Raw genomic sequence first — 165,795 nt, forward strand, 5'->3', positions numbered from 1 at the left:
GTGAGACAATCGCAAAAATGCAAGAGAGTGCCCCATCAAATCAAAAGCATATTCAGGAATACCTTTCTGCTTTTTGCTTCGGAGATTTCTACACTCGTGACGGACTCGATTTGAAAACACGAGAATTGCTGACACTCTGCATCGTAAGTTGCCTTGGTGGTGCTGAAGGCCAAGTGAAGGCACATGTGCAGGGAAATCTAAATGTGGGAAATGACAAGGAAACATTGATTACCGCTATCACCCATAGCCTTCCATATATGGGCTTTCCGAGAACTCTGAACGCGTTAGCTTGCGTTAATGAAATTATTCCTAAAAATTAAGAAAGTAGAAAAAAATATATAACATTGCAAAGGAGACAAAAGCATGTTTAACGAAACTTACAAATTATCAAATGGTGTAGAAATTCCAAAATTAGGTCTTGGCACCTGGCTGCTTGACGATGTACTAGCAGCACAGGCAGTGAGCGATGCGGTATTGATCGGATATCGTCATATTGATACTGCTCAGGCTTATAAGAATGAAGCTGGTGTAGGCGAAGGCATCCGTTCCTGCGGTGTCGCTAGAGAAGAACTTTTCATCACGACTAAGGTTGCTGCAGAAGCAAAGACCTATGATGCAGCTATGCAGTCCATTGATGAATCTTTAGCAAAGATGGGACTGGATTACATTGATCTTCTGATTATCCACAGCCCACAGCCTTGGATGGAGTTCCGTGAGGAGAACCGTTACTTCGAGGAAAACAAAGAGGTATGGAAATCTTTGGAGGATGCTTATAAGGCTGGCAAGGTAAAGGCAATCGGTCTTTCTAACTTCCTACAGGATGATGTAGAGAATATTCTTGCAAGCTGTGAGATCAAGCCTATGGTAAATCAGATTTTGGCACATGTGAGCAATACTCCTTTGGTACTCATTGAATTCTGCCAGAAGAATGACATTCTTGTAGAGGCATATTCACCAATTGCGCACGGTGCAGTTCTGGATAATGCAGGAGTTAAGGTAATAGCTGATAAGTATGGAGTATCTATTGCTCAGCTTTGTCTTCGTTATGATATCCAGCTTGGTCTTGTAGTAATTCCTAAGACCTCAAATCCAGATCACATGAGAAACAATGCTGATCTAGATTTTGCTATTCTAGATGCAGATATGGAGACTTTGAAGAATGTAGAGCACATCCAGAATTACGGTGAGCATAGCTTCTTCCCGGTATTTGGCGGAAAATTAAAATAATTAGGTAATGTATGGAGGACGGACAGATCCTACTTGTAACAGAGGGGGGAGAGCGCACTTATGAAAAACTCATGGAAAATCTACTTGCTGGCCTTGATTACCTTCATGGTCAGTACATCAGAGTATGTCATTGCAGGTATTCTGGATAAAATCGCTGCCTCTAATAACGTTTCTGTATCGGCAGCAGGACAACTGATTACCGTATTTGCAATAGCTAATGCCGTTGGTTCTCCCCTTGTCGTAATGGCGACGACAAAACTGAATCAGCGTAAGTTATTAATGCTGTCTCTAGTTTTAATGGTGCTCGGCAGCGTAATGACCTTCACCCTGTCTGGCTTCGGTTTTCTAGTTTTCTCTCGCATTATACTTGCTCTAGGAAGCGGAGTTTTTGCTATTGCAGCGAAGACTGCTGCTGCAAAATTAGCACCACCCGAAAAACAAGCAGGAGCGATCGGCACCGTTATACTTGGGTTTAGCGCTGCCATTATCATCGGTGTGCCAATAGGTCGTCTTGTAGCGCTCGTCTATGATTGGAAGCTAATCTTTGTGGGAATTGGTGTACTAAGTCTATTAGCAATCATGGTTATTATTCGTACGATACCTGCTGCAAATAATGAGGTAAACGTCCCTCTGGGTAAGCAACTCTCGTATTTAAAGAATCCGAAAGTTTTAATGGGGCTTGGTGTCACGTTCTTTTGGCAGTTAGGATATGGAGTGATGTATTCATATATTACACCATTCATGCTAACCGTTACATCCATGAATGGACGAGAAGTCAGCGGTGCCTTGTTTGCATTCGGTATCGCTACATTAATAGGTTCAAAGTTTGGCGGCTTCATGACGGATAGGATTGGCAACCCGCGAACGCTTGTCGGCGGTTTGTTTGTCCATGTAATAGCTCTTGTGTTACTAGCCACTATTGCCAAATCAACCTTTGTTATCATTCCATTACTTATGCTATGGTCCTTCTCGGCATGGTCGTCTGGCCCAGGTATGCAGTATAATCTGGTTTGGCTTGCTCCAGAAGCTTCTGGAATTATGCTTAGTCTATATGGCTCATTTATACAGTTGGGCATAGCAGCCGCCGCTGGAATTGGGGGTATTGCCGTAAAAAGCATATCGGTGCTGGCGGTCAGCTGGATCGGAGCTGGATCAGTCGCCATTGCCGCACTTATTGCGGCGGTATCTTTTCGTCTTAATAGTAAAGTTGTGGAATACGAGAAGGTCGTTTAATGGGGAGGTTCTATGAGCAGTATAAAAATGACATTTATCTCCTTGGGGAAATTTGGCTATATTTTATCGGGATTTTGGTTTTGCAAGTGGACTTATTAAACTAGGGAAGATTGAATCTGGAATCGAGAAGCTTGCAAGTATGAAAGGTAATTTTACAGTTACAATTGAAAAAATTTGGAGGAATTAAAAATGGCAAAACATGAAGAAGTAAAAAATGGCATTATTTTCCCAGTAGGCGAAAAAAATGAAGCATATGCACAATTTTTCGTGGGACAAAGTTATCTTAAAGGATTAGTTGCTGACCCTAAAGTGAGTGTTGGAGTGGGGAATGTGACCTTTGAACCAGGATGCCGAAATAACTGGCATATTCATCGTGATGGATTTCAAATTTTATTGGTAACTGGTGGCGAAGGTTGGTACCAAGAAGATGGAAAACCTGCTCAATTCTTAAAAGCAGGTGATGTTATTGTCACCCATGATGGTGTAAAACACTGGCATGGTGCTACACAAGAAAGCTGGTTTGAACATATTGCCATCACTGCAGGTAAACCTGAGTGGTTGGAACCAGTAGCAGATGAGGAATATAACAAATTAAAATAATTGTTTTGGATAAGAATGGCCCTATTATACAGGGCTTTTTTCTATTATTATAATGTTATAGGTACAATTCTTTAATTTTCTAATTATCAGTTAAACTATTTCGAAAGGAGCGATGTATATGGGGATGGAAATAAAAGAAACCCTTTCGAAAAAAATACTTACGGAAGCTAAGGGTTATTTGGATGTGGGATTTACCCATTCATTAAATCCATATAGTGGCTGTGCCTTTTCTTGCAAATACTGCTATGTAAGGGAAATGCCCATTCAAAGATTCAAGGAAATACCTTGGGGAGAATGGGTGGACATAAAAATAAATGCCGCAGAAAATTATCGAAATGAAATCATAAAGATTCGTAAAAAAAACAAACCTGTGAATATTTTTATGTCCTCTGCAACTGATCCTTACCAACCCATGGAGCGTAAAGCAGCCATCACACGGGAGATATTAGAAGAAATGCTGGAGAATCCTCCTGATTTTCTTCAGGTCCAAACACGAAGTCCTCTCATCACTAGGGATATAGATCTGTTAGTGAAATTAAAAGAAAAATGTGATGTTCTTGTATCTATGACCGTTGAAACTGATAGAGATGATATAAGGAAGATTTTTGCTCCCGTTGCACCAGGCATTCCATTACGGTTAAAAGCCCTAAAAGAAGTTTATGATGCGGGGATACACACCCAGGCTTCCATCTCTCCAGTTTTGTCCTTTACCCCAGATTTCGCTAAGGTATTAGAAGGCATCGTGAATCATATTTGGATAGATACTCTATCCATTGGAGATGGGGCAATGGGGAAACGTTCTGAGAGACTTGGCATGCCCACATTATTTCAGAATCATGAATTAGAGAAATGGTATCAAAAAGATCTACACCTAAGGGTCGAAAAATATTTTAGGAAGTACTTTACTAGTGAAATCATACGAGTTTCCAAGCAGGAAGCTTTTCCAAAATAAATATCCTTGTAGTACTATAATAGGAGAAAATCAAAAACAATCAAAGGACTTTACAAATGGATTGGATACCAGATCGAAAATCTAAAACCCCCATTTACAAGCAACTTGCTGCATATATTGAGAAGGGAATTGCTGATGGGACATTTCCGCCTGATAAACCCTTGCCTTCTGAAAGAAGTTTGGCAACAGAGCTTGGAATAAACCGTAGCACCGTAGTTGCTGCCTATGATGAATTACAATCAAATGGGCTTATTGAGCGAAACAGAGGCAGTGGAACAACGATCAGCAAAGATATTTGGGGAATGACTAAAAAGCGAATCCCAAGTTGGAATCGATACATTGAGGCAGGTTCATTTCTGCCCAATTTACCTGTAACCCAAAGAATCCACAAAGAAATGGCAGAGCAAAGACTTATCAATTTAGCCAGCGGAGAACTATCTCAGGATCTTTTTCCTTTGGGCTCTCTAAGAGAGATCACTTCTAATAGATCCTTTATTGGATCTTTAGGGTATGACCACCCACAAGGTAATGCGATCCTTCGGGATACACTTACGAAGCATGTAAAACAATTTCGCGATATAGAAACTAATCCCTCCTCGATTTTAGTTACTTCAGGGGCTCAGCAAGCGTTGCATCTCGTCGTTCAATGTTTGTTGAAACCTGGAGACGCAGTCGCGATCGAAGATCCTTCTTATCATTACAATCTGCCTGTTTTTAAATCAGCAGGAATCAAAACCTATTTTCTTAAAGTAGGTATTTGCGGAATAAACCCTGACGATATTACCGCTCTATATAAAAAACATAGAATCCGGATGATTTTCTTGAGTCCCATATTTCAAAATCCAACAGGGACTTTAATGGACATCACTAACCGGAAAAAGGTTCTTGAACTATCAGCTCAGTATGGGATACCTGTAGTGGAAGATGATCCCTATAGCTTAACCGCTTTTACTGGAGAAAAAATGCAGACGTTGAAATCATTGGATCGTAATGGAAATGTATTATATATAAGTTCTCTTACAAAAATTGTAGCTTCCGGCTTAAGAATAGGATGGATTATGGGACCGAGAGCCGTCATCGAAAGGTTATCGGATGCGAAGCAGCAAGTAGATTTTGGACATGCCAGTTACAGTCAATGGGTGGCCAATGACTTTTTGGACTCGAGAGAGTTTAAATTTCATATTAAGAATTTGGTTAAGCACTTAGAAAGCAGAAGAGACCAGCTAGTCGTCAGTCTGCAGTCTTTTTTAAAAGAACAGGTTGACTTTCAAGTTCCAAATGGCGGTATCCATTTATGGTGCAGGATTAAAAAAGAAGTAAACGAGATTCAATTACTAGAAGAATCCATTAAGAGAGGTGTGATCTATGTACCCGGATCCACTATGGGTACAGACAAAGGATATGCCCGATTTACTTTTTCGAGGGAAAATGAAGAAAATATTCATGAAGGAATCAAAAGATTTGGAGATGCCTTACAGTTTGTTACAAGCTAAAAATCAAAGGATAGCTGCTTTTTTAATAGCTATCCTTTTCCAATTAAATCGTTTCGAGGATTTTTCTTGCTGAGTCTATCCCATTTTGAATACAGTCAGGGATACCCACTCCATAATAGGAACAACCGGCAAGGATTATTCCAGGGTAATCGGATGCCATTTTGTTTTCAAGTGCTTCAACACTTTTAGGATGACTTTTTAAATAATTCGGCATTTGATCCGTCCAATTGGTGACTTCACTAGCCACAGGCTTGGCGTTAATCCCCAGACTCTTATGAATATCCTCGAGCGCAATACCGAGTAATTCCTCTTGATCCATTTCTTTTAATGATTCAAATGAAGGGTGGCTGCTTTTATAAAAGAGTCTTACAAGCAGGTTTCCTGATTTTGAGGTATGCTCCCATTTCCGGCTTGTCCAGGTACAAGCGTTACAGGACAATTCGTCATTATTTGCGGCAATAAAACCTGTCCCATCTGCAGGAAGTAAGCTGTCAGGCACATCAAAGCCAACATATACACTGATAAGTGAACTATTTTTGAAATTGGAATACTCTTTTTTTAGTTCCGAATCATTGATTAAGTTTTCAGCAGCTGTATTAGGAATACTAAGGACCACGTAATTTGCTTCAATGATTTTCTGATTATTAAGAAATACTTGAAAGCAGCTGTTATCTTTTTCAATTTTTTCGACTCTTGTATTTTTAAGAATTTCGGCTTCATCAAGCTTTTCCTCATAAGCATCAATCAATGAGCCTAAGCCATTTTTGAAAGAAAGAAACTTCCTTTCTCCGCCTTTAAATTTCTGTTTATTGGCTTCGAGCCCTTTAATAATACTGCCGTATTGTTCCTTATAATCAATCAAATACGGAAGGGTAGTTGCAAGCGTTAAATCGCTTAATTTTCCAGAATAGACCCCAGAAAGGACAGGGGAAATTTGTTTTTCAACCAATTCAGTTCCAAGAAAGTGCTCAAGAAAGGAGCCGATCGAATCGTTTTTGGTAAATGTTTCATTTACTGTATAAAAATCTTTCAGTGCTGCTACTTTACCTTCTGCAGACACGAGTGTGCTCTTCGCCAACGATTCGATACTTGCAGGGATTCCAAAAACAGCATCCTCCGGAATTAGCTTTAATTCCCCATCTGTGTAAATAAAGGAGCGTCCTGTGGCATTGTAGACAACGTCCTCTCCCAAACCAAGTTCGTCGATCAGAGGCGTATTCTCCATCTTACGGGCCACAATGGAATCCGCTCCCGATTCAATTATAAATTCATCTTTTTTTATCGTTCTAATTTTTCCGCCAAGCTGATCAGACGCTTCTGCCAGAACTAGCCTGATATCAGTTTCATTTGTCTTTTTCCATTTTTGTAATTCATACATGGCAGATAACCCTGTAATCCCTCCGCCAATAACTAACACTGTTTTCACTCTTGCCACCTCTAATGAATTCATTCTTTGTCCTAACAAGTGTATCATACCTTGGTCGGTGTCAGGCACCATCAGGTCTTGTTTGATTTATTATTTTAGTTTAACTTAATAAACAGCTATTAATAATAAAGATAATTAAATAAAGGTAAAAACCTATGCGTAATGCTTAAACGAAGTAAAAGCATTACGCATAGGTTTTTTGTTGTAATAAACCGTTTTTTTATTAAAAAATAAAATTATACCACTAAATTATCCCAAATGAAAAAAGTTTATGCTGAGGTTTTTTGAAGCTCTTCGGAAAGCAGGCTATAAGCCACCATTTTCTTTTTATATTGTTTAACAACATCCACACGGTCATTGTATCGGTACAATAGTAATTTAACATCTTTTTTACCACTTTTAGTTTCAATCACTAGTGGAGTTTCACTGTTTTCTGGCTTTAAATATAATTCCTCAGTTCCTGGAAATATATAGTGTTTCTTTAAAAAAATTGCTTCGTTAAAATCATTAACTATCTTCATTTTGTCTTTACCTTCCAAGCGTGTTCCTCCAATGGATAAGGTGGTATTTTCATCACTAAGTTTGGAATGAGTCTCAAATTTCTTGATTAGCCATTCTACTGAACCTGTGGGAAGACAAGTTACTACTATTTTAAGAAGACTTATGAGAATGATTGAAATTATTGTCCATGTCATAAAAGTACATCTCCATTATTATTATTATCTTATAATCAATGAAAATTCACTAAATCAACCAAATGTAGATTCCTAGAGAAATTACAGCTATAAATATAATGACTACGTATATTAAAGTCAAATTTATTGTGTTTTTTTTAGTGGAACTTCTGTAGTTTTCGTCAGACTTTCCTGCTAAAAGTAAAGTCGATACAACGGCAAAGATTAAAACCAAAGTAACCAACCCGAACATGATTTCCATAATACACCTCGAATACTGTAATTTATATAAAACCCTTTTAATAAATAATAACTCATCCTAATTGATTAAGAACCATCCAATTAACATGAAAATAAGCCATCCAATTTGTAGTGATTAAAAATGTGAGTTATTGAGAGTGAGTAAACGAATGTATAAATGGTATTTGGTAAAAGACACTCAATGGGTAAATGTAGAAGCAGATTTGTTATTGAGGAATTAGGAGAGATACCATCAGCCATTGTAAATGACCAAACGAGAAGTTAAGGCAACCTTGTAGTTACTACAAAGTTACCAAGGGAAAAACCCCCAACTAATAAAAGAGGTTAATAGAATTATAAAATAGCTATGATATTAAACCATAACCTTTTCATACATGATACGTACATATCGAACTAAGAAAGTATTGACCATAAAGACTCCTTGGTCATTTTTGATCATAAAATATTTGTCACGATCCATTTTTTCAAAAATTTCTTTTTCTACATCTTCTTTTTTAACATTCGAATTTTTTATTATTTTTTCAGTTATGATATTATCGTCAAACGTATAGCAAACTGTAAATTCTTTCATGCTATTACTCCTTTAAAATAAAGTAAGGATGACAACCTAAGTGGGATATTATTTTTTCTCAACTTTCACTAAGCCTTTACCTAAATTATCTTTATCAAAATAACAGATTACCTCATCATGAATTTGAATCTTTTCATCTGATGTAATGTTTTTAGCAGAAAAAATAATCTCATTCCCGTTCTCTCTTTTACCGTAGTATCGATCACCCTTAATATTGCTAATCGTGTAAACTACCTTAGAGTACTTAGAAGAACCCTCACTTTTAACTGAATTGTTAACAGGAGTGGATGACTGAAATTTTACGAGTACTAATAAAATTGAAGTAAGAACTACTAAAATGATTATTCTTTTAATCACATTACTCTACCTCCTTTTATGTATTTTAAGAAAAAAAAGTGGAAAGTAAATCCATCTTTTTTCCTTTAGTTCTTTTTACCTATGTTAGTCCATGACATAATATATACTATAATTCAATTATTATAGAATTACTAATTTATGATATGCAAAGTCTCATCAATTTTATATAGAGGGAATCAAATACAAGAAAATAAAAAAACATTGTGCAAATTAAATATTCATGTGAAGACTAGGGGGATATTTGTGAATCATTTCACATAATGTTCAAAAATAGGATGGTCATAGGTCTAATTTATCATGTATATTAACACTATATTCATGTTGTTAATGTTACCAAGGGGGAAATACAGATGAAAAAGATCTTTCAAATACTATTAATGCTGGGCCTAATTATGACACCTTTTTTTGCTGAGGCTCATGTGAAGTGGTTTACAAACATATCTCCACATAAGGATTCTATCGAACATATTTTATCACCAATATTTATATTCTTTGCACTACTAGCAGCCATCGTTTTAGCTTCTTTGACATTAATCCTTCCTAAAATGGCGGAATGGGGTCCAATGAAAAGGTGGGAGGACCGATTCTCAAGTCTTCGAAAATATTCTCGTTATATACTAAAATACGGTACGGCCGTTGCTTTGATGATCCAAATGGCCAACGGAACATTGTTTGCTCCTGAGTTTCATATGCATAATACTGTAGCTGTGGTGTTAACTTGGATTACCATTGGATTTCTATTAATCCCACACCATATCTCTACCAAAATAGGCGCGGTTATTTTACTTGGATTGTTTATTTATGTTACGATTCACCATGGCATTTTTTATATGTTAGACTACGGTTTTTATGTTGCCATTATTGGGGTTTTATTGGTTGGAAATACAAAGTTCGAAAAAGCAGGCTTCCCGTTCTTATATTTAGGGACAGGATTATCACTTAGCTGGGTAGCTGTTGAAAAATGGGTTTACCCAGATATGGCCTTAGATATTGTGGCACACCATCATGTACCTACATTTGGTTTCGCACCTGATTTATTTGTAGTGATGGCCGCATTTATTGAATTTGTTGTTGGGTATTTATTAGTTGTTGGTATTTTAAATAGAGTACTAGGGTTTGTTGTAACATGTATTTTTATCTCAACTACTATGTTGTTCGGTATGACAGAAGTGATTGGACATTTCATGATTCATATCGTGTTATTAATCTTCATCATTGAAGGTGTATCATTTTACAACCCGCCAATTAAGATGCACAAAACAAAACTTGATCAATTTATCTTTGTATTCTTGAATTTCATTTTCGTATTAGCAACCTTTTTACTGATTTATTATCGTTTTGCATAGAAATATTTAATAAAAGGAAACCACCCGTGTCCTTGCATGGGTGGTTTCCTTTTCGTATTTCTTTTAAGGGATTAGAACGGATAGAGATAATATGTAACGACTCCAATAATGATGCCGGTAATCGCGCCTCCAAAAACTTCGATTGGCTGGTGACCTAATAATTCTTTTAATTTTTCCCGAGATACCGGTTTCTTTATATTCGGGTTCTTTAATACCTCAATAAGGGTATTAAAGTCGACTAATAAGGTATTTAAGATTTCGGCATGATATCCAGCGTGTCTGCGAACTCCGGTTGCATCATGCATAACAATGGCAGAAACGACAACACAAATGGCAAATTCATTAGATGTAAATCCAGAAATTAATCCAATGGCAGTTGTTAAGGAAATGATTGTGGATGTATGTGAACTAGGCATACCACCTGTACTAAACATCAAATTCCATTTTAATTCTCTGGTTGAGAAAAAATGAATCGGTATCTTTATAAATTGTGCAATCAACATTCCTAAAAGTGCAGCCAAAATGGGGCAGGATAAAAACATAATTGACCTCCTTTTTTCAATTACCTCAAACACCAAAAGGGGAAGGAGTCTGACTTTCCGCCACTTTATTATTTACCCTCATTTACTTAATATAGACCATTTAGAACAAAAAATGGTAAAAATTAATTCAAAGTTTAAAAAGAAAATTGAACTTGCATAAACCAAGTAGTTAAACTCATAGGTTAAATGCGAGGTACCATTCGTATAACAGGAGAATTTACTTTTTTGCTAAATCTTGTTCATAAACAAACATTCTTATTTTTGCCATTATAGCCCTTTTATCTTCCCTAAATAATGTTATAATAGTCCATATTAATTTACAAATATTGTTGGATTCCTAACAAATTGAAAAGAAGTGTAGTGGAATGAATAAACTTGCAGTGAAAATCAAACCAAGAACGGTTTTTTTGTTAGATAAGTATTTTACTGGCGAATCCATGGATTATAAGAAGTTATTCGCAATCATTACCCCTATTTTTGTCGACCAGGCGTTTTTAATTATAATGAGTTTATTAAATACAGCGATGATCAGCTCGGCTGGTGTTGATGCTGTTAGTGCTGTAAGTATGGTAGATTCATTGAATATCTTTTTAGTCAACGTCTTTATTGCAGTCGCAACTGGCGGTACGGTGATGGTGGCCCAATATAAAGGAAGCGGCAATCCAGAGATGGTTTCCAAAACAGCCACACAAGCTATATCGGCTGTTACTATATTCTCTGTAGTGCTTGCTGCATTAGTTATTACTTTTCATACACCGACCTTAAACCTTTTATTCGGTAAAGCGGAAGAAAATGTCTTTCAATATGCTCGAATATATCTAATAGGAAGTTGTTTGTCTTATCCACTTATCGCCATCTTCCAAGCTGTAACAGGGGCTTTGAGAGGAGTGGGAGAGACCAAGCCATGCTTGAATTTATCCTTATTAATGAATGTGACGAATACCATCCTAAATATTTTGCTCATACCGATATTCAAAATGGGAGTAGAAGGCCTGGTCATTTCGACCATTATTGCAAGATTACTAGGTGTTGTTGCAGCCTTAATCTATATTGTTAGATACAATGAATCCATTCGCTTTAAGTTGAAGAATGCTTTACATATTGATTTTTCTATCTTGAAGAAGGTCATGTTTATTGGGCTACCGTTTGCAGCGGAACAGTTATTCTTTAATGGCGGGAAACTTTTAACTCAAACGTTTATTGTGCAATTAGGGACGCTTGCCTTGACGTCTTATGCTATCGGGAATTCAATTGCCTTACTTTTTCAAATAGGACCCAATTCTTTAGGTATTGCGATCGTTACGGTTGTTGGACAATGTATTGGAAGAAGGAATGTAGAGGATGCTAGGAAATTTATTATTTCAATGATTGGTCTTGGTACGATCCTTTTTCTCATTGCAGATGCCGTCTTAATCCCATTGTTTCCGTTATTAATCAAACTTTTCAGTCCGCCGGAAGAAATTATTTCAACCATTTTTACGCTGATTTTAATATCAGCAGTGGGCCATCCGCTCTTATGGCCGGCAAGTTTTATCATGCCATCGGCTTTACGGGCAGCGGGAGATTCAAGTTTTACATCCATTGCATCCCTTTTATCGATGTGGCTGCTTCGTGTAGTACTTGGATATCTCTTAGGAATCACGTTTGGTTTTGGGATTATCGGCGTTTGGACGGCGATGAATATAGAATGGGGCATGCGGACACTGATTTTTATATGGCGTTTTAAAGGGAAGAAGTGGTATGCTCATAAACTTGTGTAATTTTTGTCTGTTAAATATGTTGCTCTAATACATAGGAAGCTGTCGAAATATGGCAGCTTTCTTTTTTTATCTGCAACAGTCAATGAGCTAAGGTAACCTGAATGGTGCAAATAAATTAGATTATTTAAAATAAAGGACTTTCGCCCTACGAGAAATTTCTATATAATTGTTTAGGTAAAATAAGGGGGTATAGGAAAATTGTTGTATAGTATTGTATTATTTTTACACATCATTGGCGCCTTGGTTATGTTTGTAGCAGTTGGAATCACCTTATTAGCGATGATTTCCATGCTGAATTCGAGGACCACAGAGGCTTTAAGAAATTGGGCTGCTTTGGCAGTAGAACTGGATGGATTGCTTCCTTTTAGTGTGATTTTAATCCTAGTACCTGGGTTATACCTGGTTTTCTCCAGTTGGGGATTTGGGAATGCGTGGATAGATCTATCACTAACCATATTGATCATCATGACATTTATGGGCCCAATTATTAACCTTAGAAGATTAAAAGCTATTTTAAGTGCTGCAAAAGCAGAAACAAATAACATTCCATCGTCTGGATTATTAGAAAAGGTAAGAGATCGAGTCCTTTGGAATTCTGTTTTGATTATGACCATGTTGGCCTTTGCCATTGTATTTCTAATGACTGTTAAATTAGCATTGGCGGGTTCCATTATCACAATGGTTGTAGCTGTTGTTCTAGGATTGAGCTTTGCTAACATTCTGTTAAGCCGAGCATCAACCACTGTTCCTTTAAATAATAAAAAATCAAGTTCAATTAATTAAGAATATTTAAAGTAGGAGAGAATCATTTGTAAAGATTCTCTCCTATTTTAATATCAGCAAGTTTTTATATTGATATATTTTTAATTTATGTAATAATTAAGAATAGTCAGCAAGCTTAGTAAAACAAGGAGAGATACATATGACGAATATTAAAACAGCCATGATTGTTGGAGGCGGTATTGGCGGGCTTGTGACCGCCCTGAAACTTCACCGCGTTGGCGTGTCAGTGCGTGTCTTTGAAAGTGTAGAAAATATTAAAGCTCTGGGTGTTGGAATCAATCTATTACCGCATGCCGTGAGGGTTTTAACAGAATTAGGTTTAGCTGAGGAATTATCAAACATAGGCTTGCCTACTGCAGAACTAATTTATGTAAACAAATTCGGTAAGAATATCTGGCAAGAGGCCCGAGGAGAAGAAGCGGGGTACCACTGGCCACAATATTCCATTCATCGCGGGAAACTGCAAATGCTGTTGCTCGATGCCGTTAAAAAAGAACTTGGTGAGGAATCTGTTTATACAGGACATCATTTGAAATCATTCCAAACCTTTGGTGACATAGTAGTAGCTCAGTTTGAAAACAGAAAAACGGGAGAGAGCCGTGGAACCTTTCATGCTGACATCATGATTGCAGCCGATGGTATTCATTCTGTTGTTAGGAAATTCTATTATCCGGATGAAGGACTGCCTAAATTCAGCGGCCGTATTTTATGGCGGGGGATTACGGAATCCACCCCATTCCTCACAGGAAGATCGATGATTATGGCAGGCTATCAGGATCAAAAATTTGTAGCCTACCCTGTTTGTCCGGATACGGCAGCAAATGGACGGTCGCTCGTTAACTGGATTGCGGAACTGACCGTAATGGCCGAAATGCCGTCACGTGCAGACTGGAACCGAAAAATAGATAAGGAAATCTTTGCACCTGCTTTTGCGGCATGGGATTTTGGCTGGCTGAATGTGCCAAAGCTAATTGAAGAAACAGATGCTGTTTATGAATTCCCGATGGTTGACCGTGATCCATTACCTCAATGGACCTTTGGACGTGTAACGTTGTTAGGAGATGCGGCACACCCTATGTATCCGATTGGATCGAATGGTGCTTCACAAGCGATTCTTGATGCGGACGCATTAGGAGAGGCGATTTTAGAATATCCGGATGCTGAAGTTGCGTTGAAGGTGTACGAAGATGTTAGATTAGAACCAACAGCTAATATTGTATTGACTAATCGAAAAAATGGTCCAGAAGTTGTCATGCAAATTGTCGAAGAGCGGGCGCCTAATGGTTTTGTCAATTTAGACGATGTCATTTCCTATCAAGAACTGGAGGAAATAGCTAATGGTTACAAGCAGATTGCAGGATTTGACCGAGAAAAATTGAATAGTAAAATTGAAGTTATATCATGATCGAGCATATTGTTTTACTTAAATTTTCTCAAGTCACTACGGAAGAACAAAAAGAAGAATTGATTCGCAGGACATTACTGCTAAAAAACGCCATACCTGGCATAGTGGACATTCAACAGGGGGTAAATTTTTCAACCCGAAGTCAGGGATTTGACATGGGTCTGACGGTCCGTTTTGTAGACAGGACTTCTTTAGAAAATTATGGTCCTCATCCAGCACACCAAGAAGTTTTCAGTTATTTGCAGGAGATTGGTTTAAAAGACAGCATTATTGTGGATTTTGAAATCAAATTATAATTTTTTGGTCAGTGACTTTAATGCTGTAACGCGTTTTAGCATTTGTGTAATGTTGCTATTATAACGACTTTAGTTTTAAAAAGGAAAGGATGTAAAATCCTTTCCCTTTTTAAATCATGGATTAGTCGACCATAATCCTGCTGACTTAAGGAATACTCTTGGATGAAGTTTTAAACCAGCTACGAGTAAATCTGCTAAGTCTTCCGGCTGCATGACATTTTCAGGATTTCCTGAAATCAGATTGGTTTCGATCGCTAAATCAGTTGCAACAGTACTTGGTGTTAATGCCGTGACACGGATATTATGCTTTCTAACCTCGAGAGCGAGTGATTCAGTAAGACCCAATACAGCAAATTTCGAAGCACTGTAAGCACTTGTTACGGGTGCTCCTTTTTGGCCTGCAGTAGAGGAGATATTTACAATATCACCTGATTTTCTTTCAATCATGTCGGGTAATACTGCTCTAGTTACATTATAAACACCCATCAGATTTACACGAATAATATTTTCCCATTCCTCTGGATTCAAATCGAGGAAACCTCCAAATTTTGCTACACCTGCATTGTTGACTAATATATCAATGTCTCCTAAATCTGATTTAATATGTTCAACTGCATGAGTAACGGATTCAAGGTCAGAAACATCGGCTGTCGCTGCTGAAATTTGGATGTCATATTGTTCAAGTTCAGATGCTACTTTTTCAAGATTAGACATATTAAGTCCTACTAGACCTAAATTCACGCCTTCTTTCGCTAGAGCAACCGCCGTAGCACGGCCAATACCTCTTCCTGCCCCCGTAATAATAGCCGTCTTTCCTTTTAGTGTGATCATTATCATCCATCCTCACCATATAAATTTGGAACAACTAAAAAATGAGCAATTACATAAACCAATATACTTTTTTATTTGGTAAGTAATTGAAATTTTATTAAAGCATACTAAAAAAAGAACCTCAATTATAATGAACTGAGATTCTACTATTTAAATATTATCCTGCAAATTTGCCGGATCCATGCTTACCTTCTTCTTTTTTTAACGTTTTTTCTGGAGGTTTTTTATACAGAAATGGTTGGAAGTTTAGTTTATTCCTTTCTTATATCTAAAACTGTTTGATTGATAATCAATGAAGGAAAAGCTAATTCTAGTTAATAAATCCTACGATTAAGTGAACGACAAAGTTAAATAATTTACATTCAAACTCAAAGTGGTATTATTGTAAGTATATAATTTTTAAAGGCTTGTACTATTACTAGGTACTAATTCTTAGAAATTTCGAAAAAGGCACTGTCTTAATTATGCATGTGTTTTAATTTTACAGATTGGAGATTGACACCAGTGGATTTTAAATCATTGATCGCACCAGAACACTTTAATTTAGCAAGTGAAATTTCAAAGCATGTTTCGGATAAAATCGCTTTGAGATGGGAAAACGAGTCAGGGGAAACGAAGACAATCACTTATGATGCACTTAATAAGAAGGCAAATAAACTAGCAAATGGTTTAACTAAATTAGGACTTAACAAAGGGGACCGTGTTGTCGTAATGACGACCCGTTTAATCGAATCATATGTAATTTATTTAGCTTGTTTAAAAGCAGGAATTGTCATTAGTCCTTCATCTGAATTACTTCGGGCAAAGGACTTAGTCTATCGTCTAAATCATTCAGAAGCGAAAGCAGTCATTTCCTATTACAATCTAATAAAGGAATTTGATCAAATTACTGAGGAAACACCTTATCTTCAATTTAAGATTGCCTTTGGTCAGGAAGTACCTAATTGGCTTTCAATGGAAGCCTTAATGGAAGAGGAATCAGATACCTTCACCGATGCGGATACCCTGAAAGACGATTTTGCCTTTTTAGCATATACTTCTGGAACAACTGGTCAGCCAAAAGGGGTTGTTCATAGTCATGGATGGGGTTATGCCCATTTACGAATTGCTGCTTCAAAATGGTTGAATATTAGTGAAGATGATCTTGTCTGGGCTACAGCTGCACCTGGATGGCAAAAATGGGTTTGGAGTCCTTTCCTATCTATCTTAGGTTCGGGGGCAACTGGATTTGTTTATAACGGCCGGTTCCAGCCGCATAAATATTTGCAGCTCCTTCAGGACAACAAAGTAAATGTTTTATGCTGTACACCGACTGAGTATCGGATGATGGCAAAATTAGATGATTTATCCACATTAGATCTAACACCATTACACACAGCAGTCTCTGCGGGTGAAGCGTTGAACCGTGAAGTAATTGATGTATTTAAAAATGAATTTAATATTTTAATTCGTGACGGTTACGGACAAACTGAAAGTACCTTATTGATTGCCAATTTAAATACAAATGTGAATAAATTAGGTTCAATGGGTCAGCCTCTAATGCCTGAATATATTGAAGTAGTGGATGAAGATGGGCAGCCTTCTCCTGTAGACCAAGTAGGGACGATTGCAATTAAAAAGGATTTCCCTGCCTTGTTCCAACATTATTATAAAAATCCCGAATCGACTGCTGCTTCATATATTGGTGATTATTTCTTAACTGGGGATCGTGCATTTAAAGATGTCGACAACTATTATTGGTTCCAAGGAAGAAAAGATGATGTGATTATCAGTTCCGGCTATACGATTGGGCCATTTGAAGTCGAGGATGCTTTAATGAAACATAAAGCTGTAAAAGAGTGTGCTGTTGTGGCATCACCAGATCCAGTTAGAGGAAATGTGGTTAAAGCGTGTATTGTATTAAAAGATGGTATTGAAGGTACAACTGAGCTGACAAAAGAACTACAGAGCTTTGTTAAAAACCTGACGGCTCCATATAAGTATCCACGTGTGATTGAGTATTTAGAGGCATTACCTAAAACAGACTCTGGAAAAATTCGACGGGTAGCATTAAGACCGCAGAAATAATTTGTAAATAAACTAACAGAAAAAATGGAAGAATGCTATAGCCTCTAATTGGGCTATAGCATTTTTATTTAATTTTACCAACTGAATTAATTTTAAAAAAATTCAGTGACATATGCAGCTTTTAGGTTGATTATTGCAAAAAGGAATTGTATAGTATAAAATTATTCCTACCTGAATAGTCTGAATTGAAGTTTCGGAACATTGCGAGATTAATTCTGCTAGATAAATAGATTCACATAAGGAGAGATTGGGATGTTTTGGACCTATTTAGCTTTTATCATAGCATTCTTCTTCGCAATGAACATTGGAGCAAGCGGAACCGCCGCGTCCATGGGCTCTGCCTATGGTGCAGATGCGATTAAGAAAAAATGGCTTGCTATGGTTTTAGTTGCGATTGCGGCATTTTTAGGTGCCATTCTTGGAGGCGGAGAAGTCGTAAAGACAATTGGAAGTGGAATTATTCCTTCGAAGATACTGACGATGGAACTAGTCGTTCTAATTCTGGCCGGTGCTACCTTGACTCTGTTTATTGCGAATCTAATGGGAATACCTTTATCGACAAGTGAAGTGACAGTCGGTGCAATTGTCGGTGCAGGTATTGCATATAAAAGTTTGTTTATTAATAGTTTGCTAGTTATTGTTGCCTTTTGGGTTATTGTTCCAGTTGTCTCATTTGTCATTACCTTTCTACTTGGAAAGCTGATTGCTGCATCAGAGAAACGCTGGGCAAGTTTGACTAAACCTGGAAAATGGAAAATATGGCTGGGCAGAGTGCTTGTCTTTGGGGGATGCTTTGAAGCCTTTTCCGCTGGGATGAATAATGTAGCAAATGCCGTTGGACCTTTAGTGGGAGCCGGAATGCTATCTACTTCGAAAGGAATCTGGATTGGCGGTTTATTTGTGGCGTTAGGAGCCATTTTATTGGGAGGAAGGGTAATAGAAACCAATGGGAAGAAAATCACTAAACTATCCCTATTAGAGGGAAGTGCTGTTTCTTTTACCGGGGGAACTCTTGTTACCATTGCTTCCATTTTCGGATTGCCAATTCCTCTAACACAAGTAACCACTTGTGGAATTTTAGGGATTGGAGCATCACAAAAAGGGATTGGTTTTTGGCAAAAAGCCGTTATCAGAAAAATTTTGAAGGTATGGTTAATTTCACCGTTAGCGTCATTGGTTATTTCTTATACCCTTATAAATTTGCTGATAAAGACCAATTTTTACAATATCATCGTTATATTAAGTACATTAATAGCAGCATTAGGAACATTAAGCCTATATGCCAATATTCGTAAAGAAAACAGCACCATCCATGACGAGGGTGGAGGAATATAGCATTTTAATATCATGGAAAAAACATAGACAAAGACATCATTCAAAATTAGGAGGGTGTCTTTGTCTATGTTTGGAATGAACTAAAAAAGGACTTGGTGGGATTCAAACCCACAAAATACATTACAGTCCTCAGACGGTGACTGCAAGTTGCTCTATTTTTGAGCTACAAGTCCTACCAATAAAATGCCCTTAAATAACAAATATATACTTTAACCTCTGCACACTTTTTTTCTTTTTCATAAATCTTTCGTAATTCCAAAAGTAAGGAAAATATTCCTATTATATAATGATATATAATAGAAATAAATTTCTTAAATAACACTTTAGGTGTACTTAAATACATAAAATTTTTGTGGAAAAGATTGAGGAGGATATAGATGAACGTTCAGTCCAATCAGCAAGCAAATGAAATAGAAAAGCTGCGTTCACAAATCGCTGAACTGGAACGGCAAAACCAGGAACTCTCAAAGCAGATAAGAATCAAAGAATCTTTATATCTAAGTATTCTGGATGCCTTGCCCATCAATATCTTCCTGGAAGATCCGGAAGGCCGCACCATTTACGCGAACAAAGAAGCTTGCCTATCGAATGGAAAAAGTCTAAATGAAGTAATTGGATTAACCATCTTTGATGTTTTTCCCCGTGAAATTGCAGAACTTAACCGAGCTTATGATCTCGAGGTTTGGGAGAAACGACAACTAATCACCAAAGAATTCCCAAGCGGCTATAAAGGCGAGGAACATCATATGTTTTCTGGAAAGACCATTATTCATATTGAAGAATCAAATGAGGAATTTTTATTAGGTTTTGGGTTAGATATAACAGACCGTGTTAAAGCAGAAACGCGGTTAAAAGAAAGTGAAGAAAAGTTTAGAAGTCTAACGGAACAGGCAGCAGATAGTTTTTTCCTTATAGGAGTAGAAGGAAAGTTTATAGAGATCAACCCAACTGCTTGTGAAGTCTTAAATTTTTCGAAAGAGGAACTTCTCGAGATGAGTACTGAGATGATTTTTTCACAGCTGCCATCTAAAATTAAACAATTAAAAATTGGAACAAAAGAGCAGTCCTCAAGCAATTTTGAAGATATGATGACAGGGAAAAATGATTTAAAAATTCCGGTAGATATTAATATTCGTTTAATAAATATTGGTGAAAAGCAAATTTACTTTGCATTATGCCGGGATATTCGCGATAAAAAAAGGACGGAAGCACAAATCAAACATATGGCCTATCATGATGCGTTAACGGGTCTCCCGAATCGCTGGTCAATTCAGTCCATTCTAGACAAGCATATCTCAGAAAAGACTGAAACCCAGTTGGGATTTATCTTGTTAGATTTAGATTACTTCAAGATAGTAAACGATAGCTTAGGACATGATGCGGGGGATTTATTGTTAAAGGTAGTTTCAAAACGAATTCAATCAGCAACAGAAAATAGAGAGGTTAATATAGCAAGGTTTGGGGGAGATGAGTTTATTATTCTTGTCCCGTATCTATCAAATGAAGAAGAAATCACTAGTGTTTGTGACCAAATCATGGAAGTAATGGCTCTTCCTTTTCCTATTCATGGACAAAGACTAAATATATCAACAAGTATGGGGATTAGTTTTTATCCAAAAGATGGGAAAGATCTTAATACTCTTATTAAAAATGCTGATCTTGCCATGTATGGTTCAAAAGATCAAGGCAGAAGCTGCTATAGTCTATATCATCCAGAAATGAAATATCATGCAAATAAGCGCATGGCCTTAGAGAGCTAATTAAGGTAGGCGGTCGATGAAATAATGAATGGGAGCGTGGCTATTCGTCCACGCTCTTTTAAGTTTTTTTAGAAATTAGTTCTTTACAGTCACGATGCTGAACACTTTCAGCAACGTCTAAAACACCCCAATTCAATGGATTTTTCTTTTTTATGTCACTTAATAAATTTTGATTTTGTCCCTTTACATCTTCTTTATTAATATTATTCGTTTGTTCCTTTTCCATGATTCATTCCACTTCTAATTTGGTTTTTACTTAGTTTTACTCTAATTTTTTAAACTTATCCTGACTATTAATCATCCTCAAAAGGTGAAATTGATGATATGATGATAGGTAAATCCTATACATATTGACGAAACAACTATTTGGGGGAAGCTTTATGGCTGTAGTGAAATCGGTAAAAATTGATGGGGAGAGTATCCACGTTTTTAAAAGTGCGGTTTATATATTTGAAGCAAGTTCAGGATTCACCTTAGAGTTAGACCTAATCGTCAGTGAGGTTGTGGTGAAAAAATATAAAAAGGAAGATAATCTGATTATAGAAATTGAATTTGAAGAGGGGCATCTCATCCATTCCATAATGCATGTAAAAGCTTTAGCAGGGGGACTGCCGCAGCTCAATTTATTTTGTGAACTTGATCATCCTGATGACTATTATTATTTGGACCTGGTGAACGAGAATGATTCATGGTTTCCAAATTTAGAAGAAGGGATCACTTTAGAGGAAATACGAAAAGTGGAGATGCCCAATGAGGATATTAGTTTAAAGTTGAGACTGCCAATTGACCAAATAGAGTGGTTGAAAACTCAGAAAAAGGCTCATTTAAATGAATTAGTAAAAGAATTCATATATGATTATTGGAAAAAGAATCATACGTGATTGGAGAGAGCAGATGAAAATAGTTATCGCTGGCGGATCCGGTTTTGTTGGACAGAAATTAAGTGAATACCTCCTGGATAAAGGGCATGAGATTGTCATTTTAACAAGAACGATCCATAAGACCTCTGGGAATGTAACTTATGTTAAATGGCTTTCCGAGGATTCCGCGCCTGAGAATGAAATCAGAAGTGCTGATGCTTTTATTAACTTGGCCGGTGTATCGATTAATAATGGAAGATGGGATGAGAACCATCAAAAGCAAATTTATGAAAGCCGAATGAAGGCCACAGATGAACTTATTCGAATCATCAGCCAACTGGAAAAGAAGCCTAGTGTACTAATCAATGCGAGTGCTATCGGTGTCTATCCTGCTTCATTAAATGCTGTCTATACGGAAAAATCATCAGAGGTTGCCGATGATTTTTTAGGCAGGACCGTCCATGATTGGGAAAAGAAAGCCATGCACGTAGAAGCTTCTGGGATTCGGGCTGTTTTCATGAGATTTGGTGTAGTATTAGGGCGGAAAGGTGGAGCACTTCCTTTGATGACGTTACCCTATAAACTTTTCGCAGGAGGGACTGTGGGTTCCGGTAAACAGTGGGTATCCTGGGTACATGTGCAGGATGTTGTCCGAACAATTCTTTTTGCCATTGAAAATCAACAATTACGTGGACCAGTCAATGTTACTGCGCCTGTTCCTGTAAAAATGAAGGAGTTTGGTAAAACAATAGGTTCGGTGTTGCATCGTCCTCACTGGCTGCCTGTCCCTTCGTTTGCGATGAGAGTCGTACTCGGTAAGAAGAGTGGACTTGTTTTAGAGGGACAACATGTAGTTTCGGAAGTATTGCAACGTGAAGGATTTGTATTTTCCTATCCTGCACTAGATTCCGCTTTAGAAGATTTGCTGATTAATTAATACAAAAGCTTCGTCTATTTCGCGATATTGTTATTCCTTGGATGCTGATCGAAAATTGTCTGACCTTTACTTTTCTCTTATTCCTAAAGGGTGGAATATTTAACCTGATATTGTGGAAAATACCTATGTATATCACAGAATAGGAGTGAGTCATCTATGGAAGAAAACCTTTATGAGAAATTAGGCGGACAAGAATCAATCGGGAAAGTGGTAGACTATTTTTATAATGAATTAGTCTTAAAAGATGAAACAGTTAATCAATTTTTTGAGCATACGGATATGGAAAAGCAAAAGAAGCATCAAACAAAATTTATCAGTTTTGCTCTTGGCGGTCCTAATCAATACTCTGGTCAATCCATGGCGAAAGCACATCAAGGTATGAATCTGCAGCCGGAACATTTCAATGCAATTGTGAATCACTTGCACGATGCTCTTGCACATTATGGTGTGAGTGAAGCGGATATTGATACAGCTTTAACCAGGGTTGCCTCCCTAAGAGATGACATTTTATTCAAGTAAAAGCAAAAAGGACCTAATATCCGAATTAGGTCCTATTAGAATTTATAGAACATCAAACCAAACAGGTGTATCATCATTAGGATCACCGTTGTAATTAATCAGGATTTCTTCTCCTTCATTAATATCGGTATGGGCATAAAAGTCAATGGTTTTCTGAGATAGATTGAGCTTATATAAGGCATTGGGTGTATAGGAGTGGTTAAACAGTGAACCAAAGCCTAATGCCAATGCACATTCCTCTAAATCTTTTCCCCACCAAAATACATATTCTATATACACCGTTTTCTTTAAATGTTTGTATTCGCTGCTTGGTGAAACAATGACGGGGGCCTTATGAATCGGTTCTCCTTTCTTTATATTCTGTGTTGCAAAGACTCCTCTGCCATATTTACATTCCTTAACCTCCAACAATATCATCCACCGCCCAATTTTAATAATTTATCCAAACCTAACTTTTTACTACTCTATGCCAGTTTGGGGTAATGTGTATAGGTAATTCCTAGGTAAATAACCATTCAACATTTAGGCAGTTGAACATAAAATATTTCAAATTGTGTTTGCGGGGTGAGAGTAGTTATGGATGCACCTAAACAGAAGAATGATACTGAACAAAATGATAAAGACCAAAAAATATTACAATTGGAAAAAGAGGTTGCCATCGGTCTATGGATTCAAGTTATTGGACAATTTATCGAGATAAAAGGCTTATCGGGACTACTCCATTTAGAGGATGACTCCAATACAATAGGCGAACAGCAAATATTAACAGGGGCTTGGATTCGGACCATCGGTCAATTATTAGAGGCGATCTCCGTACAAAGCCAAATAAACGAAACCGATAAACTAAAACTGATTCAAGAACAGAAAATGGCAATAACCGGGGATTTCTTGGTTTCGGTTGGTGCCGCGTATGAGGTCATTGGAGGGCTCCGCGTGCTTGAAGAGGAAACGGTCTCGCCTCCACGGATTGTTCCGTAAAGACGTTAAATAGCATATCTACCAATAGATATACTACTAGCCTAACTTTTAAAATAGCTCTCGTCTCGCAACCGAAGTATAGATAATTTAACCAAGTACATCCTATGGAGTAAAAGTGGGATGTAGGAGGTATTTAGTTGATAACCTTAGATGATATCATACTGGCTCGAGAAAAGATGAAAGGAATTGTCCACACAACCCCATTGGATTTCTCTCAAACCTTTAGCAATATATCGGGACATAATAAAGTGTATTTAAAGCTGGAAAACTTACAGAAAACAGGTTCTTTCAAAGTGAGAGGATCCTATAATAAAATGATTTCCTTATCGGAAGAGGAATTGCATAGAGGCGTTGTGGCTGCTTCCGCCGGAAATCATGCCCAAGGCGTGGCTTATTCAAGCCAAATGCTTGGTATCCCTTGTACGATTGTGATGCCAAAGGGGGCACCGCTTAGCAAAGTGTCGGCGACCAGACAGTATGGTGCGAAAGTAGTTTTGCATGGAAATGTGTTTGACGATGCCCTTGCATACGCATTGGAGCTAAAGGAACAGATGGGGGCAACGTTTATCCATGCTTTTGATGACGACAAGGTTATTGCAGGACAAGGGACAGTTGGTTTAGAAATACTCGAACAGCTTCCTGATGTTGAAGCTATTATGGTTCCAGTCGGTGGTGGCGGCCTCATTGGAGGGATTTCCTTGGCGGTTAAGGAGAAATATCCAAATGTACGAGTATATGGTGTACAAGCTATGGCATGTCCAAGTATGAAACAATCATTAATCGAAACTGAGCCTGTGATGGTGAATTCTACCCCAACAATGGCGGATGGAATTGCTGTCAAGAAACCAGGCCTGCATAATTTTGAACTGGTTGAAAAATATGTGGATGATATTATTTGTGTGGATGAAATGGAAATTGCTCGAACTATGCTGTTATTGTTAGAGCGGAATAAATTGCTGGTCGAAGGATCTGGAGCGGTGTCTTTGGCATCACTTTTATATCAAAAAGTAAATATTAAAGAGAAGAATGTAGTGGCCGTTCTTAGTGGCGGGAATGTCGATGTAAACTTTATATCTAGGATTATCGAACGCGGTATGGTGGAGTCCGGAAGATATGCTAATTTTTCTATGATCGTAAAAGATAAGCCTGGTGAATTGCAGCGAGTGTTGAGTTCAATATCAGAATTAGATGCAAACATTCAATCTGTTCATCACGATCATGCAGGAAAGGATATTTATCCTGGCTATGTACAAATTGAACTTGCATTAGAGACTAAGGATCAAGACCATATTGAGGAAATAAGGAAGGTACTATTGAACAAAGGGTATAATATAAAAAGTAATTTTTAATTCAAGGAGAGAGGTATTCCAATAAGAATACTTTAAAGGGACCGTCGAATAATAGCGGTCTTTTTTGTGTTGAATTGTTATAAGAATCTTTTTGGTATGGTTGTATGAAAATTATAAACATGGTAAGTTAATAATATATTTATTTGTTTAATAAACTAACAAAATGGTTTATTCCTAAAAAAATCACAAATTAACCTAAAAATACAACATGTAAAAACATTCATAAGCCCCGTAAAATGAAAGATAAGAAAACGTTTTCAAGTTGGGGGAAAGTTTATGAATGTAATCAAAAAGATAGGGTTAGATATCGATGGAGTTTTTGAAAAATTCACTTTACTATCATTAGTCGCCTTAATCTTAGTCGTAACCACACAGGTTATGACACGAAAATTATTTAATTTTGTTTTCTTTTGGTCAGAGGAAATCACGCTGCTGCTTCTTGCTTGGTTTGCTTTTATGGCCATTGCCATTGGATTTCGGGAGTATATCCATATGGGGATAGATTCGTTCACCAATCTATTTCCCAAAAAATTTAATAAGGTACTCGACAAAATCATCAGTGCATCTATTTTTGCGTTTGGCTTATATCTGGTAATTCAAGGCTGGGATTTTACCCTATTGATGCTGGATTCTACCTTACCAGCAACAAAACTGCCAAGCAGTATTACCTACGCAGTTATGCCGGTCACCGGTATCATGATTTGTGTCTATTCTTTTCTCCAATTCTTTACCGTTAACACTACACGTCATAAAGACATCGAGGAGGGCATGTAACATGGATACTAATACGATTGGCATTATTATCTTACTTTCAAGCTTTGTTCTTTTAATCTTATTCCGTTTTCCGATTGCCTTGACATTAATTGTTTCATCATTAATAACAGTTATTTATCTAGGAATCCCGCTTCCTGTTGTGGGCCAGCAAATGATTCAAGGGATGAACTCTTTTTCTTTACTTGCCATTCCATTCTTTATTTTAACAGGACAGATTATGAGTGAAGGTGGACTAGCTACCAGAATTGTTAATTTTGCTAGTTTAATAGTAGGAAGAATTCGCGGGGGACTTGCCATGGTGAATAGTGTTGCGGCGCTGTTCTTTGGAAATATTTCTGGTTCTGCTGTTGCTGACGTCTCTTCTGTTGGATCCGTAATGATTCCAATGATGAAAAAGAAGGGATATGAAGCCGATTATGCCGTTGGTGTTACAATAGCATCAGCCATTCAAGGTGTAGTAGTCCCTCCGAGTCATAATCTAGTGCTATATTCTTTAGCAGCCGGTGGTGTTTCTATTGCGAGTCTATTTATGGCAGGGATTGTTCCTGGATTTATTATGTTAATTTCCTTAATGATTACGGGATACATTATTGCTAGAAAACGAGGCTATCAAAAAGCAGATCCTGTACCTCGAGCTGAAATTGGCGGCATTCTTTTACATGGGCTATTGTCGTTAAGTCCGGCTGTGATTATCCTGGGAGGAATTATGTCAGGCTGGTTTACTGCTACGGAGTCCGGTGCATTGGCTTGTTTGTATTCGTTTATTCTAGCATTTGTTGTTTATCGGGAAGCCAAATTAGCGAATCTATGGAAAATTTTAACCCGGACCATGAGAACCGTGTCGATGGTATTTTTCCTAATTGCCGCTTCAGCTTCGTTTGGCTGGATCTTGGCGTATTTGAAGATTCCTGCCATGGTCACCAACTTATTCCTAAGTATTTCTGATAATCCACTCATTATTCTGTTAATCATTAATATATTATTGCTGCTTCTCGGGGCACCAATGGATATGGCACCAATGATCTTAATTATGACACCGATTCTGCTTCCGGTTGTCACAAGCTTTGGGATGGACCCGGTTCATTTCGGAATAGTGCTTATTTTAAATGCTGGGATTGGTCTTTTGACCCCGCCTGTAGGGACGGTATTGTTCGTGGGCTGTGCGATTGGCAAGGTCTCCATCCAGCAGGGGACAAAAGCGATGATGCCATTTTTCTATGCGTTACTAGTCGTTCTCTTAATTATTACCTATATTCCTGAGGTGGTCATGTGGCTGCCACACCTGATAGCCAAGTAACCGAAGGAAAGGTAACAATATATCTTTAAAATATCAAGGGGGTTATTAGATGAAGAAAAGAAAGATTACTGGAGTATTAGCAGCAACATTGTTGATGGGGACCATCCTCGCGGCCTGTGGAAAAGAGGAAGCATCAAGTACGAAGGGTGGAGGGACAAAGCAAGAGGAGCCAAAATACACCTTCCGTTTGGCTGATAATCAGCCGCCTGATTATCCAACCGTAGTTGGGGATAAGAAGTTTGCGGAATTGGTAGAAGAAAGAACCAATGGCCGAATTAAAATTGATGTTTTTCCATCCGCTCAATTAGGGGATGAAAAATCGGTATTAGAGCAAGTTCAGCTTGGCGCGATTGAGTTTACAAGGATCAATGCAAGTCCGTTAGCAGAGTTTAATAATCAGTTCACTGCCCTTGGACTCCCATACGTATTTGAAAGTGAAGAACATTTATGGAACTTCCTTAATGGTGAGATGGGAACCAAATTGTTAGATGGATTAGAGCAGTCTAAAATGAAAGGGCTTGCTTATTATGATTCCGGTTCACGCAACTTTTACTCTACTAAACCATTAAAAAGTGTAAAAGACTTAAAAGGGCAAAAAATCCGTGTCCAACAAAGTAAAATTAATATTGATTTCATGGAGGCACTTGGTGCTAGTGCTACGCCAATGCCATATGGGGAAGTTTTCAGTGCCCTGCAAACAGGAATTATTGACGGTGCAGAAAATAATCTACCAAGCATAGACTCTTCCAATCATTATCAAGAAGCCAAAAACCTTATCTTAGACCATCATCAAAGAATTCCTGAAGTACTATTAATTAGTAAGGCCGCTTGGGATAAACTTTCTGAAAAGGATCAAAAAATTATTAAACAAGCAGCCCTTGATTCTGTTAAGACACAAAGAGAAGAGTGGGATAAATGGGAAGAACGTTCCACTAAGAAACTGGAAGATGCTGGCGTAGTTTTTACAGAGGTAAAAGATATCCAACCATGGAAAAACGCTGTGAAATCAATGGTGGATTCCTATTCAAAGGATTATAAAGAGGTTATAGAAGCCATTGATAAAGCCCGTCCATAAGCAATAGTTCGATGTTAAACCTAGTTGGTAAATATACCCTTTACCAACTGGGTCTTTTCTATTTTTAAAAAATAACCTCCCGAGGATGAGAAATAATGAGTAAAATGGCAGAATTTATTAAAAAATATATTCTATTAAAAAATCAATCCTTAATGATAAAGCTCTGCGTTTTTTCTAGTTTTCTCGTTATTTTTCCAGTCCTCTCAGTCGGGATTATTTCGTATCAACGCTCAGCTGTTGAACTCGAAGGCGAGCTAAGACAATCAAGCAGACAAGTTATCGATCAAGTCCAAACACATATCGAATACTATCTACAAGATTTTGAGATTACGAGCCTAAAAATTATTAATTCGCCAGAGATGTCTCGTTTATTAAAATCATCTGATACGGATAATAAACTTAGCATGATTGAAGCCACCCGGAACACGTTAAAAGCGGCAGAATATTCAAGAGCAGATATTAGCAATATCACCATCTTACTAGAAAATGATCAAGTAATTGACACTCTTGTGGCGAGAAATTTCTATCCGGCCACAAAAATGAAAGAGGAATATTGGTATCGGTCAGTCCCCTTAAATGGTATGAGTTTGTTAGTCACTCGGAAGTTAACATTGGTTAATAAGGAACAGCCCGTTATCTCACTTGTAAGACGATTATATAATCCACAAACACTTTTGCCGGTTGGAATGCTTATTATAGATATTAATTTTAAACGGATTGAAGAAATCTCCAATAAGGTAACTATCAGTAAAAATGGCTATTTCTTTATTCTGGATGCCAATGGACATTACGTATACCATCCTAATTATTCAAAACTTGGAAAAAAGGTTCAATACAAGCAGCTGGCAAACCTAAAAATGAATGGCAGCGATTCAGCCATATTACAAAATGAGCGAAAAGATTTTGTTACCTATACCTTTTCGCGGAATCTTGGATGGCGGTTTTTAACGGCTGTACCATACCGAGATTTAACCGGAGGTATTATTCAGATTGAAAAAACTATTTCCACCACCATTATTGTTTCTCTAATTTTAGCCTATTTGGTCGGTTTTGGATTCGCTGCGAGTATCATTCGCCCAATCCGGCGCCTACAGCATTTTATGAAGGAAGTAGAAAAAGGACAACTTGCTGGCAGGGTTCGTGTGGATTCAAATGATGAAATCGGTCAATTAACCGCAGGGTTTAATAATACGGTGGAAAAATTGTCCTATTTATTAGAGGAAGTCTATGTTTCTAAGTTAAGAGAAGCAGAAATGTCTCTAAAACAAAAAGAAGTAGAAATAAAAATGCTTCAATCGCAAATGAATCCTCATTTTTTATATAATTCGCTCGAAACGATCAGGGGAATGGCATTAGAGGAAAATCAGCACCATATTGCGGAAATGTCTTATTCGCTCGGAAAATTACTCCGCTATAATTTAAATAATTATTCTTCAAGGGTGACTTTACGCGAGGAAATCAATTTTTGTGAAATGTACCTGAGGATTCAAAAGTTTCGATTTGAAGAGCGATTTGATTACCATTTTGATATTCCAGAATGGGCCATGGAGCTTAAGGTTATCAAGTTTTCACTGCAGCCCTTAGTGGAGAATTGTTTTATACATGGTTTCGATTCAAGCGTTAGAAGAATTAGGATTCTTATTTCCGTTTATCGGCATACGGAATCCTCTTTTATGATTAGCATATGTGATAATGGCAAGGGTATTGAGAAAAATAGCTTGGAAGCAATAAGGGATCGGATAAATCAGTTAACACCAGCTAAAGACGGGAAAAACATAGGCATTTTAAATGTAAACCAAAGAATTCATCATGTGTTTGGAGCTGGTTATGGAATCAAGCTTAAAAGTAAATTTGGTTCCGGTACAAAAACATTGATTCATTTACCAATCCTAGACCAGCGTTCGGAGGGGGAGAATTCGTGAAGAAAAGTATTTTGTTGGTAGATGACGAGAGATGGGTCAGGACAGCACTTAAATGGACCATAAACAATCTGAATCTCCCATTGTACGTCATGCATGAATGTGGAAATGGGTTGGAAGCTCTTGATTGGATGAAGCAGAATGAAGTAGATCTTATCATGTCAGATATCCGAATGCCTATCATGGATGGTATGTCATTTGTAAAAGAATTGAGCCGTTTGAAAAAGAGACCTGATGTAATCGTCATTAGTGTCCATGATGAGTTTCAATTTGTTCAGCAGGCTATAAGAACGGGGGTAACAGATTACTTGCTGAAACCAGTTGAGGAAACAGAACTGAAAGTCTGTCTTGAAAAGTGGCTTGGCCAGCAAGCTAAAGAAGTAGTGAAGGTTAACAAAGTTGTAGATAACAACATTCCAGCTTCAACTATCGAAAGAGTATTGCAGTATTTAGAAAAAACACCGTTAGATCAGATTACCCTTAAAGATGCGGCTGAAAGTGTACATATGAACCCAAGTTACCTAAGTCAATTGTTCAAGCAGCAAACAAATACAAAGTTTGTGGATTACCTTACAGAGCTGCGAATTGAGGAAAGCAAACGGTTGTTACTTCATACTACACTAAGGATGTCAGAAATTGCGGACAGGGTAGGATACTCTGATTTAGCGTATTTTAGTAACAACTTTAAAAAAATTACAGGCCGCTCTCCTTCGGAATTCCGAAAGTCAGCTATGTAATATAAAATACTCCTGTGTTCTTTTACTACTTCTGGTATAAAGACGTAATTGCGACGAATGGTGCAACACTATAATTCCAATTTTTAGGGCTACTTGGGTAGTCCTTTTTGATTAAGTATTTTTAGAATATTAAAAAATCACAAATTCTTCTAAAAATATTCTCTACTAGCGTTTTAGATAAAGATTATAAAATGGAATAGTAAATGAAAGCGTTTTCCAAATAAGGGGTGATATAGATGTTGTAACGAAAATGGGTCTTTTTTTGGAAAAGCTTATCAGGTAAAAGGGGGAGGAAAAAATATGAAACGATTTTCAAAAAGAACAGCATCATTAACATTTACTGCCTTGATGTTATCATCCATGATTCTTCCGAATGCAAGTGCCCAACAGGGAAAGTCAAATGGTAATAAACAAAATGCACCTGAGGTTGAAGCAAAAGCTAAAAACATCCTTGTACAAGGGGAAAAGAGATTTAAAGATCTAAATAATAACGACAGACTTGATCCCTATGAAAACTGGCAGCTTCCAATCGACGCACGGGTGAAAGATCTTGTCAATAAGATGACACTAGCGGAAAAAGCAGGTATGATGCTCATTACAGAGTTTCCGAAGTTTACGGATAACAAACTAGTCCTGCCCAATAAATTAATCGATCAGAATACCCGTTACTATATCTTTAGGCAAACCCCAACGGCCGATGTCATTGCTAGTTACAATAACCAACTCCAAGAAACGGCAGAAGCATCGAGATTAGGAATACCGATTGTGATCACTTCCAACCCAAGAAACCATGCATCTACGGATTATACCAATAGTAGTGAAGGGGCGGGCTTACATTCCTATTGGCCAGGTCCATTGGGACTTGCGGCAACACGTGATACAAGCCTTGTAAATGAATTTTCCGAAATTGCCAGCAAGGAATGGAGAGCAGCGGGTATTCGTAAAGTCTATGGATATACGGCCGATATAGCGACTGATCCACTTTGGGCCAGAATAGAAGATACTTTTGGAGAGCAGCCTGCACTTGCATCCGGTATGATTTACAATGTGATCAAAGGTTTCCAAGGGGAGGAACTTGGTAAAGACAGCGTTGCTATTACGGTCAAGCATTTTCCTGGCGGGGGAGCACGTGATAATGGATTAGATCCGCATTTTCCAGAAGGTAAATTCAATCCATATCCTACAACAGGAAGTTTGTTAAAATACCATATTCCTAGCTTTAAAGCAGCCATATCTGCAGGGGTCTCTTCAGTTATGCCATATTATGCTTACCCAAGCAATACCAGTTCTGACCAGGGGCTGCCATGGTTTAGTCCAACACAGCAATTTGAAGAGGTAGGCTTTGCGTTAAACAAAGCAATCATCACAGACCTTCTTCGTGGTCAACTTGGCTTTAAAGGGTATGTCAATTCTGATACGGGGGCCGTCGGGAAAAATGCTTGGGGAGTTGAAAATTTTACAGATGAACAAAAATTTGCCAAAGCCATCAATGCCGGGACTAATATTATCTCTGGTGCCTCGGACCCTACCCCAATCATTGATGCAGTTAAACATGGATTGTTAAAAGAGGAGAAAGTCGATCAATCCGTTTCATTCCTACTTACGGAAATGATGAAATTAGGATTGTTTGAAAATCCGTACGTAAATACTCAACATGCTCTCGATGTGTTCAATAATCCGGAATCACAGCAAAAAGCAGATGAGGCTCACAGGAAATCACTTGTTTTAATGCGTAATGATAAGATCAAGGGTGAGAATGTGTTACCATTAAACGATACGAAGCTCAAGGACGTAAAACTTTACGTAGAAATGTTCCCTGGTGGAAATGATGCGGCCGCTACTAAGAAATTAAGAGAAACCATTCAAAAATATGATCCATCGATTACCTTAACGGAAAATTTAGCTGAAGCCACACATGCGTTTGTCTGGGTTAGACCTGTACAATCGAATTGGGATAATAATCCACGAATCACAGTGGGACCTGAAACAGGCATCACGAATGTCGACCGGATTATTGAGATTCAGAAGACCATTCCAACCATAACCGCTATCAATTTCACCAATCCATGGATAATTGACCAAATTGAACCAAATGCCGCAGCCGTCATTGCTACCTTTGGTACAAAGGAAGAGGCCATTGTTGATGTTATCCGGGGCAAATTCAATCCGACAGGAAAACTTCCATTTACCGTTCCTGCAAATAAATCAGCTGTGGAAAATGAGATTGGAGATATTCCTGGTTATGAAGAAGATCCTTCTTATGTATATAAAAATAAGAATGGTGATGGGTATAAATTTGATTTTGGATTGAATTATAAATAAAAAATCAATGATTGTTTGTAGAGACAGGGATATATTTCTCCGTCTCTTTTTTTTATTAATGATCTCTAACTGAGTTCTTTTTGCTATAATCTTTAAGATATAAAGCAAAAAGGAGGCTATCAATGAATTCATTACCAACGAATTCTGTCATTCGAGAAGGAACATACCTACAACTTTTTAGAAAATCCAAGCATTTTACAGCCCTGCTTTTAGGTCAGTTTTTCTCCTTATTAGGGAGTTCCATTACAAACGTTATACTCCCGATTGTCGTTCTTCAAATTTCTAATTCCACAGCAGTTATGGGGACGGTAATGGCTGTTTATATGGCACCTTTTGTCATCCTACTTCCATTTTCAGGTGTCCTTGTTGATAGAATGAACAAAGTCAAGATTATGTTTTTTGTAGATATTGTTCGGTTTATCCTTATGATCATCTTATCGATTTTTGCATTTATGAATCAACTTAATATGATGTTCTTATTTGTATTTATGTTTTTTATGGGAATGATGGATAGTTTTTTTCAGCCTGCCTATTCTGGAGTTAGGGCGAAAATTTTTACGCCAGATATCCGTAATGCTGCCAATTCTTTGAGTCAAGTAACTGTGCAGGTTTTGAGGATTTTTGGTCCTATCATTGGCGGTGTCATCATTTCGGCTGTTTCCGGAGGGTGGGGATTTGGTATTAATGCTGCCACCTATATCATTTCGCTATTTTTTTTATTTAATCTGCGAACATTAAACTTTCAAAAACCTCTTGGAGATTCTAATCAAAAATCTACGATAAAACAGGATTTCATGGAGGGAATTGAAGTCCTAAAGGGCCATCCTTGGCTTTGGATGACGATCCTTGCTTTTTCGTTTATCAATATTTTTTCAAATGGAATTGTCCAGATTATCTTACCTTGGTTAATCAAAAATTATTATCAATTTGAACCCTATGTCTACGGTCTCGTACTTGGATCATCAGGCGCAGGAGCCATTTTTTGCGGAATTATTTTCGGTCTGCGACCGGATTGGAAGAAAAGGGGATTACTTGCCTATGGCGGTGTGCTTTTAAGTGGTATAGCTTTAGTCTTGCTCGCATTTATCTCAAGTATTCCATTATTGATGGCCTGTATGTTTTTAGAGGGAGCGGGGATTATGCTTTTTGGTCTGATTTGGGAAACGAGCCTTCAAGAATTGGTTCCAGAGGATAAATTCGGGCGGGTGGTGAGTTTAGATATGCTCGGTTCGTTCGCCTTACTCCCGGTTGGGTATTTAATTACTGGATGGATGGCAGAGGGGATCGGAGAAATTTTAACACTTATCATTTTCAGTAGTGTGATTATCTTTATTTCAGGAATGTATATGATGATCAAGGGAATAAGACAATTCAATTAAGTTATAAGGTTAAAAAAATGACACCACATAACGCTAGTGTGGTGTCATTTTTCTTCAAATTAATATACGTCCCGTTGGTAACGGCCTTGCTTTTTCATATCATTTAGATAGCTTTCAGCTTCTTCAGGGGTTTTGCCGCCTTCTTTTTCAATAATGTTTAACAGCATGTTATGGACGTCTTTGGCCATGTACGTCTTATCTCCACAAACGTAGAAGTAAGCTCCATTTTCCAGCCATTCAAACAATTCTTTGCTATTTTCATCCATTTTATGTTGTACATATACTTTTTGCTCTGTATCACGAGAGAAGGCAGCATCTAATTTTGTAAGTACCCCTTCTTGTTGATATTTTTCTAATTCATCTTGATAGAGGAAATCGGAAGCTGCATGCTGATCACCAAAAAATAACCAGGTTCTGCCTGCGGCTTTGTTCACTGCACGTTCCTCAATGAAGGAACGGAACGGTGCAATACCTGTTCCAGGTCCAACCATGATGATATCTTTTTCTTGGGATTCTGGTAAATGGAAGTGCTTATTTGCCTGAACAAAAACTGGAAGCGTTTCTCCATCTTGAACACGTTCTGCAACTAATACAGAGCATACGCCTTTTCGGTCACGGCCGTGTGCAGAGTAACGTACTGCCCCAATGGTTAGATGCACTTCACCTGGGTGAGCCGCTATGCTGCTTGCAATGGAATAGAGGCGCGGTGTCATTTTTCTTAATAAAGAAACCATTTCTTGGGCTGATGCATTCCATGGACCGAAGTCACGTAACATATCAAGTAGATCGCGTCCGTCCGCATATTCTTTCAGCTTGTCTGCATTTTCAACTAAAACAAGATTTTTTAACTCTTCATTATCCGTGAATTCAGCTGCCTGTTGTAGAATCTTTTTCGATAATAATGTGATTTCAAAGAAATTGGTTAAAGCTTCTTTTAATGGAAGCGTTTCGCCTTGCTTATTGATGGTTACAACTGTTTCTTCATCCCATTCCATCTTCTCAATAAGGGAAGCAACAAGTTCTGGATCATTGGAAGGAACAATACCTAGAGCATCACCTGGATTGTAGGAAAGCCCTGAACCTTCTAATGATAATTCAATATGCCTTGTTTCTTTACTTGAACCGGCACCATTTAAATTTATATTTTTAAGAACCTTCGCTTGAAAAGGATTAGTCCTAGAATAAGTAGGTGGTACCTTTTTGTCTTCTGCAGTTATTTGCATATCATTTTCACCTCAAAAACTTAAAATGTTTTGAACATATGTTTAGTGTTTGCTTTCCACGATTCAATTTAACACAAAATAAAAAAATCAGATATGTTTTTTTGCACAAAAAACTTTTGAATTTTTTAAATATATTAATATAAATACATAAAATTATCAAATATATTGTCCATAAATGCCACCTTTTTCATTTACTCTTCAAGCAATTTAGTGATTATAACCAAAAGCGTTGAAATCTTTAGACAGGAATACCAATGACTCGTTTGAATTTTCTCATTATAATAATTGATAAAACTTAAACTTAGAGTAGAGGAGGAAAGTCATGATAGAACATTGGAATGCCTTTAGGGATAATCATTTAAATATTAATCCTACTGGCTCTGGAAGATTAAACGGGTTAACATTTGCGGTTAAGGATGTTTTTGCTCTGAAGAATTATGTAAGTAGTGCAGGAAATCCTGACTGGCTGCGAACCCATGATCCGGCAAAACAGAACGCAGCGGTTATTGACCTGTTATTAGACCAAGGAGCATATCTGAAGGGTACAACCCATACAGATGAATTGATGTATAGCTTGAACGGTGAAAATTTCCACTATGGAACCCCAATAAATCCACGCTCACAGAACTTGATTCCAGGAGGTTCTTCAAGTGGCTCGGCTGTGGCGGTTGCTGCCGGCTTAGTAGACTTTGCGATAGGGACTGATACCGGGGGATCCGTTCGTATTCCATCATCCTATTGCGGTTTATTTGGAATAAGACCGACATATGGCCTTGTGAATATGGATGGCGTGATTCCACTTGCTAAATCCTTTGATACAGTAGGATGGATGACCAGAAATCCAGAGCACTTACTTGAGGTTGGCGAAATTCTCATAGATCAAAAAGGGAACCCTGATGATTTTGTTACTCTTTATTTTGAAAAAGAAGCATGGTCCTTTGTGGATGAAGATACAAAGGAATGTTTGTCACAACCAGTTTTGATTTTACAAGATTACTTCAACAACTGTGAATCGCTGAACATCTCTGTTAATGGGCTGTCAGATTGGTCAGATTTATTTAGGTTCATCCAAGGAATTGAAATATGGAAGGAACATGGAACTTGGATTGAAGAAGTGAAGCCTGCCTTTGGGCCTGGGATAAGTGAACGTTTTGAATGGGCAAGTAAACTAAATCCTGATGAACTCGCCTCCTTAAATATGACGAAAGAGAAAATTAAACGAAACCTGTTCGAATTATTAAATACCAATGGTCTTTTGGTCATTCCGTCAGCTCCTGGTGAAGCCCCTTTACGTCAATTATCCACGGGAGAAATGGAAAAATATCGTACAAAAACGATGCAGCTAACATGTATAGCTGGATTAAGTGGCTTTCCGCAAGTAACCATTCCTCTTATGAAAAGAAGTGGAATTCCAATCGGGTTGTCTTTTATTGCCGGTCCAAACCAAGATTTAAAATTACTTAAATGGATTCAGCGATTTACTGCTATTTTAAAAGAAAATAATGTGGAAATTGCTAACTAATTTAGATATAGGATATGGAAGGAGGCATACACATGAAAAACCAGGCTCATTGGTCTTTTCGCCCAACAACAATGGCACCACAAGCGATGATTACAACTCCACATTATTTGGCCTCCCAAGCTGGTATGAAAGTTTTGCAGGAGGGAGGAAATGCAGTTGAGGCGGCAATTGCTGCTGCCTCAACCATTGGGGTGGTCTATCCCCATATGAATGGAATCGGCGGCGATAATTTTTGGTTAATTTACAATGCTGGTGACAAAGAATTAATGGGTTTAAATAGCAGCGGCCGTTCTGGTGAGCATGCAACGATTGAATTTTATCAAAAGCAGAAGCTGGAGAAAATACCTCCACGTGGTCCGCTTGGAGCAAACACAGTTCCGGGAGCGGTAGCTGGCTGGGAAAAGGCCTATCATTATTCGGCTTCAAAAATGAAGGGATGCTTTTCGTGGGAGGACGTGTTGAAATCCGCGATTCATTACGCTAAAGAAGGCTTCCCAGTTACACCGAGTCAAGAATATTGGACCAATATAAATTTGGATGAAACAAACGATCAGTTTAGACATTTACAACGATTTTCGGAATTTAACAAGATTTTTACAAAATCATCTGGCATTTCCTATCATTCTGGTGAAATAATAAAACAGAAGGATTTAGCTTTAACTTTAGAAGGACTATCTAAAGAAGGCAGCCGGCTGTTTTATCAAGGGGACCTCGCAAAAGTGATTGCGCAAGATCTCCAAAATAATGGCGGCTTATTAACATACGATGATTTTGTTTCTCATTGTTCCGACTGGGTTAAGCCTCTTTCAGTTGATTATAGAGGTTACAGTGTTTACAATTTACCTCCGAATACACAGGGTTTTGCCTCACTTTCGATTTTAAATATTTTAAACCAATTTGATGTTCCGGCCATCGAAGAAGGTTCTGATGATTATTATCATTTATTAATCGAGGCTACTAAACTAGCATTTGAGGATCGAGACCAATATTTAACGGATCCTGATTTTTCTACTATTCCTTTGGAGGAGCTCTTATCCATAAAAAGGGGGGGCGAGTTAGCAAGTAAAATCGGCTTTTCCAAGTCGATTAATCTTCAAAAACAATTGGATCCAAAAGGAGATACAGTTTGGCTAGGAGTGGCTGATCAGTATGGCAATTCAGTTTCCCTTATTCAGAGTATCTATCATGAGTATGGTTCTGGTTTTATTCCAAAGGATACAGGCATTGTGTTGCAGAATCGCGGAAGCTTTTTTTCGCTTGATGAAAGCCATGTAAATTGTCTCCAGCCTAGAAAACGAACGTACCATACGTTAAATCCAGCAATGATTTTTAAGGGAGATCAGCCCTTTTTGGTGTATGGAACAATGGGGGGAGAGGGCCAGCCGCAGACCCAGGCGGCACTTGTGACAAGGATTCTTGATTATCACTTTCCGATTCAAGCAGCAATAGAAGCACCTAGGTGGTTATATGGCCGGACCTGGGGGGCAGAATCAAATTCAGTTAAAATGGAGGGAAGAATAGCGAAAGAAGTCATAGAATCGCTTTTAAAAAGAGGTCATCAAGTGGAAGTAGTTGAAGACTTTACTGATATAATGGGTCATGCGGGGGTTATTAAAATTGACCCTGATAGCAAAATTAAATTTGGCGGAGCAGATCCAAGAGGAGATGGAGCTGCGCTGGGATTCTAGCCTCTTTTTTAAGTTCATAACACCGTTGTTCTATCCAGCCGCCAAAGATAAAATGACGGTTTTTTTTTGTGTTAAGAAAGCAGAAAAAAGCGGCAGTGCCTGTATAAAGGAGCTGCCGCTTTTCTTAGCTTCCCCGATAAGTTTGATAGCCGTATGGGGATATAAGCAGTGGGACATGATAATGACTTTCTAAGTTAGAAATACCAAACCGAAGAGGTACTTGATCTAGAAATAGAGGGTCGGAAAGCGTAAGGTTCTTTTTGCGAAAGTAAGCGCCAATATGGAAGGTAAGTTCATAGGTTCCAATTTTCATTTCCTTTGCTGAGAGAATGGGTTCATCAAGGCGCCCATCTGCATTCGTTATATCTGTCTTTAATAAATGACGTTCACCGTTTAATATGTAATAAAGCTCAACAGTCACATTGGATGCGGGCAGACCATGCGTTAAATCGAGAATATGTGTAGTTAAACCAGACATTTATCAAACACTCCTTTATGTAAAAATAAAAGCACCACCGAGAGAAGAGGGGACTAACTCTCGATGGCCGTTAAATCAGCGATAAATTCCTGCTCTTTAAAGTTAAAATAATCATCTAGGATTTCGTCACGATTATCAAGAAAAAGTTGATTAGCTATTGCTGATACTAGTTTTGGGATGCCAAATCTCATTCCGGAAAGAGCAGAGGCTAAAATGCCGCAGCTGATTAATGCGGAATAATTGAAGGCAAACAGACCGTATAGAAGTTTTTTACCTTCTTCATCCCTGCTTTGAAGAGCAAATCCAGTGCTTAGATATGGGTGTGCATCAATCATGGGATTGGCTATTTCATCTGGAGCGTTGTACCGATCACCCCAGCGGGTAATGTGTTTTTCCACTAACTTAAGCTCAGGGCGTAAAGCTGGATCCGTAACTAAACCTGTACTAATAATTAAGAAATCAAAAGCAAACCTTCCATGAGGTGTTGTCACAACTGCGCCTTCTTCAGCTGCCTCCACGTTAAGCCAGGGAGAGCCTAGGTGCAGCTTAAAACCAGGCCAGGAGGATGCGCGTCCAAAGGTGTCATTGGTCGGTGGTTGATTATTCTTAAAGAAATGGGACATCACTTTATACTTGTCTTCATCCGATAAGATTTGGAATTGTTCAATAAGTCCGGAGCCCTCCATCTGACGGATTGGATTAATTCGCTGCATTTCTTTGCGCCGGACAAAGACATGGGCTTCGGCTACTCCTTCTGATAAAGCAAAATGGGCATTATCAAATGCTGATGCTCCTCCTCCTAAAATAGCAATCTTTTTACCTTTTAAGGCTGGAAAATCAATAGCTTTTGACGTGTGTGCATAGAGATAAGCAGGTAATTTTTTTGAAATCATCTCAGGTACATGCCACTCACCTCCGCCTTGAATACCAGTTGCTAAAATTACTTTACGTGCCAACAACGTTTTTACAGGACTGCCTTTACCTTCTACATGCAATCGGTAGATTTCTTTTTCTATTGGTTCAATTAGCTTTAGTGTCACTTCGTTTCTAACAGGGAGACTAAGAACCTTCCGATACCAGCGGAGGTAGTTCATCCAATCTCCTCGTGGTATCTTATCCATGGCTTCCCAGCTTTTTTCGCCAAATTGCGCTTCCCACCAAGAACGGAAGGTGAGCGAGGGGATTCCTAGATCAACAGAAGTTAAATGTTTTGGTGTTCTTAATGTCACCATGCGAGCGTAGGTTTCCCATGGACCCTCAAAGCCTTCTGGATTTTCGTCAAGAACAAGGATGTTTGTCATTCGTTCCCGCATAAGCCCGAATGCAGCAGCTAAACCACTTTGACCGCCGCCAATGATGATCACATCATAGACATGTCCTTCAGGGTGAGTAAGAGGACGGACCCAATTTGTTTTGCCGAATGAAAGATACGAAAGATCTTTTTTGACTTGTTCGTTTAATGCTTCTAAACTCATAAAATATCAACTCTTTCTAGTATTTTAAGGACAAATATTAAACAGTAATTTTCTCTTCTAAACGAAGTAGGGCAATTTTATAAATCTCGGATAGGGCAGTTTCAAATTCTATTTCTTTCGAATGATGTACTCGTTCTTTCATCGCTACGTATATTTGCTCCTTGTTTTTTCCTCGAACTGCCAGAATAAAGGGAAAACCAAATTTGTTCATATATTCTTGATTCATGGAGATAAATTGGTTGTATTCTTCTGGTGTAAGACTTTGTAATCCCGCTCCTTTTTGTTCCTGAATGGAATCAACCGTCATGGCAGCCCGATTGCCTAAGTTCGGGTGTGCTTTAATCAGGGCCAATTTCTGTTCGTAAGAGGAGTTTTCAACAATCTTAACCAATTCCTGATGCAAGTGATAAAGAGAGGTAAAGGGTTTTAAACCTGCAGCTTTTTCAGTAATCCATGGTGAATGTTCAAAGACTCCACCAGCTATTTCCATAAATTGTTCGTGAGTGGTATCGTTAATATTCTTAATCGTGTACATGATCCTATTTCCTTTCCTTACAAGCCTTTTACGTTGGATGCTAGTGGTGAATCTGAGACAACTTTTAAGGAATTCTTGGTTCCTTTGCTTAGTACAATGTTCAAAATAATGGCGCTAAGGCTTCCTGTGATAATTCCATCCCCAACAAGAATCCGAAGTGTTTCTGGAAGGACTTTAAACAATTCAGGTACGACAGTGGAACCAAGGCCTAATGAAATAGAACAGGCAATAATTAAGAGATTATTATTATCAGAGAAGTCCACCCGGCTAAGCATTCTTATGCCGGAAGAAACGACCATTCCAAACATAATGACGGTTGCACCGCCTAAAATCGCTGTAGGAATAATCGTAGCCAATGCGGCGATTTTAGGAATAAGTCCTAAGCCGATTAAAATGAGACCAGCAGCGATTGTCACACTTCTTTTTTTGATGCCTGATAGTTGAACGAGGCCAACGTTTTGTGCAAAGGTACTGTAGGGAAAGGCATTAAACAGACCGCCAAGAGTAAAGGCAATTCCTTCTGTACGATATCCGCGAACGATGTCTTTTTCAGACAGTTCTTTTCCAGTTATTTTTCCTAAAGCGAGGAAAGCGCCGGTTGATTCAACAAGAATAACGGTACCGACAATGATCATCGTTAACATTGGAACGATTTCAAATGTTGGTACACCGAAGTAAAATGGAGTTGGGATACGGAACCATGAAGCATCTGCTACAGGTTGAAGGTTCACTTTCCCCATCAAAGCAGCTGCAATGGTTCCTGCGATAATTCCAAGTAAAACGGAAATGGCACGCATGAAGCCTGTAAAGAAACGATTCATCAATAAAATAAAGGCAAGGACACCGAAGGAAAGAATTAAGTTTTCTGCAGAACCAAATTCAGGGCTTGATGCGCCCCCGCCCATGTTCTTAATGCCCGTTGGGATGAGTGACAAACCGATAATGATTACAACTGTGCCTGTTACCACAGGCGGGAAAAGTTTTAGGAGTTTTCCATAAACATTGGCAAATAGAATGATAAATATCCCTGCAGCAATAATTGAACCGTAGATAGCTGTTATCCCATAATTGGTTCCGATGGTAATCATAGGGGATACGGCGACAAAGGAGGTTCCTAATACAACCGGAAGTCCGATTCCAATATATTTATTATTGATGGATTGCAGTAATGTGGCGATACCGCAAGTAAGCAAGTCAATAGCTATTAGGAATGCTTGCTGGTGTGGCGTGAATTTTAATGCGCCGCCCACGATAAGAGGGACAAGAATAGCCCCTGCATACATTGCTAGTACATGCTGTAGACCTAGTGAGAAAATTTTTGGTTTTCCGATTCTTTCGTTCATAAGTAAATCCTCCCTTAATCAAGTTTTGGTGATGTTATAAAATATAACACGACGTGTTAGTAATAGTTACATGATAATCAATTAACCATATACTGTCATTGTTTAAAATAACTAAAAATTCTGATTTGATCTATTCATTGTGAACAAAAATAAAAAACTCAAGCAATTCTTTGTTAGGAGAGCTGCTTGAGTTTTGGTATCTTTGTCATTTTTCTATTAAAGATTTGATCCGAAGAGCGAGTCTGATTTGTAAGGTTGTTTCGGGGTCTTTTAAACTTTTTCCGAGGATCTCTTCACATTTTTCAATACGGTAAACAACCGTATTACGATGAACGAATAACCGTTTAGCTGTTTCGGAGATTTGGCAGTGTGTTTCTAAATAGACTAATAGAGTCTCCAACAAGGATTGTTCTTCCTCTATTTTTGTCTCTTTAAAACCTTCTAGTGCAAAGGCATAAAAATTTCGTAAATCTTCTTGTGGTATTTGACGCATTAGTTCCATAATGTCCTTCGTGTGATAGGTTTGTATGTACTCTTTTTTCTTTGAAAGTTTTCCTTGTGATAGGGCATCGACTGCTTCTTTATAAGCACTTTTGGTTTGTAAGAAATTCTGACATAAGGTGCTGACTCCGAAAGAGATGGTATTTCCGAAGTAGCTTGATACTCTGTTTTGGAGTTCGATCAGGTTTGATTCTACATAAGTTCCAGGGTTCATACGATCTTCATGGACTTCAAATAACAAAATGCATGATTCGCCCTTTTTGAAAAAATGAATACCGTGCTTTTTGGTCGATAATTCACCTTCAATGAAATCATATAAATCATCTGCCTTTTCATGTTGTTGCGTATAAGTGGGGTGATGAAGTTCTCCGTCTATTTTTCCGACCGCGCAAATATACATTTGGTTGTTTTGTAATGAAAATTCTGCTGCACGGCCAGTAATTTCGTCTTGTGATGATAATGTGCCGTCTAAAAAGTGAAGAAAAAAATCATTGCGAATACTTCGGTCGTGCTGCCTGAGTGCGTTTTCCTTTATAAGAGAAAAGGAAATCACATTCGCTGCTTGTTCAATGGTTAATAAGGTAAATTGATCTGTTTTTTTTATCTCTCCTATAATAATAAGAAAGCCATATTTCTTTTCACTGATATGGACAGGGAAAAGGGTGAAATCTTGTTTTGAGGCAATGGTTGTTAATGAAATGGGAGATATTTTTGTTGGAGGAATTGATATCCCGTCTAAAAGTGAATGAAAATCCAGTTCTGTAATTGGTTGAGAAATAGGTTTCATATGCTGATCAATTAATTGGACTGGCCGATTAATCATCTTAGATAGATCTTGTAACAATAATTGAATCCCTTTTCCTTGCATAATAATGTTTGTAAATTGTTTGTGTGTTTCAAGAACCAGTTTTAATTCAGCTGCTCTTTTATCCAAGATTGTTTGGAAGGTAAAGTTTACGATTTGTCCTAATGATAATTCTAATGGAAGTTCAATAATAGGTAAGGTCAACTGATCAGCTAAGCTTATTACTTCTGCCGGGACTTCATTTAAAAAACGTTTGGTTTTAATTCCCAATCCCGCGCACCCTTGTTCGGCCATTGCGGTTACTAGTTCGCTTAACATGTGAGGATGATCCTTCAGGTGGTAGGCGGTTGTGACAAGGAACTCATTCTTATTTAAGAACTGGATGATATCAGGTGCATCCATCATATTGACTGATTCCACTTCCCGGTCTTTTCCGGCCTTTCCGGCAATTATTCGCATTCCTGCAAGTTGAGGAATAGTTAAGAGTTCAAAGATTTTCATTAGATACACTCCTGTGCGTTAGAAAATATTACGTCAATACGTTATATGTATATTTGTCTATTGTAGCAGATTTTAGTTATTTTGCATAAAAAATTAAGAAAATTTTTACTTATCTGCTAATGAAGTTGGTTAGTTATAATTGTAAACTATGACTATAACAATTTATGTTATTAAAACTGACATTATAAGGAGCGAAGTAAATGGCCATTCAAGTGAATAAACAGTTGTTGGAAAAAGGTCAAGTCGGAGCTATGATTGAATGGCTTGCTTCATTTGGGCAGACAGAAAATGGCGGAGTCACGAGACTTTTGTATTCTCCTGCTTGGCAGGAAGCACAGTATGCATTAAAAAATATCATGGATCAAATGAAGCTTGATACGTATTTTGATCGTGTTGGAAATTTATTTGGAAGGTTACAAGGCACAAACCCCAATTTGAAAACCATACTGACGGGTTCGCATATTGATACTGTCGTCGACGGTGGTAAATATGATGGGGCCTACGGCATTATAGCGAGTTTAATAGCTGCGGCTAGATTATTTAATCAATATGGATATCCTAAGAAAACGATTGAAGTGGTCTCCTTATGTGAGGAGGAAGGGAGCCGATTTCCTTTAACCTTTTGGGGGTCAAGAAATATCACTGGTGATTATAATCTTGTACAAGTGGAAAATGTACTTGATGGAGAAGGAGTTTCATTTTTGGATGCGATGAAGAATGCCGGTTTTGACCCTGATACGTATGTATCCCCAGTTCGGCATGATATTGAACGTTTTGTAGAAATTCATATTGAGCAGGGGATGGTTTTAGAAAAAAATGAGAAGCAAATTGGCCTTGTGACCCATATTGTGGGACAACGCCGTTATTCTATTCAAGTTTATGGAGAAAGTAACCATGCAGGCACGACACCGATGCAGTATAGAAAAGACGCAGTCAGTACAGCTTCCCAGCTGATTTCTTTTTTAACAAAGAAAACAGAGGAAGTAGACACGCGTCTTGTGGCTACCGTTGGCAAGTTAACGGTGAAACCCAATGTACCAAATGTAGTTGCCGGCAAAGTTGAATTTACTTTAGATATTCGACACCACGAAGAAAAGGTTATTGAGCAATATTGTAATGAAATTTTTAATGAATTTAAGCGTTTTACAAATGCATTGGATATGGAAGTATCGATTTCACAGTGGATGGACGTCATGCCTGTTAGGATGGATGAACAAATGACTTTATTGGCGAAAGAGATTGCAGAGGAAAGAAAGTTGCTGTATCAAGAAATGATCTCGGGTGCCGGACATGATGCCCAAGTATTTGGGAAAATTTACCCAACTTCTTTATTATTTGTTCCAAGTCAAAAGGGGATAAGTCATTCACCTTGTGAATTAACAAGTCTGAAAGATTTGGAAGCTGGGATTGATTTGTTAACCGAATTTTTATATAAATTAGCCTATTAAAGGGAGATGAAAGATATGGTCTTTTCTGAGCTGTTTGCACCTTCTCGAACCATTATGACTCCGGGACCAGTTGAAGTGGACCCTCGTGTATTACGTGCCATGAGCACGCCTATTTTAGGACAATTTGATCCTGCATTTACAAATATTATGAACCAAGTGATGGAAATGCTTCGCCAAGTCTTTCAGACAAAGAATCGTTGGGCTTTTCCAATTGATGGGACATCACGTTCAGGAAATGAAGCGATATTATGCAGTATCATTGAACCAGGTGATCGAGTGTTTGTTCCTATTTATGGAAGGTTCGGGCATTTGTTAGTAGAAATTTGCGAAAGATATGGAGCCGAAGTTCATTCGATGGAATGCCCCTGGGGAGAGGTATTCGATCCGCAAATGGTTATTGATGAAATGAATAAGGTAAAGCCTAAAATTGTTGCGATTGTTCATGGAGAAACATCCACTGGAAGAATGCAGCCTCTTAAGGAAATCGGTAAGGCTTGCCGAGAAGGAGACATTTTACTTGTGGTTGATGCGGTTGCTTCCATTGGTGGAGTCCAGATCAAAACCGATGAATGGTACATTGATGGGATGATCGGCGGTACACAAAAATGTTTATCGGTTCCTTCTGGCATGGCACCTATCACTTATAATGAACGAATTGAAAATATTTTATCAGCTCGTAAAAAGGTGGAGCGTGGGATTGCCACAGAGGAGGATTTGCAATTTTCCCGCAGTAGACAAGCAATTGCCAGCAATTACTTTGACTTAAGTATGCTCCAAGATTATTGGGGGCCAAGAAGACTCAATCATCATACTGAGGCCACATCGATGATTTATGCTTTGCATGAAGGTTTACGGCTTATTTTAGCAGAAGGGCTTGAACAGCGATTTGAGCGCCATAAGCTGCATGAAAAAGCATTGATTGCCGGACTCGAGGCGATGGGTCTTAGTCTTTTCGGTGATCCTAAACATAAACTGCCGTGTGTAACCTGTGTAGAAATTCCAAAAGATGTGGATGGAGAATCTGTCCGGAACATGCTGCTTGAACAATTTAGTATTGAAATTGCCTCTTCCTTTGGTCCATTACATGGAAAGATCTGGCGGATTGGTACGATGGGCTATAGCTGTCGAAAAGAAAATATCCTTTCTGTATTGGGTGCATTAGAAGCAGTGTTGATTCGTCACGGTGTAAATGTTCATAGAGGAGCAGCATTACAAGCGGCTTTGGATGTATACAATGTAGAACGTTTGGCAGATTTTTCGTTTAAAAAGTTATCCTAAAATTAACTCTATGTCAAAAGTGAGCAGAATAGCGTTTTGATGCATAATAATCATCTTTCTATTTGTGGACATGGTTTGTACTCATGTCCACTTTTGTTTGACAATATTTTTAAACCTAGAGCTTTGTCCCATTCCATTTCTTTTCCAGCGAATATGATTTATAAAGGCAGGTGAGAGAGATGTATTTAGTTGGTTTTTATTCTCCAAAGGCAAAATCAGGGGTAACTGAGTTGTCTGTTTCCATTTATCATTGGCTTAAAACAAACACTAATTTATCCGTAGCATTCATTTCTTATGGCTCCTTAGAAAGAGAAAATACTTCGAATGAACTCATCCATGAATTTTCCAAGTTATCCGTTTCCGAACAAAAGCGAAAAGTAAAACAAATGAAGAAAGCTCATGATATTACGATATATGATGCTTCCAGTCAATTATCAGAAGGGGTTTTAAGGCTTTTACCGATCGTTGACCGATTATTTGTAGTAGGGGAAGAACATAATGAATTTGCCTATAAGCTCCAGCAAATCATCCAATTTGATAAAATTTTTGATAAAAACGTGAAGAGCTTTATTTCCCATTTAAGAGGGAATAAAACGTTCATCCTTCAAGAAAGTAAGGACAACCGTGTTATTGGATTTAATTATTCCAAACAGGAAACAGATGATATTGGACAAATGATTTATACTGATTATGTAACACATTACTTAAATGAAAAGTTAATAGATAAAAATGAAAGAGTTTTCAGAAAGATTAAGAAAATACCCAAAGAAGATCTATTTAATGGATTATATGAATTAGGAATAGATTTTGAAAAGGCTATGCTATATGAAAGGTATGTTTTTTTACGAGAACTCATGGGCCAAGCCTACGAAGAAGCACTAGAAGACCTCTTCCCACTATTCATGCACACACCCTACACGGAAATCCTAGACAAATTACAAGCCGAACTCTACATGATCTCCAAACTCAATTTCTAACGTAGAAAAGTGAATAACAGTGCCTGTCACCATTAGTACTGCCAGGATAGTTATTATCCTGGTAGGATTTATATAAAAGTAAGTGATTTAAATGGAAAATTTCGCTACGGTAGGTTACGATTTGAGTAAGATACAAATTATATGAAATACATGATGACTTAAGTTCACACATCTATTCGACGACGAAGGGTGATATGCATGAAATACAATTTTGATGAAACTGTTAATCGGAGAGGCACTTATTCCATCAAATGGGATGGCGGTGACATGATTAAGAAGATGGGTCTTACGGACCGATATGATGAAGAGACCATCCCATTGTTTACAGCAGACATGGATTTACCTGTACCACAGCCCTTAATTGATGCCTTACATAAGACCGTTGATCATCGAATTTTCGGTTACTCCATCTTTCCTGCTGAGTATTTTGAAGCGATCCAACACTGGTTTAAAAAGAGACATGATTGGGATATCAAAAAGGAAGAGATTATCTACAGTCCCGGTACGGTCCATGCCTTAAACATTGCGGTTAGAGCCTATACCAATCCAGGTGAAGGAATCATTATACAACGCCCAGTTTATCCACCTTTTACTGCAGCCATTAAAGCTAACGACAGGGAGCTATTGAATAATGCGCTCACATGTGATGAAGAGGGATATTATCACATTGATTTTGAGGATTTTGAAGAAAAAGCAAAAGATGACAACACCAAAATGTTCATTTTATGTAACCCTCATAACCCAACAGGAAGGATCTTTACGAAGGAAGAACTTCGCAAATTATCAGATATATGCGCGAAACATAATGTGCTGATTGTAGCTGACGAAATCCACGGCGATTTAATTCGTCAGAACCAGACCTTTATACCAATCGCGAAGGTAGCAGAGAATGCTGACCATATTATCACTTTTACAGCGATCAACAAAACGTTCAACCTTGCCGGACTTCATTGTACGAATGTCATAATCTCTAATCCTAAGCATCGCACCACATTCAGCCGTGTGATGGGAAACCATTTACCATCACCATTTACCGTTTCAGCCTTGATATCTGTCTACCATGATGGGGAAGAATGGCTCGAGCAGTTGAAAGACTATATTGATGGAACGATGGAATGGGTTGTACAATTCTTAGCGGAAAATATGCCGAAGGTTAAAGTGCGGATCCCAGAGGGAACCTATATTATGTGGATGGACTTTAGCGGGTATGGCTTAACCCCAGAAGAGGTACATGACCGCATCTATAATAAAGCGAATGTCATTCTTGAAGATGGAAAAATGTTTGGTGAAGAGGGAAGCGACTATCAAAGAATTTGTATTCCGTCACCTCGTCCAATGATCAAAGAAGCGTTTGAAAGAATTGCTAAAGAATTTTCAGATATGTAGAGATTTAAGAATCCCATTCCTTAAAGATATAGTATAGGGGTGGGTTCTTATTTTTATTTGTATAAATAAAGGAGAAGTATGTTGAAAAAGCAAGGGGTTATTTCACTAGGAGAAGCATTTGTCGATTACGTTGCAGTCGATTCTAAAAATACAAAATTTCAACGATTGTTAGGTGGAGCAACTGTTAACGTAGCTGCAGGTACTAGCAGGCTTGGAATTTCAACCTATTATTTGTGTAAATTAGGTGATGATGAGATCAGTCAATTTGTTGAACAAGAGCTTATGAAAGAAGGAGTTCATACCGAATTCTCAGTTCATACAGCCACAAAGAAAGTATGCGGTGTCTATGTTCACACGAATGAAGACGGGGAGCGTTTTTTTCACTCCTATATAAATGAGACTCCAGATGAAGTTTTGACAGCAGAAGAGCTTAGAAAAGAAATATTCGAACAAACAAAGATTTTTTATTTTGGTTCGGGTACCCTTTTTCTTGACCAAGCAAAGGTGACAACCGAAACCTCATTAAAATATGCCAAGGAATCTGGCCAAATTATCGCATTTGATACTAATATACGACTGAAACGCTGGGCGACCGAGGAAAAATGCAGAAATACGATTACTTATTTTCTTAAAGAAGCAGATATTGTTAAAATGGCGGAGGATGAATTGTATTTTCTTACTAAAACTGATTCCTTTGAAGAAGGGTTAAATAAATTATCATCCTTGAAAATTCCTTATCTGTTTATAACAATGGGCGGGAAGGGGGCTTACGGTGTTATGAGTGGAGAGAAAGTTTTCGTACCGGCTCCGAAAGTAAATGCTGTTGATACCACTGGCGCTGGCGACGCTTTTATGGCCGCTTTATTATACTGCTTTCATGAACAAGGGAAACCAATCAATCCATCTCAATTAACAAAGTATCTTCATTTCGCCAATCAAGTTGGAGCGGCTGCTACAACTAAAATAGGCTCTTTAACTGCTGACTTAAATTTTGATGCGCTAAAAAAGCCATTTCAATAGGTACCATTTTTTTATTCTTTATGATATTATTCTAGTATTGAAATTTTATTGTAGAGGTTCTAGTCCCCCTCGTTAAAAAAACTAAGATGAAGCAGCACTTCTATCTTGGGGTGCTGTTTTTTCTATTTGAAAGGAGAATTCCTTAGTATGCTAAAGGATGAAAAAGCAGTTGTTGTATTCAGTGGCGGCCAGGATAGCACCACTTGTTTATTTTGGGCGTTAAAACAATTTAAAGAAGTAGAAGTTGTAACATTTGATTATAATCAAAGGCATCGTTTAGAAATTGAATGTGCCAAAAATATAGCGGATGAACTTGGTGTTAGACACCATATTCTAGATATGTCATTATTAAACCAACTAGCTCCAAACGCTTTAACCCGTAATGATATAGAAGTAAAAGAAGGAGAAGACGGCGAGCTGCCATCCACTTTTGTACCAGGACGAAATCTTTTATTTATTTCATTCGCAGGGGTACTAGCGAGTCAAGTAGGTGCCAAACACATTGTAACTGGGGTGTGCGAAACTGACTTTAGTGGTTACCCTGATTGCCGGGATATCTTTATAAAATCATTAAATGTAACCTTAAACCTTTCAATGGACAAGGAATTTGTCATTCATACTCCATTAATGTGGCTCGATAAAGCAGAAACATGGCAGCTGGCTGATGAGCTTAATGCCTTGGATTTTGTAAGAGAAAAAACCTTAACCTGTTACAATGGGGTCATTGCCGACGGCTGTGGCGAATGTCCTGCTTGCCAATTAAGAAGAAAAGGCCTTGAGAAATACTTAACAACAAGAGAGGCGTTATAAATACATGTACGGTTTCCGCATTGTCGATAAACTTCAAAAAATTGAAGAGGATATTAAACCAAGTCAATTAAAATATCATCATAAAAGAGTTTTAGTGAGTAAAGAATTTACCTTTGATGCTGCACACCATTTGCATTGCTATGAAGGTAAATGCAAAAACCTTCATGGCCACACTTATAAAGTGATCTTTGGTTTAAGTGGTTTTGTAGATGAGCGTGGACTTATGATGGACTTCGGTGATATTAAAGAAATTTGGAAAAATGAGATTGAAATTTTCCTTGATCACCGTTATCTTAATGAAACCTTGCCACCGATGAATACGACCGCTGAAAATATGGTGGTATGGATTTACGAAAAAATGGATGAGGCATTAAAGCAACCGGAAAGGCAAGAACAGTATGTTGGTGCAAGAGTAGAGTTTGTTCGACTATTCGAAACACCAACAAGTTATGCCGAAGCAAGACGGGAGTGGATGGAAAATGAGTAAAATTCCCGTAATGGAAGTTTTCGGACCTACCATTCAAGGTGAAGGAATGGTCATTGGACAAAAAACAATGTTTGTTAGAACAGCCGGCTGTGATTATTCCTGCAGCTGGTGTGACTCTTCCTTTACATGGGATGGCACTGGGAAAGACAATATTCGAATGATGGAAGCAGAAGAGATTTGGGCTGAACTTAAACAAATAGGCGGAGAGAATTTTTCTTTTGTCACAATTTCAGGTGGTAATCCTGCACTATTAAAGAATTTAGATGCATTAATCGACATCCTGAAGGCTCATGATATAAAAATCGGTTTGGAAACTCAAGGAAGTAAGTGGCAGGATTGGTTTTATAAGATTGATGAGTTAACGATTTCTCCGAAACCGCCGAGTTCTACCATGGTAACTGATTTCAACATTTTAGATATGATTCTTAATCATCTGAACGAAAATAATGTCAGCTTAAAGGTCGTTGTTTTTGATGATCAAGATTATGAATATGCAAAAAAAGTCCATCTTCGTTATCCAGATGTTCCTTTTTTCGTACAGGTTGGAAATAATGATCTTACAACCACAGATAATCAAAAGCTGCTTTTACATCTATTAAATCAATATGAACATCTTATTGACAAAGTAATGGTAGACCCAGAACTTAATAATGTAAAAGTCTTACCGCAATTGCATACGTTTTTATGGGGTAATAAAAGAGGTGTTTAAAAGGGGACTGACCCACATGGCTGTTAAGCTAAAAGTGATGGGTCAGCTCTCTTTTATTTTTTTATTTAAAGCGATGTTTTGTTATAGAGTCCATGTTTCCTACTCTTCACTATTTTTGTTACTATTAGAAATGAATTACATATTGATATAATACTGAAAAGGTGACTTATGCAAAAAATTATAGTAATAGGTGCGGGGATTTTGGGAGCATCAACGGCTTATCATCTAACCAAGTATGGAGCAGAGGTTGTTTTGATTGACCGGCATGATCTTGGACAAGCTACTGACGCTGCAGCGGGAATCGTTTGTCCATGGCTTTCACAACGGAGAAATAAAGCTTGGTATCAGCTGGCAAAAGGCGGAGCACGTTATTATCCAGAATTAATCGCTCAATTAGAAGCAGATGGCGGAACCAACACAGGATATAATCGTGTAGGTGCGATTAGTCTTCATACTGATCCTAAAAAACTCGAACAAATGGCGGAACGAGCCAGAAAACGTCGGGAGGATGCACCTGAAATTGGCGAGATTACCATTTTGAGCCCTTCTGAAACAAAGAGTTTATTTCCGCCTCTCTCTGAGGAATACGGATCGGTTTATGTTAGCGGAGGTGCCCGTGTGGATGGCAGGGCTTTACGAGATGCCTTGGTAAGCGGTGCCGAAAAACATGGAACTAAGTTTATTCATGGCAACGCCTCTTTGGTTACTGAGGGAAATCGAGTTGTTGGGGTTAACCGAGAGGGAACTTTTTTGTCAGCAGACCAGGTAATCGTTACTGGGGGGGCTTGGTCAAAAAAGCTGTTAGAGCCATTAGGGATTAAGTTCTTAGTTAAGCCGCAAAAGGCACAAATTGTTCATCTTGAATTGCCTAACGTGGATACTGCTTCTTGGCCTGTCGTGATGCCAGTTACAAATCAATATATCCTTACATTTGAAAATGGAAGGGTTGTTGTTGGTTCAACACATGAAAATGAAGCCGGTTTTGACGTTCGAGTGACTGGAGGCGGGATACAGGAAATTTTGAATAAAGCTTTAGAAGTGGCGCCAGGGCTTTCGAATGGTACCTATCTTGAGACAAGAGTAGGGTTTAGACCCTTTACACCCGGTTTCTTGCCAGTAGTAGGATCATTACCTCAATATGAAGGGATATATGTTGCAAACGGACTGGGTGCTTCTGGGCTTACGAGCGGACCATACATTGGAGCCGAGCTTGCTAAGCACGTTGTAGGAAAAGAAACGGAGATAGATTTTAATTTGTATAATGTAGCAGGAGCAATGGGCGAACTAGAATAATTGAGATCATAATAGAAAAGAAAGGAGCACTCGCCCCTTTCTTTTCATATTTATTAAGCTCCTTTTTTAATCTTCAAATCACGTTGTTTGCCAAATAATTGTTCAATTACAGGATTTGATTTGTTTTTGATCTTTGACACAAACAACGGATTTAGTAAGACCGTAACAATCACATTTGCCAATAGTCCCCAGAATCCTTCATAAACACCGAAAGATTTTCCAGTCGCATAGACAGTGAAAGTAACTGTTAAACCAACCAGTAAACCTGCAATCGTCGCTTCTTTCGTTTGATTTTTCCAAAACAAACTAAACACAATGGCCGGGAAGATTTGTACCATTCCTGATACCCCTAGTAATTGTAACGAAACAAGAGCGGAAGGAAATACCATTCCAAAAACTAGAGCTAGTCCAATAACAACAAATACCATGCAACGAGTGACCAATGTTAATTTTGCTGGTTGGACCTTTGGATTAATTAGGTCGCGATAGATGTTATTAGCAAACAAATTAGATGCGCCAATGGCCATAATCGAACAAGGTATAAGTGAGGCAAGGGCAATGGTTGCATAGGCCAATCCTTGGACGACTCCACCATAAGAAACCTGAATCAAATTTAATAGAGCAAAGCGTGGATTCGTCCCCTCTGGTAGTACATGAAAGGCAACAAAACCTAGGAAAATAAGCAAGATTAATACAATATTATATAATGGAAGAAAAATGGCGTTTTTTCGAAGTGCATCCGCACTTTTCGCCGTAAATACACCTGTAGCCGCATGGGCCCACATAAATAAAGCAAGCCCCGACACCAAGGAAGCAGTCAAAAACCATGGAATCCCTTTAGGTCCAGAGGTTGGGATGGTTAGTAACTGTGGAGAATCTTTCGCTACCTTATCAATCATTGAGCCCCAGCTTCCAAAGTGCAAGATAGGAAGATTTACAACAAGGAATAACATAATCACCCAAACTAAAATGTCTTTAATAACCGCCGTATAAGTTGGCCCTTTAATACCGCTAAAAAATGTAAATAAGGCAACTAATAAAAATGACACGATAACGACAACTTTTACATTAATGATCCCTGACCCAGCGACTGTCAATGTGTCTTGAATTCCTGCTAATTGCAAATCTATGTAAGGAATGAGCATTAACACACCAACAGCTGCGATTAAGAAGGATAAAAATTTACTATTAAAACGCACTTTTGCATAATCCGCTAATGTTGTAATTTTATTGTTCTTTGAAAACTTCCATAGTTTAGGAAGGAAAAAATAAGAGATAAAGTACGCGATAATTGTATACGGAATGGCAAAGAAAGCAAGGCTGCCTCCGGTATAAGCCGTACTTGTTAAACCTAAAAAGGTGTAAGCCGTATAAAGGTCAGCCCCGACTAAGAACCAGACAAGTAAGGCTCCAAATCTTCTCCCTCCAACAGACCACTCTTCAACTGAACTCCTGTTGGTTTTATCTCTTCCGGATAAAAACCCAATTAAGACAACGCCTAAAACGATGATTCCTGTGATTAACAAAGCTGTAAGATTTCCTTGCATTACTCAGCACTTCTTTCTGTTTTTTGTAATTGGTAGATCGCAAAGTTACATAAAGGAGTGATTATCATTCCGAAAAATAACCAAAACGCTAGAAAGGGTAATCCAAAAATAATTGGCTGGATTCGGTTAACAAATGGAATGGCTGCAAGCATAAGAATAAATGGCACAATGCATAGTAAAACGATGATGGACTTTTTGCCCATTTTTATAACCCCCTGTAAAAATTTTTCAACGATAATAATAGTAACAATTATTTTAAATGAAAACAATAAAAATTTTTAGAAAATAGATAAAATTCGTGTATATTGAAATATTTATTACAATATTTTTTCGTAAACATGACAAAGTGTCATCATATTGTTTGACAAATGACACTTTGTCATCTAAACTAGTTTCATAGTGACAGGGTGTCACAAGAAATTAGTTTTTGGTTTCGATTGGAGGAGTAGCTGTTGCCCAAAATCACCTTTATAAATTTACCTGAAGAAAAAAAACAGACGTTGATTGTGGCAATGAAAAAGGAGTTTTCAAGAGTTCCGTTATATGACGCTTCAATATCCAATATTGTTAAAACTGCCAATATCCCACGAGGAAGCTTTTATCAATATTTTGAGGATAAAGAAGATGCTTTTTTTTTCTTATTAAATGATCTGGTCATGAGTATTCGGAATAACTTTGTTGTTTTACTAAAAAAATATGACGGCGATTTATTTGATACGATGATTGAATTCTATCAGCTCATTATCATGGAAGAAGAGGATGTTCATTTTCTAAAAAATGCCTTCCTAAATATGACGTATAAAATAGAATTATCTTTTTCTAAAATTTTTAGGAGCCAAGAAACGACTAAATTAAGTGATTTTCTTTCCTTACTAAATACAAGGAACTTAAATATTTCCAATCATAGGGAGTTATTTCATTTATTACAAATCATCTTTACCATCACTTTAAGAAATGTGGTTGAAAAGTTCGCCAAAGAACTACCAACAGAAGACGCTTTGGCAAATTATAAATTAGAAATGAATCTTTTAAAAAATGGATTAGCCCGTAAAGATTCATAATGGAGGAACCAACGTGAAACGAGTAAAACCACCAAAGAAACCACTGATATTCTATTATGGAATAACGATTGTTATTATATTATTATTAAACTCATTTATTTTTCCGCTGATCACGAACTACTCGGTAAAGGAGGTTGATTATGGAACCTTCTTAAACATGGTGGATAAGGGAAATGTAAAAGAGGTTGAAATTGAAGATACTACCATTACGTTTAAAGCAAAGTCTAATAATGAAACTAAGGTATATAAAACAGGGACTATAGAAGATCCTGAGATAGTAGACCGTTTGCATAATGCGGATGTTAAATTCACAAAGGTTATTCCTAAAGAAACATCACCACTTTTGAATTTCATTCTTAGCTGGATTCTGCCGTTTGCCATTTTTATAGCACTTGGACAATGGCTGACAAAGAAGATGCAAGGTAAGATCATGGGTGGAGGCGGTGGTCCTTTATCTTTTGGAAAAAGTAATGCAAAAGTATATGTAGAAAAAGAGACAGGTATTACCTTTAAAGATGTAGCTGGCCAAGATGAAGCCAAAGAGGCGCTGCAGGAGATTGTTGACTTCCTTCACAATCCAAAAAAATATAAAGAAATTGGGGCGAACATTCCAAAAGGTGCTTTATTAGTAGGACCTCCAGGAACAGGTAAAACATTACTTGCCAAAGCAGTTGCAGGAGAATCTAAAGTTCCATTCTTCTCTATGTCTGGTTCTGAGTTTGTGGAGATGTTTGTCGGCATGGGGGCTGCGAGAGTTAGAGATTTATTTAAACAGGCCCAAGAAAAGGCTCCTTGTATTGTGTTTATTGATGAAATAGATGCAATCGGGAAAAGCCGTAATTCAGGAATGCCAGGCGGTAATGATGAACGGGAACAAACCTTGAACCAGCTATTAACGGAAATGGATGGTTTTGATGCAGATAAAGGTGTGGTTATCCTAGCAGCAACAAACAGACCAGAAACACTCGATAAAGCACTTTTAAGACCTGGACGATTTGATCGAAGAGTTCCAGTGGAATTACCGGACTTAAAGGGCCGTGAATCCATCTTAAATGTCCATGCTGCTAAGGTGAAACTAGAAGAAAATGTCGACTTTAATGTTATTGCCAGGGCCACATCCGGTGCATCAGGTGCGGATCTAGCCAATATCATTAATGAGGCTGCCTTAAGAGCTGTACGACTAGGGCGTAATAAGGTAACTCAAAACGATTTGGAAGAGTCAGTTGAAGTGGTCATTGCTGGATATCAGCGCAAGAATGCCGTCATTACAATGAAAGATAAACTAACTATTTCTTATCATGAAATCGGGCATGCCTTAGTAGCGGCTAAACAAAGTCACTCGGCCCCTGTCCATAAAATCACGATCATTCCAAGAACATCCGGCGCGTTAGGTTATACCATGCAAGTGGATGAGCACGAAACAGTCTTAATGACGAAGGAACAGGCTTTGGATAAAATCACCACCTACATGGGAGGCCGTGCAGCAGAGGAGATAATCTTTAAAACGGTCACTTCTGGTGCATCCAATGATATTGAACAAGCAACAAAGATTGCCAGAGCAATGGTAACTAGATTCGGTATGAGTGAAGAGTTTGATATGATGGCTCTTGAAACCGTCAATAATCCTTATTTAGGCGGGGATACTTCGTTAATGGTTTCTGCTGAAACAGCAGCCAAAGTAGATGCAGAGATTCTAAAAATAATCAAATCTTGTCACCAAAAAGCGATTCAGATTTTAGAAGAAAATAAAGATAAATTACATGAATTAACAAAATATCTTTTAGAAAAAGAAACCATCACCGGTGACGAATTTATGTCTATATTAGTAGCAAAGTCATGATAGACACAAGAAACTGGGCAGAAAATACCCAATGGAGTTAGTTCATTCACTTTATTGGGTTTTATTTTTTGAAAATTTTAAGACCAAATTCTACCCTCATTCCCTCTCTTCATGTAGAATAGGATAATGGACAAGCGTAAATAATGAATCAATAAACATATTTTGGGGGATCAAAGGTGACATATCAACTAAAGAAAAGCTTTAAGATGTTTTCATTAAATTCAAATCGTGAGCTTGCTGAAGAAATGGCAAAGCTTTTGGGCTGTGAATTAGGGAAAAGCTCTGTCAAACAATTTAGTGATGGTGAAATTCAGATCAACATAGAAGAAAGTGTTCGGGGTAGTGACGTATTTGTGGTGCAATCGACTTCACAACCGATTAATGATAATATTATGGAACTGTTGGTAATGGTCGATGCCTTGAAAAGAGCTTCAGCCGGTAAGATCAATGTAGTAATCCCGTATTATGGCTATGCTCGCCAAGATCGTACAGCTAGACCTCGTGAACCCATTACTGCAAAATTAGTTGCAAGACTTTTAGAAACAACCGGTTCAACAAGGGTACTTACCATGGACCTGCATGCTCCTCAAGTACAGGGCTTCTTTGATATCCCGGTAGATCACCTGATAGCCAATCCCATCCTTGGAAATTATTTTGAGGAAAAAGGATTAGAGGATGTTGTTGTGGTAGCTCCACATAATGGTGCAGTTATTCGAGCTAGAAAATTAGCAAGTATCTTAAATGCTCCCATTGCCCTAATTGATAAAAGACAAGCAGATTCTGGTGAATCTGAAATCATGAATGTCATTGGTAATATCGAGGGTAAAAATGCCATTCTTGTGGATGACTTAATTAATACGGGTGGAACGATTACTTTAGCTGCTAATGCTTTATTGGAGAGGGGAGCTAAAACCATTTATGCTTGCTGTACCCATCCTGTATTTTCTGCAGACGCCATAAGTAAAATCGAGTCTTCACCAATTAAAGAATTAGTTGTAACGAATACGATTGAAATGCCTGAAGAACAGCGAATCAATAAAATCACCACATTATCTGTAGCTCCTTTATTAGTCGAGGCTATTGATCGAATTCATAATGAAAAAGCTGTAAGCCCGTTATTTGAATAAAAAAAATCCCGCGGTGAGACTGCTCATAGCGGGATTTTTTTTTATCAGAACCTTAAACTTACAGGTATGGACTTTCATGCTTCGCCTTAAGTCTCATCCAGCGGCGTTGTACTTCATCATCAAACATTTTCAATAATTCTTGGCTGTCTTCATTCAACAAATGTTTGGTTTTACCCATCATCTTTAACCAATCCGTTACTGGTAACCGTTTGTTTTTCTCTTCTGGGTCATAAGTGACAGTGGTGATTCCGTGCTCTACCTCGTAAAGAGGGAAGAAGCAGGAGTTTACTGCTGCTTCGACAATCGACTGACCTAATTCATCCTTCGATTTCCAATTTAATGGACACGTAATCAAAATCTTACCGTACACCAAGCCTTCATTATTCGCATACCACTGAGCTTTTGCAGCTTTTTTCAAAAGATCCCGGTCAAATGCTTCTGTACCTGTAAAGACATATGGGATATGAGTAGCTGCCATGATTTGTGCAGTATCTTTGTGATGGAATGGCTTTCCTTTTTGGAATTTCCCAACACTAGAAGTGCTTGTCATATGACCCATTGGTGTCGAATAGGACAATTGGCTGCCTGTATTCATATAGCCTTCGTTATCGTACTCTAAGATAATCATTTTATGATTACGAAGTGCCGTTCCGATGGCTGGCCCCATCCCAATATCCATTCCACCATCACCGGTTACCATCACAAAGGTAAAATCATCGGAGAGACCGAGTTCGTCTAATTCTCCTCGTCGTTTCCGTTCATGGAACATCTCTACAAGACCTGATAAGGTCGCAGAGCCATTTTGGAAAAGATTGTGGATGTAAGTTGCCTTATGAGAACTATACGGGAAGCCGGTTGTTACAACCATGGCACACCCTGTATGGAATAAAGCGACGATATCTCCTTCGATTCCTTTGAAAAATAACTCTAAGCCTGAGAAAATTCCGCATCCGGGGCATGCTCCATGTCCGGAAGCCAGGCGTTTCGGCTTTTTCGTTAAACTTCTTAATGGCGGGATTTTTACTTTTAATTCTCCGGTCTTCTCATCTGGAGTTACTGTGATTAAACCAGTATTTAAGTCTTCTTTTTTCATAGGATTTAAGACACGTTTTGGTGCAAATTCCGGTCTACCTGGATTATGGCCAAAGTAGTCGAACGGTTTTTCAACGAACCCTTTGTCAGCTGCTTCTTGGGCCAATTGGAAAAACAATTCTGCTTCATCAGCATAGAAATCCTTCCCTCCCAATCCGTAGACACGGTTGACTACTTTCGTGTGGCCATTGCCAACGGTTTGCAGAGCCGCTCTTACCTCTAGGGCCATGTTTCCACCATGTGCACCGTAAGAATCTGCACGGTCGCCAATTGTAACGGCTTTCACATTTTTTAAAGCTTCCGCGATTTTTTGCTGTGGGAATGGACGAATCATATTAGGGGAGATGACCCCGGCTTTGATTCCTTTTGCACGCAGCTTATCGGCCACATCTTTACATACTTCAGCAGCAGAATTCAGCATGAATACGGCCACATCCGCATCATCCATACGGTATAAATCAAGAACTGGATATTCACGGCCTGTTAATTTGAAATATTCTTTTGAAATTCTTTCAAAAACCTGCTCTGCATGATACATCGCTTCTGACTGTTGGTAACAGTTGTTAATATAGTCAGGTTCATTCATGTAAGGGCCGATGGTGACCGGATTCTCACGATCCAGCGCATGTGGGAAGTTCCTTGGCGGTTCGCCGATAAATTTTTGAACATCCGCACGATGCTTCATGACCTGCACGCGCCGCTTCTGGTGTGAGGTAAAGTAACCGTCAAACGATACGATAACAGGAAGGCGAACCTCAGGGTCCTCTGCTAGTTTAATAGCAATAATGTTCATGTCATAGACAATTTGCGGATCACGGGCCATCAAAATAGGCCATCCCGTATTCAAGGCAAAATATAAATCAGAGTGATCGCCATGGATATTTAGAGGACCTGAAACCGAACGATTGACTAAATTCAAAACCATCGGGAAGCGTGTACCGGATTGAACAGGAAGCTGCTCTAACATATATAAAAAGCCGTTTGCACTCGTTGCATTAAATACACGTCCTCCGCCAGTGGAGGCGCCATAACAGATACCAGCAGAACCATGTTCTCCGTCAGCAGGAATTAACACAATATCATGTTCACCTTTTGCTTTCATCCCATCAAGAAATTGTGCCACTTCGGTCGAAGGAGAGATGGGATAGTATCCCATGACATGATAATTAATTTGATGGGCCGCATAGGCAGCCATTTCATTACCAGATTCAAAGACAACACTTTGTTCGATCGTTCCATTTGGAACTGAAATATGTTCTTGATTGATTTCTATGGACATAAAATCCCGCCCTTTACTTAGTTTCGAATCGCCAAATCAAATACATGCGGTACCCGGTTCTTGTCTGCGTAACCGTCATTATATTCCCGCTCACTCGTTAAGGCCTCAACAGGACATGCATGAACGCATTTCAAACAACCTTTACAATATTGGTAGTCAATCCCTTGCAAGAACATTTGCGGGCGGCCGCGTTTGTCAGCCTTTTCTTCCCAAACAAAGCAAAAGTCTGGGCATGCAGTATCGCAGGCTGCGCAGTTAATACATTTATCATCATGAAAGTGCGGCAGCATGCCTGCACGGGAAATACTTAAATCCTTCAAGATACTGTTTCCTGGATTGATGATTGTCCCGCCAATTGTTTGTGTTTCATAGCCAAGGAGGGGTTCTGCCCGTTTAAACGGACTAATTGGTTCGTTCTCATTTAACTCAAATGTTTGGAACTCGACTTCATTGTAACCGCGGTCAAAAGTACGTATATTTGGTTCTACCAGATGTGGATACTTTTTTTCAAACGTACGGCGAATCGTCTGTCTCATAGACTCTGGGTCTAGGAAGGTCAACACGCGGTAAAGAGCCCCAAGCATAGCGGTGTTTGCTTTTGTTTGCTCTTCAAGAGCAATGCCTGTTGCATCAACAATAGCAATGGTTCCGCCAGGAATTTTCATAGCATTTTTAAGTTCATCAGGTGATTTTTGAGAGTTGACTAAGATGGTGCTGTCGGGGTATATCCCGCTAGTACAATCGATGGTTTTGAAAAGGGCATCATGGAAAATGCCAACAACATGTGGACGTTCTATAGGTGTGGTGTCGCGTATGGTCATTTCTGGGTTACAAAAACGAATGTGTGCTTTTACTGGCGATCCTTTTTTTTCAGATCCATATGATGAAAAACCGACTCCATTGAGTCCGTTTCCAACTACTCCATCCTCGGAAAGCATCTTCCCAGCCAAATTAGCTCCTAAGCCGCCAATCGATTCTAGACGGATTTCAAAGAAACCGGATTCATTGACTTTTGGTAATTTTGACAACAAGCACTCCTCCAATCTAATCAACAATTAGAATTTTATAAATTTTCTATAAATTCTATGATTTTAATTGTAACAGGATGCAAAATTGGTTACAACAGATTTTTATAAATTTAAAAAAATAGCTATTTATTAAAGAAAGGAAAGAATTTAAAAAAATCAGTTACAATTCTATCGATAAGTTGATATAGTACAGTTCTTGTTGTTGTATAACAATAGGACAAGGAAATATAAAGGCAATGTATATAATCATAATGGGTTACAAACATTGCCTTTTCCATTTTTTATAAAGTTATTGCTTACTCGGAATTTTGTGTGACAAGGTCGATTAGTACCATTTCTTGTTGCGGTTCTTTCAAAATAGATTCGAGTTCACTTATGCTTTTAGGACGTATTCCTTTCACTCCAAAGCTTTGGGCCAGTTGGATAAAATCAGGATTTTGAAATGTTACACCATAATCGTCGCCAAACTTTTGGTTCATTTGTTTGACTTCGAGCTTTAACATGGAATCGTCCAACACGATGATAGTAAACGCTAGTCCAAGCCGCTTTGCGGTTTCCATTTCTGCAAAATTCATAAGTGCTCCGCCGTCACCAGTTATACAGATTACGGGGTTAGCAGGGCATGCCAGTTTTGCTCCAATCGCCCCTGGAATGGCAATGCCCATGGTGGCAAGCCCATTGGAAATGATTAACCGGTTTGGCTTTTTAGGCTGATAGGTTTTGGCGATCGAAACCTTATGGGCACCAACGTCGGAAAGGACAATCGTGTCCTCAGATGAATGTTTTTCAATAAGGTGCAGAACATTTTCAATCGACAGTGATTCATCTGGTTGTTGGTTTATTTGGCAGGTCTTTTTTATTTGAGCGTGAAGTTCTCCTGATGATGCCCAAGGTTTGGCTGTTAACTCTGTTTTGTTAAGGATATTAATTGTTTTCTTAATATTACCGACGAGCTCGCACTCAACAGGGTAAAATTCATTTACTTCTGCTGGTAATGTATCTAGATGTAAAACAGGGAGTTTATTTTTATTCCAAGCATTTGGCAGCTGTTCGACAAAGTCGAAGCCGATGACAATTAGAAGATCTGCATCATTTATACTAGGAAGGATTGCATCGTTTTCTTTGAACCCGAAGGTAAAAAAGTTGAGCGGGTGGTCCTTTGGTAAAATCCCTTTGGCCATAAAGCTATGTGCGGCAGGACATTGTAGAATATTGATAAAGGTCTCGAGCTCACTTGCAGCATTTTGCCGGATGACTCCGTTTCCAATTATAATGAAAGGTTTTTGGTATTTTTGGATAAGCTGCTGTGCTGCATTTAATGATTCTGAATCTGGAACCGTTTCAGGTATTGAAGTTACTGGTAAGGGTGCATTCGTTATCTGCTCTGCTGCAAAGTTTTCTGGCAGAATGATGGCGACAGCACCTGGTTTTTCCATTCGGGTTAATCTGAAAGCTTTACGGATAACCGCAGGGGCGGTTTTGGGATCTTGAATTTGGGTGCTCCATTTTGTTGCAGGTTCCAGCAGCCTAACGATATTGATGAATTGATGTGATTCGTTATGCTGGCGTTCCACTCCTGCTTGGCCGATAAGTGCTATTAATGGTGAATGGTCAAGCTGAGCGCTTGCGATACCTGTGACTAAGTTGGCAGCCCCTGGACCGAGGGTAGATAAACAGATGCCAGCTTTTTTTGATAATCTTCCATAGACGTCTGCCATAAAAGCCGCACCTTGCTCATGTCTGACATTTATGTACTTAATTTTTGATGATTTCGATAAGGAGTTTGCAAGATCTAGTATCTCAGTGCCAACCATACCAAATATGTATTCCACTCCTTCGTTTTCTAAACATTGTACTAGTGCGTCCGTAAGTTTCATTTTGTCCTCCTTTTGTTTACCTAATTATGAATAGTTTGGTCCATTCTGAATGTATTCATAATCCTAGAGTGATACAATAGATGAAAAAACAGGAAGAAAATAGGTGATGATCATGAACGAAAGTTTTGTTTGGTATGCAAGTTATGGGTCAAATATAAATACCGATCGTTTTCTATGTTATATAAAAGGAGGGAAACCAGAAGGGTCATCAAAGGTAGAAACTGGGTGTAAGGATCCCTCTCTGCCCATAGATTCGCTGACCTTCATATTGAAATATCCTCTTTACTTTGCCAAAGAAGCAGCAAAATGGGAATCACAAGGTGTAGCTTTTATCGGTCTCAACGAAGAACCAGGCTGCGTTACATATAGCAAAAAATACCTAATCACAGCAGAACAGTTTATCGATGTCGTTAGACAGGAAAATAACGGAATAGAGATTAATTTTGATTTAAATGAAGTGATTAAATACGGTACAAAAGTGTTCCGGCCTAATGCTTGGTATGGAAATATTGTTTATTTAGGAGAAGAAAAGGGGTATCCGATTTTTACATTTACGGCCCCGTGGGACATGAATGAGATTGAATGGAAAAAGCCTTCTCATCCCTACCTAAAAACGATTATTAAGGGTCTAAAAGAGGACTATACGAATAAAGAAATCTACCATTATTTTCAGAGTAAACAAGGTATAAAGGGGAAATATACAGATGATGAGTTAAGGAACCTCATTTTTTAAGAGTCTATTACTTCGATTTCCAATTAAATGTCTGATATGATAAACATAGGTTAAAAAGGAGATGATTGGTAAATGGCGAAACAAGTCCGTATTGGTAAAACTGATTTATATGTTAACCCGATTGGTCTGGGCACCAATGCTGTGGGTGGCCACAATTTATTCCAAAATCTAGACGAGGAAGCAGGAAGGGAACTAGTTCGTGCCGGACTCACAAACGGAATCAACTTCTTAGATACTGCTTTTATATACGGTCCTAAACGTTCCGAAGAAATCATTGGTGAAGTCTTAAAAGAAAACAGCAACCGTTCTGAGATAGTCATCGCCACTAAGGCAGCCCATAAATTTGTAGGGGAAGAAGTTGTCATTGATAATTCGCCTGCCTTTTTAAAACAAGCTGTTGAAGAAAGTTTAAAACGCCTGCAAACTGATTACATAGATCTTTTTTATATTCATTTTCCTGACAAAGATACACCAAAAGATGAAGCAGTTGGTGCCTTAAAGCAATTGAAGGATGAAGGAAAAATCCGGGCTATCGGTGTTTCCAATTTTTCCATTGAGCAATTAAAAGAAGCAAACAAAGATGGCTATGTCGATGTCTATCAAGGGGAGTATAACTTATTAAGCCGAGACGCTGAGAAGGAATTGTTTCCTTATGCTATAAATAATGGAATCTCCTTTATTCCTTATTTCCCGCTTGCGTCTGGTTTATTAACAGGAAAGTACGATAAGAATACGAATCTAGAAGAAAAGCGCGGAAAGTTTTTTAAAAAGGAAATCTTTGAATCTACCTTAGAAAAAGTTGAACGGATTCGTAAAATCGCCTGTGAAAAGGGGGCAGAAGTGGCGCATGTTGTCCTCGCATGGTATTTAACCCGTGAGGCCATTGATGTCATTATCCCAGGGGCGAAACAGGCAGAACAAGTTCTGCACAATCTTAAAACTTTAGACATACATTTAACTGAAGCTGAAATACTACAAATTGATCAAGCTTTCCATAGCTAAATAAAAAGGCGATGAGATTTATGTCTCATTGCTTTTTTATTTATCGAGACAATTTTTTCAAAAAGTAGAATTATATGTTTTGTGAATCGCCTCAATTTGTCAAATTTCTACGACTTTTGGTGTATTTTGTTGTAAAAAAGGGCAAAAAAACTAGATTCATTGTATAATAAGTACTTGTTATAAACTATTGGAGGGTAATAATCATGATGCTATGGACTTTAGCCGGATTGTTTGGGATTTCTATCATTTTGCTAGTTATTTCAATTTCAAGGACTTCTCGAGCAGCCAAGGCAGAACATAATCAAATTGATTTAATTCATATATCTACAATGAAGGAAATCAATGCAATTCAAGATTCAATCAGAAACATTGAGCTTGATATCGAAGTAGTTATGAAGGAAGCAGGCGTTCAACTTTCTTCTGAAGACAAAGTCTTTATGCGTGACGTACTCGATTTAGCAAACCGCAATTACTCAAATGAAAGCATTGCTCAAATGAAACAGGTTTCAGTAGAAGAAATTGAACAGATCCTTGCTCCTTACCGGACATTACAGGAAGGGAGAAAGGTTGCAAATGAAAATTAATTTACTTACTAGCTTTGCAGCCGGAATGCTCATTACATCGACGATTTGTGGCGCCGTTTATCTTACTGGAAAGAATGATATCGCTAATGCTACTGTTAAAACGTCAGTAAATACAATAACCAAGAAGGTTCAACCTTCTGAAGAAGAGATGAAAAATCAGCTTGAAGCCAAAGGCTATATTGTGCAAACAAAAGCTGAAGTTGATAAGCAAGTACAGGATGCAAAAGCATCTGCCCAATCAAAAGCTGCCCCTGCAGCTACTGATGCGGCTAAACCTGTTACTCGTGTGGTAGTCAATGTAAGCGATGGTATGACAAGTATTGATGTTGGTAGAGTTCTTCAAGCGGCAAATATGGTGAAGAATGCCTTTGATTTTTCAAAGGATATTGAGGCTAAAGGGTTGGAAAACAAATTGCGTCCGGGTGTTTTTATAGTTGACAGTAAAATGACATACGACCAGATTGTTGCCACTATTTTCAAATAATTGGAGAAGTCGATTTCTAAAAGGAATCGGCTTTTTTCTTGTTTGAAAAGCTTCAAATTTGATATCTAAAATAATTATTTCTATAATCGAATTATTACGAAAATTTGATTAACAGGGAGATGGAAAGAATGAAAATCATAGCACTTGTGGGCAGTTTGCGAAAAGATTCATTTAATAAACAGTTGGCCTTAACAATACAGGAAAGATTCGCCAATCATTTTGAATTAGAAGTACTAGATCTTGGTTTACTTCCGCATTATAACCAGGATGAAGAATTCCATCCAGCAGAATCAGTAGGTGAGTTTAAAAGAAAGGTAAAAGAAGCAGACGGAGTGATGATTATTACTCCAGAATACAACTGGTCGATTCCTGGGGTATTAAAGAATGCCTTAGATTGGCTGTCTCGTGTAGACAAGGTGTTAATTGGTAAACCGGTCTTGACTGCAGGAGCCGCTACTGGCTTGATGGGAACTTTACGTGCTCAGCTTCAGCTGCGTCAAATTTTAACCGCATTACAAGTAAAACTTTTATCACCGGTAGGGAACGAAATTCTTATTAATCAAGCTGCTGCGAAATTCGATGGTCGATTGACGGACGAACCAACCCTTAAATTTGTTGATGAAGTTGTTGGACGGTTTATTGATTTGATTAAAGAATAAAGAACAAACGCCTCTGTTCCTTCCCCTTTAAGGAGTATAGGCGTTTTTTTCTGTTGATTTTATCACAAAGAAGCCTGTCATATAATCAAAAGCCTTTCATACATTTAAGTAAGGAGACAACCTGTGGAATTGGACAAACATTACTGGAATGAGAAAGGACGAAATAAATCCAGATGGACTTATTACAAGAGATTTTAAATAGTTATGGTACCATTTTTTCAATGGATGCCTTTAAAGAAGTATTTACGAATCCAGCCAGCTGGGGAGTAATTGGTACCTTGATTATCCTTGAGGGCTTATTATCGGCTGATAATGCTTTAGTTTTAGCGGTGATGGTCAAACACCTTCCGAAAAAACAACAAAGGAAGGCCTTGTTTTATGGAATATTTGGCGCCTACTTTTTTCGAGTAGTAGCCATAGGAATAGGGGTCACACTAACAACGATTCCATGGATTAAGATTATCGGCGGACACTATCTTCTTTGGATTGTCTTTCAAAACCTTCTTAACAAAAATGAAGAGGAAGATGAAGCTAAAAGTCGTAAAAAAGGCTTTTGGCAGACCGTGTTGACGGTGGAGCTGATGGACATAGCGTTTAGCTTTGATAGTGTTATTGCAGCGTTTGGCGTTTCAAACGAAGAGTGGATTTTACTTCTGGGAGGAATACTGGGGATTTTAATGATGCGAGGGGTTGCACACCTGTTTCTGGCCCTGATCGAAAAGATTCCTGAATTTGAAACAACAGCTTTTATTCTTGTCGCAATCATTGGCGTAAAAATGATTGTTTCCGCTTTTGGATTCCACATGGATGAATTTGTGTTCTTTAGTATCTTAATTGGAATCTTCCTGGGTACCTTTGTTATTCATTTTATTCGAAAAATGTCAGGAAAAGAAACGACAATGTAATCGCAAGAAGGGAGGCGCTAATATTGCCTCCCTTCTTTATGATTTTACGATTGGAAATGAATGTTTCCATTTTCATCAATTTCAATGGTATTGTAACTTTTAAACACCTCCATGTTGGTGATTTCATGTTTAACCTCATGAGAAAAGCTTTCCATGTATGGTTGATATACTTCAGGGTCTTTCACTAAATGATAGATAGTCACTTTCTTACCATCGGTCATGTCTGTACCTCTAAGTAAAAAACGATCACTGTAAAGATTTTTAAAATAAGTCCTTGCTTCTTCATGACTTTTAAATTTAGGGATTTGTTCTTGATTAATTGTAAAATCCTGATTCATAAACACATTCACCGCTTTCCAGAGAATATAATAAAACAAAACGTTTACATGAAAGTTTACATAGCTATCAACCATATTCATGACTATTATTCCCTATCTTAACAAAATAATGATTTTTGCCTAATATGTTTGCACTATACAAAAGTTTACTTACTGCATAAATTAATAAAAAAGGGATAATTCCAAATCTCGTTTGTAATTTTTCGCCGATAGTACGGACGTCCTTTTAAATGGCTGATAAATTGGACATGATGGATAAGGCAGAGGCGATTAAGTAAAGGAGGAGAATTTACTAATGAATACCCCTTTTGAATACCCGGAAATTTTTTATAATGAAGTCATTCTTTATTTAGAAGCTAAATGGAACCGCCGTTTAACCGATCATGAACGGCACGTGCTGATTGAAGGTTATCGATTTGGCAGGATGGTGGAAGCGGAATCCGAAATTAAAATCTTGTATGCCAATTAAATGTAGATAGAAAAGGGTGTCCTGATGATGGACACCCTTTTGAAATCTCCAAAGTTATTGACCTTGTTGATTTCGTAAAGCTTGCTCAGCATAAGCGACTAACCGTTTGGTCATTTCGCCGCCGACTGAACCGTTTGCTCGTGCGGTCGTATCAGCACCAAGTTGAACTCCAAACTCGTTGGCAATTTCCTCTTTCATTTGATTAAGGACATCGCCTGAACCAGGAACCAATAGTTTGTTTCTACCCATGATACATCACTCCCGACGATTTTTTTAAGCAACTAAACAGTTGCTTGTATATAATTTAACCCATTTGTTTAATCAAATTCGTAAGGATCTAAACTGTCATGTACATGGGAAAGGTTTATAATAAGGGAAAGGACTGGAAAAGGAGCGACTGAAATCATGTTTATTGCAGGGCAAAAAGAAATGCAGAAGATGGACCAATATACAATGGACAAGCTCGGGTTACCTGGCATTGTTTTAATGGAAAATGCAGGTGCGAAAGTAGTAGAGGAAATGTTAAAAGATTTGCCTTGTGAAAGGCCACGTATTCTTGTATTAGCTGGCGGGGGAAATAATGGCGGGGACGGATTTGTGGTTGCCAGAAGACTTTGTGATTTGGGATATGATCTGCAGCTTTGTTTACTCGTACCACCTGAGAAAATGAAAGGAGATGCCAAAATTCATTTTGATGTGTATCGAAACCGCCAGTTACCAATCCTTTTTTTACATGAAAGTACGCTAGAGAAGGTTCAATCTGAGATCCAACTTGCCGATGTGATTGTTGATGCTCTATTGGGAACAGGTATAAGCGGGCCTCTAAGAGAACCGTTTGGGGACATTATTTCGATGGTAAATGAATATGCAGGGGAAAAATTAATTGTCTCTGTTGATATTCCATCTGGTGTTAGCGGTGATAGTGGAAAAGTAGAAAAGACAGCAGTCAAAGCGACAAAGACAGTAACCTTTGTTTTTCCTAAAAGCGGGTTCTTTTTGCAGGATGGTCCGAAATTTGTTGGTAATTGGAAGGCTGTTGATATTTCGGTTCCGCCTTCGATTGTGGAGGAGTTGGGCTTGGTGATGCCCCAGCTAATAACGGAGGCATTGGTTGCAGACTCGCTTCCAGTAAGGCCAAAACATGGTCATAAAGGCACATTTGGACATGTTTTGGTATTAGGCGGATCAAAGTTTTATGTGGGCGCACCGATTTTTTCTGCTAAAGCGGCACTGAATTCGGGTGCAGGGCTGGTGACATTAGCGCTGCCGAAGAGTATATATCCCATGGCGGCTGCACAAAACCCGGAGTCGTTATTTTTGCCATTAGCGGATGAAGAGGGGCATTTTTCAGCGGAGAGCATTTCTGAACTTCAACCAATGTTAGAGCAGTTTAAGAGTATCGCGATTGGTCCGGGAATCAGCAGATTTCCTGGTGGTGAGACTTGGATGAGGTCGTTGATGTCATTATTGACGACTCAGCCGGTGGTGATTGATGCCGATGCTTTATATCTGCTCCGGGACAAGTTGGAAATGGTGCGGGAATATAAAGGGAGTGTCGTATTTACTCCGCATCCTGGAGAGATGGCGAGACTGTTAAATAAGACGGTTAAGGAAGTGGAAGAGGACAGGATAGAGATTGCGAAGACTTTCTCGAAAGATTTTGGAGTTTATTTGTTGTTGAAGGGACATAGGTCAGTCATTGCAACCCCAGATGGCGAGGTGTTTATTAATCCTCTTGGGCACGATGCGCTCGGAAAGGGTGGAAGTGGGGATGTGCTAACAGGGATTATTGCGGCATTTTTAGCGCAGGGAGCTACTCCTGTTAAGGCCCTGGCAGCTGCGAGTTATCTGCATGCAAGAGCTGGCGAAGAGAAGGCGAGGGTCTTATCTAGTTATGGGGTTGGGCCTTTAGAATTGGTTGACGGGATTAGGGAACAGCTGCGCAGATTGAAGAGCTGAACTTTGTCATTGCATCAGTGGAAGAGATTTTATTTCAGACAGTCAATGAGCCAATCTAATTAGACCGCTTAAGACCAATTCAGCACTGACTTTTTCCTCCTCAATAGAATTGGTCAACTGCCCCCACTGGCCTTACCTCTTTATACCACTGATAGCAAAAGATTATAATCAAAACAAGATCAATCATATCTCCTCCATAATACATAACCATCCCGCCCATCTCCGCCTGGTCCAGGGGCACTCCAGCTGGCGGATGGGCATAAATGTACTTGGCTAATATCCCATGCCCTGCCAAAGCGGTCGCAAACACTGCCGCTCGATGCAAGAAGCTGGTTCGATGTGGGGCTGGATCAAAAAAGATGATAGATGAAGTAAAGACATACCCGGCCAGAAAAATATGTAAATGGACTGCCAAATGAAGAAGGGAATTTTCCTGCATCAAATGATAAAGATTACTGCTATAAAGCAGCCAAAGACCGCCGATATTCAAAAAAGAAGCAATCATCGGTCTGCTAATAAAACATACAAATTTGCTTTTTAAAATCAAACAAAGACGGCCGCCAAACTTCACAGAAACCATCTTTAGTATCAACGTCATCGGTGCCGATAGAACCATAAGAAGCGGTGCCAGCATACCTAGTAATAAATGCCCAATCATATGTGCAGTGAAATTCATATGTGCCCGTTCAGCAATCGGTCCGGTAACGGCTGCAAGAGCGCAACAAACACCCAGGACCCACATAATCACTCGATAAAAAGGCCATTTTTTTCCTGAAAAAACAATTTTAACGACTGCACCTAGATAAAAGACTAAGGCAAAAATAAACGGCGGCATCAGGACCAACGCGGCACCGAGGTTATTCCCAAAATGATGACTATTGCCCATTCTTTCATCCTGCCTTTGCTTTTTTAGCCGAGAGTATTAACAGATTAACACCGATAAGTAACATTAGAACAGATATAATAAACCAAACCAAGTCATAAGGTAAGATATTCAAATGATAACGAATTTGATGGAGCTGCATTAGTTTATGTTGGACAATCCCATCATATAATTGAAAGCCACCTGCCCCAAGGAGGACCCCGGAAACCCATTTCCCAGGCTGCCAAACCCTTCGGCGCCGGACATCCGCTACCATAAAAAGTCCGCCAACCGTGAAAAACCAACTAAACGCATGGAAAAAACCATCTGAAACTAAACCAATCGCAGTGGTTGACTTATCATAAAAATGATGCCAATGAAGGAGCTGGTGAAAAACAGTCTCGTCAATAAAGGCAACAAGTCCGATGCCGAAAAATATCCCTGACCAGAGATTTTTTCTCATATGTGCAGAAAGATCTTTCCTGCTTCTAGAATGATCCAATGTAATCACCTTCGTACTAAGATTTCTCATCCTTCACTTTACCCTTAAAGGTTAATCCATAATCAATTAAAAACAAAAAAGACCATCCCTTAGGGGACAGTCTCAAAGATCTTAGAAATTAAAATTATCTGGATCGGCGCCAAAGCGTTGATTTTCATTTAGTGCATTAATCTTTTCCATATCGCTTGAAGATAACGTGAAGTCAAAGATATTGGCATTTTCTTTAATGCGGCTTTCTCTAATTGACTTTGGTATTGTAACAATTTCATTTTGGATATCCCAGCGTAAAATAACTTGTGCAATAGATTTGTGGTGACTTGAAGCAATCTCCTGTAGGACCGGGTGGTCAAGCAGTCTGCCTTGTCCAAGCGGTGCCCACGCCTCTATTTGAATTTCTTGTTTTTTACAATAATCGCGCAGCTCAGGCTGAGAATGAAGAGGGTGTAACTCCACTTGGTTTACCATAGGCTTAACTTCGGCCGAAGACATCAAATCTTCAATGTGGTGGATGTTGAAATTACTCACACCAATTGCTCGAACACGCTTTTCTTTGTATAGTTTTTCAAGAACCTTCCATGCGTCTTTATACTTGTCCTTTACAGGCCAGTGGATTAAATATAAATCAACATAGTCAAGACCAAGCTTCCTGAGGCTTGTTTCAAATGCTTCTTCAACGGAATTATTGCGTAAATCCTCATTCCATACTTTTGTGGTGATAAAGAGCTCTTCACGGGGAACACCTGATTCTTTAATCGCTTGACCAACACTTTCTTCGTTTTCATAAAGTGCAGCTGTATCAATACTTCTGTATCCGGCTTTAATAGCCATTTTTACTGATTCAAGGGCCACTGCACCTACTGGGACCTTGTAAACACCAAGACCAAACCATGGCATGTTCACACCATTATGTAGAGCAGTACTAGATTGTAAGCTATTCAACATCTTCTCCTCCTTTTCGTACATTCACACTTAGTATAGTACCTTTAACATGGAAGAATCAACCAATAGAACCCGCTAACACAATTAAGGCTTCAGTCTCTTTAAGACCATTTTTTCAATAACTTTCCACGGCAGTGTCTTTTTAAAAAACAGATTTGTCTTAACGCCCTTGCCAATCGGATAACGAAGATCAGGGGTACTAGGCAGAGAGGCAATCTCAGCAGCGAGTTTTGCTACATCAATAGGGTCACCATAATCTGCTTTCCCTTTATTCATTTCTTTTAAAAGGCTCTCTATGTAAGGGGTATAAGGTGAGTCAGGTTTGTTTTCAAGTTGATCGACACTGGTCCAAATATTTGTTTGAAAAGACCCTGGTTCGATTAATGACACATCAATTCCAAAGGGACGCAATTCAAGCCGCAAGCTTTCGCTGTACCCTTCGAGCGCATGCTTGGATGCAGTATAAGCGGATAACCCGGGAAAACCGAATCTGCCACTTATACTGCTCATATTAATAATTCTGCCTTGCTTTCTTACTCTCATAATTGGCAGAACGGTATTGGTTACGGCAATCACGCCAAAAAAGTTGGTTTCAAATTGACGACGATAATCGTCTAAAGATAGTTCCTCACTAAAACCGCCGACAGCAAACCCTGCATTGTTCACCAGCACATCAATTTGAGAGAAGCTTTCCAGGTATCGTTTCAAATCGCGGATGGAGTCACCAGAGGTAACATCCAAGGAAGTAATATGAATATATTTATCCAATTGTTTTTCTTTAGCGAGTTCCAATAATGTTTTTGCCTTGTTTGTATCCCTCATTGTTGCAATAACTGTAAACCCCTTTAAGGCCAGTTCTATGACACACAGTAAACCAAATCCGCTAGATGACCCTGTAACAATGGCTGTTTTCCTATTCATTCCGTTTCTCCTTTCAAAGCCTATATCTTTATTAAAACTTATTCAGGAAAGATTTGTATAGAAAAAACTAACATGAACAGGGAAGTTCACAAAAAACAGGCTGCCTTTAGAAGGCAGCCTAAATTTTTTAACTTACACTTACAAGTTTGTCAGCTGGAAGCAGCTTTTCCAGTGTTACTGTTTCTTCTTCGGTTAATGGCACTAATGGTAATCGTACATCACCGACATGGATACCCGTCATGTTAAGGGCAGCTTTAACTGGTGTTGGGTTAGGTGCAGCGAATAAACCCTTCATCAGAGGAAGGAGTTTGCGATGTGCATCAGATGCCTCCGTGAGCTGTCCGTTTTTAAATTTTGCAATCATGTCCTGCATTTCGTTACCGATGATATGTGATGCAACTGAAACCACTCCTGTGCCGCCGATGGCTAATACAGGAAGTGTTAACCCATCATCCCCGCTATAAAGAGAGAAATGATCAGGAGTTTTACTGATTATTTCAGCCATTGCATCTAAGTTGCCGCTTGCTTCTTTAATTGCCACGATATTGTGAATCTTAGAGAGGCGGACGACTGTTTCGACAGACATGTTCACTCCACAGCGGCCAGGGATATTATACAGCATGATTGGTAGTACAGTTGATTCGGCTATGGCTTTAAAATGTTGATAGATTCCTTCTTGGGAAGGTTTGTTGTAATACGGAGCAACTAGCAAAATTCCATCTACACCAGCTTCTGCAGCAAGTTTCGTTAACTGGATCGATGCTCTGGTGTTATAGGAACCTGTACCAGCTATAACGGGAACTCGACCAGCAGCCTCCTCCACAACCAATTTAAATAATGCTACTTTTTCTTCTGTTGTTAAAGTGGGGGATTCACCTGTTGTACCAGACACAACTAAGGCTTCGGTGCCATTTTCAATTAAATAGTTAACTAACAATCTTGCGGCGTTAAAATCCACATCACCATTTTGATCAAATGGTGTAACCATTGCGGTTAATACTTGGCCAAAATTCATTTTTATCTCACCCTTTGTAATTTTTTGTAAATTTGAGGGGTAAGGCCATTCTGATGTCAACGCAAAAAAGCAGCAACGAAGGGTCGCTGCTGCAGTAGAAACATCAAAAGTAAGTTCCTATGCGTGAGATAGCCCTCCATATAGTTTCCTATATGACAATTCTGTGCTTCTTCAACACAGAACCAGCTTCAAGACCAATGAGATTCTATCCGCTTCGGCAAATTCCCCTTTCCACCATTGTCCTAGGATCTCATCATCCTCCTATGGTATACTGATGGTCTTTGCGCCTCTATCCTCACTTCAAAAGGTATTGAAGTAAGAAAATATGTAATTTCTTGTAATATATCAAATTATTCGATGTTATTCAAGAGAAATGAACTACCAATTTTTAAAAAAATGAGAAAAATCGTAAAAAAGAAAGCAGAGGGACGGTTCTCTTGCTTCAAAAGAAGCAAGAGAACCGTCCCCGCGTTTTTATTTTGCGTAAAAATTTTCGGTATAGTAGGGCTGCGATTCATTGTTAAAAGCAACACCAACACCTAAATACTTGTATCCTTGCCGTAAAATATTTTCCCTATGTCCGAGTGAGTTCATTAAACCTTCATGGGCAAATATACTACTAAACTGACCATAGGCAAGGTTTTCACCAGCTAAATGGAAGACAATATCATCTTGTTTCATCCTATCAAAAGGCGATTGTCCCTTCAAATTGGTGTGATTAAAATAATTGTTTACGGCCATATCTGTGCTATGCTTTCGGGCTGTTACTTGAACATGTTCATCCCATGTTAGGGCAGGAAGCTGGTGCTGAATCCTTGCGGCATTGGTTAAATCAAATAACTGAAACTCAAACCCTTCCTTTAATTGAGAACTTGGTTTTGTGTAAATATCTATTTTCTTATCTTCCATTTCTTTACTGATTAATTGTACAGCTGTAACCGTATTTCCTTGATGTTTATCATAAAAAAAGGTGATATAGTCATTATCAAGCAAGAAAACGTCATAGTCTTCCTTATCGGATAATTTATATAGAATAAGTCCCTTTTGAATGGTAGTTAAGGGTTTACCCAATAAATTGCGAACTGTATCTTTAGGTGTTCCTAATTTTATCCCGTTCTTGGAGGCAATTAAATCTTGATTCGTGTATAATCCGGCAACTTTATGATCCTCCCCATACATGACCATAAAGAAATTGTGATAATGATCATGATAAGTATCCCAATTGGTCCCATACTCGTTTATCGTGGACCGTATAGGAACACCTAAGTTTTCGATGATGTCATCTCTATTATCACCAAGTTCAATGTTAGAAATTGAATACTCTTGTTGTTCTGGTGTAGTTAATTGTACCTTAGACTCGTTTTTTGATTCTAGCGGCTTATCATTCTGTTTAAATTCGTCTAATAGTAAACCCAGTTGTTGAAGAGAGGTTTGGATTTCACTATATATATTTTGGATAGTTGTTTTTACTTCTAGGCTGTCTTTCCAAGTACTTACTTCTGAAATCCCTTTGGAAAGATCAGTATGTTCTAATTGTTTTTCAAAAAAAGGCCAGGAAGAATGAATGAAAAATATAGCAATAATAATCATTAGAAGACGAAACATCGATTTCCCTCCATTTCTATTAGAATTTTAACCAAAATTCTTAAAATATATAACTAATATGCTTATATTGGGTAATATAACCAATGATATATTAATATAACATTATATTTGAAAACGTTTACAAAAGTCAATCCGATTCTCATTTGACCAATAGTCCCAAATAGCTTATTTAGTGCTATTGAACTAAAATTAGAAAAAGTAACCAACGTTCAAACATTGTTCAATATTTCACAAACTATTATCGTTTTTTCATGTTATGATGTAACCATAGAGAAACAAGGAGTGATAAGACATGATGATTTGTGAATGGCAAGCCTTCTCAACAGATGCTGAAACTTATACCCAAGAGATCTTCGAAGAAATAGTCGGTGACCCATTTGAAGCCATGCTGATGAAAGAAAACGAAGAGATTCCAAGTTATATCTGGACAGTAAATTATGTTGTCATTGTAAAAAAATACTCCAAAGTACTAACAGAAATCTTATTCGAAAAAATTCCGCGTAATCCAGTGTGTGAATAAATTTTTTATTACTTTATTATTTAGTTATACTTGTGAAAAACCTCACAAAAATAACTTCATATATGCTAGATCCGTAATCTAATTTTTTTATTAAAATATGTGAAATACTTCACATATATAATTGGAGGGAATATCATGGCAGTAGTGGAAAAATCAGTTAAAGACAAACAGGGTGTAACAAATATGATCAATGGCTTGGTCGAAAATGGTTTGAAAGCTTTAGAGGAATTCAGAGCCTTTGACCAAGAAATGATTGATGAAATTGTTAAGCAAATGGCACTAGCAGGACTTGATCAGCATATGCCGTTAGCAAAACTCGCTGTCGAAGAAACCGGAAGAGGCGTATACGAGGATAAAATCATAAAAAACATGTTTGCAACAGAATATGTCTACCACAATATCAAATATAACAAAACAGTTGGCATTATCAACGAAAATGAACATGAAGGCATGATTGAAATTGCTGAGCCTGTCGGTGTGGTAGCTGGGGTAACCCCTGTTACAAATCCAACATCAACAACTATGTTCAAAGCACTCATTTCCATTAAAACACGGAACCCAATTATTTTTGCCTTCCATCCATCTGCACAAAAATGCAGCAGTGAAGCGGCAAGAGTACTGAGAGATGCAGCCATTAAAGCGGGAGCACCCGAAAATTGTATTCAATGGATTGAAGCACCATCATTAGAAGCTACACAAGCATTAATGAATCATAATAAGATTTCGATGATTCTTGCTACTGGCGGTGCAGGCATGGTGAAATCTGCTTATAGTTCAGGTAAACCAGCTCTAGGCGTTGGTCCAGGAAACGTTCCATGCTACATTGAAAAAACAGCAAACCTAAAACAAGCCGTGAATGATTTAATTCTATCCAAAACGTTCGATAATGGTATGATTTGTGCATCTGAACAAGCTGTTATCATTGATAAGGAAATTTACAATGATGTAAAAAATGAAATGATGGCTAATAACTGCTATTTCTTAAATACAGAAGAAAAAGAAAAGGTAGAGAAGTTAGTTATTAATGAACAATCTTGTGCAGTAAACCCTGAGATTGTTGGAATGCCTGCATATAAAATTGCTGAGAAGGCTGGAGTTACTGTTCCAGAAGGCACAAAAATCCTTGTTGCAGAATTGAAGGGCGTTGGTCCTAAATATCCGTTATCAAGGGAAAAATTAAGCCCAGTCTTAGCCTGCTATAAGGTGAATTCTACTGATGAAGGCTTAAAAAGAGCCGAAGAAATGCTTGAGTTCGGTGGTTTAGGACACTCTGCCGTTATTCATACAAACGATCAAAACGTAATAACCCAGTTTGGCTTACGTATGAAAGCAGGAAGGATTATTGTTAACGCCCCATCATCTCAAGGTGCGATTGGTGATATCTACAATGCTTACATGCCATCATTAACACTTGGCTGCGGAACCTATGGAGGCAACTCTGTTTCAACAAACGTTGGTGCTGTACACTTAATTAATATCAAAAAAGTAGCAAAAAGGAATGTTAATATGCAGTGGTTCAAAGTGCCTTCTAAAATTTATTTTGAGAAAAACTCTACTCAATATTTAGCTAAAATGCCTAAGATCTCTAAAGCCTTCATTGTTACCGACCCTGGCATGGTGAAATTAGGATATGTTGACAGAGTGCTTTACTACTTGCGTAAACGCCCAGATTATGTTCATTGTGAAATTTTCTCTGAGGTAGAACCAGATCCATCTATCGAAACAGTTATGAAAGGCGCAGAAATGATGGCGAAGTTCCAGCCGGATGTCATTATTGCCTTAGGCGGTGGTTCTGCTATGGATGCGGCTAAAGGAATGTGGCTGTTCTATGAATATCCGGATGCAGAGTTCTTTGGCTTAAAGCAAAAGTTCCTAGATATTCGCAAACGAATTGTGAAATATCCTCACTTAGGTCAAAGAGCCCAATTTGTGGCGATTCCAACTACTTCAGGTACAGGCTCTGAAGTAACATCATTCTCTGTTATCACTGACAAAGAAGCAAATATTAAATACCCGTTAGCTGACTATGAGTTGACACCAGATGTAGCGATTATCGATCCTCAGTTCGTTATGACGGTTCCAAAACATATTACGGCTGATACTGGTATGGACGTTTTAACACATGCAATTGAGGCATATGTATCTTGTATGGCGAACGATTTTACAGATGGTCTAGCAATGAAAGCGATCCAGCTAGTATTCGAATATCTGCCAAGAGCTTATCGTAATGGAAATGATGAAGAAGCACGTGAAAAAATTCATAATGCTTCAACCATTGCTGGTATGGCCTTTGCGAATGCATTCCTAGGTATTAACCACAGCCTTGCGCATAAATTAGGTGCCGAATTCCACATTGCTCACGGTCGTTCAAATACGATTTTAATGCCGCATGTCATTCGTTATAATGCAGCAAAACCTAAAAAGTTTACGGCTTTCCCTAAGTATAATCACTTTAAAGCTGACAAACGCTATGCAGAGATTGCAAGAACTTTAGGTTTACCTGCAGCTACTACTGAAGAAGGTGTAGAAAGCCTAGTTCAGGCAATTATCCGCTTAGCGCTAGAATTAGAAATTCCTATGAGCATAGCAGCAAATGGTGTGGATCAAGCTGAATTCGAAAGTAAAGTTGATTACTTGGCAGAGAAAGCTTTTGAAGACCAATGTACAACAGCAAATCCTAAGCTGCCATTAGTAACAGAGTTAGCAGAAATTTATCGTTTAGCCTATAAAGGAATTTAACATATAAGTTTTAACTCAAAAGAACTCAGCCAGTTATAGGGCTGAGTTCTATTTATTTTAAAAGGATATATGGAAGTTCCAGAAGTAGTGTTTAAAAAAATGATTTGACAATATCCTCATGTTTATTACATACCGTACATGTATATTCTATTTCAAGAGCATCTTCCCTTACCATATGTTCCGTTTCCTTTTGACATTGCTCACAATAAAGGGTTCTTGGGATTTCGATCATTTTGTCAGCATCCTTTTTGTTTTTTTACTAAAAATCGTTCATTATAAGATTAATATCCCTGATAACGCTTGAAAAATACAAAACAAGAATATATTATTTTTATCATTTTTGTAGCTTTCTTATAGCGAAAAAGAGCAAAAAGGAGAGGGAATGGATGAACAACAACACTTTGGAAACCTGCACAAACATACTAACAAAGGCTAAGAACATCGTTGTTTTGACTGGAGCGGGTATAAGTACAGAATCTGGAATTAAAGACTTCCGTTCACGGTCGGGAATTTATAAGCTAACACCTGAATACATACTTTCAATAGATTATTTTTATAAACATCCAAAGGAATTTTATCAGTTTGCGATTGAAAATCTGTACCACCCTGAAGCAGTTCCGAATAAAGGTCATCAAATATTGGCTAATTGGGAAAAAGATGGGAAGGTCAGGGCAATCATCACACAGAATATTGATGGACTCCATCAAAAAGCCGGCAGCGAGAATGTGATTGAGTTTCATGGAACAATAAAAACTGCTGCGTGCCAGCACTGCGGAAAGAGTTACTCAACTGGTGAGATGATCACACGTTTAGATACAATGGAGGATTTTTATGTATGCAGTCATTGTGAAACAAAGCGGAAGGAGGATCGTTACATTAAACCAGACGTGGTTTTGTTTGGTGATACCGGCGAATGGTTTACAATGGAAGGGTTTAACCATATTCTTAACCTGATTCGACAGGCAGACTGTTTGCTAGTATTAGGAACTAGTTTGAAAGTTACGCCTTTTTCCACGTTTCCACAATATAAAAGTTCCGGAGTCCCATTAATTATCATTAATAAGGGAGATACTCCTTACGACTTTGCATCGAATACATTGGTTATCCAAGAGTCAATTGGGGAGACACTATCTAAAATAGATGAACATCTAAATTAATTATTTACCATAAAAATATTATGTAAACTATATCATCGTAAATAAATGGTGCCTTGATTTATCAAAGTGCGCCATTTATTTTTGATCAAAAGAATTAATTTTTAGCTTGTTTATATAATTCAATGGTTTTATAGCCTTCGGCTAATACTGTTTCCATTTCCAGAAGTCTTTTTTCTTGTGTCTCTTTTCTTTTAGCACTATAGATATAGCGAGCCCAATTTTTTTGATAGCCTGGAGTTAAATCCTTGTATTTTTTTAAAAGGTCTTCATTTTTCAACAGGTACTGCTTAATATCCTCAATAAAATGAATGTAGTCATCGACACACTGGCTGCTTTTACTACTGGACGATTTTTTCGTCTTTTTAGGGGTTGATTTTAAACCAACGATGGTAAAAACATCATTTAAGCTAACCATTCTTGCAAACTTAATATTGCTGTTTAGCACATAACCTTCCTCATCGGTAGGCAGGGCATTAATAAAGCTGTCACGGTCTATGTATTCTTTATACACTTTATTGTTCTTTTTCGGATAAGCGAAGTATAAGTAGCCGTTGTCCTCAAGCAAATTTTTTTCAACTACGGTTTGTAATTCTTTGGAAAACTCATCTAAGCTAAATATAAAACTAAATATTAAATCATACTTCTCTTTTTTTATGGATGAATCATATTCTAGGTCTTGAAATTCCTCAATTTGTTCAGGTTTATTCAGAATCAATTTGTTCGCGTATTTCTGCAAATTTAATTTTTCTATTACAGTCTTTGCGGCGGCCATGTTTTTTACTCCTTCATGATCTTATTAAAGGGATGTTCTTTTTCATCTTAATTGAGCACTTCGGGATTAATCAAGTTATTAGGACGCTTTCCCGTTAACCCCGCCAATAAATTTTCCACAGCTAGCTCAGCCATTTTTCGTTCTGTTTCATAGGTTGACGATCCAATATGTGGTGTGGTGACTACGTTTGGAAACTGAAGCAGGGGATTGTCCATTTTAATCGGCTCAATTTGATATACATCAAGGGCAGCTCCTTGAATTTCCTTGTTTTTTAGTGCTTCTATTAACGCTGCTTCATTAACTGTTTTACCACGTGATCCATTTACAAAAATTGCGGATTTTTTCATTAGTTCAAATTCCCGTTTACCAATGAAGTTCTCTGTTTCTTGGGTGAGCGGCGTCATAAGGCAGACAAAATCGGATTCTTTTAAAAGGGTGTCAAGGTCGGAGTATGCAGCATTATATTTTCCTTCTGCCTCTAAATTTCGGTTTCGATTATGGTACAGGATATTCATATCAAACCCGAGATGTGCCCGCTTAGCGATAGCTGAACCGATTTTGCCCATACCAATAATCCCTAGTGTTTTATGATGGACATCTATGGCATATTCTGCAGTAGTTAAATGTCCTTTCCAATTCCCAGATTTTACAAAATAATCTAATTCAGTGATCCGTCGGGCAGAGGCAAGGAGGATTCCAAAGATGGCATCGGCAGTGGTATCTTCGAGTACTCCAGGCGTATTGGTCCCCATCACACCGCGTTTTGTCATCTCATTAATCAAAAGGTTATTATAACCAGTAGAATTATTAGAAACTATTTTTAGCTTTGGGGCACGTTCTAATAGTTCTTGATTAACGGGGAGAGCTAGCCCCACAATGCCTTCAGCATCCTTAAGTGCCTCTATAAATGCCGGGTCTGTTGAAGGATTAATACTATCAAATATTTCCACCTCAAACTGATTTTTTAGTTTTTCAAGAGTTTCTGTTAATTCAAAGTTATAAGCAATTATTTTTCGTTTCACTAGTAACATTCTCCTCTTATTGGAAATCTACTGTATTCCTCTTAAAAGTGACATAAAGAGTTCAAACAGTCAACAATTCTGAGATGTTTCCTCCATACTATTCATCGCCTTTTTTATGGCTGTCTGTGTGGGTGATTTAGGTATAAAGTACCAACTTGCCCGTAAATGACAAGTTTTGGGAACTAGTCTAATAAGAATGTATATGACAGAAGGAAATGAAAAAGGGGGCTGTTTTTTGAAAAAGAAAAAATTTCTTCTATCAACGGTTTTTCTGTTACTAATGTCTATGATTCTCTCTGCTTGTAGCAGTAAAGAGGATAGTAAGGAAGGAACAGGCGGTGAGGAAAAACCTGAATTTATTAGTATTCTGACAGGTGGTACAGGTGGAACCTATTATCCGCTAGGGGGATCCTTTGCCAAAATCATAAAGGATGAGACGGGAATTGAAACAAATGCGGAGACCTCTGGAGCTTCAGCTGAAAACATGACAACTCTTAAGAATGGTGATGGAGAGATTGCCTTTACGCAAACAGATATTGCCACATATGCCAAAGAGGGTAAGTTAATGTTCAAGGATAATAAGGTTAGCAATGTGAAGGCGATTGCTACGCTTTATCCAGAGACCATTCAAATTGTTACCACCCAAAAAACAGGAATCAAATCAATAGAGGATTTAAAGGGGAAGAAGGTATCTGTTGGTTCACCAGGTTCTGGAACGGTTGCAAATGCCGAACAAATCCTAGAAATGTACGGTTTAACATTTAATGATATCAAAAAACAGGATCTTTCTTTCGATGAATCTGCTGAGGGAATCCAAGATGGTACAATCGATGCAGCCTTTGTAACAGCAGGTACGCCAACAGGAGCGGTTGAAAGCCTCTCTGCAACTGAAAATGTTGTAATCGTACCGATTGCACAGGATAAAATAGACAAATTAATTGAGCAATATCCATATTACGTTAAAGACGAAGTGCCAGCAGGTACTTACAAATTAAATGAGGCCGTTCCTACCGTAGCTGTTCAAGCGATGTTAGTCGCTAGAAGCGACCTTTCAGAAACAGTTGTTTACGATATTACGAAGGCGATCTTTGAAAATTTGGATAAGGTGACACATGCCAAAGGAAAATTAATTAAAGCAGAAAATGCCCTGAATGGTGTCGGAATAGAAGTACATCCAGGAGCAAAGAAATATTTTTCGGAAAAAGGGGTTAAAGCTCAATAAAGGAAGCTCAGGTTCATCCGAGTGAAACCGGATCTATAACAGGCCGATTTCACTCGGAGATTTATCTATTATTCTTTGAAAGAGAAGGAGTGAAAAATGAAAAAGAGGAAGAAAACACAGCTTAGCATCATGCTAGTGATTTGCTGTATAATTGCTAGCATATTGATAGCAGTAACTCCACTTAAGCTAGCAATTGTATTTCAACCCTACCATTCTTCGACAAAACTAGCCTATCTCCCGCTAAATAATGAAACCCATTTTAAAATAAAATATACTCATTCTATTCATTTGACAGATGTTGTCGAAAGCTACAGAATCACAGCTAACCTTGAAATCCAGCAGTATGAATTAATATACCAAGATTTTGCCATCGGGATGCCTTCAAATGCTGGTAAAGGTGAAATATTTATTCGAAAGAATGGAAAATATTCCATTGAAAATATGAACCGGGTCTTCCCTTATTTTTATTTACGAGTCGGACAGGTTCGTGCTAATCATAGAGTTATTTTTCAAAATAAAGAATATCCGCTATCACAATCGATTGCTCCTGGAACCTCAGTTAAGGTTGAAATTCGGAAATTAACGATGTTTGAGCAGTGGAAAGGAGTGAATATCCTTGAGTCAATATGAGGAGCCGTTATCTGAGGAAAAACAGCAAGAACTAATGGAGAAATATGATCCGGAGGCGGGAACAAGGAAGTTAAAAGGCATATTTGCCTGGATTACCTTTGCAGGTCTTTTAGCTTTTTCATTATTTCAGGTTTATACAGGGGTATTTGGGGTTTTAACTGCACAGCTTCAACGCTCTATACACTTAGGTTTTGCACTTGCACTGATTTTTTTACTTTTTCCTGCCCGAAGGAAAAATAGAGGTAGAGAGTTAAAGGTAGCATGGTATGACATCGTACTTGCCGGGCTTTCCATTGTCGTAGGGACCTATTGGCCATTGATGCTTGATGATTTGGTGGGAAGAGTTGGTAATATCACTACTCTTGATTTTTCTATCGGCCTCGCTGCTATTTTATTAGTCTTGGAAGCAACACGTCGAACCGTCGGATTGCCCATTACCATTATCGCATTAATCTTCATTGGATATGCTTTGTTTGGTCCTTACATGCCAGGGTTTATTGCTCACCGCGGACTTGATCTAGAACGATTCGTTCAGACCATGTTTTTTACGACTGAAGGAATCCTGGGCACACCACTTGCTGTTTCTTCGACATTTATCTTTCTCTTTCTTTTATTTGGTTCCTTCTTAATCAAGACAGGAGTAGGAGAATATTTTAATGATCTTTCTATTGCCATTGCTGGGAGAAGTGTGGGCGGGCCAGCAAAGGTAGCAGTTTTTTCCAGTGCACTTCAGGGGACCATCAGCGGCAGTTCGGTTGCAAATGTGGTTACATCGGGTGCATTTACTATCCCGATGATGAAAAATCTTGGGTATAAGAAGGAATTTGCAGGGGCAGTAGAAGCCTCCTCATCGACCGGGGGACAATTAATGCCGCCCATAATGGGAGCAGCTGCCTTTTTGATGGTAGAGTTTATCGGTGGTGGAATCAGTTATTGGGATATTGCGAAAGCTGCTGCTATACCGGCAGTTCTATATTTCACTGGAATTTGGATTATGACACATTTCGAGGCTAAGCGAATCGGGCTCCGTGGTTTAACGAAGGAAGAAATGCCGAAACGCAAAGAAGTCTTTGGAAAACTTTATTTATTACTTCCTATTCTTGGGATTATTCTATTGTTAATGTCAGGTATGAGTGTGACCCGTGCTGCTTTATGGTCAATGATTATTACTGTAGTTGTTAGCTCCTTTAGAAAAGAGACAAGAATAGGGGTTAAGGGTGTGTTAGATGCACTTGTGGATGGAGCACGATCAGCGCTGGGGATAGCAGCTGCGACCGCTGCTGCCGGTATTATAGTAGGTGTGGTGACAAAGACAGGTCTAGGTTTAAAAATGGCCAATGGATTGCTGGATTTATCTGGTGGAGCCCTTTTGCCGACATTAGTTTTAACGATGTTTGCTTCCTTAATCCTTGGGATGGGATCACCTACGACAGCAAACTATGTCATCACATCTACAATTGCAGCACCTGCTATCATTTTGCTTGGGGTACCTGATTTAGCTGCACATCTATTTGTGTTCTATTTTGGAATTGTGGCAGATATTACACCTCCAGTGGCCTTAGCGGCCTTTGCTGCCGCAGCGATATCCGGAGGGGAACCGTTTAAAACAGGGGTTGAATCGTCGAAATTGGCTATTTCTGCGTTTATCATTCCATATGTATTTGTATTTTCTCCAGAATTATTGATGATTGATACCACTTGGACCTATTTAATCTGGGTAGTGTGTACTGCTTTTATTGGTATGATACTTATTAGTGCAGGTGTCATAGGCTTTTGGATGCGTAAAATGTACTGGTTTGAACGGATAGCGGCCTTTATTTCGGGTCTATGTTTAATTTACCCGGAAAAGATAAGTGATATCATAGGATTAGCAGTGTTTGTTGTCTTGTTGGTAGTACAATATATCCAAAAAGACAATAGGATAAATAAAGTTCGAAATAGCTAGAAACATTCCCTCATTTTTGAGGGTTTTTTTAATTTTTTTCTTGAAATGAATACGTGGTACTATACAAACAAGCCTATTATTTTGCTAAAATATTAAGTAGAATGATTGGGAAAAAAGTACTTTTTACACTAAAGGTAATTTTCTGAATTATGAAGTAATATTGGTTTGGGAGGAATAATGAATGTGGGATCTTGATATGAATATAGATCAAATAGCAAGAATAAAAGTGATTGGTGTTGGCGGCGGGGGAAATAATGCCGTCAATCGCATGATTGAAGATGGGATTCAAGGTGTTGAATTTATTGCCGTAAATACAGATGCACAGGCTCTTAATCTATCAAAAGCTGAGATAAAAATGCAAATAGGCGCGACCTTAACAAGAGGGCTTGGAGCAGGTGCCAATCCGGAAGTAGGAAGAAAAGCAGTAGAAGAGAGCAGAAAGCAGCTACAAGAGGTACTAGAAGGGGCTGACATGGTGTTTGTGACCGCAGGTATGGGCGGTGGCACTGGAACAGGAGCTGCTCCTGCAATCGCGGAAATTGCCCGTAAACTAGGTGCCCTTACGATTGGGGTAGTAACCCGTCCGTTTGGATTTGAAGGTAAAAGGCGTGCCGTAAACGCAGCCAGTGGAATTGATTCAATGAGAAAAGCAGTAGATACTCTCATTATTATTCCAAATGACCGCCTGCTACAAATTGTCGACAAAAAAACCCCGATGTTAGAAGCATTCCGTGAGGCTGATAATGTCCTTCGTCAGGGTGTTCAAGGGATTTCTGACTTGATTGCAGTACCGGGATTAATTAACCTCGATTTTGCGGATGTTAAGACAATTATGACAAATCAAGGAACTGCTTTAATGGGAATTGGAGTTGCAAAGGGTCCAGACCGGGCCGTTGAAGCAGCGAAAAAGGCCATTTCAAGTCCACTACTTGAAACTTCGATTGATGGTGCCCAAGGTGTGTTAATGAACATCACCGGCGGTAGTAATTTAAGTCTTTTTGAGGTGCAAGAAGCAGCAGATCTTGTCGCATCTGCATCTGATCATGAGTTAAACATGATCTTCGGTTCAATCATTAATGATAATTTAAAAGATGAAATTATGATTACGGTGATTGCAACTGGTTTTACGGATGAAGATAGTCCGTCTCAAAGACCTGCAGCTTCTCCTATGAAGGAAGCTGTTTTGCAGTCAAAACATGAAGAAACAATTGAACAAGAAGTCCATGAGTATGGCGGGCAAAGGCATCAGCAGGTAGAACAAACGTATGATTACGATCGATCTTATCAGGTACAAGATGACTCACTAGATATACCTACTTTTTTACGGAATCGGAACAGAAGACGATAGACAATAGAAACACTCCCCTTTTTTGGGAGTGTTTTTTTGTGTGCATTGTATTAATAAGATTAATAAATTTGTTTTAGATGTAAATAGTTATTGATCTCTATTGATTTCCCATGGTGAATCCGCTAATTTGCAGGAGCCGGAGATTAGCAATTGTACTGCTTGTATAAATATTGGGTTGCTTTAACACATTAGGCAATAAAAACTCAATAATTATAAGTAATTTTCAATTGCAAAAGTTGAACCGAAGGTATAAGATATTATTTATGCGAATTTAACATACTAGATTCAATCAAAGATTTTAGGGGGAAACAAGATGGACCAAACGAAGAAACAAGCAAGTCGTCCACCGTATGGAGTTATAGCCGTATTAATGGTGGGTGCCTTCATTTCATTTTTGAATAATACATTACTTAACATTGCACTGCCTTCCATTATGAAAGATTTAAACATTGAGGCTTCCACTGTTCAGTGGCTCACCACTGGTTTTATGCTGGTTAATGGAGTCTTAATTCCGATTAGTGCTTTCTTAATTCAAAAATTTTCTGTTCGTCATATATTTTTAGCGGCGTTAGGCTTATTCTCAATTGGTACGATTACTGCAGGATTTGCTCACGTATTTCCGTTGCTTTTGGCCGGTCGGATGCTTCAGGCTTCTGGCTCAGCTATCTTAATGCCACTTTTAATGAATGTTATGTTAGTAAGCTTTCCGATCGAGAAAAGAGGAGCAGCAATGGGCGTTTTTGGTCTGATTTTGATGTTTGCTCCAGCCATTGGCCCTACATTATCTGGATGGATTGTTGAACATTATGACTGGAGAATGCTATTCCATTTCATTACACCAATAGCCATTATTGTTTTATTAATTGGTTTCTTCTTACTTAAAGATAAAAAGGAAAAAGTCAATATTCGGTTAGATTTCTTATCCGTCATTATGTCTAGTATCGGTTTTGGCGGGATACTTTACGGTTTTAGTTCTGCCGGCAGTAAGGGCTGGGACAGCCCAGAGGTTTATGGAACCATTATGATTGGAATTATCTTTTTGTTTTTATTCATTTGGCGCCAATTTAAGCAAAATGCACCATTGTTAAACTTTCGAGTCTATAAGTATCCAATGTTTGCTTTATCATCTGTAATCTCAATGGTTGTAAACATGGCCTTATTTTCAGGGATGATTCTCCTTCCTATTTATACTCAAAACCTTCGGGGAATTTCTCCAATGGATGCAGGTTTATTACTTATGCCTGGGGCTATCTTAATGGCGTTTATGTCCCCGCTCACAGGGAAGTTGTTTGATAAAATTGGCGGTAGAATCCTAGCAGTAGTAGGATTAACTATTATTGTTGTTACGACTTATGCATTTAGTAAATTAACGCTTCATACTACTTATACGCATCTAATTATTATTTATTCCGTACGTTCTATTGGTATGGCAATGGTTATGATGCCGGTATCTACGAATGGTCTTAATCAACTTCCAAAGCGTCTCTATCCGCACGGCACAGCTATGAACAATACGTTAAACCAAGTCGCAGGTGCGATTGGTACAGCATTAATGGTTACAATTATGTCGAACCGGACAGAATCAGAGGCTAAAGAACTAGGTAATGCAGCAATGCAGCATTTGACTGCTCCTCCAACTAAGGCCGCTATCGCTGAAATGAAGCAGCATATTATGATGCAAGCCATGCTAAATGGAATCAATTTTTCCTTTTTAATTGCAACCTTTATTGCAAGTGTTGCTCTTGTACTCGCCTTTTTTATTAAGCGTTCGAAGCAAGCGGAAGAAATAGAAGGAAATGGTCAAGCTAACCCTGCAGGTAAGAATGCGACCAAAAATCTTGCGGAAAACTAAGATTGTTCTTCATGTCAGTTAAGCTCATTTCTTTTTTGAGAAATGAGCTTTTTTTATGATTAATTTACCCATGAACCATCGTAAGGAAAAATAAGTATTATAAAATGATAGCGTTTTTATGTTGGAATATTCACAAAATAATTTTTATTGAAAGCGTATGCTATAATGATTGTATAAATAACTCGCCAATAGGCGTAGTCGTGTTTATAGCTGGTAGGAAGGTCATATCTCCTATCATATAAAAACTATCGGCAAGGGGAAATCGCAATGTTGAAGGATATTTTCATGGGTTTATCGCAAAATCAATTTCTTAATAATGCCGCCAAGAAGTATGGCTTAAAAATGGGTGCACAAAGTGTTGTTGCTGGGACCAATATACCTGAAGTCATAAAAAGTATAAAGGAACTAAACGCTCAAGGAATCTCTTGTACCGTCGATAACTTAGGGGAGTTTGTGTTTAAAGAAGAAGAGGCAACGGCTGCGAAAGAACAAATACTCAAAGTGATTGAAGCTATCAATGAAAACCAAGTGGATGCCCATATTTCCCTTAAACCAACTCAGGTTGGCTTGGATATTGATTATTCCTTCTGTTTAAATAATGTCAGAGAAATTGTCCATCAGGCGAGTCGATATGATATGTTTGTCAATATTGATATGGAAGATTTTAAACACTTAGAATTAACTTTTAATCTATTAGATGAGCTTTCAATGGAATTTGATAATGTCGGGACGGTGATTCAAGCTTATTTCCATAAGGCGTCGGAATACCTTGAAAGGTATAAAAATTTCCGAATTCGCATCGTAAAGGGTGCCTATAAAGAGTCCGCAGAAATTGCGTATCAAGATAAAAAAGATATTGATGCAAACTTTATTAAATTAATTGAATGGCATCTATTAAATGGAAAATATACTTCCATTGCTACACATGACCATCGGATCATTAACCACGTGAAAGAGTTCGTAAAAGAAAATAATATTCCGAATGACCAATTCGAGTTTCAAATGTTATATGGGTTTAGAAAAGACCTTCAGTTAAGCCTAGCAAGTGAAGGCTATCATTTCTGTACGTATGTACCTTTTGGAAATGACTGGTATGGATATTTTATGAGACGTCTAGCCGAAAGACCGCAGAATTTAAATCTTGTTGCCAAACAAGTATTTAACAAGAAAACCAACACCATCATTGGCGTAGCTGCAGGAGCTTTTATCCTAGGCAGGATGACCAAGTCCAATAAAAAGAAAAGTAGATAAATAGGAAGAAGAAAACCTAGAGAAATTTATATAAAAAAAAACATGAAATGGAAGATACCTAAACAGTAAAATCTAAATACTGTACAGGTGATCTTCCATTTTTTTGGTGTCAGGCACCATTAGTTACAGCGTTGTAGGAGAAATTGCTTTCGTCCCATTGATAGATTCCTTCTTGGAGTTGGATGATGGTATCAAATGGGCGATTAACGTTGTTATCTTTTTCGTCTAATTTGACTTCCTGATTATTCTCAGGATTCTGTTTTCTCTCGTTAACCAGTTGTTGTTTTAAATCGAGCAAATCTGATTTAGAAGCGATTCGGATGATTTTGTTTAGGGGTATTTTATTCTCGTTTTTTATGCCATAGCTTTTACAGATGCTGGTTTGAAAGTTTTTATTATATTGGATCATCATGTGTAAATCTGTGACAGACGCCACACCAAAAACTTCTTTAATGATATCTTCATAGCGCAGTTGTGATCCAGTTGCAAATTTAATAATGTTTTTCTCAGGATTTTCTAAACGATAAATTGTTTCAATTGTATTTTCCATATGGCCACATCCATTCAATTAGTGATAATAATATCTATAAACCTAAGTTTTTTGGTTAAAAATGGGGATTCTCGCAAAGATACGCGATAATTTTATTATACCATATATTTTTCTACAAAATGTGACATGAACTTATTACCTATTCTTATTATGCTTGAAAGCGCTCCAAAATTATTAAAGAAATATTCACATGTTTCAGGTAGAAAATGCTATAAAATGAAAGTATGTTAAACATTTCACAAATGAGAAAATGAGGGTGTAAAATTATGGGGTTTAGTAAACCGGACCAAATCATGGGAATTACTGTAGAAAATGGGGTTAAAAAAACTAAGTATGCACCACTGCAAACGATGATTTTAGGTTTTGAAGCAGGTGCTTTCATTGCTCTTGGTTATTTGTTATTTATCCGTGTAACGGCTACATTATCCGGCAGCCTCGAAGGATTGGGCAGTTTAATAGGAGCTAGCGTATTCCCAATCGGACTTATTCTTACTCTGTTGGCTGGCGGGGAATTATTAACAGGAAATATGATGGCCGTGCCGCTGGCAAGAATGGCAAAAAGGGTAAGTACAGGAAAAGTATTATATAACTGGTTCCTAGTAACTATTAGTAACTTTTTAGGAGCGATCTTTGTTGCCTATTTCTTTGGCCATGTTGTTGGATTAACCGAAACAGCTCCATTTTTAGAAAAAACAATTAGTAACGCGGGCCACAAGCTGGAAGCAACATTTCTGCAGGCCTTTGTTTCTGGAATTGGATGTAACTGGTTGGTTGCCTCTGCTGTTTGGCTTTCCTATGGGGCTAATGACATGTCCGGAAAAATTTTAGGGATTTGGTTCCCAACTATGGCATTTGTTGCTATTGGCTTCCAGCACGTTGTCGCCAATATGTTTGTCATTCCTGCCGCCATCTTCGCAGGACATTTTACCTGGATAGAGTATATTCAAAATTTTATCCCTGTATTTTTAGGCAATGCTGTTGGCGGTACAATCTTTATTGCCATGGCTTATTGGTATACTTATAAAAAGTATCTGCCAGTCTTAACAGAAGCAAAGGTCATTAAGCCAGTGGCTAAAACGGGAACTAGATAAAAAATAATCATCTAAGCAGTTTGAAACTTGTCGTTCAGGCTGCTTTTTTATTTGGGTGGAAATTTTTAAACTGTCAGATAGACTGAACAATTTCTATGGAATAATCCGTTATTTGAAAGAATAAAATGGGAGAATGTAGGTAATTCAATCAACGTATTTGCCGGCATTGAATGACATTTAGAACAGAGGAGAAGTTGGGTAACATGGCTAAGCAAAGATGGGCAATATCGCTAGTTTTAATTTGGAGTTTACTAGCTTTAACGGGATGTAATGAAAAGGCGTCAACCAAAAAGCCGGAGACTGAAAAGGTATCAGAAACACAGAAACAGCCGGTTCAAAAGCCAGAAGAACAACCGAAAAAGGAAGAAGAAAAAAAAACAGTTGCCGTCAATGTGATCGATCCTAATACCAAAAGTATTGTGAGAACTTTTTTGCCTGAAGAATTAGGGTTTGGGAGTAATCCAGATTCATATAAACAGGAATTGGAAAAATGGGCCAAGGACTTGGCTAGAGGAACCGATAAAACGACGGGATATGATCAACGGATGGTCCTTGACAAAATCGATGCAAACGGGGAAATCATAAAGGGAAAGCCTCAAATTATTTTAGATGAAGCGGAATTAGTGAATCGCGTGATGAACGCGTCTACTAATGGCGGGAATGTAGACCTGCCTATTACGGTAACAGCAAGCGGCTATCAACCGGAAGATCCTGCCCATTTGAATGAAGTGGTGGTTGCTTCCTATACGACTTATTTTAACAGCGGGGTGACAGGACGTTCAAAGAATATCGAATTGTCTGCTCAGGCAATTAATAATATTATAGTGGGTACGCAAGATTCCTTTTCATTTAATACAACCGTCGGACCAAGTGACGCTGCCCATGGTTACCAGCCGGCAAAGGAAATTGTCAATAAGAAAATGGTTATGGGTATTGGCGGGGGAATTTGTCAGACATCGTCAACCTTGTTTAATGCGGTTGACCAAGTTGGGGTAACGTATATCGAAAAGCATCATCACTCCTTATCTGTCGGTTATGTCCCAGAAGGAAGGGATGCGACAGTTTCCTATGGAGGTCCAGATTTTCGTTTTCAAAATACAACCGGCGTACCATTCTTAATTAAAACGATTTATGCTAATGGAAAATTAACGGTAGAAATTAGAACATCAGCAGCCTATCAAGGTCAGCTAAAAAGATAACATTAAAGGATGCCGCATAAAATTCCCGGCATCCTTTCTCATATCTAGGAAATTATAGATTTACTGAACAAGGCGCTTGCGCTTTGGTTCTTTACTTATAAGAATTTTCTAACTCATCAATTAATGAACCCACGTATGCAACAGCTTTCCTGATTGGTTCCGATTGAGACATATCCACGCCCGCATGCTTTAGTAATTCAAGCGGCTTCATGGTACCGCCTGCACGAAGCACCTCCAGCCAACGATCTACTGCCGGCTGACCTTCTTCCTGAATCATTTGGGCAACAGCCGTGGAAGCTGTTAAGCCAGCAGAGTAGGTGTAGGGGTATAAGCCCATATAATAGTGCGGCTGCCGCATCCAAGTCAAACGTGCACCTTCATCCATTTCAACAGTTTCTCCCCAGAACTCAGTAAGAACCTCTCCGGTCAAATCTGACAATGTTTTTGCTGTCAATGCCTGTCCTTCTTCAGCAAGCCTATAAACCCTGCGTTGATATTCAGCCTCGAGTAAATGAGTGACAAAGTTATGATAATAAGTTCCTAAAAGCTGCAAGACTACCCAGCGGCGCATTTGTTTATCATCATATTTAGCAAGTAAATGCTGACCTAATAACATTTCATGCATTGTTGACGGTGCCTCAATAAAATACATAGAAGGACGGACATTCATAATCCGCTGGTTCTGATTAGCTAAAAAGAAATGTCCGGCATGGCCAAATTCATGTGCCAGTGTAAAACAACCGCGCATATTATCCTGCCAGGTAATGAGAATATAAGGATGTGCACCATATGGGCTGGAACAAAAAGCTCCAGTTGATTTGCCAATATTATCAGCACGGTCTACCCATCTCTCTTTAAAGCCCCTTTCAATAATGTCCACATATTCGGAACCCATTACTTTTAAAGATTCTAAGATAATTTGACTCGCTTCCTCATAGGTGGTGGACGGATTAAATTCAGGATCTAAAGGTGCCTTTAAATCACAGAAACGCATGGTATCCAAACCTAATACCTGCTTTTTTAATAGGGCAAACCGGCGCATATGCGGAGCTAGTTCATTAAAGATCGTATCGATTTGATTATTGTACATTTCAAGTGTGACCTGCTGTGGTTCAAGAAGCATATGGGTAACAGATTCATAATTTCGCAAGCGGGAAAGTGTCACTTGTTTCTTTACTTCGGTTGCATAGGTGGCAGCCATAGTATTTTTGTATTGTTTTAACGTTGACACGAAGGAGCCATATGCTTTCCTGCGAGAAGCGGTATCGCTTGAAAATTCATACCGGTTTTCGAATAAGGCAAATGATACAGGCTGTTCATTTCCTTCTGAATCATGAATGGGTGCAAAATCCATATCTGCTAACTTAGTCATTTGGTAGATTTGATAAGGGGATCCTTGGAGCTCACCAAGTGCAGCCAATACTTCCTCTGTTTCAGGCAATAATATGTGTTTCTTCGTTTCAAGGAGCTCGGAAAGATTTTTTGCGAAGGCTTTTAGCTCAGGTTCTTCCTCTAAAAACTTTTCAATGGTCCCTTCGGGAAGAGCAAGAATCTCTGAATTTATAAAAGAGAGTGCTGCGATCGTTTTGGTACGCAAGGCAGAAAATTTTGCAGAATTCGCTTGGTAGTTAGGATTCGTTCCATCTACCGATTGCTGTAAATTGGCAAATGTCCAAGCTTTAATCATTTTCATCTGAAGCTGTTCCTGAGCAAGCAAGCAATCTAATAACGTTTTTGAACCTGTATGTACTACTCCTTTAAAACTATCAAACTGAGAAATTTCTTTTTCAATTATATTTAATTCCGCTTCCCAATCTTTTTCAGAGGGGAATAAATCGTTTAGGTTCCATGTTTCTTCTAGTGGAATCATAGAGCGGTTGAGGCGTTTTTCCATCATTTTTGTCATCTCAATCTCCTTCTAAAAACTTCGTACTACTAAATTTTAACATAAGTTCTCAAACATGTTATAATTTTCTGGAAAAGGAGGTTTGACAATGGAGGAAAAAGTAATTAAAGCAATTCAAGATGAGTATCCAGATGATTTTGCTTGGTGTTATGGATGTGGCCGCTTAAATGAAGCTGGTCACCATTTTCGAACTGGCTGGGAAGGGGACACAACTGTAACGTTTTATTCACCAAAACCGGAACATACGGCCTTACCCGGATTTGTCTATGGAGGTCTGATTGCTTCCTTGATCGATTGTCATGGAACAGGTTCCGCTGCATTGGCCTTACACCGGAAAAATGGCATTGAACCAGGTGATGGAAAGGACGCGCCTCGCTTTGTAACCGCTTCCTTAAATGTGAATTTTCTAAAGCCGACTCCCCACGGTGTCACACTAAAAGTGGTTGGCCGGGTGGAGGAAATTCATCCTAAAAAATTTAAAGTAGTCACAGAAGTGTTTGCAAATGATATCCAATGTGCCAGTGGAGAAGTTGTAGCAGTTGTGATGCCAAGCAGTTTTATAAAAGAAAGTTAATAGAATAATAGTTGATCTTCTCTTTCTATAGAGAGGGAATAATTGTAATAAAATTGTAATACTGTTAAATGAAACCAATAACACCCTTGGGTCGTCATATAGATAGAATCGTTTTCAAGGGGGTTAATAGGTGAACGGGTTAAAAAAATTAGTATTGACGATCGCGCTTGGTTTGACAATCGTTTCCGGTGTGACCATCGGGTTCCTGGGACCTGCCTTATTTCAAGAGGGAAACCCCGTACCACTGCTTGTGTCAATCGTGAAATTAAAACTAACGGATACTGATTATGTTCAGTTTTTTAATACGGAAAAAAAGAGCAGATACCTTTCCAGCAATTCGGGCAATCAACCATTTAAACAGGTGAAAGAATTTATGAAATCAAAAGGATGGGTTTTTGAAGAGCAAATGGGTTCTGGTTTAATATTTCTTAAGGACGAGAAAGAAGCCATCGTTTTGACAAGACAATATTCCAAGTATTTTGTCATATGGGACGTTTCACAAAGTGTAATTAGGTAAAAAACGGTGTCAGGCACCATTAAGGGTCTTGGCACCTTTTTTTGCGTGGTTATGATGTTAATGCTTGTTATTTGCTTTTTTAGTGAAGTTATTTATTATTAGTACAAGTAGATAAATAGGAGGAGGGTAAGTATGTTAAAGGAGAAAATCCAATCTTACATATCGGAGCAAACAAATCAAACGGCTGAAGGGGTTGTACTTTTTAAAGAGGAAAGGCAATTTGCTGAGAAAAACCAGCTCTTTGAAAATGCTAACTTTGTGGAGAAGGATGCCAGTACTAGATTTGCCGATGCTTACATTGAACGCTGTGATAAAGAGTCAGAAAATATGTTAAAAAATGAAACCTCTGCTTTTTTGTCGGAACCACTTCATTACCTAAAGAAGCATAAAAATGAGTTCATCTACCTAGAATCGAAATGGTTAGATTTTGTGAATGTCGATGCCATTTCCCTAGAGGTCGATGATGTATTTGGTACCTATGATGTAATGCTTGGTTTAAAGTTTCAGAAAAAGTTCCATGAGCAGCTTAAAGCTTACTTAAATACACATTTACATGGTGGAGAAGGTAAATTTGATTTAATGTTTAGCAATGAAGATGGGTTATGGAATTTAAACTTCGCCTTGGACTATGTAGAGGGATTTCAAGAAGATATGACAATAGGTGAAGCCTTTAGTTTAATCTATCAATTCATCTTTAAATTAGTTGAATCATTAGAAAAATCCTAATAATTCAATAAAAAAATCCTCACTAGCTGGTTAAGCTGATGAGGATTTTTTTATGTTCAGCCACCTAGACTCCCGTTTCATTAACTTAATTCATGATCAGTAATAGAAATCGCTGATCCTGTGGATGTATGTTGGTTTAACCAGCCAAGCGAGGTCTCAGATACTGCCGACCAATTCGGAATTTCATTTTTATGCTGCTCGACCCAGCTCATACAGTAATTTGGGTCGATATTATATTCCATACAATGAGCGAGGAATGATCGAATGTTGTCCTGATTACAATTTTTCCAGGAACCACATGTATATCCCCATACATTTTCCATTTTTGCTTGAATCGACACCTCATTTATAAAATTACTAAACTGATCGTCCAAAGATAATCCGTACCTCCTGTCAACATAATTTCGCACACCCTTCAGTATGTCCCAAGCAAGACAAAATAAGACAATTTAGCCTGAGTTTACAGGAATATTATTCAATTAATGGTGCAAATTATAAAAAGTAAATTATTCAATCATCCTTTCCCGATTTCTAAAAATTCACCTATTCGGAGTTTTTCGATGAGAAAATTTAAAAAATTTCTTAAAGACGACCAAAAGAAATCAGTACCTAGTGAAAAAACAAATAAGGAAATCGAAAGCGATCTATCAATTAACATTGATCGTTTAAAGGGCCTTTTTGAGAACTGTTCTGATATTGTGTTTCGGCAGATTATTGCTGGAGAAGTAAAAGTCTGCCTTCTTTTTGTAGATGGATTGGTGGATACAAACAGCATCCAGCTGCATGGAATAAATCAGGTCCTAAAAGAAGTAGAGCGAGACCGAGTAACGGCAGATTTTTTAGTAGAGAGGATTATTTCAGCTAGCTCTGTGACAGAAATCAACATGCTTGATGATGCTGTTAAAAATATTTTAAAAGGAAATACGGTACTTTTGGTAGATCATGTCCCTACCGGAATAGTTATAGATGCCAAAGGCGGACAAAGAAGAGGGGTAACAGAACCGGAAACAGAGTCAGTAGTTCGCGGTCCCCGTGAAGGTCTTACAGAGAGTCTCAGAGTAAATACAGCTCTTGTCAGGCAAAAGATCCGTTCTAACCGATTGAAAACAATTGCGAAGGATGTTGGAGAGGAAACTAAAACCGGAATCGCTATTATGTATATCGATGGGTTAGTGTCGCCAGAGCTCTTAAAAGAAGTTCAGGCCCGGCTGGATCGAATCAAAATTGACGGTGTATTAGAAAGCGGTTATATAGAGGAATTAATTGAGGACAATCCTTGGAGTGTATTTCCTCAAGTTCAAAATACGGAAAGACCAGATACGATCGCAGCCAATTTGTTAGAAGGAAGAGTGGCCATTATCATTGATGGTACACCACTGGCACTCGTTATGCCCTCTACATTTTGGCAGTTCCTTCAAGCCAGTGAAGATTATTACCATCGGTATCACATTTCCATTTTTCTTCGATTGCTTAGGATTATCTTTGTATTTATTGCACTTACCTTACCGAGCCTTTACGTGGCTGTCACTACCTATCATCAAGAAATGATTCCGACAAACTTGTTATTTAGTATTGCGTCAAGCAGGGAAGCTATCCCATTTCCAGCATTTGTTGAAGCAATGATAATGGAAATATCTTTTGAAGCTTTGAGAGAGGCAGGCGTAAGACTTCCTAAAATAGTTGGTCAGGCTGTCAGTATTTTGGGAGCACTTGTAATAGGACAGGCTGCAGTTGAGGCGGGAATCGTATCTGCTCCGATGGTCATTGTCGTATCTCTAACAGGAATAGCCTCCTTTACTATTCCAAGATTTAATATGGCAATTTCCATTCGTCTGCTTCGTTTTCCCTTTATTTTACTTGCAGGAATGTTTGGATTATTTGGGATCGTCTTAGGGATTTTAATCATTTTAACGCATTTGTGTAAATTGAGATCATTTGGAATCCCTTATTTATCACCAGTATCACCTCTGTCAATGAAGGGGGTAAAGGATGTATTTATCAGAGTCCCATGGTGGTCCATGAACGAGCGGCCTAATCAAACGGTTAAAGTCGATATGACAAGAGAAGGGGAAGATCTAAAACCAAGCCCTGGAAAAGGGAGTGAAGAAGGGAATCCAACATGAAAGTAGTCCGGCTTTGGTTCACTTGCATAATCTCAGTTGTTTTATTAACGGGGTGTTGGGATCGCTCTGAAATAAACGATATAGGGTTTGTTGTTGCGACAGGTGTTGATAAGGGATCCAACAACAAAATCCTTTTTTCACTACAGATTCCGCTGCCGAGCTCTATGGGAGGCGCCGGTTCTAGCGGTGGAGGAGGGGGAACAAGCGGTGAAGGTCCTTTCCTAGTTGCCCAAGGAGTTGGAGGGAATGAGCGCCAAGGTATTGAAGATATTCAAACAAAATTGTCGAGGAGAGTTTATTTAGGACATAGACGAGTCCATATTATTGGAGAATCTCTTGCAAAAGAGGGGATCGAGAAATCATTAAATGCAATATTTACTCAGCCGCGCTCGAGGATTTCAACCTTTTTGTTGATAGCAAAAGGTGATGCCGTTAAACTATTGAAATCACAGCCTCGGATGGAACAATACTCTGGTGAAGGAATGAGAGAAATGTCCAAAAGTGGTATTAATATGACGGCACGAGATGCTCTTCAAGATTTAAGCAGGGAAGGCAAGGACATGGTCATTCCTATGATCGAAACGGCAGGTACAACAAAGGATGATAAAAGTAAAAAAGAAGTCCAAATGGACAGCTTTGCTGTTTTTAAAAATGATAAACTATCCTTTTCTACCACCAGAAAAGAAGCTTCAGGAATTTTATGGTTATTTGAAAAGATGAACAAAAAGTCTGTTTCCTTTCCTGTGGCAAAGAATGAGGAACTTTCCGTCCTGATTTTTGAAAACTCAACCGAGCCTAATTTGCAGATGGTGGATGGCAAACCCACCTTTCTTTTAACTGTCAGAGCTGCTGGTGTTTTATTCGAAAATGAGCCCAATTATCGGATTGAGGATCCAAAAACGTATCGCTTAATTATTAGCAAAATGGAAAATCAAATAAAAAAAGAAATTCTAGCTATTTTAAAGCACGCACATTCCCAAGGAGTAGATGTGTTTGGATTTGGCTGGTATCTCTTTAAAAATAAGCACCAATATTGGGAACAAAAGTGGCAAAAAGACTGGCGAACCATGCTGCCAGACTTAAAAGTCACCGTAAAAGTAGATGCAGATATCCATAGATCTACGAATACAGGGATTATAGAGAAGGAATGAAAAGATGAAAATAGGAATAATTGTTGTCTGGATAAGTCTCATTTTGTATACCTTATTTGTATTGAAAAAAGATATTGTAAGTAAAAAAGAACGAAAATGGGTTTACTTATTGGTCGGTTTAGCATTTAGTGTTTCATTGATGGATTTGTTTCATTTATCACTCAGCAGCGTCACTACCTATTTAAATGTGACATTTGAAGGCATATCGAGAATGGTTGTGAAATTATGAAACAAAAGATATCTGAACTCCAATTATCACTATTAGTAGCAAATCTAATCTTTGCTGGACCTATCATTAGTCTGCCTCAAATTATTTTACAGCAAGGCGACCAAAACGCATGGATGGTACCCATAATTATCTATCCCATTTTATTAACTTTAATCTTTATAATATTTGGTAAAAACAAAAATGCTGAATGGACACAAAATGTTCTATTAATTGGAGGTAAGAGCAAATGGATAGAAAAGGGATTTATTTTGCTCTTTCTTCTCTTTGTTATTTTTACTTTTATCAGGGATTTACGAGGTATGATAGACTTTGTTGCAACCGTCCTTTTACCTACGACTCCAAATGATGTCTTAATGGTTCTTTCTATCTTAGTAGTAATCTACGTCGCTATATCCGGGATTGAAGTAATCGCTAGAATGACGTCCATTTTCTTTTTCATATTGTTCATTATCGTCTCTATGCTTCCCTTATTATTAATGAATGAATGGAATTTTGGGAATCTCCAGCCATTGTTTGGAATGGAGTCGATTCCTGCTATTTTAAGAGCAGTATATGTTACCTTCTCTTGGATGGGGGAAATCTTTTTCTTTTTAATTATTATTTCCAATAGTAATCCGCCCCGTAAAGCACGGCGAGCGGTTATTATTGGAACCGGGCTTGGTTTGTTTCTATTCATGGTTGTGTTGCTTTCAGCTTTGGCAGTATTGGGGACAAAAATCATCCGAGAGTCAACCTACCCTAGCCTAATGCTCATTCAGCAAATTAACATCACCGATTTTCTCGATCGTCTTGATTTGGTTATTACGGTGGCGTGGCTGCCAACCATTTTTACAAAAGTTGCTTTTTTACTATATGCGATCAACCACTGCTTGAGTTATCTGTATAAACATAATACAAATAAATATTTATTTCCGATAGCGTTTATTGTTGGGTATTTGTCTATATTAATGTTTAAGAATACGATGGATTTATTACGTTTTTCTTTTTATACATGGAATATTATCGGCCTTATTTTAGAGCTAATGTTAGTTTTCATCTTCCTTTTTGTTAGGAGAAATGTCAAAATGGAAATGAAAAATAAACAGGCAGAATCTTAGAATTTCATGCCTTAAAAAGGTGATTATCTGTGGCAGTTAGAAAAAATAAGGCACTTATCCTAGGGGCAAGCGGGCTTGTTGGGAAAGAATTAGTCAAGATTCTCGTTCAACAAAAACGATATGAAAAAATCATTTTATTAGTTAGAAGACCGATTGAAATAAAGGAATCCGTTTTAGAGTTACATACGGTTGATTTCAACCATCTAGGGAATTACTCAGAATTATTTAACAACGTAACCGATGTCTACTGCTGTTTAGGAACAACCATTAAAAAGGCGAAAACTAGGGAAGCCTTTCGAAAAGTGGATTACGTGTATCCGCTTGAGGCTGCTAAAGTGGCCAAAAGTAGGGGCGTTGAAAATTTTCTTATCATCACAGCTATGGGGGCCAATCCTAAATCGTCCTTTTTTTATAACCGGGTTAAGGGTGAAATTGAAGAATCCCTAACCATGGTTTTCTTGCCGGCCATAAACATTTTCCGACCCTCTTTATTATTAGGGGAGCGGGAAGAATTTCGCTTCGGAGAAAGACTGGCGGCAAATGTTAGCGGTTTTCTAAATAAACTTATGGTCGGACCTCTGCGACCGTATCGAGCTATAGAGGCAAAGAAGGTTGCGGCAGCTATGGCAGCGGTCGCGTCAACCCCAAAAAAAGGAGTACATATTTATTCATCACAAGAAATCGAATTATGGGCACAAGGGAAAAAATGAGGGAGAATAGCTTCTCCTTATTTTTTTTGTCATAAATTATGTTACATTAATAAATAAAAAAGAGGTGAGGTACATAAATGGAAAAAGGTTTATCAGGAAAACGAATTGTAGTTGGCGGTACACGCAAACTGGAAGAAATCAGTACATTAATTGAAAAACAAGGCGGAATTCCTGTTATCCGTTCGCTTCAGGGAACGGTGTTTTTAGCAGAAAAGGAAGTAGAGCCGGATTTGGCGGAGTTTGTTGAAAAAGGTGCAGATTGGGTTATTTTTACGACAGGAATTGGAATTGAAACATTAATCAATATTTCAGCAAAACTAGGGCTAGAAGAAGCCTTTCTTGATAAGATTCGCAACGCCAATGTGGCATCTCGGGGGTATAAATCATTAGGTGCTCTAAAAAAATTAGAGATTCAACCCATTGCTACTTCTGATGATGGGACGACCAAGGGCTTAGTACGTGCCTTTGAAGGTACAGACTTTAATGGAAAAAGAGTTATGGTACAGCTTCATGGAGAAACCGCCCCGGCTTTAACACAATATTTGGAAGAACAGGGTGCTGTGGTTCATAAGATCCTCCCTTATCAACATATTGAACCGGAAGAGGAAATAGTAAACACTTTATGCCGTGAAATAATTGCCAAAGAATGTGATGCTGTTTGTTTTACGACAGCCGTTCAAGCACGCTCTCTTTTTGATTATGCTCGAAAAAATAATGTATATGATCAAGTCGTTAATGCCTTTAAAAATGACACTCTAGCTGTAGCAGTTGGAAAAGTTACGTTAGAAGCTTTAAAAGAAGAAGGAATAGACCGTGTCTTGGCACCTGAAAATGAACGAATGGGTGCGATGATTATTACACTATCAAATTACTACTTGAACGCTGATAAATAATTAAATGACTCTAAGAAAGCATTCGTCTAATTACCGAATGCTTTTTTATTTTTTCAGGCTAACGTGTTATAGTAAACTACATCCAATTTAAAGGAAGAGAAAAATGACAACTGTACCATCGTTTATCAAAGAGTGGCAGCAAGCCCTTCAAAATGAAATTAATTTTTTAAAAAAGTTCGGCAGTACTAAATACTTTATTAGGAATGGAAGGTTGTTATCTTCGGATGGATCATGTTCGTATTATTTTGAAACAACCACCTCATTACGGATCCCAGTCAGTTCCTCAGTTAGACTTGAGTGGGGCAGAATGGCTCAAAATGGGCGGATTCTTTCCTCAGAGGGTAAAGGCGTTATTCTAGCGCTGGAGCAATCATTTGGGGACTTAATCTCTGAAGCAACTCTATTTCACGATCCATGGGAACTGCTGGAACAATTGATCCAAAGGCTAGATGTTATCAGAAAAGATAAACAAAAGCGCCTTCGTGTAAAAAAATTAATGGATCCTTCCATGCCAGCCAATCACCCAGTTGAAAAAATAAAAAGCAACGTCCATGAGTTAGTCCTTCGTTCAAAATATAATCCGGTCACCTTTGTATGGGGCCCTCCAGGCACTGGAAAAACCTATACACTAGCAAGAACAGCAGCCAATAAGTATCTTCAAGAAAAGAAGGTCCTCATCTTATCCCACAGTAATCAGGCGGTGGATGTTCTCATTGGTGAACTAACTGATTTTATTAAAAAGAAAGACCGCTTCCGAGAAGGTGATGTGCTTCGTTATGGTTCTGGAGCAGGTGAACCGGCTTCCGGTCTTGAAGCGGTTACGACCGGTGAACTGCTACTAAAACAGGACCCAAGTCTAGGTGTGGAAAAAGAAGTATTACTAGAAGAACGAAAAAATTTAAAACAGGATATTGCTCGTTCATTTAGTAAAAGGGATACCGATCAACTATTAGAGCTTGAAACGAAGATTGCCAGAGTGCTTGAGAAGATTCGACAAAAGGAGATTCAATTTGTTAAGGATGCTTTTGTTGTAGGGACTACGCTTGCAAAAGCTGCCAGTGATCCAGCGATTTATGAAAAAACGTTTGATGTCGTGATTGTAGACGAAGCGAGTATGGCTTATGTTCCGCAAACGGCTTTTGCAGCTGCGCTCGGTAAAAGAGTAATTATTTGTGGTGACTTTAAACAGCTTCCGCCAATAGCTGCGTCAAGGGATCCTTTAGTAACGAAATGGTTAAGGGAAGATATTTTCCACTGTGCGGGTGTCGTCGATTGGGTAAATGAGGGAAAACTCCATCCCCATCTATTTCTTTTAAAGGAACAACGGAGAATGCATCCGGATATTTCCGCCTTCACGAATCAATATATCTATCATTCACTAGTAGGTGATCACGAAAGTGTTAGGAAGAGTCGGAATAAAATTGTTGGGAGTGCTCCTTTTCCGAACCGTTCGTCTATTTTAGTTGATTCTAGTTTTACAGGAGCCCATTGTCTGACGGAACGGACATCCCAGTCAAGGATGAATGTCTGGCAGGCATTATTATCTTTTCAGCTCATACATGAGTCTTTTCTTGGAGGATTAAGGTCGATTGGCTACGTAACACCCTATCGTGCCCAAGCCCAGTTAATGGAATTACTTCTTGATGATTTATATGAAAAGGAAAGGGCTGCTTCAGATATTATCGCTGCCACTGTCCATCGATTTCAAGGAAGTGAGCGGGATGTAATGGTCTTTGATACCGTTGAAGGTTCTCCTCAAACCAGGGCTGGAATGTTAGTAACAGGTAAGGATAGCGAAAGGCTAATAAATGTAGCGATTACTAGAACAAAGGGGAAATTTATACATGTCAGCAATCAAGCCTTCATCCGCAGGCATGTTTATCAGGGAAAAACATTGAGACAGTTAGTAGAACATCAGGTGAAACAACAGCAGATTGTGGAAACAAAAGAGATTGGTACTTGGATTAAACATCATCATCCTAAACTGCAATGGATGCATGCCCGGAGATTAGAAAAGGTATTTCAGGATATTAATTATGCCGGGATTTCTTTGGTTATTTCTTTACCTGCACAAACAAGCCTTAACGGAGAATGGAAGGAGAGGCTGAAAAACCGGAGAGGAACGGTTAACTTAACGGTGATTTCGGAGGATGAATGGCTGGAACTTCAGCCGAATCATAGAGTCCAAGTGAGTTTATCGTTTCCATTTATCATGATTGACCAACAGATTCTTTGGCTGGGTCTTCCTTTAGAAGGGTCAAAGGATATTCGGCCGCCATATGTGGCAGCCAGACTTGATTCGGAAAAGGTTTGTGAATACCTTTATAGTCAATTTATAATAAAAGAGTAAAAATGGCAGGGACGTATCCTGCTATTTTTACGAAATGGCGAGAAGCTGTTTTATGAATGGCCAACTATACAGACGTAAAAGGGGAATACAGTAAGTTGAAGCATGAAGAGGGGATGTATCAAGCAATCATTATCGGCGGGGGAATGGCTGGGAAATTAATAGCCGCTGCAATATCCCCCTATTTTAATAGTATCGAAATCTTAGAGAAAGATCCAATGCCTGAAAATACTAGCACTGTTAGGCCTGGGATTACTCAGGCACATCACATCCATGCACTCCTGCATGCGGGTGAACAGGCGTTAGAAAAACTATTTCCGGGTTTTCAACATGATATGGTTAAACGTGGATCTATAAAAATTGATTCACTGAAAGACCTTGCCTGGTTTCATCATGGGGTATGGAAATTACGACATACGAGTAAAGACACGACCCTTTTACAGACGAGACCCTTGCTAGAATCCTATATTGCGGAAAGGATCCATCAAATTCCAAATATCACCTATACATACGGTATAAAGGTAAAATCTTATCTATTAACAGCAGACCAAACCAAAGTTCGTGGTGTAGAAGTTCTTCAGGAAGGTAAAACAAAATCAATTAAAGGAGATTTGGTCATTGACACAAGCGGGGCCGCGTCTTTTACGAAAGCTTGGCTGGAGAATCAGGGGCGTACGGTTCCTGAGGAGAAGGTTGAAATAGGACTATGTTATGCCACTCGAAGATTCAGGCTATCCGAAACACCAAATGATTTTAAAATAAAAATCATCTACCCGGAGCCCCCTAACCAAACTTTAGGCGGTACTATGTCCATGGTGGAGAACAATCAATTCATTGTCACTCTTAACGGGTATTTAAATACAATAGATCCTTCCTCCGTTAAAGATGCAAAGGGCTTTATGGAGTTGACTCATAAGTTACCACTTCCAGATATTTATCATGCCTTGCAGAAAAGCACCTCCAACTCGGAAACAGCCATTTATCAGGTACCACATATAAAGTGGCGGCATTTTGAAAAGGTGGATTTACCTGCTGGATTACTCGTAGCGGGTGATTCCATTTGCCGAATTGATCCCGTCTTTGGCCAGGGGATGAGTATTGCAGCCTTAGAAGCCTTAACCATTAGAGATTACTTTGCCTCGAAATCGATCACGGGCCAATTTAAAAGTTTGCAAAGAAAATTGGCAAAAATTATTGCTCCGGTATGGTTAATGGTTCTCAGTGAAGATTTTCGTTATGATGAAGTAAGAGGTAAAAAACCCTTTGGTTTGAAAGGTCTGCAATGGTACGTCAAACGAATCTTTTTATTATCGTCGAAAAATAAAAGGATTTACAAAGACTTAGTTAAGGTAATGAATTTGGTAAGTCCGGCTGCCATTTTGTTTAAACCTAACACCCTTCTTGACGTGTTAAAAGGTAAAAAAATGTAACTCCTATTTTTTATTGTTTTAGCTGCTTGACAATTTGCACTTTTCTTAAGATAATCAAATAAATAAAAATAGTAAATGGTATGGGACTAGTAAATCATTGGAAGGTGTCAGAGAGTGAAACCCAAAGGCTGGAAGGTTTCTCACGGAAAGATGATTGAACCTGCCCTTTGAAAGCTGCTTATGTAAACATAGGCCGTATCCCTCGTTACGGGTTCAAGAGGATGCATTGCATCAATAAAGGTGGTACCGCGGAAACGATTCTTCCGTCCTTTTTCAAGGACAGAGGAATCGTTTTTTTATTTTTTAAAATGAAAGGTCGTACGAATCATGAAAAAACAGCTGGTGGTCGTAAAAATAGGAAGCAGTTCATTAACCAATTCAAAGGGAACGATTTCCGAAGAAAAAATGCGTGATCATGTCGAGGCACTTGCCTACTTGAAAGCACAGGGACATGAAGTGATCTTGATTTCCTCCGGTGCTGTTGCAGCAGGATTTGGCTCACTTGGCTATCCGACTAGACCCAAAACGACAGCTGGGAAACAGGCGGCCGCCGCAGTCGGTCAAGGGTTATTAATGCAGCATTATATTGAGCTTTTTAAAGAGTATAAAATGATGCCTGCACAAATGTTGCTAACGAGAGAAGATTTTTACAGCCAAACCCGGTTTCAAAATCTGTTCTCTACCATCCATGAACTGCTGCAACGAGGCGTCCTCCCGATTATCAATGAAAATGATTCCGTTTCGATTGAGGAATTAACCTTCGGTGACAACGATTTATTATCTGCTCTCGTCAGCGGCTTCTTACATGCAAATGCCTTGATCATTTTAACGGATATTAATGGTCTCTATGATGGAAACCCAAAGGTTTCAAAGGATGCTAAAAAGTTTAATTTCATTCCGGAGGTCTCTGAAGAACTGCTTAGTTTTGCTGGGGAAAGTGGTTCATCGGTTGGTACCGGGGGAATGAAATCGAAATTAACCGCAGCCAAAAAGGCTTTATCGCTTGGAGTCAGTGTCTTTGTCGGTACCGGAAAAGGGAAAGAAAAACTGGCCGACATTTTGGCAGGAAAAGGCGATGGAACCTATATCGGCGGTCCTTTTCATTCACAAATGCAAATGAGAAAACAATGGATTGCTTATCATTCCCAAATCGGGGGTATGATTGAAATCGACGATGGGGCGGAAAATGCGATTCTTTTCCATGGGAAAAGTCTATTGCCAGTCGGCGTGACCCGAGTGAAAGGTGACTTTAATGCCTTGGATGTCGTAGAAGTTAGAAACAAACGAGGGAAATTAGTCGGTAAAGGACAGGTTTATTATTCCGCAGAGGATTTATTAACGATCAAGGGGTTACCTGGTGAAAAGGCGAAAAGCTATTCAATTAATAAAAAAGCAGAAGTGATCCACCGCGATAATTGGGTTACATTACCAAAGGAGTGATTGGGAATGGGAGAATTGTTGGAAAAAGCAAAGAAACTAAAAAAAGCATCAAAGCAATTGGGAATGCTATCGACCATTGAAAAGAACGAGGCGTTGTTAAAAGTGGCTGATCATCTTCTCACGGAAAAAGAATTTATTTTACATGAAAATGCAAAAGATTTGGAAGCGGGTAAAGATCGCGGGCTGTCTACATCTCTTCTTGATCGCTTGCTTTTAACAGAAGAAAGAATCGAACAGATTGTGGATGGTGTACGCCAATTAGTTCATTTAGAGGATCCTATTGGGGAGACCATTGAAGCATGGGAGAGACCAAATGGGTTACAAATCCAAACTATTCGTGTTCCACTTGGAGTAGTAGGAATGGTCTATGAAGCACGTCCTAATGTAACCGTTGATGCTGGAAGTCTTTGTCTAAAAGCTGGAAACGCCGTTCTTTTGAGAGGAAGTTCATCTGCCATTCATTCCAATAAGGCTCTTGTGCAAGTGATGCGTGAGGCCTTAAAAGGAACAGCGATTCCAGAGGATGCTGTGCAATTACTGGAGGATACAAGCCGTGAAACCGCCTCTGAGATGTTTAGATTAAATGAATATCTAGATGTTCTTATACCACGCGGTGGAGCAGGACTTATTCAAACTGTCGTTCAGAATGCGACAGTACCTGTCTTGGAAACGGGTGTTGGGAACTGCCATGTTTTTATAGACGAAACTGCAGAAAAAGAAATGGCTATTACCATTGCGATTAATGCAAAGTTACATCGTCCGTCTGTTTGTAATGCGGCTGAAACCGTACTTGTCCATGAAAAATGGCCATATGTATCTGAGTTATTAACCCGTTTGCTAGAAAAAGGTGTGGAACTTCGTGGTGATGAAACATTAGTTTCTTCCTATTCGTTTGTTAAGCCTGCAACAGAAGAAGATTGGGCATCAGAATTCTTAGCCCCAATTTTGGCTGTTAAACAAGTAAGTGATGTGAAGGAAGCGATTAACCATATTGATCAATATGGAACAAAGCACTCCGAAGCCATCATTGGTGAAAATGCTGAAAATGTCCGTCTGTTTTTCCAAGCGGTGGATGCAGCGGTACTCTATCATAATGCTTCGACTCGTTTTACAGATGGCGAACAGTTTGGTTATGGGGCAGAAATTGGGATTAGTACACAAAAACTTCATGCCCGTGGTCCAATGGGACTAAAAGCATTAACGACGACGAAAGCAATTGTTCGAGGAACAGGACAAATTCGGTCATAATCTAGTCAAAAATAGCGCAGAAATGCGCTTTTTTTTTTGCCTTTTGGTATAATTAAAATACAAACATACATTCTTGTTTAATGGGTTGGTGACTAGGTGACAACAAAAGTTCAAATATCGGTAAGAACGCTCGTAGAATATGTGTTTAAGAGCGGCAGTATTGATTCAAGGTTCCGCACTCAAACTTCGCTGATCGATGGGACAAGGATCCATCAAAAAATTCAAAAGACCTACCAAGAAGGTGACCAAAAGGAAGTATATGTCAGTCTGGAGGTTCCTTATGATGATCTTACCTATATCATAGATGGCAGATGCGATGGACTTTTATTCCGTGAAGGGTTCGTCATAATCGATGAAATTAAATCCTTTTCTCAGCCGTTCGAACAACTAGATACGGAAGGCTATCCAGTTCATTGGGCACAAGCCAAAATGTATGCCTATATAGTGGCAAAGGACAGGGAACTTACCGAAATGGATGTTCAGCTGACGTATGTCCATATAGAAACCGAAGAAAAAAGAACGATTATACAGAGATATTTATTTTCAGATTTAGAAAAATTCGTGGCAGATGTTATTAAAAGCTATGCTCCATATGCAAAACTTCTCTCTAATCACCGCAGGAAAAGAAATGAGAGCTGTATTGAATTGGCATTTCCTTTTAATACCTACCGAATTGGGCAGCGGAAATTAGCCGGTGCTGTTTATAGGAGCATTAAAGACGAAAAGAACCTGTTTGCAAAGGCGCCGACAGGTATTGGGAAGACGATCTCCACGCTTTTTCCAGCGATAAAGGCCATCGGCGAAGACCACCTAAATCGTATCTTCTATCTTACCGCCAAAACGATCACACGCACTTCTGCCGAAGAAGCGTTTGCCCGAATGGGTTCCTGTGGGTTATGTTTCAAAACGGTTACCATTACTGCAAAGGATAAAGTTTGTTTTCAAGAGGAAACCAATTGTCAAAAGGAATCATGTGAATTTGCGAATGGTTATTATGATCGGATTAATGAAGCAGTCCTTGATATTTTAACAACCGAAAACATAATGACCCGAGAAGTGATTGAACGTTATGCCCGAAAACATAAGGTCTGCCCGTTTGAATATTCCCTTGATCTTGCTTATTCCGTAGATGCGATTATTTGTGATTATAATTATATTTTTGATCCGCGTGTTTCATTAAAACGGCTGTTAGAGGAACAAAAGAAATCAACTGCCTTACTTGTGGATGAAGCTCATAATCTTGTCGACCGCGGTCGGGAGATGTTTTCAGCGACCTTAAACAAAGAGCCATTTCTCCAATTAAAAAAGGATTTTAAGGGAGTTCATGAAGGGATTTTCAACGTGGCTAGTAAAATTAATTCAAGATTCATTCAATTAAAAAAGGTAAAAGAGCAGGATAAGGAATTTGTTTTAGAGGGGCTTGAGGAAGATTTATTAGAAGATATTCGACAATTTTCTTTGGCGGCAGAACAGCTATTGCTGCTGGAATCATCTACACTCTTACTTGAAACGTATTTTTTAGTCAATCAATTTTTAAAAATTGCTGAACTTCTAGATGACCATTTTGTCATTTTTGCGGAGAAGAATCGTAACGATCTAAAGATTAAATTGTTTTGCATTGATCCATCTTATCTGCTTCGGCAAATGGGGAAAGGATATCGTTCAAAAATTTATTTTTCTGCCACGCTTTCGCCCATGCCTTATTATCAAGATATTCTAGGCGGAGGGGAAGGAGATTATATCGTCAACATCCCTTCACCTTTCAAAGAAGAGCAGGTAGAAGTTTTTATCAAACCGTTGTCTACACGTTACCATGATCGTGAACGAACGAAGGAGGAAATGATTGCAGTTATCCAATCGTTTGTAAAAAATCGTCCAGGGAATTACCTTATTTTCTTTCCTTCTTATCAGTATCTGCTGTCTGTTTATGAGCCATTTAAAGAGCTCAATAAAAACATCCGGACCATCGTTCAAGAAACCGGTATGTCCGAAACAGGACGCGAGGCCTTTTTAGCCTCTTTTAAACCTAATCAATTTGAGACCTTGATTGGCTTTGCTGTCTTAGGCGGGATTTTTTCAGAAGGTGTGGACTTAATGGGTGACCGCTTAAATGGTGTGGTCGTCATTGGTGTAGGCTTGCCGCAGCTTTGCTTTGAACGAAATCTAATGAAGGAACATTTTACAGCTCAAGGGAAAAATGGCTATGATTATGCGTATGTGTATCCAGGGATCAACAAGGTGTTACAAGCAGGAGGAAGATTGATTCGTTCTGAACAGGACCATGGGACGATTGTTTTAATCGACGATCGATTTTTACAAAGGCAGTATCAACAGCTGCTACCGAGTCAATGGAGGAATTTCACCATAATTTAATGAACATTTTCAAGGCAGCCAAAAAAAAAGGCTGCTTTTTTTATATTTTACGTGACAATATTCTAAAACTTTTCATATAATTAAAGAAAAGTTGCGCACGGGAAAAACTTTAGAGAAGGGGAAAGAGAGATGGATAAACCTAAAAAAATTCAATTAGTAAATGGAGAAAAAGGAAATTTGATTAGAATTACATCTTTAAACTTAGAAGGTGTCATGAGAAGGAGACTATTAGATTTAGGATTTGTGGCAGGAGCATTGGTAGAAGTAGTCCGAAAAAGTCCACTGGGAGATCCAATTGCCTTTCGAGTCAGCCAAACTACAATCGCTCTTAGGAAAGAAGAAAGTTCAAGAATAGAGGGGGAGCTGTTATCATATGGGGAATGAGTACAGAATCGCTTTAGCTGGTAACCCGAATACAGGGAAAAGCACCTTGTTTAATGCCTTAACGGGCCTTAGACAGCATACTGGAAACTGGGCAGGAAAGACCGTCGCCCTTGCGGAAGGCAGTGTTTTCTTTAAGGATAAGACAATCCATTTAATCGATTTGCCAGGAACCTATTCTCTTTTTTCAAATTCAACAGATGAAGAGGTTGCTAGAAATTATATTGTGTTTGAAAAACCGGATGTTACCCTTGTCGTATTGGACGCAACCTCATTAGAAAGGAATTTTAATCTCGCGCTTCAAGTATTAGAGATGACCAAAAATGTAGTGATTTGCATTAATCTTATTGATGTTGCTGAGGAGCAGGGAATCCACATTAATGAAAGGCTGTTAACAAATCGCTTAGGAGTACCCGTTATAAAAATTTCTGCACGAAATAAAAAGGGTTTTCCGATGCTGCTTGATACGATTGATCGGATCGTAACTGGGAAAATCGAATGTCAGCCTGTTCAGATGAAATATCCTGATGAGATTGAAGAAAAGATAAAAATGATTGAACCAAAGGTCCGTCAACTAGTTGGAAGCCATATCTCGTCCCGATGGGTTTCGTTAAGATTACTAGATGGGGATGAAACGCTGCTTAATGAAATCAATAAACGAATGGTTCCAGAGGGGGTGTAGGAATGAGTATGCAGGAGCTTTATACAGAGGCGCAAGACTTGTCATCTTCGAAGCTGCGAGATGAAATTGTCCAGCGGCTTTATGAACAAAGCCGGCAATTATGTAATGAGGGAATTTCTTATACTAAATCTAAACAAGATACACGAACAGAAAAACTCGACTCGATCTTCACTTCGCCGATATTTGGATTTCCGATTATGATTACGATGTTAGGTGTATTGTTTTACCTAACCATTGCAGGAGCAAATATCCCATCTTCATTGCTTGCTGAACTGTTTGGATATATTGAGGCGCAATTAACAGCTCTCTTCCATGTGATTCATGCACCGGATTGGCTGCATGGAATCCTTATCCTTGGTTTATACCGTGGAACAACCTGGGTAATAAGTGTCATGCTGCCACCAATGGCCATCTTTTTTCCAGCCTTTGCATTATTAGAGAATTATGGCTATCTTCCCAGGGTTGCTTTTAATATGGATCGGCTTTTTAAAAGGGTCGGGGCCCATGGTAAACAATCGTTAACCATGGCAATGGGGTTTGGCTGTAACGCTGCCGCTGTGATTTCTACCAGAATTATTGAATCTCCAAGAGAAAGAATGCTTGCCATTTTAACCAACAATTTTGTTCCTTGTAATGGCCGCTGGGGTACCCTCATTCTGTTAGCATCGTTATTTATGGCTGCCAATTTTACAGGAGGCATAAAATCTTTAGTTACTACAGGAGTTATTGTAGGAATTGTCTTGTTTGGAATTATTGTAACCTTTTTTGTATCTTGGGTACTGTCAAAAACAGCACTTAAAGGCGTTCCCACTCATTATACGTTAGAGCTGCCGCCCTATCGAAAACCTAAAATTCTGGATACAGTCATCCGTTCATCATTAACCAAATCCTGGTCTGTTTTGGTTCGGGCGGTCAAAGTGGCAGCCCCAGCAGCCATTCTAACCTGGGTTTTTGCGAACATTTATATTGGTGACACAAGTATCCTTATGTACGCAGTAAATTTTCTAGATCCGTTTGGTAAAATGCTTGGTCTTGATGGTTATATCATGATGGCGTTTATCTTAGGGCTGCCGGCAAATGAAATTGTTCTTCCCATTCTTTTAATGGGATATTTATCAACCGGATCGTTAACCGAAGTGGATAATCTGGTGGATTTAAAACAAATTTTCCTAGACCATGGTTGGACGTGGCTTACAGCACTAAACATGATGTTATTTTCCCTTTTGCATTATCCATGCGGAACTACACTTTTGAATATTTATAAAGAAACAAAGAGTAAAAAATGGACGTTCCTAGCCTTTCTTATACCAACAGTTATTGCTATTTTAATCCCATTGATCATTACTCAGACAGTCAAGCTGTTTGGATTAATATGATAATAAAGTCAATTATACAAAATGCCCTCCATTAAAAGTGAAGGGCATTTTGTACTTTTATCTTCTTTTCTGAATTTCCTCTGTAACCACAAAGGCAAGGTCATCATTTCCAAATAAGGAAAGAACACCGAGTAACGTTTGATCGGCTATTTCGCCCGCTTCTTCTTTTGGTACGGTTAATTCAATGGCTTCTCTTAGGGCAGGATTGGATGCTTGGTTTGGGTAGGCACGTAAATATAATTCTTGTGGATCTAAGTTGTGATTTACACACCACTGGGCAAACACAAGAATCATCATCTTTTCCTCACCTTGATATTGTTGAATAATTTTATCTTCTAATTCTTTTGAGTGCATAACGATTTCTCCTTAATCTTTTTTGATATTATTAGATCTTTTTTTATACTACCATAAAATAAAGGTAACGATTTGGTTTGGACTTGCTTTTATGAGATACTGTTATTAAGATTAATTTTAAAAAAAAGGAGCATTTTATATGAGCAAAATTGAAGTAGGCGAAATCTTTACTATTAGTGATGAAAGTAATGAGGAGCAGGAAGTAGAAGTACTGGGAGTTATGACGATTGAAGGAAATGACTATGTTGCTGTGGCTTTCGCGGACGACGTAAGACAGGAGGAAACGGAAGAAGATATCGATATCTTCTTTTTAAAGGTTGATGAAGAAGGTGACTTTACCGCCATTGAAAGCGATGAGGAATTCGATAAAGTTTCGGTAGCATTTGATGAAATGATGGACGAAGAGGAAGAGGAATGATTTATTTCAGAGAGGATAACACCTCTCTTTTTTTTTGGAAAAAATATGTATGCATAAAGTTAATGTTGGCATACTAACAAGGGAGTAAATAATAAAGGAGTTCGTTCATGTTAATCGAAGAGGGAAATAGGTATCAAATATCGCAAAATGTTAAAGGGTTCTTTAACTCTGCTGAAACCATGACAGTTAAAAGCAATAACGGAGTAACCGTTCAATTTATTCTTGGAGACAGTAAGGGTCATGGTTCCATGCCCATTGAACACCTGCAGTATTTATTGAAAAGATCAAACTTAACGGTTATTCCAAATAAAAGGTCTTTATTAAATAATGAGTTAAATGAAGAGCAAATTGGGTAAACATATGGCATTACTTCTTTTCATGAGGTAATGCTTTTTATTATTTAATTCGCTCGGCATGTTATAAGATGAATAAAAAGGATAAAGGAGTGAATTCGTTTGATGGAAATGAAAAGTATATCATTAAAAGATTCGACCATCACATACATAGATAAAGGAGCAGGCAAACCGATTGTACTTCTCCATGGGTTTTGTGGAAGTTCCAAATATTGGTCAGAGGTCATACCTGTGTTATCGGAAAATTTTCGAGTCATTGCTCCCGATTTGCCCGGCCATGGTGGATCCACCATGGCACAAGAGAACAATACGATTTCTGATCTCGCAGATATAATAAAAGAGTTAACCGATAAATTAAATGTAGGTCAAGTTACGATGTTTGGCCACTCGTTAGGCGGCTATATTACACTGGCGTTTGCTGAGAAGTACAGTGATTCTTTAAACGGTTTCTCGCTTGTCCATTCCACGGCTTTTCCTGATTCTGAAGAAGCTAAAAAGGGAAGAACAACAAATATGGAAAAAGTTAAACAAGAGGGAATTAAGCCGCTTATTGATGGGCTTGTTCCTAAGCTTTTCTCTCCTGACCACCTCGAAGAATCGTATGTGGAAACGGCTAAAGAGATTGGCTATCAAACTCCGCCACAAGGAGCCATTCAAACTTTACATGCGATGAAAGAGCGGCCGGATCGTAATTATGTCCTGGAGTCATCTTCAATACCCGTGCTGTTAATTGCCGGTGAACAAGATCAGATTATTCCTGCGGAAAAAACATTTTCTGTGAGTAAAGCAAATATTAAACAAACCATTATCAAGGATTCTGGTCATATGAGTATGTATGAAAAGCCTGCTGATCTTATTGAAGCCATTAAGGGATTTGTGAAATAATAGCATGTAAAAAGAGGAACATGTTGAAGTAAAGGGTTCCGTTAACTATCGCAAACACTAAAAATGTAATGCAAAATGACCTTCAAATTGTATGTTAATTTGGGGGTCTTTTTTTGTTGATAAAGGGGTACTAGTACCTAACAGTTAGAATTGATGCAACTAAAAATAATAATAAGAGCAAGATGGGACAAATTCATTGCAATTTAACACAATTATAATCATGCTGTATATTCTTATTTTTAATAATATCTAGTTAGAAGTTTAAAAATTCAAACAGTTACTTTTGTGTAATGAAAAGGAGAGGTTTATGTGCTAAAAATCGCCGTGATTGGACTCGGAGATGTTTCAAGTATTCATATAAACGCCATTAATCAACATCCTAACGCCAGGTTAGTGGCTGTTTGTGATATTGATATCAAACGTAAAGCGATCGTACCTAGCGTAAATTTTTATTCAAATTATAAAGATATGCTAGAAAATGAAATGCTGGACTGTGTTCATATTTGTTTGCCTCATTACCTTCATTATCCGGTGACTAGAGCCTGTGTGGAAAAGGGGATTCATGTTTTTCTTGAAAAGCCATTGGCATTGAATACTGAAGAGGGATTGGCACTAGTAAGACTTGAAGAGGAAAACAAGGACCTAAAAATAAATGTGTGTCTTCAAAACCGTTTCAATGAATCATTTGAAATGCTTCAATCGATGGTTGATAGCGGCAAATACGGCAGCATCAAAAATATTAAGGGTTTGGTCTCTTGGGCAAGACCAAAATCTTATTATGATGATAATCCTTGGAGGGGGAAGCAGAAGTATGCCGGTGGAGGAGTGATGATTAATCAATCCATTCATACCTTAGATTTAATCCAGCTCCTTGGAGGTGAAATTGATCGTATAAGAGGCTCTATAGATCAGTTGCTAGATTATGGAGTTGAAATAGAAGACACTGCAACAGCTAGAATTCATTTCAAAAATGGGACGAAAGGATTCTTTTTTGCCACGATTGCCAATGGAAACAATTCCAGTGTTGAACTACAGGTCATTCTTGACGGACAAAAACTAACCATAAAGGACAGCATTCTATACAAGCAAAATGAAATGGGGAAAAAGATAGAATTGATTGAAGATACAAAGATGCCAGGCTCCAAATTCTATTACGGCGCCAGTCATTTAAAATTAATTCATAAATTCTATCAAAGTATTATTGAAAACACCCAAGATTATGTCCATGCCAAAGATGCCCTTCCTTCGCTCCGGATGATTGACATGATCGTTAAATCTTCTGAAAACAAACAAGAAATAAAAATGGAAAGTTTAGAAGCACTATTTAATAAGTGAGTGATCACAAGATTTCTTATTTATGCGATAAATAAAAGGGAGAGAGCAGGATGAGAAATAAGTTTGCTTCACAATTGTTTACGGTAAGAGAAGAATTAAAAAGGGGTATTAGACCCGTATTCAAAGAACTAAAGGAAATGGGATGGGCTGCTGTTCAATTGTCTGCGTTACCACCCGGATATGATCCAGAAGAAGTTGCGGCAGCACTGAAGGAAAACGATCTAAAAACTGCCGGTATCCATATTTCCATTGATCGGCTGTCATCCGATCTTGATAGTGTCCTAGATGAAGTAAGCTTATATCAAACAAAAGATATTGTCTGTCCCTTTCTCCCAGACTATTTAAGAAACCATGAAGGCTATCAAAAAGTGAAGACATTCTTGAATGAAATTGCCATTCAAGCACCAGGATATCGCATCAGTTATCATAACCATGCCTTTGAGTTTGAAACAGAAATAGAAGGGAAATCTTCGTTAGAGTATCTCTTAGAACCAATAGCCGACAATAAAATTTTAGCAGAAATTGATGTATTCTGGGTGAAAAAAGGCGGTAGAGACCCTTTATCATTTCTTCAGCCTTATGCCAATAGAATGCCGATTATTCATTTAAAGGATATGACCATGGATGAACGACAGACGTTTGCTGAAATCGGAACAGGTGCCATTGAGTTTGCTCCTATCCTCGACTGGTGTGAAAAATCAGGAGTCGAATGGTACGCAATAGAACAAGATGTCTGCCCAGGCAACCCAATGGACAGCCTTCAAAGAAGCCTAGAAAATCTAAAATTATTACTAAAGCAATTTCAAAAATAAACACAGCATTTAATCAATAAACAAATAGATTAGGATAAAGAAAAAGGAGTTGAGAATTTTGGATACGGTTAAGATTGGCATTATCGGAATAGGCAATATGGGCAGTTCACATGCCATTTATCTAAACAATAAAGAAGTGGACGGAGCCTTACTAACAGCAGTGTGTGATCATAACCCAGAGAGATTACAATGGGCTAAAGAAACCTTAGGGAAGCAAATTCAAACATTTGATGATACGGACTCATTTTTTGAATTCGCAGACATTGATGCAGTCATTATCGCAACCCCGCATTATGATCATCCATCATTGTCGATTAAATCCCTTGAAAAAAATCTTCATGTGCTGGTGGAAAAGCCTGTTGGTGTCTATACCAAAAATGTCCGTGAATTAAATGAAGTAGCGAAAAGAAGCGGAAAAGTATTTGGCATTATGTTTAACCAACGTACCAATCCTTTATATCAAAAGCTAAGAGAGCTGGTTCTAGGCGGAGAGTTAGGAGAAATCAAGCGGACGAATTGGATTATCACTGATTGGTACCGCTCTCAAAGTTATTATGATTCAGGCGGCTGGCGGGCAACTTGGGCCGGTGAAGGAGGCGGTGTCCTTTTAAATCAGGATCCGCACCAGCTTGATTTATGGCAATGGACGAGCGGATTAATGCCCAAACGAGTCCGTGCGTTTTGTGGGTTTGGGAAGTTCCATGATATCGAGGTAGAAGATGATGTAACAGCTTATGTGGAATATGAAAACGGAGCAACAGGTGTTTTTGTTACTTCTACAGGGGACGCACCTGGAACCAATCGCTACGAAATATCAGGCGATCGGGGAAAATTAGTGGTGGAAGATGGAAAGTTAACCTTTTGGCGATTAACCCAATCAGAAAGACAATTTAACAAAGAATATAAAGGCGGCTTTGGTGAGCCAGAATGCTGGAAAATTGATATCCCGATTAAAGGAACAGCCACTCAGCACAAAGGGATTACCACTAACTGGATTCAAGCGATTCGTTATGGTTCTGAATTGATTGGACCTGGTGTAGAAGGAATTAAAGGATTAGAGATTTCCAATGCCATGCATTTATCTGCTTGGATTGATGATTGGGTTGAACTTCCAATCAACGAGGAACTTTTCTATTCCAAATTACAAGAAAGAATCAAGTCATCAACTTTTAAAAAGAAGGAAGCCGTAAACCGGACACTTAATGTTCAAGGAACTCATTAAAAAACTATATGCTGAAGGGTAATTTAACGAACGGAGTTGTTAAAGTTGGATAAACGAGACGGAATGAATTATGCACCAAAAGGAAAGGTGAATCATGTGGTAGGAAAGGGCGAATTCCCCTTTGCAGCGATTGGTTTAGATCATGGTCATATTTATGGAATGTGTAACGGGTTAATCGAAGCTGGAGGAGAACTAGTTTCTGTATATGATCCCGACCCTGAAAAGGTAAAAAGATTTTGTAACACCTATCCGAACATCATTGCTGCAGTATCCGAGGAGGAAATTTTACAAGACCCTTCCATTAAACTTGTTGCCGGAGCAAGTATTCCTTCCAACCGTTGTGCTTTGGGCTTAAGGGTACTTGATGCCGGGAAACATTATTTTGTTGATAAACCGGGTTTTACTAAACTGGAACAAATCGAAAAAGCCAAACAAAAACTATCTGAAACAGGGTTGAAATGGGGCATCTATTACAGTGAACGTCTGCATGTCGAAAGTGCCGTTTTTGCTGGACAATTAATTGAACAAGGGGCGATTGGCCGGGTAGTTCAGGTTATTGGAATGGGTCCGCACCGCGCGAATCCCGGCAATAGACCTGATTGGTTTTTTGATACAGACTATTATGGAGGAATCTTGTGTGATATAGGAAGTCATCAAGTGGAACAATTCCTACATTATGCTGGTGCTAAAGATGCAAAAGTTTTACATAGTAAAGTAGCGAATTACAACTTTAAACAATATCCCAAATTTGAGGATTTCGGGGATGCCACTCTTGTAGCTGACAACGGAGCGACCTTCTACTTCCGCGTGGATTGGTTCACTCCAGATGGACTTGGTACGTGGGGCGATGGACGTGTATTTATACTAGGAACAGATGGGTATATCGAAATTAGAAAGTACATTGATGTCGCCAGGGAACCTCATGGAGATCAATTATATCTAGTAAATCATCAAGGTGAAAAACATTATCAGCTCTCTGGTCAGGTAGGCTGTCCATACTTTGGCGAATTCATACTAGATTGCTTGTATGGTACTGAAAATGCTATGACACAAGAGCATGCTTTTAAAGCAGCATCCTTATGCATTGAAGCACAAGAGAAAGCTATCAGAATTGAGGCTGCTGATCGGTCTGTTGTTTAATTGGTTGTATTAATCATCAAAAAACTGGCTCAGAAGTGTTGGTTTCATGCCTTTTGAGCCAGTTTTTGTTATACATGTTAATTAAGAATACGCTTTTCCCCTTGAATTTCCTGTATTGAACTAATATTTTGAGTGAATTCAAGTGTACCAACATACCCACCGTTTTCATCTCTTACTGCAAAATATCGAATATATACATATTTATCTTTAAACTTAATATAAAAATCTTCACAGTCTTTTAGACCTGATTTAAATTCTTGTAATAATTGTTCAACGACATGAACACTTTTTGGCGGATGGCAGTTTTGAACCGTACGCCCAATGACGGCTTTTGTTCGGGCAAAGATTCTTTCTTTCCCGTGAGAGAAATAACGAACCACATCATCTAGGTCGATAAAAGTAATATCTACTGGCAAATGATTTAACATGAGCTCCAACTGCTTTAGTGATAGAATACCAGTTTCCAAGCGAATGTACCCATCGGTTAAGGCATTTTCTTCAATAGATTTGCGTTCCGGCTTCCATACACCTGCAGGTCCTGTTAAACAAAAACCAATCTCATCACTTTCATGAGCAATTTTGACCCATTCGTCTTCCGTTAAGGTCTGCAGGGCCATAGGAAATAAGATGTTTTCTTCTTTAAAGATCATTTCACTGACTTCCCGGATCACAAAGTAGATCGAATCGATTACGGATTGTTTTTCACCGTTATAATTGGTTAATTTCTCTTTTGCCTCTTTAATTGCTGCACGTATTCCGTCATCTACTCCCCACATGACCTGAGTAGGACCCATAATTCCGTATTTTTCTAAATAAGGGAAGAGCAAATTTTCTTTACGGCTATAATGCTTATCAATATCTAGTAATAGATTTAAATCTTCTAGAAGCTTAAACTTGTTTTCGTCACTGTCTTCTTTTTCAAACCGGTCGAAATGTAACTGCAGTTTGAAGTTTAGTAACCTATCAATCTTTGTATTTTCTAATTTAAAGGTATCAATAGGATGCCCTGGTTGTTCTTCGGGCTTATTGGAACGATGAATTTCCTCGATTGAGCCTTTAAAAATAGCCGTATGGACCGAACATAAGCGCTGTACTTCTTCAACCGGAATGCCTTCTTCTTCCATAAGAGCTTGTTCTAATTTAGATATCTCTGCTACAGAAATATTACCGGCGGCTTCTTCAAATCGAGCCTTTACTTCCTCCACACTTTTTCCGTTGTGTAAGTCTTTAATAATTTCTTTTAATACCGTTTGCCGCTCTGATGGAGTAATTGTTTCTTGCTCACGGTTATTAATCATTTCACTCATCCTGCATTCTCCTCTGTTAGTTAATTGTAAATCCATTTTCCCTAAATGTTTCCATAACTTTTTCTAAAGAAATACCTTTCACTCGGCAGCCATTTGGAATAGTCATGATACGGCCAGCCGTTTTTAACATATTTGGATTTGTTATATTTTCAAAACCAGTTTCCTTCATGATTGGAATGATTTCAGGATACTCAGTACATAATTGATAGACTGGGAGTTGGATATTTATTACTTTTGACATCATTTTCACTCCTTGATAGAGGGTGATAACTCTTCTCAATAGGAATATAACACAGCTATACATTTAGAATTGTGATTGGAATCACAAACAAAATAATTAAATACGCAGTTGTTAAAATTATGTGAATTTAGAGCTTCAATCTGACGGGGATAGATAGAGGGGAGAAGAACAAAAAAGTAATCATTGAACATTCGAATGTGACATGCATTTATTTCATACAAATAAATAAATCTTAGAATATTCAAATCGTTGATCAACAACCAATGGCAAATTTTTTAAAAAATAAGGAGGCCACAAGAATATTACAGGAGGGGGTTAGTATGAAATTCACGATACAGTATATTCCTCTTAATAAAATCAAACCTGATGTATCAATGAAAATAACAGAACACATAAAAAAGCTCCAACGGTTAATGTGGGATTGTATGTTTGTGTTGGTTGTCAGAAAAAATCGAAAGGATGGCAGTTACATTATTGTTAGCGGTCAAGATCGATTTGAATCCATAAAAAAACACACGAAAAACATTTATGCACCTTGTATAGTCGATAAAAGTAATTCTCCTCGAATGGTATCGTGGCTTCATCGTATACGAAACAAACAACCCCTTGATGACTTTCCGTTACTACCACCAAGCTGGTCCATTGTTCGATCCTTTTTGAAACAAGAGCCCCGTTTTAAAAAACTATCCCGTTCCGAACAAATTAGAGTTTTACTTATAGCGGCACGATACAAGAAAACGGTGATATATGCTATGAAGACCACTGTGGATGATATTATAAGAAGTTACAAATAAAACAATCTTAATAAGAGGTATAATAAAAAGTAAAAAGCCACAAGAAATCATAACTTGTGGCTCCTTTTATTTTGGAATAGGCGGATGAAATAGGATCACTACATTAACACTTTACAAATTACCTTCTTGGGAGTAATATCTTTTTCATAAGAAAAATTAAATAAAGGCCTAATCCCATTAGGGAACGGAGGACCCAATTTTTGGGGGTTAATTCTACATTGTAGAAGGGATGTTCAACTCTTTCGCCATCCTACCCGTCAGCTAACTTCGTCGGCTAAAGCGAAGGAGGTCAAGAGACCACCTTATTTAAAGGTGCTTTTTTTGTACTATCAAAAAAGGCTTCTTTAGTATTGTGGTCTTTTTATTTTCCAAATTTTAAGAGTTATATAGTTTGGGGGTGTAAATAAGGACAAAACAGGATGTTAATTATTAGATTTCGAAAAAAACAATGAAAAAATGTAAATGGACTGTTTCAGGAGGAATTGATCATGACATTAAAAAGGTTTCTTTTTGGCCGACCTTTAAAATCTAGTGAAGCGGAAGCAGAAAAAATGCCCATGTGGAAGGCATTACCCATTCTTTCATCAGATGCCCTTTCCTCAGTTGCCTATGGGACGGAAATGATTTTGCTTGAACTTGCCACTGTGGGGGCGTTTGCGTTTTCCTTTTCTCTGCCGATTGCGATTGCTATTATTCTTTTAATTACAATTCTAATCGTCAGTTACAGACAAGTGATTGATGCCTATCCGCAAGGCGGGGGAGCCTATATGGTGGCGAAAGAAAACTTAGGAATGATATGGGGCAGATTAGCTGGCGTTTCCCTATTGATTGACTATACATTAACCGTGGCAGTTTCCATATCTGCGGGAGTTTTAGCAATTACGTCCGCATTTCCAGCTGCATTACCTTATATCGTACCCATTGGGTTAATCTTTATCTGGTTCATGGTTTGGATGAACCTTAGAGGTACATCGGAATCGGGGAACGTATTTGCGTTTCCGACCTATTTATTTATTTTTTGTATGCTGATTTTAGTGGGTAAAGGCTTATTCGACTGGATGACTGGCAAGGCACTCGCGGAACACCATATAGCTATTTCAACTGGCTTTCCAGCAGGCTTAACCTGGTTTATATTATTAAAAGCATTTTCATCAGGTTGTTCTGCTGTTACTGGTGTGGAGGCGATTTCGAATGCTGTTCCACACTTCCGGGACCCAGCCCAACGAAATGCCAAAAAGACTATGCTTACTCTGGGAGTGTTATTAGCGATTATTTTTGGCGGGGTAACGGTTTTATCCCAAGCTTATGCTATTCACCCAGACCCATCAGGGACAAAAACCGTTCTATCCATGGTTGCCGAGGATGCATTCGGACGCGGAGTTATTTATTATATTATCCAAATTTCAACGATGATGATTTTAACTCTAGCAGCTAATACAAGTTTCAATGGCTTTCCAATATTAGCTTCAATCATGGCACAGGATAATAATATGCCTCGAATGTTCAGCAATAGAGGTGAGCGTTTAGCCTTCAACTATGGAATTATCACGCTTGGAGTCTTAGCAAGTATTTTATTAATTATTTTTGGCGGCAGAACCGAAAGCTTAATACCGCTTTATGCGATTGGTGTTTTCCTATCGTTTACGATGGCACAAGTTGGTCTCGTGATAAAGTGGCGTAAAGAGAAGTCACATGGATGGCAACGGAAAGCATTCATTAATAGTTTAGGAGCTTTAGTGACCTTCTTTGTTGTCATCATTTTTAGTATTACCAAGTTTGAAGAAGGGGCTTGGATCGTCGTAGTCATCACACCGGTCTTACTCTGGGTGATTACCATGATTAATAAACATTACAAAAATGTGGCTAAGCAATTAAATGTTGATTTAGCTGAGCCTATTCCAACAACCGATACAATCATCATTATTCCGGTAGCGGGTATTCATAAGGTCGTTGTCTCCACCATCGGTTATGCAAAAGCTCTTACACCAAATGTGGTCGCCTTTTATGTGGCTTTTTCACCTGAAGCAGCCAAGGAAATGGAGGAAAAATGGGAAGAATGGAATCCAGGTGTGAGATTAGTGGTTGTTGTATCCCGTTACCGTACCGTGATCAAACCGTTAATGGAATTTATAGGACGGATTGAATATCACTTTGGCGAACAAAAGAGAATTACCGTGCTATTACCTGAATTTTTTACTCGCAAGTGGTGGCATCGTTTATTACACAACCAATCAGCTTTTCGAATCCGAGCTATGCTTTTTGCACGAAAAGACGTCGTGGTTGCTACGGTTCCATTCCGTTTAAATAATTAAATTAAATTATAAAAACGTCCAATGATGAGCTCCTTCTAAACAAGGGAAGATTGAAGTTGCCTCGCTTATGAAGACGAATCTACAAAAAAGTAAATAAACCATATAAAACAAGGGCTCGGAGGTTCACTCTCAGCCCTTGTTTTATATGGTAATTAATACTCATTAATTTGGTTCTACATGTACATGGACATCATAAACGTTATGTTCATTCATTAATTTATGTTCCACTTCCGTGGCAATATTATGGGCGGCTCGAATATCTAAATTAGAATTAACTAAGATGACAATATCGACTACCACGTTGTTTCCATAATTTCTTGCTTTTATATCTTTTACGCCTTTCACACCATAGCAATGATTAATCGTTTCTTTATATAATTCTATTAATTTCTCATCAAATCCATCCGTTAAATGATGAGAAGCTTCTCTAAAGATCTCCCAGCCTGTTTTACAGATAAGTAATCCGACGATTATGGCAGTTAAGGGGTCAAGCCAAGGGAGTCCGAACTGTGTTCCCATGATTCCAATAAAAGTTCCCACGCTAACCCATGCATCTGATAGATTATCCTTTGCAGCTGCCATTACAGATTGACTATTAATATTGTCCGCCAACTTTTTGTTATAACGATAAACAAAATACATAACGATTGCACAACCAAGACCCGTCCAAGCAGAAAGTAAATCTGGAGATACAATTCTTCCAGCAAAAATACTAGTAATCGCTTCATAAGTCACCTGTAGTCCGACAACTAACATAATAAATGAAGCCACCAATGAAGCAATCGTTTCGGCTTTCCAGTGTCCATAAGGATGATCATCATCAGCTGGCCGCTGCGATAATTTTAAACCTATCAGTACTGCGATAGAGGCAATTATATCAGTGGCATTATTTAATCCATCTGCTTTAAGGGCTTCAGAATTGGCCATATAGCCAACAATTAATTTTAATGAGGATAAACAAATATAAGCAATGATACTAACTATTGCTCCACGTTCACCACGTTTAAGATCTAAATATGCTTGTTCTTCCATTTTTTCTTCCCCCGACTTTTCAATCCTTTTCCATTATGAAACACAAATATCAAGTGGGTCTAGAGAAACCTTTTGTCTCTCTTCTAACTAATTGACAGGGGTGAAAAAAAGTTTCGTTTGGGAAACATTTAATAAAATAAAATACTTTATTTTAATAGTAGTATTTCTCTCAATTGTTTTTTTCCCAATCAATTAATATAAACAAAAAATTAATTTTGCTTGTCCACAAATGTACAATCCCTCCTTAAATGATATTCATATATAAATTATGATAGGGGGTGAAAACTATGAGTAATCAAAGCTTTATGCGTTTTGCATCTGAGCTTGTAGGTGAGGAAGTAGAAGTTATTACAGATAATGGAACTTTTACAGGGACTTTGGAATATGTAGGCTCTGATCATCTAGTATTAGTAACTAGAATCAGAGGTCGTCGAGTTAGATTAGCTATTCGAATTGCTTTAATTATTGCTCTATTCAGTTTACTAACTGGACGTGGCTTTACTTTATAATGAATACTAGAATAATCTAAAAATAAAAGGCGTTTTATAGTTAGGCTAAGGAATACCTAGTATAAAACGTCTATTTTCTTGGAAATACAATACCACAAACATAGCAATTATAAAAATTTCATAAGAATTTTTACCCTTGTCCCTGACATAATCCTCAAAAGGTGCAAATAACATAGTTGGGAGTGGAGTTTAGGGAGGGGATGGTATGCAATTCCAGAGGCAACTTCCTGGGCATGTTAGCGTGGATCAATTTAATCAGATGTTAGTTGCGCCCGAATCATTTGCTGCAAAACCCGAATCATTAACTGAACAACTATTTGTTGAACGATCCCTTACTGAAAATAGATTTTGGCTTAGAATTATGAAAGAGCATGCCTTATTTTTAGGTGAGGGGTTTAATCGGAAAGATACTCACCTCATTCAGCAGACAGACAGGTTTCATACTTATTTTGAACAACAGGAAAAAAAGGCTTACCAAGTACCAAATAATGTTGGTCTTGTAAGAAAATTAAACGAAGAAAGTATTGAATTAGTTCATGGATTTCGCAATTTTAAAAGAAATCTTCTGATACTGATTATAAATTGTAAAATTAGCGGATTTAATTTTCCTTTGCTTGTCGACCATATTGCACGGGAAGCAGAATATTTTATGAGAACTTTAATGAAGTTTAATCAGGGGATTTTAGACCCCATTCAGGATGCTATCATTAGTGAGAATGTGTTTTGGCTGAGAATCATGATGGAACATTCTCGTTTTATAGCATCACTGCTCGACCAATCCGAAAGGAATTTAGTTAATGCCGCACGGAAATTTGGAGACGATTTTGAAGTACTTTTAAATCAAGCAAGAGATGTAGAGTCAATGCTATATCAGAAACAGCCTACGTACCCAATCATTGGAAAAATGAATAAGGACAGTGAAAATGCGGCTCAAGAAATTCGTGCGTTCAAGCAAACAGGACTTGATTTAATAAAATCATGCCAAATTAGGAATGTAATAAATCCATTATTGGCAGACCATGTAGTAAGGGAAGCTGATCATTTCTTATATATGATTCATGTCCTTGAAGAGAGGTTAAATGCAAAAAAGATGAGTGAACAGCATTAAAGAAGGAAGATGGAAACGCACAGTACTCTTCTGTGTGTTTTTTAATTCTTCAAATAAATCTGTTGGATAGGTATTTGCTTGTATTTTTACAAAAAACTAATGAAAACGCCCTTCCGCTTCTTTATTTTTTACATAAATTGTATTGAATAAATAATAAGGAGGCCTATATATGTTTGGTTATGGTGGTTTTGGAGGATATGGCGGTTGCTGTGGTGGTTATGGTTATGGAGGTTTCGGTGGTTACGGCTGCTTTGCTTTAATCGTTGTATTGTTTATCTTGTTAATTATCGTTGGAGCAGTAATCTGCTTCTAAGAAAATTTAATAATGTATATCCCAAAAGCCCTTTATGGGCTTTTTTGGGTTATAAAAATTTTTTTTTATTTGGCTCAGCACTTGTCTAATCAGTTTGATACTCCTGTACATATTTTATATTACACCGTAGCCATAAGAACATAAAAAAATTACCTCCCAGGAACACCTGTTTATCAAGCAGGTGTTTTCATATTCTTTCATTATTTTAATAAAAACATAATGTCATAAGTTCTCAAATCTATATATAATTATTTTAATACTAATTTTTCTATTTGGTCTTCGCTGACTAAAATGACTTCATCACCGACTAATATTTCTAAGTTTCCGTTTTTATAATCAAAAATAACTTTACACTCAAAACCTCTGTAAATGACTGCTTCTAAGCTCAACTCTTTAACACCTCTTCTCATTTTTAAAAATGGGACAAATAAAATTGTAACAACATATCTCTATTATTAAAACATTTTCTTATCGACATCTTCGGTCAAATTTCTTATTTCCCATCGAAATTTTAAATAACAAATGCTTTTCATGATGAAATTATTTGAAAAATGAAATGAGATAACCCGTAAATCAAATAGATTTGCGGGTTTTTTAAAATACTCCAAATAGGAATTTGGTTTATTTTTTTATAATTTTCGGTCTGTCCTCCATTTGAGGCGGTTCCTCAAACCAGCCGTTTTTGATCAATAATTCTATCCCTTCATGTCCGTATAATAAGATATCTTTTGATAATAATGACAATTTCATAGTAATGTCAGTTCGAAGACTAAACATTGCCCCAAAGCTGCTTCCTACAAGTCCAAACCCATTTAATAAGCAAATGCAATACATCATCAGTTTCTCAGAAAAAGGAGGGAAGGTTGAAGTGGTTACGATACTGCCAGAAGTAGCAGAGAAATGAACATTTGCCTCTAATAAAATTTCTTCATATGTTTGAATATGTTTTTTTGCCAGTTCTAATCCTTTAATAAAATATTTTCTAACCTTTTTATTCTCCGCACATTGCGCAAAACCAGTAATCAGCTGCAAGCCAATATTATTTGTCTCAATACCATGATGAAGAATTCCTAATTCAATCGTATTTAGAGACCTCTTATCTCCTAAAGGCTTGAAACCTTTCATATAATTCGTGTTTTTTACAAATTCCACTGTTTTTGGCAGTGTTACATTAGGCGGGAGGGTTAGGATACCTTTATTCAATAAATAAACAGTGGATAATTTATAAATCCTCTGCGTGACATTTGTGAGACCCTGGTAAATCGCCATTACATCTTTTCGATACGCCATATTCATATTAATGGTATATAGCCCCATACTTAACTCTTTTAAAATCCGAAGAAACATAATGTCGAATCCATTATCGTATAGTTTTGGTGCTTCCAAATTAACATCTTCTTTTCTAAATCCCATTGGAATCACGATGCCATCATTCTCAAACAGAGTTTTAATCTCATTTACGTAGAAATGTAATTCCTGCCAAAGTCCACCCATTAAATTTTTTGCTTCCTGGTCATCGCTCTTCTCGATGAAATATTCTAAAATCCTAAGAATCATTGTTTTTTCTTGGTATGTAAGCCAAAGTGTCCCTAATTCAGAGGCACTAATAGGGTTTTTCTTTTCCAAAGCAGATTATCCTCCGATTTTTTTATTTAAAATTTGCCCATATAAAAATAAATTATACTGAGGTAGTTTTTTTATATGAACCAACTCCAGTTTCTTAAATTGGCTTTTAGGCTACGAAGATATATTTATTGGAGGTAGATGAATGGGATCGTGATATATTGGGAAACTATGTTAAAAGCAGTGGAAAGGGTAGTAAGGGAATGCACGTTACTATTGCGATTCTAACGATTTTGGCGTCTTTTAAATGGGCAAACTGGAAAAACTGGAGAGCATACCATGCTAGTATGTTTTTTATTTCCACTGGTGGATTATTGTATGAATATATCGTACAAGAAAATACGTTATGGAAATTTCATCCTGATATCTTATACGGACATCATATGGTGGTTATTGTCTATGCAGTATTAACGATGCCAGTCAGTGTCTTAATATTTCTTTCCCATTTTCCACCAAGCTGGGGCAGGCGATTTATTTACATATTGGTTTGGTCTGGAATGTATATTTTCGTTGAGTGGATTTTACTTGTTTTTGAAAGAATTTCCTATCAGAACGGTTGGAGATTATGGTTTTCATTTTTATTTGATATAATGATGTTTTCAGTTATTGCAATTCATCAACATAAACCATTCCTTGCCTATCTCATCTCACTTCCTATTATCTTTTTCCTAATCATATACTTTGATATTCCTTTTAAGTTTGCTAAATAAAGAAAAAAACCTTCATTAAAAGGTTTTTTCTTACGGTTTTTGCAGAAATTACAAAGCTTAAGTGATTACCATGTTCATAATAAAAAAGGAAGGAAACCGAGTGCATGGCACTGAAGTTTCCCTCAAGAAAGGTATTAGGCAAATCTATTATATGATTTGAGTTCCATTTATTCCAAGTGCTATGTTAGATTATCTGACATATTTTTTATTTGCATTCATTTAAAGTCTGAGGAATCCGTATAATCGTAACGAATCCCGTCTCTTTGAGCATCAGTTATTTCTTTAACCTGTTTTCTATTGGTTTGTTGAACCTCCTCGTTATTGTTCACATGGTTCATTTGTTCATTTTTTTTTGATTCCACCAAAGCAGGCCTCCTTAATTGAATTTCTACCCCAATATTTTATCTGGAAAATAAATTATTATTCAGAGCTCTATGTAGAGTAATTTAAGTCATCATACTGGAGATAATAAGGAAGTTGTTATGACTTAGGTTAGTCCGTCAGTTTTTTTAAAAAGGAAGTTTATAATGGAAAATATAAAAATAAATTCATATCAACTATTTGTCTTAATCGTATTATTCGAGATGGGTAGTGCCATACTTTTTGCTCCAGGTTCACAAGCGAAACAGGACGCTTGGATTAGTATTTTACTTGGGTTAGCAGGCGGACTAATCCTTTTTTTGGTATACTATCGACTCCATAAATTCTTTCCAACGATGCCACTGACAAGTTATGTTCAAAAACTAGCAGGAAAATGGGTTGGAACATTTATTGGATTTTTATATGTTGTTTATTTTATTTATCAGGCCACAAGGATTTTGCGTGATTTTGGAGAGTTATTAGTAACATCTATTTATATGAATACTCCATTATTTATTATCAACGCATTAATGTTACTAACAATCATTTATGGCATTCAAAAGGGCCTGGAAGTCATTGCAAGAGTTTCTGAGTTGTTTTTTCTTTTTATCTATTTGTTTGCATCAATGGGTTTTTTAGTGATTATGTTTTCTGGTTTAATCCATTTAGAGAATCTTCAACCCATCCTTGAAAATGGGATTACTCCTGCAATAAAAGCATTTATGCAAACCACTCTTTATTTCCCATTTGGAGAAATGATAGTTTTCACGATGATTTTACCGTCTTCCAATAATCAAGAAAAAGTAAAATTCGTCTGTCTTGGCGGGATGCTATTAGCAGGAATAAATATAGCGATTACCTCTTTGATTAATCTTTCTGTTCTTGGAGTAGATTTATTCACACGCTCTAATTTCCCGCTTTTAACAACCATTAGTAAAATCCATTTTACAAATTTTTTAGAAAGATTGGATGTAATATACATTCTTTATGTCATCATAGGGGGATATTTTAAAATTACAATCTTTTTTTATTCTGCAGTATTAGGGGCTGCTGATATTTTTAAAGTTGAAGATCACCGTAAACTGGTGTTTCCGGTAGGAGTGATCATATTATTTGGTTCTATTACCATTGCAGCTAATTATTCCGAACATATAAGTGAAGGAATAAAGTATATCCCGTTAATTTTACATTTACCATTTCAAGTTATTATTCCGATTGCTCTCCTAATTTTAGGTTTTTTTCGATATAGAAACAAAAATCATTAAAAATGGAGGAATATTTATCCTCCATTTTTTTAAATACCTGGAACTTTATTAAATAAATTATCTGATTCATTTTTATTTTTGGTAAGTGTATTTCCATTCTTATTTTCATTTAAAATTTCTAGTATCTTCTCCTGAGTAAGAGGTTGAGCATGTTCCATCAGCTCAAAACCTAATCCGCCATCCGATTCAATGGTAGCGGTTTTTAGATTAGATATATAAGAGATGCCTTTTTGCCGGAGTTTCATTTCTAGCTGTTCGGTTGTCAAACGTAATTTTTTTAAATTACCTTCGACAATGCTGCCATTTCGGACTACAACGGTTGCATTCCCTATTAAATATCGTTGGATTTTTTTAAATTTCAGTTGAAGAAATTGAATGGAAATTAAATAAATGATGAAGCAGGTCAATATAATAATGATTTGCCAAAATTTATGTTCTTTTATAGTAGCGTGTCCCATCGTGGTTCCGATGGCTAAAACAATAATAACCTCAGAATAAGTTGTTTTAGCCATTGATTTTTTTCCAGCAATCCTAAGTAATAGGGTACTTATAAAAAGTAAACCTAATGCTTCTCCTAGAAATGTAATATTCATCTATTCACCCCATTTGGTGTTATTATTTCCAGTTTTAATTGACGTTATTTCGAAAATAAACCAGTAATGTTTTTTCATAATAAACAGTCAGATAACGTTTGTTAAAAGAAGATAACAATTCGTTTAAAAGTCAGTAAAGAACCGTTAAATCGACAAATTCTTAAAAATGTTCCTTTATAATGGCATTTATGGGAAGGGAGTTGAGGAATTTTCATGATAATTAAATACTGATGATGATGTAAATAAGCCAAGGATTCCAAAGACCTCTTACTTCTAAAACAAGTCGTCCACAGGAGGTTTCTTTCAATTGGAAAATTTACTTCGTAAAGCAGTCCAGACTAAAAGACAATTCCTCATTAATAAGCTCATTCAATCAGGGATATATAAGAAAAATAATAAGCAGGTTTTGAGTTTAAATCACCCTAGGTACTCCAAAAAGTATTTATACAACAATAGCTTAAAACTAATAAATTTGTAAACAGAATGTAATAGTAAAATATTTTTTCCAGTAAAAACCACAAGACATTTGTAAACGCTTCCATTATAATAAAAGTAACCAATAGGAGAGGGGATACAAACGATGGAACTTTTAATTAAACAATGTGAACATAACCAGTCCGAAGAACCATGTGAAAAATGTACTCCGAAAACTGAAAAGGAAGAAACCATTAATATCTCAGATTATGATTATCATAAAAGACTATGGTTTTAATTTAATGAAAAAGTTTGTTTGTATCTAAATAATAGATTCATTTGTTATATTAATACTTTTGTGCTTTCAGCTTAAATTTTTTACGGAATGGTCTGCTGGCCGTTCCTTTTTTTTTAACACTAGAATTATGTCATTTTGAAAAATCAGCATGTATTAACAACAATATAAAATTGAGAGTTTTAATTTTTTTGAAAGTAGTACAGGCTCTCACCCTTTACACTATTAGGACTTGCTACATAATCTATTGTAAGCTCTCATGAAGGGGGGAAGTTTAAATGGATTATAATAGCGCATTACGTCTTGAAGGAAAAATGATTAAATTTAAAAATAAACAAGGCAATTGGTCAATTGGAAGAGTTCTAAGAGTTAAAAAGAATGGATTAGAAATTGAAGAATTACAATCATTGGAAAGTAGTACTGGATATGGATTTGGATTTTGGGGACCAAGACCATTTTGGGGACCTCCTTGTTTCTTTCCGTTTATTGGGATTGAAATTATCCCATTTTTCTTTTGGTGAGATAAGGATAAAAAAGATTAAACCCTATTGAAATATCATTAAAAAGAGGATCCACTAATAAGCTGGTCCTCTTTTCACTTAAGATACTTGTAGTCATATTTCATTTTTAGGCGGGCTCTCAATCCAGCCTCGTTTGATTAACAGATCCATTCCGTCCTCACCATAAAGTATTGCTTCCCCAATTATTTTTATGAATTTAAAAGCTAAATCTTTCCGAAAAACCGCTGCTAAATCACTGCCATAGATTCCAATTGCCCCAGAACCCATTTGAGCAACATGTACAAGGATTAGCTTTTCTGAATATGGAGATATCGTTGAATCCATTACCTCATTGTGAAGAGGAAGTGGAGGCTCCAAGTTTTCATTTATTAATACTTGATGCATATCCCCAATAATTTTGTTCGCATTTTTAATGCCGCGTTCTAAAAATTTTTTAATCTCCTGATCTTTGGTCACTTTGCTCAACCCAATTAATAATGTCTTACTTATTTCATTTCGATACGCAGTTCCATGTACTCTAAGAATTTCTTCTGCATTTAAAGGGCGTTTAATCCCAGCCCAATTACCAAGGTAATTATTATGTTTAATAAATTCTATCTTTTTGGGGATAGGAAGTTCCGGAGGCTGTGGAAATAAATTCTTGTTTTTTAGTATCTCTGTACTTTTATTATATAAGTTCTTGTAATCCTCAAAAGCCTCATACCATATCTTTAATAGTTCTTTATTCTCTGTCTGTTCAATTGCCTGAGGTAATGTTCTGAAACCAAGCTTAGACATTTCATTTATGTAATAAAGATAATAATTATCAGTAAATAAAGCAGGGGCTTGTTGATTTACATGATCTTGAACAGCAAATCCTTTTGGGATGGGATGTTGTACCTCCTCGTAAAATTCAGCAATTTTCTGCACATACTTTATACTTATTTCTAAACCTAAGGAAAGGGCGGACTTTATTTCTTCATCCTTACATGTCTGAATCATTGGAATTTTAATTGGTATTAATAAATTCTCAATCATATACACTTTCCAAAGATTAGCTAAATCACTGACTGAAAGCTTATTTTTCATGTGATTCAATTCTCCTTTAAGGCGGACCTTCTAATTAGATCACTGTTATATATATTTTTTCTAAGGACCTTAATTCTATTCTAGTTTATTAAATCTTGCTGTTTGAAAAAAAGGTAGAAAATGGTATAATTTTTGCTGATTTTGTTTAATCATGAGGTGTGCGTAAGCTGTTAATAGAGAAATTAAAGGGCGTTTTATCAAAATCAGTATGTAAATAAAAAAAGCAATGCAGATTATTGATTGCATTGCCTTTTTTGCTTTTATTTTATGCACTGGCTTTATGTTTTACATTACCAGTTTCTTTTTTAGCCATTTTTCTGATGAAAGGTACTACCCAACGGTCTAAACCAATTCTCCCAGCGTTGTAGCCAGCAGTTAGGATTATAAAGCCAAGGAAGATGTCTCTTGGGTTATGAGATACTGTACCTGCTAGGAAGAAAGAGAAATTCATTACTAAACCAAAGAACATTGCAGTTGTTGTTAAGCAGCCAAGTATTAAACCTAAACCAATTAAAGTTTCGCCCCAAGGTACAAGAACGTTAAAAACATCAACATTGGGCAATGCAATATGCTTCAGGAAGTCCACATACCAGCCAAATACGACTGCGCCATCTGGCCCTTTTACTGGATTTGCAATAGCTCCTTTTAAGAAACCAGAAGCGTCAAATCCTCCTGTTAATTTGTGAAAACCTGCTGTGAACCAAGAATAGCCAAGATATAATCTTAAAACAGTTAGGATAACTGCTGCCGTTTTATTCTCTCTTAAGAATTTGTTAAACATAAATGATTCCGCCCTTCTTTTATTTTTTGTTCTTTATGGTTATAATATATACCTTTTAGAAGTAAATAACATGGCTATAGTAATAAGTTCACAGTTTGTTAGAAATGTTTTGACAGAAATTTGAATTAGAATGGAACTGAGTACAAAAGCACAGGCCACACTCATTTAGAGTGCAGCCTGTGCTTTTTAACCGTCTAATTCTATAAACTCCAGAGGATTATTTCAATGTGTGCTTTTTCATTTTTACTAACAACCAATAATCACTCTTTTTTTAGATTATACATAAATCAGATTGATTTTTTACAAAAATCTCCACCTATTTATAAATATTTTTCAAGCTTCTCCTAACAATAGTAAAAAAGGAAAATTGGGGGAATGTGCAATGGGAGGTCCATTAGCAAGGGATCAGGTTATTTTAATTTTAACCGCACTGATCATTGGGACAATCGCACGTATTATTACAATAAAAGAAGATTTCAGACAGTATCCTAGCTATCCTAATGGCTACCTAATTCATATGCTATTAGGGTTTGTTGCGGCAGCGTTGGGGGCGGTAGCGATTCCTGCATTAATGACGAAAAACTTCATAGCGGTTACGTTCTTAACATTAGCTATCCAGCAATTTCGCGATGTCAGAAAATCTGAACGGGACAGCTTAAAGGATTTAGAAAACACGGAATTTGCGTATCGTGGTGAGGCCTATATTGATGGAATATCGAAAACATTTGAGTCGAGAAATTATTTTTCTTTAATCGTAGCATTAGGTACGGGCATTACGATCCAGATTGTTAACAGTAAATCCGACTTAATTAATATCATATCTGGGGCCATAGTGGGTTTTATTCTTATTTATCTTTTGAAACGTTTTTCGAAAGGAAAAACGATTGGTGATATTGCTGAAGTGAAAGAAGGGAAAATTGAAGTTAAAAACCATGAGCTGTTTGTAGATGGTATTTATGTCTCAAATCTTCTTGGAACGGAAAATGCTTCGAAATTGTTTCAAGAGGAAGGGATGGCTGCAGTGATTTATCCGAAGAAGGAACATACACGGGTTACCTTAGAGAATTTTGGACAAAGGCAAGCTGCCTTGTTTGAAGCGACGAAAACCTTAGGCGTGAAGCGCTACCATTTTACTCGCAGGGATTTTAACGATGGACGTGTGGTCATTACTTTAGTGCCAATCATTCGGGACATAGATGGGTTAATAGAAGTAGTAAAGAAAACCCCTCTGCTTGAGAGCAGCAAGAAGAGTCCGTCTGTAATGAAAACAAATATGGTCGGGAGGGAGTAACTTTGGGACGTGAAGCAGGTACAAAAGTGAATTATGATGTTCTCGCTCTTGTAACATTAAATAAGGACCGAATCTTGGGCGGAAAGCAGTTGACGTTGCTTGCCAACGATGTAGAAGAGCAAAAAACGATGACGGCTGATATTGCCAAAGCGCTGAAAGCGGATGTGGTAAAGATGACTTCCGGGGATTATTTGGTTATAAGAGGATAATATGGAACTAAGCCTTTGCCTTTGCTAATATAAGGTAAAGGTTTTTTGGGGGAAGAGATTAGTATGATTTTAGAAGCAGCCATGCTACAAGTTACGAAGGGACGAGAAGAAGAATTTGAGAAAGCATTTCGTCAGGCATCGGTCATTATTTCTTCTATGCAAGGTTACATCACTCACGAATTACAGCGTTGTTTAGAAGTGGAGGGAAAATATTTACTACTTGTAAGGTGGGAAACATTAGAACATCATACAATAGGATTTAGAGGGTCTAACGAATATCAAGAATGGAAAAAGCTATTGCATCATTTTTATGACCCATTTCCTGTCGTTGAACATTTCGAGAAAATACAACTTTTATAGAAGCATAGTTTAAAAATGATGGTTATTATTTCCAACTCTTTATGTTAAAATCAATTTAATTCTTTTATAGAGGTGAGTTTAGTTGAGTAGAGCCGAGCAGAGTATTAAATTGAATTTGGAACGAATCGTTTTTATCGGACGGACATTTGAAGAGTATGTAAACATGTTCTCCCTTTCAGTTGATGAACTAAAAGGGAAGAAAGTCCTTGATTGTCCCTCAGGGGCTTGTTCTTTTACAGCGGTTGGCAACCAAATAGGGTTAGATGTAACAGCGTGTGACATCGCTTATTATCATTCGACTGAGGACTTAAAAAATAAAGGTCTTCAAGACATTGAACACACGATGGAGCAAATGGAAAAATCGAAGGGGAATTTTATTTGGAATTACTTCGAAAATATTGAAGAGCTCAGGAACCATCGTTTAACTGCTTTAACTGATTGTACCAGCCATATGAAGGACTCAAGTGATAGATATGTTCCAGTAACACTACCTACTTTGCCTTTTAAGGATGAAGAATTTGACGTCATTCTATCAGCCCATTTTCTTTTTATGTATGCCGACCGCCTAGATTTCGGATTTCATATTAAAACGTTAGATGAGTTATTAAGAGTCAGTAAAAACGAAATTAGGATTTTTCCTTTAGTCGATTTAGAGGGAAAGCGATATAAATATTTAGATGATGTAATAAACTATCTCGCTAATCAAGGCTGCTTTGTTAAAGAGGTTAAAGTACCCTATGAATTTCAAATGAATGCAAACTTAATGTTACAAATTAAGAAGGCGATCAATGTTAGCTAGAGGTGATTGGATGATTTTAGTAAGCTCCTGTTTAGCCGGATTAAATGTAAGATACAATGGAACTCATTGTCTAGATGATAAAATACGTGAATTAATAGAAACAAAACAAGCGGTGACGGTTTGTCCTGAAATCCTAGGTGGTTTATCAACACCACGAGAACCGGCAGAGATTATAGGGGGGAATGGGGGAGATGTGCTCGACGGTAAAGCAAAAGTGGTTGATCAATCTGGTAATGATGTCACTGAACCATTTGTAAAAGGAGCTTATACTGCACTAAGAACAGCCCTGGAATTAGATGCAAAAGTGGTTGTGTTAAAGGAAAATAGCCCCTCCTGTGGTAGTTCAATGATTTATAATGGGGAATTTACAGGAACCAAGATGATTGGAGAGGGAGTAACTGCCTCTTTATTTAGAAGATATGGAATAAAAGTAATTTCAGAAGAAAATCTAGCTGATTTCTTAGATAAGATAAAATAACGGATTCGTCGCTTCGAATTAAATACGCAGTGTTTATGTATTACGGCCAAAACACTGCGTAGAGCTTTCCTATTTCTTCCGAGGAATGATATACCCATTATTGACTGTATCAAACCCAATATGCGGATAGTATTCCATCGCAATTGGCGAGGCTAACAACAATAATGTTACTTCTTCACCAATTTGCTCTTGAACCAATCGAATTAATTCCCTGCCAATTCCTCGTTTTTGATAGTCGTTATCAACCGCTAAATCAGACAAATAACAGCAGTAGCTGAAATCCGTAATGGCTCGAGCAACTCCGACTAGTTTTTCATTTTCCCAAGCAGTAACAAGAATATCTGCATTCTCAATCATTTTTTGCAAACGATTTAAATCCTCGTAAGGTCTTCTAAGTCCTGACATTCTAAATACAGCTGATAATTCTTCCGGATTTATCTTTGCATCCAGTTTAAAGTATATATTTTCCATTTTATTCCTCACCCCTTCATTCTTTCTACGTCTGATTATAAATAATAGCTGATATGCCTAAAAGGGTCAGTTATAATATATTTAACCATGCCAGTTTTTTAAAAAGAGGGGACCTAAAATGATGGAGATTACTCTAGTTTTAGAGAATGAAAGTAAAGAACCACTATACTTGCAGCTCTATAAATATTTTAAACAAGAGATACAAAGTGGAAGAATTGAAACAGGGGTCATGCTGCCTTCCAAAAGAAAACTATCTCTCCATCTTGGGGTCAGCCAAAATACTGTCGAAACCGCATACCAACAATTATTGGCCGAAGGATATGTAGACAGTAGGCCGAGAAAAGGGATTTTTGTAAAAGAAATACATAGTGATCTCATTTTGACCTCTAATGAAATCTTAACTCCTACTAAGAGGATTCCAAAACGAGATAGTGACATCTGTCTTGTTGATTTTAGCCATGGAAAAATTGCTCTTGACCATTTTCCTTTTACCCATTGGAGAAGGTTAACCATTCAAAGTCTATTTGAAGATGAAAGTTCTTTTTTCTTAAACGGAGAATATCAGGGTGAATATCATCTTCGAGAAGAAATTGCCAGATACTTATACCAATCAAGGGGAGTGAGGTGTTCCACTGAACAAGTTATTATAGGGGCAGGTACTCAATATTTAATTGGATTTTTAACTATGATCATTGGGCGAGAAGCCATTTTTTCCATGGAGGACCCTGGTTACCATCGAACAAGGGAGGCTTTTAAAGATCAAGGAGTGAACTTAATCCCTATTTCTCTTGATGATGAAGGAATGAATATGAAACAGTTATACGCGAGTAACGCTCAAATAACCTATGTCACTCCATCACATCAATTTCCAATGGGGATGGTCATGCCCATTACAAGAAGACTCGAGTTATTAAAATGGGCAGGAGAAGAAGAGAATCGGTTTATTATTGAAGATGATTATGATGGGGAATTTCGCTATAAGGGGAAACCGATTCCTTCCCTTCAAGGACTAGATCCTAACGGAAAGGTGATTTACTTAGGGACCTTTTCCAAATCATTGATCCCCTCCATACGAATTAACTATATCGTTTTGCCCAAAATTTTACTTGCAAAATATAACGAACATTTTACCCTTTATAAGCAGACCGTTTCCCGTCTGCACCAGCATACTTTATGGTTATTTATGAGGGAGGGCCATTGGGAAAGGCATCTCAATAAAATGCGAACGGTTTATCGGAAACGGCAACAATCATTAATTAGTTCTATCAAGAAAAATATGGGTGATCAAGTCACCATTATTGGCGATGATTCCGGATTGCACATATTATTACGCGTTTATAATGCCATGTCAGAAAAAGAATTAATAGCAAAAGCCCAAAAATATCAAGTCAAAGTTTATCCTACTTCCGTTTATTTCGAGGATTCCTGCTCCAACCATGTACCGATGATCTTATTAGGATTCGGCGGGCTGACAGAGAGTGAAATCGATCAAGGTATTCTATTATTGAAAAAGGCTTGGAACTTATCATAGTTTCCAAGCCTTGCTTTTATTTCATTTCCTGAAGTTCATTTACCGTAATAAATTGGTATCCTTCTTTTGACAGAGATTGTAAGATCCCTTTGATAGTTTTTAATTCTTCACCCGTTTGGTCATACATAGGGTGGATCAAAATGATGGAACCAGACTTTACATTTTTTTTAACATATTTCACTTTGTCCTCTGCTCTGGAATAGTAGCTATCTGGTTCTATATTCCAAGTAATCGTATCCCGATGATGCTTGGATAAGTAATAAGGGAGTCCTACAAGCTTCTTTCCATTCGGCGGCCGAAAATCTATCTGACCTTGGTAGCCAGCTTTTCGAATCTGTTTATCTGTCTTTTCTATTTCTTCTTTAATGTAAGCTGGAGATTTGAAAATCATTCGTTGGTGGGAATAAGTATGGTTTCCAATTTGGTGCCCTGCACTTGCAATCATTTTTGCTTCATCAGGATATTTATCTATTTCATTTCCGATAAGAAAAAAGGTCGCTTTTGCCTGGTACTCCTTTAATAAGGGGAGAATTTTTTCTACATTTTTTGTTGGCCCATCATCGAAGGTCAGAGCGACTACTTTTTGGTTGGTTTTTACCTGATCTGTGAGTCCGCCAAACACCTGGAATGTTCTTGAGTTCATTAATTTATATGCACTAAGTAGTAGTAGGAAAACAAATAGAATGGCCGTTCCAATTATTATTATTCTCTTTTTCATTATTTAGCCTTTCTTATAATGATTTAGGAAAGTAATCCTGAACCTCACTGGATCATACTTCTGTTTCATTAGGATACCAGAAATAGGTGAAACATCAAAATGTACATCCTGCAGATAGGCCACTGGTTCTTCGGTATAAAATATCACATGATAATAAAGAATAAACGTTTTTCTCATTTTATCAACTCTATTTTTATAGACGAATGATTAGGCTTCAAGTTCCAATAAATTTTGGAATTCATGAACTTAAAGGTCTTTTTGGGGAATAAATAATTTCTATAAATTGGATACTAATACAAAAAAAGTCGGAGGTTTCTACGTGGATAAAAGGAAGGCATTATCATTTTGTACATTAGTGATTCCTTGGTTAACAGCCCCGTTAATTGGAATAAACTCTTTAATACGCTATCTGCCTGTCGCAACGTTTATAGGCTATTTCTTTGGTTTTTTTAGCGAATTAGCCGACAATAAGAAATGGTGGAAGGTGAAAAATGCGTTATTTCCAAGGTTCCGTTTAGATGTATCTTATTTACTTGGGTTATATTTTATAGTGACTATTTGGGCTTTTAAATTAACGTTTGGCAACTTTTTTAAATACCTATCACTAAATATTGTTATTGATTATATTTTTTCCTTTCCCATTATTAAATTCTTTACGAAAGTTGGAGTATTTGAATTTAAGAAAATGCGGCCAAAACATTTTTTTATCATGTCAGTTTTTATTGCCATTGTCATTTACTTTTATCAATCCATGGTGGAAAAGGTTATTGTTAAGGAAAGTAAAGTATCATAAAAAAAGCCTTCATTGCTATTGCAAAATATTTTAATAACAGTATCATAACAACTCAAGGGGAAATGGTCATCTTAGAAACAGGGAACTCGGCTTTAGTACTTTCTCAAACACTTCTCTCTGCAGATAAAAAGGATTCCGAATATTCAATGGATCGAAGGGCCACTTATGTATTTGAGAAAAATCAACATGGAGAGTGGCAGTGTGCAATTGATAATTCGTACGGAACGGATTTAATTGATAAATAGGTTTTTGGATAAAATGGAATATATCTAGCATGCTGTTAAGACAAGGCATGCTATTTTTTTATTCAAAAAATCAGTTAATTTTAAGATAGAATTGTAATCGTTACCATCCTTGAAGTCACACGAATTTCCTGTATCTTTAAAGGTTTATAGGGATGAAATAGTGTGTTAGATAACCTTCCAAACTCATGTTATTAAAGCTCCCATCATGATATAAAATACACATGCAACAGTTTAGGGAGGGAATTACACTTGATCAAACAAAAACTAATACTTGTAGGAAATGGAATGGCTGGGGTTCGTGCCATTGAAGAAGTGCTGAAACTTAACCGGGAAGATTTTGAAATTACGATTTTTGGAAGTGAACCATATCCAAACTATAACCGAATTCAGTTATCAACGGTCTTACAAGGAGGTACTTCTGTTAAGGATATCACATTAAATGACAGTCAGTGGTATGAGGACAACGGAATCACTCTTTTTACCGGAGAAACGGTTGTTTCCATTGATAAGGAAAGACAAGTAGTTACGACTGATAAAGGAAGAATCGAACCGTATGACAAATTGATCATTGCAACCGGGTCGAATCCGTTTATGCTGCCGTTACCAGGGGCAGATAAAGAAGGCGTGACGGCTTTCCGGAATATCAAAGACTGCGAAAAAATGATTGAATATTCAAAACAATATAAAAAGGCAGCCGTAATCGGAGGTGGATTACTGGGTCTGGAAGCCGCACGCGGATTATTAAATCTGGGAATGGAAGTAGATGTTATTCACATCTTTGACTTCTTAATGGAACGACAACTAGACCGTACCGCAGGGAAACTTTTACAAAAGGAATTAGAAAAACAAGGAATGAATTTCCTTTTACAGAAAAATACAGCTGAAATACTCGGTAAGAAACATGTTACGGGGCTTAAATTTAAAGACGGAACAAAGATTGACGCCGATTTAGTGGTCATGGCCGTTGGGATCAAACCAAATATAGAATTAGCACAAAAAGCAGGTATTCCAGTTAATCGCGGAATCATCGTGAATGATTATTTAGAAACAGATGTACCTAATATCTATGCTCTCGGAGAATGCGCAGAACATCGCGGTATTGCCTATGGATTAGTTGCACCACTATATCAGCAAGCTCAAGTATTAGCTAAGCATATTTGCGGTTTGGAGGATACTGGTTATCACGGCTCGGTGCTTTCCACACAGTTAAAAGTGTCGGGTGTTGATGTTTTTTCATCTGGAAAAATCAATGAAGATCCTGATACAAAAGTTTACAAACTATACGACGACTGGAGCAGAACTTATAAAAAGGTTCTGATTGAAGACGGAAAAATCGTTGGTGCTGTCCTGTTTGGAGACACAAAGGATGGGAATCAACTCCTAAGTTTAATTAAAAAGGGCGCTAGCATCGAAGAGTATTTAGAGTCTTCAAAAAGTAAATCTGAAGAGGTTAGCCTTGTAGCTGAGATGGCAGACGAAGAAATTATTTGCGGCTGTAATGGAGTCAGCAAAGGAACCATTGTTGAGGCGATCCGAACTCAGGGTCTAACTTCTGTGGACCAGGTAAAAGGATGTACCAATGCTTCCCGATCATGCGGCGGTTGTAAATCCTTGGTGGCCGATTTGTTAGCTTGTACCCTTGGTGATCAATTTAAAGCTGATGAAAAAGAAGCGATTTGCAGCTGTACGACCTTATCACGCGATGAAATTGTCGAGGAAATTCGCTCTAAGCGGTTAACACATATCCGTGAAGTCATGAATGTATTAGGCTGGAAAACAGAGGGATGTTCAAAATGTAAGCCGGCTCTAAATTATTACCTAGGGATGATTAATCCATTAGAATACCAGGATGAGAAAGAAGCTCGCTTCGTCAATGAAAGGCTTCATGCCAACATTCAAAAGGATGGGACCTATTCCGTTGTACCGAGAATGTATGGCGGTGTGACCACTTCTGACGACCTTCGTAAGATTGCTGATGTAGCAGATAAATATCAAGTCGGAACCATTAAGGTCACTGGCGGTCAGCGAATTGATTTACTCGGGGTGAAGAAAGAGGATTTACCTAAGATTTGGGCTGAGCTCGATATGCCATCTGGTTCTGCTTATGCGAAAGGCTTGCGAACGGTAAAAACTTGTGTAGGTGAAAGCTACTGCCGATTTGGTACACAAGATTCGATTGGATTAGGTATACGATTGGAGAAGAAATTTGAAGGATTAAATACTCCTCATAAAATTAAATTGGCTGTATCCGCTTGTCCGAGAAACTGTGCCGAAAGCGGTATTAAAGACGTAGGTGTAGTAGGTACTGATGGGGCTTGGGAAATGTATGTCGGCGGAAACGGCGGTACACATCTTCGTGCAGGGGATTTGTTATTCAAATTCAAAACAGATGATGAGCTTGTTGAAATGATTGGTGCGTTTCTCCAGTATTATCGTGAGACGGCGAACTATTTAGAAAGAACTTCTGCATGGGTGGATCGTCTTGGCCTTGAGCATATTAGGGATGTTCTCTCAGACAGGGAAACTGTAAAAATGTTAAATTTCCGAATGGATGAGGCACTTTCCATCGTTCAAGATCCTTGGAAGGAAGCAATAGAAAATAAATCTCTTCTAAGAGATTTATACGAGACAGTTAAAATACCAACTGGAATGAAATAGAAGGGGAGGCTTTTGTTCATGGAAAACACTATTAAACGCGTTTTTATAGGGACTAAAGAGGATATGCCTAGAAAACTAGGAAAAACAACAGTCATTGGGAATACGGAAATTGCTGTTTTTAGATTAGAGAACGGGAATATCCGTGCGATTGAGAACAGGTGCCCGCATAAAGGCGGAGTCTTAGCGGAGGGTATTGTAAGTGGAGAGTTTGTATTTTGCCCGATGCATGATTGGAAAATTTGTATCACGGATGGAAAGGTTCAAGCACCAGATATAGGATGTGTAAAGTCATTCCCAGTAGAGGTAATTGAAGACCAGGTGTTTATTTTAGTCGATGGAGAGTAAGCCTGTCAGATAGGTTTTAGAGGTTACTCTCGTATCATGAGGGATTTCTCTCGGATAAGCAGGGTTTACTCTCGGATAGCGGGGAATTTCTCTCGGATAGCGGGGAATTTCTCTCGGATAATAGGAGATTACTCTCGGCATAAAGAATTTACTAGCTTAGGAGGCGGTGATATGGGGAAGGCTTATATCGTTGGAGCCGGTCCAGGTGATCCGGAATTAATCACTGTAAAAGCATTAAAATGCATCCGGATGGCAGATGTCATTCTATATGATCGTCTCGTCAATCGTGATTTGCTGAGGGAAGCAAAACCAGATTGTCAGATTATCTTTTGTGGAAAAAAGCCGACACATCATACAATGAAACAGGAAATCATTAATGATTTGCTTGTTCAATTTACAAGCCAGGGAAAAACAGTCGTTCGATTAAAAGGCGGAGACCCATTTGTGTTTGGCCGAGGCGGGGAAGAAGCCGAAGAATTAGCGAAACACGGGCTCTCGTTTGAAGTGGTTCCCGGAATAACTTCAGGAATAGCAGCCCCAGCATATGCGGGGATTCCGATTACACATCGGGAATATGGTAATTCGTTTGCTGTGGTGACAGGTCATTGTTCAAAAGGAAAACCGACGGATATTGATTGGGCTAGTTTGGCAAAGGCTGTTGACACGATTGCCATTTATATGGGTATCGGTAACCTTTCTTTTCTTTCTCAGCAATTGATAAACCATGGAAAAAATGGAGATACACCTGTGGCCGTGATTGAACAAGGTACAAGAATCGAGCAGCGAACAGTCACTGGTACATTAAATACGATTACTAGTGTTGTTGAACGTGAAGGAGTGCAAAACCCGGCCATGATTGTGGTTGGCGAGGTAGTTCGTTTCCGTGAAAGATTACTTGAGTTACAGGGGATTGAAAAAAATACAAATGTTGTTGCCGAAAAAAAAGTCATTGTCATGTAAACAAGGAGGAAACCAATCTGGTTTCCTTCTATTTTTTATATTTGGAAAAGGATAACCTTTCAAATACAAACCAAAGATATCATCCTAAAAAGGTAAAAAATGTTTAATGTGGAATAATATATAAGATTAAACACACTTAAAAGAACTATCTAATGATAAATGAAGGAGGTTTTATTATGTACGAACTAAAAACAAAAGAGACGGATCACAGTGTGATTGAATTTATCGAAAACGTAGATCATCCAAAAAAGCGTGAAGATGCTTACCAGCTATTGGATATCTTCACAGAAACAACAGGGTTTCAAGCAAAAATGTGGGGTCCTAGTATTATTGGTTTTGGCTCCTATCATTATAGATATGCTTCAGGACACGAAGGCGATGCCCCGCTTGTTGGCTACTCTCCCAGAAAAGCAAAAATCAGCCTTTATTTTGCACCGGGTGACACAAAACGCGAAGAACTATTAAAGAACTTTGGTAAGCATACAACCGGTAAGGGATGCGTTTATATCAATAAGATAGCTGATATAGATGTTGCAGTATTAAAGGAGTTAATCAAAGAGTCCATTATCTTTTTAAAGAAAACTTACCCGAATCATAAAAAAATTTCAAAAAACTGAAATCCTTTTTAAGTTCATTTCGTCTAAAAGATAAACAGGGGAGAAAGAAATGGGAATACAAATTCCCACTTCATTTAAAGGTTTTCTTGTTTGGAGGAACCATTTTATTTATGCTGCGAAGTTTCACCCTGTATTCCCAATCTTAATGTCCGTAAGCACCATATTAATTTTTAGCCTATTCATGTATAAAATGATCATGTTCAAAAGTAAACATAAAACGAACCAGCAGTGATGCAGGTTTTTTGTTATTCCTTTTTCTTAAAAAGTTTGTATTAAAAATAGGTATAAGAAATATATTTTAATGCAGCAATGCTTTAATTGCTGTTTTTCCTTGTCCAATTACTATGGATTAACTTAGTGGTTGCTTTTGCCATTTGCTATCTATTCTTTAGAATGCGGGATAAACAAAACTTATCGGCAGAAAAAGGATCGATTAATAAAAAAAGAATACAGGAGCTTGCCACCTGGCAGTCTCTTGCCATTGTCCAAGGAGATGAACAAGGATGACGAAAGAGGAGTTGTATAATCTATCCTTTCAATTAATTTTGCACAGTGGAAATGCCAGGAGCCTTGCGATGGAGGCGTTGTATGCTGCGAAAGATAAAGATTTTACTGAAGCGATTGAGAAGCTGGCTGAGGCTGATAGTGAATCTGTCCAAGCCCATCTGGTTCAAAGCCAATTAATTCAAGAGGAGGCAGGAGGAGAACAGATCGATGTGCCGATTATTCTCGTTCATGCCCAAGATCATTTGATGACTACCTTGACACTAAAGGATTTAGTTCAGGAAATGATTGAATTCCGTCAAGAGTTAAACAAGGGGGATACAGAACAGTAAAAAAATTCAATTAAAATAGCCACCGTATGCGGTGGATCGAGTTATACGCTATGCACTCGATCGGGTAAGGAAACCGAGATGTTAACAATCATTTCCTTGCCAACTGGGGTAACCCTATTACAAAAAGCTTATTTGAAATATATAATAAGGTGAAAATCAGATTAAAATTCCATGAAAGTGTCATTTATTCCATCCTTGCTTACTACTTATATAATGACTTGTTTGCACCAATTTAAAGGGGTGGATAAAATGGTGATTGAAAGTTTTTGTCCTAAATGCGGGGAGATTAATTTAGTACAAGAGACTGGTGAAAAACTGCTAATAGTAAAATGTAAAAACAACCATTATTATGATCACATTGTTATCCCATATTTCAGGACAGCTGAGCTCAAGGATGATAAACGAAAAAAACTCGAGGAGATGATTGTCGAGAAGAAGTTTCATCGCATGAGCGAAAAGTCCACCATTTGTCTGCTCATTTTTGAAAACGGATATGAAGTAGAAGGACGTTCAACGGTCAGAGATCAAGCTGATTTTCGTATGGTAATTGGTAAGGATAAAGCTTATGAACAGGCATTAAAAAAGGCAATGGTCGCATTAGGAGCCTTTTTAGTATAGTTTCCAATATAAAAATACTACTTTATTAGAAATGCTGCCGAACGGCAGCTTTTTTCAGTGGAAGCTATTTAATAAAACTATTAATTTCATAACATTTAAGTTACTATTAAAATAAAAGAAAACGTTAACAAAAGGAGAGGTAGTATGAAATCGATCCAACATTTAAAACCCCTATTAAATAGTTTTGTTGAAAAGGCGCCGGCGGGTTGTGCATGTGCTGTCTACCATCAAAACGAACGAGTTTTTGAAGACTATGTTGGTTATGCGGATCTAGAAACGAAGAAACCAATTACCCCAGATACCATTTACCGAATTTATTCCATGTCAAAAGTGGTCACTTGTGTTGCTGCTCTCATGTTATTTGAACGGGGATTATTTTTATTAGAGGATCCTCTAGAAGAATACCTGCCTGAGTTTAAAAATCCCCAGGTGTATCGTGAAAGCCTGAATGAAGAGATTTCCATCACACCTGCCGCAAACTCAATTCGAGTGAAAGACCTGTTTACAATGACTTCAGGGTTAACCTATGAAGGAGAAGGTAGTGAAACCGAACGGCAGGTCAAGAAGATGATGAGAACGTTACATAGAGAGGGTACCTTTAGTGTTCGAACATTCTCTAAAGAACTAGCCAAGGTTCCATTGGCATTTGACCCAGGTACAGAGTGGCGCTATGGATTAAGTCATGATGTTCTAGGTGCTTTAATTGAAGAAGTTTCAGGCAAATCCTTTGGACAATTTTTACAGGAGGAAATTTTCCAACCATTATCTATGGATGACACATTTTTTAAGATTCCTGATGATAAAAAGGAGCGTTTGTGCAGTTTGTACGATTGGAAGGAGACTGGCATTTTAGAGAAGAATATTAAAATGGATAAAGAATATCAACCCGGCAGCATGTTTGAAAGCGGTGGTGGAGGTCTTTTATCTACTTTGAATGATTATAGCCGTTTTGCCCGAATGCTGGCAAATGGAGGTACTCTTGACGGTGAACGTATTATAGGAAGAAAAACAATCGATTTATTATCCATGAATCAGCTGCAGCAGGAGCAGGTTCCTACTTTTAATTGGGAACATCTAAAGGGCTACGGTTACGGTCTAGGTGTAAGGGTTATGACGAACCCTGCGCTTGCAGGAAGTAATAGCTCTGTTGGTGAATTTGGATGGTCAGGACTAGCTGGAACATGGGTGATGGTTGATCCAAAAGAGCAGCTCTCTGCCGTATACATGCAGCAGTTGTTCCCGCATTTTGAGACCTATACACAGCCAAGGCTCCGCTCCGTCATTTATGGCGCTTTATAAAATCGAATAAACCCTTTACATTATCTGGGAATAACATTTCCACAAGTGGGTAAACCTATGCTCATAACAGATAAGATAAAGGAAGAATGTTATGGAGCAAAACCCGATTCGTCTTACCGCACCAGAGATTTCAAGTCTTTGGACACAGTATATGTTCGATACGATGTCTATTTGTTGGATTAAATATGCGTTAGAACATCTTGAAGACCAAGATACGATTGAAATATATAAATTTTCACTTGAACTCTGTGAACGCCATGTCCAAAAGGTGAAGGAGTTTTTTGAAGCTGAGGATTTTCCCATTCCAATGGGTTTCACCGAAAAAGATGTAAACATTAAAGCCCCGCGTCTTTTTCAGGATAATTTTTATCTGTATTATATGTATATTATGTCTTTACAAGGGCTAACAGGGTACGCATTGTCTGTAAGTACCTCAATTAGAGCAGATTTACGAAAATATTATTACGATTGTAATAATGAAACATTGACTGTTTTTGAAAGAGCAATCGATATGATGCTGAATAAAGGAATTATTACCCGACCGCCTGTTATTAGTCCATCTGAACAAATTGATTTTATTAAGCAACAAAGTTTTTTAACAGGCTGGTTTGGGTCAAGGCGTCCATTGACGGGAATCGAAATCGGTGATATAACCTTTAATTTGTATAAAATGCACCAGCATGTTGCTTTAAAGGTTGGTTTTAGTCAAGTAGCAAAATCTAAAAAGGTTCGCCAATTCATTAATAGAGGAATCGACCTTGGAAATAAGCATATTACTGCATTCGAACAAATTTTTCGTGAAGAGAAACTACATTATCCCATTTCGTGGCAATCTCAGGTGACAAATTCGATCATCCCGCCATTTTCCGACAAATGGATCATGTATCAATTACTCTTATCCACCCAAGTGACTATTGCTTTTTATGGTTCAGCACTAAGTGTGACCGCTAGAAGAGATTTAGCGGAAAAATATATTATTCTAACGAGTGATTTATTAAGATTGGGTGAGGACGGGATGAATTTGATGATCGAAAATGGTTGGTTAGAGGAACCACCGAAAGCAACCAATCGCAAGGAACTTGGCAATGGAGAAAAGGATCGTAAATAATAAAAACGAAAACCCCATAAAGAGTAATTGGGCTCTTAATGGGGTTTTCAACATTCATCTCTATCATACAGCTGCTAGTTCCTCTAAGTTATATATCTTTATTCTGCTAATTGTTTACGATAGCTATTACGTTTTATTTTATAGCTAACATTTATGATTGCTGCGAGCCAAAGGACAGCTAGAATGAGATAAGTAAATAAACTAATTATATGTGAGGCCTCTAATGCTCCAAGTAAGGTTCTGATATTAGTAATTATGATAATTCCTCCAACCAGTGTCCCTAATAGATTAGTTGGGATGATTTTGACTAACCAAGCAGCGATTGGAGCAGCGATAATTCCCCCAATCATCAAAGCAATAACCCATTGAACATTAATTTGAGTCCATCCCAAGGTTAAAAGGAAGCCTAATGTAGAAGAAATGGCAATAGCAAATTCACTTGTATCAACCGATCCAATCACCTTCCTTGGTTCCATTTTGCTGCTCGTTAACAAAACCGGTGTGGCAATTGGCCCCCAACCGCCGCCGCCAGTAGCATCAAAGAAGCCTGCAATAAAGCCTAACGGAATCAGTTGCTTTTTTCCTAATTTTTTCCCTGACAATTTACTAGCAGGATTAAATTTAAACAAAAATCGGTATATAACATAGACACCCAACATTAACAGAAAAAAGGAAACATACGGCTTTACAATATTTCCAGGAATGCTGCCTAATAAACAAGCACCGATAAAGGCTCCGATGGAACCCGGGATAATTAATTTATATACCACGTGTTTATCCACGTTACCAAATCGAATGTGGGATACACCTGATGCTGCAGTCGTGACGACTTCTGCCATGTGAACCGAAGCTGAGGCAACTGCTGGTGCGATTCCAAACATAAGCAGTAAAGAAGTGGAAGTCACTCCATAAGCCATTCCTAAGGAACCATCCACTAATTGTGCTGCCAAGCCTATTAGCGCAAGTACGACTAACCTCCTCATGAAAAACCTCTCCTTTTTATATATTTCCTGAATAGACTAGTTAGTAGGAATAAAGGAGTTACTACCTGAATATGACTCTTTTTTTATTGGTCCACTAATCCAATCAAGTTTCTAACCTACGATATGTAAGGATATAAAATTGGGTTCTTGTCATAGGTGAAAATGGTTAATTGCCTATATCATAGAAGCTTTAAAGAGTTCCCTCCATAAAATGTAGGATATTTTTTGAATGCATATATAATTATATCTAACCATTTTTCTGGTAAAATAAATTTGACTAATTTGAATATTCAACTTGGAGGAATACAGCCGTGGTAAAGATACGCAATGTTAAGTACGAAGATCTTGCTGAATTAGTAATCTTAGAAAATCGCTGTTTTGCAAAAGATGAGGCAGCCACTGAAGAAGCGTTCCAAATGAGGATTCAAACCATCCCTGATAGTTTCTTTGTTGCGGAAGAGGATGGGGTCATTGCTGGGTTGATCAATGGACCAGTTATTGAAACCGCGTATATTACAGATGATTTATTTCATGAGAGTAAAGCCAATCCAGCCGCTGGCGGACACCAAAGTGTGTTAGGGTTAGCCGTGTCTCCAGATTATCAAAATCGCGGAATTGCCGGAGCATTACTTGCTCATTTAGAAAAAGACGCAAAAACGAAACATCGTGAAACCATTACCCTTACTTGCAAGCAGAACTATATTCATTTTTATGAAAAACAAGGGTTTAAAAACGAAGGTATTTCTAGCTCGGTACACGGTGGGGTTACATGGCATAACATGATAAAAAACTTGAGCTAAGTTACGTTCCAAAAGCAGCTGATAGGAAAAAAACTAGCTGAAAACTAATACATATCAAATGAAAAGGGTGGCCCAGGGGGTTACCCTTTTTGTGGCTTTTCACGTGCTTTTCTTAGTCGAATTTTGTTGGATATTGTATATTTCACAAATCGAATATTTCGGAAGTGAAAATAAAATGGTTTTATGTTACGATGGCACTATTAAAAAAGGATTTAAATTTTTTGCATTATTGGGAGATGGAGTAGCATGCTATTGTGGAAACGAAATTTATGGATACTTTGGATTGGAGTCTTTTTTACAGCAGCAAGTTTTTCCATGGTCATCCCTTTTTTGCCTATTTTCCTCCTGCAAATAGGTGTACACCAACATACTGAAATGTGGTCAGGGTTATTGTTTAGTTCCGCGTTTTTTGCAGGTGCCCTTGCTTCACCATTCTGGGGAAGAATGGCCGATAAATACGGGAGAAAACCGATGATTGTCCGTGCAGGTTTTGCACTCTTTGTCATTTACACATTAATGGCATTTGTTACAAACCCCTATCAAATTTTGGCACTGAGGATCCTTCAGGGATTATTAAGCGGGTTCATTCCGGGAGCGATTGCTTTAATTGGTACCAATACTCCTGGAAACAAAGTGGGCTATGCTCTATCAATGATCTCAACCGCATCTGCATCAGGAGGAATTATTGGTCCGCTGCTTGGCGGCGGCATAGCAGATTTAGTGGGAAATCGCTGGGCATTTGCAAGCGCCGGTATGATTGTATTTCTTTCAACACTATTAATTATTTTTTGGGTAATAGAGGAGAATTTCACACCAAATAAGGAAAAGGGCTCCGTTAGAAACGATTTTAAAGCAGCACTGAGTAATCGTCCTTTTTTAATGGTCCTAATATTAACCCTTGTTACCAGCTGTTCGGTCATGACGATTGAACCGGTTCTTCCTTTATACATCGTAAAATTAGGTGGTTCTTCCAATAATGCATCCTTCCTTGCAGGGGTTGTCTTTTCACTTCCTGGGATTGCCAGTGCTCTATTTGCTCCTTATTGGGGAAAATGGGCTGACAAAGTTGGCTTTCAACGAGTCTTGTTCATTGGGCTGCTGGGCGGTGGAATTGGAACATTAGCTCAGATTGTATTCACCCATATTTGGGGATTCTCAATGATTCGTTTTGTGTTTGGAATCTTTTTCTGCGCGGTTTATCCCGCTTTGAATGGTCTGGTCGTCAAATCGACTCCAGATGATTTCCGTGGACGAGCGTTTAGTTTGAGTCAAACAGCAAATCAATTAGGTGGAATGACAGGCCCAATGATTGGCGGATTCCTGGGAGGGATTTTTCCAGTCTATAGTGTTTTTATCGTAACTGGTTGCTTATTATTAATTGCTACAGGGACAGTTTTCGTTAATGCCCGTGAATTGAATACTATAAATAAAAAAGTCGTTTCATAAGCGGTAAAAGTGGAGTCCTCCTAGAGCGGCTCTTTTGGTCATTTTCTTTGTGAAATTTTGAGGAAAATAAGGTTGAGATGATAGAAGAAATCTTTGATAAGAATTATAGTTTAGATATGGCAAGAATATAGTAGTTTGTACGGGGAGGAAGGTTATCCCTTAAAATTAGGAGAGGAAGGTACAAATAAATGGATTATGTAAAATTAGGAAATACGGGAATGGATGTATCCCGTCTTTGTTTAGGCTGCATGAGTTTTGGTGTACCAGAACGAGGTAACCACCAATGGGTGCTGGATGAAGAAAATAGCCGTCCAATCATAAAAAAAGCACTTGATTATGGTATTAATTTCTTTGATACTGCAAACGTGTATTCTGATGGTACAAGTGAAGAAATTGTCGGACGAGCGTTAAAAGAATTTGCTAACAGGGATGAGATTGTAATCGCAACAAAGGTACATGGCCGCATGCATGAAGGACCGAATGGGGGAGGACTATCCCGCAAAGCCATAATGAGTGAAATTGACCATAGTCTCAAAAGACTTGGTACGGATTATGTAGATCTATATCAAATACACCGTTGGGATTACGATACTCCAATCGAGGAAACCATGGAAGCGCTGCATGATGTGGTAAAGGCGGGCAAGGCAAGATATATTGGTGCCTCTTCCATGTATGCATGGCAATTCCTTAAAGCGTTACATATAGCAGAGAAAAACGGTTGGACAAAGTTTGTTTCTATGCAAAATCATTTAAATCTTTTATATCGAGAAGAAGAGAGGGAAATGCTTCCGCTTTGTAGAGAGGAAAAAATCGGTGTTATCCCTTGGAGTCCACTTGCACGAGGAAAACTTACTCGTGACTGGGAGGAAACAACATCTCGGTCGGAGACAGATGAATTTGGCAAAACTCTATATGCCTCTACAGCGGAAGCAGATCGTCTTGTAGTGGAAAGAGTGGCAGAATTAGCATCGAAATTAGGAGCACCGCGAGCCCAAGTTGCGCTCGCCTGGGTATTGCAAAAACAACCTGTAACAGCACCCATTATCGGTGCAACAAAGATGTCTCATTTAGAGGATGCTGTAGGAGCACTCACCATTAAATTGACACCAGAAGAAATTAGCTTTTTAGAGGAACCTTATGTACCTCATCCAGTTCTAGGCTTTAAATGATCAGGAACCATCCATTGAAGGTGCCTAGATATATTCAGTATAATTCCACCTCAGGAGTGAACAATAAGGTTGGTGTTAATGGCACCAATCATAAGATGTGGAGGAAGATTACTATGAACGTACGTGAAGGATTAATTCCGACTGCATTAGGTACCGCTGTAACCGCAACCGGTTACGCCTTAAAGCAGAAGCGGGGAACCAACAAAATGATCGCAAACACGGTTTTCGGTTTTGGTTTGGCGCACGTCGTTTTAGGTGTAATCGACCTTGTAGAACATCGTCGTTAATAAAGAAGGCGCAGCAGAATAAACTGCTCGCCTTCTTTTATTTTAACTATAAGCAATGCATGTAAGCTTCTGCTTCATCCCACGAAACCGTATAGCCCTGTCCTTTTGAACAGAAGATAGAAGAAGAGGTATATTCCGGATCGGCGTCTTTATTGTATTTAAGTCTTTCAATGACTTGATTCTGATTATGGCAAAGATCATAGCCTCCAACCACTAAATTCATCGTCCCTTTACCTTGTGTAAACGAAGCAAATTCTGGACCATAGTTCATGAAGGTAGCTACCGGTACTTTACCGGTAAGAAAAACTTTGTTTCCCTCTGTTATAGGGGAGTCAAAACTACCGTGTGCTTGTTGAAGATCAGTTAGTATCTTACCCATATGAGTCAAATCTACTTTTATTTTAAAATCGTAAAATGGCTCGAGTAGAATGTTCTCGGCCTTTTCTAAACCCTGACGTAATGCCCGGTAAGCTGCCTCACGAAAGTCACCGCCGGAGGTATGTTTGTTATGCGCACGTCCTGTGACGAGCGTAATTTTTAAATCTGTAAGAGGTGAGCCAGTTAAGATTCCGTGATGTTCACGTTCAAAAAGGTGTGATTGAATGGTGTTCTGGGTTCCTATTGTTAAATGATCCGTATGACAGACACTTTCAAAGGAAATGCCGCTATTTCTCACTGCCGGTTCTAGTTTTAAATGTACCTCAGCATAGTGACCCAATGGCTCGAAATGGCCAAAGCCCAGTACCTCGGAAGCAATTGATTCTTTATATAATATCTCTGGTTCATTAAAGGTGACGTCTAGGTTGAACCGTTCTTTAATGACTTGCTGCAGAACTTGGAGTTGGATGGTCCCCATTACATGAATGTGGATCTCTTGCGACCGTTCCTCCCAAGTAACGTTAAGGGCTGGGTCCTCAGCATTAAGAATCTTAAAATAACGTAAAGCTTCTTTTACATTGATATTCGATTCAAGGGTAACTTTTGATTTCAGTGCTGAGGTCATTTCATAATTTACCTTTTTCTTTAAGGTACCTAAGCCTTCTCCTGCAGAGGCCAAGGATAGTCCAGTTACTGCAAATAGGTCTCCAGCTGAGACATGATCAACACTTTGAAATTTGCTGCCGTTGTATAAACGGATTTGTGTGATTTTTTCATTATGAGATTTTCCGCCACAGTAAATTTCATCGCGTACTTTTAATGTGCCGCTATACGCTTTTATAAACGTAATTCTCGTTCCTTTTTCATCATAGCGGATCTTGTAGACGATTCCTGCAAATGGTTCCTCCTTGTTATAGACCGTTTCGGTTAACAAGTCCATTTTTTCCAGTAAACTATCTAAACCGATCGCCTGAAGGGCCGAACCATATGTACATGGGAAAATTTGATTGTTTCTGAAGAGGTTTTTCATTGTTTCGAACCATAAATCAGAGTCATAACCATCCTCCATATATCTATCTAACAATTCTTCATCCCGTTCGGCGATAAATTCAATTAGTTCTTCACTCATATTATTCCGAATTGACGAATGGGTTATGTCACAAGCATCTTTGCTTAATTGAGTTCGAATTTCATTCATTACACTAACTGCATCTGCTCCCACACGATCTATTTTATTAATAAAGAAAATCGTCGGGACGTTATGTTTTTGAAGAAGTCTCCAAACGGTTTCCGTGTGTCCTTCGATTCCTTCCACAGCACTTACAATGATGATAGCAAAATCCATAACTTGAAGGGCCCGTTCCATTTCCGGAGAAAAGTCGACGTGTCCAGGAGTATCAATTAAGTAATAAGTGGAGCCGTTATATAAGAATGTCACTTGGTCTGCAAAAACAGTAATACCTCTTTGTTTTTCAATTTCGTGCGTATCAAGAAAGGTATCTTTATGGTCAACCCGGCCTCTATATCGGATTGTTTTTGTATGGTAAAGCAATTGTTCGGCCAAAGTTGTTTTACCGGCATCAACATGGGCAAATAATCCAATGGTTTTTTTCATGATGTCACCTCAATTATCTATATTCATTGTCTAATATTATATCAAATTGGATAATAGCCTTATTAAAAAAAAGACCATACACTAGAAAAAATTTCTATTGAAACAAACGTAACTAGAATGATATTATATGGGAGTTCTCTTTTTGAGAGAGGGGACTAGGAGGAATAATTTCCATTGAATCTCTCTACAGATAATGGTATTCTTGAAAAGTCGTTCTCCAAATGGCATCTGTAAATTGAATTGGTAAAAATTGATGTTTGATAGAATAAAAGTAATTTGATAATTTAACATTCGTGTCGATTTTAATATTAAGGCCCCTTGGTCAAGCGGTTAAGACACCGCCCTTTCACGGCGGTAACACGGGTTCGAATCCCGTAGGGGTCACCAAAGTTTTTTACGATAGTAAAATAACTTTCAATAACGCGGGTGTGGCGGAATTGGCAGACGCACCAGACTTAGGATCTGGCGCCGCAAGGCGTGGGGGTTCGACTCCCTTCACCCGCACTTTTTTCTTAATTCTGGTATTTGTTACCGATATAATCAAAATCATGCGCCCGTAGCTCAATTGGATAGAGCGTCTGACTACGGATCAGAAGGTTATGGGTTCGACTCCTTTCGGGCGCGCCATATATTTCGGGAAGTAGCTCAGCTTGGTAGAGCACTTGGTTTGGGACCAAGGGGTCGCAGGTTCGAATCCTGTCTTCCCGACCATGTACATCATAAAAAGAATTTGGGGTCTTAGCTCAGCTGGGAGAGCGCCTGCTTTGCACGCAGGAGGTCAGGGGTTCGATCCCCCTAGACTCCACTTGATAATGGAGGAATACCCAAGTCCGGCTGAAGGGATCGGTCTTGAAAACCGACAGGCGGGTTAAACCGCGCGGGGGTTCGAATCCCTCTTCCTCCGCCAGTTTTACTTATTTTATTTTGGGTCTGGTAGTTCAGTTGGTTAGAATGCCTGCCTGTCACGCAGGAGGTCGCGGGTTCGAGTCCCGTCCAGACCGCCACCTTAATATATTTCATCTGTTCTTATGGAGGGGTAGCGAAGTGGCTAAACGCGGCGGACTGTAAATCCGCTCCCTCAGGGTTCGGCGGTTCGAATCCGTCCCCCTCCACCATGATGGCGGCTGTGGCGAAGTGGTTAACGCATCGGATTGTGGTTCCGACATTCGTGGGTTCGATTCCCATCAGCCGCCCCATTACTCTTTATTATGATGATGAATTTCTAATTGATTTTTACTTTAATTTTTAAAAAATGCGGGTGTAGTTTACTGGTAAAACCTCAGCCTTCCAAGCTGATGTAGTGGGTTCGATTCCCATCACCCGCTCCATATGGGCCTATAGCTCAGCTGGTTAGAGCGCACGCCTGATAAGCGTGAGGTCGATGGTTCGAGTCCATTTAGGCCCACCATCTTAGATATTATTTATTTGGGGAAGTACTCAAGAGGCTGAAGAGGCGCCCCTGCTAAGGGTGTAGGTCGCGTAAGCGGCGCGAGAGTTCAAATCTCTCCTTCTCCGCCATACATAAGATACTCTTTGTGTATAAAATTTTATTATTCCTAAAAACGATCCTATTATAAATTTGAAACGCATGGATAACTTATCCGTGCGTTTTTTTGTTTGACAGAAACCTAAGGTAGCACTCCTTATGATTTTAGCAGCCATATTAGGAGCATGGACCGGCAGAAGATTATAAATTTCAATTTAATTAAAATAGTACATCTTTTTCCTCTGATCATCATACATGTATATGTAGATTTAATTTTTCCGGATTGGAGGTAAATTTATGTATTATGCACGGGTGGTACAATATAAATTGGGAACAGGTCATAGGGATATAGCAGAAAAATTAACAAAAGAATTTGATAAAAAGAGTAGAAATTTAGTTGGATTTAGAGGAAGCGTATATTTTTTCGATGACCCATCCGGTGAGTACAGGGCATTAAGTTATTGGGATACAAAAGAGGAAGCTGAACAGGCGCATAAAAAATTATTCCCTGAGTTTGAAGGAAAACTCCAAAGTGTTACAAATGAAAAACCAAGCGTAAAATTTTATGAAGTCTTTGAAGCAACAGACGACGAAGACCTTATGGCTTCTCATATTAAAATTTAAACACTTTTAGAACCTTGATTGAATTCAAGGTTCTTTTTATTGGTTTATTAGAAGAAGAGCATGTATTGGTAAATTTCCCCTTCATTTCGTATAATCTTTATGTAACAAGAATGAGTCATTTTTTTAGTTTCTTCCAGTAATAGTTATATAAAAGCTGAAAAAGAGAGGTTAACAAAATGCAAACAAGAAAACTCGGACGTAATGGTCTGGAAGTATCTGCACTTGGACTCGGCTGTATGGGAATGTCTGATTTTTACAGTGGAAGAAATGATGAAGAATCTATTAAGACGATTCACCAAGCACTTGAGTTAGGAATCAACCTGCTCGACACAGCCGATATGTATGGAGTAGGAAAGAATGAAGAATTAGTTGGACGGGCTATCAAGAATAACCGCGATCAAGTTATTATTGCAACTAAGTTTGGGAATGTAAGAGGAAGCAATGGTGAATTTTTAGGTATCAATGGGCGCCCGGAATACGTTAAACAAGCATGTGAGGCCAGCCTTCTACGTCTTGGAGTGGATTATATTGACCTTTATTATCAGCACCGTGTAGACCCTAAGACGCCAATTGAAGAAACAGTAGGTGCAATGGCGGATTTAGTTAAAGAAGGTAAGGTCCGTTATCTTGGCTTGTCTGAGGCCGCTCCGCAAACCATTCGTCGTGCCAATAACGTTTACCCAATCACTGCTGTACAAACTGAATATTCCTTATGGAGCAGAGACGTAGAGGATGAAATTTTACCTGTTTGCCGGGAACTAGGAATTGGTTTTGTCCCTTACAGTCCATTAGGGAGGGGATTTTTAACTGGACAAATCCAAAAATTTGAGGACTTAGATGCAGATGACTATCGTCGTCATTCACCTCGTTTCCAAGGTGAAAATTTTCAGCTAAATTTAGATCTCGTAAATAAAATTAAAGAAATTGCTAGTGAAAAAAACTGCAAGCCGTCCCAATTGGCACTCGCATGGCTATTAGCTCAAGGGGACGATATTGTTCCTATTCCCGGAACGAAAAGAATTCAATACTTAGAAGAGAATATCGGGGCATTATCCATTAGCTTAACGGATTCAGATCTTGCGCGAATTAATGAAGTGGCTCCTAAAGGGGCTGCTGCGGGAGAACGGTACCCTGAGGCCGGAATGAAAGGTGTTAATCTGTAATTCAAGGGAATCAGTAAAATAGTTACTGATCAACTTATTGAAAGGGAAATTAAATGGAGGACTAAGTTATGGCATTAGAAACAAAATGGGTTCGTTACGGAAAAAATCAAGAATTTATTGGATACATGGCAAAAATGGACCGAGTTAACGCAAACTTACCGGCAGTGATTGTTATTCAGGAAATATGGGGTGTAGATGCCCATATTCAAAATATAACTGAAAGATTTGCCCAAGCTGGTTATCTTGCATTCGCTCCTGATCTATATGCTGAAAATGGGAATCGAATGGAAGATTTAAAAGAAGAACGTGTAGTAGAGGTAAGAGATTTCTTAGATTCCTTGCCACATACAGTATGGAACAACCCTGGGGAAAGGGAGCAAGCCATTCGTGAACTGGAAGAAGAGAAACGGAATCGTGTAACAAGGACTTTTGAAAAAATGTTTGGAGGAATTCAATCTTCTGTTTATATCGAAAACCTATTGTCTGCCAACTCTTTTTTACGTAATGAATGCGAAGCATCAAAAGGTCAAGGAGTCGCCTCCATTGGATTCTGCATGGGCGGGGCACTATCTGCGTTACTTGCCTGCCGTGATCCAGAATTAAAAGGGGCAGCCATTTTTTATGGTACCTCTCCTTCAGAGGACGCACTTAAAAGCATTAATTGTCCTCTATACGGATTTTATGGAGAACTTGATAAACGTATTTCAGATAATATACCAGCTTTTGCCGATCAAATGAAAAGTCACGGAAAATTATTTGAATATGAAATGTATAAAGACACACATCATGCCTTTTTTAATGATACAAGGGCTTCTTACAATGTTTCTGCAGCAAGGGATTCCTTTCAAAAAGTCCTTACATTTTTTAAACAAGTACTAGTTGAGGAATAGTCTCAATGAGTGTAATAGTTAAATTAGCTGACAAAATAGAAGTTGCCACTTCCCATAGGCTTATGCTAGAAGCTTTTGAGGAATATCGGAATATGGAAGTTCCTTCAAGTGCCATTAATGAATCTCTTGAGTCCATGCTCGAAAAATATTCAAATGGTACTGAAAAAATTCTTCTATGTTTAGAAAATGACTTACCATTAGGCTCCCTGAGATTCCTAGTTGAGGGAAAAGAGATATATTTTATGCGCGTCTCTGTCACTCCAGCTGCAAGAGGAAAGGGACTTGCTAAATCTATGCTAACATGGCTCGAGCAGTATGCGGTGCAATCAGGAATTGCTAAACTAAAATGTAGAGTGCGGATGTCTTTGTCCAAGAATATTCTCCTATATGAATCTCTCGGTTATAAGATTACTAATGAAGAAACAGTTATTAATCCAAATGGATACGAAGTTAAAACAGTTGTCATGGAAAAACACTTAACAAATTGATTCTTTATAATGAACGAGGGGTAAATTCTCCTCGTTTTTGATTTATAGAATTGGAAAAATTTTCACCTTGTAGGTCGATATCTATAATGGTAAGATAATAAACGTTCCCTTCAAAAAGTTGTTTGAAGGAATTCAAGTGATAATTACTTTTAGTAAGAATTACCATTGATACAAGTTTTAAAAAATGTTATGATACTTTTTGTCGCTTCTTTAATAAGCGAAATTGTTCTTTGAAAACTAAACAAACAAAAAACGTCAACAAACAATAATAATTCATTTCTTGCGAAATGATGCCAACGTAACATTTTTGAGCTAATCAAAACTTTCTTGGAGAGTTTGATCCTGGCTCAGGACGAACGCTGGCGGCGTGCCTAATACATGCAAGTCGAGCGAACAATAGGAGCTTGCTCCCTGTTGGTTAGCGGCGGACGGGTGAGTAACACGTGGGCAACCTGCCTGTAAGACGGGGATAACTCCGGGAAACCGGGGCTA

Annotated in this window: 164 protein-coding genes, 13 tRNA genes, 1 rRNA gene, 2 pseudogenes and 2 riboswitches (1 of these 182 running past the window's edge); of the genes and pseudogenes, 132 read left to right on the top strand and 48 right to left on the bottom strand. The window is 38.1% G+C overall.

All coding sequences use genetic code 11. The annotated features are described in order from the left end of the window. From CVD27_RS03465 to CVD27_RS03490, 7 genes and pseudogenes are all read left to right on the top strand, one after another. Window positions 1-320 carry the end of a carboxymuconolactone decarboxylase family protein gene (locus tag CVD27_RS03465; RefSeq protein ID WP_101646492.1) on the top strand. It extends 436 nt beyond the left edge of the window, so 320 of the gene's 756 nt are visible here — the last part of the coding sequence; its start codon lies beyond the left edge, outside the window; it ends in the stop codon at window positions 318-320. A gap of 43 nt (window positions 321-363) precedes the next feature. After that, the gene (locus tag CVD27_RS03470) at window positions 364-1,227 is read left to right on the top strand and encodes an aldo/keto reductase (protein WP_101646493.1); all 864 of its coding nucleotides are present in this window, start codon (window positions 364-366) and stop codon (window positions 1,225-1,227) included. Between the two features lie 60 nt (window positions 1,228-1,287). Next, on the top strand, window positions 1,288-2,460 hold the full coding sequence (locus CVD27_RS03475; protein ID WP_101646494.1) for an MFS transporter: 1,173 nt from the start codon (window positions 1,288-1,290) through the stop codon (window positions 2,458-2,460). A gap of 49 nt (window positions 2,461-2,509) precedes the next feature. Further along, a pseudogene (locus tag CVD27_RS27870) lies at window positions 2,510-2,647 on the top strand (cyclophilin-like fold protein); the annotation flags it as partial. Window positions 2,648-2,649: 2 nt separating this feature from the next. Continuing rightward, a complete protein-coding gene (locus CVD27_RS03480) occupies window positions 2,650-3,060 on the top strand; it encodes a cupin domain-containing protein (RefSeq protein ID WP_101646495.1) in 411 nt (136 codons plus the stop codon). 118 nt (window positions 3,061-3,178) lie between these two features. After that, window positions 3,179-4,012 carry an SPL family radical SAM protein gene (locus CVD27_RS03485; RefSeq protein ID WP_180960131.1) on the top strand — a complete coding sequence of 278 codons (834 nt, stop codon included), beginning with the start codon at window positions 3,179-3,181 and terminating at the stop codon, window positions 4,010-4,012. A gap of 56 nt (window positions 4,013-4,068) precedes the next feature. Next, entirely contained in the window at window positions 4,069-5,505 is a 1,437-nt protein-coding gene (locus CVD27_RS03490) for an aminotransferase-like domain-containing protein (protein WP_101646496.1), read from the top strand. A 43-nt stretch (window positions 5,506-5,548) separates the two neighbouring features. On the opposite strand, the gene hemG is transcribed toward CVD27_RS03490, so the two are convergent. From hemG to CVD27_RS03515, 4 genes are all read right to left on the bottom strand, one after another. Then, window positions 5,549-6,931, bottom strand: a complete 1,383-nt coding sequence (gene hemG / locus CVD27_RS03495) for a protoporphyrinogen oxidase (protein ID WP_101646497.1) — start codon at window positions 6,929-6,931, stop codon at window positions 5,549-5,551. Between the two features lie 269 nt (window positions 6,932-7,200). Then, window positions 7,201-7,626, bottom strand: coding sequence for a YfmQ family protein (locus CVD27_RS03500; RefSeq protein ID WP_101646498.1), 426 nt, complete (start codon window positions 7,624-7,626; stop codon window positions 7,201-7,203). A gap of 592 nt (window positions 7,627-8,218) precedes the next feature. Further along, window positions 8,219-8,437, bottom strand: coding sequence for a hypothetical protein (locus CVD27_RS03510; protein WP_101646500.1), 219 nt, complete (start codon window positions 8,435-8,437; stop codon window positions 8,219-8,221). A 48-nt stretch (window positions 8,438-8,485) separates the two neighbouring features. Next, window positions 8,486-8,794 (bottom strand): hypothetical protein, encoded by a 309-nt coding sequence (locus CVD27_RS03515; RefSeq protein WP_101646501.1) that lies wholly within the window; start codon window positions 8,792-8,794, stop codon window positions 8,486-8,488. A gap of 350 nt (window positions 8,795-9,144) precedes the next feature. Here CVD27_RS03515 and CVD27_RS03520 point away from each other — a divergent pair, with 350 nt between their 5' ends. Further along, window positions 9,145-10,140, top strand: coding sequence for a DoxX family membrane protein (locus CVD27_RS03520; RefSeq protein WP_101646502.1), 996 nt, complete (start codon window positions 9,145-9,147; stop codon window positions 10,138-10,140). Window positions 10,141-10,211: 71 nt separating this feature from the next. Here the strand turns inward: CVD27_RS03520 and CVD27_RS03525 are convergent, their stop codons facing one another. Further along, on the bottom strand, window positions 10,212-10,682 hold the full coding sequence (locus CVD27_RS03525; protein ID WP_101646503.1) for a divergent PAP2 family protein: 471 nt from the start codon (window positions 10,680-10,682) through the stop codon (window positions 10,212-10,214). Window positions 10,683-11,047: 365 nt separating this feature from the next. On the opposite strand from CVD27_RS03525, the gene CVD27_RS03535 reads away from it, so the two are divergent. From CVD27_RS03535 to CVD27_RS03550, 4 genes are all read left to right on the top strand, one after another. Continuing rightward, window positions 11,048-12,442, top strand: a complete 1,395-nt coding sequence (locus tag CVD27_RS03535; protein ID WP_101646505.1) for an MATE family efflux transporter — start codon at window positions 11,048-11,050, stop codon at window positions 12,440-12,442. Between the two features lie 198 nt (window positions 12,443-12,640). Then, complete coding sequence (locus CVD27_RS03540; RefSeq protein WP_101646506.1) at window positions 12,641-13,225, top strand: DUF2269 family protein; 585 nt, start codon at window positions 12,641-12,643, stop codon at window positions 13,223-13,225. A gap of 139 nt (window positions 13,226-13,364) precedes the next feature. Continuing rightward, a complete protein-coding gene (locus CVD27_RS03545) occupies window positions 13,365-14,630 on the top strand; it encodes a flavin-dependent oxidoreductase (protein ID WP_101646507.1) in 1,266 nt (421 codons plus the stop codon). Beyond that, on the top strand, window positions 14,627-14,926 hold the full coding sequence (locus CVD27_RS03550) for a Dabb family protein (protein WP_101646508.1): 300 nt from the start codon (window positions 14,627-14,629) through the stop codon (window positions 14,924-14,926). The genes CVD27_RS03545 and CVD27_RS03550 overlap by 4 nt, the downstream gene beginning before the upstream one ends. Window positions 14,927-15,040: 114 nt before the next feature. On the opposite strand, the gene CVD27_RS03555 is transcribed toward CVD27_RS03550, so the two are convergent. Further along, window positions 15,041-15,757: a 3-ketoacyl-ACP reductase gene (locus tag CVD27_RS03555; RefSeq protein WP_101646509.1), complete on the bottom strand. Its 717-nt coding sequence runs from the start codon at window positions 15,755-15,757 to the stop codon at window positions 15,041-15,043. Between the two features lie 504 nt (window positions 15,758-16,261). On the opposite strand from CVD27_RS03555, the gene CVD27_RS03560 reads away from it, so the two are divergent. Both CVD27_RS03560 and CVD27_RS03565 read left to right on the top strand, forming a co-directional pair. After that, complete coding sequence (locus tag CVD27_RS03560; protein ID WP_257984251.1) at window positions 16,262-17,824, top strand: acyl-CoA synthetase; 1,563 nt, start codon at window positions 16,262-16,264, stop codon at window positions 17,822-17,824. A 252-nt stretch (window positions 17,825-18,076) separates the two neighbouring features. Continuing rightward, entirely contained in the window at window positions 18,077-19,159 is a 1,083-nt protein-coding gene (locus tag CVD27_RS03565; protein ID WP_101646511.1) for an inorganic phosphate transporter, read from the top strand. Window positions 19,160-19,246: 87 nt separating this feature from the next. Here CVD27_RS03565 and CVD27_RS27875 read toward each other — a convergent pair. Then, window positions 19,247-19,332, bottom strand: a tRNA-OTHER gene (locus CVD27_RS27875). 204 nt (window positions 19,333-19,536) lie between these two features. Here CVD27_RS27875 and CVD27_RS03570 point away from each other — a divergent pair. Beyond that, entirely contained in the window at window positions 19,537-20,919 is a 1,383-nt protein-coding gene (locus tag CVD27_RS03570) for a sensor domain-containing protein (protein ID WP_101646512.1), read from the top strand. Window positions 20,920-20,977: 58 nt separating this feature from the next. Here CVD27_RS03570 and CVD27_RS27880 read toward each other — a convergent pair whose 3' ends face one another. Then, window positions 20,978-21,145, bottom strand: coding sequence for a hypothetical protein (locus tag CVD27_RS27880; RefSeq protein ID WP_180960132.1), 168 nt, complete (start codon window positions 21,143-21,145; stop codon window positions 20,978-20,980). A 154-nt stretch (window positions 21,146-21,299) separates the two neighbouring features. Between CVD27_RS27880 and CVD27_RS03575 the strand changes: the two genes are divergently transcribed. From CVD27_RS03575 to CVD27_RS03585, 3 genes are all read left to right on the top strand, one after another. After that, window positions 21,300-21,800: a hypothetical protein gene (locus CVD27_RS03575; protein WP_101646513.1), complete on the top strand. Its 501-nt coding sequence runs from the start codon at window positions 21,300-21,302 to the stop codon at window positions 21,798-21,800. A 13-nt stretch (window positions 21,801-21,813) separates the two neighbouring features. Further along, window positions 21,814-22,716: a TIGR01777 family oxidoreductase gene (locus tag CVD27_RS03580; protein WP_101646514.1), complete on the top strand. Its 903-nt coding sequence runs from the start codon at window positions 21,814-21,816 to the stop codon at window positions 22,714-22,716. A 156-nt stretch (window positions 22,717-22,872) separates the two neighbouring features. Next, complete coding sequence (locus tag CVD27_RS03585) at window positions 22,873-23,235, top strand: group I truncated hemoglobin (protein WP_101646515.1); 363 nt, start codon at window positions 22,873-22,875, stop codon at window positions 23,233-23,235. Between the two features lie 42 nt (window positions 23,236-23,277). On the opposite strand, the gene CVD27_RS03590 is transcribed toward CVD27_RS03585, so the two are convergent. Then, the gene (locus CVD27_RS03590) at window positions 23,278-23,652 is read right to left on the bottom strand and encodes an SET domain-containing protein (RefSeq protein ID WP_374703037.1); all 375 of its coding nucleotides are present in this window, start codon (window positions 23,650-23,652) and stop codon (window positions 23,278-23,280) included. 159 nt (window positions 23,653-23,811) lie between these two features. On the opposite strand from CVD27_RS03590, the gene CVD27_RS03595 reads away from it, so the two are divergent. The 9 genes from CVD27_RS03595 to CVD27_RS03635 all read left to right on the top strand — a co-directional run bounded on the left by CVD27_RS03595 (window position 23,812) and on the right by CVD27_RS03635 (window position 35,065). Continuing rightward, a complete protein-coding gene (locus tag CVD27_RS03595; protein ID WP_101646517.1) occupies window positions 23,812-24,213 on the top strand; it encodes a hypothetical protein in 402 nt (133 codons plus the stop codon). Window positions 24,214-24,350: 137 nt separating this feature from the next. Beyond that, the gene (gene ilvA / locus CVD27_RS03600; protein ID WP_101646518.1) at window positions 24,351-25,562 is read left to right on the top strand and encodes a threonine ammonia-lyase; all 1,212 of its coding nucleotides are present in this window, start codon (window positions 24,351-24,353) and stop codon (window positions 25,560-25,562) included. Window positions 25,563-25,838: 276 nt separating this feature from the next. Then, a complete protein-coding gene (locus CVD27_RS03605) occupies window positions 25,839-26,336 on the top strand; it encodes a TRAP transporter small permease (RefSeq protein ID WP_101646519.1) in 498 nt (165 codons plus the stop codon). A gap of 1 nt (window position 26,337) precedes the next feature. Then, the gene (locus tag CVD27_RS03610) at window positions 26,338-27,633 is read left to right on the top strand and encodes a TRAP transporter large permease (protein ID WP_101646520.1); all 1,296 of its coding nucleotides are present in this window, start codon (window positions 26,338-26,340) and stop codon (window positions 27,631-27,633) included. Between the two features lie 49 nt (window positions 27,634-27,682). Further along, window positions 27,683-28,708 (top strand): TRAP transporter substrate-binding protein, encoded by a 1,026-nt coding sequence (locus CVD27_RS03615; RefSeq protein WP_101646521.1) that lies wholly within the window; start codon window positions 27,683-27,685, stop codon window positions 28,706-28,708. Window positions 28,709-28,803: 95 nt separating this feature from the next. Further along, entirely contained in the window at window positions 28,804-30,630 is a 1,827-nt protein-coding gene (locus CVD27_RS03620) for a sensor histidine kinase (protein ID WP_101646522.1), read from the top strand. Further along, a complete protein-coding gene (locus CVD27_RS03625) occupies window positions 30,627-31,364 on the top strand; it encodes a response regulator transcription factor (protein WP_257984252.1) in 738 nt (245 codons plus the stop codon). The genes CVD27_RS03620 and CVD27_RS03625 overlap by 4 nt, the downstream gene beginning before the upstream one ends. 300 nt (window positions 31,365-31,664) lie before the next feature. Beyond that, window positions 31,665-33,686, top strand: coding sequence for a glycoside hydrolase family 3 protein (locus tag CVD27_RS03630; protein WP_101646523.1), 2,022 nt, complete (start codon window positions 31,665-31,667; stop codon window positions 33,684-33,686). 122 nt (window positions 33,687-33,808) lie between these two features. Then, window positions 33,809-35,065, top strand: a complete 1,257-nt coding sequence (locus CVD27_RS03635) for an MFS transporter (RefSeq protein ID WP_101646524.1) — start codon at window positions 33,809-33,811, stop codon at window positions 35,063-35,065. Between the two features lie 59 nt (window positions 35,066-35,124). Here CVD27_RS03635 and CVD27_RS03640 read toward each other — a convergent pair whose 3' ends face one another. Beyond that, a complete protein-coding gene (locus CVD27_RS03640) occupies window positions 35,125-36,288 on the bottom strand; it encodes a sulfite reductase subunit alpha (protein WP_101646525.1) in 1,164 nt (387 codons plus the stop codon). Between the two features lie 322 nt (window positions 36,289-36,610). On the opposite strand from CVD27_RS03640, the gene CVD27_RS03645 reads away from it, so the two are divergent. Continuing rightward, window positions 36,611-37,810, top strand: a complete 1,200-nt coding sequence (locus CVD27_RS03645; protein ID WP_180960133.1) for an amidase — start codon at window positions 36,611-36,613, stop codon at window positions 37,808-37,810. Window positions 37,811-37,842: 32 nt separating this feature from the next. Then, on the top strand, window positions 37,843-39,498 hold the full coding sequence (gene ggt / locus CVD27_RS03650; RefSeq protein WP_101646526.1) for a gamma-glutamyltransferase: 1,656 nt from the start codon (window positions 37,843-37,845) through the stop codon (window positions 39,496-39,498). 124 nt (window positions 39,499-39,622) lie between these two features. On the opposite strand, the gene uraH is transcribed toward ggt, so the two are convergent. The 5 genes from uraH to CVD27_RS03675 form a co-directional block, all read right to left on the bottom strand. Then, complete coding sequence (uraH, locus tag CVD27_RS03655; protein WP_101646527.1) at window positions 39,623-39,976, bottom strand: hydroxyisourate hydrolase; 354 nt, start codon at window positions 39,974-39,976, stop codon at window positions 39,623-39,625. A 53-nt stretch (window positions 39,977-40,029) separates the two neighbouring features. Next, the gene (locus CVD27_RS03660; RefSeq protein ID WP_101646528.1) at window positions 40,030-41,451 is read right to left on the bottom strand and encodes an NAD(P)-binding domain-containing protein; all 1,422 of its coding nucleotides are present in this window, start codon (window positions 41,449-41,451) and stop codon (window positions 40,030-40,032) included. Window positions 41,452-41,488: 37 nt separating this feature from the next. Next, window positions 41,489-41,986 carry a 2-oxo-4-hydroxy-4-carboxy-5-ureidoimidazoline decarboxylase gene (uraD, locus tag CVD27_RS03665; protein ID WP_101646529.1) on the bottom strand — a complete coding sequence of 166 codons (498 nt, stop codon included), beginning with the start codon at window positions 41,984-41,986 and terminating at the stop codon, window positions 41,489-41,491. 17 nt (window positions 41,987-42,003) lie between these two features. Next, window positions 42,004-43,329 carry a nucleobase:cation symporter-2 family protein gene (locus CVD27_RS03670; RefSeq protein ID WP_101646530.1) on the bottom strand — a complete coding sequence of 442 codons (1,326 nt, stop codon included), beginning with the start codon at window positions 43,327-43,329 and terminating at the stop codon, window positions 42,004-42,006. Between the two features lie 205 nt (window positions 43,330-43,534). Next, window positions 43,535-45,136 (bottom strand): PucR family transcriptional regulator, encoded by a 1,602-nt coding sequence (locus CVD27_RS03675; protein ID WP_101646531.1) that lies wholly within the window; start codon window positions 45,134-45,136, stop codon window positions 43,535-43,537. 200 nt (window positions 45,137-45,336) lie between these two features. Between CVD27_RS03675 and allC the strand changes: the two genes are divergently transcribed. The 9 genes from allC to CVD27_RS03720 all read left to right on the top strand — a co-directional run bounded on the left by allC (window position 45,337) and on the right by CVD27_RS03720 (window position 54,544). Then, window positions 45,337-46,584: an allantoate deiminase gene (gene allC / locus CVD27_RS03680; RefSeq protein ID WP_101646532.1), complete on the top strand. Its 1,248-nt coding sequence runs from the start codon at window positions 45,337-45,339 to the stop codon at window positions 46,582-46,584. 15 nt (window positions 46,585-46,599) lie between these two features. Then, window positions 46,600-47,862, top strand: coding sequence for a pyridoxal-phosphate-dependent aminotransferase family protein (locus CVD27_RS03685; RefSeq protein WP_101646533.1), 1,263 nt, complete (start codon window positions 46,600-46,602; stop codon window positions 47,860-47,862). Between the two features lie 179 nt (window positions 47,863-48,041). After that, window positions 48,042-48,839: a hypothetical protein gene (locus CVD27_RS03690; RefSeq protein ID WP_101646534.1), complete on the top strand. Its 798-nt coding sequence runs from the start codon at window positions 48,042-48,044 to the stop codon at window positions 48,837-48,839. A gap of 198 nt (window positions 48,840-49,037) precedes the next feature. Next, window positions 49,038-50,225 (top strand): MalY/PatB family protein, encoded by a 1,188-nt coding sequence (locus CVD27_RS03695; RefSeq protein ID WP_101646535.1) that lies wholly within the window; start codon window positions 49,038-49,040, stop codon window positions 50,223-50,225. An 81-nt stretch (window positions 50,226-50,306) separates the two neighbouring features. Continuing rightward, window positions 50,307-51,245 carry a carbohydrate kinase family protein gene (locus CVD27_RS03700; RefSeq protein WP_180960134.1) on the top strand — a complete coding sequence of 313 codons (939 nt, stop codon included), beginning with the start codon at window positions 50,307-50,309 and terminating at the stop codon, window positions 51,243-51,245. A 147-nt stretch (window positions 51,246-51,392) separates the two neighbouring features. Next, window positions 51,393-52,055, top strand: a complete 663-nt coding sequence (queC, locus tag CVD27_RS03705) for a 7-cyano-7-deazaguanine synthase QueC (protein ID WP_101646537.1) — start codon at window positions 51,393-51,395, stop codon at window positions 52,053-52,055. Window positions 52,056-52,059: 4 nt separating this feature from the next. Further along, on the top strand, window positions 52,060-52,542 hold the full coding sequence (queD, locus tag CVD27_RS03710) for a 6-carboxytetrahydropterin synthase QueD (RefSeq protein WP_101646538.1): 483 nt from the start codon (window positions 52,060-52,062) through the stop codon (window positions 52,540-52,542). Continuing rightward, window positions 52,535-53,251 (top strand): 7-carboxy-7-deazaguanine synthase QueE, encoded by a 717-nt coding sequence (gene queE, locus CVD27_RS03715; protein ID WP_101646539.1) that lies wholly within the window; start codon window positions 52,535-52,537, stop codon window positions 53,249-53,251. The genes queD and queE overlap by 8 nt, the downstream gene beginning before the upstream one ends. Window positions 53,252-53,419: 168 nt before the next feature. Next, window positions 53,420-54,544, top strand: a complete 1,125-nt coding sequence (locus CVD27_RS03720; protein ID WP_101646540.1) for an NAD(P)/FAD-dependent oxidoreductase — start codon at window positions 53,420-53,422, stop codon at window positions 54,542-54,544. Window positions 54,545-54,597: 53 nt separating this feature from the next. Here CVD27_RS03720 and CVD27_RS03725 read toward each other — a convergent pair whose 3' ends face one another. Beyond that, window positions 54,598-56,091: a sodium:solute symporter family protein gene (locus CVD27_RS03725; RefSeq protein WP_101646541.1), complete on the bottom strand. Its 1,494-nt coding sequence runs from the start codon at window positions 56,089-56,091 to the stop codon at window positions 54,598-54,600. Next, the gene (locus tag CVD27_RS03730; protein ID WP_101646542.1) at window positions 56,091-56,294 is read right to left on the bottom strand and encodes a DUF3311 domain-containing protein; all 204 of its coding nucleotides are present in this window, start codon (window positions 56,292-56,294) and stop codon (window positions 56,091-56,093) included. The genes CVD27_RS03725 and CVD27_RS03730 overlap by 1 nt, the downstream gene beginning before the upstream one ends. A gap of 249 nt (window positions 56,295-56,543) precedes the next feature. Between CVD27_RS03730 and CVD27_RS03735 the strand changes: the two genes are divergently transcribed. The 3 genes from CVD27_RS03735 (at window position 56,544) to CVD27_RS03745 (ending at window position 60,119) form a co-directional block, all read left to right on the top strand. Beyond that, window positions 56,544-57,152: a TetR/AcrR family transcriptional regulator gene (locus tag CVD27_RS03735; RefSeq protein ID WP_101646543.1), complete on the top strand. Its 609-nt coding sequence runs from the start codon at window positions 56,544-56,546 to the stop codon at window positions 57,150-57,152. Window positions 57,153-57,165: 13 nt separating this feature from the next. Beyond that, a complete protein-coding gene (gene ftsH / locus CVD27_RS03740) occupies window positions 57,166-58,992 on the top strand; it encodes an ATP-dependent zinc metalloprotease FtsH (RefSeq protein WP_101646544.1) in 1,827 nt (608 codons plus the stop codon). Between the two features lie 176 nt (window positions 58,993-59,168). Continuing rightward, entirely contained in the window at window positions 59,169-60,119 is a 951-nt protein-coding gene (locus tag CVD27_RS03745) for a ribose-phosphate diphosphokinase (RefSeq protein WP_257984253.1), read from the top strand. Between the two features lie 58 nt (window positions 60,120-60,177). Here the strand turns inward: CVD27_RS03745 and CVD27_RS03750 are convergent, their stop codons facing one another. From CVD27_RS03750 to CVD27_RS03760, 3 genes are all read right to left on the bottom strand, one after another. Further along, the gene (locus tag CVD27_RS03750; protein ID WP_101646545.1) at window positions 60,178-62,490 is read right to left on the bottom strand and encodes a thiamine pyrophosphate-dependent enzyme; all 2,313 of its coding nucleotides are present in this window, start codon (window positions 62,488-62,490) and stop codon (window positions 60,178-60,180) included. 17 nt (window positions 62,491-62,507) lie between these two features. After that, window positions 62,508-63,518 (bottom strand): 2-oxoacid:acceptor oxidoreductase family protein, encoded by a 1,011-nt coding sequence (locus CVD27_RS03755; protein WP_101646546.1) that lies wholly within the window; start codon window positions 63,516-63,518, stop codon window positions 62,508-62,510. A gap of 296 nt (window positions 63,519-63,814) precedes the next feature. Then, complete coding sequence (locus tag CVD27_RS03760) at window positions 63,815-65,395, bottom strand: acetolactate synthase large subunit (RefSeq protein ID WP_101646547.1); 1,581 nt, start codon at window positions 65,393-65,395, stop codon at window positions 63,815-63,817. A gap of 112 nt (window positions 65,396-65,507) precedes the next feature. On the opposite strand from CVD27_RS03760, the gene CVD27_RS03765 reads away from it, so the two are divergent. The 6 genes from CVD27_RS03765 (at window position 65,508) to CVD27_RS03790 (ending at window position 69,762) form a co-directional block, all read left to right on the top strand. After that, window positions 65,508-66,128: a hypothetical protein gene (locus CVD27_RS03765; protein ID WP_180960135.1), complete on the top strand. Its 621-nt coding sequence runs from the start codon at window positions 65,508-65,510 to the stop codon at window positions 66,126-66,128. A 72-nt stretch (window positions 66,129-66,200) separates the two neighbouring features. Beyond that, the gene (locus CVD27_RS03770) at window positions 66,201-67,130 is read left to right on the top strand and encodes an aldo/keto reductase (RefSeq protein WP_101646548.1); all 930 of its coding nucleotides are present in this window, start codon (window positions 66,201-66,203) and stop codon (window positions 67,128-67,130) included. A 203-nt stretch (window positions 67,131-67,333) separates the two neighbouring features. Next, the gene (locus CVD27_RS03775) at window positions 67,334-67,714 is read left to right on the top strand and encodes a hypothetical protein (protein WP_257984254.1); all 381 of its coding nucleotides are present in this window, start codon (window positions 67,334-67,336) and stop codon (window positions 67,712-67,714) included. After that, entirely contained in the window at window positions 67,704-68,198 is a 495-nt protein-coding gene (locus CVD27_RS03780; RefSeq protein WP_180960136.1) for an aminodeoxychorismate lyase, read from the top strand. The genes CVD27_RS03775 and CVD27_RS03780 overlap by 11 nt, the downstream gene beginning before the upstream one ends. Window positions 68,199-68,326: 128 nt before the next feature. After that, on the top strand, window positions 68,327-68,857 hold the full coding sequence (locus tag CVD27_RS03785; RefSeq protein ID WP_101646549.1) for an NADPH-dependent FMN reductase: 531 nt from the start codon (window positions 68,327-68,329) through the stop codon (window positions 68,855-68,857). Window positions 68,858-69,030: 173 nt separating this feature from the next. Then, window positions 69,031-69,762: a DUF475 domain-containing protein gene (locus CVD27_RS03790; RefSeq protein ID WP_101646550.1), complete on the top strand. Its 732-nt coding sequence runs from the start codon at window positions 69,031-69,033 to the stop codon at window positions 69,760-69,762. Between the two features lie 44 nt (window positions 69,763-69,806). Here the strand turns inward: CVD27_RS03790 and CVD27_RS03795 are convergent, their stop codons facing one another. Beyond that, window positions 69,807-70,100, bottom strand: a complete 294-nt coding sequence (locus tag CVD27_RS03795) for a hypothetical protein (protein ID WP_180960137.1) — start codon at window positions 70,098-70,100, stop codon at window positions 69,807-69,809. A 295-nt stretch (window positions 70,101-70,395) separates the two neighbouring features. Between CVD27_RS03795 and CVD27_RS27885 the strand changes: the two genes are divergently transcribed. Then, on the top strand, window positions 70,396-70,569 hold the full coding sequence (locus CVD27_RS27885) for a hypothetical protein (RefSeq protein WP_180960138.1): 174 nt from the start codon (window positions 70,396-70,398) through the stop codon (window positions 70,567-70,569). A 54-nt stretch (window positions 70,570-70,623) separates the two neighbouring features. On the opposite strand, the gene CVD27_RS03800 is transcribed toward CVD27_RS27885, so the two are convergent. Beyond that, window positions 70,624-70,818, bottom strand: a complete 195-nt coding sequence (locus CVD27_RS03800) for an alpha/beta-type small acid-soluble spore protein (RefSeq protein ID WP_098533645.1) — start codon at window positions 70,816-70,818, stop codon at window positions 70,624-70,626. 156 nt (window positions 70,819-70,974) lie between these two features. Between CVD27_RS03800 and CVD27_RS03805 the strand changes: the two genes are divergently transcribed. Beyond that, window positions 70,975-72,528 carry an NAD(P)H-hydrate dehydratase gene (locus CVD27_RS03805; RefSeq protein ID WP_101646552.1) on the top strand — a complete coding sequence of 518 codons (1,554 nt, stop codon included), beginning with the start codon at window positions 70,975-70,977 and terminating at the stop codon, window positions 72,526-72,528. Between the two features lie 100 nt (window positions 72,529-72,628). Here CVD27_RS03805 and CVD27_RS03810 read toward each other — a convergent pair whose 3' ends face one another. The 6 genes from CVD27_RS03810 to CVD27_RS03835 all read right to left on the bottom strand — a co-directional run bounded on the left by CVD27_RS03810 (window position 72,629) and on the right by CVD27_RS03835 (window position 78,372). Continuing rightward, complete coding sequence (locus tag CVD27_RS03810) at window positions 72,629-73,414, bottom strand: cytochrome c oxidase assembly protein (protein WP_101646553.1); 786 nt, start codon at window positions 73,412-73,414, stop codon at window positions 72,629-72,631. Between the two features lie 4 nt (window positions 73,415-73,418). After that, window positions 73,419-73,853: a DUF2243 domain-containing protein gene (locus CVD27_RS03815; RefSeq protein ID WP_257984261.1), complete on the bottom strand. Its 435-nt coding sequence runs from the start codon at window positions 73,851-73,853 to the stop codon at window positions 73,419-73,421. A 150-nt stretch (window positions 73,854-74,003) separates the two neighbouring features. Further along, entirely contained in the window at window positions 74,004-74,834 is an 831-nt protein-coding gene (locus CVD27_RS03820) for an aldo/keto reductase (RefSeq protein WP_101646555.1), read from the bottom strand. An 81-nt stretch (window positions 74,835-74,915) separates the two neighbouring features. Continuing rightward, on the bottom strand, window positions 74,916-75,752 hold the full coding sequence (locus CVD27_RS03825) for an SDR family oxidoreductase (protein ID WP_101646556.1): 837 nt from the start codon (window positions 75,750-75,752) through the stop codon (window positions 74,916-74,918). 127 nt (window positions 75,753-75,879) lie between these two features. Beyond that, window positions 75,880-76,767 carry a 4-hydroxy-tetrahydrodipicolinate synthase gene (dapA, locus tag CVD27_RS03830; protein WP_101646557.1) on the bottom strand — a complete coding sequence of 296 codons (888 nt, stop codon included), beginning with the start codon at window positions 76,765-76,767 and terminating at the stop codon, window positions 75,880-75,882. A gap of 121 nt (window positions 76,768-76,888) precedes the next feature. Further along, a riboswitch (Lysine riboswitch) is annotated at window positions 76,889-77,067 on the bottom strand. Between the two features lie 174 nt (window positions 77,068-77,241). After that, window positions 77,242-78,372: a CAP domain-containing protein gene (locus tag CVD27_RS03835; RefSeq protein WP_101646558.1), complete on the bottom strand. Its 1,131-nt coding sequence runs from the start codon at window positions 78,370-78,372 to the stop codon at window positions 77,242-77,244. Window positions 78,373-78,664: 292 nt separating this feature from the next. On the opposite strand from CVD27_RS03835, the gene CVD27_RS03840 reads away from it, so the two are divergent. The 3 genes from CVD27_RS03840 to CVD27_RS03850 all read left to right on the top strand — a co-directional run bounded on the left by CVD27_RS03840 (window position 78,665) and on the right by CVD27_RS03850 (window position 82,788). Further along, a complete protein-coding gene (locus CVD27_RS03840) occupies window positions 78,665-78,892 on the top strand; it encodes a hypothetical protein (protein ID WP_101646559.1) in 228 nt (75 codons plus the stop codon). Window positions 78,893-79,027: 135 nt separating this feature from the next. Next, entirely contained in the window at window positions 79,028-81,631 is a 2,604-nt protein-coding gene (gene adhE, locus CVD27_RS03845) for a bifunctional acetaldehyde-CoA/alcohol dehydrogenase (protein WP_101646560.1), read from the top strand. A 386-nt stretch (window positions 81,632-82,017) separates the two neighbouring features. Beyond that, window positions 82,018-82,788, top strand: coding sequence for an NAD-dependent protein deacylase (locus CVD27_RS03850; RefSeq protein ID WP_101646561.1), 771 nt, complete (start codon window positions 82,018-82,020; stop codon window positions 82,786-82,788). A 94-nt stretch (window positions 82,789-82,882) separates the two neighbouring features. On the opposite strand, the gene CVD27_RS03855 is transcribed toward CVD27_RS03850, so the two are convergent. Together CVD27_RS03855 and CVD27_RS03860 are read right to left on the bottom strand one after the other, a co-directional pair. After that, window positions 82,883-83,560: a YdeI/OmpD-associated family protein gene (locus tag CVD27_RS03855; RefSeq protein ID WP_101646562.1), complete on the bottom strand. Its 678-nt coding sequence runs from the start codon at window positions 83,558-83,560 to the stop codon at window positions 82,883-82,885. A 47-nt stretch (window positions 83,561-83,607) separates the two neighbouring features. Further along, complete coding sequence (locus CVD27_RS03860; protein ID WP_101646563.1) at window positions 83,608-84,582, bottom strand: 2-hydroxyacid dehydrogenase; 975 nt, start codon at window positions 84,580-84,582, stop codon at window positions 83,608-83,610. Window positions 84,583-84,817: 235 nt separating this feature from the next. Between CVD27_RS03860 and CVD27_RS03865 the strand changes: the two genes are divergently transcribed. From CVD27_RS03865 to CVD27_RS03890, 6 genes are all read left to right on the top strand, one after another. Next, window positions 84,818-85,804 (top strand): TAXI family TRAP transporter solute-binding subunit, encoded by a 987-nt coding sequence (locus CVD27_RS03865; protein ID WP_101646564.1) that lies wholly within the window; start codon window positions 84,818-84,820, stop codon window positions 85,802-85,804. A 96-nt stretch (window positions 85,805-85,900) separates the two neighbouring features. Then, window positions 85,901-86,434: a DUF1850 domain-containing protein gene (locus CVD27_RS03870; RefSeq protein ID WP_257984255.1), complete on the top strand. Its 534-nt coding sequence runs from the start codon at window positions 85,901-85,903 to the stop codon at window positions 86,432-86,434. A 34-nt stretch (window positions 86,435-86,468) separates the two neighbouring features. Beyond that, window positions 86,469-88,379 carry a TRAP transporter permease gene (locus tag CVD27_RS03875; protein ID WP_101646659.1) on the top strand — a complete coding sequence of 637 codons (1,911 nt, stop codon included), beginning with the start codon at window positions 86,469-86,471 and terminating at the stop codon, window positions 88,377-88,379. Between the two features lie 181 nt (window positions 88,380-88,560). After that, window positions 88,561-89,727: a cell division protein FtsZ gene (ftsZ, locus tag CVD27_RS03880; RefSeq protein WP_101646565.1), complete on the top strand. Its 1,167-nt coding sequence runs from the start codon at window positions 88,561-88,563 to the stop codon at window positions 89,725-89,727. A 313-nt stretch (window positions 89,728-90,040) separates the two neighbouring features. Continuing rightward, complete coding sequence (locus tag CVD27_RS03885; RefSeq protein WP_101646566.1) at window positions 90,041-91,579, top strand: DHA2 family efflux MFS transporter permease subunit; 1,539 nt, start codon at window positions 90,041-90,043, stop codon at window positions 91,577-91,579. A gap of 267 nt (window positions 91,580-91,846) precedes the next feature. Further along, window positions 91,847-92,830, top strand: a complete 984-nt coding sequence (locus tag CVD27_RS03890; RefSeq protein ID WP_101646567.1) for a proline dehydrogenase family protein — start codon at window positions 91,847-91,849, stop codon at window positions 92,828-92,830. Between the two features lie 109 nt (window positions 92,831-92,939). Here the strand turns inward: CVD27_RS03890 and CVD27_RS03895 are convergent, their stop codons facing one another. Continuing rightward, window positions 92,940-93,380: a hypothetical protein gene (locus tag CVD27_RS03895; RefSeq protein ID WP_101646568.1), complete on the bottom strand. Its 441-nt coding sequence runs from the start codon at window positions 93,378-93,380 to the stop codon at window positions 92,940-92,942. A 266-nt stretch (window positions 93,381-93,646) separates the two neighbouring features. Here CVD27_RS03895 and CVD27_RS03900 point away from each other — a divergent pair, with 266 nt between their 5' ends. Further along, window positions 93,647-94,471, top strand: a complete 825-nt coding sequence (locus tag CVD27_RS03900) for a formate/nitrite transporter family protein (protein WP_101646569.1) — start codon at window positions 93,647-93,649, stop codon at window positions 94,469-94,471. 203 nt (window positions 94,472-94,674) lie between these two features. Continuing rightward, window positions 94,675-95,670 (top strand): VanW family protein, encoded by a 996-nt coding sequence (locus CVD27_RS03905; RefSeq protein ID WP_101646570.1) that lies wholly within the window; start codon window positions 94,675-94,677, stop codon window positions 95,668-95,670. A 91-nt stretch (window positions 95,671-95,761) separates the two neighbouring features. Here CVD27_RS03905 and pepF read toward each other — a convergent pair whose 3' ends face one another. Further along, a complete protein-coding gene (gene pepF, locus CVD27_RS03910; protein ID WP_101646571.1) occupies window positions 95,762-97,576 on the bottom strand; it encodes an oligoendopeptidase F in 1,815 nt (604 codons plus the stop codon). Between the two features lie 88 nt (window positions 97,577-97,664). On the opposite strand from pepF, the gene CVD27_RS03915 reads away from it, so the two are divergent. From CVD27_RS03915 to CVD27_RS03925, 3 genes are all read left to right on the top strand, one after another. Beyond that, on the top strand, window positions 97,665-98,150 hold the full coding sequence (locus tag CVD27_RS03915) for a PaaI family thioesterase (protein ID WP_101646572.1): 486 nt from the start codon (window positions 97,665-97,667) through the stop codon (window positions 98,148-98,150). 130 nt (window positions 98,151-98,280) lie between these two features. Then, complete coding sequence (locus tag CVD27_RS03920; RefSeq protein WP_101646573.1) at window positions 98,281-98,667, top strand: hypothetical protein; 387 nt, start codon at window positions 98,281-98,283, stop codon at window positions 98,665-98,667. Window positions 98,668-98,799: 132 nt separating this feature from the next. Beyond that, window positions 98,800-99,393, top strand: coding sequence for a branched-chain amino acid aminotransferase (locus CVD27_RS03925; protein WP_101646574.1), 594 nt, complete (start codon window positions 98,800-98,802; stop codon window positions 99,391-99,393). Window positions 99,394-99,473: 80 nt separating this feature from the next. Here the strand turns inward: CVD27_RS03925 and CVD27_RS03930 are convergent, their stop codons facing one another. After that, complete coding sequence (locus CVD27_RS03930; RefSeq protein WP_257984256.1) at window positions 99,474-99,767, bottom strand: hypothetical protein; 294 nt, start codon at window positions 99,765-99,767, stop codon at window positions 99,474-99,476. Window positions 99,768-99,953: 186 nt separating this feature from the next. Here CVD27_RS03930 and CVD27_RS03935 point away from each other — a divergent pair, with 186 nt between their 5' ends. The 14 genes from CVD27_RS03935 (at window position 99,954) to CVD27_RS04000 (ending at window position 116,873) form a co-directional block, all read left to right on the top strand. Next, window positions 99,954-101,516, top strand: a complete 1,563-nt coding sequence (locus CVD27_RS03935) for a spore germination protein (RefSeq protein WP_101646575.1) — start codon at window positions 99,954-99,956, stop codon at window positions 101,514-101,516. Beyond that, a complete protein-coding gene (locus tag CVD27_RS03940; protein ID WP_101646576.1) occupies window positions 101,513-102,667 on the top strand; it encodes a Ger(x)C family spore germination protein in 1,155 nt (384 codons plus the stop codon). The genes CVD27_RS03935 and CVD27_RS03940 overlap by 4 nt, the downstream gene beginning before the upstream one ends. 4 nt (window positions 102,668-102,671) lie before the next feature. Further along, entirely contained in the window at window positions 102,672-102,896 is a 225-nt protein-coding gene (locus tag CVD27_RS03945) for a hypothetical protein (RefSeq protein WP_101646577.1), read from the top strand. Next, on the top strand, window positions 102,893-103,993 hold the full coding sequence (locus CVD27_RS03950) for a GerAB/ArcD/ProY family transporter (protein WP_101646578.1): 1,101 nt from the start codon (window positions 102,893-102,895) through the stop codon (window positions 103,991-103,993). Before CVD27_RS03945 ends, CVD27_RS03950 begins: the two co-directional genes overlap by 4 nt. A 29-nt stretch (window positions 103,994-104,022) precedes the next feature. Continuing rightward, on the top strand, window positions 104,023-104,703 hold the full coding sequence (locus tag CVD27_RS03955) for an NAD(P)H-binding protein (protein ID WP_101646579.1): 681 nt from the start codon (window positions 104,023-104,025) through the stop codon (window positions 104,701-104,703). A 77-nt stretch (window positions 104,704-104,780) separates the two neighbouring features. Next, window positions 104,781-105,596 (top strand): uroporphyrinogen-III synthase, encoded by an 816-nt coding sequence (locus tag CVD27_RS03960; RefSeq protein WP_101646580.1) that lies wholly within the window; start codon window positions 104,781-104,783, stop codon window positions 105,594-105,596. 103 nt (window positions 105,597-105,699) lie between these two features. Further along, the gene (locus tag CVD27_RS03965; RefSeq protein WP_101646581.1) at window positions 105,700-107,946 is read left to right on the top strand and encodes an AAA domain-containing protein; all 2,247 of its coding nucleotides are present in this window, start codon (window positions 105,700-105,702) and stop codon (window positions 107,944-107,946) included. 56 nt (window positions 107,947-108,002) lie between these two features. Beyond that, a complete protein-coding gene (locus CVD27_RS03970; RefSeq protein WP_142384071.1) occupies window positions 108,003-109,373 on the top strand; it encodes an FAD-dependent oxidoreductase in 1,371 nt (456 codons plus the stop codon). Window positions 109,374-109,700: 327 nt separating this feature from the next. After that, window positions 109,701-110,813, top strand: a complete 1,113-nt coding sequence (gene proB, locus CVD27_RS03975; protein ID WP_101646583.1) for a glutamate 5-kinase — start codon at window positions 109,701-109,703, stop codon at window positions 110,811-110,813. Window positions 110,814-110,819: 6 nt separating this feature from the next. Further along, window positions 110,820-112,061 (top strand): glutamate-5-semialdehyde dehydrogenase, encoded by a 1,242-nt coding sequence (locus CVD27_RS03980; protein ID WP_101646584.1) that lies wholly within the window; start codon window positions 110,820-110,822, stop codon window positions 112,059-112,061. A 96-nt stretch (window positions 112,062-112,157) separates the two neighbouring features. Continuing rightward, window positions 112,158-114,434 carry an ATP-dependent DNA helicase gene (locus tag CVD27_RS03985; RefSeq protein ID WP_101646585.1) on the top strand — a complete coding sequence of 759 codons (2,277 nt, stop codon included), beginning with the start codon at window positions 112,158-112,160 and terminating at the stop codon, window positions 114,432-114,434. A gap of 129 nt (window positions 114,435-114,563) precedes the next feature. Further along, window positions 114,564-114,818: a FeoA family protein gene (locus tag CVD27_RS03990; protein ID WP_101646586.1), complete on the top strand. Its 255-nt coding sequence runs from the start codon at window positions 114,564-114,566 to the stop codon at window positions 114,816-114,818. Next, window positions 114,808-115,497, top strand: coding sequence for a FeoB small GTPase domain-containing protein (locus tag CVD27_RS03995; protein ID WP_101646587.1), 690 nt, complete (start codon window positions 114,808-114,810; stop codon window positions 115,495-115,497). The genes CVD27_RS03990 and CVD27_RS03995 overlap by 11 nt, the downstream gene beginning before the upstream one ends. Window positions 115,498-115,499: 2 nt before the next feature. Continuing rightward, entirely contained in the window at window positions 115,500-116,873 is a 1,374-nt protein-coding gene (locus CVD27_RS04000; RefSeq protein ID WP_101646588.1) for a nucleoside recognition domain-containing protein, read from the top strand. Between the two features lie 57 nt (window positions 116,874-116,930). Here the strand turns inward: CVD27_RS04000 and CVD27_RS04005 are convergent, their stop codons facing one another. Then, entirely contained in the window at window positions 116,931-117,227 is a 297-nt protein-coding gene (locus CVD27_RS04005) for a hypothetical protein (protein WP_101646589.1), read from the bottom strand. Between the two features lie 139 nt (window positions 117,228-117,366). Between CVD27_RS04005 and CVD27_RS04010 the strand changes: the two genes are divergently transcribed. From CVD27_RS04010 to CVD27_RS04040, 7 genes are all read left to right on the top strand, one after another. After that, the gene (locus tag CVD27_RS04010) at window positions 117,367-117,645 is read left to right on the top strand and encodes a DUF1292 domain-containing protein (RefSeq protein ID WP_101646590.1); all 279 of its coding nucleotides are present in this window, start codon (window positions 117,367-117,369) and stop codon (window positions 117,643-117,645) included. 107 nt (window positions 117,646-117,752) lie between these two features. Beyond that, window positions 117,753-118,001: a hypothetical protein gene (locus CVD27_RS04015; RefSeq protein ID WP_101646591.1), complete on the top strand. Its 249-nt coding sequence runs from the start codon at window positions 117,753-117,755 to the stop codon at window positions 117,999-118,001. Window positions 118,002-118,103: 102 nt separating this feature from the next. Next, window positions 118,104-118,883 (top strand): alpha/beta fold hydrolase, encoded by a 780-nt coding sequence (locus tag CVD27_RS04020; RefSeq protein ID WP_101646592.1) that lies wholly within the window; start codon window positions 118,104-118,106, stop codon window positions 118,881-118,883. 309 nt (window positions 118,884-119,192) lie between these two features. Beyond that, window positions 119,193-120,218 carry a Gfo/Idh/MocA family protein gene (locus CVD27_RS04025; protein WP_101646593.1) on the top strand — a complete coding sequence of 342 codons (1,026 nt, stop codon included), beginning with the start codon at window positions 119,193-119,195 and terminating at the stop codon, window positions 120,216-120,218. 50 nt (window positions 120,219-120,268) lie between these two features. Then, window positions 120,269-121,030, top strand: coding sequence for a sugar phosphate isomerase/epimerase family protein (locus tag CVD27_RS04030; RefSeq protein WP_101646594.1), 762 nt, complete (start codon window positions 120,269-120,271; stop codon window positions 121,028-121,030). 58 nt (window positions 121,031-121,088) lie between these two features. Then, complete coding sequence (locus CVD27_RS04035) at window positions 121,089-122,252, top strand: Gfo/Idh/MocA family protein (RefSeq protein WP_101646595.1); 1,164 nt, start codon at window positions 121,089-121,091, stop codon at window positions 122,250-122,252. A 45-nt stretch (window positions 122,253-122,297) separates the two neighbouring features. Continuing rightward, window positions 122,298-123,392 (top strand): Gfo/Idh/MocA family protein, encoded by a 1,095-nt coding sequence (locus CVD27_RS04040; protein ID WP_101646596.1) that lies wholly within the window; start codon window positions 122,298-122,300, stop codon window positions 123,390-123,392. Between the two features lie 77 nt (window positions 123,393-123,469). Here CVD27_RS04040 and CVD27_RS04045 read toward each other — a convergent pair whose 3' ends face one another. Together CVD27_RS04045 and CVD27_RS04050 are read right to left on the bottom strand one after the other, a co-directional pair. Beyond that, complete coding sequence (locus CVD27_RS04045; RefSeq protein ID WP_101646597.1) at window positions 123,470-124,699, bottom strand: DUF438 domain-containing protein; 1,230 nt, start codon at window positions 124,697-124,699, stop codon at window positions 123,470-123,472. Between the two features lie 16 nt (window positions 124,700-124,715). Beyond that, window positions 124,716-124,940 (bottom strand): DUF1858 domain-containing protein, encoded by a 225-nt coding sequence (locus CVD27_RS04050; RefSeq protein ID WP_101646598.1) that lies wholly within the window; start codon window positions 124,938-124,940, stop codon window positions 124,716-124,718. A 320-nt stretch (window positions 124,941-125,260) separates the two neighbouring features. Here CVD27_RS04050 and CVD27_RS04055 point away from each other — a divergent pair, with 320 nt between their 5' ends. Together CVD27_RS04055 and CVD27_RS04060 are read left to right on the top strand one after the other, a co-directional pair. After that, on the top strand, window positions 125,261-125,734 hold the full coding sequence (locus tag CVD27_RS04055; RefSeq protein WP_101646599.1) for a hypothetical protein: 474 nt from the start codon (window positions 125,261-125,263) through the stop codon (window positions 125,732-125,734). A 155-nt stretch (window positions 125,735-125,889) separates the two neighbouring features. Further along, window positions 125,890-126,025: riboswitch (cyclic di-AMP (ydaO/yuaA leader) on the top strand. Between the two features lie 191 nt (window positions 126,026-126,216). Continuing rightward, window positions 126,217-128,046 (top strand): APC family permease, encoded by a 1,830-nt coding sequence (locus CVD27_RS04060; RefSeq protein ID WP_142384072.1) that lies wholly within the window; start codon window positions 126,217-126,219, stop codon window positions 128,044-128,046. Window positions 128,047-128,208: 162 nt separating this feature from the next. On the opposite strand, the gene CVD27_RS04065 is transcribed toward CVD27_RS04060, so the two are convergent. Next, window positions 128,209-129,078: a cation diffusion facilitator family transporter gene (locus tag CVD27_RS04065; protein ID WP_101646601.1), complete on the bottom strand. Its 870-nt coding sequence runs from the start codon at window positions 129,076-129,078 to the stop codon at window positions 128,209-128,211. 287 nt (window positions 129,079-129,365) lie between these two features. Here CVD27_RS04065 and CVD27_RS04070 point away from each other — a divergent pair, with 287 nt between their 5' ends. From CVD27_RS04070 to CVD27_RS04080, 3 genes are all read left to right on the top strand, one after another. Then, window positions 129,366-129,587: a DUF2642 domain-containing protein gene (locus CVD27_RS04070; protein ID WP_101646602.1), complete on the top strand. Its 222-nt coding sequence runs from the start codon at window positions 129,366-129,368 to the stop codon at window positions 129,585-129,587. A 205-nt stretch (window positions 129,588-129,792) separates the two neighbouring features. Beyond that, window positions 129,793-130,695 carry a DUF2935 domain-containing protein gene (locus CVD27_RS04075; RefSeq protein WP_101646603.1) on the top strand — a complete coding sequence of 301 codons (903 nt, stop codon included), beginning with the start codon at window positions 129,793-129,795 and terminating at the stop codon, window positions 130,693-130,695. A 169-nt stretch (window positions 130,696-130,864) separates the two neighbouring features. Then, window positions 130,865-131,008 (top strand): YjcZ family sporulation protein, encoded by a 144-nt coding sequence (locus CVD27_RS04080; RefSeq protein ID WP_101646604.1) that lies wholly within the window; start codon window positions 130,865-130,867, stop codon window positions 131,006-131,008. A gap of 248 nt (window positions 131,009-131,256) precedes the next feature. Here CVD27_RS04080 and CVD27_RS27890 read toward each other — a convergent pair whose 3' ends face one another. Beyond that, window positions 131,257-131,418 (bottom strand): hypothetical protein, encoded by a 162-nt coding sequence (locus tag CVD27_RS27890; RefSeq protein WP_180960139.1) that lies wholly within the window; start codon window positions 131,416-131,418, stop codon window positions 131,257-131,259. Window positions 131,419-131,629: 211 nt separating this feature from the next. After that, on the bottom strand, window positions 131,630-132,634 hold the full coding sequence (locus CVD27_RS04085; protein ID WP_101646605.1) for a DUF3231 family protein: 1,005 nt from the start codon (window positions 132,632-132,634) through the stop codon (window positions 131,630-131,632). A 200-nt stretch (window positions 132,635-132,834) separates the two neighbouring features. On the opposite strand from CVD27_RS04085, the gene CVD27_RS04090 reads away from it, so the two are divergent. Next, on the top strand, window positions 132,835-133,341 hold the full coding sequence (locus CVD27_RS04090; RefSeq protein WP_101646662.1) for a CBO0543 family protein: 507 nt from the start codon (window positions 132,835-132,837) through the stop codon (window positions 133,339-133,341). Window positions 133,342-133,556: 215 nt separating this feature from the next. On the opposite strand, the gene CVD27_RS27895 is transcribed toward CVD27_RS04090, so the two are convergent. Beyond that, complete coding sequence (locus CVD27_RS27895; RefSeq protein WP_180960140.1) at window positions 133,557-133,703, bottom strand: hypothetical protein; 147 nt, start codon at window positions 133,701-133,703, stop codon at window positions 133,557-133,559. A 165-nt stretch (window positions 133,704-133,868) separates the two neighbouring features. Between CVD27_RS27895 and CVD27_RS04095 the strand changes: the two genes are divergently transcribed. Then, window positions 133,869-134,966 carry a GerAB/ArcD/ProY family transporter gene (locus CVD27_RS04095; RefSeq protein WP_101646606.1) on the top strand — a complete coding sequence of 366 codons (1,098 nt, stop codon included), beginning with the start codon at window positions 133,869-133,871 and terminating at the stop codon, window positions 134,964-134,966. 29 nt (window positions 134,967-134,995) lie between these two features. Here the strand turns inward: CVD27_RS04095 and CVD27_RS04100 are convergent, their stop codons facing one another. Further along, complete coding sequence (locus CVD27_RS04100; protein WP_101646607.1) at window positions 134,996-135,559, bottom strand: DUF421 domain-containing protein; 564 nt, start codon at window positions 135,557-135,559, stop codon at window positions 134,996-134,998. 307 nt (window positions 135,560-135,866) lie between these two features. Between CVD27_RS04100 and CVD27_RS04105 the strand changes: the two genes are divergently transcribed. The 3 genes from CVD27_RS04105 (at window position 135,867) to CVD27_RS04110 (ending at window position 136,789) form a co-directional block, all read left to right on the top strand. Continuing rightward, window positions 135,867-136,037, top strand: coding sequence for a Fur-regulated basic protein FbpA (locus tag CVD27_RS04105; RefSeq protein ID WP_101646608.1), 171 nt, complete (start codon window positions 135,867-135,869; stop codon window positions 136,035-136,037). Window positions 136,038-136,139: 102 nt separating this feature from the next. Next, a complete protein-coding gene (locus CVD27_RS28625) occupies window positions 136,140-136,271 on the top strand; it encodes a hypothetical protein (protein ID WP_257984257.1) in 132 nt (43 codons plus the stop codon). A 275-nt stretch (window positions 136,272-136,546) separates the two neighbouring features. Continuing rightward, entirely contained in the window at window positions 136,547-136,789 is a 243-nt protein-coding gene (locus tag CVD27_RS04110) for a hypothetical protein (protein ID WP_101646609.1), read from the top strand. Between the two features lie 93 nt (window positions 136,790-136,882). Here the strand turns inward: CVD27_RS04110 and CVD27_RS04115 are convergent, their stop codons facing one another. Next, window positions 136,883-137,857 (bottom strand): DUF3231 family protein, encoded by a 975-nt coding sequence (locus tag CVD27_RS04115; protein WP_101646610.1) that lies wholly within the window; start codon window positions 137,855-137,857, stop codon window positions 136,883-136,885. A gap of 265 nt (window positions 137,858-138,122) precedes the next feature. Beyond that, entirely contained in the window at window positions 138,123-138,638 is a 516-nt protein-coding gene (locus CVD27_RS04120) for a DoxX family protein (RefSeq protein ID WP_101646611.1), read from the bottom strand. 382 nt (window positions 138,639-139,020) lie between these two features. Here CVD27_RS04120 and CVD27_RS04125 point away from each other — a divergent pair, with 382 nt between their 5' ends. The 5 genes from CVD27_RS04125 to CVD27_RS04145 all read left to right on the top strand — a co-directional run bounded on the left by CVD27_RS04125 (window position 139,021) and on the right by CVD27_RS04145 (window position 141,775). Continuing rightward, a complete protein-coding gene (locus tag CVD27_RS04125; protein WP_101646612.1) occupies window positions 139,021-139,929 on the top strand; it encodes a YIEGIA family protein in 909 nt (302 codons plus the stop codon). Between the two features lie 2 nt (window positions 139,930-139,931). Beyond that, entirely contained in the window at window positions 139,932-140,138 is a 207-nt protein-coding gene (locus tag CVD27_RS04130) for a capping complex subunit for YIEGIA (protein ID WP_101646613.1), read from the top strand. A 63-nt stretch (window positions 140,139-140,201) separates the two neighbouring features. Beyond that, entirely contained in the window at window positions 140,202-140,498 is a 297-nt protein-coding gene (locus CVD27_RS04135; RefSeq protein ID WP_101646614.1) for an antibiotic biosynthesis monooxygenase family protein, read from the top strand. Between the two features lie 82 nt (window positions 140,499-140,580). Further along, window positions 140,581-141,297, top strand: coding sequence for an SAM-dependent methyltransferase (locus tag CVD27_RS04140; RefSeq protein ID WP_101646615.1), 717 nt, complete (start codon window positions 140,581-140,583; stop codon window positions 141,295-141,297). 10 nt (window positions 141,298-141,307) lie between these two features. Next, the gene (locus CVD27_RS04145) at window positions 141,308-141,775 is read left to right on the top strand and encodes a DUF523 domain-containing protein (protein ID WP_101646663.1); all 468 of its coding nucleotides are present in this window, start codon (window positions 141,308-141,310) and stop codon (window positions 141,773-141,775) included. A 69-nt stretch (window positions 141,776-141,844) separates the two neighbouring features. Here the strand turns inward: CVD27_RS04145 and CVD27_RS04150 are convergent, their stop codons facing one another. Further along, complete coding sequence (locus CVD27_RS04150) at window positions 141,845-142,246, bottom strand: GNAT family N-acetyltransferase (protein WP_101646616.1); 402 nt, start codon at window positions 142,244-142,246, stop codon at window positions 141,845-141,847. 118 nt (window positions 142,247-142,364) lie between these two features. On the opposite strand from CVD27_RS04150, the gene pdxR reads away from it, so the two are divergent. After that, the gene (pdxR, locus tag CVD27_RS04155) at window positions 142,365-143,777 is read left to right on the top strand and encodes a MocR-like pyridoxine biosynthesis transcription factor PdxR (RefSeq protein WP_101646617.1); all 1,413 of its coding nucleotides are present in this window, start codon (window positions 142,365-142,367) and stop codon (window positions 143,775-143,777) included. A 16-nt stretch (window positions 143,778-143,793) separates the two neighbouring features. On the opposite strand, the gene CVD27_RS04160 is transcribed toward pdxR, so the two are convergent. Together CVD27_RS04160 and CVD27_RS27900 are read right to left on the bottom strand one after the other, a co-directional pair. Continuing rightward, a complete protein-coding gene (locus CVD27_RS04160) occupies window positions 143,794-144,495 on the bottom strand; it encodes a polysaccharide deacetylase family protein (protein WP_101646618.1) in 702 nt (233 codons plus the stop codon). A gap of 3 nt (window positions 144,496-144,498) precedes the next feature. After that, window positions 144,499-144,672 (bottom strand): hypothetical protein, encoded by a 174-nt coding sequence (locus tag CVD27_RS27900; RefSeq protein WP_180960141.1) that lies wholly within the window; start codon window positions 144,670-144,672, stop codon window positions 144,499-144,501. 142 nt (window positions 144,673-144,814) lie between these two features. On the opposite strand from CVD27_RS27900, the gene CVD27_RS04165 reads away from it, so the two are divergent. The 11 genes and pseudogenes from CVD27_RS04165 (at window position 144,815) to CVD27_RS04215 (ending at window position 153,974) form a co-directional block, all read left to right on the top strand. Beyond that, on the top strand, window positions 144,815-145,288 hold the full coding sequence (locus CVD27_RS04165; protein WP_101646619.1) for a hypothetical protein: 474 nt from the start codon (window positions 144,815-144,817) through the stop codon (window positions 145,286-145,288). Next, window positions 145,285-145,533 (top strand): annotated as a pseudogene (locus tag CVD27_RS04170) (DUF4440 domain-containing protein); the annotation flags it as partial. The gene CVD27_RS04165 and the pseudogene CVD27_RS04170, both read left to right, overlap by 4 nt. A 249-nt stretch (window positions 145,534-145,782) precedes the next feature. Continuing rightward, window positions 145,783-148,191 (top strand): nitrite reductase large subunit NirB, encoded by a 2,409-nt coding sequence (gene nirB, locus CVD27_RS04175; RefSeq protein ID WP_101646620.1) that lies wholly within the window; start codon window positions 145,783-145,785, stop codon window positions 148,189-148,191. Between the two features lie 18 nt (window positions 148,192-148,209). Beyond that, on the top strand, window positions 148,210-148,536 hold the full coding sequence (nirD, locus tag CVD27_RS04180) for a nitrite reductase small subunit NirD (protein WP_101646621.1): 327 nt from the start codon (window positions 148,210-148,212) through the stop codon (window positions 148,534-148,536). Window positions 148,537-148,707: 171 nt separating this feature from the next. Further along, complete coding sequence (gene cobA, locus CVD27_RS04185; protein WP_101646622.1) at window positions 148,708-149,496, top strand: uroporphyrinogen-III C-methyltransferase; 789 nt, start codon at window positions 148,708-148,710, stop codon at window positions 149,494-149,496. A gap of 176 nt (window positions 149,497-149,672) precedes the next feature. Further along, complete coding sequence (locus tag CVD27_RS04190; protein ID WP_101646623.1) at window positions 149,673-150,113, top strand: DUF1801 domain-containing protein; 441 nt, start codon at window positions 149,673-149,675, stop codon at window positions 150,111-150,113. Between the two features lie 318 nt (window positions 150,114-150,431). Beyond that, window positions 150,432-150,620, top strand: a complete 189-nt coding sequence (locus CVD27_RS27725; protein WP_142384073.1) for a hypothetical protein — start codon at window positions 150,432-150,434, stop codon at window positions 150,618-150,620. Then, window positions 150,617-150,949 carry a PTS lactose/cellobiose transporter subunit IIA gene (locus tag CVD27_RS04200; RefSeq protein ID WP_101646625.1) on the top strand — a complete coding sequence of 111 codons (333 nt, stop codon included), beginning with the start codon at window positions 150,617-150,619 and terminating at the stop codon, window positions 150,947-150,949. Before CVD27_RS27725 ends, CVD27_RS04200 begins: the two co-directional genes overlap by 4 nt. A 249-nt stretch (window positions 150,950-151,198) precedes the next feature. Beyond that, window positions 151,199-151,567, top strand: coding sequence for a Gp49 family protein (locus CVD27_RS04205; RefSeq protein WP_180960142.1), 369 nt, complete (start codon window positions 151,199-151,201; stop codon window positions 151,565-151,567). A 144-nt stretch (window positions 151,568-151,711) separates the two neighbouring features. Then, window positions 151,712-152,866 carry a serine hydrolase domain-containing protein gene (locus tag CVD27_RS04210; protein ID WP_101646627.1) on the top strand — a complete coding sequence of 385 codons (1,155 nt, stop codon included), beginning with the start codon at window positions 151,712-151,714 and terminating at the stop codon, window positions 152,864-152,866. 91 nt (window positions 152,867-152,957) lie between these two features. Next, complete coding sequence (locus CVD27_RS04215) at window positions 152,958-153,974, top strand: DUF3231 family protein (RefSeq protein ID WP_101646628.1); 1,017 nt, start codon at window positions 152,958-152,960, stop codon at window positions 153,972-153,974. 98 nt (window positions 153,975-154,072) lie between these two features. On the opposite strand, the gene CVD27_RS04220 is transcribed toward CVD27_RS04215, so the two are convergent. Further along, entirely contained in the window at window positions 154,073-154,957 is an 885-nt protein-coding gene (locus CVD27_RS04220) for a sulfite exporter TauE/SafE family protein (RefSeq protein WP_101646629.1), read from the bottom strand. A 311-nt stretch (window positions 154,958-155,268) separates the two neighbouring features. On the opposite strand from CVD27_RS04220, the gene CVD27_RS04225 reads away from it, so the two are divergent. The 4 genes from CVD27_RS04225 to CVD27_RS04240 all read left to right on the top strand — a co-directional run bounded on the left by CVD27_RS04225 (window position 155,269) and on the right by CVD27_RS04240 (window position 158,659). Beyond that, complete coding sequence (locus CVD27_RS04225) at window positions 155,269-155,757, top strand: GNAT family N-acetyltransferase (protein WP_101646630.1); 489 nt, start codon at window positions 155,269-155,271, stop codon at window positions 155,755-155,757. Between the two features lie 246 nt (window positions 155,758-156,003). Continuing rightward, window positions 156,004-157,203, top strand: coding sequence for an MFS transporter (locus CVD27_RS04230; protein ID WP_101646631.1), 1,200 nt, complete (start codon window positions 156,004-156,006; stop codon window positions 157,201-157,203). Between the two features lie 188 nt (window positions 157,204-157,391). Further along, window positions 157,392-158,372, top strand: coding sequence for an aldo/keto reductase (locus tag CVD27_RS04235; RefSeq protein WP_101646632.1), 981 nt, complete (start codon window positions 157,392-157,394; stop codon window positions 158,370-158,372). A gap of 113 nt (window positions 158,373-158,485) precedes the next feature. After that, window positions 158,486-158,659: an asparagine synthase gene (locus CVD27_RS04240; protein ID WP_101646633.1), complete on the top strand. Its 174-nt coding sequence runs from the start codon at window positions 158,486-158,488 to the stop codon at window positions 158,657-158,659. Between the two features lie 46 nt (window positions 158,660-158,705). Here the strand turns inward: CVD27_RS04240 and CVD27_RS04245 are convergent, their stop codons facing one another. Beyond that, a complete protein-coding gene (locus tag CVD27_RS04245) occupies window positions 158,706-160,652 on the bottom strand; it encodes a GTP-binding protein (RefSeq protein ID WP_101646634.1) in 1,947 nt (648 codons plus the stop codon). Between the two features lie 312 nt (window positions 160,653-160,964). Here CVD27_RS04245 and CVD27_RS04250 point away from each other — a divergent pair. The 17 genes from CVD27_RS04250 to CVD27_RS04330 all read left to right on the top strand — a co-directional run. Continuing rightward, window positions 160,965-161,039: transfer RNA gene (locus CVD27_RS04250), tRNA-Glu, on the top strand. A gap of 35 nt (window positions 161,040-161,074) precedes the next feature. Beyond that, a tRNA-Leu gene (locus CVD27_RS04255) sits at window positions 161,075-161,156 on the top strand. A 46-nt stretch (window positions 161,157-161,202) separates the two neighbouring features. Next, a tRNA-Arg gene (locus CVD27_RS04260) sits at window positions 161,203-161,279 on the top strand. A 7-nt stretch (window positions 161,280-161,286) separates the two neighbouring features. Next, a tRNA-Pro gene (locus CVD27_RS04265) sits at window positions 161,287-161,363 on the top strand. 21 nt (window positions 161,364-161,384) lie between these two features. Next, window positions 161,385-161,457, top strand: a tRNA-Ala gene (locus CVD27_RS04270). A gap of 9 nt (window positions 161,458-161,466) precedes the next feature. Beyond that, a tRNA-Ser gene (locus CVD27_RS04275) sits at window positions 161,467-161,559 on the top strand. A gap of 20 nt (window positions 161,560-161,579) precedes the next feature. Further along, window positions 161,580-161,656, top strand: a tRNA-Asp gene (locus tag CVD27_RS04280). Window positions 161,657-161,682: 26 nt separating this feature from the next. Beyond that, window positions 161,683-161,767 (top strand) — tRNA-Tyr (locus CVD27_RS04285). A gap of 5 nt (window positions 161,768-161,772) precedes the next feature. Continuing rightward, a tRNA-His gene (locus CVD27_RS04290) sits at window positions 161,773-161,848 on the top strand. A gap of 58 nt (window positions 161,849-161,906) precedes the next feature. After that, window positions 161,907-161,980, top strand: a tRNA-Gly gene (locus CVD27_RS04295). 3 nt (window positions 161,981-161,983) lie between these two features. Next, a tRNA-Ile gene (locus tag CVD27_RS04300) sits at window positions 161,984-162,060 on the top strand. Window positions 162,061-162,079: 19 nt separating this feature from the next. Beyond that, window positions 162,080-162,170: transfer RNA gene (locus tag CVD27_RS04305), tRNA-Ser, on the top strand. A 295-nt stretch (window positions 162,171-162,465) separates the two neighbouring features. After that, window positions 162,466-162,762 carry a hypothetical protein gene (locus tag CVD27_RS04310; RefSeq protein WP_257984258.1) on the top strand — a complete coding sequence of 99 codons (297 nt, stop codon included), beginning with the start codon at window positions 162,466-162,468 and terminating at the stop codon, window positions 162,760-162,762. Window positions 162,763-162,938: 176 nt separating this feature from the next. Next, window positions 162,939-163,925, top strand: coding sequence for an aldo/keto reductase (locus tag CVD27_RS04315; RefSeq protein WP_101646636.1), 987 nt, complete (start codon window positions 162,939-162,941; stop codon window positions 163,923-163,925). 68 nt (window positions 163,926-163,993) lie between these two features. Continuing rightward, window positions 163,994-164,815, top strand: a complete 822-nt coding sequence (locus CVD27_RS04320; protein ID WP_101646637.1) for a dienelactone hydrolase family protein — start codon at window positions 163,994-163,996, stop codon at window positions 164,813-164,815. A 5-nt stretch (window positions 164,816-164,820) separates the two neighbouring features. Further along, window positions 164,821-165,303 carry a GNAT family N-acetyltransferase gene (locus tag CVD27_RS04325; protein WP_101646638.1) on the top strand — a complete coding sequence of 161 codons (483 nt, stop codon included), beginning with the start codon at window positions 164,821-164,823 and terminating at the stop codon, window positions 165,301-165,303. Between the two features lie 324 nt (window positions 165,304-165,627). Beyond that, window positions 165,628-165,795, top strand: a 16S ribosomal RNA gene (locus CVD27_RS04330); the annotation flags it as partial.

The sequence above is a fragment of the Neobacillus cucumis genome, assembly GCF_002860255.1.
Lineage (GTDB): Bacteria > Bacillota > Bacilli > Bacillales > Cytobacillaceae > Neobacillus > Neobacillus cucumis_A.

Bases quoted from the DNA above. Each gene is read 5' to 3' on its own strand.
- CVD27_RS04315 (WP_101646636.1), top strand. From the start codon at position 162,939: ATGCAAACAAGAAAACTCGGACGTAATGGTCTGGAAGTATCTGCACTT.
- CVD27_RS04075 (WP_101646603.1), top strand. From the start codon at position 129,793: ATGCAATTCCAGAGGCAACTTCCTGGGCATGTTAGCGTGGATCAATTT.
- CVD27_RS03915 (WP_101646572.1), top strand. From the start codon at position 97,665: ATGGAGGAAAAAGTAATTAAAGCAATTCAAGATGAGTATCCAGATGAT.
- CVD27_RS04065 (WP_101646601.1), bottom strand. From the start codon at position 129,078: ATGGAAGAACAAGCATATTTAGATCTTAAACGTGGTGAACGTGGAGCA.
- CVD27_RS03500 (WP_101646498.1), bottom strand. From the start codon at position 7,626: ATGACATGGACAATAATTTCAATCATTCTCATAAGTCTTCTTAAAATA.
- CVD27_RS04160 (WP_101646618.1), bottom strand. From the start codon at position 144,495: ATGAAAAAGAGAATAATAATAATTGGAACGGCCATTCTATTTGTTTTC.
- CVD27_RS03895 (WP_101646568.1), bottom strand. From the start codon at position 93,380: ATGGAAAATACAATTGAAACAATTTATCGTTTAGAAAATCCTGAGAAA.
- CVD27_RS03960 (WP_101646580.1), top strand. From the start codon at position 104,781: ATGGAAAAAGGTTTATCAGGAAAACGAATTGTAGTTGGCGGTACACGC.
- CVD27_RS03590 (WP_374703037.1), bottom strand. From the start codon at position 23,652: ATGATATTGTTGGAGGTTAAGGAATGTAAATATGGCAGAGGAGTCTTT.
- uraD (WP_101646529.1), bottom strand. From the start codon at position 41,986: ATGTACACGATTAAGAATATTAACGATACCACTCACGAACAATTTATG.
- CVD27_RS03900 (WP_101646569.1), top strand. From the start codon at position 93,647: ATGGGGTTTAGTAAACCGGACCAAATCATGGGAATTACTGTAGAAAAT.
- CVD27_RS27885 (WP_180960138.1), top strand. From the start codon at position 70,396: ATGAATACCCCTTTTGAATACCCGGAAATTTTTTATAATGAAGTCATT.
- proB (WP_101646583.1), top strand. From the start codon at position 109,701: ATGAAAAAACAGCTGGTGGTCGTAAAAATAGGAAGCAGTTCATTAACC.
- dapA (WP_101646557.1), bottom strand. From the start codon at position 76,767: ATGAATTTTGGCCAAGTATTAACCGCAATGGTTACACCATTTGATCAA.
- CVD27_RS03800 (WP_098533645.1), bottom strand. From the start codon at position 70,818: ATGGGTAGAAACAAACTATTGGTTCCTGGTTCAGGCGATGTCCTTAAT.
- CVD27_RS03840 (WP_101646559.1), top strand. From the start codon at position 78,665: ATGATGATTTGTGAATGGCAAGCCTTCTCAACAGATGCTGAAACTTAT.
- CVD27_RS03950 (WP_101646578.1), top strand. From the start codon at position 102,893: ATGAAACAAAAGATATCTGAACTCCAATTATCACTATTAGTAGCAAAT.
- CVD27_RS03520 (WP_101646502.1), top strand. From the start codon at position 9,145: ATGAAAAAGATCTTTCAAATACTATTAATGCTGGGCCTAATTATGACA.
- CVD27_RS03890 (WP_101646567.1), top strand. From the start codon at position 91,847: ATGTTGAAGGATATTTTCATGGGTTTATCGCAAAATCAATTTCTTAAT.
- CVD27_RS04115 (WP_101646610.1), bottom strand. From the start codon at position 137,857: ATGAAAAATAAGCTTTCAGTCAGTGATTTAGCTAATCTTTGGAAAGTG.
- CVD27_RS03525 (WP_101646503.1), bottom strand. From the start codon at position 10,682: ATGTTTTTATCCTGCCCCATTTTGGCTGCACTTTTAGGAATGTTGATT.
- CVD27_RS03820 (WP_101646555.1), bottom strand. From the start codon at position 74,834: ATGTTGAATAGCTTACAATCTAGTACTGCTCTACATAATGGTGTGAAC.
- CVD27_RS03875 (WP_101646659.1), top strand. From the start codon at position 86,469: ATGGAGAAATATGATCCGGAGGCGGGAACAAGGAAGTTAAAAGGCATA.
- CVD27_RS03510 (WP_101646500.1), bottom strand. From the start codon at position 8,437: ATGAAAGAATTTACAGTTTGCTATACGTTTGACGATAATATCATAACT.
- CVD27_RS03970 (WP_142384071.1), top strand. From the start codon at position 108,003: ATGGCCAACTATACAGACGTAAAAGGGGAATACAGTAAGTTGAAGCAT.
- CVD27_RS04205 (WP_180960142.1), top strand. From the start codon at position 151,199: ATGGTGATTGAAAGTTTTTGTCCTAAATGCGGGGAGATTAATTTAGTA.
- CVD27_RS03790 (WP_101646550.1), top strand. From the start codon at position 69,031: ATGGACTTATTACAAGAGATTTTAAATAGTTATGGTACCATTTTTTCA.
- CVD27_RS04150 (WP_101646616.1), bottom strand. From the start codon at position 142,246: ATGGAAAATATATACTTTAAACTGGATGCAAAGATAAATCCGGAAGAA.
- CVD27_RS04110 (WP_101646609.1), top strand. From the start codon at position 136,547: ATGGATTATAATAGCGCATTACGTCTTGAAGGAAAAATGATTAAATTT.
- CVD27_RS03870 (WP_257984255.1), top strand. From the start codon at position 85,901: ATGAAAAAGAGGAAGAAAACACAGCTTAGCATCATGCTAGTGATTTGC.
- CVD27_RS27890 (WP_180960139.1), bottom strand. From the start codon at position 131,418: ATGAGAAGAGGTGTTAAAGAGTTGAGCTTAGAAGCAGTCATTTACAGA.
- CVD27_RS03575 (WP_101646513.1), top strand. From the start codon at position 21,300: ATGGCTGTAGTGAAATCGGTAAAAATTGATGGGGAGAGTATCCACGTT.
- CVD27_RS03620 (WP_101646522.1), top strand. From the start codon at position 28,804: ATGAGTAAAATGGCAGAATTTATTAAAAAATATATTCTATTAAAAAAT.
- CVD27_RS04090 (WP_101646662.1), top strand. From the start codon at position 132,835: ATGCACGTTACTATTGCGATTCTAACGATTTTGGCGTCTTTTAAATGG.
- CVD27_RS03640 (WP_101646525.1), bottom strand. From the start codon at position 36,288: ATGCAAATAACTGCAGAAGACAAAAAGGTACCACCTACTTATTCTAGG.
- CVD27_RS03610 (WP_101646520.1), top strand. From the start codon at position 26,338: ATGGATACTAATACGATTGGCATTATTATCTTACTTTCAAGCTTTGTT.
- CVD27_RS03490 (WP_101646496.1), top strand. From the start codon at position 4,069: ATGGATTGGATACCAGATCGAAAATCTAAAACCCCCATTTACAAGCAA.
- CVD27_RS03995 (WP_101646587.1), top strand. From the start codon at position 114,808: ATGGGGAATGAGTACAGAATCGCTTTAGCTGGTAACCCGAATACAGGG.
- CVD27_RS04135 (WP_101646614.1), top strand. From the start codon at position 140,202: ATGATTTTAGAAGCAGCCATGCTACAAGTTACGAAGGGACGAGAAGAA.
- CVD27_RS03780 (WP_180960136.1), top strand. From the start codon at position 67,704: ATGAAAATTAATTTACTTACTAGCTTTGCAGCCGGAATGCTCATTACA.
- CVD27_RS04240 (WP_101646633.1), top strand. From the start codon at position 158,486: ATGAACGTACGTGAAGGATTAATTCCGACTGCATTAGGTACCGCTGTA.
- queC (WP_101646537.1), top strand. From the start codon at position 51,393: ATGCTAAAGGATGAAAAAGCAGTTGTTGTATTCAGTGGCGGCCAGGAT.
- CVD27_RS04190 (WP_101646623.1), top strand. From the start codon at position 149,673: ATGTACGAACTAAAAACAAAAGAGACGGATCACAGTGTGATTGAATTT.
- CVD27_RS03615 (WP_101646521.1), top strand. From the start codon at position 27,683: ATGAAGAAAAGAAAGATTACTGGAGTATTAGCAGCAACATTGTTGATG.
- CVD27_RS04200 (WP_101646625.1), top strand. From the start codon at position 150,617: ATGACGAAAGAGGAGTTGTATAATCTATCCTTTCAATTAATTTTGCAC.
- CVD27_RS03580 (WP_101646514.1), top strand. From the start codon at position 21,814: ATGAAAATAGTTATCGCTGGCGGATCCGGTTTTGTTGGACAGAAATTA.
- CVD27_RS03635 (WP_101646524.1), top strand. From the start codon at position 33,809: ATGAATTCATTACCAACGAATTCTGTCATTCGAGAAGGAACATACCTA.
- CVD27_RS03555 (WP_101646509.1), bottom strand. From the start codon at position 15,757: ATGATCACACTAAAAGGAAAGACGGCTATTATTACGGGGGCAGGAAGA.
- ftsZ (WP_101646565.1), top strand. From the start codon at position 88,561: ATGTGGGATCTTGATATGAATATAGATCAAATAGCAAGAATAAAAGTG.
- CVD27_RS03805 (WP_101646552.1), top strand. From the start codon at position 70,975: ATGTTTATTGCAGGGCAAAAAGAAATGCAGAAGATGGACCAATATACA.
- CVD27_RS03725 (WP_101646541.1), bottom strand. From the start codon at position 56,091: ATGCAAGGAAATCTTACAGCTTTGTTAATCACAGGAATCATCGTTTTA.
- CVD27_RS04080 (WP_101646604.1), top strand. From the start codon at position 130,865: ATGTTTGGTTATGGTGGTTTTGGAGGATATGGCGGTTGCTGTGGTGGT.
- CVD27_RS04020 (WP_101646592.1), top strand. From the start codon at position 118,104: ATGGAAATGAAAAGTATATCATTAAAAGATTCGACCATCACATACATA.
- CVD27_RS27880 (WP_180960132.1), bottom strand. From the start codon at position 21,145: ATGGAAAAGGAACAAACGAATAATATTAATAAAGAAGATGTAAAGGGA.
- uraH (WP_101646527.1), bottom strand. From the start codon at position 39,976: ATGTCTGGTTTAACTACACATATTCTCGATTTAACGCATGGTCTGCCC.
- CVD27_RS04145 (WP_101646663.1), top strand. From the start codon at position 141,308: ATGATTTTAGTAAGCTCCTGTTTAGCCGGATTAAATGTAAGATACAAT.
- CVD27_RS03850 (WP_101646561.1), top strand. From the start codon at position 82,018: ATGAACAACAACACTTTGGAAACCTGCACAAACATACTAACAAAGGCT.
- CVD27_RS03825 (WP_101646556.1), bottom strand. From the start codon at position 75,752: ATGAATAGGAAAACAGCCATTGTTACAGGGTCATCTAGCGGATTTGGT.
- CVD27_RS03685 (WP_101646533.1), top strand. From the start codon at position 46,600: ATGGTCTTTTCTGAGCTGTTTGCACCTTCTCGAACCATTATGACTCCG.
- queE (WP_101646539.1), top strand. From the start codon at position 52,535: ATGAGTAAAATTCCCGTAATGGAAGTTTTCGGACCTACCATTCAAGGT.
- CVD27_RS03550 (WP_101646508.1), top strand. From the start codon at position 14,627: ATGATCGAGCATATTGTTTTACTTAAATTTTCTCAAGTCACTACGGAA.
- CVD27_RS03535 (WP_101646505.1), top strand. From the start codon at position 11,048: ATGAATAAACTTGCAGTGAAAATCAAACCAAGAACGGTTTTTTTGTTA.
- CVD27_RS04230 (WP_101646631.1), top strand. From the start codon at position 156,004: ATGCTATTGTGGAAACGAAATTTATGGATACTTTGGATTGGAGTCTTT.
- cobA (WP_101646622.1), top strand. From the start codon at position 148,708: ATGGGGAAGGCTTATATCGTTGGAGCCGGTCCAGGTGATCCGGAATTA.
- CVD27_RS04000 (WP_101646588.1), top strand. From the start codon at position 115,500: ATGAGTATGCAGGAGCTTTATACAGAGGCGCAAGACTTGTCATCTTCG.
- CVD27_RS03630 (WP_101646523.1), top strand. From the start codon at position 31,665: ATGAAACGATTTTCAAAAAGAACAGCATCATTAACATTTACTGCCTTG.
- queD (WP_101646538.1), top strand. From the start codon at position 52,060: ATGTACGGTTTCCGCATTGTCGATAAACTTCAAAAAATTGAAGAGGAT.
- CVD27_RS03750 (WP_101646545.1), bottom strand. From the start codon at position 62,490: ATGTCCATAGAAATCAATCAAGAACATATTTCAGTTCCAAATGGAACG.
- CVD27_RS03485 (WP_180960131.1), top strand. From the start codon at position 3,179: ATGGGGATGGAAATAAAAGAAACCCTTTCGAAAAAAATACTTACGGAA.
- CVD27_RS03775 (WP_257984254.1), top strand. From the start codon at position 67,334: ATGATGCTATGGACTTTAGCCGGATTGTTTGGGATTTCTATCATTTTG.
- CVD27_RS04055 (WP_101646599.1), top strand. From the start codon at position 125,261: ATGAAATTCACGATACAGTATATTCCTCTTAATAAAATCAAACCTGAT.
- CVD27_RS03980 (WP_101646584.1), top strand. From the start codon at position 110,820: ATGGGAGAATTGTTGGAAAAAGCAAAGAAACTAAAAAAAGCATCAAAG.
- CVD27_RS03570 (WP_101646512.1), top strand. From the start codon at position 19,537: ATGAACGTTCAGTCCAATCAGCAAGCAAATGAAATAGAAAAGCTGCGT.
- pdxR (WP_101646617.1), top strand. From the start codon at position 142,365: ATGATGGAGATTACTCTAGTTTTAGAGAATGAAAGTAAAGAACCACTA.
- CVD27_RS04245 (WP_101646634.1), bottom strand. From the start codon at position 160,652: ATGAAAAAAACCATTGGATTATTTGCCCATGTTGATGCCGGTAAAACA.
- CVD27_RS03815 (WP_257984261.1), bottom strand. From the start codon at position 73,853: ATGAGAAAAAATCTCTGGTCAGGGATATTTTTCGGCATCGGACTTGTT.
- CVD27_RS27900 (WP_180960141.1), bottom strand. From the start codon at position 144,672: ATGAGAAAAACGTTTATTCTTTATTATCATGTGATATTTTATACCGAA.
- CVD27_RS03545 (WP_101646507.1), top strand. From the start codon at position 13,365: ATGACGAATATTAAAACAGCCATGATTGTTGGAGGCGGTATTGGCGGG.
- CVD27_RS03585 (WP_101646515.1), top strand. From the start codon at position 22,873: ATGGAAGAAAACCTTTATGAGAAATTAGGCGGACAAGAATCAATCGGG.
- CVD27_RS03905 (WP_101646570.1), top strand. From the start codon at position 94,675: ATGGCTAAGCAAAGATGGGCAATATCGCTAGTTTTAATTTGGAGTTTA.
- CVD27_RS04095 (WP_101646606.1), top strand. From the start codon at position 133,869: ATGGAAAATATAAAAATAAATTCATATCAACTATTTGTCTTAATCGTA.
- CVD27_RS04320 (WP_101646637.1), top strand. From the start codon at position 163,994: ATGGCATTAGAAACAAAATGGGTTCGTTACGGAAAAAATCAAGAATTT.
- nirD (WP_101646621.1), top strand. From the start codon at position 148,210: ATGGAAAACACTATTAAACGCGTTTTTATAGGGACTAAAGAGGATATG.
- CVD27_RS03475 (WP_101646494.1), top strand. From the start codon at position 1,288: ATGAAAAACTCATGGAAAATCTACTTGCTGGCCTTGATTACCTTCATG.
- CVD27_RS03835 (WP_101646558.1), bottom strand. From the start codon at position 78,372: ATGTTTCGTCTTCTAATGATTATTATTGCTATATTTTTCATTCATTCT.
- CVD27_RS03990 (WP_101646586.1), top strand. From the start codon at position 114,564: ATGGATAAACCTAAAAAAATTCAATTAGTAAATGGAGAAAAAGGAAAT.
- ggt (WP_101646526.1), top strand. From the start codon at position 37,843: ATGAAAAACCAGGCTCATTGGTCTTTTCGCCCAACAACAATGGCACCA.
- CVD27_RS03730 (WP_101646542.1), bottom strand. From the start codon at position 56,294: ATGGGCAAAAAGTCCATCATCGTTTTACTATGCATTGTGCCATTTATT.
- CVD27_RS03810 (WP_101646553.1), bottom strand. From the start codon at position 73,414: ATGGGCAATAGTCATCATTTTGGGAATAACCTCGGTGCCGCGTTGGTC.
- CVD27_RS03720 (WP_101646540.1), top strand. From the start codon at position 53,420: ATGCAAAAAATTATAGTAATAGGTGCGGGGATTTTGGGAGCATCAACG.
- CVD27_RS04215 (WP_101646628.1), top strand. From the start codon at position 152,958: ATGGAGCAAAACCCGATTCGTCTTACCGCACCAGAGATTTCAAGTCTT.
- CVD27_RS04010 (WP_101646590.1), top strand. From the start codon at position 117,367: ATGAGCAAAATTGAAGTAGGCGAAATCTTTACTATTAGTGATGAAAGT.
- CVD27_RS03470 (WP_101646493.1), top strand. From the start codon at position 364: ATGTTTAACGAAACTTACAAATTATCAAATGGTGTAGAAATTCCAAAA.
- CVD27_RS03765 (WP_180960135.1), top strand. From the start codon at position 65,508: ATGAACGAAAGTTTTGTTTGGTATGCAAGTTATGGGTCAAATATAAAT.
- CVD27_RS04050 (WP_101646598.1), bottom strand. From the start codon at position 124,940: ATGTCAAAAGTAATAAATATCCAACTCCCAGTCTATCAATTATGTACT.
- CVD27_RS04210 (WP_101646627.1), top strand. From the start codon at position 151,712: ATGAAATCGATCCAACATTTAAAACCCCTATTAAATAGTTTTGTTGAA.
- CVD27_RS03760 (WP_101646547.1), bottom strand. From the start codon at position 65,395: ATGAAACTTACGGACGCACTAGTACAATGTTTAGAAAACGAAGGAGTG.
- pepF (WP_101646571.1), bottom strand. From the start codon at position 97,576: ATGACAAAAATGATGGAAAAACGCCTCAACCGCTCTATGATTCCACTA.
- CVD27_RS03945 (WP_101646577.1), top strand. From the start codon at position 102,672: ATGAAAATAGGAATAATTGTTGTCTGGATAAGTCTCATTTTGTATACC.
- CVD27_RS03595 (WP_101646517.1), top strand. From the start codon at position 23,812: ATGGATGCACCTAAACAGAAGAATGATACTGAACAAAATGATAAAGAC.
- CVD27_RS04070 (WP_101646602.1), top strand. From the start codon at position 129,366: ATGAGTAATCAAAGCTTTATGCGTTTTGCATCTGAGCTTGTAGGTGAG.
- CVD27_RS04125 (WP_101646612.1), top strand. From the start codon at position 139,021: ATGGGAGGTCCATTAGCAAGGGATCAGGTTATTTTAATTTTAACCGCA.
- CVD27_RS03795 (WP_180960137.1), bottom strand. From the start codon at position 70,100: ATGAATCAGGATTTTACAATTAATCAAGAACAAATCCCTAAATTTAAA.
- CVD27_RS04325 (WP_101646638.1), top strand. From the start codon at position 164,821: ATGAGTGTAATAGTTAAATTAGCTGACAAAATAGAAGTTGCCACTTCC.
- CVD27_RS03695 (WP_101646535.1), top strand. From the start codon at position 49,038: ATGAAATACAATTTTGATGAAACTGTTAATCGGAGAGGCACTTATTCC.
- CVD27_RS28625 (WP_257984257.1), top strand. From the start codon at position 136,140: ATGGAACTTTTAATTAAACAATGTGAACATAACCAGTCCGAAGAACCA.
- CVD27_RS03670 (WP_101646530.1), bottom strand. From the start codon at position 43,329: ATGAACGAAAGAATCGGAAAACCAAAAATTTTCTCACTAGGTCTACAG.
- CVD27_RS04220 (WP_101646629.1), bottom strand. From the start codon at position 154,957: ATGAGGAGGTTAGTCGTACTTGCGCTAATAGGCTTGGCAGCACAATTA.
- allC (WP_101646532.1), top strand. From the start codon at position 45,337: ATGGCCATTCAAGTGAATAAACAGTTGTTGGAAAAAGGTCAAGTCGGA.
- CVD27_RS03770 (WP_101646548.1), top strand. From the start codon at position 66,201: ATGGCGAAACAAGTCCGTATTGGTAAAACTGATTTATATGTTAACCCG.
- CVD27_RS03940 (WP_101646576.1), top strand. From the start codon at position 101,513: ATGAAAGTAGTCCGGCTTTGGTTCACTTGCATAATCTCAGTTGTTTTA.
- CVD27_RS03925 (WP_101646574.1), top strand. From the start codon at position 98,800: ATGTTAAAGGAGAAAATCCAATCTTACATATCGGAGCAAACAAATCAA.
- CVD27_RS03965 (WP_101646581.1), top strand. From the start codon at position 105,700: ATGACAACTGTACCATCGTTTATCAAAGAGTGGCAGCAAGCCCTTCAA.
- adhE (WP_101646560.1), top strand. From the start codon at position 79,028: ATGGCAGTAGTGGAAAAATCAGTTAAAGACAAACAGGGTGTAACAAAT.
- CVD27_RS04045 (WP_101646597.1), bottom strand. From the start codon at position 124,699: ATGAGTGAAATGATTAATAACCGTGAGCAAGAAACAATTACTCCATCA.
- CVD27_RS04005 (WP_101646589.1), bottom strand. From the start codon at position 117,227: ATGCACTCAAAAGAATTAGAAGATAAAATTATTCAACAATATCAAGGT.
- CVD27_RS04015 (WP_101646591.1), top strand. From the start codon at position 117,753: ATGTTAATCGAAGAGGGAAATAGGTATCAAATATCGCAAAATGTTAAA.
- CVD27_RS03605 (WP_101646519.1), top strand. From the start codon at position 25,839: ATGAATGTAATCAAAAAGATAGGGTTAGATATCGATGGAGTTTTTGAA.
- CVD27_RS03645 (WP_180960133.1), top strand. From the start codon at position 36,611: ATGATAGAACATTGGAATGCCTTTAGGGATAATCATTTAAATATTAAT.
- CVD27_RS04100 (WP_101646607.1), bottom strand. From the start codon at position 135,559: ATGAATATTACATTTCTAGGAGAAGCATTAGGTTTACTTTTTATAAGT.
- CVD27_RS03690 (WP_101646534.1), top strand. From the start codon at position 48,042: ATGTATTTAGTTGGTTTTTATTCTCCAAAGGCAAAATCAGGGGTAACT.
- CVD27_RS03885 (WP_101646566.1), top strand. From the start codon at position 90,041: ATGGACCAAACGAAGAAACAAGCAAGTCGTCCACCGTATGGAGTTATA.
- CVD27_RS03660 (WP_101646528.1), bottom strand. From the start codon at position 41,451: ATGAGTTTAGAAGCATTAAACGAACAAGTCAAAAAAGATCTTTCGTAT.
- CVD27_RS03565 (WP_101646511.1), top strand. From the start codon at position 18,077: ATGTTTTGGACCTATTTAGCTTTTATCATAGCATTCTTCTTCGCAATG.
- CVD27_RS03785 (WP_101646549.1), top strand. From the start codon at position 68,327: ATGAAAATCATAGCACTTGTGGGCAGTTTGCGAAAAGATTCATTTAAT.
- CVD27_RS04030 (WP_101646594.1), top strand. From the start codon at position 120,269: ATGAGAAATAAGTTTGCTTCACAATTGTTTACGGTAAGAGAAGAATTA.
- CVD27_RS04120 (WP_101646611.1), bottom strand. From the start codon at position 138,638: ATGTTTAACAAATTCTTAAGAGAGAATAAAACGGCAGCAGTTATCCTA.
- CVD27_RS04235 (WP_101646632.1), top strand. From the start codon at position 157,392: ATGGATTATGTAAAATTAGGAAATACGGGAATGGATGTATCCCGTCTT.
- CVD27_RS03855 (WP_101646562.1), bottom strand. From the start codon at position 83,560: ATGGCCGCCGCAAAGACTGTAATAGAAAAATTAAATTTGCAGAAATAC.
- CVD27_RS03675 (WP_101646531.1), bottom strand. From the start codon at position 45,136: ATGAAAATCTTTGAACTCTTAACTATTCCTCAACTTGCAGGAATGCGA.
- CVD27_RS03480 (WP_101646495.1), top strand. From the start codon at position 2,650: ATGGCAAAACATGAAGAAGTAAAAAATGGCATTATTTTCCCAGTAGGC.
- CVD27_RS03935 (WP_101646575.1), top strand. From the start codon at position 99,954: ATGAGAAAATTTAAAAAATTTCTTAAAGACGACCAAAAGAAATCAGTA.